The 230,686-nt window shown below is 53.7% G+C and carries 216 protein-coding genes, 1 tRNA gene and 5 pseudogenes (1 of these 222 cut by a window edge); 129 read left to right on the forward strand and 93 right to left on the reverse strand.

Going from position 1 to position 230,686, the window contains the following annotated elements; all coding sequences use genetic code 11:
- From AB9F26_RS02705 to AB9F26_RS02735, 7 genes and pseudogenes are all read left to right on the forward strand, one after another.
- A partial coding sequence (locus AB9F26_RS02705) for an IS6 family transposase (protein ID WP_369767216.1) occupies window positions 1–627 on the forward strand: 627 nt, incomplete at its 5' end.
- A 204-nt stretch (window positions 628–831) separates the two neighbouring features.
- Window positions 832–993: a transposase gene (locus AB9F26_RS02710; RefSeq protein WP_369756955.1), complete on the forward strand. Its 162-nt coding sequence runs from the start codon at window positions 832–834 to the stop codon at window positions 991–993.
- Between the two features lie 239 nt (window positions 994–1,232).
- Window positions 1,233–1,610: pseudogene (locus AB9F26_RS02715) on the forward strand (DDE-type integrase/transposase/recombinase); the annotation flags it as partial.
- Window positions 1,611–2,082: 472 nt separating this feature from the next.
- Window positions 2,083–3,021, forward strand: coding sequence for a sugar ABC transporter substrate-binding protein (locus AB9F26_RS02720; protein ID WP_335586807.1), 939 nt, complete (start codon window positions 2,083–2,085; stop codon window positions 3,019–3,021).
- Between the two features lie 82 nt (window positions 3,022–3,103).
- The gene (locus tag AB9F26_RS02725) at window positions 3,104–4,177 is read left to right on the forward strand and encodes an ABC transporter permease (protein ID WP_335586808.1); all 1,074 of its coding nucleotides are present in this window, start codon (window positions 3,104–3,106) and stop codon (window positions 4,175–4,177) included.
- A gap of 9 nt (window positions 4,178–4,186) precedes the next feature.
- Window positions 4,187–4,960, forward strand: a complete 774-nt coding sequence (locus tag AB9F26_RS02730) for an ATP-binding cassette domain-containing protein (protein WP_335586809.1) — start codon at window positions 4,187–4,189, stop codon at window positions 4,958–4,960.
- A 209-nt stretch (window positions 4,961–5,169) separates the two neighbouring features.
- Window positions 5,170–6,174: a LacI family DNA-binding transcriptional regulator gene (locus AB9F26_RS02735; protein ID WP_335586810.1), complete on the forward strand. Its 1,005-nt coding sequence runs from the start codon at window positions 5,170–5,172 to the stop codon at window positions 6,172–6,174.
- Window position 6,175: 1 nt separating this feature from the next.
- Here the strand turns inward: AB9F26_RS02735 and AB9F26_RS02740 are convergent, their stop codons facing one another.
- The 3 genes from AB9F26_RS02740 to AB9F26_RS02750 are packed head-to-tail and all read right to left on the reverse strand — an operon-like array spanning window position 6,176 to window position 9,349.
- On the reverse strand, window positions 6,176–7,333 hold the full coding sequence (locus tag AB9F26_RS02740; RefSeq protein ID WP_335586811.1) for a Gfo/Idh/MocA family oxidoreductase: 1,158 nt from the start codon (window positions 7,331–7,333) through the stop codon (window positions 6,176–6,178).
- An 11-nt stretch (window positions 7,334–7,344) separates the two neighbouring features.
- The gene (locus AB9F26_RS02745; RefSeq protein WP_335586812.1) at window positions 7,345–8,232 is read right to left on the reverse strand and encodes a TIM barrel protein; all 888 of its coding nucleotides are present in this window, start codon (window positions 8,230–8,232) and stop codon (window positions 7,345–7,347) included.
- Between the two features lie 13 nt (window positions 8,233–8,245).
- Window positions 8,246–9,349 carry a Gfo/Idh/MocA family protein gene (locus AB9F26_RS02750; protein WP_369757965.1) on the reverse strand — a complete coding sequence of 368 codons (1,104 nt, stop codon included), beginning with the start codon at window positions 9,347–9,349 and terminating at the stop codon, window positions 8,246–8,248.
- 119 nt (window positions 9,350–9,468) lie between these two features.
- Between AB9F26_RS02750 and iolD the strand changes: the two genes are divergently transcribed.
- From iolD to AB9F26_RS02780, 6 genes are all read left to right on the forward strand, one after another.
- A complete protein-coding gene (iolD, locus tag AB9F26_RS02755) occupies window positions 9,469–11,340 on the forward strand; it encodes a 3D-(3,5/4)-trihydroxycyclohexane-1,2-dione acylhydrolase (decyclizing) (protein ID WP_335586814.1) in 1,872 nt (623 codons plus the stop codon).
- Window positions 11,341–12,324, forward strand: coding sequence for a 5-dehydro-2-deoxygluconokinase (gene iolC, locus AB9F26_RS02760; RefSeq protein ID WP_335586815.1), 984 nt, complete (start codon window positions 11,341–11,343; stop codon window positions 12,322–12,324).
- Window positions 12,325–12,333: 9 nt separating this feature from the next.
- Window positions 12,334–13,176, forward strand: coding sequence for a 5-deoxy-glucuronate isomerase (locus AB9F26_RS02765; protein ID WP_335586816.1), 843 nt, complete (start codon window positions 12,334–12,336; stop codon window positions 13,174–13,176).
- Complete coding sequence (locus AB9F26_RS02770) at window positions 13,176–14,003, forward strand: class II fructose-bisphosphate aldolase (protein ID WP_335586817.1); 828 nt, start codon at window positions 13,176–13,178, stop codon at window positions 14,001–14,003. The genes AB9F26_RS02765 and AB9F26_RS02770 overlap by 1 nt, the downstream gene beginning before the upstream one ends.
- A gap of 3 nt (window positions 14,004–14,006) precedes the next feature.
- Window positions 14,007–15,008: an inositol 2-dehydrogenase gene (iolG, locus tag AB9F26_RS02775; protein ID WP_335586818.1), complete on the forward strand. Its 1,002-nt coding sequence runs from the start codon at window positions 14,007–14,009 to the stop codon at window positions 15,006–15,008.
- Between the two features lie 320 nt (window positions 15,009–15,328).
- The gene (locus AB9F26_RS02780; protein WP_369756949.1) at window positions 15,329–16,036 is read left to right on the forward strand and encodes an IS6 family transposase; all 708 of its coding nucleotides are present in this window, start codon (window positions 15,329–15,331) and stop codon (window positions 16,034–16,036) included.
- 477 nt (window positions 16,037–16,513) lie between these two features.
- Here the strand turns inward: AB9F26_RS02780 and AB9F26_RS02785 are convergent, their stop codons facing one another.
- A complete protein-coding gene (locus tag AB9F26_RS02785; RefSeq protein WP_335586583.1) occupies window positions 16,514–17,212 on the reverse strand; it encodes a FadR/GntR family transcriptional regulator in 699 nt (232 codons plus the stop codon).
- Between the two features lie 87 nt (window positions 17,213–17,299).
- On the opposite strand from AB9F26_RS02785, the gene AB9F26_RS02790 reads away from it, so the two are divergent.
- From AB9F26_RS02790 to hydA, 5 genes are read left to right on the forward strand one after another with little or no spacing between them, the layout of a single operon-like run.
- A complete protein-coding gene (locus AB9F26_RS02790) occupies window positions 17,300–18,169 on the forward strand; it encodes an ABC transporter substrate-binding protein (RefSeq protein WP_369756948.1) in 870 nt (289 codons plus the stop codon).
- 55 nt (window positions 18,170–18,224) lie between these two features.
- The gene (locus AB9F26_RS02795; RefSeq protein ID WP_335586581.1) at window positions 18,225–18,899 is read left to right on the forward strand and encodes an amino acid ABC transporter permease; all 675 of its coding nucleotides are present in this window, start codon (window positions 18,225–18,227) and stop codon (window positions 18,897–18,899) included.
- Window positions 18,896–19,633 carry an amino acid ABC transporter ATP-binding protein gene (locus AB9F26_RS02800; RefSeq protein ID WP_335586580.1) on the forward strand — a complete coding sequence of 246 codons (738 nt, stop codon included), beginning with the start codon at window positions 18,896–18,898 and terminating at the stop codon, window positions 19,631–19,633. The genes AB9F26_RS02795 and AB9F26_RS02800 overlap by 4 nt, the downstream gene beginning before the upstream one ends.
- 24 nt (window positions 19,634–19,657) lie before the next feature.
- Window positions 19,658–20,911, forward strand: coding sequence for an aminotransferase class V-fold PLP-dependent enzyme (locus AB9F26_RS02805; protein ID WP_369767217.1), 1,254 nt, complete (start codon window positions 19,658–19,660; stop codon window positions 20,909–20,911).
- Window positions 20,908–22,344 (forward strand): dihydropyrimidinase, encoded by a 1,437-nt coding sequence (gene hydA, locus AB9F26_RS02810; RefSeq protein WP_369757964.1) that lies wholly within the window; start codon window positions 20,908–20,910, stop codon window positions 22,342–22,344. Before AB9F26_RS02805 ends, hydA begins: the two co-directional genes overlap by 4 nt.
- 79 nt (window positions 22,345–22,423) lie before the next feature.
- Here hydA and AB9F26_RS02815 read toward each other — a convergent pair whose 3' ends face one another.
- Both AB9F26_RS02815 and AB9F26_RS02820 read right to left on the reverse strand, forming a co-directional pair.
- Entirely contained in the window at window positions 22,424–22,750 is a 327-nt protein-coding gene (locus tag AB9F26_RS02815; protein ID WP_369756947.1) for an FCD domain-containing protein, read from the reverse strand.
- Window positions 22,751–22,768: 18 nt separating this feature from the next.
- Window positions 22,769–23,476, reverse strand: a complete 708-nt coding sequence (locus AB9F26_RS02820) for an IS6 family transposase (protein ID WP_335586577.1) — start codon at window positions 23,474–23,476, stop codon at window positions 22,769–22,771.
- Between the two features lie 716 nt (window positions 23,477–24,192).
- On the opposite strand from AB9F26_RS02820, the gene AB9F26_RS02825 reads away from it, so the two are divergent.
- Complete coding sequence (locus AB9F26_RS02825; protein ID WP_335586575.1) at window positions 24,193–24,612, forward strand: antibiotic biosynthesis monooxygenase; 420 nt, start codon at window positions 24,193–24,195, stop codon at window positions 24,610–24,612.
- A gap of 1,466 nt (window positions 24,613–26,078) precedes the next feature.
- Here the strand turns inward: AB9F26_RS02825 and AB9F26_RS02830 are convergent.
- Window positions 26,079–26,732: a peroxiredoxin gene (locus AB9F26_RS02830; RefSeq protein ID WP_369758159.1), complete on the reverse strand. Its 654-nt coding sequence runs from the start codon at window positions 26,730–26,732 to the stop codon at window positions 26,079–26,081.
- A gap of 230 nt (window positions 26,733–26,962) precedes the next feature.
- Between AB9F26_RS02830 and AB9F26_RS02835 the strand changes: the two genes are divergently transcribed.
- The 5 genes and pseudogenes from AB9F26_RS02835 to AB9F26_RS02855 all read left to right on the forward strand — a co-directional run bounded on the left by AB9F26_RS02835 (window position 26,963) and on the right by AB9F26_RS02855 (window position 32,643).
- Window positions 26,963–27,997, forward strand: a complete 1,035-nt coding sequence (locus AB9F26_RS02835; RefSeq protein WP_369758158.1) for an MBL fold metallo-hydrolase — start codon at window positions 26,963–26,965, stop codon at window positions 27,995–27,997.
- Between the two features lie 740 nt (window positions 27,998–28,737).
- Window positions 28,738–29,445: an IS6 family transposase gene (locus tag AB9F26_RS02840; protein WP_369767218.1), complete on the forward strand. Its 708-nt coding sequence runs from the start codon at window positions 28,738–28,740 to the stop codon at window positions 29,443–29,445.
- A gap of 333 nt (window positions 29,446–29,778) precedes the next feature.
- Window positions 29,779–29,952, forward strand: a pseudogene (locus tag AB9F26_RS02845) (IS6 family transposase); the annotation flags it as partial.
- 502 nt (window positions 29,953–30,454) lie between these two features.
- Window positions 30,455–31,000 carry a DUF2924 domain-containing protein gene (locus AB9F26_RS02850; RefSeq protein ID WP_369767219.1) on the forward strand — a complete coding sequence of 182 codons (546 nt, stop codon included), beginning with the start codon at window positions 30,455–30,457 and terminating at the stop codon, window positions 30,998–31,000.
- Entirely contained in the window at window positions 30,997–32,643 is a 1,647-nt protein-coding gene (locus AB9F26_RS02855; protein ID WP_369767220.1) for a recombinase family protein, read from the forward strand. Before AB9F26_RS02850 ends, AB9F26_RS02855 begins: the two co-directional genes overlap by 4 nt.
- A gap of 211 nt (window positions 32,644–32,854) precedes the next feature.
- Here the strand turns inward: AB9F26_RS02855 and AB9F26_RS02860 are convergent.
- The 5 genes from AB9F26_RS02860 to AB9F26_RS02880 form a co-directional block, all read right to left on the reverse strand.
- Window positions 32,855–32,929 (reverse strand) — tRNA-Gln (locus AB9F26_RS02860).
- Window positions 32,930–33,150: 221 nt separating this feature from the next.
- Window positions 33,151–34,647 carry a phosphomannomutase/phosphoglucomutase gene (locus tag AB9F26_RS02865; RefSeq protein ID WP_369767221.1) on the reverse strand — a complete coding sequence of 499 codons (1,497 nt, stop codon included), beginning with the start codon at window positions 34,645–34,647 and terminating at the stop codon, window positions 33,151–33,153.
- A gap of 45 nt (window positions 34,648–34,692) precedes the next feature.
- A complete protein-coding gene (locus tag AB9F26_RS02870; protein WP_369767222.1) occupies window positions 34,693–36,297 on the reverse strand; it encodes a capsule biosynthesis protein in 1,605 nt (534 codons plus the stop codon).
- On the reverse strand, window positions 36,275–36,934 hold the full coding sequence (locus tag AB9F26_RS02875) for an ABC transporter ATP-binding protein (protein ID WP_039003940.1): 660 nt from the start codon (window positions 36,932–36,934) through the stop codon (window positions 36,275–36,277). Before AB9F26_RS02875 ends, AB9F26_RS02870 begins: the two co-directional genes overlap by 23 nt.
- Window positions 36,935–37,128: 194 nt before the next feature.
- Complete coding sequence (locus tag AB9F26_RS02880) at window positions 37,129–38,388, reverse strand: Na+/H+ antiporter NhaA (protein WP_369767223.1); 1,260 nt, start codon at window positions 38,386–38,388, stop codon at window positions 37,129–37,131.
- A 70-nt stretch (window positions 38,389–38,458) separates the two neighbouring features.
- Between AB9F26_RS02880 and AB9F26_RS02885 the strand changes: the two genes are divergently transcribed.
- The 3 genes from AB9F26_RS02885 (at window position 38,459) to AB9F26_RS02895 (ending at window position 40,374) form a co-directional block, all read left to right on the forward strand.
- On the forward strand, window positions 38,459–38,788 hold the full coding sequence (locus tag AB9F26_RS02885; RefSeq protein WP_369767224.1) for a nuclear transport factor 2 family protein: 330 nt from the start codon (window positions 38,459–38,461) through the stop codon (window positions 38,786–38,788).
- An 80-nt stretch (window positions 38,789–38,868) separates the two neighbouring features.
- Window positions 38,869–39,477 (forward strand): sulfite oxidase heme-binding subunit YedZ, encoded by a 609-nt coding sequence (locus AB9F26_RS02890; RefSeq protein ID WP_369767225.1) that lies wholly within the window; start codon window positions 38,869–38,871, stop codon window positions 39,475–39,477.
- A gap of 51 nt (window positions 39,478–39,528) precedes the next feature.
- Complete coding sequence (locus AB9F26_RS02895) at window positions 39,529–40,374, forward strand: SDR family oxidoreductase (RefSeq protein WP_369767226.1); 846 nt, start codon at window positions 39,529–39,531, stop codon at window positions 40,372–40,374.
- Between the two features lie 598 nt (window positions 40,375–40,972).
- On the opposite strand, the gene AB9F26_RS02900 is transcribed toward AB9F26_RS02895, so the two are convergent.
- The 7 genes from AB9F26_RS02900 to AB9F26_RS02930 form a co-directional block, all read right to left on the reverse strand.
- Window positions 40,973–41,203, reverse strand: coding sequence for a hypothetical protein (locus AB9F26_RS02900; RefSeq protein ID WP_369755282.1), 231 nt, complete (start codon window positions 41,201–41,203; stop codon window positions 40,973–40,975).
- Between the two features lie 436 nt (window positions 41,204–41,639).
- Window positions 41,640–42,653 carry a hypothetical protein gene (locus AB9F26_RS02905; protein WP_369767227.1) on the reverse strand — a complete coding sequence of 338 codons (1,014 nt, stop codon included), beginning with the start codon at window positions 42,651–42,653 and terminating at the stop codon, window positions 41,640–41,642.
- A gap of 175 nt (window positions 42,654–42,828) precedes the next feature.
- Window positions 42,829–44,151: a pilus assembly protein TadG-related protein gene (locus AB9F26_RS02910; protein WP_369757442.1), complete on the reverse strand. Its 1,323-nt coding sequence runs from the start codon at window positions 44,149–44,151 to the stop codon at window positions 42,829–42,831.
- Between the two features lies 1 nt (window position 44,152).
- Window positions 44,153–44,560, reverse strand: a complete 408-nt coding sequence (locus AB9F26_RS02915; protein ID WP_335585974.1) for a TadE family protein — start codon at window positions 44,558–44,560, stop codon at window positions 44,153–44,155.
- Window positions 44,561–45,119: 559 nt separating this feature from the next.
- Window positions 45,120–47,672: a bifunctional lysylphosphatidylglycerol flippase/synthetase MprF gene (gene mprF / locus AB9F26_RS02920; RefSeq protein WP_369767228.1), complete on the reverse strand. Its 2,553-nt coding sequence runs from the start codon at window positions 47,670–47,672 to the stop codon at window positions 45,120–45,122.
- A 424-nt stretch (window positions 47,673–48,096) separates the two neighbouring features.
- Window positions 48,097–49,101: a cytochrome d ubiquinol oxidase subunit II gene (cydB, locus tag AB9F26_RS02925; RefSeq protein ID WP_039003936.1), complete on the reverse strand. Its 1,005-nt coding sequence runs from the start codon at window positions 49,099–49,101 to the stop codon at window positions 48,097–48,099.
- Window positions 49,091–50,476, reverse strand: a complete 1,386-nt coding sequence (locus tag AB9F26_RS02930; RefSeq protein WP_369767229.1) for a cytochrome ubiquinol oxidase subunit I — start codon at window positions 50,474–50,476, stop codon at window positions 49,091–49,093. Before AB9F26_RS02930 ends, cydB begins: the two co-directional genes overlap by 11 nt.
- Window positions 50,477–51,448: 972 nt before the next feature.
- On the opposite strand from AB9F26_RS02930, the gene AB9F26_RS02935 reads away from it, so the two are divergent.
- From AB9F26_RS02935 to AB9F26_RS02965, 7 genes are read left to right on the forward strand one after another with little or no spacing between them, the layout of a single operon-like run.
- A complete protein-coding gene (locus tag AB9F26_RS02935; protein ID WP_369755275.1) occupies window positions 51,449–52,714 on the forward strand; it encodes a hydroxymethylglutaryl-CoA reductase in 1,266 nt (421 codons plus the stop codon).
- Window positions 52,711–53,616: a UbiA family prenyltransferase gene (locus AB9F26_RS02940; protein WP_335585978.1), complete on the forward strand. Its 906-nt coding sequence runs from the start codon at window positions 52,711–52,713 to the stop codon at window positions 53,614–53,616. Before AB9F26_RS02935 ends, AB9F26_RS02940 begins: the two co-directional genes overlap by 4 nt.
- Window positions 53,616–56,036 carry a PEP/pyruvate-binding domain-containing protein gene (locus AB9F26_RS02945; protein WP_369767230.1) on the forward strand — a complete coding sequence of 807 codons (2,421 nt, stop codon included), beginning with the start codon at window positions 53,616–53,618 and terminating at the stop codon, window positions 56,034–56,036. Before AB9F26_RS02940 ends, AB9F26_RS02945 begins: the two co-directional genes overlap by 1 nt.
- Window positions 56,026–57,123, forward strand: a complete 1,098-nt coding sequence (locus tag AB9F26_RS02950; RefSeq protein WP_369767231.1) for a DUF3419 family protein — start codon at window positions 56,026–56,028, stop codon at window positions 57,121–57,123. The genes AB9F26_RS02945 and AB9F26_RS02950 overlap by 11 nt, the downstream gene beginning before the upstream one ends.
- Window positions 57,120–58,424 carry a diacylglycerol/polyprenol kinase family protein gene (locus AB9F26_RS02955; RefSeq protein WP_369767232.1) on the forward strand — a complete coding sequence of 435 codons (1,305 nt, stop codon included), beginning with the start codon at window positions 57,120–57,122 and terminating at the stop codon, window positions 58,422–58,424. Before AB9F26_RS02950 ends, AB9F26_RS02955 begins: the two co-directional genes overlap by 4 nt.
- Before the next feature lie 10 nt (window positions 58,425–58,434).
- On the forward strand, window positions 58,435–59,280 hold the full coding sequence (locus tag AB9F26_RS02960; protein WP_369767233.1) for a hypothetical protein: 846 nt from the start codon (window positions 58,435–58,437) through the stop codon (window positions 59,278–59,280).
- Complete coding sequence (locus AB9F26_RS02965) at window positions 59,273–60,700, forward strand: AMP-binding protein (RefSeq protein WP_369767234.1); 1,428 nt, start codon at window positions 59,273–59,275, stop codon at window positions 60,698–60,700. The genes AB9F26_RS02960 and AB9F26_RS02965 overlap by 8 nt, the downstream gene beginning before the upstream one ends.
- Window positions 60,701–61,212: 512 nt before the next feature.
- Here AB9F26_RS02965 and AB9F26_RS02970 read toward each other — a convergent pair.
- Window positions 61,213–61,530: a DUF1127 domain-containing protein gene (locus AB9F26_RS02970; RefSeq protein WP_369757444.1), complete on the reverse strand. Its 318-nt coding sequence runs from the start codon at window positions 61,528–61,530 to the stop codon at window positions 61,213–61,215.
- Window positions 61,531–62,383: 853 nt separating this feature from the next.
- Between AB9F26_RS02970 and rnk the strand changes: the two genes are divergently transcribed.
- Window positions 62,384–62,815 (forward strand): nucleoside diphosphate kinase regulator, encoded by a 432-nt coding sequence (gene rnk / locus AB9F26_RS02975; RefSeq protein WP_335585986.1) that lies wholly within the window; start codon window positions 62,384–62,386, stop codon window positions 62,813–62,815.
- Between the two features lie 172 nt (window positions 62,816–62,987).
- On the forward strand, window positions 62,988–64,247 hold the full coding sequence (locus tag AB9F26_RS02980; protein ID WP_369767235.1) for a D-amino acid dehydrogenase: 1,260 nt from the start codon (window positions 62,988–62,990) through the stop codon (window positions 64,245–64,247).
- Between the two features lie 16 nt (window positions 64,248–64,263).
- On the opposite strand, the gene AB9F26_RS02985 is transcribed toward AB9F26_RS02980, so the two are convergent.
- Genes AB9F26_RS02985 through AB9F26_RS03005 form a run of 5 tightly spaced genes read right to left on the reverse strand, consistent with a single transcriptional unit; the run spans window position 64,264 to window position 68,685 of the window.
- Window positions 64,264–64,749: a DUF6505 family protein gene (locus tag AB9F26_RS02985; protein WP_335585988.1), complete on the reverse strand. Its 486-nt coding sequence runs from the start codon at window positions 64,747–64,749 to the stop codon at window positions 64,264–64,266.
- Window positions 64,746–65,450 carry a DUF4444 domain-containing protein gene (locus AB9F26_RS02990; RefSeq protein WP_369767236.1) on the reverse strand — a complete coding sequence of 235 codons (705 nt, stop codon included), beginning with the start codon at window positions 65,448–65,450 and terminating at the stop codon, window positions 64,746–64,748. Before AB9F26_RS02990 ends, AB9F26_RS02985 begins: the two co-directional genes overlap by 4 nt.
- Window positions 65,447–66,514: an Mrp/NBP35 family ATP-binding protein gene (locus AB9F26_RS02995; RefSeq protein WP_369767237.1), complete on the reverse strand. Its 1,068-nt coding sequence runs from the start codon at window positions 66,512–66,514 to the stop codon at window positions 65,447–65,449. The genes AB9F26_RS02990 and AB9F26_RS02995 overlap by 4 nt, the downstream gene beginning before the upstream one ends.
- Window positions 66,515–66,521: 7 nt before the next feature.
- Complete coding sequence (locus AB9F26_RS03000) at window positions 66,522–66,710, reverse strand: DUF6494 family protein (protein ID WP_039003920.1); 189 nt, start codon at window positions 66,708–66,710, stop codon at window positions 66,522–66,524.
- A gap of 19 nt (window positions 66,711–66,729) precedes the next feature.
- Entirely contained in the window at window positions 66,730–68,685 is a 1,956-nt protein-coding gene (locus tag AB9F26_RS03005; RefSeq protein WP_369767238.1) for a 4Fe-4S binding protein, read from the reverse strand.
- A 213-nt stretch (window positions 68,686–68,898) separates the two neighbouring features.
- Between AB9F26_RS03005 and AB9F26_RS03010 the strand changes: the two genes are divergently transcribed.
- The 7 genes from AB9F26_RS03010 to AB9F26_RS03040 all read left to right on the forward strand — a co-directional run bounded on the left by AB9F26_RS03010 (window position 68,899) and on the right by AB9F26_RS03040 (window position 75,859).
- Window positions 68,899–69,468, forward strand: a complete 570-nt coding sequence (locus AB9F26_RS03010; RefSeq protein WP_335585992.1) for a DUF3305 domain-containing protein — start codon at window positions 68,899–68,901, stop codon at window positions 69,466–69,468.
- The gene (locus AB9F26_RS03015) at window positions 69,465–70,046 is read left to right on the forward strand and encodes a DUF3306 domain-containing protein (protein ID WP_335585993.1); all 582 of its coding nucleotides are present in this window, start codon (window positions 69,465–69,467) and stop codon (window positions 70,044–70,046) included. The genes AB9F26_RS03010 and AB9F26_RS03015 overlap by 4 nt, the downstream gene beginning before the upstream one ends.
- Window positions 70,043–70,651, forward strand: coding sequence for a molecular chaperone TorD family protein (locus tag AB9F26_RS03020; RefSeq protein WP_335585994.1), 609 nt, complete (start codon window positions 70,043–70,045; stop codon window positions 70,649–70,651). Before AB9F26_RS03015 ends, AB9F26_RS03020 begins: the two co-directional genes overlap by 4 nt.
- Window positions 70,652–70,704: 53 nt before the next feature.
- The gene (locus AB9F26_RS03025; RefSeq protein WP_039003916.1) at window positions 70,705–70,896 is read left to right on the forward strand and encodes a twin-arginine translocation signal domain-containing protein; all 192 of its coding nucleotides are present in this window, start codon (window positions 70,705–70,707) and stop codon (window positions 70,894–70,896) included.
- Window positions 70,897–70,982: 86 nt separating this feature from the next.
- The gene (locus AB9F26_RS03030) at window positions 70,983–73,985 is read left to right on the forward strand and encodes a formate dehydrogenase subunit alpha (protein ID WP_369767239.1); all 3,003 of its coding nucleotides are present in this window, start codon (window positions 70,983–70,985) and stop codon (window positions 73,983–73,985) included.
- Window positions 73,986–73,998: 13 nt separating this feature from the next.
- Window positions 73,999–74,592, forward strand: coding sequence for a formate dehydrogenase FDH3 subunit beta (fdh3B, locus tag AB9F26_RS03035; RefSeq protein WP_039003913.1), 594 nt, complete (start codon window positions 73,999–74,001; stop codon window positions 74,590–74,592).
- An 82-nt stretch (window positions 74,593–74,674) separates the two neighbouring features.
- Window positions 74,675–75,859: a formate dehydrogenase subunit gamma gene (locus AB9F26_RS03040; protein WP_369757445.1), complete on the forward strand. Its 1,185-nt coding sequence runs from the start codon at window positions 74,675–74,677 to the stop codon at window positions 75,857–75,859.
- A 147-nt stretch (window positions 75,860–76,006) separates the two neighbouring features.
- Here the strand turns inward: AB9F26_RS03040 and AB9F26_RS03045 are convergent, their stop codons facing one another.
- Window positions 76,007–76,150, reverse strand: coding sequence for a hypothetical protein (locus AB9F26_RS03045; protein WP_335583672.1), 144 nt, complete (start codon window positions 76,148–76,150; stop codon window positions 76,007–76,009).
- Between the two features lie 199 nt (window positions 76,151–76,349).
- On the opposite strand from AB9F26_RS03045, the gene AB9F26_RS03050 reads away from it, so the two are divergent.
- The gene (locus AB9F26_RS03050) at window positions 76,350–76,646 is read left to right on the forward strand and encodes a hypothetical protein (protein ID WP_369755260.1); all 297 of its coding nucleotides are present in this window, start codon (window positions 76,350–76,352) and stop codon (window positions 76,644–76,646) included.
- 254 nt (window positions 76,647–76,900) lie between these two features.
- A complete protein-coding gene (locus tag AB9F26_RS03055) occupies window positions 76,901–77,161 on the forward strand; it encodes a hypothetical protein (protein ID WP_369767240.1) in 261 nt (86 codons plus the stop codon).
- A 149-nt stretch (window positions 77,162–77,310) separates the two neighbouring features.
- Here the strand turns inward: AB9F26_RS03055 and AB9F26_RS03060 are convergent, their stop codons facing one another.
- Window positions 77,311–77,514, reverse strand: a complete 204-nt coding sequence (locus AB9F26_RS03060; protein WP_369767241.1) for a hypothetical protein — start codon at window positions 77,512–77,514, stop codon at window positions 77,311–77,313.
- Window positions 77,515–78,587: 1,073 nt separating this feature from the next.
- On the opposite strand from AB9F26_RS03060, the gene AB9F26_RS03065 reads away from it, so the two are divergent.
- On the forward strand, window positions 78,588–78,893 hold the full coding sequence (locus tag AB9F26_RS03065) for a hypothetical protein (protein ID WP_369767242.1): 306 nt from the start codon (window positions 78,588–78,590) through the stop codon (window positions 78,891–78,893).
- Between the two features lie 117 nt (window positions 78,894–79,010).
- Here the strand turns inward: AB9F26_RS03065 and AB9F26_RS03070 are convergent, their stop codons facing one another.
- The 3 genes from AB9F26_RS03070 to AB9F26_RS03080 all read right to left on the reverse strand — a co-directional run bounded on the left by AB9F26_RS03070 (window position 79,011) and on the right by AB9F26_RS03080 (window position 80,610).
- Entirely contained in the window at window positions 79,011–79,298 is a 288-nt protein-coding gene (locus tag AB9F26_RS03070) for a hypothetical protein (protein ID WP_369767243.1), read from the reverse strand.
- Window positions 79,276–79,401, reverse strand: a complete 126-nt coding sequence (locus AB9F26_RS03075) for a hypothetical protein (protein WP_369755255.1) — start codon at window positions 79,399–79,401, stop codon at window positions 79,276–79,278. Before AB9F26_RS03075 ends, AB9F26_RS03070 begins: the two co-directional genes overlap by 23 nt.
- Before the next feature lie 273 nt (window positions 79,402–79,674).
- Window positions 79,675–80,610 (reverse strand): aldo/keto reductase, encoded by a 936-nt coding sequence (locus AB9F26_RS03080; RefSeq protein ID WP_335583667.1) that lies wholly within the window; start codon window positions 80,608–80,610, stop codon window positions 79,675–79,677.
- A 195-nt stretch (window positions 80,611–80,805) separates the two neighbouring features.
- On the opposite strand from AB9F26_RS03080, the gene AB9F26_RS03085 reads away from it, so the two are divergent.
- From AB9F26_RS03085 to AB9F26_RS03165, 17 genes are all read left to right on the forward strand, one after another.
- The gene (locus tag AB9F26_RS03085; RefSeq protein ID WP_335583666.1) at window positions 80,806–81,585 is read left to right on the forward strand and encodes an ATP-binding cassette domain-containing protein; all 780 of its coding nucleotides are present in this window, start codon (window positions 80,806–80,808) and stop codon (window positions 81,583–81,585) included.
- A gap of 1 nt (window position 81,586) precedes the next feature.
- Window positions 81,587–82,579 (forward strand): ABC transporter permease, encoded by a 993-nt coding sequence (locus tag AB9F26_RS03090; RefSeq protein WP_335583665.1) that lies wholly within the window; start codon window positions 81,587–81,589, stop codon window positions 82,577–82,579.
- Between the two features lie 88 nt (window positions 82,580–82,667).
- Window positions 82,668–83,579: a sugar ABC transporter substrate-binding protein gene (locus AB9F26_RS03095; protein WP_335583664.1), complete on the forward strand. Its 912-nt coding sequence runs from the start codon at window positions 82,668–82,670 to the stop codon at window positions 83,577–83,579.
- 73 nt (window positions 83,580–83,652) lie between these two features.
- Window positions 83,653–84,678 (forward strand): zinc-binding alcohol dehydrogenase family protein, encoded by a 1,026-nt coding sequence (locus AB9F26_RS03100; protein ID WP_369767244.1) that lies wholly within the window; start codon window positions 83,653–83,655, stop codon window positions 84,676–84,678.
- Between the two features lies 1 nt (window position 84,679).
- Complete coding sequence (locus AB9F26_RS03105; RefSeq protein WP_369767245.1) at window positions 84,680–85,459, forward strand: SDR family NAD(P)-dependent oxidoreductase; 780 nt, start codon at window positions 84,680–84,682, stop codon at window positions 85,457–85,459.
- Between the two features lie 14 nt (window positions 85,460–85,473).
- Window positions 85,474–86,145 (forward strand): RraA family protein, encoded by a 672-nt coding sequence (locus AB9F26_RS03110; protein ID WP_369755251.1) that lies wholly within the window; start codon window positions 85,474–85,476, stop codon window positions 86,143–86,145.
- 320 nt (window positions 86,146–86,465) lie between these two features.
- Window positions 86,466–87,032, forward strand: a complete 567-nt coding sequence (locus tag AB9F26_RS03115; RefSeq protein WP_369767246.1) for a helix-turn-helix domain-containing protein — start codon at window positions 86,466–86,468, stop codon at window positions 87,030–87,032.
- A gap of 85 nt (window positions 87,033–87,117) precedes the next feature.
- A complete protein-coding gene (locus tag AB9F26_RS03120) occupies window positions 87,118–88,320 on the forward strand; it encodes a glycine C-acetyltransferase (RefSeq protein WP_369767247.1) in 1,203 nt (400 codons plus the stop codon).
- Window positions 88,317–89,360: an L-threonine 3-dehydrogenase gene (gene tdh / locus AB9F26_RS03125; protein WP_369767248.1), complete on the forward strand. Its 1,044-nt coding sequence runs from the start codon at window positions 88,317–88,319 to the stop codon at window positions 89,358–89,360. Before AB9F26_RS03120 ends, tdh begins: the two co-directional genes overlap by 4 nt.
- Window positions 89,361–89,383: 23 nt before the next feature.
- Complete coding sequence (gene thrC / locus AB9F26_RS03130; protein WP_369767249.1) at window positions 89,384–90,796, forward strand: threonine synthase; 1,413 nt, start codon at window positions 89,384–89,386, stop codon at window positions 90,794–90,796.
- Window positions 90,797–90,904: 108 nt separating this feature from the next.
- Window positions 90,905–91,825: a LysR family transcriptional regulator gene (locus AB9F26_RS03135; protein WP_369767250.1), complete on the forward strand. Its 921-nt coding sequence runs from the start codon at window positions 90,905–90,907 to the stop codon at window positions 91,823–91,825.
- Between the two features lie 197 nt (window positions 91,826–92,022).
- On the forward strand, window positions 92,023–93,063 hold the full coding sequence (locus tag AB9F26_RS03140) for an amino acid ABC transporter substrate-binding protein (RefSeq protein ID WP_039003887.1): 1,041 nt from the start codon (window positions 92,023–92,025) through the stop codon (window positions 93,061–93,063).
- Window positions 93,064–93,162: 99 nt separating this feature from the next.
- Window positions 93,163–94,380: an amino acid ABC transporter permease gene (locus AB9F26_RS03145; protein ID WP_369767251.1), complete on the forward strand. Its 1,218-nt coding sequence runs from the start codon at window positions 93,163–93,165 to the stop codon at window positions 94,378–94,380.
- 1 nt (window position 94,381) lies between these two features.
- A complete protein-coding gene (locus AB9F26_RS03150; protein WP_369767252.1) occupies window positions 94,382–95,710 on the forward strand; it encodes an amino acid ABC transporter permease in 1,329 nt (442 codons plus the stop codon).
- A gap of 22 nt (window positions 95,711–95,732) precedes the next feature.
- The gene (locus tag AB9F26_RS03155; RefSeq protein ID WP_335583652.1) at window positions 95,733–96,509 is read left to right on the forward strand and encodes an amino acid ABC transporter ATP-binding protein; all 777 of its coding nucleotides are present in this window, start codon (window positions 95,733–95,735) and stop codon (window positions 96,507–96,509) included.
- Window positions 96,510–96,549: 40 nt separating this feature from the next.
- Entirely contained in the window at window positions 96,550–97,143 is a 594-nt protein-coding gene (locus AB9F26_RS03160; protein WP_335583651.1) for a M15 family metallopeptidase, read from the forward strand.
- A gap of 89 nt (window positions 97,144–97,232) precedes the next feature.
- Window positions 97,233–98,165, forward strand: coding sequence for a CehA/McbA family metallohydrolase (locus tag AB9F26_RS03165; RefSeq protein ID WP_369767253.1), 933 nt, complete (start codon window positions 97,233–97,235; stop codon window positions 98,163–98,165).
- Window positions 98,166–98,221: 56 nt separating this feature from the next.
- Here the strand turns inward: AB9F26_RS03165 and AB9F26_RS03170 are convergent, their stop codons facing one another.
- The 10 genes from AB9F26_RS03170 to AB9F26_RS03215 all read right to left on the reverse strand — a co-directional run bounded on the left by AB9F26_RS03170 (window position 98,222) and on the right by AB9F26_RS03215 (window position 106,850).
- Complete coding sequence (locus AB9F26_RS03170; RefSeq protein ID WP_335583649.1) at window positions 98,222–98,572, reverse strand: RidA family protein; 351 nt, start codon at window positions 98,570–98,572, stop codon at window positions 98,222–98,224.
- Between the two features lie 13 nt (window positions 98,573–98,585).
- Window positions 98,586–99,689, reverse strand: coding sequence for an NAD(P)/FAD-dependent oxidoreductase (locus AB9F26_RS03175; protein ID WP_369767254.1), 1,104 nt, complete (start codon window positions 99,687–99,689; stop codon window positions 98,586–98,588).
- The gene (locus AB9F26_RS03180; RefSeq protein ID WP_335583647.1) at window positions 99,686–100,708 is read right to left on the reverse strand and encodes a histone deacetylase family protein; all 1,023 of its coding nucleotides are present in this window, start codon (window positions 100,706–100,708) and stop codon (window positions 99,686–99,688) included. The genes AB9F26_RS03175 and AB9F26_RS03180 overlap by 4 nt, the downstream gene beginning before the upstream one ends.
- A gap of 71 nt (window positions 100,709–100,779) precedes the next feature.
- Window positions 100,780–101,706, reverse strand: a complete 927-nt coding sequence (locus tag AB9F26_RS03185) for a 3-keto-5-aminohexanoate cleavage protein (RefSeq protein WP_335583646.1) — start codon at window positions 101,704–101,706, stop codon at window positions 100,780–100,782.
- Window positions 101,707–101,718: 12 nt separating this feature from the next.
- Window positions 101,719–103,059, reverse strand: coding sequence for an aspartate aminotransferase family protein (locus AB9F26_RS03190; protein ID WP_335583645.1), 1,341 nt, complete (start codon window positions 103,057–103,059; stop codon window positions 101,719–101,721).
- Window positions 103,060–103,072: 13 nt separating this feature from the next.
- Window positions 103,073–103,834 carry an amino acid ABC transporter ATP-binding protein gene (locus AB9F26_RS03195; protein WP_335583644.1) on the reverse strand — a complete coding sequence of 254 codons (762 nt, stop codon included), beginning with the start codon at window positions 103,832–103,834 and terminating at the stop codon, window positions 103,073–103,075.
- A gap of 14 nt (window positions 103,835–103,848) precedes the next feature.
- The gene (locus AB9F26_RS03200; protein WP_039003875.1) at window positions 103,849–104,505 is read right to left on the reverse strand and encodes an amino acid ABC transporter permease; all 657 of its coding nucleotides are present in this window, start codon (window positions 104,503–104,505) and stop codon (window positions 103,849–103,851) included.
- A gap of 30 nt (window positions 104,506–104,535) precedes the next feature.
- Window positions 104,536–105,183 (reverse strand): amino acid ABC transporter permease, encoded by a 648-nt coding sequence (locus tag AB9F26_RS03205; RefSeq protein ID WP_039003874.1) that lies wholly within the window; start codon window positions 105,181–105,183, stop codon window positions 104,536–104,538.
- A gap of 17 nt (window positions 105,184–105,200) precedes the next feature.
- Complete coding sequence (locus AB9F26_RS03210) at window positions 105,201–105,992, reverse strand: creatininase family protein (protein ID WP_369767256.1); 792 nt, start codon at window positions 105,990–105,992, stop codon at window positions 105,201–105,203.
- A 69-nt stretch (window positions 105,993–106,061) separates the two neighbouring features.
- Window positions 106,062–106,850 (reverse strand): transporter substrate-binding domain-containing protein, encoded by a 789-nt coding sequence (locus tag AB9F26_RS03215; RefSeq protein WP_369767257.1) that lies wholly within the window; start codon window positions 106,848–106,850, stop codon window positions 106,062–106,064.
- A gap of 140 nt (window positions 106,851–106,990) precedes the next feature.
- Between AB9F26_RS03215 and AB9F26_RS03220 the strand changes: the two genes are divergently transcribed.
- From AB9F26_RS03220 to AB9F26_RS03270, 11 genes are all read left to right on the forward strand, one after another.
- The gene (locus AB9F26_RS03220; protein ID WP_039003954.1) at window positions 106,991–107,950 is read left to right on the forward strand and encodes a LysR family transcriptional regulator; all 960 of its coding nucleotides are present in this window, start codon (window positions 106,991–106,993) and stop codon (window positions 107,948–107,950) included.
- A 235-nt stretch (window positions 107,951–108,185) separates the two neighbouring features.
- On the forward strand, window positions 108,186–109,400 hold the full coding sequence (locus AB9F26_RS03225; protein ID WP_369767258.1) for an ROK family protein: 1,215 nt from the start codon (window positions 108,186–108,188) through the stop codon (window positions 109,398–109,400).
- Window positions 109,397–110,680: a M20 family metallopeptidase gene (locus tag AB9F26_RS03230; protein WP_369767259.1), complete on the forward strand. Its 1,284-nt coding sequence runs from the start codon at window positions 109,397–109,399 to the stop codon at window positions 110,678–110,680. Before AB9F26_RS03225 ends, AB9F26_RS03230 begins: the two co-directional genes overlap by 4 nt.
- Window positions 110,677–111,729 carry a substrate-binding domain-containing protein gene (locus tag AB9F26_RS03235; protein ID WP_335583639.1) on the forward strand — a complete coding sequence of 351 codons (1,053 nt, stop codon included), beginning with the start codon at window positions 110,677–110,679 and terminating at the stop codon, window positions 111,727–111,729. The genes AB9F26_RS03230 and AB9F26_RS03235 overlap by 4 nt, the downstream gene beginning before the upstream one ends.
- A gap of 178 nt (window positions 111,730–111,907) precedes the next feature.
- On the forward strand, window positions 111,908–112,861 hold the full coding sequence (locus tag AB9F26_RS03240) for an ABC transporter permease (protein WP_369755233.1): 954 nt from the start codon (window positions 111,908–111,910) through the stop codon (window positions 112,859–112,861).
- 15 nt (window positions 112,862–112,876) lie between these two features.
- Entirely contained in the window at window positions 112,877–114,085 is a 1,209-nt protein-coding gene (locus AB9F26_RS03245; RefSeq protein WP_369755232.1) for an alanine racemase, read from the forward strand.
- On the forward strand, window positions 114,085–114,825 hold the full coding sequence (locus tag AB9F26_RS03250) for an ATP-binding cassette domain-containing protein (RefSeq protein WP_335583636.1): 741 nt from the start codon (window positions 114,085–114,087) through the stop codon (window positions 114,823–114,825). The genes AB9F26_RS03245 and AB9F26_RS03250 overlap by 1 nt, the downstream gene beginning before the upstream one ends.
- A 1-nt stretch (window position 114,826) precedes the next feature.
- Window positions 114,827–115,861, forward strand: coding sequence for an SIS domain-containing protein (locus AB9F26_RS03255; RefSeq protein ID WP_369767260.1), 1,035 nt, complete (start codon window positions 114,827–114,829; stop codon window positions 115,859–115,861).
- Window positions 115,862–116,012: 151 nt separating this feature from the next.
- The gene (locus AB9F26_RS03260) at window positions 116,013–116,972 is read left to right on the forward strand and encodes a TAXI family TRAP transporter solute-binding subunit (protein ID WP_369767261.1); all 960 of its coding nucleotides are present in this window, start codon (window positions 116,013–116,015) and stop codon (window positions 116,970–116,972) included.
- Complete coding sequence (locus tag AB9F26_RS03265; protein WP_369767262.1) at window positions 116,969–117,436, forward strand: DUF1850 domain-containing protein; 468 nt, start codon at window positions 116,969–116,971, stop codon at window positions 117,434–117,436. Before AB9F26_RS03260 ends, AB9F26_RS03265 begins: the two co-directional genes overlap by 4 nt.
- A gap of 6 nt (window positions 117,437–117,442) precedes the next feature.
- Entirely contained in the window at window positions 117,443–119,437 is a 1,995-nt protein-coding gene (locus AB9F26_RS03270) for a TRAP transporter permease (protein WP_335583632.1), read from the forward strand.
- Window positions 119,438–119,488: 51 nt separating this feature from the next.
- On the opposite strand, the gene AB9F26_RS03275 is transcribed toward AB9F26_RS03270, so the two are convergent.
- Window positions 119,489–119,989 carry a hypothetical protein gene (locus tag AB9F26_RS03275; RefSeq protein ID WP_369767263.1) on the reverse strand — a complete coding sequence of 167 codons (501 nt, stop codon included), beginning with the start codon at window positions 119,987–119,989 and terminating at the stop codon, window positions 119,489–119,491.
- A gap of 81 nt (window positions 119,990–120,070) precedes the next feature.
- Window positions 120,071–120,487: a hypothetical protein gene (locus tag AB9F26_RS03280; protein WP_369767264.1), complete on the reverse strand. Its 417-nt coding sequence runs from the start codon at window positions 120,485–120,487 to the stop codon at window positions 120,071–120,073.
- Window positions 120,488–121,285: 798 nt separating this feature from the next.
- Here AB9F26_RS03280 and AB9F26_RS03285 point away from each other — a divergent pair.
- The 3 genes from AB9F26_RS03285 to AB9F26_RS03295 all read left to right on the forward strand — a co-directional run bounded on the left by AB9F26_RS03285 (window position 121,286) and on the right by AB9F26_RS03295 (window position 123,804).
- Window positions 121,286–121,867, forward strand: coding sequence for a hypothetical protein (locus tag AB9F26_RS03285; protein WP_369767265.1), 582 nt, complete (start codon window positions 121,286–121,288; stop codon window positions 121,865–121,867).
- 123 nt (window positions 121,868–121,990) lie between these two features.
- Window positions 121,991–122,461, forward strand: a complete 471-nt coding sequence (locus AB9F26_RS03290; RefSeq protein ID WP_369767266.1) for a hypothetical protein — start codon at window positions 121,991–121,993, stop codon at window positions 122,459–122,461.
- A gap of 311 nt (window positions 122,462–122,772) precedes the next feature.
- On the forward strand, window positions 122,773–123,804 hold the full coding sequence (locus tag AB9F26_RS03295) for a histone deacetylase family protein (RefSeq protein WP_369767267.1): 1,032 nt from the start codon (window positions 122,773–122,775) through the stop codon (window positions 123,802–123,804).
- Between the two features lie 55 nt (window positions 123,805–123,859).
- On the opposite strand, the gene AB9F26_RS03300 is transcribed toward AB9F26_RS03295, so the two are convergent.
- The 9 genes from AB9F26_RS03300 to dctP all read right to left on the reverse strand — a co-directional run bounded on the left by AB9F26_RS03300 (window position 123,860) and on the right by dctP (window position 133,243).
- Entirely contained in the window at window positions 123,860–124,885 is a 1,026-nt protein-coding gene (locus tag AB9F26_RS03300) for an extracellular solute-binding protein (RefSeq protein ID WP_369767268.1), read from the reverse strand.
- Between the two features lie 30 nt (window positions 124,886–124,915).
- Window positions 124,916–125,722, reverse strand: a complete 807-nt coding sequence (locus tag AB9F26_RS03305) for an ABC transporter permease (RefSeq protein WP_369767269.1) — start codon at window positions 125,720–125,722, stop codon at window positions 124,916–124,918.
- Window positions 125,715–126,617 carry an ABC transporter permease gene (locus AB9F26_RS03310; RefSeq protein ID WP_369767270.1) on the reverse strand — a complete coding sequence of 301 codons (903 nt, stop codon included), beginning with the start codon at window positions 126,615–126,617 and terminating at the stop codon, window positions 125,715–125,717. Before AB9F26_RS03310 ends, AB9F26_RS03305 begins: the two co-directional genes overlap by 8 nt.
- Window positions 126,614–127,669 carry an ABC transporter ATP-binding protein gene (locus AB9F26_RS03315; protein WP_369767271.1) on the reverse strand — a complete coding sequence of 352 codons (1,056 nt, stop codon included), beginning with the start codon at window positions 127,667–127,669 and terminating at the stop codon, window positions 126,614–126,616. Before AB9F26_RS03315 ends, AB9F26_RS03310 begins: the two co-directional genes overlap by 4 nt.
- Before the next feature lie 12 nt (window positions 127,670–127,681).
- Window positions 127,682–129,142, reverse strand: coding sequence for an amidase (locus AB9F26_RS03320; protein ID WP_369767272.1), 1,461 nt, complete (start codon window positions 129,140–129,142; stop codon window positions 127,682–127,684).
- 224 nt (window positions 129,143–129,366) lie between these two features.
- On the reverse strand, window positions 129,367–130,269 hold the full coding sequence (locus AB9F26_RS03325; RefSeq protein ID WP_335583621.1) for a shikimate dehydrogenase: 903 nt from the start codon (window positions 130,267–130,269) through the stop codon (window positions 129,367–129,369).
- Between the two features lie 17 nt (window positions 130,270–130,286).
- A complete protein-coding gene (locus AB9F26_RS03330; protein WP_369767273.1) occupies window positions 130,287–131,582 on the reverse strand; it encodes a TRAP transporter large permease in 1,296 nt (431 codons plus the stop codon).
- On the reverse strand, window positions 131,579–132,142 hold the full coding sequence (locus AB9F26_RS03335; protein ID WP_039003853.1) for a TRAP transporter small permease: 564 nt from the start codon (window positions 132,140–132,142) through the stop codon (window positions 131,579–131,581). The genes AB9F26_RS03330 and AB9F26_RS03335 overlap by 4 nt, the downstream gene beginning before the upstream one ends.
- A 108-nt stretch (window positions 132,143–132,250) precedes the next feature.
- Window positions 132,251–133,243 (reverse strand): TRAP transporter substrate-binding protein DctP, encoded by a 993-nt coding sequence (dctP, locus tag AB9F26_RS03340; RefSeq protein ID WP_369757448.1) that lies wholly within the window; start codon window positions 133,241–133,243, stop codon window positions 132,251–132,253.
- Window positions 133,244–133,737: 494 nt separating this feature from the next.
- Between dctP and AB9F26_RS03345 the strand changes: the two genes are divergently transcribed.
- Together AB9F26_RS03345 and AB9F26_RS03350 are read left to right on the forward strand one after the other, a co-directional pair.
- Window positions 133,738–134,622 (forward strand): dihydrodipicolinate synthase family protein, encoded by an 885-nt coding sequence (locus tag AB9F26_RS03345; protein ID WP_335583620.1) that lies wholly within the window; start codon window positions 133,738–133,740, stop codon window positions 134,620–134,622.
- A 296-nt stretch (window positions 134,623–134,918) separates the two neighbouring features.
- Entirely contained in the window at window positions 134,919–135,620 is a 702-nt protein-coding gene (locus tag AB9F26_RS03350) for a GntR family transcriptional regulator (protein ID WP_335583619.1), read from the forward strand.
- A gap of 88 nt (window positions 135,621–135,708) precedes the next feature.
- Here AB9F26_RS03350 and AB9F26_RS03355 read toward each other — a convergent pair whose 3' ends face one another.
- From AB9F26_RS03355 to AB9F26_RS03385, 7 genes are all read right to left on the reverse strand, one after another.
- Complete coding sequence (locus AB9F26_RS03355; protein WP_369767274.1) at window positions 135,709–136,470, reverse strand: SH3 domain-containing protein; 762 nt, start codon at window positions 136,468–136,470, stop codon at window positions 135,709–135,711.
- A gap of 13 nt (window positions 136,471–136,483) precedes the next feature.
- Window positions 136,484–136,849 (reverse strand): curli-like amyloid fiber formation chaperone CsgH, encoded by a 366-nt coding sequence (csgH, locus tag AB9F26_RS03360; RefSeq protein WP_369767275.1) that lies wholly within the window; start codon window positions 136,847–136,849, stop codon window positions 136,484–136,486.
- Window positions 136,850–136,857: 8 nt separating this feature from the next.
- On the reverse strand, window positions 136,858–137,433 hold the full coding sequence (locus AB9F26_RS03365; RefSeq protein ID WP_335583616.1) for a hypothetical protein: 576 nt from the start codon (window positions 137,431–137,433) through the stop codon (window positions 136,858–136,860).
- 96 nt (window positions 137,434–137,529) lie between these two features.
- Window positions 137,530–137,952 (reverse strand): hypothetical protein, encoded by a 423-nt coding sequence (locus AB9F26_RS03370; RefSeq protein ID WP_369767276.1) that lies wholly within the window; start codon window positions 137,950–137,952, stop codon window positions 137,530–137,532.
- Window positions 137,953–138,118: 166 nt separating this feature from the next.
- The gene (locus AB9F26_RS03375; protein ID WP_335583614.1) at window positions 138,119–139,180 is read right to left on the reverse strand and encodes a CsgG/HfaB family protein; all 1,062 of its coding nucleotides are present in this window, start codon (window positions 139,178–139,180) and stop codon (window positions 138,119–138,121) included.
- Window positions 139,181–139,236: 56 nt separating this feature from the next.
- Window positions 139,237–139,686 carry a curli assembly protein CsgF gene (locus AB9F26_RS03380; protein ID WP_335583613.1) on the reverse strand — a complete coding sequence of 150 codons (450 nt, stop codon included), beginning with the start codon at window positions 139,684–139,686 and terminating at the stop codon, window positions 139,237–139,239.
- A gap of 366 nt (window positions 139,687–140,052) precedes the next feature.
- On the reverse strand, window positions 140,053–140,301 hold the full coding sequence (locus AB9F26_RS03385) for a hypothetical protein (protein WP_335583612.1): 249 nt from the start codon (window positions 140,299–140,301) through the stop codon (window positions 140,053–140,055).
- Window positions 140,302–140,373: 72 nt separating this feature from the next.
- Between AB9F26_RS03385 and AB9F26_RS03390 the strand changes: the two genes are divergently transcribed.
- Complete coding sequence (locus AB9F26_RS03390) at window positions 140,374–141,669, forward strand: hypothetical protein (RefSeq protein WP_335583611.1); 1,296 nt, start codon at window positions 140,374–140,376, stop codon at window positions 141,667–141,669.
- A 94-nt stretch (window positions 141,670–141,763) separates the two neighbouring features.
- Window positions 141,764–143,170 carry a hypothetical protein gene (locus AB9F26_RS03395; RefSeq protein WP_369767277.1) on the forward strand — a complete coding sequence of 469 codons (1,407 nt, stop codon included), beginning with the start codon at window positions 141,764–141,766 and terminating at the stop codon, window positions 143,168–143,170.
- Window positions 143,171–143,253: 83 nt separating this feature from the next.
- On the opposite strand, the pseudogene AB9F26_RS03400 reads toward AB9F26_RS03395, so the two are convergent.
- From AB9F26_RS03400 to AB9F26_RS03425, 6 genes and pseudogenes are all read right to left on the reverse strand, one after another.
- Window positions 143,254–144,101, reverse strand: a pseudogene (locus AB9F26_RS03400) (fumarylacetoacetate hydrolase family protein).
- 34 nt (window positions 144,102–144,135) lie between these two features.
- Window positions 144,136–145,743, reverse strand: a complete 1,608-nt coding sequence (locus AB9F26_RS03405) for a GMC family oxidoreductase (protein WP_335583608.1) — start codon at window positions 145,741–145,743, stop codon at window positions 144,136–144,138.
- A 39-nt stretch (window positions 145,744–145,782) separates the two neighbouring features.
- The gene (locus tag AB9F26_RS03410) at window positions 145,783–147,111 is read right to left on the reverse strand and encodes a TRAP transporter large permease subunit (RefSeq protein ID WP_369767278.1); all 1,329 of its coding nucleotides are present in this window, start codon (window positions 147,109–147,111) and stop codon (window positions 145,783–145,785) included.
- Window positions 147,104–147,700 (reverse strand): TRAP transporter small permease subunit, encoded by a 597-nt coding sequence (locus tag AB9F26_RS03415; protein WP_335583606.1) that lies wholly within the window; start codon window positions 147,698–147,700, stop codon window positions 147,104–147,106. Before AB9F26_RS03415 ends, AB9F26_RS03410 begins: the two co-directional genes overlap by 8 nt.
- 71 nt (window positions 147,701–147,771) lie before the next feature.
- On the reverse strand, window positions 147,772–148,788 hold the full coding sequence (locus AB9F26_RS03420; protein WP_335583605.1) for a TRAP transporter substrate-binding protein: 1,017 nt from the start codon (window positions 148,786–148,788) through the stop codon (window positions 147,772–147,774).
- An 84-nt stretch (window positions 148,789–148,872) separates the two neighbouring features.
- Window positions 148,873–149,910, reverse strand: coding sequence for a C-terminal binding protein (locus tag AB9F26_RS03425; RefSeq protein WP_335583604.1), 1,038 nt, complete (start codon window positions 149,908–149,910; stop codon window positions 148,873–148,875).
- A 165-nt stretch (window positions 149,911–150,075) separates the two neighbouring features.
- Here AB9F26_RS03425 and AB9F26_RS03430 point away from each other — a divergent pair, with 165 nt between their 5' ends.
- Together AB9F26_RS03430 and AB9F26_RS03435 are read left to right on the forward strand one after the other, a co-directional pair.
- Window positions 150,076–150,798 carry a GntR family transcriptional regulator gene (locus AB9F26_RS03430; RefSeq protein WP_369767279.1) on the forward strand — a complete coding sequence of 241 codons (723 nt, stop codon included), beginning with the start codon at window positions 150,076–150,078 and terminating at the stop codon, window positions 150,796–150,798.
- Window positions 150,799–150,822: 24 nt separating this feature from the next.
- Window positions 150,823–151,644, forward strand: a complete 822-nt coding sequence (locus AB9F26_RS03435; RefSeq protein ID WP_369767280.1) for a TolB family protein — start codon at window positions 150,823–150,825, stop codon at window positions 151,642–151,644.
- A 53-nt stretch (window positions 151,645–151,697) separates the two neighbouring features.
- On the opposite strand, the gene AB9F26_RS03440 is transcribed toward AB9F26_RS03435, so the two are convergent.
- From AB9F26_RS03440 to AB9F26_RS03450, 3 genes are read right to left on the reverse strand one after another with little or no spacing between them, the layout of a single operon-like run.
- Window positions 151,698–152,501, reverse strand: a complete 804-nt coding sequence (locus AB9F26_RS03440; RefSeq protein ID WP_369767281.1) for a carbohydrate ABC transporter permease — start codon at window positions 152,499–152,501, stop codon at window positions 151,698–151,700.
- Window positions 152,502–152,503: 2 nt separating this feature from the next.
- Window positions 152,504–153,379, reverse strand: a complete 876-nt coding sequence (locus AB9F26_RS03445) for a sugar ABC transporter permease (RefSeq protein ID WP_335583600.1) — start codon at window positions 153,377–153,379, stop codon at window positions 152,504–152,506.
- 34 nt (window positions 153,380–153,413) lie between these two features.
- Window positions 153,414–154,172: a DeoR/GlpR family DNA-binding transcription regulator gene (locus tag AB9F26_RS03450; protein ID WP_335583599.1), complete on the reverse strand. Its 759-nt coding sequence runs from the start codon at window positions 154,170–154,172 to the stop codon at window positions 153,414–153,416.
- 260 nt (window positions 154,173–154,432) lie between these two features.
- On the opposite strand from AB9F26_RS03450, the gene glpD reads away from it, so the two are divergent.
- The 8 genes from glpD to glpK all read left to right on the forward strand — a co-directional run bounded on the left by glpD (window position 154,433) and on the right by glpK (window position 163,739).
- On the forward strand, window positions 154,433–156,031 hold the full coding sequence (glpD, locus tag AB9F26_RS03455) for a glycerol-3-phosphate dehydrogenase (RefSeq protein WP_369767282.1): 1,599 nt from the start codon (window positions 154,433–154,435) through the stop codon (window positions 156,029–156,031).
- Between the two features lie 21 nt (window positions 156,032–156,052).
- Window positions 156,053–157,144, forward strand: a complete 1,092-nt coding sequence (locus AB9F26_RS03460; RefSeq protein WP_039003844.1) for an ABC transporter ATP-binding protein — start codon at window positions 156,053–156,055, stop codon at window positions 157,142–157,144.
- 11 nt (window positions 157,145–157,155) lie between these two features.
- Complete coding sequence (locus AB9F26_RS03465) at window positions 157,156–158,235, forward strand: ABC transporter ATP-binding protein (protein WP_039003843.1); 1,080 nt, start codon at window positions 157,156–157,158, stop codon at window positions 158,233–158,235.
- A 53-nt stretch (window positions 158,236–158,288) separates the two neighbouring features.
- The gene (locus tag AB9F26_RS03470) at window positions 158,289–159,161 is read left to right on the forward strand and encodes a carbohydrate ABC transporter permease (protein WP_039003842.1); all 873 of its coding nucleotides are present in this window, start codon (window positions 158,289–158,291) and stop codon (window positions 159,159–159,161) included.
- Window positions 159,161–160,009 (forward strand): carbohydrate ABC transporter permease, encoded by an 849-nt coding sequence (locus tag AB9F26_RS03475; RefSeq protein ID WP_335583596.1) that lies wholly within the window; start codon window positions 159,161–159,163, stop codon window positions 160,007–160,009. Before AB9F26_RS03470 ends, AB9F26_RS03475 begins: the two co-directional genes overlap by 1 nt.
- A 23-nt stretch (window positions 160,010–160,032) precedes the next feature.
- Window positions 160,033–160,305 (forward strand): DUF2160 domain-containing protein, encoded by a 273-nt coding sequence (locus tag AB9F26_RS03480; RefSeq protein WP_039003840.1) that lies wholly within the window; start codon window positions 160,033–160,035, stop codon window positions 160,303–160,305.
- Window positions 160,306–160,378: 73 nt separating this feature from the next.
- Window positions 160,379–162,103 carry an ABC transporter substrate-binding protein gene (locus AB9F26_RS03485; RefSeq protein WP_369755197.1) on the forward strand — a complete coding sequence of 575 codons (1,725 nt, stop codon included), beginning with the start codon at window positions 160,379–160,381 and terminating at the stop codon, window positions 162,101–162,103.
- Between the two features lie 148 nt (window positions 162,104–162,251).
- Window positions 162,252–163,739 (forward strand): glycerol kinase GlpK, encoded by a 1,488-nt coding sequence (gene glpK / locus AB9F26_RS03490; RefSeq protein WP_335583594.1) that lies wholly within the window; start codon window positions 162,252–162,254, stop codon window positions 163,737–163,739.
- An 84-nt stretch (window positions 163,740–163,823) separates the two neighbouring features.
- Here the strand turns inward: glpK and AB9F26_RS03495 are convergent, their stop codons facing one another.
- The gene (locus tag AB9F26_RS03495; protein ID WP_369755195.1) at window positions 163,824–164,525 is read right to left on the reverse strand and encodes a FadR/GntR family transcriptional regulator; all 702 of its coding nucleotides are present in this window, start codon (window positions 164,523–164,525) and stop codon (window positions 163,824–163,826) included.
- Window positions 164,526–164,816: 291 nt separating this feature from the next.
- Between AB9F26_RS03495 and AB9F26_RS03500 the strand changes: the two genes are divergently transcribed.
- The 9 genes from AB9F26_RS03500 (at window position 164,817) to AB9F26_RS03540 (ending at window position 174,138) form a co-directional block, all read left to right on the forward strand.
- A complete protein-coding gene (locus tag AB9F26_RS03500; RefSeq protein WP_335583592.1) occupies window positions 164,817–165,779 on the forward strand; it encodes a TRAP transporter substrate-binding protein in 963 nt (320 codons plus the stop codon).
- Window positions 165,780–165,840: 61 nt separating this feature from the next.
- Complete coding sequence (locus AB9F26_RS03505; RefSeq protein WP_335583591.1) at window positions 165,841–166,350, forward strand: TRAP transporter small permease; 510 nt, start codon at window positions 165,841–165,843, stop codon at window positions 166,348–166,350.
- Window position 166,351: 1 nt separating this feature from the next.
- Window positions 166,352–167,635, forward strand: a complete 1,284-nt coding sequence (locus AB9F26_RS03510) for a TRAP transporter large permease (protein ID WP_335583590.1) — start codon at window positions 166,352–166,354, stop codon at window positions 167,633–167,635.
- Between the two features lie 263 nt (window positions 167,636–167,898).
- On the forward strand, window positions 167,899–168,936 hold the full coding sequence (locus AB9F26_RS03515; RefSeq protein ID WP_369767283.1) for a Gfo/Idh/MocA family protein: 1,038 nt from the start codon (window positions 167,899–167,901) through the stop codon (window positions 168,934–168,936).
- Entirely contained in the window at window positions 168,933–169,958 is a 1,026-nt protein-coding gene (locus tag AB9F26_RS03520) for a Gfo/Idh/MocA family protein (RefSeq protein WP_369767284.1), read from the forward strand. The genes AB9F26_RS03515 and AB9F26_RS03520 overlap by 4 nt, the downstream gene beginning before the upstream one ends.
- A 164-nt stretch (window positions 169,959–170,122) precedes the next feature.
- Window positions 170,123–170,983 (forward strand): Bug family tripartite tricarboxylate transporter substrate binding protein, encoded by an 861-nt coding sequence (locus tag AB9F26_RS03525; protein WP_369767285.1) that lies wholly within the window; start codon window positions 170,123–170,125, stop codon window positions 170,981–170,983.
- A gap of 63 nt (window positions 170,984–171,046) precedes the next feature.
- On the forward strand, window positions 171,047–171,556 hold the full coding sequence (locus tag AB9F26_RS03530) for a tripartite tricarboxylate transporter TctB family protein (protein ID WP_369767286.1): 510 nt from the start codon (window positions 171,047–171,049) through the stop codon (window positions 171,554–171,556).
- Window positions 171,557–171,563: 7 nt separating this feature from the next.
- Window positions 171,564–173,057, forward strand: a complete 1,494-nt coding sequence (locus AB9F26_RS03535; RefSeq protein ID WP_369767287.1) for a tripartite tricarboxylate transporter permease — start codon at window positions 171,564–171,566, stop codon at window positions 173,055–173,057.
- 106 nt (window positions 173,058–173,163) lie between these two features.
- Window positions 173,164–174,138, forward strand: a complete 975-nt coding sequence (locus AB9F26_RS03540; protein ID WP_369767288.1) for a hypothetical protein — start codon at window positions 173,164–173,166, stop codon at window positions 174,136–174,138.
- Between the two features lie 22 nt (window positions 174,139–174,160).
- On the opposite strand, the gene AB9F26_RS03545 is transcribed toward AB9F26_RS03540, so the two are convergent.
- The 15 genes from AB9F26_RS03545 to AB9F26_RS03615 all read right to left on the reverse strand — a co-directional run bounded on the left by AB9F26_RS03545 (window position 174,161) and on the right by AB9F26_RS03615 (window position 188,220).
- Window positions 174,161–174,559 (reverse strand): CBS domain-containing protein, encoded by a 399-nt coding sequence (locus AB9F26_RS03545; RefSeq protein ID WP_335583583.1) that lies wholly within the window; start codon window positions 174,557–174,559, stop codon window positions 174,161–174,163.
- On the reverse strand, window positions 174,556–174,729 hold the full coding sequence (gene nqrM / locus AB9F26_RS03550) for a (Na+)-NQR maturation NqrM (protein ID WP_369767289.1): 174 nt from the start codon (window positions 174,727–174,729) through the stop codon (window positions 174,556–174,558). Before nqrM ends, AB9F26_RS03545 begins: the two co-directional genes overlap by 4 nt.
- A gap of 9 nt (window positions 174,730–174,738) precedes the next feature.
- Window positions 174,739–175,710, reverse strand: coding sequence for an FAD:protein FMN transferase (locus AB9F26_RS03555; protein WP_335583581.1), 972 nt, complete (start codon window positions 175,708–175,710; stop codon window positions 174,739–174,741).
- 3 nt (window positions 175,711–175,713) lie between these two features.
- Complete coding sequence (nqrF, locus tag AB9F26_RS03560) at window positions 175,714–176,937, reverse strand: NADH:ubiquinone reductase (Na(+)-transporting) subunit F (RefSeq protein ID WP_335583580.1); 1,224 nt, start codon at window positions 176,935–176,937, stop codon at window positions 175,714–175,716.
- Window positions 176,934–177,536 (reverse strand): NADH:ubiquinone reductase (Na(+)-transporting) subunit E, encoded by a 603-nt coding sequence (gene nqrE / locus AB9F26_RS03565; RefSeq protein ID WP_335583579.1) that lies wholly within the window; start codon window positions 177,534–177,536, stop codon window positions 176,934–176,936. Before nqrE ends, nqrF begins: the two co-directional genes overlap by 4 nt.
- The gene (locus AB9F26_RS03570) at window positions 177,533–178,195 is read right to left on the reverse strand and encodes an NADH:ubiquinone reductase (Na(+)-transporting) subunit D (protein WP_369767290.1); all 663 of its coding nucleotides are present in this window, start codon (window positions 178,193–178,195) and stop codon (window positions 177,533–177,535) included. Before AB9F26_RS03570 ends, nqrE begins: the two co-directional genes overlap by 4 nt.
- Before the next feature lies 1 nt (window position 178,196).
- Window positions 178,197–179,003, reverse strand: a complete 807-nt coding sequence (nqrC, locus tag AB9F26_RS03575) for an NADH:ubiquinone reductase (Na(+)-transporting) subunit C (RefSeq protein ID WP_369755181.1) — start codon at window positions 179,001–179,003, stop codon at window positions 178,197–178,199.
- Window positions 178,996–179,808: an RnfABCDGE type electron transport complex subunit D gene (locus AB9F26_RS03580; RefSeq protein ID WP_335583576.1), complete on the reverse strand. Its 813-nt coding sequence runs from the start codon at window positions 179,806–179,808 to the stop codon at window positions 178,996–178,998. The genes nqrC and AB9F26_RS03580 overlap by 8 nt, the downstream gene beginning before the upstream one ends.
- Window positions 179,805–181,055 carry an NADH:ubiquinone reductase (Na(+)-transporting) subunit A gene (locus tag AB9F26_RS03585; protein ID WP_369767476.1) on the reverse strand — a complete coding sequence of 417 codons (1,251 nt, stop codon included), beginning with the start codon at window positions 181,053–181,055 and terminating at the stop codon, window positions 179,805–179,807. The genes AB9F26_RS03580 and AB9F26_RS03585 overlap by 4 nt, the downstream gene beginning before the upstream one ends.
- A 56-nt stretch (window positions 181,056–181,111) precedes the next feature.
- Entirely contained in the window at window positions 181,112–182,206 is a 1,095-nt protein-coding gene (locus AB9F26_RS03590) for a polyheme membrane-associated cytochrome C (RefSeq protein ID WP_369767291.1), read from the reverse strand.
- 261 nt (window positions 182,207–182,467) lie between these two features.
- The gene (locus AB9F26_RS03595; protein ID WP_369767292.1) at window positions 182,468–183,643 is read right to left on the reverse strand and encodes a cation:proton antiporter; all 1,176 of its coding nucleotides are present in this window, start codon (window positions 183,641–183,643) and stop codon (window positions 182,468–182,470) included.
- Between the two features lie 276 nt (window positions 183,644–183,919).
- Window positions 183,920–184,555 carry an ABC-type transport auxiliary lipoprotein family protein gene (locus AB9F26_RS03600; RefSeq protein ID WP_369767293.1) on the reverse strand — a complete coding sequence of 212 codons (636 nt, stop codon included), beginning with the start codon at window positions 184,553–184,555 and terminating at the stop codon, window positions 183,920–183,922.
- Window positions 184,552–186,291 carry an MlaD family protein gene (locus AB9F26_RS03605; RefSeq protein ID WP_369767294.1) on the reverse strand — a complete coding sequence of 580 codons (1,740 nt, stop codon included), beginning with the start codon at window positions 186,289–186,291 and terminating at the stop codon, window positions 184,552–184,554. The genes AB9F26_RS03600 and AB9F26_RS03605 overlap by 4 nt, the downstream gene beginning before the upstream one ends.
- 4 nt (window positions 186,292–186,295) lie before the next feature.
- Complete coding sequence (locus AB9F26_RS03610; RefSeq protein WP_335583571.1) at window positions 186,296–187,099, reverse strand: ABC transporter ATP-binding protein; 804 nt, start codon at window positions 187,097–187,099, stop codon at window positions 186,296–186,298.
- Window positions 187,096–188,220, reverse strand: a complete 1,125-nt coding sequence (locus AB9F26_RS03615) for an MlaE family lipid ABC transporter permease subunit (RefSeq protein ID WP_335583570.1) — start codon at window positions 188,218–188,220, stop codon at window positions 187,096–187,098. Before AB9F26_RS03615 ends, AB9F26_RS03610 begins: the two co-directional genes overlap by 4 nt.
- Window positions 188,221–188,455: 235 nt before the next feature.
- On the opposite strand from AB9F26_RS03615, the gene dgoD reads away from it, so the two are divergent.
- Entirely contained in the window at window positions 188,456–189,604 is a 1,149-nt protein-coding gene (gene dgoD, locus AB9F26_RS03620; protein WP_369755173.1) for a galactonate dehydratase, read from the forward strand.
- Between the two features lie 20 nt (window positions 189,605–189,624).
- Window positions 189,625–190,734: a Xaa-Pro peptidase family protein gene (locus tag AB9F26_RS03625; protein ID WP_335583568.1), complete on the forward strand. Its 1,110-nt coding sequence runs from the start codon at window positions 189,625–189,627 to the stop codon at window positions 190,732–190,734.
- A gap of 36 nt (window positions 190,735–190,770) precedes the next feature.
- Here AB9F26_RS03625 and AB9F26_RS03630 read toward each other — a convergent pair whose 3' ends face one another.
- The 4 genes from AB9F26_RS03630 to AB9F26_RS03645 form a co-directional block, all read right to left on the reverse strand.
- Complete coding sequence (locus AB9F26_RS03630; protein ID WP_335583567.1) at window positions 190,771–191,523, reverse strand: heparan-alpha-glucosaminide N-acetyltransferase; 753 nt, start codon at window positions 191,521–191,523, stop codon at window positions 190,771–190,773.
- A gap of 241 nt (window positions 191,524–191,764) precedes the next feature.
- Complete coding sequence (locus AB9F26_RS03635) at window positions 191,765–192,997, reverse strand: DUF2254 domain-containing protein (protein ID WP_369767295.1); 1,233 nt, start codon at window positions 192,995–192,997, stop codon at window positions 191,765–191,767.
- Between the two features lie 1,164 nt (window positions 192,998–194,161).
- Window positions 194,162–194,959 (reverse strand): 3-keto-5-aminohexanoate cleavage protein, encoded by a 798-nt coding sequence (locus tag AB9F26_RS03640; protein ID WP_369767296.1) that lies wholly within the window; start codon window positions 194,957–194,959, stop codon window positions 194,162–194,164.
- On the reverse strand, window positions 194,956–196,275 hold the full coding sequence (locus tag AB9F26_RS03645; protein ID WP_369767297.1) for an aspartate aminotransferase family protein: 1,320 nt from the start codon (window positions 196,273–196,275) through the stop codon (window positions 194,956–194,958). Before AB9F26_RS03645 ends, AB9F26_RS03640 begins: the two co-directional genes overlap by 4 nt.
- A 120-nt stretch (window positions 196,276–196,395) precedes the next feature.
- On the opposite strand from AB9F26_RS03645, the gene AB9F26_RS03650 reads away from it, so the two are divergent.
- The 4 genes and pseudogenes from AB9F26_RS03650 (at window position 196,396) to AB9F26_RS03665 (ending at window position 198,965) form a co-directional block, all read left to right on the forward strand.
- Entirely contained in the window at window positions 196,396–197,259 is an 864-nt protein-coding gene (locus AB9F26_RS03650; RefSeq protein WP_335583563.1) for a MurR/RpiR family transcriptional regulator, read from the forward strand.
- A gap of 84 nt (window positions 197,260–197,343) precedes the next feature.
- Window positions 197,344–198,064 (forward strand): annotated as a pseudogene (locus tag AB9F26_RS03655) (TAXI family TRAP transporter solute-binding subunit); the annotation flags it as partial.
- 64 nt (window positions 198,065–198,128) lie between these two features.
- Window positions 198,129–198,763, forward strand: a pseudogene (locus AB9F26_RS03660) (TRAP transporter large permease subunit); the annotation flags it as partial.
- A gap of 7 nt (window positions 198,764–198,770) precedes the next feature.
- On the forward strand, window positions 198,771–198,965 hold the full coding sequence (locus AB9F26_RS03665; protein ID WP_369767298.1) for a universal stress protein: 195 nt from the start codon (window positions 198,771–198,773) through the stop codon (window positions 198,963–198,965).
- Here the strand turns inward: AB9F26_RS03665 and AB9F26_RS03670 are convergent.
- Entirely contained in the window at window positions 198,962–199,864 is a 903-nt protein-coding gene (locus AB9F26_RS03670) for a LysR family transcriptional regulator (protein WP_369767299.1), read from the reverse strand. The two genes, AB9F26_RS03665 and AB9F26_RS03670, sit on opposite strands and share 4 nt — an antisense overlap.
- Before the next feature lie 98 nt (window positions 199,865–199,962).
- On the opposite strand from AB9F26_RS03670, the gene AB9F26_RS03675 reads away from it, so the two are divergent.
- Both AB9F26_RS03675 and AB9F26_RS03680 read left to right on the forward strand, forming a co-directional pair.
- Entirely contained in the window at window positions 199,963–200,958 is a 996-nt protein-coding gene (locus AB9F26_RS03675) for an NAD(P)-dependent alcohol dehydrogenase (protein WP_369767300.1), read from the forward strand.
- A gap of 158 nt (window positions 200,959–201,116) precedes the next feature.
- Window positions 201,117–202,562, forward strand: a complete 1,446-nt coding sequence (locus AB9F26_RS03680; protein WP_335583559.1) for a mechanosensitive ion channel domain-containing protein — start codon at window positions 201,117–201,119, stop codon at window positions 202,560–202,562.
- A 3-nt stretch (window positions 202,563–202,565) separates the two neighbouring features.
- Here AB9F26_RS03680 and AB9F26_RS03685 read toward each other — a convergent pair whose 3' ends face one another.
- Both AB9F26_RS03685 and AB9F26_RS03690 read right to left on the reverse strand, forming a co-directional pair.
- Window positions 202,566–204,125: a DHA2 family efflux MFS transporter permease subunit gene (locus tag AB9F26_RS03685; protein ID WP_335583558.1), complete on the reverse strand. Its 1,560-nt coding sequence runs from the start codon at window positions 204,123–204,125 to the stop codon at window positions 202,566–202,568.
- 5 nt (window positions 204,126–204,130) lie between these two features.
- The gene (locus AB9F26_RS03690) at window positions 204,131–205,288 is read right to left on the reverse strand and encodes an HlyD family secretion protein (RefSeq protein ID WP_369767301.1); all 1,158 of its coding nucleotides are present in this window, start codon (window positions 205,286–205,288) and stop codon (window positions 204,131–204,133) included.
- Window positions 205,289–205,426: 138 nt separating this feature from the next.
- Between AB9F26_RS03690 and AB9F26_RS03695 the strand changes: the two genes are divergently transcribed.
- A complete protein-coding gene (locus AB9F26_RS03695) occupies window positions 205,427–206,068 on the forward strand; it encodes a TetR/AcrR family transcriptional regulator (protein ID WP_335583556.1) in 642 nt (213 codons plus the stop codon).
- A 42-nt stretch (window positions 206,069–206,110) separates the two neighbouring features.
- Here the strand turns inward: AB9F26_RS03695 and AB9F26_RS03700 are convergent, their stop codons facing one another.
- The gene (locus tag AB9F26_RS03700) at window positions 206,111–206,935 is read right to left on the reverse strand and encodes a MurR/RpiR family transcriptional regulator (RefSeq protein ID WP_335583555.1); all 825 of its coding nucleotides are present in this window, start codon (window positions 206,933–206,935) and stop codon (window positions 206,111–206,113) included.
- Between the two features lie 188 nt (window positions 206,936–207,123).
- Between AB9F26_RS03700 and AB9F26_RS03705 the strand changes: the two genes are divergently transcribed.
- The 12 genes from AB9F26_RS03705 (at window position 207,124) to AB9F26_RS03760 (ending at window position 218,577) form a co-directional block, all read left to right on the forward strand.
- A complete protein-coding gene (locus tag AB9F26_RS03705; RefSeq protein WP_335583554.1) occupies window positions 207,124–208,413 on the forward strand; it encodes an ABC transporter substrate-binding protein in 1,290 nt (429 codons plus the stop codon).
- 65 nt (window positions 208,414–208,478) lie between these two features.
- Entirely contained in the window at window positions 208,479–209,399 is a 921-nt protein-coding gene (locus AB9F26_RS03710) for a branched-chain amino acid ABC transporter permease (RefSeq protein ID WP_335583553.1), read from the forward strand.
- Window positions 209,400–209,401: 2 nt separating this feature from the next.
- Complete coding sequence (locus tag AB9F26_RS03715; protein ID WP_335583552.1) at window positions 209,402–210,424, forward strand: branched-chain amino acid ABC transporter permease; 1,023 nt, start codon at window positions 209,402–209,404, stop codon at window positions 210,422–210,424.
- A complete protein-coding gene (locus AB9F26_RS03720) occupies window positions 210,424–211,167 on the forward strand; it encodes an ABC transporter ATP-binding protein (RefSeq protein ID WP_369767302.1) in 744 nt (247 codons plus the stop codon). The genes AB9F26_RS03715 and AB9F26_RS03720 overlap by 1 nt, the downstream gene beginning before the upstream one ends.
- Window positions 211,167–211,862, forward strand: coding sequence for an ABC transporter ATP-binding protein (locus AB9F26_RS03725; RefSeq protein WP_369767303.1), 696 nt, complete (start codon window positions 211,167–211,169; stop codon window positions 211,860–211,862). The genes AB9F26_RS03720 and AB9F26_RS03725 overlap by 1 nt, the downstream gene beginning before the upstream one ends.
- Before the next feature lies 1 nt (window position 211,863).
- Window positions 211,864–212,487, forward strand: a complete 624-nt coding sequence (locus AB9F26_RS03730) for an ATP-binding cassette domain-containing protein (protein WP_369767304.1) — start codon at window positions 211,864–211,866, stop codon at window positions 212,485–212,487.
- Window positions 212,484–212,804 carry a cupin domain-containing protein gene (locus AB9F26_RS03735; RefSeq protein WP_369767305.1) on the forward strand — a complete coding sequence of 107 codons (321 nt, stop codon included), beginning with the start codon at window positions 212,484–212,486 and terminating at the stop codon, window positions 212,802–212,804. Before AB9F26_RS03730 ends, AB9F26_RS03735 begins: the two co-directional genes overlap by 4 nt.
- Complete coding sequence (locus tag AB9F26_RS03740; protein WP_335583547.1) at window positions 212,804–213,805, forward strand: Gfo/Idh/MocA family oxidoreductase; 1,002 nt, start codon at window positions 212,804–212,806, stop codon at window positions 213,803–213,805. The genes AB9F26_RS03735 and AB9F26_RS03740 overlap by 1 nt, the downstream gene beginning before the upstream one ends.
- Window positions 213,802–214,623 carry an SDR family NAD(P)-dependent oxidoreductase gene (locus AB9F26_RS03745; protein WP_369767306.1) on the forward strand — a complete coding sequence of 274 codons (822 nt, stop codon included), beginning with the start codon at window positions 213,802–213,804 and terminating at the stop codon, window positions 214,621–214,623. Before AB9F26_RS03740 ends, AB9F26_RS03745 begins: the two co-directional genes overlap by 4 nt.
- A complete protein-coding gene (gene araD, locus AB9F26_RS03750; RefSeq protein WP_369767307.1) occupies window positions 214,620–216,341 on the forward strand; it encodes an L-arabinonate dehydratase in 1,722 nt (573 codons plus the stop codon). Before AB9F26_RS03745 ends, araD begins: the two co-directional genes overlap by 4 nt.
- 30 nt (window positions 216,342–216,371) lie before the next feature.
- Complete coding sequence (locus tag AB9F26_RS03755) at window positions 216,372–217,808, forward strand: NAD-dependent succinate-semialdehyde dehydrogenase (RefSeq protein WP_369767308.1); 1,437 nt, start codon at window positions 216,372–216,374, stop codon at window positions 217,806–217,808.
- A 4-nt stretch (window positions 217,809–217,812) separates the two neighbouring features.
- Window positions 217,813–218,577 (forward strand): HpcH/HpaI aldolase/citrate lyase family protein, encoded by a 765-nt coding sequence (locus AB9F26_RS03760; RefSeq protein WP_369757453.1) that lies wholly within the window; start codon window positions 217,813–217,815, stop codon window positions 218,575–218,577.
- Window positions 218,578–218,599: 22 nt separating this feature from the next.
- On the opposite strand, the gene AB9F26_RS03765 is transcribed toward AB9F26_RS03760, so the two are convergent.
- Together AB9F26_RS03765 and AB9F26_RS03770 are read right to left on the reverse strand one after the other, a co-directional pair.
- Window positions 218,600–219,181, reverse strand: coding sequence for an HD domain-containing protein (locus AB9F26_RS03765; RefSeq protein ID WP_335583542.1), 582 nt, complete (start codon window positions 219,179–219,181; stop codon window positions 218,600–218,602).
- On the reverse strand, window positions 219,178–220,323 hold the full coding sequence (locus AB9F26_RS03770; RefSeq protein WP_369767309.1) for a TauD/TfdA family dioxygenase: 1,146 nt from the start codon (window positions 220,321–220,323) through the stop codon (window positions 219,178–219,180). The genes AB9F26_RS03765 and AB9F26_RS03770 overlap by 4 nt, the downstream gene beginning before the upstream one ends.
- Before the next feature lie 98 nt (window positions 220,324–220,421).
- Between AB9F26_RS03770 and AB9F26_RS03775 the strand changes: the two genes are divergently transcribed.
- From AB9F26_RS03775 to AB9F26_RS03810, 8 genes are all read left to right on the forward strand, one after another.
- Complete coding sequence (locus tag AB9F26_RS03775) at window positions 220,422–221,276, forward strand: LysR family transcriptional regulator (RefSeq protein ID WP_335583540.1); 855 nt, start codon at window positions 220,422–220,424, stop codon at window positions 221,274–221,276.
- 129 nt (window positions 221,277–221,405) lie between these two features.
- A complete protein-coding gene (locus tag AB9F26_RS03780; protein WP_369767310.1) occupies window positions 221,406–222,200 on the forward strand; it encodes a DeoR/GlpR family DNA-binding transcription regulator in 795 nt (264 codons plus the stop codon).
- Entirely contained in the window at window positions 222,193–222,975 is a 783-nt protein-coding gene (locus AB9F26_RS03785) for an inositol monophosphatase family protein (protein ID WP_369767311.1), read from the forward strand. Before AB9F26_RS03780 ends, AB9F26_RS03785 begins: the two co-directional genes overlap by 8 nt.
- Complete coding sequence (locus AB9F26_RS03790; protein WP_369767312.1) at window positions 222,976–224,658, forward strand: Na/Pi cotransporter family protein; 1,683 nt, start codon at window positions 222,976–222,978, stop codon at window positions 224,656–224,658.
- Window positions 224,659–224,746: 88 nt separating this feature from the next.
- Window positions 224,747–225,502: a DeoR/GlpR family DNA-binding transcription regulator gene (locus AB9F26_RS03795; RefSeq protein WP_335583536.1), complete on the forward strand. Its 756-nt coding sequence runs from the start codon at window positions 224,747–224,749 to the stop codon at window positions 225,500–225,502.
- Window positions 225,503–225,588: 86 nt separating this feature from the next.
- Complete coding sequence (locus AB9F26_RS03800; RefSeq protein WP_369767313.1) at window positions 225,589–228,051, forward strand: FAD-dependent oxidoreductase; 2,463 nt, start codon at window positions 225,589–225,591, stop codon at window positions 228,049–228,051.
- Between the two features lie 512 nt (window positions 228,052–228,563).
- The gene (locus tag AB9F26_RS03805) at window positions 228,564–229,583 is read left to right on the forward strand and encodes a putative 2-aminoethylphosphonate ABC transporter substrate-binding protein (RefSeq protein ID WP_335583534.1); all 1,020 of its coding nucleotides are present in this window, start codon (window positions 228,564–228,566) and stop codon (window positions 229,581–229,583) included.
- Window positions 229,584–229,716: 133 nt separating this feature from the next.
- A protein-coding gene (locus AB9F26_RS03810) for a putative 2-aminoethylphosphonate ABC transporter ATP-binding protein (protein WP_369767314.1) crosses the window boundary here: on the forward strand, window positions 229,717–230,686 show its 5' portion. The gene runs 143 nt beyond the window's last position; 970 of the gene's 1,113 nt are visible here — the first part of the coding sequence; its start codon is at window positions 229,717–229,719; the stop codon falls past the right edge of the window.

Consider the following 230,686-nt stretch of genomic DNA (forward strand, 5'->3'; position numbering starts at 1 on the left):
CCATTGTCGCTTAGGAATGTTGAAGATCTTCTGCATGAACGAGGCATCGATGTCAGCCACGAAACCGTCCGTTTCTGGTGGAACCGATTTGGCCCAATGTTTGCAGCTGAGATCCGTAGAAAACGGGTTAGTCGGATGCGATGTTACTCGAATTGGCAATGGCACCTAGACGAGGTTTTTGTGAAGATAAACGGCGAACTGCACTATCTATGGCGTGCCGTAGATCACGAGGGTGAGGTGTTGGAGTCCTATGTTACGAAACGTCGAAATCGCAAGGCTGCATTGAAATTCCTCAAGAAAACCATGAAACGCCATGGCAGAGCCGAGGTGCTAGTTACCGACAAACTTCGCTCATACGGCGCCGCGATGAAGGTAATTGGTGCCGTGGCGAAACAGGAAACGGGTCGTTGGAAAAACAATCGCGCTGAAAATTCGCACTTGCCGTTTCGACGACGGGAGCGGGCAATGATCCGCTTTAGGCGCATGCGAACCTTGCAGAAATTTGTTTCCGTCCATGCATCCGTTTTTAACCACTTCAATCAGGAGCGCAGCCTTTCCCAAAGAGATCATTTCAAAATGAACCGCACTGCTGCTCTGGCTGAGTGGCGCGGTCTTTGCGCGGCATAAAGGGCAGTCTCACTGGCCTAGCTGAGACGAGTTCGAATTTGTCTGACACCACCCACGGCGACAATCGGGCGGGAGCGAAACCGACATGCTCAGACAAGTGACGCTTGGATCCGTCGCCAAATCAGTGGCCTTCTGCGCATTCTTGCGCGACATCTCAAGCGTTGCGATGCCGAAATAAACGGCCATATTCAACAGCATGAAAAGTTGGTCGAGGATCACACTCGACTGCAAACAATCCCTGGGGTTGGGCCTGTTTTGGCGGCAGTGCTGATTGCGTCACTGCCAGAACTCGGACAGTTAGATCGGCGAAAGATCGCAGCACTTGCTGGCTTGGCGCCGCACGCTTGTGATTCCGGCATATTCTAAGGCAAACGCCGCATTTGGGGTGGGCGGGCTAATGTCCGGCGCGCACTCTATCTCGCGGCTTTCATCGCGTCGCGCCATGATTTCAACTTCAAGGCATTCCGCAAGCAGCTTCAGGATGCAGGAAAACCAGTGAAACTTGCCGTGACGGCGTGCGCAAGAAAGCTACTAACCATCATAAATGCGATGTTGAAAGCAGGCCAAGATTATCGCAAAATAACGGCCTGAATTAAGACAGTTGCTACGTTACGAAACGTCGAAATCGCAAGGCTGCATTGAAATTCCTCAAGAAAACCATGAAACGTCATGGCAGAGCCGAGGTGCTAGTAACCGACAAACTTCGCTCATACGGCGCCGCGATGAAGGTAATTGGTAACGTGGCGAAACAGGAAACGGGTCGTTGGAAAAACAATCGCGCTGAAAATTCGCACTTGCCGTTTCGACGACGGGAACGGGCAATGATCCGCTTCAGGCGCATGCGAACCTTGCAGAAATTCGTTGCTGTCCACGCTTCCATCCACAACCATTTGAATCAGGACCGAAGCCTCTCCCAACGCGATCACTTCAAGGCCAACCGCACCGCCGCACTGACTGAGTGGCGCGGCCTTTGTGCGGCATAAAAGGGCAGGGGTCCTAGCCTAGCTGAGACGAGTTCGAATTCGTCTGACACCACCAACCGAAGCCTTCACCGAAGAATTAGAAAACTGAGATAGAAAAAATGTCGCAACCCAACTTGAGGTCACAGCTTCAGTGATTTCCTCTTTCGAATGAGCTTATCGCGCCGGTCTGTGCAACCGGTTGCAAAAATATTAAACTGGGTTAAAGTAAACTACGAATCAGGGTGGGTCGTGAACTTAGGGAACATTCCGAAAATTAATCTTGAAGTTAAATCGAGGCGTAAAAGTTTCTTCTTTTGTCGCTTTGCGCTCTGAGATTAATATTTGAGGTGCCCCGCAGCCCAACACCTTGTTTTCAACAGTTTTGGACTAATTCCGAATGCCACAATGACGATGGAAGACTTCTGAAAAAAAACGCCTCAATATGAGGTCCCGGTAAAAAACTGTGTGCCGGGCACGCAATGGGAGGATACAAATGAAAAAGATTATTTTAGCCGCAGGTATCACAGCCTTGTTGAGCACAACCGCTTTCGCCGAGCAAATCGGCGTATCGGTTGCACGTTTTGATGACAACGGCTTGACTGTTATGCGCAATGGCATGACCGACCATGCCGACACCCTACCCGATGTTAGCTTGCAGGTTGAAGATGCAACAGATGACGTTGCAAAACAGCTTGACCAGATCAACAATTTCATCGCTTCCGGCGTTGATGCGATCATCGTGAATGCTGTGGATACGAACGCGACTGAAGCGATGTCTAATGCCGCCGCCGCAGCGGGTGTGCCTCTGGTTTATGTAAACCGACAGCCTGTAAACATGGACACGTTGCCCGTAGGTCAGGCGTTTGTTGCGTCCAACGAGATTGAATCCGGCACACTGGCCGCGTTCCGCATGTGTCAAGATTTGCGCGCGCAGGGTAAGTCTGGTGGTGCTAAAGCCTATATGTTGATGGGACAGCTTTCCAACCAAGCAGCAGTTCAGCGTTCGAAAGACTTCGAAGACGTTATCGGCATGGACATGTGTAACTTCATCACACTGATCGACAAGCAGACTGCTGAATGGTCACGTGATAAAGCGCAAGATTTGATGACAAACTGGATCTCCTCTGGCGAACCATTTGATGCCGTCTTTGGCAACAATGACGAAATGGCAATCGGTGCGATTCAAGCTATGAAGGCTGCCGGTATTTCTATGGATGACGTGGTTGTTGGCGGCGTTGACGCCACAGCGGATGCGCTTGTTTCCATGCAAGCGGGCGACATGGACGTAACTGTTTTCCAAGACCTTGCAGGTCAAGGATCAGGCGCCATCGACACCGCGTTGAAATTGGCAAGAGGCGAAGCTGTAGACAAAACTGTCTTCATTCCCTTCAAGCTGGTCACTCCTGAAAATATCGGCGAATTCATGCAGTAAGCTACCAATTCAAGCCAACATATGGGGCGGCCTCTCGCTGCCCCATATCGCACAAAAACCACACAATTTTGGAGGCTGACTGATGTCAGACACAAGCCACGGAACGGGCGGACTGACCTACGACAAGACAAAACGGCAGTGGCCAAACGAATTGAACGTCTTGGGTGCGCTCATTTTGATCGTTATTGTTTTCGAAGTCCTCGGGGCGGTCTTCATGGGACAAAGCCTCCTGTTCGACACAACCGACCGCTTTGACAGTATTTTCAACGAGCAGCGTCTGCGGATTATCATCATTCAGGTTGCCATTATCGGCATCATCTCTCTGGGTGTAACGCAAGTGATCATCACTGCTGGCATCGACTTGTCTTCTGGATCGGTCTTGGGTGCCACTGCGATGATCGCCATGAGTTTTGCACAGGTTTCGATCGTGAACGGCAGCCCAAACCCAAAAGCAATTTTCGGTCCTGCGTTTCTGGATTTGCCAGTTATCGTTCCTATATTTGTCGGGCTAGGTTGCGGGATAATTGCTGGGATGGTCAACGGTATTCTTGTGGCCTATTCGCGCATTCCACCCTTCATTGCGACCCTTGGCATGATGCTTTTCGCGCGTGGTGTGGCGCAGTGGTGGTCTAGCGGCAAACCCGTTTCCTTCCCCACCGAAGCCTATGCGAAAATCGGTGCGGGTATGATGCCCGTGATCATTTTCCTTTCGCTCGCGGTACTATTTCACTTGATTATGAACTACACGGTCTATGGAAAACACACCTACGCGATTGGCTCCAACGAAGCGGCCGCGCGGATGTCGGGCATCAATGTTCCGCGTCATCTGGTGCTGGTCTATGCAATCGCGGGGATGCTCGCTGGTCTCTCTGCTGTGATTTTGACCTCTAAAAACTTGACCGCGCAATCGGGCATGGGCCTGTCCTACGAATTGGACGCCATCGCGATGGCCGTTATTGGCGGTGTGTCGTTGTTCGGCGGACGTGGCTCTATCATTGGTACCGTGATTGGTGCGTTGATTATCGGTGTGATTACATCGGGCTTCACCTTCCTAAGGCTCGGGGCCTATTATCAGGAAATGGTGCTCGGCGGGATTATCGTCGGTGCGGTTGCCCTCGATCAATTGCAACAACAACGTGCGGCAGCTCGGTCTTAGGAGAGTAAAATGTCAGATATTATTCTAGAAACCAAAGGCCTCACCAAACATTACGGCGGCGTTCACGCCCTTGAGGGTGCAGATTTTATCCTACGCAAGGGCGAACACGTCGCGATTATGGGGGACAATGGAGCGGGGAAGTCCACGTTTGTGCGTCAAATCACCGGCGTCGAGCAACGTACGCGTGGCACGGTCACTTTTGACGGCAAGGACGTGCATTTTTCCGGCCCCTTGGATGCGCGCGAAGCAGGGATTGAGACTGTGTTTCAAACGCTGGCTTTGGCCGATGATCTTAACGTCCCAGACAATCTGTTTTTGGGTCGCGAAGTCACCAAAATGAACTTTCTTGGCCCCTTTCGTTTGTTGGACTACAAAGCAATGCGCGAAGCAACAATGGCCGGCTTGGTCAAAACGGGCGTTAAAATCCCCAACATCCGCAACACGATTGCCAATATGTCAGGCGGTCAACGCCAATGTGTCGCCATTGCACGCACGGCAACATTTGCGTCAAAACTGACCATCATGGATGAGCCTACGGCAGCCCTTGGGGTGCAAGAAACCGCGCAGGTTGAAAACATCATTCGCACGTTGAAAGAACAGAACGAAAGCCTTATTTTGGTCAGCCACAACATGCGTCAAGTTTTTGATCTGGTGGATCGGATTATCGTGTTCCGCCGAGGACGTATCGTGGCCAATCTCAACAAGGATGAAACCGATGGGCAGGATGTCGTAGCCTATATCACTGGTGCGAAAACCGGCGCTGAATATGCGGGCGCTGCGTGAAACTAATTGACCTCACAGGCCCCTTCTTTGCGCCCATATGGATACGTGTGGCAATCGTTGCCGTTCTCTTTGGATGGGGTCTGTTTGAATTATCTACCGGGCGGGCCATGTGGGCTGTTATTTTCCTTGGCGTAGCGGGTATTTGCACGTGGCGTTTCGCGACAATTGACTATAGGACAGACGCGGATAATTAATCGAGGAGAGGTCCGATGGCCGTAACTCTGAAAAATGTGGCCGAGCTTGCAGGCGTGTCACGTTCAGCCGTTTCACGGACCTACACCGAAGGTGCCTCCGTTTCCCTCAAGACCCGCGAAAAAGTCATGCGCGCCGCGTTGACTTTGGGCTACAGCCCGAACGCGCTGGCCTCCTCCTTGACCACAGGCCGCACCAAAATGATCGGCCTTGTCTCTAACAATTTTCACAACCCGATATTCCTTGAGGTTTTTGATCTGTTTACGCGTGGACTTCAGGAACGCGGATTGCGCCCCTTGCTGGTCAATTTAACGGATGAAACTGAGCCTGAAGCCTCGGTGCGAATGCTGCGCCAATACTCCGTTGATGGGGTGATTGTTGCCTCGTCAACCTTAAAGCCTGGGTTTGCTCGGGCATTCCGTGACGCGGGCGTACCGGTTGTCCATTCATTTGGTCGCCATTTGGAAAACCCAACTGTGGATGTTCTAGGGATTGACAATATTGCAGCAGGCCGAATGGCCGCGCGTACTTTGATTGAACGGGGTTACAACGAGGTCGCCTTTCTGGGTGGTCCCCAATATGCCACCTCCACCCTTGATCGCGAAACGGGGTTTGTCCGCGAAATTGCCGCGCATAAGGGCATTTCTTGCACGACCAGTTTTGCAAGCGCTTATTCCTTTGAAGCAGGCCGTAAAGAAATGCTTCGCCTCTTAGCTAGCAAGCCGGCACAAGCCTATTTTTGCGGAGATGACGTGCTCTCCATCGGGGCTTTGTCCGCCTTGCAAACCGCCGGATTGCGCGTACCCGAAGATGTGGGTTTGATCGGGTTGAACGATATGGAAATGGCGAGTTGGGCCAACATCAACCTTACAACAATCAGCAACCCTTTAGTTGAAATTATTTCGGCCTCCATTGAGCGAGTTGCAGCTTTGATCCAAGACCAAAGCATCCCGCCAGAAGCCCATCTTTTCGATTGTGAGGTGATTGAGCGCGGAACTTTGCGTCCCGCGCCCTGCCCTTAATTTATTGGAACATCGGCGGACGAGCGTCTAACCACACGCCATCCGATTTTCCCGATTTTGCAACGGCTACAACCGCCGCCATTGACCGCAATCCGTCCACGGCCTTTGGATACAAATCGGCCGCAGGATCCATTGCGCGCCCCTCTTTGCGGGCGTGAATTGCTTCGGCTAAGTCGGTATAGATATTCGCAAATGCCAAAGGCATTCCCTCTGCATGGCCAATGGTCACACGCGAGGTGCGATCCGCTTCAGGCGAGAGATTTGCCTCACCCCGTTCAATGACCTGCAACCGTTGATTCAGAGGCATGTAAAACAGCTGGTTTGGCTGCTCTTGACTCCAACGCAAACCGCCTGTTTCGCCAAAAACTTGAATACCCAAACCATGCTGGCGCCCGATCGCGATGCTCGAAGTCCAAAGCCGACCAACGGCACCGCCATCCATGCGGAAGTTGACCATTGCGTCGTCTTCCAGGACACGTTGCGACAGACAAGACACTGTATCTGCAGACAATTTTGTCACCTCTTGGCCTGTTACAAAACTGGCCATATGCATCGCGTGAATACCACAATCCGCAAACTGCGCACTAACGCCAGCCAAAGCGGGATCATAGCGCCAACGCACGCGTGGGTTCTCTGCGTCGGCGGCATCCGCGTGATGACCATGAGCAAACTCTGCATTCACCAACCGCACCTTGCCAATGTCTCCGCGCGCAATCATTGCCTTCATATGGCGCACCAAACTATAGCCAGAGTAGCCATAATTCACGGCACAAATATTACCCGTTTTTTCGGCAATTTTGACAATCTCTTCACCCTCTTCGACGGTCATCGTCATGGGTTTTTCACAGAGCACATGGAAACCGCCCTCAAGGAACCCCTTGGTGATTTCAAAGTGCGTCGAGTTTGGAGTGGCAACCGTCACCAGATCGACTTTGTCGTCGCCGCGCTGCTTTTCTGCCTCCAGCATTTCCTGCCAACCGCCATAGGCGCGATCCCCCAATCCAAGGCGCTGGCCGTATTCAATGCCTTGCTCAGGGCGGTGATCCAACGCCCCTGCGGTGAACTCTAACAATCCATCCAAGCCCGAACCCAAACGGTGTGCTGGGCCGATTTGACTGCCTTCACCGCCGCCAATCATACCCCATTTCAATTTTTTCATGCGGTGTCTCCCTAGAATCCGATGGATTGCAAATAGTTGCGGTTCAGTTTTGCGTCGTCGATAGGCGAGGTGTCGCCCTCAGGGTCGCAATCCTGTTCAACGGTGCACCAGCCATTGAAATCATTGTCCAACAACAACTGCCGTAAAGCGGGGAAATCAACATCGCCGTCGCCCAAATTACAGAAAATTCCCTGCCCACAAGCCGTGTAGAAATCCGTACGCTTGGCCACAACATCGGCTTTAACCTTGGGGTCGATATCCTTGAAGTGCATATAGCTGATGCGATCAATATGCCGCTTCATAAACGCAACGGGATCATAACCAGCATAGGAATGATGCCCCGTATCAAAACAAATCTTCAGGATGTTTTCATCGACTTCACTTAAAAGGCGCTCCAACTCCGGTTCAAAATCAATGAACCCAGCAGCGTGGGCGTGAATGCCAACCTTTAGGCCGTATTCTTCGGTCCCCAAACGCGCGACAGTGGCGATGCGGTCACGAAAGGCCGTCCATTCCGCCTTGTCCATCTGCTCAGCTTCGCTCGCGCGTCCTGCGGTCGGCGCGCGGCGTGGGGATATACTGTCGATGAGCACCAAATGCTCTGCGCCATGTGCTTTTAGGGCCTCGCACGTCCGGACGGCACCGTCCATCACGTTGTCCCACATATCAGGATCATGGAACGGGCGGAAAATAACGCCCCCGACCAGTTCTTGGCCAAATTCAGCCAAGGCATCTGCCAATATTGCTGGGTCTTCTGGCATAAACCCTACAGGTCCAAGTTCGATGCCGGTGAAGCCCGCGCTTGCGTTTTCTTGCAAAACTTTGCGCCACGCGGGATTACGCGGATCATCTGCAAATTCCACGCCCCAAGAGCAGGGCGCATTGCCTATTTTAATCATGTTATTACCCTTTTTAAAAATCTGAGATCTGAACCCAGGCTTGTTTTTCACTCGACGCGAGTGCAGCGGCGACGACCCGATTGACTTCCATACCTTCGGAGAAAGTCGGCCAGATGTTTCGTTTTTCGTGGATGGCACGCAGAAAATCATGCGCCTCGATAATGATAAGGTCTTGGTACCCCGTGCCGTGGCCTGGCCCCTGACAAAATGCCAAATAATCCGGATGGGCTGGTCCCGCGAGTATCTTGCGAAAACCGCGTTCTGCCTCTGGACCTTCCATTGTATAGAGATGCAGCGCGTTCTGGTCTTCCTGATCAAAGCGGATTGCGCCTTTGGTGCCAAAGATCTCATAGGCGTAGCCCATCTTACGACCCGTCGCGACACGACTAAAGAACAGATGCCCCTGTGCACCATTCTCAAATTTGCACATCATTTGCGCCTGATCGTCGTTGGTAACAATACCGCCAGGGCGGTTGGCATGCACGGTTTCTACGTTTGCATTGAGCGAGGCAATCGGACCAATCAGCGCCCGTGCTGCATTGATCATATGCGGGGCCAAATCGCCCATCGTCCCATTGGCCGCGCCTTGCGTGCGCCATGTTGCTGGCAAACTGGCATCGGCCAGAAAATCCTCCGTATGCTCGCCCCGAAACCAAGTGACATCGCCAATGCGCCCATCGGCAATCAACTGGCGGGCGTATTGCGACGCAGGCGTACGAATGTAATTAAACCCAACCATGTTAACACAACCAGAAGCCTCAGCTGCAGCCAGCATAGCACGGCTTTGCGCCAGAGATTCCCCAAGCGGCTTTTCGCAGAACACCGGCTTGCCGATCGCAAATGCCGCCTTCGCGATTTCACAATGCGTTGATTGCGGAGACGCAATCACAATGGCCTCAACTTTTGAATCCTCCACAAGAGCGCGCCAATCGGTCGTTGCTCGGGCGAATCCATATTTGTCACGGTATGTCTGTGCGCTTTCCTGCGACGTTGCACAGACCATTTCCAACACAGGGCGCAATGGGGTTTCAAAAAGGCTCCCAACAGAGCCGTAGGCCGCAGCATGCGCTTTGCCCATATAGCCGCCGCCAACAATCCCTATGCCTATTTTCGTCATGCCGCCCCCCAAAGTAAAAGCACTATTGCAACCGGTTGCAAATTATGTAACCTTGTTTATGCGCAGGGGTCAATACCCATAACGTTGCGCATCTCAAATGACTACGCGTGGAGAGCACTTTGGCACAAGCGAACGAGACGGTTACCCTAACAGTTGCACAGGCAATTGTACGCTATTTGGCAGCGCAATACATTGACATTGATGGAGAACGCGTTCGACTGTGTGGCGGTGGCTTTGGCATTTTCGGTCATGGAAATGTCACGTGTTTAGGCGAAGCTCTTTACACCCACAAAGATGAATTGCCTCTTTATCGCGGCCAAAATGAGCAGGGCATGGGATTTGCTGCCGCAGCTTACGCCAAGGCCAATCTGCGGAGTCGATTTATGTTTTGCACGGCCTCCGCGGGCCCCGGAACGGCCAATCTTCTGACCAGTGCCGCCTTGGCCCACGCCAACCGCCTCCCAGTTTTGATGCTGTGTGGCGATACGTTTGTGACCCGCCTCCCCGATCCAGTGCTGCAACAGTTGGAACATTTTGGCAATCCGAGCCTTGGTCTCAATGACGCGTTCAAATCCGTAAGCCGTTTTTGGGATCGCATCACCCATCCCGCGCAAATCCTCCAATCCCTCCCCGCAGCCCTCGCCACACTGTTGGACCCCGCCGATTGCGGCCCCGCGTTCATTGGACTGCCGCAAGATGTTCAGGGTTGGACATATGATTACCCCGTCGTATTCTTTGATGAACATGTGCATCGCATTCGCCGCCAAGCCCCCGACATGGCGGAGGTTGCCGATGCCGTGGCGCTTCTAAAGTCTGCCAAACGTCCGATGATTATCGCAGGCGGTGGTGTGCAATATTCGGGTGCCGTATCCGAGCTGACCAAATTTGCCGAAGCGCATAATATTCCCGTGGTGGAAACCATTGCAGGTCGCGCCAACATGCTCGCGACCCACGACCTAAACATTGGTCCTATTGGGGTTACGGGCTCGAATTCGGCGAATACAATTGCAGAACAAGCGGATGTCATTCTAGCGGTGGGCACGCGCCTTCAGGATTTCACGACCGGTTCGTGGACAGCCTTCGCGAAGGACGCAAAGATCATCGGGTTGAACGCCGCGCGTCATGATGCGGCGAAACATATGTCGTTGACCGTTGTGGGCGACGCAAAACTGGGAATTACCGCGCTGAGCGATGAGCTTTCAGGATATCAAACCCCCGCCGGTTGGACAGCATTTTCCCGCGACGAACGCAGCAAGTGGAATACCTATGTAGCCCAAAACACCAGCCTTGGAAATGGCCCCTCTTCCTATGCACAGGCCATCGGCGTTGTGAACGCTGCGTGCGATTCCCGCGACCGCATCGTTGCCGCCGCAGGCGGATTGCCCGCCGAAGTCACCGCAAATTGGAACACTTTGGACATTGGCACGGTCGATGTTGAATTTGGCTTCTCTTGTATGGGTTATGAAATTGCTGGTGGTTGGGGCGCGCGCATTGCTCAATCCGAAAACGAACCAAACCAAGACACCATCGTTTTCACGGGCGACGGTTCTTACCTGCTGATGAATTCGGATATCTATTCCTCGGTCCTCACCGAAAAGAAACTGATTGTTCTTGTCTTGGATAACGGTGGATTTGCGGTGATTAACAAACTCCAGAACAACACTGGAAACGAGAGCTTTAACAACCTCATTTCGGACACCCCCACCGCTACACATCAAGTGAGTGTCGATTTCGAAGCCCATGCGCGCTCCATGGGGGCGCTGGCGGAAACCATTGAAAACCCTGCCGAATTGGCGGATGCATTTGCGCGCGCGAAAGCCGCAACGCAAACTTATGTCATCGTTATGAAGGTCGATCCTTATGACGGCTGGACAACAGAGGGCCACGCGTGGTGGGAAGTCGGGACGCCTCATACCTCAAAAAGCGAGCGCGTAAATACCGCCCACAAAGATTGGGAGGCGACCCGCCCCCGGCAGCGGAAGGGCTTATAAATGTCCACACTTTTTGACGGAATTAAATCCAACAATTTTGTTGTCATCGGACGCGCGGGAATGGATTTCTTTCCCGACCCTCCCGGCACGGCGACCGAAGACGCTGTCACAATGACAGTTGGATTGGGTGGCTCTTCAGCCAATATGGCAGCAGGAATTTGCAAACTTGGTGGCAAAGCTGCGTTGGTTACGCGCGTATCAGACGACAGCGTCGGGCGGTATTGCATCAATCAATTGAAACGATACGGCGTGAATACTACCCATGTAACCCCCGTTGGCGGCGAATATCGCAACTCGCTGGCCGTCTATGAAACCCGTGTCGAAAACCACCAATCGGTAATCTACCGCAACGGTGCGGCCGATTTCCAAATGGATAAATCGGATGTGTCGGCTGTTGATTATAACGCTTTTGGCGCCCTTATTACCGCGGGCACCGTTTTTGCCGCTGAACCTTCTCGCGCTGCAACATTTCATGCATTTGATTTGGCCCGAGCTGCGGGTCTGCCCATTATTTTCGATGTGGATTACCGGCCCTACTCATGGCCATCTGCTGAAGTTGCCGCGGATGTTTTAAGCCGTGCCGCAGCGCAGAGCGACATGATCGTAGGCAATGACGAAGAATTCGGCTTCATGGCAGGTGGCGTCGAAAAAGGGCTGGCCAAGGCGCGCGAGCTTTCCCAAACAACGGCCGCCGCAGTGGTCTACAAAATGGGACATGAAGGGGCGATTACTTTTGTCGATGGGCAGGAAATTCGCACGGGTATTTATCCGGTTTCGGCTCTGAAACCCACAGGTGCGGGAGACAGCTTTATGGCTGGCTTCTTGACCTCAATCGCCGGTGGTTACGATTTAAAAACAGCTATTTTGCGTGGCTCTGCTTGCGCCTCCATCACCGTGTCACGTCCGGGCTGCGCGCCCGCGATGGCAGACACTGCAACACTCGAAAAATTTCTGGCCGACCATTCCGGCCCAACAGAAAGCTAGGAAAAATTCATGCATATTGCGCCATTTGATAACAACAACAATCCGATCGTAGATATTGATGATGCCACTGTCCCGTTGAACTATTTCAACATTGTCAAATTGACGAAGGGGCAAGCATTTGAGTATTCGGTTCCCGGATATGAAACCTGCATTGTCCCAGCGACAGGTACGATTGAAGTGGATATCGAAGGGTTCAAAGTGAGCGGCCTTGGCCTGCGCAAAGCTGACGTGTGGGATGGCGAACCCGAAGGCGTGTATGTACCGACAGCGGCACGTGCGACCATGGTTTGTACAAGTGACACCGCAGAAGTCTTCGTCGCAGGCGCGCGCTATGACAAGGTTTTGGATGCGTTTGCCGTACGGTCCGACGAATTGGACAAAATTCAATATGGTTCTGACGACACCAAAACCCACCGCAAAATCAAGCACATCCTCGGTACAAAATACCACGGAAAAGTTGGGCGCTTGCTCGTTTCTGAATTGTTCACCGTTGGTGAAGGCGGTTGGTCTGGATTTCCAAGTCACAAGCACGACACAGACCGCCTCCCCCTAGAAACACGCCACGACGAGACCTACAATTTTCGTTTCAAACCCAACCACGGTTCCGGCGTTCAGATGCTACAAAGGGAAGACGGCAAGGCAGGCGACGCATATCACATCGTTGATGGCTCCACGATTTGTCTGGACTCTGGCTACCATCCCTGCGCGGTTCTTCCGGGTTATCAGATGTATTATTTCACCATTTTGGGTGGTTTGTCTCAACGCTCCTTGGTGCAATATTTCCAACCCAGCCATGCCTATCAATTGGAAACCATTCCAGGCATCAAAGACATGATTGCGAAGTTTAAATAATGCCCCTTGTAACCTTAGCCGACGTGCTTCAACCCGCCTTAAAAGGCAACTATGCCGTGGGCGGATTGGTCACACTTGGGTGGGAGGATATGCGCGCCTTCGTAGCGGCTGCCGAAGCGGAAAACTGCGCTGTAATTCTACAAGCGGGACCTGGATGTCGGGAACATACGCCACTGCCCGTGCTGGGAAAAATGTTCCGGTATTTAGCCGAAAACGCCTCTGTTCCAGTCGTGGCTCATCTTGATCACGGCTATACCTATGACGAATGTTCCTTGGCGCTCGATAGCGGATTTACATCGCTGATGTATGATGGCTCTCGCAAGCCACTGGCCGAGAACATTAAAGAAACCAAACAAATAGCAGAAATCGCTCATGCGGCAGGCATTTCATGCGAAGGCGAAATTGGTTTTGTTGGCTATTCCAATGGCGAAAAATCCGCAGGCACTGACCCGTCGGAAGCGGCCATTTTTGCGGTGGAAACTGGCGTCGACGCCATGGCGATTTCCGTTGGAAATGTGCATTTACAGGAAAACAAAGAAGGTGGGCTGGATGAAGGTCGCATTGCCGCCATCCAAGCGGCAACAACAGTCTCACTGGTCATCCACGGCGGGTCTGGCGTTCCGGTAGAACAACGCGCCCGTCTTGCGCACAGTACCAATATCTGCAAATTCAACATCGGTACCGAATTGCGCATGGCCTTTGGCGAAGCGATGCGCACGGCGATAAACGCAGATCCAAAACGCTTTGATCGTGTGTCCATCCTAAAGGAAACCCACGATCCCACAGTAGCCGCCGCTCGGCGCGTTCTCTCTGCTTTGAAAGGCTGACCAATGCTTAATATCGGACTTCTTGGTTGCGGCCGCATCGGCCAAGTTCATGCCAAAACCCTCAAGGGGATGGATAAAGCCCGCGTTGTTGCTGTCTCTGACTTTCTGCCCGCCGCGGCGGAGGCTCTGGCGCAGGATTTGGGCGCTAAAGTGATGAGTAGCGAAGAGGTGTTACTCGATCGCGGAATCGACGCCGTGGTCATTGGAACACCGACAACAACACATTATGATTTGATCCATGCGGCCGCCGCCAATGGCAAGGCGATCTTCTGTGAAAAACCGGTGGATTTGTCAGTGGACCGCATCCGCGAATGCTTGGCAGCGGTCGAAAAAGCTGGTGTCCCCTTTATGACAGCCTTTAACCGTCGCTTTGACCCAAGCTTTGCCGCTCTGCAAAAACAAATAACCGACCAAGTGATTGGCAACGTTGAAATTGTTACGATCCTGTCGCGCGACCCGTCCCCGCCTCCCATCGGTTATATCAAAACATCTGGTGGCATTTTTCGCGATATGATGATCCACGATTTTGACATGGCGCGTTTTTTGCTTGGCGAAGAACCCGTTGAACTCACGGCTGCAGCCTCCTGCCTTGTGGACCCCGAAATTGGCCAAGCGGGTGATTTTGACACCGCTGTTGTGACGCTTAAAACAGCTAGCGGAAAACTGTGTCAAATTAGCAATTCGCGTCGTGCCACTTATGGCTATGACCAACGCATTGAGGTCCACGGTTCCTTAGGTATGTTGCGAGCGGAAAATATGCTTGAAAACACGGTGGAACTTTCAAATGGTTCAGGATCCCGAACAGCGCCAACGCAGCCATTTTTCCTTGAGCGCTATGCTGCTGCCTACCGTGCAGAAATGATTCATTTTGTTGATGTGGTGCAATCGGGCGGCGTTATGTGGCCTTCCGGCTTAGATGGCTTGAACGCACAGTTACTTGCGGACGCTGCTGATGCGGCAGCACGCGACGGCCTATCGCATCACTTTGGCGATATCCCCAATTAGGGTGCTATTAGAGAAAATCGAACTCGTCTCAGCAAGGGCAGTGACGCTGCCCTTTATGCCGCATCGATTTGGCGGGCAGGTGTTGTCAGAGGAAACTGACTTGAGCGGGGCGGGGCGGGGGTAAGTAACTAGCTTAGGGCCATGACAAAACACTCCCCTTTTCGCTATTTCAAAACGAGCCCTGAAATCATCCGTCTAGCGGTGATGCTTTACGTTCGGTTTCCGCTCTCACTTCGAAACGTGGAGGATTTACTCCACGAAACGGCGCTGTCAGAGGAAACTGACTTGAGCGGGGCAGGTCAACCAACTAGTGTTTGATTATGGCAAAACGCTCCCCTTTTCGCTACTTCAAAACGAGTCCTGAAATCATCCGTCTAGCAGTGATGCTCTACGTTCGATTTCCACTTTCGCTTCGAAATGTGGAAGATCTTTTGCATGAACGAGGCATCGATGTCAGCCACGAAACCATCCGTTTCTGGTGGAACCGATTGGGCCCAATGTTTGCAGCTGAGATCCGTAGAAAGCGGGTCAGCCGGATGCGATGTTACTCGAATTGGCAGTGGCACCTCGATGAGGTTTTTGTGAAGATAAACGGCGAACTGCACTATCTATGGCGGGCTGTTGACCATGAAGGAGAAGTGCTGGAAAGCTATGTCACCAAGCGTCGGGATCATAAGGCCGCGTTGAAATTCCTCAAGAAAGCCATGAAACGTCATGGCAGAGCCGAGGTGCTAGTTACTGACAAACTTCGCTCATATGGCGCCGCGATGAAGGTAATTGGTAACGCGGCGAAACAGGAAACGGGTCGTTGGAAAAACAATCGCGCCGAGAACTCCCACTTGCCGTTTCGACGACGAGAACGCGCCATGATCCGCTTTAGGCGCATGCGAACCTTGCAGAAATTCGTTGCTGTCCACGCTTCCATCCACAACCATTTTAACCAGGACCGAAGCCTCTCCCAACGCGATCACTTCAAGGCCAACCGCGCCGCCGCTCTGGCTGAGTGGCGCGGTCTTTGCGCGGCATAAAGGGCAGTCTCACTGGCCTAGCTGAGACGAGTTCGAATTGGTCTGACACCACCATGAAACGATATGGTCGACCCCATGTCATCGTGACTGATCTTCTGCGGTCTTACGGCGCCTAATGAAAGCCGCCGTTCGCCGCGGGAAGTGTTAAGCTCACCGCCGAAACTGGACATTCATCGCAAGTATCGAAGCTGCATTGCGGCTAAGGGTGCTGTCTGGGCTTTAAAGCTCGTTCGTCTGATTGGGACTCGGTACGCGGACTTCATCCGCTGCCCGGCAGGCGATGCTGGCATCGCTGAGAGGGAAGGCCAGCGGTCACATGCACCGCGTCAACAGACCCCTCTCATGCATGCTTTGCATGCACTGCCGGCAACGGGACACATGACCGCAACCTGCAACGATCAAAATCAGCTCTAACTAAGGCGTTGCAAAAAGGCGGGGTCCATATACGTCCACACATGACACCACCACAGAGCCCGCTTAGATCGATATTCCGACACAGGCAGCGGTGTTTCGGATATGAGCCTGCATCGCGTTGGCTGCATCCTCAGGCCGATTTCTCGTTAAGGCGTGCAAAATTGTACGATGCTCCTCCATCGAGGCATTCATTCGAGCCAACGCCGTGCTGGGAATCGGCACTCGCTGGCTTTCAGTCAACAAGTCGCTGACAGAATGATACAGGCGGCGCAGCATGGCATTGGGGCAGGCCTGCGCTATCAATCTATGGAACATTAGATCTGCTTCAACATGTGTCACCAGATCCCCTCGGGTCCATGCAAGCTCAAACTGATCTGTGACTTCGCGCAGTTTTTGCGCCACGGCATCGTTAATATGTGGCGCTGCGAGACGGCACATCTCGGTTTCAATCATCATGCGCGACTGGAATACATCCAGAATGCTGTATTGTTCGTCAAAACGCCACGGATCCTGACCGCGGGCCTCTTGTGTGTTTATTCCAACCACAAATGTGCCGCGCGCCGGAAGGGTTCGCACTAGCCCCAACGTTTCTAATGTCAAAAGCGCTTCGCGGAGAGAGGTGCGTGAGACACCTAGCTGTTCTGATAAAACACGTTGAGACGGGAGCTTTTCATCCTTCGCCAAAGATCCCGAGCGGATCATTTCCTGCAATTGGCGCGCAACGGTTTGGGTGACGGAACTTTTGTCGGTGGAATAGTCCATGAAGTGCCCTTTGTTTTGGCAGTTACTCTCGTATAGCCACTTTTTTTTCCCAATCCAATCTTATGGGGTTGCAAGACGGCAAGTACCGTGATTGGTTTTGGTATGACCGGACAGACCGGTCATACCAGTTTGAATTTAAATTCAACAAAACAACAGGGAAATCTACTCATGTTTGGAAAAATCAGCAAAATCTCTGCACTTACACTTGTCGTGTCCAGCTTGGCTGGCGGCGCGGCAGTTGCCGATACGCTCATAGTGGGCGCAAATATTGGCAATGTGCCGTGGGAATTTCAGGACGAATCGGGCGCTTTCGTCGGCTTTGAAGTCGACTTGGTTAATGCCGTCGCGGAAAAGCTCGGGCGTGACGTCGAAATTGTAAATATTCCTTTCAACGGCTTATTTTCCGCCGTGCAATCCGGCCGGATCGAAGTGGCAATGTCCTCTATCACGATCACGGATGCGCGTTTAGAATCTGTGACGTTCGCGCAACCTTATTATGACAGCGACCAATCACTCACCGTCGTCTCGGGTGGTCCCATCGATCTAAAGGACATGAACGAGAAGGTTGTTGGGGTGGACACTGGGTCCACCGGCGACATGTGGGCAACTGAGAATACCGGTGATGTCGGATTTTCAGACATCAAGCGCTACGAAGGTCTATCCCCCGCCATGCTCGATCTCGCCGCAGGTCGTATTGATGGCTATATCTCCGACATCCCCGCACTGCTTTATTATGTGAAGGACAAGCCTAACCTTTCAGTCGTGCAACGTATCGAAACTGGTGAAAAGTATTCGATGATGTTCGCCAAGGACGCGCCTTTGGCTGTCGAAGTCAACGACATCCTTACGGGGCTTAAAGAAGAAGGGGTAATTTCTGAATTGCATGAAAAATGGTTTGGTGCCGTGCCCGAAGCGACGACCTCGACTGTGATGGTTTTGGATATGCCGAAGCTTTAGGAACTCATCTTGGCGTGGACCGTTCGCGGTCTGCGCCATGCGACGAAAGAACCTCATGGACTTTTTTGACACATTTCTCAATATGGCGGTGCTGAAGCGCAGTTTTCCGATGCTCATGCAGGGCTTAATTGTGACCCTGCAGTTGGGTGCCACCAGCATCGTTACGGGGCTGGCTTTGGGGCTGGCTGTTGCGATGATGCGCCTCTATAGCGTCGCGCCAGTTCGTATATTAATGCGGATATATATTGATATTTTTCGCTCTATCCCGTTGCTCGTGCTCTTGATCGTGGTTTACTACGCTCTGCCATTTGTCGGGCTCCGATTGTCGTCCTTTGCTTCGGTTCTAGCCGCACTTACCCTTGTCTCCAGCGCCTACACGGCGGAGATTTTTCGCGCTGGCATCGAGGCAATCCCTAAAGGCCAGTTCGAAGCTTCTGAAGCTCTGGGTCTGAGGCCGCGCCAAACGTTAGCCAATGTAATCCTGCCCCAAGCGATCCGAATTGTCATTCCGCCCCTAACAAATAACTCGATCAACGTGATCAAAGACACAGCATTGGCGTCGGTCGTGGCCATGCCCGATCTACTGAAGCAAGCTACGCAGGCACAGGCCTTGGCGGCCAATCCAACGCCGCTGATTGGGGCTGCGCTGATCTATATTGCATTCCTTTGGCCGTTGGTTCTGCTGGTGTCACACCTGGAGAAACGTTTTAATTCGGGGAGAAAGGCATGAGCGGTTACATAAGTATTCGCGATCTTCGCAAGTTTTACGGAACCTATGAAGCGCTGCGCGGAATCAATTTGGAAATCGAAAAAGGCGAGGTTGTCTGTGTAATCGGCCCCTCTGGATCAGGTAAATCGACACTAATTCGGTGTATCAATCGGCTGGAAGCATTCGAAGCGAGTAGTGAAATTCGCGTAGACGGTACGCCAGTTAAGGCTGGACGCTCACTCGCAAAAGTTCGCGCTGAAGTTGGGATGGTTTTTCAGGGATTCAACTTGTTTCCTCACCTTACCGTGCGCGAGAACATCATGCTGGCACCGCGCCTTGTTCGCAAAGCCACGCGCAAGATAGCAATCGCACAAGCCGATGCCTTGCTCGCAAGGGTTGGTATCGCCGAGCAGGCCGATAAATACCCCGAGCATCTGTCTGGCGGGCAACAACAACGTGTGGCAATCGCCCGCGCCTTGGCAATGGAGCCACAGGTAATGTTGTTTGATGAGCCCACCTCTGCACTCGACCCTGAAATGGTGGGAGAAGTATTGGATGTGATGAAGTCGCTGGCCGGCACAGGCGTGACGATGGTCGTGGTAACCCATGAGATGGGCTTCGCCAGTCAGGTCGCTGATCGCGTAATTTTCATGGACGCTGGCGAAGTTATTGAAGCTGGCCCACCCGAACAAGTGCTGGGAAATCCACAAGAACCACGCACGCAGAACTTTCTCAGCGCAGTGCTGAATCATTGATTTCAAGAAACGTTAGGACTAAAAATGAGCACAGTAAAAGACGCAATTGATCTAGACTTTGTACAGGGTCATTTCCCCGGTTTGAAATCGGTTTGGGTATTTCTTGACAATGCCGGTGGTAGTCAGATTATTCAGGGCGCTGTGGATAAAATCACCGAGTTTTTGATTGAACGTAACGTTCAAATTGGGGGCAGTTATCAAGTTTCACAGGCTGCAGCTGAGGCCTTGATGCTTGGTCGTCAAGCGGCGCAAACGTTGGTCAACGCAGCACGTCCGGAGGAAATTGTATTCGGCCCCTCTACAACCCAGCTTCTGAGGACTTTAGCTTCATCAATGAGGAGACAATTCCTCCCCGGTGACGAGATCATTGTCAGCCATGCTGATCACGAATCCAACATCGGACCTTGGAACGAATTGGCGGAATTTGGTGTTGTTATTAAATGCTGGCCGCTGGATCAATCCAGCATGTCGCTGAGGCTTGAAGATCTGGAGCCACTGATGACAGAGCGCACCAAGTTGGTCTGTGTTCACCATGTTTCTAATATTTTGGGAATGGTGAACCCTGTTAAGGAAATCGCGGCATTCGTTCATGAACGTGGTGCTCGCATTTGTGTTGATGGGGTGGCCTATGCGCCCCACCGCGCCATTGATGTTGAGGCATGGGATGTGGATTATTACGCCTTTAGCCTCTACAAATGCTATGGGCCGCATACCGCTATCATGTACGGAAAATACGATCTGCTTCGTGAATTGGATGGGCAGTATCTTTATTTTTACGGCAAAGACAAAGTACCGGGGAAACTGGAACCGGGTAATCCAAATTACGAACTGGCTTATAGCACCGTGGGCATTGTGGAGTATTTTGTAGCGCTTGGTCGCCATCTGGGTGGGGAGGGGAGTGACCGTGCCCTTTTGGAAGCTGGTTTTGAGGGCATCAAGGCGCAAGAAGCGGTGTTGTCAAAGCGGCTGCTTGACTGGTTAAGCGCGCGCAATGATTGCCGTGTGATCGGTCATGAGGATGACGCGGCGCGGGTGCCGACAATTGCCTTTAAGTTTGATGGTTTGGATAGCGGTGCCATTGCGCGGGCTATGGATGACTACGGGGTCGCAATTCGGTTTGGGGATTTCCATTCCCGCCGCTTGGTAGAGGATCTACAGGAAAACGTGGACAACGGTGTCTTACGAATTTCGATGGTGCATTATAATTCGCTGGAACAGGTCGACCGCGCAACTGCTGCCCTTGCCGAAGTTGTTTCGAAGATGGCGCATGCGTCATGAGGGAAAGGTTGGATTTAATTATCCGTGGGGGGACATTGGTGACGGCCTCAGACCGATACCGCGCGGATTTGGGCGTCAAAGATGGGCGGATTGTAGAAATTGCTGCCGCACTTAGTGATGCCGATGAAGTTATTGATGCGACCGGTCTTCTGGTCTTGCCCGGCGGCATCGATGCTCATGTGCACTTGGCGCAGCCAACGTCCGACGGCACCGTGATGGCAGATGATTTTGAGACCGGTACGCGTTCAGCAGCTGCAGGGGGCAACACAACTGTGTTGCCTTTTGCAATGCAGCAAAAAGGCAGCTCCCTTCGCGATTGTGTGCAGGATTATCATTCAAAAGCCGAGGGGCAATGCTACACGGACATCTCGTTTCATCTGGTGATATCCGACCCCACGCCACAGGTGCTTGGACAGGAATTGCCCGCATTGGTACGTGATGGCTATACCTCGTTCAAGGTTTTCATGACGTATGACGATCTGGTTCTGAATGATGCCGAATTGCTTGAGGTGTTCGACGTGGCACGGCGCGAACGCGCGTTAGTAATGGTGCATGCCGAAGGGCATGATGCGATCAAATACATGACCCAACGACTTGAGGATGAGGGGAAAACTGCGCCCTATTATCACGCTGAAGCCCATCACCAAGCCGCGGAGCGCGAGGCGACACATCGCGCTATTAGTCATGCGCAGATGACGGATGTGCCTGTGATGATCGTGCATGTGTCCGGCCGCGATCCAATGGAGCAAATCCAGTGGGCCCAGCGGCGTGGCATGAAAGTGCATGCAGAAACGTGCCCGCAATATATCGTCCTGACGCGCGACGATCTAAAGGGGCTGAACATGGACTTCGAGGGCGCAAAATATGTCTGCTCGCCACCACCGCGTGATAGCGACAGTCAGGCGGCTATCTGGGAAGGTCTACGGGATGGTACATTTGATGTTTTTTCTTCCGATCACTGCCCGTTTTATTTCGATGGGCCCGAGAATACTGGCAAAGACAACCCCAAGGCGCGGACCTCATTTAAATGGGTGCCAAATGGTATTCCTGGAGTCGAAACGCGCCTGCCAATCTTATTCTCTGAAGGGGTGAGTAAAGGGCGCATCTCGCTGGAGCGCTTTGTAGCGCTGACCTCAACGAACCCTGCCAAACTCTATGGGCTCTATCCTCAGAAAGGCGCACTTGTCATCGGTGCAGACGCCGACATCACTCTTTGGGATCCGACCAAAACAGCTGTTATTTCGCAGGACAAACTGCATCACGGTTGCGACTACACACCTTATGAGGGAATGCGTATTACGGGTTGGCCCACACGCACAATTTTGCGGGGAGAGACTATCGTCCTGAACGGCGGTATCGTCGCGAAGATGGGGGTTGGTACCTATCAAACCCGTGGCACAAGTGCAGCATTGGATACACTTGGCGGCAACTGATTTGAGGCGGGTTTGCGTAATTGAAAGCCGTGATGTTGGCCTCGCAGAAACGCGTTCGGTCTTCGCTTGAGCTGACGTTTTATGGCGTCAGAACATCCCGTAATTTCTTCATTTGTTTGGGGCTTTCGCGCAGGTCGAGCGCGGAATGAAGGTCAACTAAGTGACTTCGCATGAGCTCTTCAGCCCGCGTGGCTTCATGATCCTGGATCGATTGAACCAAGGCATTATGAGCGTGGCTCTCGCACAACGCACTTTGTCGGCGCCAATAAAGGGCAATGATGAGCGACGATCTTGCAATCAGAGTTTCAACGAAGTCGGCAATGGTCGCCTGACCGGCAATCCGCGCAATTTCAATATGGAACTGCCCAGATGGTGCTGTCAGACGAATGCGAACCAGTCTCGACAAGGACGATGAAGCCGCCCTTTATGCCGCACCGAGTTGACGCCACTCTGCAAGAGCGACGGCGCGGTTAAGCTTGAAGTTTTCTCGGGAGTAGAGATGTCTTTCCTGGTTGAAATGGTTGTGAACGGAGGCGTGGACGGAGACGAACTTTTGCAAGGTTCGCGTTCGTCGGAAGCGAAGCATTGCCCGTTCTCTTCGTCGAAATGGTAAGTGTGAATTCTCGGCGCGATTGTTCATCCAGCGACCTGTCTCCTGGCGATCTGCATTGCCGATGACCTTCATCGCGGCGCCGTAAGACCGCAGAAGATCAGTCACGATGACATGGGGTCGACCATATCGTTTCATTGATTTCCTGAGGAATTTCAGCGCCGCCTTGCCATCCCGGCGCTTGATAACATAGCTTTCCAGCACCTCGCCCTCGTGATCCACGGCTCGCCAAAGATAATGGGTCTCGCCGTTGATCCTCACAAAAACTTCGTCCAAATGCCATTGCCAATTCGAATGAGCACGCATCCGACCGACCCGTTTCCTTCGGATCTCCGCGGCGAACAACGGGCCGAACCGGTTCCACCAGAACCGCACCGTCTCATGGCTAATTTCAATACCGCGCTCATGCAGCAGATCCTCCACATTCCGGAGTGACAGAGGGTGCCGAACGTAAAGCATCACCGCCAAGCGGATGATCTGCGGGCTCGTCTTGAAGTACTTGAATGGGTCACGTTTTGTCATCCGGAGACGCTAAGTGTGCCACTTGCACACTTCAACCGAGTTTTCTTCTGACAGTGCCCTCCATCTTTCCAAAAAGATTAAAGTGTTGCGTCCACCGGTTGAAACCACCGCCCATAGTGACAAATGCTGCACTTGAACATCGGGTCCCGGTGCGAAAGCATCAGCGAATTGAGCAGAAGTTTTCACTCCCACGAACTTCTGCATAAAGTTGAAGAACGTTGCCGAAAAACGGAAATTTCGCGAACGTATGCCAAACTATGGGCACTTCATGCCAAAGTATGGGGTGCGTGCCATACTACGCGCACCCCTACACTGTGTCACCAAAAATTATAGCACCCGACAATATTCGAGTTCGGGGGTAATTACATTAATCCGTTATTATTCAACTATTTGCGTGAACATTTTGACGGCTCCCTTTACGGCGTCCGAAAACTCAAAAGCGAGCTCTCCTATGAACACTGCGACCGACATGCACAGACCTTGTCGGCCCACTTCTGAGAGTATCTAGCCGCATTCTTGGTAGTTTCTTTCCATGCATTTACGGGTCATTTCTTGGTCACTGGCCACCCCCAGAAAACATTTTTTTGCATTGAAGCATTGTATGTCCTACCCTCACATTTCCAAACGAGACTACTAGAGACACGCTATTTCACAGTATTCGCAACGACATATGCCTTTACTTGTGTGGTTCCAAACCCTCAAAGGAGAATTTATTTATGAAACTTTTATTACCCATCGCGGCAACGTTACTCGCTACTGGTCCTGCTTTCGCCGACGGCCATAGTGGTGATGATGTACATTGGCATATTACCATGACTGTCAATGAGGGCAAAGCGGAAGCCGCAAAGCCACTTATCGATCGGATGGTTGCCGCGACAATGGCCAACGAACCGGATGCATTGATTTATGATTATATGGGCGAAGGTGATTTAATTCATATTACTGAACGCTATGCCGACAATGCAGCGGCAATGACCCACATGGGGAACTTTGGTGCAAATTTCGCTGGCGAATTTATGGAAACTTTTTCAGTAAATTCGGTTGTTGTGTATGGACCCGCGGGCGATGATTTAAAAGAGGTTCTTGCTCCTTTTTCACCGACCTACCTTCCGCAAATTGGCGGCTTTTCCCGCTAAGGCGCTAGATCTAGTCTCTGTTTAGACGAGGCTTTTCATTGCGGCTTTGGTGGCAAACACACACTGATTTGAGGGTGGCACGCAAATACGTTGCCGCCTCCGTTCCTTTTGCGGCTTCACTTCTCTGTATGTTCTCACATGGGCTTCTAATTCAAGCCCAAAGTTTCGCCACAACGGTTGCAGAATGAAGAAAACTTGTGGCTTGAAATACGCCAACTCGTACCGCGCCATTGCCTCTAATGGGGTTGTCATTCGTTCACTTTACCTTCACCGGCAAGCCGTGTAGCGACCCTAATCGGGCGCATTCAGGCGCTTCTTCGGCTATATCTCGCCAAGCCAAAAACCGCTTATTGTATCCGTCAAATACTGTCGCTAATTCTCCCCTATGAGCAATGACCCAAACATCAAACCGCCGCTTCCTTCCAAGCTCGACAAGGCCTTATTGGTCTTCGTAGGATTGTTGGCAACCTATGTTGTTTTGCACGCTTTAGCCGTCATCTTTGACGTCCTCCTGAACGGCTAGTTCATCACGCACCCAATGCAGGTGCCTTGGGATGTCAAAGACTATAATATTGAGTTTGACGCATTAAAACGTTTGGCACCAAAGCATTTCATATTCGACATGCGACTGGCTAAAACCTAGCTAGATCGGTCCAAAAACAAAAAGGTCAACTTTCGTTCGGTCCACGAATTTGTCTGATGGAAAGTCGAACACGCCGCCAGTCTTCTGCTTCATTTTCGGCACCGGTCTCTGTACTCTTCAACTCCCTTTGGGCGGCCTCATGTTCAGCTTTGTCTCCATGCGCAGAGTAGAGCGCACGAGCATGTTGGTTTATTTCGCGGATGTTCATATGCATTCCCCTTTTAACCAAAATTGAGTCCCAAGATTACCAGGACGAAGAGCGCTTTGCATTGTGATGGATCAAGTTACTACCCACCTGCGCCTCTATTCATCGCTTTCCCATCGCTTTGTTGCCCCGTTGAATAGCCGCCCATCTGGCCCATGGCGAACGACAATGCTCTGCCTTTTGCTTATGACTTGTTCGTCCTGAGCCATATCCGCCCATGTAATATCTCCTGATATTTTCCGAAATCATTAGGGAAGTCGCGCTTTTCCTTGGGGTGGTTAGGGTCTGGACCCATTAAACCCCAAAGCGTCGAATCTAACAAACCTGAGCTTCGCTGCAAGTGGGTTCAATGGTCAAGATCACCGGACATAGCAGCCGTTCGAGCGATGAGGCCAAATGGCGCGAACGGCCCAAACCGGACATTCCCACCCCTCGTCTATGCCGCGATGCAGCTTTCGCATTGCTGCCATTCGTGCATCGTGCAGCATTTTGTTGGGTGAAGCGTCGGTCAGCGGACAAATTGGACTTTGTTGCAGCGACGCTGCGCATTCAATGCCGTTGTTTAATTTTTGGAATTAGGCCCCAAAAGATCTCGATTAAATGGGGCCTACCGATGACTTAGCCTTTCAGGCTTGTCATTCGTAGATAGGGAAGGACAGTGGTAAAGTCGCCGAATTTCTCTTTTGCATCAGCATCGTTTAAAGCAACCGGGATAACGACATCATCGCCGACATTCCAGTTTGCCGGTGTTGCGACACCTCGACTGGCCGCCGTCTGCAGGCCATCCAGTGCCCGCAAAACTTCTGCAAAATTGCGGCCCACATTCATCGGATATGTCATGGACAACTTCATCTTTTTATCTGGTCCGATGATAAAAACAGATCTTACGGTCTGGCTATCATTGGGGGTGCGGCCGTCCGGTAGGTAGGCATCTGCTGGCAACATGTCGAAGGCTTTTGAAACTGTCAGGCCATCGTCCGCAATAATCGGGAAGCCTGCGGGTGCGCCCCCAACTTTCTCAATGTCGCCCTTCCACTTCTTGTGATCCTCAACACCATCCACGGAAATCCCGATGACCTTGGTGCCGCGTTTGGACCATTCATCGGCCAACTGCGCGACCGCGCCAAACTCTGTCGTGCAAACAGGGGTAAAGTCCTTAGGATGCGAAAAAAGGATCGCCCAACTGTCTCCGATCCAATCATGCAAAGAAAAGGTGCCTTGGTCCGTTTCTACGGTAAGGTTAGGGACTGTGTCGTTTATACGTAGGCTCATTGTGTTGTTCCTTTAGGAGGTTGCGCTCTCAAGGCATGACGACTCTCCCACGAACCGTTTGCAAGAAGCGTTCGTTAGGCTAAGCCAAACGGCTTGATCAAGCAATGATTCAATAATTGCCATAAGTTGTTCAAAAGAGTAGCCTCGGCAGATTCGTTCGAATGAGTTGCCCAGCCAGCAAGTAACGCTCTTTTGGAAGTATCGATCACCTACCATGTGGAGATGCAGCAGTGATATTCAGACAACTCTTTGACAAAACTTCAAGCACTTATACTTACCTGATGGCCAGTCGGCACGGTGGCGAAGCGCTTCTAATAGATCCGGTTTTCGAACATACTAATCGCTACCTGAAGTTGCTTGAAGAGCTAGACCTCAAGCTGGTTAAAGTTGTCGATACCCATATCCATGCCGACCATGTCAGCGCTATGGGGAAATTGCGTGACGCAACCCGATGCACAACGGTAATGGGCGAACAGTCCCCAGCTGACGTGGTTTCCATGCGCGTGCGCGATAATGATCCATTAACGATTGAAGGTCTTACACTTACTGCGCTTCATACACCGGGGCACACCTCGGAAAGTTACAGCTTCTTAATGGATGACCGGGTGTTTACCGGCGATACACTGTTGATAAGGGGGACGGGCCGCACCGACTTTCAGAATGGTGATCCTTATGAGCAATACCATTCGATTTTTGAGCGTTTGTTAAAACTGCCAGAAAACACGATGGTCTTTCCGGGCCACGACTACAAAGGGGACACGGTCAGCACGATTGCCGAGGAGCGCCATAACAACCCGCGTCTCCAAGTGAATTCGGCAGAAGAATATGCCGAGATCATGAATAATCTAAAGCTCGCCAACCCAGCTATGATGGACGTGGCAGTTCCCGAAAATTTAAATCTCGGCCTTAGAATGGCGGCGCAACATCGTGTACCCGTACTTGAGGTCGACGAAATTCTTGCTGGATGGCCATCGGTTGATTGTCAACTCGTGGACATTAGGGAAGAGAGCGAACGGCGCCGCTATGGATCGATCCCCAACTCGATCCACGCACCCTACGGGCATTTTGATCAATACTGTCGACCCAGCGGTCCACTGGCGGGATTGGCGAAAAACAGCAGGGTCTTGCTTTTTTGTGCCGTCGGTGAAAGATCCACTCTAGCGGTTGAAATCGCGAATGAATTGGGACTGCGAAACGTTGCACATATCCCGGGAGGCTTCACTTCATGGCAAAAAGCCGGGGGTCCGGTAGAAGCGATCGAATAGCTCATCTCAATTTCTTAGATAGAACTTGCCCCGTATAGGAGATTTCGAACACCGAGAAGGTCTCCTAGAAAAGTCTTTGGACGCCAGACCGACAAGACTGCGCGTTTGCTTTAGTCTCGGTGCGGCCTTCCGCGCTGCGGAGATAGACCTAAAACAGCATCTGTTTGAATGTCGGCTCTGACCGATGACGCATTCTTGACTCACAGATGCAGCGAAAGTCTGGTTCCCGCCCATAGTGTCGAATGCTGCGATAACACAAAAGCACCGAAACTGCCCCCGATTAACTGACGTGAACGGCCCTCTGCGGACCTTGGCACATTTCGCAGCGAATGGCTGGTTAGAGCCCAGTCTGTGAATTCGGTTTTCTCGCTGCGCGCGCTCGCAGCACAGAAAATGCCGCATGTGCTAAATCATCCGTGCTGCCACGCGGCGGGATAATCGGCCATTCATTCAAGACGCAGCAAGGTCAATTCGGCTATCTCACAGACTGCGGACAAAGCGACTGTTCGCTTCGAGTGCGAATCATCAATGTAGTGATGTTGAAAGCTGACACCCAATGGAGCCGGAAAAGCTAACTCTCTGACTGCAGCATTTTCGCCATTCGTCATCGTCACGAAAATCTCTCTGTTATGGACAGATCGTGCCTTTTCCCTGGCGCCGGCTCGGGTCCCAAGCGTCGCGGAGGCACTGTCAGAAGAAAACCGGTTGAGGCGGGCAGGGTGAACGCCTAGCGTCGCAGGATGACAAAACGCGACCCATTCAAGTACTTCAAGACGAGCCCGCAGATCATCCGCCTGGCAGTGATGCTTTACGTTCGGTACCCTCTGTCACTCCGGAATGTGGAGGATTTGTTGCATGAGCGCGGGATCGAAATTAGCCATGAGACTGTGCGGTTTTGGTGGAACCGGTTCGGCCCGTTGTTCGCGGCTGAGATCCGAAGAAAACGGGTTCAGCACCTTCGAGCTCATTCGAATTGGCAATGGCATTTGGACGAAGTGTTCGTAAAAATCAACGGTGAAACCCACTATCTCTGGAGGGCTGTGGATCACGAGGGCGAGGTGCTTGAAAGTTATGTCACCAAGCGCCGGGATCGCAAAGCGGCGTTGAAATTCCTCAGAAAAACAATGAAGCGCTTTGGCCCACCACATGTCATCGTGACTGATCTACTGCGGTCTTACGGCGCCGCGATGAAGGTCATCGGCAACGCTCATCGACAAGAAACTGACCGCTGGCTGAACAATCGGGCCGAGAATTCACACCAACCTTTTCGACGACGAGAACGGGCAATGTTGCGCTTCCGACGAACGCGAACCATGCAGAAATTCGTCGCCATTCATTCGTCAATTCACAACCATTTTAACCAGGAACGTCACCTTTACTCACGCGCCAATTTCAAGCTCAACCGCGCCGCCGCTCTCACTGAGTGGCGCCAACTTTGTTCAGCATAGGTTCCCGTCCCTTGCGGTAAACTGAGACTGGTTCGAATTGGTCTGACACCACCTGTCCAGCCTAAGCCGTTGGGCGCTGTTGGTCTCGATTGCGGCGGTGGGGATGAAAACCTCGCTGAAGCGCATTATCGATGTTGGTGGACAGGCCATTGGTTTGATCATCGCCGAGACCTTGTTCATCGCCCTGTTTGTCCTCATGGGCGTCGCCCTATTGGGCCACTGAAAGGAATTTTTCCCTTGAAACCGTTGGAAATATTGCTCCGCAATGCGGCCCGCGGTCCTGTCAGAAGAAACCAGGTTGTGAAGGGCAGGGCGGTTTTGTAGCTTCGCCTGATGACAAAACGCTCCCCTTTCCGTTACTTCAAAACGAGTCCTGAAATCATCCGTCTAGCAGTGTTGCTCTACGTTTGATATCCATTTTGGCTTCGAAATGTGGAAGACCTTTTGCATGAACGAGGCATCGACGTCAGCCACGAAACCGTCCGTTTCTGGTGGAACCGATTTGGCCTTCCTGCAGTAAAGTATATGGCAGTGTCAGAGGAAACTGACTTGAGCGTGGCAGCTTGACCACCTAGTTTTGAGCGTGGGTTAGATCAAGTAAGTATCGTTGGTATCGAGCTCCCGCAACCAATACTGCCAAACAAGCCACCTTAGGGTGGCTTTCGTCGTTTTGGGACTTCCCAATGGGTCTCAAAACGCGCTTGGTGCCAACATGTCAGATCCTGTCGTTCTTCGGTTTGCTTCTCTTCACGCTCGTAGTCTTGCCAAAGTGCGCATGCATGCCATCCGTTGAGATTTTGACAGCAGTCTTGGTCAAGGCCGTGATTGCGCCTACGTGGTGTATTGTCTGCCTTTCTCACTTGTTCTTTCCACTGGACTTCATCGCCACGGGAAGCGTCACTGGTGCGACGCCGACGCGTTTGAGGTGTCGCCGTTGCCGCCCGAATGCCGGGCTCTGCTCAGTACAAGGGCGGGATTGACCCGCCCCGGGATCGAAGCGGAGATAATTATGGATCTAGTTGAGTACGGCCTAGCCCTCAACGCGCGTCTGATACAGCCTGCAGCGTGCGCGCAGAGAAGGCTGCACGAGACTAAAAAGGGCGGACTGATCAGCCCGCCATCCAAAGCAATTAACGCGGCGCCACAAATCTGGGCGGACCTTGTTCAAGACGACCCCTTGGCAGACCGTGCAACCTGCCTTGAAGTCTGGCGGCAGGTGTTTGATGCCCCACCCCCCAAGCGCTTGTCTGTCGGGTTCTTGCGAAAGGCAATCCTCCATGAACAACAGTGCCTGTTGCACGGACGCGTACCAAAACAAACCCTGCGACGCCTGCAGGTAATGGCAAATGGCAAGGTGCCGCACACCTGCACAACCTCCTCTCTGAAACCCGGAGCACATCTGATGCGGGAGTGGAACGGACGAACCTATCAGGTTGAGGTGGTCACGCAGGGTTTTGTGATGGATGGCCTGACCTATAAATCCCTTTCTGCCATCGCAAAACGCATCACGGGTGCGCACTGGTCGGGGCCGCGCTTCTTCGGACTTACGCAATGAAGCCCAAGATCCGCTGCGCGATTTATACCCGTAAATCCTCGGAAGATGGCTTGGAGCAGGAGTTTAACTCGCTGGATGCCCAAAGGGAGGCCTGCACCGCTTACATCACAAGCCAGAGAGCTGAAGGCTGGGTGTTGCTGCCGGATGCCTATGACGATGGTGGCATCTCTGGCGGGACCTTAAAGCGGCCCGCTTTGCAACGCCTGCTCACAGATCTTGACGAAGGACGGGTCGATCAGATCGTTGTCTACAAGATTGACCGCCTGTCACGGTCGCTGGCGGACTTCGCAAAGATTGTGGATCGGCTGGATGGGGCAGGGGCGTCTTTTGTCTCGGTCACCCAGTCGTTCAATACAGCTACCAGCATGGGGCGACTGACCCTGAACATGCTGTTGTCGTTTGCCCAGTTTGAACGCGAGGTCACGGCAGAACGGATCAGAGATAAGATCGCCGCCTCCAAACGCAGGGGCCTGTGGATGGGCGGCAACGTCCCGCTGGGGTATGATCCGGACGGTCGAACCCTGACCATCAAGGAGTCGGAAGCGAAGACAGTGCGCGCGCTCTATGATCTCTACAGGGAGCACGGCAACATCCGTTTGGTCAAAGAGCGGGCGGATGGTTTGAACCTGCGGTCAAAGCAGACGGTCACGGCCGCGGGCGTGACAAGAGGTGGCACAGCGTTCGATCGCGGCCACATTCACCATATCCTGACCAATCCGATTTATGCCGGGCGCATCCGGCATCACAAAAATATCTATGAGGGATTGCACGAGCCGATTATTGATCCCGAGGTGTGGGATCAGGTTCAGCGGAGATTGACGGAAAATCACGCGCGGATCCGCGGAGAAAAGAACGCGGCTCACCCGTCGCCCCTCGCAGGAAAACTGTTCGATGAGACAGGTGACCGGTTGACGCCAAGCCATACAAGCAAGAACGGCAAAAGGCTGCGGTATTATATCTCAAGGCGCTTGGTAACGGAACGCAGCGCAAACCATCCCGAGGCCTGGCGACTACCCGCACAGCAACTCGAAGCAGCGATTGCCAGAGCCGTCGCGGAACATGTTTCCGCGCCAGGGTTTCTGCCGAGGACCATTCCGAGCATCAAGGCAACAGATGTTGACCAGTTCCGACAGCGCATGGACACTTTGGCTTCTAATCTGAATGCAAAATCCACAGTGAGCAGTTGGGCAGACTTGATTGCCAAAACTATCATTGAGCCAGGATCGCTTGCAATCACTTTAAACGCACAGGTCATTGCAGATCATCTGGGCCTAAAGGCGGATCGGCTTGAATCGGAGGCCCTTCATATCACTGCAGCCTTCCGGCTTCGGCGCAGAGGTGTTGAAACAAAGATTATCCTTGGCAGCAGCCCTCCGGAGATCGACCAGACCCTGACCCGCAATATCGCGAGCGGGATAGGTTGGTACGCGGCGATTAGAAACGGCACTACATTTGAAGAAATAGCGGCGCGCGAAGGAAGATCGGTGCGTCGGATCCAAGCAGTGACGAACCTCGCGTTTCTCTCGCCGACCATGATTGAGCGTGCTGTTAATGGAACTCTGCCGCATCACATTACAACAGACTATCTTCTCAAGAAGGGCTTTGCTTCTGACTGGGCCCAGCAAGACGACTTGCTCACTTAGTCTGTCGGCAAACACGTCAACACCAGAACCTGTCACAACGCAAACTTACCCCAAACTCGCACCGCGGAAATGTCGAAGAGAGATATTGGCCATATGATGGCCGTATTTGCTCTCTGAAGAGCGTCTCTCCTTGAATGTCGTACAGGCAAGTCGCTGAAACCACGCCACAAAAGGGCGGGTACTTCGTACGTTCAAAAAGAGAAGAAGTGTTTGGCTGGGATGGTAGGATTCGAACCTACGATCTGCGCTACCAAAAAGCGTTGCCCTACCACTAGGCCACATCCCAACTGCTTGCGGGTTTTACGACGGGATTGCGGAGTCTTCAAGCCCTGATTTAGTAAAAAGTCGGGATTTTTATCGGAAGGGCGTTTGGTTGGCGTCTCAATGGGAATACCTTAAGCTTTCCGCAACAAAATCAGCCGAGTGAACCCATTTTGAGGCAGGAAATGGAGTGTTTCTGTTTCCTATTGATTCAGAGTGGGTTCATTGGCTGCAAGGGGCGCGGACTCAAATTTTCTGGTCATACTCCCCAACGAGTGGCTCGGTGCGGATTATGGCGTCAATATCGGCAAAAATTGCGTGCATTTCAGATTCGCTCTCTGGGCTTTCGCAGACGACGACCAGATTGGGTGTATTCGAGCTTGCGCGCACGAGGCCCCAAGCGCCGTTGTCGAGGATGATGCGGGCGCCGTTTACGGTTACGACTTGCTTGATCTTGCGGCCCGCGATTAAGCCGCCTGAAGTTTCCAAAGCGACGATTTTTGCGACTAAACGCTCCAACACATGGTATTTTTCCGTGTCAGAACAATAAGGTGACATCGTGGGGGTAGCCCATGTTTGAGGCAAGGCTTTTCGTAGGTCTGACATTTTCATGTCCGGATTTCGGTCCATAAGTTTGCAGATTTCAACGGCCACGCGCAAGCCGCAATCATAGCCCCGCCCAATCGGTTCGGCGAGGAAGTAGTGTCCGGATTTTTCAAACCCTGCGAGCGCTCCGAGTTCTTTTACACGGCGTTTCATATGGCTGTGGCCGGTTTTCCAATAGTCGGCGGTGGCGCCATTTTTGATGAGCTCGGGGTCCGAGGCAAAAAGTCCAGTCGATTTGACGTCTGCAACAAAGGTGGCGTTGGGGTAAATTTTCGAGAGATCCCGCGCCATGATAACCCCGACTTTGTCAGCGAATATCTCTTCGCCTTCATCGTCGACGACGCCACATCTGTCACCGTCGCCGTCGAATCCAAGGGCGAAGTCCGCTCCTGATGCGCGCACGCTATCGGCCATGTCGTGGAGCATTTCGAGGGCCTCAGGATTTGGGTTATAGTGCGGGAAAGTGTAGTCGAGATCTGTGTGGCTTGGTACGACTTCAACCCCTATGCGTTCAAAGACAGCAGGCCCAAAGGCGGCCGCCGTTCCGTTGCCCGTTGCGCACACAATTTTGAGCTTTCGCGTCATTTTGAAGTCGCCGACAAGATCGTCAATATAGGCTTCCCTTACCCCGTCGACAAATTCGTAGGCCCCACCGGGGGTGGCAATGCCTTCGCCATTGAGGACAATGTCGCGCAGTTCGGACATCTCGTCCGGGCCATGGGTAAGAGGGCGTTCAAAGCCCATTTTGACGCCGGTCCAGCCGTTGGGATTGTGGCTTGCGGTGACCATTGCAACTGCAGGGACATCAAGATGGAATTGAGCGAAATAGGCCATTGGGGAAACCGCAGGACCGATGTCTTTGACGGTAATTCCAGCCTGCATCAGACCCAACATCAGAGCATTTTTTATCGACAAAGAATATTCGCGGTAATCATTGGCTACGACGATAATCGGTGGGATGCCGCGACGCCGCATTTGCGTGCCAAGTCCAAGCCCGAGTGCCGTGATCCCAACAAGGTTTATCTCTTCGGGAAATTTCCAGCGTGCGTCGTACTCGCGAAAACCAGTGGGTACAATCATAGGGTCGCGCAGAAATTCCCACGTGTTGGGGCTAACGGATTTAGCGGGAGTTGCCATTGAAAAAACGTCCTTAAATGTTTGTTGTGGGCTCGTTGAAAGCACTTATGAAGTTATCTGTTCACGCAAAATGGAAGCGGTGAGGGACGCCATTAGGTAAATGCCAGAAAAGATAAAAAACGCGAGGATCGTATTCTCGAACGCGCGCGGATAACTCGGGGCATCGGGGGCATTCGGGGCGGCAACCGTCACGAGGTAGCGTGTTTGACGGCCAGCCTCGATCCGCGCAACTTCCATTTGTTGGAGTGATGTTTGAAGCATCAGAACGCGGGTGGCGAGTTCGCTTTCCGCGACTTGGAGTTCGCCTTGAATGCGTGCAAGCGAAAGCCCGTCGCTGCGCCCCTCGGTAAGTTGCGCGCGCAGATCGTGGATTACGGTTTTGCGGTTGGCAATTCCTCGCTCCAGTGTCTCTACTTTGGTTTGGTTGGGCCGCTCGTTGGCCATGAGTTCCTGAAGCGCGATCGAGTCTTCGGTTACCCGCAATTCAAGCGCAGAAATGCGGGTGGTCAGGAGGCTAACTTCAATTTCGGTGCTGATAACATTATATAATTCCTTGAGTTCAATAACCCGCTGCTGTGCGCCCTCCATTGCGATTTCGGCGTCACTATAGCTTTCACTCGCACCGCTCATTTGGTCATTGCGTACACGTTGACTTAAATTATCAATGGTTTCTTCGGCATAGGAAATAAGCGCCCGCGCAAAGGCCTCGGCGTTTTCAGGCTCGTAAGCAATGACCTCCATTTGAATGACGCCCTCAGTGGGATCAAACCCGATTTTGACGTTCTTTTTATAGAGTTTATAGGTCTCTTCATAGGATGCGTCACGCGGGAGCCGTTGAACGGGGTCAATAAAGGAGGCACTCATGCGTTCGCGATACCCTAAGTCTCTGTCGAGGCGCAGCATCGCATCGCGATTGAGGAGGTAAGTTTGGACAACGATGGAATCTGTATCGCCAAATTGTGTGCCTGCCAAAAGGCTTTTGGATCCCGCAGGTCCTTGAGATTGCTCAACCTTTAGGACGGAACTTGTGGCGTACATCGGGGTGGCCAACACGTAATAATAGTAGCCAGCCAAAAACGTGGGTAGGAAGATGAAAAACGCCAGACGCGCAAAAAGCATCGCGAGATTGCGACGACGGCGGCGTACAATATCGCGCTGAATACGGCTGATTTCTGCTATGCCATCGTCGGGTGGAGCGAGCTCTGTAGTTGGAAGATTTGAGCCCGTTACCGGCATGGTTTGTGGCAACATGAAACCGTCGTTCGTCGCGGAGGACTCTTCGGCGGAAACCAACTCAAGCATATTGGCGCGCTTAAACGGGTCGATACCTTTCGCACGCAGCAGGCGGACGGCATCAAAATCCGACGTCGTTGCAAGCGCATGTTTTTGGGCGACACGACGCGCCATACGCAATTGGCGACCCGTCAGGTTTTCGCGGCGAATGTTGGCAATATCCTGATCTGGTGGGGTCGAGCCCTCGGCGCTGGACGTGTTTGCTTGCGGGGTCTCTTCGGGGGGGGGAGTCAGGCCGGAATTTCGCGCCACTGCCGACATTGTTAGGCCCGCAGTGAGCGGAGTAGGGTTTTCGGTTGCAGCTTTGATAACACCGCGCCGGATGTTGAATCGCTTAGCTCTTGGTTTCGTAGTCATAGAGCCTCTTTGCTTCTTCTAGGGTGTCAAACATATGCAATCGACCACGATGGAGGACGGCAGCCGATTTGCAGAATTTTTCAAGGGTTTTGGCCTGATGGGATACGATTATGACGGTTGCTTTGCGCAGGCGATCCCGCAGTAACGTCCCCGCTTTACGATTGAATTCGACGTCCGTTGTCGACGGCATCCCCTCATCGATGAGGTAGATATCAAAATCGAGCGCCAACATCAGCGCGAAACTAAAACGCGCCCGCATTCCAGCGCTATAGGTGCCTACGGGGCGATCAAAATATTCCTCAAGCGCACAGAGCCAACGGCAAAAGGCCTCAATGTAATCCGGGTCCAAACCATAAAGGCGGGCAATATAGCGCGAATTTTCCATCGCGGAATGTTTGGTAGAGATGCCGCCCATAAAGCCAAGCGGAAAAGAAATCCGGCAGTTGCGATTGATTGTGCCCTCATCGGGTTTTTCAAGGCCAGCCATCATATTGATGAGGGTCGTTTTTCCGGTGCCGTTGGGGGCAAGGATACCCATAGAATTGCCAAGCTCGACACGAAACGACGCTTGCTCAAGAATGACCTTGCGCTGCGTTCCGGTCCAAAAGGACTTACTGACTTCTATAAATTCGAGCATTGCTCGCCTCAATTGTGCCTCTGGTATCCCGATACCCTTAACGGGTTCTAGTTAATGTTAGATATAGAGGATCCCTGAAGCAAAGTATGTCGCAAAAAACACCCAATTTTACAATGGGCGTTGTTTATTGACTGGAAGCAATGTGGCGAATCCAGAGAGATTTGCTTAAAATCCGCCAAAATTGGGGGAGAAGCCTAAAACTGTTTCTTTTCAACGCGGGTAATTTTCCCAGCGACAATGGCCAAGACAGCGGCCCCGAAACTCAGGAGCGCCCCCATTTTCGCGGCATCCTGCACAGGGCCGGATTCAAAAGCGACCGAGGCGATAAAGAGGGAAACCGTAAAGCCAATCGCCGCAACACAGCCGATGACGAACAGGTCCGACGTTTTCATCCCCACGGGTAGACCAAATCGCAAGACATGCGCGCCGATATAGCCAAAAATAAACACCCCCAGTGGTTTGCCGATAATCAGGCCGCCCAGTACGAGCCACGTCGGGTTGCCAATCGCGCCAAATTCCACACCTGCGTTGAGCAAACCAAAGAAAAACAGGATGACTTCCACGGGGTGTTTGAGCAGGTGTTCGCAATGGTTGAGGAGGTCAGTTAGGTGCTTCTCGGCCTCGGCAAATATCCCGAATTCGCGGTCTGCGTGGGGGATTGTGGGGATGATTGGAAGCAAGCCAAGGGATGGGTGCAGGCCCGCTTTTTGGAAGCCATACCACGACAAACAGCCTGCGATCAGGTAGGGCCAGAAGCCAAAGACGCTGCGCATTCTAGTGGAGTTTCTACGCAACTGATCGCCCTTGTCCATGCGACGGGGCAAGTAGTTGAACAGGAGATACACGAGCACCGCAGCCCCCACGGAAAGCCCGAGCCACTGAAGGGCCACATCCCCCGTTGGGTAGAAAATGGCCAGAATTAGAAGGCCGGCCGCATCATCCGCGATAGCCAGTAAGAGAAGGAACCGCACAGCTGGGTGCCCAGCACCGAAGACCAAACGCCCAACAAGGTAGGAAAACGCGATGTCGGTTGCGGTCGGAACCGCCCAGCCATTTGCCACTGCGTCAAAGGTGGTGCTGCCCATGAAATAAGCGATCCCGAGGTATATGGAAATCGGGCCGACCATGCCGCCGAGCGTGGCAATCAGCGGGGTTGCGGCCTTTTTGCCGCGCAAACTGCCGTTTTTGAGGATCACAGCTTCCCAGACTTCCTTCGCGGCGATGGCAAAGAAGAAGGCCATCAGGACATCATTCACAAGATAGTGGAGCGTCAATGTGCGGGTGATTTCGCCATGACTCTCATGAAGTTCTCCAATGAAAAAGTCGGGAATGAGAACCAGATGAACAAAGTGGTTATAGCTCTCCGCATTGATATTTGCCCAAATCAGCGCAAGGAGGGCGCCCGCAGTAAGCAAAATCGAGTAACTTGTGATGAAATTCCAGACGCGATACATTTTTGTTCCTGCGCTCTAATTGCTGCTGGAATCGAGATACTGGAAAGACATCCTGCTCGCAAGAGGGGGCGTGGCCGACAAATGGCTGCCATGGATCGGCGTCTGGCAAGGCAAAAAGAAGCTTTTTGAATTCATGGGCATCTTTGGCGAAAACTTCCAAACAACGGCTTGGGACAACACAGACGCTTACGCCTCTGGTGATACCGTTGCCGTCTTTGGCAAGATGAACGCCATCACTACAGAATCCGGTAAGGGAACGGGCCCGTTCACCTTTGCCCCGCCAAAGTGCGCGACGGTAAGGTCGTTCTTTGGCACGGGTTCGAAGACAGCTTTGCTGTCAGCCAAGCCTACCACGGATAATGCGAATGTACGGGGGCATACATTTGCCCCCCGTTTGTAAAAGTCGCAACGTTTTGCGCGTAGAAGGCGACGGAATTGCTGCGCAGCAGCGTTAAACATCTGCAACTTGGAGTTACGGTAATGTCATCTCTTAAATCTTTCCTGAACCATCCCTATTCCTTCTGGGCTTTCCTGAGCCTGCCCGCCATTCCGATGATCGCGGGGTTGGCATCGGGGAACCCCGAAACGGTGGACGCGATTTTATACCCGTCGGGTGAATTTGCCGCGCGGTTCATGATTGTTTCCTTGATGATCACGCCATTGATGATGCTTTTCATAGGTTGGAGAGGCCCGCGTTGGTTGATGAAGCGCCGCCGCTACATCGGTGTCGCCGCGTTCCTTTATGCCGCACTCCACACAGTTCTTTATCTGATCGATGAAGGCGCGATCGCGCTCACGGTGCGCGAAATTTCTAAGTTCTATATCTGGACTGGTTGGCTGGCATTCCTGATTTTCGTGCCGCTCGCGGTGACATCCAGTGATGCGTGGGTCCGCCGTTTGGGTAAAAAATGGAAACCCCTCCAGCGGTTTGTTTACGGCGCGGCAGTTCTGACGCTGTTGCATTGGGCCGCCACACGGGACTGGGGGGGCCTTGTTCCGGCGATGGTAAATTACGCACCGCTTGCAATGTTGGTGGCCTATCGGTTTTGGTATAACTTTGAACGGCGACGGCAGCGTGCTGCTGCTTGAAAAATGCACAACGGCGCAGGAAGATGACATTTAGGGCAAAGGAAAACCATCATGACAATCGCAGTTACTGCCGTTTCGGGCCAACTTGGGGCCGCCATTGCCAAGGCTTTGGTTGCCATGAACACCGGGGAGCCGATTGTCGGCTTGGCGCGCACACCTGAAAAAGCCAAGGGGCTCGATATTGAAGTCCGTCCCGGCGACTATGACAATCTGGAGCAGCTTCGGGCCTCATTTACCGGAGTCGACACAGTGTTGCTGGTGTCGGGCATGGCGGCGCCAGAGGATCGGATCGGGCAACACCGAAACGTGATTAACGCGGCAAAAGCGGCCGGTGTGAAAAAGATTGTCTATACCAGCGTCCAAGGTGCCGAGGAGGGAACCGCGTTCTCGCCCATCATCCAAAGCAACCGCCAAACCGAAGTCGATGTTCGAGAAAGTGGTCTCGACTGGGTCATTGGCCGCAACGGGATCTACATCGAGCCGGATGTGGAATATATCGACACCTATCGCAAAGCGGGCGAAATCACGAATTGCGCTGGGGATGGCCGTTGCGGCTATACAACGCGCGGGGAATTGGCCTTTGCATATGCACGCATGCTGACCAGTGCCAGTCATAATGGTCACACCTACAACCTGCATGGCGCGTTGTTAACCCAGAGCGAGTTGGCCGCCTTTATGAACCAAGCCTTCGGCACAGCTTTGATCTATCGTGCGATGTCGTTCGACGATTACAAAGCAGATCGCATTGCCGAGTTGGGCGCGTTTATCGGCACGATCATTGCGGGGATATACCAAGGTATCCAAAACGGTGCCCTCGACATCCCCAGCGATTTTGCAACCGCCGCCGGGCGTCCGCACCAGAGTTGGCAAGAATATTTTGGATCAAATTCAGAGTAGCGCGAGTCTGTCCTAATTCAAACACTTGATCACGACAGTTTGGCGGGCAAGGCGTTTACCTACGATTACGCCGACCAATCGCTGCGCAATGTATCAATGTCCGTTTTCCGATGGCAACACCTTAACTCACAGCTATCCGGTCAAGGTCCGGTCCGGTTCGTGTTGGCGGAAGTAAAGGCGGACCCCAACGTTCGCTGTACTTCTAGGCCGCTGGCAGCAGGTATCTCAGGTTAGCGACATTATGGAGTTAGGAACCAGCCGTTCATGATAAAGACGTCTAACGGCACCTCCCAGCTGCATATTCAAACTTCCGTTGCACCTTTTTTATGGAGAGCTCATGAAAAATACGAAATGAATCCCTGCGTTAAAGGAAGTTCAAATCGCTGCTTTGACGCATCGTTTGCTTTGACGAATTGGTGCCTGACCGGGGCCAACTCTTCCTCTCATCTGACGCCAATTGCGCGCTTGAGAGAGCGCTCACACCGAGCACTCTGATAGATGCTAGCATCGGCTGACAGTACCGCCCAGTATAAAAGCTCACGCGTGTGCGCACCCGCCGAGTTGCCCAGACGGGTGCCGCTGGCCTTGAGGATAAGGCCTAGTCGTGATTTGCGTCGTCATTTATTGAACTAACAATCTCGCCAATTCCAGTGAGACCTACGTCTTTCTTCCATTGTCCCAAGTTAGTCCCTGCGGCCTTCAGAGCTTCGTTCGTCGCCTTGACCGCTTGACCGCCCGCGCCGTTGTTGACGTTCTCGGCAGGTTGGTCGGCCATGGCCATTGACGCCGAGAACGCAATAATTGTGGTGGTGATAAATAATTTTCTCATTTTTTCCTCCAAAGGTGATTTCCCGAAAAAACCGATCGATCCGACCGATCATAAAAAAATACACCATCAGAAAATGGGCCAATTGATTCACATCAATCAGGTGGAAACCCAATTTTAGGCGGTAAGTTTTCTAGGCGAATTCCATCGTTTTACTTAACAGATTTACCTGTCTTGCTCGCCGGCCTCCGGCAGTCTGAAGGGTTCATTTTGCACCTGTGTTGTGTTTTTTCTTTTAGTTCGTGGAGGTTGCAGGCCGCCTGCTACTTTCCGGCACAGTCCTGTTGTTTATGCAGGGCCATTTTGCATGAGATGAAGCGACATATTGCCTGCGACCATTGCTGACCAACCACAAAGCCTAATTCCTCACCGAATAAGCTCTATAAATTCAGCCTCACTCGGTGCGTATTTTACCTCCAGGTGGGGTCTCCACTTGTCGCTAGTCACTCTCGTCCTCGTTTTCCGAAGCGGTGATAATACCTTCGATTTGTTCCGTTGTAGGCAGATTTATACTTTGGATAAGCAATTCCTTTTCACGGTCTGTCAGGCTCTCTTCATCCCCTTTATAGAGCGCGAGGAGATTGGCTTCGGCCACGTCACGCGTCGTTGAAACTGGTTCTTCGACGGCAATTGCCGCAGCAAGTTGTTCGAACACAGACGCTTCGTTCAAAACTATTCCCGCGATTATCGCTGCGGCCTCGGCGGTATAAATTGCGTCAACTGCGCTCTGATAGGCGTCAGGGTCTGCCGCCGCAGCGGCGTTTGAATACTCCTCTGATGCAGGATCTATTTCTAAGGTATCGAGCCGCGCAAGTTCTTCTACAGCCGCATCATAGCCTGCCACATAGCTATAACTTTCGGCCAATGGCCCGAACGTCTGTACGACGGATTGTGCTTCTTCGTAGTCGGTATGGGCGGTGTCATAATCGTAATCAGCCAGCGCATAGGCGGCAGCAATTCCGACGGGCCCATTGAAGTTGCCGTTCTTTATGTGGGCCAGTTTGGCTTGCGGGCTGGAATTAATAGCACCGTTCATCTTGCCAAGGTTGCTGGGGTGGTCGAAGGATTTGGAATTTCCAGTGCTGGGCTTAGTGGTTGCCACAGAATTACTACGAACAGTTTTGGTTTTTTTCGGTGCACCAAAGAGGCCGAACCCACTCTTGAGTTTGTTTCCTAGGGATTTGAGGCTTTGATTGCCGCTAGAATTTGAGGATTTCCCGCCCTGTGATTTCCCAGAACTGCTCCCGGATTTACCAGTAGAGGCCTTACCTTTGTTGTCTGACTTCCCTTTGCTGCCGCTATTTCCATTGCCGCCAGAGTTACCACCGCTTTTGCCGCTGTCATTCTTGGCGATTGCGACATCGGCACTCATCACGACGATTGCTGGCGCAATTGCGAATGCAGACAAAGCAAAACTCACAACACCTATTTTCACGAACTTCCGCATTTCCATTCCTTCCGCCCATTTCAGAGCCGTTCAGCGAGACTTTGAACAATGAAGCGGAACAGCGTTAACCTTGATGTTCACGGCATTGATCTGATCAGAGGTAACTGAAAACAGTATAGCCATGTAGAAAATCTAGATATACTCCTTCATGGCTATTGCTTTTTAGAGTGGGCACCTAAGACTAGCCCGCCAACCGGAAGTAGTCGGATTCAAAGTTTCTTTCCATACCGGAGCCGTTACAAAAACCCATGTTTGAGTTGGATGTTCCGCTAATGTCGTCGCCGGAAATAATCGAAGCGCCCTTGATACCTTGCGCATTTGCAGAGAAAGAAATCGTCTCTTTGGCGATCAACTGACTTCCGAAAATTTTGAAATCGGCAGCAAAATCCATTCCGCCCATAGTGACCATTTGAGACCCGCCGCCTACAAGGCAATCGTCATCGAGACCTAACTGAAAAGAGGACGGAGCATTGAAAGATTTGGCACCCGTATTTGTCGTAGCAAAGATGGATTCCTCCAGTATGGTGCCTTGACCGAATTTCACTTGGCAGTTCGTAACGAATACAACTTGCTTAATGTGTGCCCCGTCTTTGAGAAAAGCTTGCCCGCCGCCATTGCAATTCAGAAAATGCACAGCTCCCTGAACAAAATCGGTCTCGTCCAATTGTGATTGATTGAGTGTCACCGTGTCTTCGGTGATATAATCTGGCAAATACGAAGGGTCTTCGTCTTGCAAGCTTTGGATGATCGACTCGATGCGATTAACCGTGCGCATTTGATAGGAGGCTTGTCCAAGCGCTTCTTTCAGTCCGGCATTCGTATCAAACCCACTTTTGGGAAGGTCGAGGTCGTTTGAATCGGGCATGGAAACGACGGTGCCAGATTCAAAAGTATTGTTTGAATTGAGAGATACATAGTTTTGCGCGTGAATGCAGAAACCTTCGCCATAGAGGTTATTGCTTTGAACATCGACGATGTCGGCCGCGACAAAACCCTCACGAAAACATGCGGGCCTGTAGGTTGTGAAAACAGCACTTGTCCTGACGTCAAATGCGGTCACCCCGACCAGACGAAACAGAAAGCTCTCGACACTATTCAATTTACTGGACAAGCGGCTTGTTGTAACCATGACGGCCGAACGGGACCCACTCTCGGCAGTAAACTTTCGGTTGGCGTAGTCCCATTTCCCAAATTGAATATCGTTGACGTCGAGGGTTGTCCCAAACCGATTATTTGGCGCACCGTAAGCGGCCACATCAATTGCTTTTAGTTTAGAGGATTGTTCGTCGTTAAACTCACGGTGGTAGAGCGCGGCATGTGCCGCATGATCAGCTGAAACTTGAAGATGTGTTTGGGCAGCCACGATATTTGAGTAGTCTACAGCGGCAGCCCCAACAGCCGCAGCCGCTGCAAAAAACAAGAGCCCTAGTACCGTTGCGGTTCCACTTTCGTCCGTTACAATGGACTTGATCCGCTGGTGAGTGAGTTTCACGAATGTATTCATTTCAATACTCCACGACATGCTCGGCCTTAACGAGCAGATTAATATTCAAGAGACCCGTCGCCATACCGACCACTGTAAGTTCACTCGAAGGAAATTCGACTTGGCTTTGGATCGAACCGGACGCCAAATTCGAACGTGCTATCGCGGACGGGGATGTCGATGCCAATGACGCGACAATATAGTCCTCTAAATCTGTTGTGCTGTCGAACCAACCTATCGAATATTTCCGGTTTGCATCTTGAAGCGTTCTTAAGGCTTCTGTGCGTCCGTTGAATATGAGGGCCGCGTCAACCAAAAGAGAAAAGAGCAGTAGAAAGGCCGGAAGGATCAACACGAACTCAACCGTCGCGGTTCCACGTTCATTCTTTACAAATTCGAGTGCTTGGTTTTTGCGCTCACAAATAGTCATAGACCTAATCCCTTTTGGATGTGCAGGGGGGGGTATTTTTATAAACCTGCATCGATATTTTCGAAGCCGTTCTACTTTTGTATGCAAACACTGTGGTGAAATTAGGGCGAGAATTAAGATTTTCCTAACGCCGAGCAATCCGCTGATATTTATGTAGAAAGTTTTATTTTTTTCTTGAGAGGTGTTCAGAAAAAGGCATTTTTAAGGCGCCTACCAGCGCCTCTCTCGTGTGAAATACTTCTCCAGCGCAGCGGAAAACCACTTCCCCATTTTACCCCAACCGATAGCGGCTCTGCACCTTCCCAAACCTCTCGCCAATCCACGGGCCTTGTTCCGCGCTTATCAGCGCGAGCGATTGCACTTGCCGATCCATGAAGTTCTCAAACTCTTCCGCTGGGCACCTATTCGGATAGATTAGAAACGGAACGTATGCTTGCATAGATCAGGGTTGCCGGCGAAATGGCATAGGGGGCCTTAACAGAGAAATTCCCTCCCCGGCCTCAAAAAACGAAATCAAGCATTTGCAGCTTCAAATGTATCTTCTTGAGTTAAATGGATTTTACTTGCCCCAAAGGCGTTTCGCGCCGCCAGAAATGAGGAGCGTAACATCGCGGAGCGCAATAATCGGTTGCAGCCCCCCTGGAACGGCCATGTAGCGAGGCTGCCATTGCGGGTGGAACTTTTTCTTAAAGCCGCGCAAGCCCTCAAAACTATAAAACGCCCCGCCGTGACGATAAATGATCGAGGCCACACGGTTCCACATGCGCGTTCCGTGTCGGGCCTCAAGCCCAGAAAGCGGCGCCATTCCAAGGCTAAAGGTCTGCGCGCCTTTCTCTCGGTAATGCTCCATCAGCTTGATAAAGAGGAATTCGATCATGCCATCGGCTTCCAGTGGCAAATACCGCATGAGATCAATGCTGACCGCGCCCAAATCCCCGGGGGACATGACATTTGCGAAGGCCAAAATACGGTCCTCCCGTTTCACAACGGCGATGGGGAAATGGGCCAAATATTCAGCGGTAAACTGGCCAACGGAAAACCCCTTCTCGGTCGCATGTTTTTCACCCAGCCACGCGTCCGACACTTCTTTCAACGCCGCAACGGACTCCGCGCTATGGGGCGGGTGCAATATTTCGAGCTTCAGGCCGCTTTTGACCGCCTTATTGTGGGCCGCACGCATCTTGCGAAAATCGCCGCCCGCCAATGAGAATGTTGTCAAATCCACCACGGCTTCTTCGCCCATTTTATGCAACGTCAGGCCGATTTCGACCCAAAGAGGCAGATATTTCGTGCTGATTTCATAGAAAACCGGTCGGCAATTGGCACTATAGGCAGAGTCAAAGAAGTCCCAAGCCAGTTCAGGAATCGCGCCTTTCGGGCCGATTGGGTCGCCATAGGCAATCCAAGACCGTCCCTGCACGGCATACATGATAAATGCGTCCATCTCCTTGGAAAAGAACAGGGTTTTATCGCCCGTCAACGCAAGGCAGCCTTCGGGTTGCCCCGACAAGGCAATGATGCGCTCTGCATGTTTCATTGCCACCTCATCCACAACCACGCCGCGCGTCCGCGCAGGTTGAAGCAATAAATAGACCAAGATAAGCACCGAAAGCGCCGCCATAAACAGCCCCGTGCGGAGGGTTCTGGGCAGGCGCGCATCGCCAGAAAATTGCCCCAACAGCTCATGGGAATACGGAACCGCCTGATGGAGCAACAGGATGAACCCGCCGATGCTGACCAGAAGGGCGGCGAGCAGCGCAATCCAGCGCCAAGTAAACATGCCTTGCGTCAACTTGGTGGCGCGGAAAAATTCGCGGCGCAGCGGCCACAATACTGCGGCTGAAACGACGAGCAGAAGGGTTTCCTTCCAATCCGCTCCCGTTAGCGTGGACACAATGGCCCCAGCACTCAGAACTGCGAGCGTAAGCCAGAATGCGCCCGACATGCGGCGGAAAAGACCCTGCGCTAGGACAATCAGCAAAAGCCCGAGAGCCGCTGACAAATAGGCGCCCCCTTCCAAGAAAATGATCGACAGCAGATCATCAGGGTCAATATTTTCCTTGCGCGAGGCTGGCACGACGGCGGCCAGCAAAAGATAAATCCCCACAGCAAAACCCGTAAACCCTGCGGCCACTGGGGCAACAGATGCGACAACCTTGAATGCAGGTTCCATTTGGCTGGAAACTGGCCCCAAACGTTTGGCCAAAAAACCAGACGCAAGCCGCCCTTCAATCGCCGAGACAAATACCACCGACAACGCGAAGGGCAGTAAATAGTAAATAACACGGAACAAAAGCAAGGCCGCAACCGCTTGATCCAACGGAACTGTATCGGGCAATCCCGCAAGGATAATACTCTCAAAAACGCCAATGCCCCCCGGAACATGGCTGGCGACCCCAATCAAAGCGGCAGCGGCAAAAAGGGCAATAAACGTGATGAAATCGGGTGTTCCCGTCGGCATCAAAATATACAGCGTTAAGGCCGCCATCGACGTATCAACGATTGAAAAGCCAAGCTGGCTGAACAGAATGCTGGGCGACGGCATCGACACGGTTATACGGCGGATTTTTGCAACTTTGCCCGTCACAGACAACCACGTCAAAACTCCCATCGGCACCAAAAACGCGAGCGTGGCAGCCATGCGAATGGTGTCCCGCGACCAAGGGAGCAAATCCCCCAAAGCGGCGGGATGGATAGCAAGGGCTGCGAGGCCAACAAGCGTAATGCCAAAACTAAACGCAAGCGTGACAAACGTCGAAATAGCCGCCACATCAAAGGCGTTTAGCCCGAAGGCCGAGTAAATGCGATAGCGTACAGCGCCGCCCGATATGGCGCTGAAACCGATGGTATTGCCAAAACTATACCCCAGAAATCCGCCCATCATCACCACAGGAAAAGGCAAACGTTTGCCCAGATATCGCAAAGCCGACCAGTCATAGCCGATCAGGGAAAAATACCCCACACCTGTCGCCAAAACCGACGCCGCAATATGGGAGATGGGAACCGACGCCGCCTGCTGGCGCACGTGGCCGATATTGACCGAGGAAAGTAGGTTATAGAGGGCATAAGCGCCCATAAAAAACATGCCAAACCCCAAAATAATGGGTGCCATATGGTGTAGCTTGGAGTGGCTGGATTTAACTGATGGGGTGGTTTCTTCGGCCAAATTCATTTCGGTTTACCATATCTCGATGTCATTTTGACCGTGTTATTCCATGCTGGGCGGAAATTACCAATCATTTTAACCCACTATTCCAATAAGTTCAGAAACGTTTGTAACACACTATTTTCTGCACAGGTTATCGCAAAAAACTTTCTTCGCCCCCCTCTTTGAGGGCTTATGGCGCGGGGGGACCGCATGATAAAGAGGTCAGAGGATCTAGCTTGAAGCGGGTAGGGCGCGACTTAGTTTCTTAAGACGACAAATCGCTCCCCCGACACACCTTAGAGCAGTACTGCCCGTATCATAAACGCAATGGTGCCGACGACTGCGATTCCGGCTAGGTAGAGCGCTGCGAACCACAACCATTGCCGCATCAATGATATCCGTCTTCGGGGCGAACTTTCCCTCGGAAAACCCAATAGGAATAAGCAGTATAGACCAGTATCATCGGAATTAGTATCGACGCGCCGATCAGCAGAAAGCGTAGCGACGTATCCGGTGCTGCGGCATCAATAATGCTTAGTGATGGGGGCACCAGACTTGGGTAAAAGCTGATCCCGAGGCCGATGTAGGTGAGTACGAATATCGCGACAGTTGCGAGGAACGGGCGCAGGGTGTGTCGGCCGCGCAATCCACTCCACAACATCCACGCGGCACAAGCCAATAGGATCGGCACCACAGCACTGTAGACACCTGAGGGCCAGCCAAACCAGCGTTCAAGATATTCCGGCCGTAGGAAGGGCGTGACGATGCTTACCACACCGATCAGAACCAGTAGAGCGATGCCAAGCGGCCATGCAAAGCGACGCGCGCGGGTCAGTGTTTCGCCCTCTGTCTTCAGGATTAGCCAAGTCGCGCCGAGCGTTGCATACCCCACCACGAGCGCCAGCGCCGTCAACGCGGAAAACGGCGTTAGCCAGTCCCAGTTGCCACCGCCATAGGCGCGCCCGTCGATCGTGATGCCCTGTACTAAGGCTCCAAGCGCCATGCCTTGTGAGATAGCGGCAATCAGGGACCCAAGGCAAAAGCCGATTTCCCAAAACGCCTTCATCCGGTTGGTTCGGTGAATGAATTCAAACGCCACACCGCGAAAAATTAGGCCCAGAAGCATAGTGATGATCAAGGGGTAGAGGGCAGGCATCACGATGGCATAGGCTAGCGGAAACGCTGCTAATAACCCGCCGCCACCAAGCACAAGCCATGTCTCGTTACCATCCCAAACCGGCGCGATGGTGTTCATTGCCAGATGACGTTCGTCGCGATCTTTTAGAAACGGAAACAGGATGCCGATCCCCAGATCAAAACCGTCAAGCAACACATAAGCCAGGACCGCAAAGGCGATCAATCCAGCCCAGATAAAGGAAAGTTCAATTACCATGATGCGTTCCTTCAGGATCAGATGCGGTGTGGTCGACCTGTGCCGCGAGGTCGCCCTCAAAGCTACGGCCCATCAGGCGTAGCGCATAAAACGTTCCGGACCCGAAAACGAAGAAATACACCACGATAAAGGCAATGAGCGAAGCGCCAACGGCTTCCGCCTGTAAGGGGGACACGCTGTCGCTGGTCCGTAAGAGGCCATAGACGGTAAAGGGCTGGCGTCCGACTTCGGTTGTGATCCAACCCGCAAGCACAGCCAGAAAACCCGACGGCGCCAGCAATACGGCGGAGCGTTGGAGCCAGCGCGCATCATACAATTGCCCGCGCCAGCGTGCCCATGCCGCCCAGAGGCCAATACCCAGCATCGCAAAACCTGTCGCTACCATAATACGGAACGTCCAAAATATCAGCGCCGATTTCGGGCGATCTTCTGGTGGGAAGTCGTTTAACCCCTGAAGGGGTCCGTCGAGGTTATGTGTGAGGATCAGCGAGCCTAGAAGTGGGACTTCCACCTTGTAGCGAACCTTGCCCGTCGCATCATCAGGCAGTCCGAACAGGATCAACGGTGCGCGCCCCTCTGGGAACCCCTTGTAGTGGCCTTCAATGGCCGCGATCTTGGCTGGTTGATGTTTCAGCGTGTTAAGCCCGTGCTGATCGCCCGCGATGATCTGGATTGGGGTGACAATCAGGGCCATCCACATCGCCATGGAAAACATGATCTGTGCCCCACGATTTTTAGGGGACTTTAGCAAGTGCCATGCCCCTACGCCACCTACTACGAAGGCCGTCGTCAGGTACGCCGCCAACACCATATGCACCAGCCGGTAGGGGAAGGACGGGTTGAAAATAATGGCCCACCAGTCGAGGGGAATGAACTGGCCGACGTCATTGAAACCGTGCCCTTGCGGGGTCTGCATCCAGCTGTTGACGGCCAAAATCCAGAAAGCCGACATCACGGTTCCGATTGCCACAATCGTCGTGGCCATCATGTGCAACTTTTCGCCAACCCTCTCACGCCCAAACAGCATGATGCCAAGGAAGCCAGCCTCAAGGAAAAACGCTGTCAAAACCTCGTACCCCATGAGCGGCCCGATAACGGGCCCCGCCTTGTCGGAAAAGACCGACCAGTTGGTGCCAAATTGGTAGGACATCACGATACCTGAGACCACGCCCATGCCAAAAACCACCGCGAAGATCGTCTTCCAACGTTCGAATAAACTCAGATAAACCGCGTCACGCCGCCACAGCCACAGTCCGTTTAGAACGGCCAGCCAGCTTGCCAATCCGATGGTGAAAGCTGGAAAGATGATATGGGCCGAAATGGTGAATGCGAACTGTGCCCGTGCCAGATCAATTGCGGAAATGTCGCTCAGCATCTGAAACCCCGAATGGTTGTGGTCTTTTTCCCCGCCAGAACAATTGCCGGGGCCGTTACATGACTATCCGATGGACCTTGTTAGAAAAACCCAGCGTGATGCGGGCCGGTCGGTCGGCGTTAGATTGTGAAGAAACGTAGCCGATTCCAGTACTTAGGACAAGGCCTAGGGCGCTGGTCGCGCTAAGCTGCCAGATTTGGGCAGGCGGTGGTGTCAAAGGATACTGGCTTGGCGCAGTTGGGGCATCCACATACGTAACGAAACAGGCCGATTGATTGCATTTGCCGACCTCGACCTTGAATTCCTTCTAGGAGTGGTTTGCGCGAAGGATGGTCCATTTGGGCTTATGTACTCCCTTGGCCGCGTTGGCGTTACACCTCAAAGCGGCTTGCAAATTGTACTACTGAGTGAGTAATTTGCGCATGTTGCCATACCCCTATTGGACACACAAAATATGCGGGGTTTTCTATTCACTATCGATAAAGTGGCGTTCGATTCTGGCACCGATAACGTGTGGGTTGTGTAACGCGCTGTGGACATAACGGTATTGACCTAAATTAAAAAGTCACAGGGGCGTACAACGTCTTTCGTGCGGCGGAAGAGCAAGAAATTTAAGCCACTTGCTATGCTCTCGCGTGGGCACAATCGGTTTTGCCTCTGGGTTCAGCAGTTGATAGGCGTTGGGTGGTTTTCGTCTGCGCTATTTTGCGATCAAGGCGGTTGTTTTCAATGTAGGTTAACACACAGTTTGACAGGCGCGCCAAAGTGATGATCTCGGCGCAGTGGATAGAGGTCGGAGATATGCAAAAGCCGTTTTGCGCCAATAGTTTGAACCAGTTTCCGAATGTAACACTGGTGTGGTAGTTGCGAGCGATGTTTAAGGGGGCGGTTCATCTGGCAATCGTTCCATATTTGACTTATTTAGGACTAGATGTGCGAATATTATCGCAGAAGTAATTCCGGAGACCTCGAATGACCATCCCATCTCACGTGAAAGATATGCTGAAAAAAATTCGGGCTCGGTTTCAAATGGGTCCCTTGCAAGAGCGTATGTTGCCCAGTGATGCGGAGTTTACAACGTTGCGCCCCGTTCGCAAGGCCACAGCGGCCTCGGTTGCGCGATACTGGACGCGCTTGTTGGAGGTCGCATCAGAAGAGGATCGCGCGGCGCTTGCTGATCCGCTCACGATGGAGGCCCCCGAGCAATTTAGTGCGAATATCGAGAATTTTATCGGAACGGTTAAAGTGCCGGTTGGCATCATTGGTCCTCTGCGTATTAACGGATTGAACGCGCACGGTGACTATCACGTGCCGATGGCAACGACCGAAGCGGCGCTCGTTGCCTCCTATGCGCGCGGGGCCTATGCGGCAACAAAATCGGGGGGGATTAGCACGGCGCTTTTGTACGAAGGGGTCATCCGAACGCCTGCTTTTGTGTTTGATAGCCTGCTGAATGCGGGCATGTTCGTTGAGTGGGTTGTCACTGAAATCGAGGGGCTGAAAGCGGCGGCCGAGGGAACGACACAGTATGGCAAATTGGTGTCGCTTGAACCCGTTATTGATAACAACATCGTCTTCCTGATTTGCCGTTACACGACGGGTGATGCGGCGGGCCAAAATATGGTGACAATTGCGACCGACGCGCTGTGTGAGAAAATCGAAGCGGGGTGCCCCGTTGACATCAAGGCTTGGTACATCGAAGGCAATTTCTCGGGCGACAAAAAGGCGTCGTTTCTGGGCTTGGTGACGGGGCGTGGCCGAAAGGTGAGTGCTTCCGTGATACTAAAGGCTGAGGTGGTCGAAAAGACATTGGGCACGAACGTTGAGGCGATGCTTGCGTATGGGCAAGTTGCCAACCTTGGGTCGCACCTGTCGGGGCAATTGGGCGCACAGGCACATTTCGCCAATGGGTTGGCGGCACTGTATATTGCAACGGGTCAGGATGCCGCCTGCGTCGCAGAAAGCGCCATGGGCATCACACGGATGGAGGCCCGAGGCCGCGATCTTTTCTGCAGTGTGACCATGCCCAATATTTTGGTAGGCTCCGTCGGTGGCGGGACATCCTTGCCCAGCCAATCGGCGGGTTTAAACATTCTGGGCCTCAAGGGTTTGGGCAAAGGCGCCGCCTTGGCTGAAGTTGCGGCGGCGACATGCCTTTGCGGCGAAATCTCGATTGTTGCAGCGATTGCGGCGGGGCATTTCACCCGTGCGCATGAAAACTTGGCGCGGCATCGATGAGTTTTTCAGCCCTCTGGATCTATCAAAAAGAACGGTTTCCGCTTTCAAAGACAGGGCCGTTACTTGCCGTTTTTTCTGCTGCAAGTATTTGCGTTTCTGCCGAACTTTCTGGACGTCCCTTGCCCGGTGTCGGCGCGTTTGTTGCTGGTTTCCTTATCGCGATGATGCTGTTTTTTCAAATGCGAGTTTGCGACGAATACAAGGATCTGGAAGATGATCTGCGCTACCGTCCTAATCGCCCAATCCCACGCGGTTTGATTTCCCTAAAGACGATTGTCTGGATGGGCGTTGCCTCAATGCCGATCACCGCTCTAGCGGCTTGGCTGTGGCATCCTCCTGTTTTGTGGTTGCTGTCACTGGTCTGGTTTTGGTTGGCCGTGATGACCGTTGAATTTGGGATGCCTGCATGGCTCAAGGCGAGGCCGATCCTTTATTTGCTCAGTCACATGGCGATTATGCCGCTGATTGATCTGCTGCTGACCAGTTTGGAATGGATGCCGAATGGCAAGGCTGCGCTGGGGCTTGTTTTGTTTTTGGCATTGTCCTTCGTGAATGGATGCGTTTTGGAAATAGGGCGCAAATTGTGGGCGCCAGCACGCGAAATCGTGGGAGTCGATACCTATTCTGGTCTGTGGGGCCCTGCGAAAGCTGTACTTATTTGGACGGCCTGTGTCGGAGCCTCATTTGCTTTGCTGTTGGGCGTTGGGGCCTTAACAGGAGTGTTTTGGATCAGCTTTGTTTTGGGTGGTTCTGGGGCGGCGCTCTGCCTGATCAGTGCGGTTGCTTATGCCAAGTCTCCGACGGAGAAGGCAGAAAAACGGATGGATACACTGGCCGGTCTCTGGGTATTTTCTTGCTACGCGATTGCCGGTTTTGCACCGATTTTGATGAGGGTTTTTTAATGTCGTTTATTGTATCTCAGACAGACGCGCGCGACGTGCAGGTGGTTGGCGGCAAAGCGGCTGCGTTATCATACCTCGCAGGTTTCGGGTTTACGCCGCCCGCATTTTTCGTGATCCGCTCTGAGGCTTTTGAGGATGGGAAAACGATTGCTGGCCTAGAGGCAGCTTTGGCCAAGCTGGGCGAGGGGCCGTTCGCCGTACGCAGCTCTGGCAGGCAAGAAGATGGCATAGATCACAGCCATGCGGGGCAGTTTGAGACGGTTCTGAATGTCGCTGCCGTCGACGTAGAGAAAGCGGCACAGCAAGTGTGGCAATCTGGATTTTCACAAACGGTTGCAACCTATCGCGCCTTAAAATCAGGTGGTGAGGCCGAGGGGCCAGCCGTGATTGTGCAATGTATGATTGCTGCGGTTTCTGCGGGCGTCGCGTTCTCGGCCAATCCAGTGACGGGGCGTCGGGATGAGGTGGTTATTTCTGCGATTGCAGGTTTGGGGGAGCGGCTGGTGTCGGGCGAAGAAGACGGCGAAGACTGGACCGTTGGCGCGACAATTTTCGGCCCCGAAACACCCTCGATTTTAATTGAAGCGCAAGCGAAAAACATTGCCGAATTGGCGCGACGGTCCGAGGCAGCTTTCGGTGTTCCACAGGATATCGAATGGGCGATTGATGCCGATGGTTTGCATATTTTGCAATCGCGGCCCATCACAACGGCTCTTTTGCCGCTCGCTAACCCCGACACTGCGCTAACGATATTTGATAATTCCAATATCGTCGAAAGCTATCCCGGCATGGTCAGTCCACTGACATATTCCTTTGCCGTGCATGTGTATGACCGCGTTTACCGTGCGTTCCTTGCATTGCTGGGCGTATCAGATGCCACCATTGCCGAGCAATCGGCGGTCTTTGGCAATATGTTGGCGCGCGTCGATGGCCGTGTTTATTACAACCTTGTTAATTGGTATCGGGCGCTGGCGCTCTTGCCGGGGTTTTCGCTGAACCGTGCCTATATGGAGACGATGATGGGGGTGGATACCCCGATGCCGTCCGAGGTGACGGATGCGATTGGCCCGCGTCCCGCTAGCGGAATGGCGCGCGTAACTGAGTATTTCAAGATGACCCGCGCGGGTTTAGGCTTGCTCTGGCAGGCGATTTTGCTGCCTCGTACCCGCAGACGTTTTTATGGCAGGTTGAATTCTGCATTATACAGTGGCTTTGATTTGCAAACTGCTGGCCCGACCGCGCTGGCCGCTGAATACCGCAAGATCGAAAGCACCTTGCTCGATCGCTGGGACGCACCGCTTGTAAATGACTTCCTGTGCATGATTGCCTTTGGGAGTTCGCGCAATTTGATGGAAAAGTGGCTCGGCCCTGAGGGGGTGCTTTTGCATAATGATGTGATGATCGGTCAGGGCGATATCATCTCCGCAGAACCTGCCAAACGGATTGCGCGGATCGGGCAGATGGTTAAGGCGGCAGGTGTGGCGGATACGTTGGTGGCGCAAGGCCTTGCTGGCTTGAGGGCGCACCCAAAAATTCAGCACGAGGTGGAGGCCTATCTGGAGAAATTCGCGGATAGGTGCACCGAAGAATTGAAGTTGGAAAGCATTACTTTGCGCGAAGACCCCAGCAGCCTGTTGGCGGCGATTGCAGCGAGTGCCACGCGCGGTGCGGTCGCAGAGCATGCGGTGCGTGAACCGGATTGGGTGGCATTGTTCAAAAATCCAGTAAAACGAGCATTTGCGAAATGGCTGATCACATGGACCAAAGCCCGTGTGCGCGATCGCGAAAACCTGCGATTTGAACGCACCCGCATCTTTGGCTATGCGCGCAGGGTGTTCATCGCTTTAGGCCGTGAGTTGACGGCGCGGGATTTGTTGGAGGCACCGCGCGATGTGTTCTTTTTGACCACTGAAGAATTGCTTGGGGCCGTTGAGGGCTTTGGCCTGTCGCCAGACCTTAAATCACTGGTGGCGTTGCGTAAATCAGAGGATGCGCGTTCAGCTAAACGCGCAGACCCGCCTGAACGGATCGAATTGCGCGGCCCAGCAATTGCACCAACGTGGAACGATCCAGTGATGGAAGACGACGCGAGTTTGGTGCGCACGGCGACGGGGTGTTCTGCTGGACGGGTCACCGCAAAGGCGCGCGTTATCCGCGACCCCAGAACTGAGGCGCTTGCCTCTGGCGATGTTTTGGTCGCGCGGCATACGGATCCGGGATGGATTGCGGTATTTGCGAATGCCTCGGCTATTGTGGTTGAGCGTGGTTCCCTCTTGTCGCATTCGGCGATTGTGGCTCGCGAACTGGGTATCCCTTGCGTGGTCGGCCTCAAGGGGGCAACGCAGTGGATTAATGATGGGGAGATGATTTCCGTGGACGGAGCAACAGGACAGGTGGAGCGGCAAAACGATGACCTCTGAAATCGAGGCGAAAGCCGCATTTGACCACATTCGTTACGCCCAGTTGTGGGAGGACGCGGATGTCCTGACCCAAGGGTTGGGAGATTGCGCGGGCGGGATGCTTGTGTCGATCTGCTCGGCGGGCGACAATGCCTTGGCGATGTTAACGTTGGACCCTGCGAAAGTCGTTGTGGTCGATCTGTCTCCCGCTCAGATTTCCTGCCTTAAGCTGCGAATTGGGGCTTTCCAGAACCTAAGCCATGCGGAATTTGTAGAGCTTATGGGTGCACGTCCCTCAACACGGCGCAAGGTTCTTTTGAGCAAAGCATTGAACGGTGTCGACGAGGAGACCCGCGCTTTCTGGACCGCCCTTCGGGACGATGTAGAGAAGGTCGGTGCAGGTGGCGTCGGCAAGTTTGAACGGTATTTTCGCATTTTTCGCACGCGCTTGCTGCCACTGGTTCATTCGGCGAAAACCCTCGATGATATCTTCGTGTCGCGCACTTCGGCGGATCGTCAGGCGTTCTATGACACCCGTTTTAATACTTGGCGTTGGCGGTTGTTGCTGAATGTGTTTTTCTCAAGGTTCGTGATGGGGCGCATGGGGCGTGATAAGGCGTTTTTTGATCACGTCGAAGGTAGTCCCGCCCAACATGTGGCGCGCCGTATTCACCATGCGGCCGTCGCCACAGACCCCGCACAAAACCCCTATTTGCATTGGATTATCAAGGGCACGCATGGCGAGGCCTTGCCAATGACATGGCGCGAGGAACATTTCGAAACGATCAAATCGCGGCTTGACCGGATTGAGATAAGGCCTGGATCGCTTGAGGCATTCGTGTCAACTGGCGAAAAGGCGGATGGGTTTAACCTCTCGGATATCTTTGAATATATGTCGCCCGAGATTTTCACGAAAGTCTATGAGAGTATCTTGAACGCCTCCGCTCCCAATGCACGGCTGGTTTATTGGAACATGATGGCCCCGCGCCGTGTTCCGGCGGCTTTTGCGGCGCGCGTGACGACCCTTCGCGAAGTGGAGGGAGAGGGGAAGGCCATCGATAAGGCGTTCTTCTATTCGGACTTCATCGTTGAGGAAGTCAAAGGGTGAGCCCCATCTTGCAAATCGCGCTGGCGCTTGGGTCTGTTGTCGGCCTGATGGGATTGATGGCGGGTGTTCGGCATTTGGCGGGCACGTGGCAAATTGGTTCTGAGGTGCAGCGCAAACTGGTCCACATTGGCACTGGAATTTACGCGCTCACCCTGCCTTGGCTTTTCCCAGATCGCTGGCCAATGTATCTGTTGGTTGGGCTGACGCTTGTTGTAATGCTCCTCCTTCGATTACCAAATTCGCGATTGGGCGCGACGTTGCATAGCGTTGAAAGACAGTCCTATGGTGATTTTCTTCTGGCGATTTCGGTTGGGGTTTGCCTGTTTTTGGCGGGGGATCAACTGTACCTTTATGTCCTGCCTATTGCCGTGCTAACCCTCGCGGATGCCGCAGCGGCCTTGGCTGGAAGCACCTACGGCACCAAGTTTTTCCGTGTTGAGGAAGGCGAGAAAAGTCTCGAAGGCAGCGCGGTGTTTTTCACGGTCACACTGCTGATTTCGGTTATTTGCCTCATGCTGATGACGTCCTTTGCCCCGCTCAATATCATCGTTCTCTCCTTGATGGTCGCGGGATTCGGCACCTTGGTTGAGGCCGCAAGTTGGCGCGGTTTTGACAATCTGTTTCTACCTGTCGGCTTGCTGATTTTCCTATCGGCCCATGGGACGAGCACGTTAGGGGAACTCGTGTTTCTCGCAGCGATTTTTGCGCTCAGTATCGTAGCCTTCAAAATTGTGGCCCCGAAATTTGGTCTGAACGCGCATGCGGTTCGCGTCTATGTGACGTCTATATTTTTATTGCTGGCGGTGACTGATCCCCAGAACACGATCTTTCCCATTCTCGTGCTCGTCGCGCATATCTGGAGCCGCAGCGTCGCCCCCTGTGACAGCAAGTATCCAGACCTCGATGTCGTTGCCGCATTGGTGCTGGTCAGCCTCGGATTTTTGACCCTAGGCAAGGCAATGGGGCCAACAGCGATATCGTTTTATGGAATCGCAGCGATGGGCATGTTGATGGGATTTTGCGCGATTGCAGCCTCGGCCTGTCGCCCCGTGGTTCGCTTTCCGATGGTGCTCGCCCTTGCATTGACGCTGTTCGCTATCCGCGAAGGCGTTGTGCGATTGAACCCAGATAGTGCAAATTGGAACGGCCCAATGTGGCCCGCAGTGTTCACCTGTATCGCCCTCACAGGCCTTGGCCCAATGATCTTTCCGCACGCATTTGCAAAGCATCGCGTGGTGAAACTGACAGTTTTGGCGCTACTCATCCCGCTGCCATACTACGTGATATCCACCGGATTTTAGGAGCAAAGACATGACGCAACAGACCTTCAAAACCGAGGGCGCAAAGATCACAGCTTATTTGGACGGGCCGCTTTGGGAGGGTGCCCCCGCCGCCACGGTTGGCGGGTTTAGTTGCACATCCGTTGACGCAGGGGTGGAGGTTCTTGAGCAAGCCTTGGCCTATATTCGCGCCAGCGGGCCGCGGCGGGTTTTGGGGCCAATGGAGCGGGATACGTGGCATAGTTATCGCGCTGTCACGCAATCAGATGACAGCCCCGCGTTTTTGCTAGAACCCGCAGCACAACCTCTGGTGCTTGAGGTGTTGCAGGCGACGGGTTTCACGGAAATCAGCAGCTATTTTTCGGCCCGCGTCCCGCTTTCACAAACCGCGCAAACGCCCCCCCCAACGACTGAAGATTTCACGATTGAAGCTTGGAACGGCAAAAATCCCGAAGGACTTTTCGAGCAGGTTTTTACCCTGTCTACCCAAGCCTTTGCGAAAAACGCGTTCTATAAACCCATAACCCACGAGGCGTTCATGGCGATGTATATGCCCATCGTACCCTTGTTGAAACAAGAACTAATCTTCTTTGCCCGCAGGCCGGATCAATCTTTGGCTGGGTTCCTATTTGGCACCCCGAATTATGCAGAAGGGCCAAACCCAACCAGCGCTATTCTCAAGACCTATGCCAGCCTATCGAAAGGCGCGGGCCAACATCTGGCTTATGCTTTTCACACTGCGGCGAAGAAGGCCGGATACACCAGCGCGATCCACGCCTTGATCCACGATGATAACTTGTCTGCATTGCGCAGCGCTTCTGAAGGGGCGGACATCTTTCGACGCTATGGTTTGTTTGGGCTGAAGTTGGATGACTAACCTCCTTGATGATTTTGCCGCCGCGGTTGCCAAACATCCTGACAGGGTTGCAATCGTCGACGGTAAAGGACGCGAAGTAACATTCGCTCAACTCAAGGAGCGCGCCGACGGTTTTGCGCGCACGTGGCATGCACGCGGTATTCGTCGGGGCGATAAAGTCCTGTTGGCGATGTCGGTTGACGCCGACCTCTACGCCGCACTTGCGGCCCTTTGGAGCCTTGGGGCAACGGCGGTTTTACCCGAACCTGTGATGGGTCTTACGGGATTGCGCCATGCGGCACGCGCCACAAATATCAGCGCATTTTGCAGCTCTGGACTGTATGGGCTTTTGAAATGGATCACCCCCGCATTATGGGCGCGGCGTCATCTAAGGCCACATGGTATCAAGTGGGCGGATTTCGATCTTCACACGCCCGATGACTCGGATATCGCGCTCATCTCATTTACGTCAGGAACCACGGGCGCGCCAAAAGCTATTCCCCGCAGCCACGCGTTTTTGTCAGCGCAACATCGGGCCATTGCCCCTTTGTTGCAAAGCGCTCAGGATGAGCGTGACATCGTCGCGTTTCCTGTTTTTGTGCTGATCAATATAGCAAGTGGGCGGACGTCGATTTTGCCCAATTGGAAAATGTCCCACCTTGATCAACTGACGCCAGAGCAACTTGCAGCTTGGATCGCAAGCCAAAACATAACGCGGGCCTTGCTGCCGCCATCGCTTTGCGAAAAATTGACACAAGCGAATATTCCGGCTTCACTACACACTGTCTTTACGGGGGGTGGACCCGTCTTTCCCGATGCTCTGGATCGTCTGACTACGTCGAAACCCGATCTGAAAATTGTATGCGTCTATGGTTCGACCGAAGCGGAGCCCATCGCTCATCTTGACGCCGCCGACATCTCCTCCGACGATCGTACCGCGATGGCCAAGGGACGCGGACTTCTCGTGGGGCGTCCCGTGGAGGACATTCGCCTGCGCATAATAGATTATGAGATTCAAGTTGCGGGCGACCACGTCAACAGTGGCTACCTAGATCCCCGCCAAAATGTGGAAAACAAGGTTCAAGAAGGGGCGACGATTTGGCATCGCACCGGTGACGCGGGGTATTTGGATGATCGGGGGCGTCTTTGGCTCTTGGGGCGGATGGGCTCGCAAGTTTTCCTAGCGGGCCGTGCGACTTTTCCATTCTCGGTTGAAGTCGCGGTGCGCCAATGGGATGGCGTGGACCAATGCGCGCTCATGTCCGTGGAAAACGAAAGCTACCTCGTGATTGAGGGGGATCCGCGCCATGAAACGATTTGGCAAAAACGGGCCACAGAGTTCGATATTGATCGAGTTGTACGGGTCGCCAAGATGCCGATGGACAAACGACACGCCTCCAAGATTGATCGAAACGCACTGCAGAAAATGATCGCTTCCTGACAATGTGCACGGCCGCCCTACATACCTATCCTACTTTAAATTGTGGCCGTTTCCTTGTGTCTAAGAGAAAAGATTTGCGCCGAGAAAATCCATCTTTCGCTCTCGTCGGATGTGAAGGCTGCCCACCGTCCACGCGTCTATTCTCAACGGCCTCACTTAGCCGGCCGCAGCGGGCCCCTTTGAAGCAAAGTCGTAAGGTTGCTCGCCTAGCGTGGCGCCAGTTTGATGCGGACTAATGGGCCGTGTCATTGTCCTTGTCGTGCCTCGGTCGAATTTGTCGCACAGTACCTCCATCGTCTTTCCAACGGTCGATAGGAACCTCGCGCGTCGAGGACGATGTCTCTATTGCGAAATGGTCTTTGGGTTCAAATAAATGTGGGAAGAGCTCTTCAAAGTCAGCTTTACAAATCATCATTGGTTTGTCCCTTTCAGGTTGATTTTCTCTTTCATTTTCGTTCGGATGGGGTGCGTCCTTTAAGTACAAGGGCGCGCCCTTTTTGGTCTGCTTCTCATTACGCAGCTTGCCGCAAAGTGTTTTGATCTTCCACACGCGCGATTTGCTTTGGCGCAAATGGAACCATGCCGAGTTCACGTTCTTCAATGCCATCAACGACGCGCTCAATGTCGTAGCGGAAAATGCCGATATCTCTGAGCAGGCGGTCATCCATTGCCTGCAATACCGCGATCATTTTGCGCCGCTTCCAGCTTCGGATGGCCGAACGCAACCAACGCCGCAAGACCCCGCCCCGAACGGGTGCCCTGTGAGGGTGTACGACCGCTGCGTTCATACGATGTGTTAAGTGATTCCGGTTCAATATATAGGGATGCATGTCATCCTCCAAGTATAAGGTTGCTGAAGCCATGACGCCGAATTTTGCCGCACCCAAATTTCAGACAACGGTTATTCGCGATTTGAAATTGGACTGTGCAAAGACGGGCGTCTTCGAAATAAGATCAAAGTGATCTGTATGAACCCCGAGGCGGAAAGCGGCACAAATGGCGCGCCCCCCTCGGGGTTATCAGCGGTTCGGTTGTTTACCTGCAAAAAGCAGGAACCTCATATCAACGTTATACATCATTACTCTAATATGGGGGGCCTGACCGAGCGCTTCAAGACGGATGGGGGCGGAGATTATCTTTTTAAGCAGGCATGTTTGCTTCTGGGCCATTTGGGTAACAAGACGCTTAAGACGCCAATATTTTCCCGTCAGGATTGACTATTGAGGCGTCGATACATAGCTATAGAGGCATGTTGGAACACGCAGATCATTATCGATTTCTACTGCTGAACCGCCCGTAACCCCGGGCGGTCAAGGTGCGTTCGCACCTTCCATACCTTCCGGGGTCTCCTCACATTCCTAAAACGTGAACGCGGCGAAATCTCGCCCGAGGAGGTGGTATGAAAAGTCTCGTCCAAGCCGAACAGTCCAGTAATCAATGCCACTCTATTTTGCGGGCCCTCCGGAATATTCCGTCTCCTTTGCCCGAGGCGGATTATCAGAAACGACAAGCGCACCTTGAAGATTGCGCACGTGCCATGCGCTTGAGTTCGCAACTGCCTTTGTCCTGGCGAATAAGTTGATGAACACGCGGCCTTTAGCCGATGTCTATTTCTCTGATTTGGTGATCGTCGTCACACATTCGGCCTAGGCCATCACATAATTTACAAAAGGAGTATCCCTTATGTCACTCACCGTCCAACCCCTAAAAAGAGCGACCAAAGCTAACCCAAGAGTCATCATTAATGCAGAAGAGCTTGCGCATTTGGAAGGCCTCGCTGACGGCATAATGAAGCGTAATCCGGCATTGGCTGACCGCATGCTCGAAGAGCTTTCCCGCGCGCGCATTGTGGCTCCCGCAAAGGTGCCTAAAAATGTCGTGACCATGGGCAGTACCGTGAGGTATCGCGACGAAATGACGGGCCAAGAAAAAACGGTGACGCTGGTATATCCGGAAAACGCCGATATCGCACAGCTTCGGGTCTCGGTGATGACGCCAATCGGTGTCGCCCTATTGGGACTGGCAGAAGGCGCAAGCTTTTATTGGGATACCCGAGATAATCAGCGCCGTATGTTGACGATTATCACGGTCGAGCAACCTGCGGCGATAAATTAAACATTGCGTATTGAGGGTAAGGCGCCTTGAGTGGTTCGTACCAATTACCTGACCATTACATGAGTATAATATGCCGATGCGCATCCCTAACGAGAAGGCTGCGCATCTACACACAAGGTAACAGCAGATACGGCGCTGGAAACAGCCGACGCTGCCAACGAAAGGGTTTGCTATGAAGGTTGTTGTTATGGGCGCGGGCGTCATCGGCGTTACCACTGCGTATTATCTGGCCAAACAAGGTGCCGAGGTCGTGGTGATTGATCGTCAGACAGGTCCGGGGCTGGAGACCAGCTATGCCAACGCGGGCCAGCTAAGCTATGGTATGACTTCGCCTTGGGCCGCTCCTGGCATTCCGATGAAAGCCGTCAAATGGATGTTTATGAAGCGCCGCCCGCTGTTCATCTGGCCATTGATCAGCCCGACCATGTGGAAATGGTGCGTGCAGATGGTCGGCAATTGCAACGAGGAAAGCTATCGCATAAACAAGGGGCGCATGGTGCGTGTCTCTAGCTATTCGCGCGATGTTATGCCCGATTTGATCGCGGAAACTGGAGTCGAATACGATGGTCGCGCGCAGGGCACTTTGCAATTGTTCCGCACAGCCAAACAGATGAAGGGATCCAAGGCCGATCAGGATATTCTGGCGGAATACGGATCGCCCTATGAGGTGCTTGGCCGCGACGCCTGTATCGAGGTAGAGCCTGCTCTGGCCGAGGTGCGCAACAAATTCGTCGGTGGACTGCGCCTGACGGCTGACCGCACTGGCGATTGTCGCATGTTCACGATTGCGCTGACCGAAAAATGCATCGAAATGGGGGTGGAGTTTCAATATGGTCAGGCGATTAAATCCATCGCTGTTGAAGACGGCAAAATTGCTGGCGTGGATACGGAAATCGCGGGGCGCATCACGGGCGACGCTTATGTCTGTGCCATGGGCAGCTATGCTGTGAATGTACTAAATCCGATTGGAATCAAGCTGCCCGTCTATCCGGTCAAGGGGTATTCCGTCACGCTCCCTGTCACCGATGATGCCTTTGCTCCCCAATCCACGATCATGGATGAAACCCACAAGGTCGCGATCACCCGTTTGGGCGACCGCATTCGCGTGGCAGGGCAGGCCGAGATTGCGGGGTATTCCAACCGCCTTGGGCCACACGCCACCGATACGGTGAAACACGTCATCGGTGATTTGTTCCCCAAAGGTGGCGATATTTCGCGTGCCGAAGGATGGACAGGTCTGCGCCCTATGACACCAGATGGCACACCGGTTCTTGGGCCAACCCAATACGATAATTTGTTCCTGAATACTGGCCATGGCACTTTGGGGTGGACGATGGCCTGTGGCTCAAGTCGTGCCGTAGCTGATGTGGTCCTAGGGAAAACGCCCGAGATTTCCATGAAGGGGCTGACTGCGGCGCGTTACGCGCGTTAGGCGGCGCGGGTGCCGCTTAATGTGGATCATCCAATGAGCCGTGAATTGCGAATTGCTCAAGCCCCGCCGCCTGTGCTTCGATCACGCGGTAGCTTTCCCGCACGCCTGCTTCGGTTAGGTCGCGCGCGACGGTGAGCAATGTGTTGGGGTCATGCTCATCGCACAAATCCGTCATCTGTGACAACTCTTCCAGCGCGACATTGCGGGCGGCCTCAAGGGAGGGCGCGCCGTAGATGTCGACGAAATGCTGCGCCAATAAATCGGCCAGCGCGTCGCGTTCGGCGGGTTCTATTTGGGTCACGGCCACGAAACTGACGCGGCCAAAGGTTTCGCACCCCATCCAGCCGTTGGCAAAGGCCTGCCGTGCTTTTCCCGTCAGGTCCGCCTCGGACCAGTTGGAGAATTCAAAGCCGCCTGAAATGCACCATTCGCCGGTACGTGCAGGGTTGTGAAAAACGCGTGTGTCGCTTTCGTCAAAATGGATGGCGCGGGCAAGTTTCATGCGGGCTCCGTAAGCAGATCGGTGAGGGGAAATAGGCGGGTTTCGCCTTCGGTTTTTAACAGGAGGCCAAGGTTTTCATCAATGCCGATGAAAGTTCCGCGATGCTCCGAAATGGTCATGTCGGTATCGAGTCCCTGCGCCAAGCCAAGCCAGTTGCGATGCAGGCGCGCAGGCCCGTCATCGGCCCAAGTGTTTATTTCGACAAGCGTGTGCCGCACCCATGCTTCCAGCAATGTCACAGCATCGACCTCGCCACAGCCCTCCGCGTACAGAGCGGTGGCATCGGGCGTTAGGCCCGTGTCATCAGAAGGCGGCCAAAGATCTAGGGAGATACCGATGACCAACCAGTCGGGGAGCGCGTTAGGATCACGGCTTGATGCCGCGATGCTTAACTTACCGCAAAGGCCGCCGTTCAAATAAATTTCGCCGCCCCATCCCAAATGCACGCCCACTTCTGGCGGGGCCAACGCCCCAAGTGCATTTTGAAATCCAACGCCACATAACGGCAGCATGCAAGCCGCGTCGCGCAGCGGCACTTCGGGGGCAAAAACGATTGCGGCCCGCAGCCGATCATAGGCTAGATCATAGGTGACCAATCCCGCGTCGCACACGTTTGACGCCTCGTCACAAGCCAGTACAAAGGGGCAGGTGCCTTTGGCATCCAAGCCGGAGAACAGCGGAGGGAACACGGGCGGTGTCATGCGTGGCCAAGTTCAATCAACTGTTTTGCAACGGCGCGAAACCCTGCAGCTTGGGGGCTGTCGGGTTTGGAGACGACGATCGGCGCGCCCCCATCTGCGGCCAGTCGGATATCAAGGTGTAGCGGAATTTCGGCCAACAGGGGTACGCCCAGTTTGGCGGCTTCTGCCTTCACGCCGCCATGACCAAAGACATGTTCCTCGTGACCACATTGCGTACAGATATGCGTGGACATGTTCTCGATCATCCCGATGATGGGCGTGCCGAGTTGGTTGAACATATCAATGCCCTTGCGCGCATCCAAAAGCGCCACATCCTGCGGGGTGGACACAATGATCGCCCCGTTAAGTTGTGCTTTTTGAGCCAGTGTCATTTGTACATCGCCCGTGCCAGGGGGCAGATCAACGATCAACACATCTAGCGCGCCCCACTGCACCTGTGTCAGCATTTGCTGCAACGCCCCCATCAGCATCGGGCCGCGCCAAACAACGGCTTGGTCTTCATTTGTCATCAGTCCGAGGGACATCATCGTCACGCCGAAATTGCGCATCGGCAGGATCGTTTTGCCATCTGGCGACGAGGGCCGCCCCGACACGCCGAGCATGCGTGGTTGCGATGGGCCGTAGACATCGGCATCGAGCAGGCCAACACGCCGCCCTTCCGCCGCCAGAGCACAGGCGAGGTTGGATGCGACCGTGGATTTCCCTACGCCGCCCTTGCCTGAGGCCACGGCAACAATCCGATCTACTCCGGGTATTTTTTGCGGCCCTGCGGGTTCTGCGGGGCGGCTCAATTTAAGGTCGGGAGGCGCGGCAGGTGCGCTGTGGGCCGTCATTACGACAGACAGTTTTTCAACACCGGGCAGGGCTTTAATCTTGGCCTCAGCCTCCTCCTTGACCTTACCATACGTTGCCGCATGGTTGCCGCTGACTTCCAGCACAAAGCGCACGGCACCGCCCTCGACGGTTAGCGCCTTGATCAATCCAGCATCAACAAGCGACGCGCCACTGACCGGATCGGTCAATGTTTTCAGCGCGGCCAGCACATCCTCGCGAGCGAGTGTCATATCCGGATCAACCCTTGATCGTGCCGGTTACGACGTGTTCTAAATCCACGCCATCAATGGTCAGGACTACGCGCGCCTCGAATTGCTTGCCCTCGGTTCCGCCCGCTTTGCGAAACGCTTCTTCGATGGCCTGTTGCGAGGTCACACCGACCTGCTTGAGAAATTTACGCATGGACATGTTGAGATCTTCGCTCATTTTCGTCTCCTATTCGGATTTAGTGATCTTTGCGTTTTGACAGGTAGTCGTCCGTCGTGCGTACACGTGGGCGTTCTTTGCCCGCGAAGGGATTGTCTTGAGAATGGAATTGGGCTTGAACGCGGCAATTGTCGCACATTTGGATCATTCGCGCGGTCGCGGGATTGGCGAACATTGCGTGGTTTCCAGCAAGTTTTTCCATTATCTTTTCGACGGTGGATTTGACACCAAAAAGGTTGCCGCATTCAACACAGGCGAAAGGCTCTTCCTCGTTCAGCACCACTTGCGCTAGGGCCGTGTCGGTGAGGTTGATTTGCGGTTGCAGGGTGATGGCCTTTTCGGGGCAAACATTGGTGCACAGCCCGCATTGCAAGCAGGCATCCTCCTGAAAACGCAGTTGCGGCATATCGGGGTTGTCGACCAATGCGCCAGAGGGGCACAGTGAAACACAGGCCAAGCAGAGGGTGCAGGCATCCGTGTCGACGATCACCGCGCCGTAAGGTGCGTGCTCGGGCAGGGGGGCGACTTGGACGTCAACCATGAGGGCTTTGGCTGCGAGGCGGGTAATTTGGCGTCGCGACCCTTGGGCAAGGATGGGGTTTTCCACACGTATAGGTGTCGCCGCGCGATCATGAAGTTGCTCGGACAATTCGTCGGGATCGGCAATATCAAGCAGTCGCAGCGAGTCTCCCGCGCCCATGGCCATGGCCAGTTCAGATTGGGCCGCTAGCACGGCGCGGTCGCTTTTTGGAGCAAGCAAAATGTCGACACCCGCAAAGCCGCTGGCCAGAGCGGCAAGCATCTCGGCGTGGCCGAACATGGCAAGGGCGTCGATCTCCATGGGAATGACCTGTGCGGGCAGGCCGTTGCCAAACCGCGCGGCCAATCGGATCATTTCGGCCCCGTGGGCGTCATGTATCAGCAGCACGCCGTCTGTGCCGCCCGCCTTGCGATAGGCCGAAGCCAACGTGCCGACGCGGCGGAAGACGAAATCAACTGGCGGCGTATCATAGCTGATCGCGCCCGAAGGGCAGACCGCAGAACACGCGCCACACCCTGCGCAAATCATTGGGTCGATGCTTACATGCTCTCCCGCCGAGAGGATCGCACCCGTGGGACATACATTTAGACAGTTCGAGCAGGCAGGCTTTTGCGCGCGCGAATGGGCGCAGAGCGAAGTCTCTAGCCGGATATGCAGCGGTTTTTCAAAGGTGCCGATCATATGGCTGGTGGCGAGGATGGCATCGGCCACAGCAGGAAGGCTTGCGGGGTCGGCGCGGACATATCCGTCGCGCTTTTCATGGGCCGAAAACAGCGGGGTGTCGCCCGTTAGGTCGAGAATTAGATCACATTCAGATTGCGCGCCATCGCGCGGTTCTGTCAGTAAAGGGGCGCCACGGCCACCTGGCAAAACCTGTTGGAACCCGTCAATCGAAACGCGGAATTGCCCGAGTGTTCCCTTCGCATGGCGCAATTTCCCAACGTGGGCGTCATAGGTGTCCGTCACGGGCATATCTGAAGCTTCGGCTACTAATACGGTGACTGTCAAAATATCCGCGAGCTTCTCTGCGGCAGCAAACGCAACCTCTGGTGCTCCGATAATCAGGCAGATCCCTTCGGATACAACATCCACCGTTTTAGGGGATGGTTGCGGTAAAAGGGCGTCCGCCACCAATGCCGCCATCTTGGCAGAGGTGTCGCCAAGGTCGGACGTCCAGCCCGCGCGGTCGCGGATATCAACGAACGCGGGAACGGGCGCGTCAAGATCTTCAGCAAGCGCGGCGAAACGGGGGGCTTCTTGCTGGCAGGCAATCACCACGTCTCCGGTTTTGATGGCTTTGGCCGCGAGGTCGAGCTGGGATTGGCAGAGCGATGTATGCATCCGCGAACATTCCAGCCCTGTTGCCGTACTTAAGGCAGATGCATCAATAGTTTGTGTGCCAAGGCAATCACAGATCAGCAGTGTTTTTTTCATTTTGCCCCCTTAAGCTTGCAACGGTAGATTGGAACGGCAGTGGATGAAAGAGGCTCCGTCACAATTCTGATCCGAATTCTACTTTGGACCCCATAATTGACAGAGAAATCGGACCGAGAAGCGAAACGATGAAGATGCCATCTTTAAATTATTTCAATAATTCAGTATACTGTGGTTAAACAATGATGTTGTCCAGCCAGCGGAGGAGCCAGCTTGTCGTTCGTCTTTCCTAATTCTCAATCCATCCCGCTTGGGGTTGTGATCCGTAAATCACCCGGCGTGACCCGCTGGGCGAAGTGGGCATGGCGTGCGGTTGGTGTTTTGCCCGGTGCTGGGCCTGCGGAATGGACGGTTTTGCGCCAAGAGGGGGACGTGACAGAGTTTCATGCGGGGACGGTACCGCTCAATTTATATGTTTCCGATACCGAAGCCTATGTGCACGAATTACAGACCCGCGCGCCGTCTATCTATGTTGTCCTGAGTCCAGATACCACTTTGCCGGATTTACCGTGGAAGGTGATGTTAGCGACCGCTTCGCCTTATGAAGCGCAGGATTATTGCGACTCAGCTGAGGTCCAAGTCGAAAAAATTGTGATGCCAGAGGGTATGTTGGCTTGGGTCGCGGATTTCGTAAATAGCCACCACGAGGAAGAAGCTTTTGTCAAACGCAAGCGTCGAGACTGGCGCGAAGACGAAAAGGAGGATGGTATCGGTGATCCGCGGATTTCGCAGGACAGCGATGTGTATCGCGCGCCTCGGGGTCGCAAGGCAGGGATGAAATGACACGCACACCAACCTTCTGGGGCCAGCGCCGCGCTGCGGTCAAAGCCGAAGAAATCGCCATCGCCGATGCCGAAAAAGCCGCGCAGGAAGCCGCGTATCAGCAAACCCTTGCGGAGAAAAGTGACGAGGAGATTCTGCAAGAGCTGGACCTGCCTGATCCAGAAACGCTGAAGTTAGGCGATGATTTTGCCGCGTTTATGGCGCAGGCCGTACCTGAGCATCTGCGCAAACGTGCCCTGCGCAAGTTGTGGCGGAGCAATCCGGTTTTGGCCTGTGTGGACGGGCTTAATGATTACGATGATGATTATCTGACGGGCAGTTTTGGCAATGCGCCGATCACCACGAGTTATCAAGTGGGCAAAGGCTTACTTTCGCATGTTCTCGAGATGGCGAAGCCGGACGAAGTTGAAGCCTCTGAGCAGACCACCCTCGACAAAGTGGAAATTTTGGCCGAAGATATACAGCAAGAGGATTTGGTGGCTGACGCTGGGACGGATGTTTTGGCGGAAGATGTTGAAGAACCAGAGTTTTCACCACCACGCAGAATGGTTTTTAGTTTCGACGGGAGCGACGCATGACAGCGGTTCAAGCACAAGTCAAAATTGCCGAAGAAGATCGTCTGCGCGCGGACCTTTACAACTATCTCGGCGTTTTGCTTGCTGGGCCACCGGATGAGCTATTGTTGGCGCAAACTGCCGGTTTGACGGGGGATTCCTCACCATTAGGGCAGGCGATCAGTGGCCTTGCACGGGTCGCAAAAGTCACCAAACCCAAATCCGCACTGAGCGAGTATAACGCCCTTTTTATCGGTTTGGGACGGGGCGAACTCTTGCCCTATGCCAGCTACTATATGACCGGATTTCTGAACGAAAAGCCGCTCGCCAATCTGCGCGCTGACATGGCCGCACAGGGAATCACGCGCTCACAGGATACGTTTGAGCCGGAAGACAGCATCGCGTCGTTGATGGAAATGATGGGCGGTATGATCGTTGGGCGCTTTGGCGATGTGGCTCCTTTGGAGCAGCAGAAGGATTTCTTTAACAAACACATTGGTCCATGGGCCACACATTTTTATACGGATCTACAGGGGGCAAAGACATCGGTTCTTTACGCTTCTGTCGGGGCCGTTGGCGCAGAATTCCTGAAAATTGAGCGGGAAGCGTTTAGGATGATGATAGGCTGAACGCCTGTCCCCTCATACGCAACATCGAAGACAACGGGAGAAGGAAACATTTTATGGCTGATACAAAAGCAGAGACAACCCGCCGGAATTTTCTGAAGGTAGCAAGTGCCGCCGTTCCAGGAGTGGTGGCGGTTGCCGCGGGTACCCAAGCAGAGGCTGCAGCTCCTGCGCCGGTCGACCTGTCATCGGACGTGATGCAAGACACAGAACATACGCGTGCTTATCTTGAAAGCACCCGTTTCTAAGATACCTCGCCCCGACTTACTGTGTCAGGGCACCGAAATTTTATGGCTACCAAGGCTGAGGCAACGCAGTAGTAGGGAGAACGACCATGCTCAGAAGAAAGACCAATGGCATTGCACGCGGGTCGGCACGACCCGCAGTGGCACAGGCCAAATCCACCTCCGTTGACCGCCGCTCGTTTTTGCGCGGCTCGGGACTTGTGATCGGCGGACTTGCCGCTGTTGCCGCAACTGGCGGAACTGTTTCAAAAGCCACCGCGCAAACTGCCTTGGACCGCACGGTCGAGATCAAAAAATCCATTTGCACCCATTGCTCGGTTGGATGCACGGTTATTGCCGAGGTTGATAATGGCGTCTGGACGGGGCAGGAACCCGGCTTTGACAGCCCGTTCAACTTGGGGGCGCATTGCGCCAAGGGTGCTTCGGTGCGCGAACATGCCCATGGTGAGCGTCGTTTGAAATACCCGATGAAAAAAGAAAACGGCGAATGGGTAAAAATAAGTTGGGAAACTGCGATCAACGAGATCGGCGATGGCATGATGAAAATCCGCGAAGAAAGCGGACCGGATTCGGTTTATTGGCTAGGCTCTGCGAAGCACAGCAACGAGCAGGCCTATTTGTTCCGCAAATTTGCCGCTTATTGGGGCACTAATAACGTCGACCATCAGGCGCGGATTTGCCACTCGACCACTGTGGCGGGTGTGGCGAATACATGGGGCTATGGCGCCATGACCAACAGCTACAACGACATTCACAATTCCAAAGCGATTTTCCTCATTGGTGCAAACCCCGCCGAGGCCCATCCGGTTTCCTTGCTGCATTTGCTAAAAGCCAAAGAAGAAAACAACGCGCCACTGATCGTTTGCGATCCGCGCTTTACCCGCACGGCGGCACATGCCGACGAATACGTGCGCTTCCGTCCCGGTTCGGACGTGGCGTTGGTGTGGGGCATTCTGTGGCATATCTTTGAGAACAAATGGGAAGATACCGAGTTTATCCGCACCCGTGTTTGGGGCATGGACCAGATCCGCGATGAAGTGAAGCAATGGAACCCAGAAGAAGTAGAACGAGTCACCGGCGCGCCTGGGGAACAGTTAGAGCGCGTGGCGCGTACACTGGCGAACAACCGTCCCGGCACTGTGATCTGGTGCATGGGTGGCACCCAGCACAGCAACGGGAATAACAACACCCGCGCTTATTGCATCCTGCAACTGGCGCTTGGAAATATGGGTGTCGCAGGCGGGGGAACTAATATTTTCCGTGGCCATGACAACGTGCAAGGCGCCACCGACCTTGGCGTCCTAGCCGATACTTTGCCGGGATATTACGGCCTGTCCGACGGCTCTTGGGCGCATTGGGCGCGTGTATGGGACGAAGATCTTGACTGGCTCAAGGGGCAATTTTCCGATGCGAGCTTTGGCGATACCAAGATGATGAATCTGACCGGGATTCCGGTCAGCCGTTGGATTGACGGGGTGCTAGAGGATAAGGCCAACCTTGATCAGCCCGATAATACCCGCGCCATGGTTCTTTGGGGCCATGCACCAAACTCGCAGACCCGCATGAAAGAGATGAAAACCGCGATGGAGCGCCTCGAGATGCTCGTTGTGATCGATCCTTATCCGACGGTTTCTGCTGTGATGCAGGATCGCACAGATGGGGTTTACCTTCTCCCCGCCGCAACACAGTTCGAAACTCGCGGTTCTGTCACGGCGTCGAACCGGTCACTGCAATGGCGCGAGCAGGTTATGGACCCATTGTTTGAGTCGCTGCCCGACCACACAATCCTCGCCAAGTTTGCCGAGAAATTCGGTTTCCATGAACGGATGTTCCGCAACATCGCGATTGACGAGGGCGGTGAGCCGAATGTCGAAGACCTGACCCGCGAGTTTAATCGTGGCATGTGGACCGTCGGTTATACGGGGCAAAGTCCCGAGCGGTTGAAAATGCACATGGAAAATCAGCACACCTTTGACCGCACGACGTTGCGCGCCATTGGCGGACCTGCGGATGGCGATTTTTACGGGTTGCCATGGCCTTGCTGGGGCACACCGGAAATGAATCATCCCGGAACGGCCATTCTGTATGACATGTCGATCCCTGTGGCGGAGGGCGGCCTGACCTTCCGCGCCCGCTTTGGTGTGGAGCGTGAAGGTGATAACCTGCTGGCCGAGGGCGTTTATTCCAAAGGGTCAGAGATTAAGGACGGCTATCCCGAATTTACGGTGCAGATGCTGCGTGATCTGGGATGGGAAAATGACCTTACCGATGTCGAAAAAGCCAGTATCAACGGCGTTGCCGGATATCCCGATGGGGCGCCCTTAACGGCGGAGCCTGCGGATGATGGTGGCTCTAACAATGCTGAAGAAGTGGGCGAGACATCGCAGCAAAGCGATATTCCGTCAGACTTCCTAGCCAAAACAGGCGGCGTGAATTGGAAGACCGACCTGTCGGGAGGCATTCAACGGGTTGCGATTGCCCATGGTTGTGCGCCCTTCGGGAACGCCAAGGCCCGCGCTGTGGTCTGGACTTTCCCTGATCCAGTCCCCCTTCACCGCGAACCCCTTTATACCAACCGCCGTGATCTCGTGGTCGATTATCCGACCTACGAGGACAAGAAGTTCTGGCGGGTACCAACGATGTACCGCTCGATTCAGGAAAATGATTTCTCGCAAGAATATCCGATTATCCTGACCTCCGGTCGCTTGGTTGAATACGAAGGTGGGGGCGACGAAACCCGCTCCAATCCATGGCTTGCCGAATTGCAGCAGGACATGTTCGTCGAGATCAACATACGCGACGCCAATGATCTTGGTGTGCGTGACGGCGCACAGGTCTGGGTCGAAGGCCCAGAGGGTGGCAAGGTTAAAGTTATGGCTATGGTCACAGAACGCGTGGGGACGGGCGTGGCGTTCATGCCCTTCCACTTTGGCGGCCATTTTGAGGGGAGGGACTTGCGGGATAAATACCCCGAAGGCGCAGACCCCTATGTATTGGGCGAGTCGGCCAACACGGCGCAAACCTATGGCTATGACAGCGTAACCCAGATGCAAGAGACCAAAGCGACTCTTTGCAAAATCTGGTCGGCATAAAGGGAGACAGATCATGGCTAGAGCAAAATTTCTCTGCGACGCCGAACGGTGCATCGAATGTAACGCCTGCGTTACGGCTTGTAAAAACGAGCACGAGGTTCCGTGGGGCATTAACCGCCGCAAGGTGGTAACGATCAATGACGGTAAACCGGGAGAGCGATCAATCTCGGTTGCGTGTATGCATTGCTCGGACGCGCCTTGCATGGCGGTGTGCCCTGTGGATTGTTTTTACCAAACCGAAGACGGCATCGTTCTGCACTCCAAAGACCTGTGCATCGGGTGTGGCTATTGCTTCTATGCGTGCCCCTTTGGTGCGCCGCAATATCCACAGGCGGGCAATTTCGGGTCGCGTGGCAAAATGGACAAATGCACTTTCTGTGCCGGTGGACCGGAAGAAAACCACTCGTCCGCCGAGTTCTCCAAGTATGGACGCAATCGGATCGCAGAAGGCAAACTGCCACTCTGCGCCGAGATGTGTTCCACCAAAGCCCTGCTCGCAGGGGACGGTGATACCGTTGCTACCATTTACCGCGAACGTATCGTTTCGCGCGGATTTGGCGCTGGGGCTTGGGGCTGGGGTACGGCTTACGGTCTAAAGGGCGGTTGATTTTCGCCCTCCCTTTGCGATGCAAAATGGGCGGTCTGTGACGGACCGCCTTTCTTTTACGACACTGTAAAGGTCCACTCTGATGTTTCGTCTTTTCGCTGTTTTTTTCTTGCTGTGCAGTCTGCTTTCTCCGGCTGTAGCGCAACAAGCTGCTGATACGCCGCGCGCGGAAACGGGCGGCGCACAGACGCTTAACGATATTCTCCTCCGGCAAAATGCGCAAAAAGTGGACGACGAATTCCGCCGCTCGGCTGTTGGCGATCCGGACGCTGCCGCGCAAATCACCGCGCCGCTTGGCACGCTTGGTGGCCAATCTGATCCGGAACTGTGGCGGGCGCTGCGGTATAACACGGCCGATGTGCAGACCCAATCACGCGGGCCCGCAGCAACAACGTTGATCCAAGATGGCGGCATGTGGTGGTTGGAGTTTCGCCAAGGCCCACTTTTGACCTATGGCGCTGGGCTGCTTGGGGGCACTTTGGTGCTTCTGGCGTTATTCTACCTCATCCGCGGGCGTATTCGTATCGAAGGTGAAAAAACGGGCCGCACGATCACGCGTTTCGGTGGCGTTGAGCGGTTCGGCCATTGGCTTTTGGCGAGTTCGTTTCTTATTCTTGGCGCGACGGGCTTGATATCGCTGTTCGGGCGCAAAGTGTTGATACCGACCTTCGGCCACGAAGCCTTCTCGACCGTCGCCATCGGCACTAAGTGGGTGCATAACAATATTTCTTGGGCGTTCATCGTGGCGCTTATTATTATCTTTGTTTTCTGGGTTGGGCACAATTTGCCCGATCGAACCGATCTGTTCTGGCTGAAGAAAGGCGGCGGTATCTTTGGCGGAGGTCACCCGCCAGCCAAGAAGTTTAACGCAGGTCAAAAGCTAATATTCTGGTCTGTGATCGTCTTGGGGTCGTCGATTTCGGTGTCGGGACTCTCTTTGCTGTTCCCGTTTGAATTCCATATGTTCGGGGCAACGTTTGCAAAGCTGAACGCTTGGGGCGTGACGGGATGGTTTGGATTTGACCCGCTGCCATATCCGTTGGCGCCGCAGGAAGAGATGCAATATGCCCAGTTGTGGCATGCAATTGTGAGCCTCGTTTTAACCGCCATAATCTTTGCGCACATCTATATCGGGTCTGTTGGTATGGAAGGTGCTTTTGACGCTATGGGCAGTGGTGAAGTCGAGGAACAATGGGCGCGGGAACACCATAGTCTTTGGGTTGAAGACGTTCGAAAAGCCGAAATGCAGCAAAGCAAGGACGCGTAAGATGAAGGCATTTTTGTTAGCATTGTTTATGTTGGTGGTGATCACAATTGGTGCGAACCGGGTACTGGTTATGAGCGGTTTTTCATCAGAGGCAACCTCGGTGTCATCCGGAAATGTTAGGCTAGGTGAGGGCGCTGCCGGAGGAAACTAGCCGATTTCGTTGCAGTTGATTGCTACAAAATACGCCATTTTCCACACCTCCGCTTTGCCAAACCAAGGCATTGCTGTGGTCACGCCGTTTGTCTCAAGTGACGCTGCAATCGTTGCGAAGGCCGTGGACGAAATCGCCAAGGAATTCTCGCAGTTTGAAAAAGAGCTCGCAGCTGAAAATCAAGTCTATTTGCCGACAGGCGTTGCTCACGCTCATATCAAATTTTCTCGATAGCTAGTTTTATCCGTTGCCGATCTTGGAGGCAAAAAGGTTGCGACTTCTGGATGCAATCTTCGTTGCCTCGAAGGAATTGAAGGCGCCGCGGGCGTTCAAGGCGGATTGCCCACCTTTTATCACATGGTGCAAACGGGCGCGACTGAAGCGGCAATGTTGTGGCCAGAAGCGGCGCTGACTCACAACATGGTTGAGGTTGCACCCAATATGCTCAAGGCTGTCCTTGGGGCAGTAAACTCGAAAATATTGACATTCAATGCGGCGTTTTTTTGCTCATCTCCATGGCCGGATGCCGGGCTTCCAAATCAACTCGAAGAAGCTCTGCCCACGAAGGACATGTCGTTCTTTCAGATCCTGGTCATCTCTGTGACTCTTAAGCCGGTCCTGATCTTATTGATCTAGTCCCCCATCCTCTCCCCTTTAAGTCTACACTAATTAGGAATTCCGATGATGGACGTTTCAAGCTATACCATAACCCAAGCCTTTGTGGATTATTGCGCCAAGGATACCGGTACGCATTTATCAAGGAAACGGAACAGACCCAAAAGAGTGGATACGCGGTCCCAATTTCTGATGGATGCTGGGAAAATTTCGGACAATGAGTACAGCGAGTTTGATTTATTTCTGATGCCACAGGTCTGTCTTCGCTGCTGGATATGATTGGTTCGCAACATGAAAGTACCTCGGAGCGTGCTTGGCCCCTTCGACATTTTGGGGCTCCCGAAGTCCCTGTTGGCGGCGACCCTAAAAAGGACAACGGCGGCGCAAACAGTGTTGTTGAGGGTAGAATAACAACGCCCGACGCAATCCCGAGCGAAGGGGCCGTGCTTGACCTGGGGCAGGCCGCCGATAACGGGCTATATTCTGGTCAAGATGAGAGCCAGCCCGAGTATAACTTTGGGGTTCCAGGAAAGTAGGGGCCGAAAGTCGCTAGGCGCTGACATTTACTCTGTTCGCTTTGCGGTGTTTGTGTGTGCGAAAACTTGGTGACGGTTTGTAATGCACCATAATGGCAAAAGGCTTGGCTGGCCGCGTGCCAATGAAATGCGCCATCGAATTTAGCCACTCAAGGCGCGCCAGTGCCACTGTGGAAACGACAGGCAGGGTCCAAAGGTTTCGCATCATTGGCTTTTTCGGACGCAAGGAACCATGCGACATCCGCGAGTAGGGACTTGCGGGTCTCTGGGAACATCGCGTCGATTTCTTCTTTCGTTGCAGGAAGGGATTTTGCCAGTTCAGAATCGTCGCGCGGCCATTTGCCGAAGCTCATGATGGCATTTGGGATTTTGTTGTGAGGGCCACTTTGACAGAAAATCAGGGGTTCTTCCTGAAGGTCGTGGTGAAAAGTTCAAGCGGCGATTTGGTGCCGCCCTCAAGGTCTTCCTGTGTATCGAGTTCGCTGTTGGGAATGGAAACGGTAACATAGCCACTCGCCGTTCCCGTCACGGGAACCGATGCAACGACCCCTGACTTTCCGGTTCGCTTGGCATTGCTGTTTAGACGGGGTTTTTGCTCATCCTCTGCGATGAATTCCTGAAAATGCGCGCTGCTTGAAACGTCAAAAGGCTCGGATCGGTTGGAGCACTCGACATATCCTGAGGGGGCACATATTCGGCGAAGGAAAACCGACCTTGGGATTCCGCATCAAAACGGCAGAGCACGCCTGCGCATCGCCAATAATATCGGAAACCGCCGCAGTGAGAGCCTTTGCCGCGCCCAAGCCCCACCATGAATGCTTCGCGTTCTGACTGGGCATAGTAAGTGGTTCGTGCGTGAAGATTGAGGTTGCGTACCTCGGCCAACTCCCGTTGCAACACTTGTGTTTGATGGACGGCAATCAACCCGTGAGGGAGCAAGGCAACCGTCAAAGTCGCCGCTAATTGTACTGAACACGGCGGCATCCCCGTTTTCGGCGGCCGCTTTCGATGTCTGCGGTTTCTTGGTCATCTCGATCTCCTAATCGATAAGATGAACCAGAAATCCTCCCTTATTCAAATCCTCAAATCTATCCAGCAGGTGCTGACGTCAGATACCTCTTCGAAAACCCGCCTTAGGTTTTCGTCGATTTTGGTCTTAAGATCAGGTCGGATTGTTTTGAGTGCCACGTCTTACCAATTGGATATGTTGAAGTGGCAAAAAAAACTCGCGTACTCTGGAACAAACGCACGACTGGGACGTTTGTTCCATGAAAAGTTTAAGAACAGGGGAAAAGAATGTCCAACACTTCCCAAAAACCCCTGGAAATGTCCGATCTGATCAGGCAGCACTTGCCATATTTGCGGCGCGTTAACCGGATCGCAAACCGGTGGCGACATCTATGCAGCCTCGACCCTTGAGGCAGCTTTGGCCGATCCATCCTTTTTCGATGCGCCGCGCCTTGGGGGGAAAACCGCCTTGTTTCGTGTGTTTCACATACTTTGGTCAAGCATCGGGCAACCGATTGAAGATACTGCCAAAAACCTGCGCGCCAAGGCCCAGGTCTACCTCTCGCGGCTCTCCGCTAACACCCGCGAAGTCCTGCTTTTGTCGACCGTCGCGGACTTCAACACCAAGGATATTGGCGCGATCATGGATGTTTCTGAACAAGACGCCACAAGCCTGATTTTACTGGCCCATGATGAAATGCACCAGTCTGTGTTCGGTAAATGAAGCAATTGTCGCGTTGTAAAACGCTTCATTTCCAACATTGAGTACCGTGACAACGGTGCCTTCGGGATAGTGAGCTTGGGCTTGCACCGCCGTAACCGTCAACTCGAAACTCTCGTGTTAGGCGGTGTCATCTTCCTTGATCACAACGGCGCCTCTAAGCTGTGTTTCGGCAACACCAAGCATTTGCGACAGGCTATTCGCCAAAGAAACCTCATCAATGTCGATCAAGATTGTGGCCCCTTCCTTGGTGATTTGATCCACCAAGAGTTTGGCAATGGCCGTTTCGAGATCGCTCGCGATGTCGTTCCAGACTTCTGCGGCTTCGACATCGGTAGTTGCATAGGCTGCGCTTGCATGGATTGCATCTGCAAAAAGAAGGGCGCTAAGGGATGTTAATAGTTTCATGGGTCACTTCACCTGTGTTCTCGACGTCTTCTCCAATGCCTTCGACGGCCTCACAGGCGGCAAGGGTTAGGACGCAGAGGCAAATCATAGTGAAACGAAACATGGTGTTCTCCTTTTTGTTCGTCGATGATTGACCAACGCTCCTCATTGAATAAATGTTTTATAAAACCGCAAGAATAGCAGATTTATTTGTGGGTTTACTGTGGGGAACAACGTTGGGGAAACCCAATTTTGTTGTTTTAAAACGGCGTCCAAAAAAACGCGCTTAGCTGTGATGTGGAGGGCCGACGGCACGATCGCTGTCCTGTGGTCATGCATGAATTACTGCGGTTTTTGGGGGCAGGTTCGGTCCCAATACTCCACCGCCCCCGATCTGCTAAAGTTTCAACGCATCGAGATTGCGCGCGAGGGATGAAACCTTGCCAGTGCCTAAGAGCACACTTGCAACGATGTCTTTTGAGAGGCCAAATTGCATTGCAGCGGTTGCCAGCGGTATCCCGTCACGCAAGCACTCTTGCTCAAGGGCGCGCGTTTTCGCAAGGATTTCTTCGGACGCAGGGGCGTAGTCAAAGTGCGCGCCTTCCTTGGCACCGGTGGCCAGAATCCCAGAGTTGAAAATCCCCCCGAGGACAAGGCTCGTGTTGGCCTGTTGGCAAAGCGGTATGAGTTCCTTTTCGGCACTTCGGTCTAGCAAAGTCCACCGGCCTGCGAGGAGGATAACATCGAGTGTATGGTGTTTCATGACGTCCACACAGACTTCACATTCATTAACGCCCAGCCCATAGGCCCCAATTTTACCGGCGACCTTGAGGCGTTCCAGCGCGGGGAGGCCCGTTGAAAGCAGATCCTCCATATGGCGGTCATTATCGGCCCCATGTGTCAGTTTTCCAATGTCGTGCACATAAACGATATCAAGGTGATCGACGCCCAACCGCTCAAGGCTCCCTTCGAAACTCTCCATAATTCCGGCACCAGAATAGTCATACCGCACGTCGTTGGGGAGGGGGGAGACAAACCCGTCCGCTTCGCTTCTCTGCTTCCCCGGAGTCAAAACACGACCAACCTTGGACGAGAGGGTGACTTCATTTTTTGGTACAGTTTGCAGGAACTGCCCTAGGCGTGTTTCGGATAAACCACGGCCATAATGAGGGGCCGTATCAAAATAACGAATGCCTCGCTGCCAAGCGTAGGACAGCACGTCTTGCGCCGCTTTGTCCGTCACACGCGCATATAAGTTGGCGATGCTGGCGCAGCCAAAGGAAATATGGCTAACGGTTACATCGGTGGTGCCTAAAGGTCGTGATTGAAGCATTGTGTTGTCTTTCTTGTTTAAGCGGCGTTGGTGGATTTCATTTTTCTTGGCAGCAAAGTTTATGGGTAAAGCGTTGCCCTCATTATGCAGGTTTTGTATTTATATGCAAAAAAAACCTTTGACAGCGGGATAGGTTGTTTTTTATAGATAAGTAACAGGTCGACAATTCGATGTGTAAGTGGAGGAGGGACAGTGATGACGAGCGCGGGTATTTCAAAGATTATCCTAGAGGCCAAGGGGATCAGCAAGCATTACGGCGGCGTTAAAGCGATCGACGACGTTAGTATCGACCTTCGCGAAGGCGAGGTTCTTGCGATTGTCGGGGACAACGGGGCCGGGAAATCAACATTGGTTAAGGCAATCACCGGAGCGCTTGCTAAAACAAGCGGAACTATTTTTCTGGACGGCAAAGAAGTTCGGATCGATAGCCCCACGGACGCCAAAGCTGCCGGTATGGAAACCGTCTATCAAGATCTCGCGCTGGTGAATGAATTGTCGATTACCAAAAACGTATTTTTGGGACGCGAAATCGTTAGAAAAGACATTCTGGGCAAGATTTTCGGCGCGCTCGATTTTAAGACGATGGACGCGGAAATCCGGTCCTTGTTTGAAAAGCTTGATATACGGATTGCCGACATCTATCGGGATGCGCAATCGTTCTCAGGCGGGCAAAGACAGGCCGTCGCCCTTTCTAAAACAGTGATGTTCGGCAAGCGGATTGCCATTCTTGATGAGCCAACTGCGGCGCTCGGTGTGCGCGAAAGCAAAATGGCGATGGACCTTGTGCGGTCTCTCAAAGATCACGGATTGTCGGTCATCATGATCACCCACAACATGCAACATGTCCTGAATTACTGCGATCGCGTTGCGGTTCTCAGGCTGGGGCAACTCTCGGCGGTTCGCGATGTGAAGGATGTCGATGGCGACACGCTCGTCGGATTGATTACGGGCACTATCGATACGAAGGCGGCTTGATATGACAACGACCAATGAAAACAGTTCAACATCCATAACGACCCCAACAGCAAATTCGGGAAATTGGGATGCCTTCAAGCACCAATTCATGCAGATTTGGCAAGTGCTTGCAGCTCTAGCGCTCATTTATATGGTGTTCTTTATCCTCTCGCCTCCGTTTAGGAGCGTCGACACCTTACTCTCAATTTTCGGACAAGCCTCAATCCTTGCGATCTTGGCGTGTGGCACGACGGTTGTGTTGATCTCGGGCGGGCTTGACCTGTCTGTTGGTTCGATTTTTGCCGTTGTGGGCGTCGTTGTTGGCATTCTACTTGCGGAATACAACCTGCCAGTCATCGTTGCCGTCGGCCTAGGCCTTTTGACGGGTGTTGCCCTTGGGGCGTTGAATGGCATCCTGCAAGTCGTCACCCGTGTTCCCGCGTTCATTGTGACACTCGGAGGCCTTACCGCCTATAAAGGCGTTGCGGAAATTCTAGCCAGCGGACGCGATTTGTCGCGCTTCCCCGATCAGTTTCAACTGCTTGGCTCTGGCTATGCGGTGCCCATGTTCATCATGTTTGGGGCTGCTCTTCTGACGGGCCTTTTCCTAACCAAAACCCGCCTTGGAAACCACGCTTTTGCAATTGGTGGCAACGAAGAGGTCGCCCGCCTGTCTGGTGTGAATGTCGCCAAAAGCCGTATTTATTACTACATGATCGGTGGCTTGATGGCGGCAACCGCAGCGATCTTGGAAGTGTCCAAACTCAATTTTGCGATGCCAGCCCGCGGTCAAAGCTACGAGCTATTCGCAATCGCGGCGGTGGTTATTGGCGGCACCAGCCTGTTTGGTGGACGCGGCGGTGTTGGCAAGACCATCATCGGGATGCTGATCATGCAGACCATCATTGTGGGCCTCGCTTACATGGGCGTTGGGACATCTGTTCAGCGGATCGCCATCGGCGCCATCATCATTCTCGCCGTTTACTGGGACGTCTGGAGACGCCAGACGCGATAATTCGGCATCAAGAATTTGCATCCAAAGCTGAGGAGGTTTTGGACACAATCTCGCCCGATATGGGCATTCAATCCAACGGAGGACAACTATGAAACGAACAACCCTAAAAGGCCTCGTAACTGCCGCAACACTGACGGCGGCAATGTCCAGTGCGGCCATCGCTGCCGATCTTAAAATTGCCTATACGGGCTATTCTACGGACAATACCTTCTGGATCGGAGTTGCGAATTCCGCAGCGGCGACAGCAAAAGAAATGGGCGTTGAGCTGATCGACATGACAGCCTCTTCCCCCGATGCCGCAGCTCAAAAAGACGCCGTAGATCGCGCTATCAATATGGGCGTCGACGGTATCATTATTGGTGCAGTTGATAACCGCGCCTTTGATGCATCCCTTGATATGGCTGCGAAAAAAGGCATTCCCGTCGTTGCTGTTGATACCGGAATTGAGCATGAGCACGTTAAGAGCCTCGTTCAAACGGACAACTTGGCAGCGGCTGGAATTGCCGGTGAATATATCGTTAACAATATTGGTGAAGGGTCTGTTTTGATCCTTGGCGGTTCAGCGGGGCACCAAACTGGTAACGCACGTCGCGACGGTGTTCTTACGGCTGCCGAAGCTGCGGGCCACGAAGTTATCTTCCAAATCTGCGATTGGCAGGACGCTTGTGCGTATGAAACCACAATCAACTTCTTGCAATCCAACCCAGATATCCGTGCGATTTTCGGCGCATGGGACCCAGGCGCACTTGCCGCGGTTTCCGCAGCAAACGAGCTTGGAAAATTGGACGATCTGGTCATCGTTGGATTTGACGGCAACCCTGCCAACTTGGCCTCCATCGAAGCCAACGAGCAAAGCGCTACTATCAAGCAAGACAACGTCCGGATGGGCGCTGAAGCTGTTGCCAATGTTATTGGTCTGATCAAAGGCGAAGAAGTTCCAGCGTTTACGCCAATCGACGGAATTTTGATCACGTCCGACAACGTTGCAGAATTTAAATAACTCTGAAAATCGGGCGCCCAGAAGGATTTTGGGCGCCCACTCCATTTTAAGTCATTGGGAATTAGGTCACGTCATGAGAGCTTTGGTAATCGAAAAAATTGGACAGGCCGGGTTTCGTGAAATCGACGCGCCCCAACCCAAAGCGGATGAAGTGCTGATTGATGTTAAGCATGTGGGGCTGTGTGGGAGCGATTTGAACACATTTCGTGGCACCAACCCTCTGTCAAAATTACCCAGAATCCCGGGTCACGAAATTGGCGGTGTTATTCGCTCCGCAGGCAGTGAGGTTCCCGTCGAATTTTCCAACGGCGCATCGGTCATTGTCATTCCGTATTCGACCTGTGGTAAATGCTCTTCCTGCCTGAATGGCCGCGAAAACGCGTGCAAATATAACGAAACACTTGGGGTTCAAAAAGACGGCGGGATGTCGACCAGCATTGTGGTCCACCACGACCGTTTGATCCGAAATGACCAATTGATACCTGCACATCTCGCACTGGTTGAGCCGCTGTCTGTTGGCTTTCATGCCGTGGCCCGTGGTCGAGTAAGCGCCAAGGATACTGTCGTTGTGTTGGGCGGTGGAATGATAGGCGTTGGCGCAATGCTCGGCGCAAAGGCGCGCGGCGCACGGGTTATTGCTGTTGAAGTGAGCGAAGAAAAACATGCACCCCTTCTTAAGCTCGGCGTCGATCACGTGATCAACCCCACGAAAGAAGATCTGGAAAAAGCCCTAGCCACGCTAACAAATGGCAACGGAGCGGATGTCGTGGTCGAGGCCGTGGGGCTTCCCGAAACTTTCCGCGCGGCGATTGATTTGGTCTGTTTCTCTGGGCGCGTTGTCTATGTCGGCTATGCCAAATCAGAAGTCAGCTACAACACATCCTTGTTCAACCTCAAAGAGCTCGACATCCTTGGCTCCCGCAACGCCACGCGCACGGATTTTGACGCTGTTATCGCCTTTATCTCTGGTCAAGAGGAACTGGCCTCAAGTTTGATTTCGCGCGTATTCGCATGGGCAGAGGCCGATCTGGCTTTTGAGTACTGGGAAGCCAATCGCAACAAGACCTTCAAAGTAATGATTAATCTGGCAGAGGGCTAAAATGACCGGCACCAGTTCGCTCGAGAGAATTTATAGCCTCAAAGGACGAACTGCGTTGGTCACGGGCGGCGGCACGGGGCTTGGTAAGGCGATCGCCACCTGCCTCGCACAGGCTGGCGCAAAGGTCATTATCGCTGGACGCCGCGCGGAGGTTCTTGAATCCGCTTGCAAAGACATAGGGCACGGATGCTGCTCCCTGCCTCTGGACTTGGAGAAAACTGACACGATTGCTGCCTTCGCACAAACTCTCGCAACCCGCTTTGGCCCCGTCGATATTTTGGTGAATAATGCGGGAAATACGGTAAAAAAGCCGTTTGAGGAGTCCTCTCTGGAGGATTTTGACAGCGTGTTCGACGTCCATGTGCGCGGCGCGCTAGAACTTACCCGCGCCATTATCAAGCAAATGTTGGCGGAGGGGCGGGAGGGGTCAATCCTGTTTACCTCCTCCATGACGGCCTATATCGGCCAGCCGATGGTGTCGGGCTATACGATTTCAAAAACCGCGATTAATGGCGTCGTTCGGGCATTATCCGCTGAATTTGCGGGCCGTGGAATTCGCGTGAACGGGGTCGCTCCCGGATGGATCGACACAGAGCTTTACAGGGCGGCGACCAGTGGCGATGCCGCCCGCCAAACCAAGATCCTGAGCCGTATCCCAATGGGCAAGCTTGGCGATCCTGAAGATATCGGTTGGTCATGTGCCTTTCTTGCCTCGGCGGCCGCCAAATATGTTACGGGCCAAGTTATCCTAGTGGATGGCGGCGGCGCGACAGGTTTTTAGTTTTGGAGTTTGAAATGAGTGATTTTAAAAAGTTTAAAGAAATTGAAGATCGGTTGTTCACCGCGGTTATCGGCGACGTTTTGGATGTTCTGGGCTATAGAAATCAATTCCTGCCACAGCCGATCAAACCCCTCGTTCCGGGTAAAAAACTCATTGGACGCGCGATGACTGTGCTGGAGGCCGACTATCCAGCAGGCTCAGGCCGTGGACCATTATCCGACCGACCTTTTGGCCTTTTGTTCGAAGCTTTGGATGATCTCAAAGAGGGCGAAATTTACATTGCAACGGGCGCTTCCTTTGACTACGCGCTTTGGGGCGGATTAATGTCGACACGTGCAACTTATCTTAAGGCCGCGGGCGCGATTTTGAATGGCTTCATCAGAGATTGTGATGAAATTAAAAATCTGGAATTTTCGGTATTCTCGCGTGGTTCCTACGCTCAGGATCAAGGTGTGCGCGGGAAAGTCGTCGACTATCGTGTTCCGATTTCCATCGAGGGCGTTCTTGTCCATTCCGGTGATCTGATCGTTGCGGATGATGAAGGGGTCATCATTATTCCTGCGCAAGTTGAAGATGAGGCCATCGCCGCCGCATTGGAAAAAGTCTCTACCGAAAATGAAGTGGCAAAGGCCATTCGACAGGGCATGTCGACCAGTGAAGCCTTCGAGACTTTTGGCGTGATGTGAGCGAATAACTCACATGGATGGTTGGCGGACCGAAACCTGAATGCGCCTTGCCAGCACTTGGCGTTTTTGCTTGGCGCATCATTTAAAGAAATTTTCTCCTCGGCCATTTTTATCCAGAGTGGGGTCAATCCCACAGAAGCCACGCGCTTAAAATGGCGCAATTCTTTGGTTAACGGGTAAAGGCAGGATGACAATTTAAGGGTGGGGCAGTAGACACGAGGCTTGCTTCAGGTTTCGCTCGCCCCAAGAATGCATTAATATGGCGAGTAATCCACGCGAATGAGTTGTCTAAAACCTTTATTGCGAGAGGCATTCTGAAAATGTCGTCAAATCACGAAATTACACTCCGTTTGGCGAGTCGTCTCAAAGATGAGCGCAAGGAGAAGGGATTGAGTCTGGATGCATTGGCCAAACTTTCTGGTGTATCCCGATCTATGCTGTCCCAAATCGAACGCGGTGAATCCAGCCCGACGGTTGCGAGCCTTTGGAACCTCACGCGTGCTTTGAACGTTGATTTCGCGGAACTGCTCGATGAGAAAAGTAGCACAATCGGTCCCATCCTTGATGTGGTGCGGGGCGAAAGTACGCCCGTTATTCACAACAAAACCGCGCGCTGCTTGATCCGAATTTTGAGTGCGCCAGAAGATGTTGGCGACACCGAAGTATATGATATTCATTTCGAAAAGGGCGCGAGTCTAGATAGCTCCCCCCACAAAGCGGGCTGTGTGGAATCCCTAACCGTGCTTGAGGGATGCTTGGAAGTGACGACGGATGATCAAAGCGAAAACGTGACAGCAGGGGATACAATTCGCTACGTGGCGGATAAGGAACACGCCATTCGCGCGCCCGAAAAGTCTCGGGCAATATTGGTGGTAAAAAACGCCTAAGTTTTGGAGTGTTGTTCGATAATCCGGTATATTGACAACTCATCCCTTATAATGGATATTGATCCGCTATAAGGGAGACGCGCACATGACGAGCCAATTCTTAGACCACATCACCACAACTCTGGAAAGCATTCAAGCAGAAGGCTTGATGAAGCGCGAGCGCGAAATCCTCTCTCCCCAGAGCGGCACCATCACTGTAGGGCATTCCGAAAAAGGCCCGACCCGCATGGTGAACCTATGCGCCAACAACTATCTGGGATTAGCCGACGATGCCCGACTGATATCCGCAGCCAAAGCGGCGATGGATAGTCACGGCTATGGCATGGCCTCGGTGCGCTTTATTTGTGGCACGCAGGACATTCACCGTGAACTTGAACAGAAGCTCGCAAAGTTTCTTGGCAAGGAAGACGCCATCCTTTTCGCGGCTTGTTTTGACGCGAATGGCGGCTTGTTTGAACCTCTTCTTACCGCCGATGACGCGATCATATCCGACAGCCTGAACCATGCTTCGATCATCGACGGGGTGCGCCTCTGCAAAGCAAAACGCTACCGCTACGCTAATTCCGATATGGCGGATTTAGAGACCCAGCTTAAACAAGCGCAAAGCGACGGCGCTCGGTTTATCATGATCGCGACGGATGGTGTGTTTTCCATGGATGGCTATCTTGCCAAGCTTCCCGAGATTGTGACGCTTGCTGAGCGTTATGGCGCGCTGGTGATGGTGGATGATTGCCATTCGACTGGCTTCATGGGGCCTGACGGGGCTGGGACGCCATCGCATTTCGGCGTCGATGTGGACATCCTCACCGGTACGCTTGGTAAGGCGCTTGGCGGCGCACTGGGCGGTTACATTGCGGGACCACAGCAGGTCGTTGACCTTTTGCGGCAACGGGCACGCCCCTACCTATTCTCCAACTCGCTGCCGCCTGCGATTGTTGCTGCGGGGATCGAAGCCTTGCGGATCGTCGAGGAGGGGGTTGACCTCAGGGCCAAGTTGTTTGAAAACGCCGATTACTGGCGCGCAGGCCTCACATCGCTTGGATTTGAGCTCCTTCCGGGCACACACCCGATCATTCCTGTGATGCTCGGTGAGGCCCAGCTTGCCCAAGATATGGCGGCGCACCTGAACGATAACGGTGTCTATGTCGCTGGTTTCTTTTTTCCGGTCGTGCCCAAAGGGCAGGCGCGCATTCGCACACAGATGAGCAGTGCTTTAACGCGTGACGACCTCGATTTTGCGCTGGAGGCCTTTAAGAAGGCAGGGCGCGCGACAGGAGTATTGGCATGACGAATCTCATGAAAGCCTTGGTGAAGGCGAAGCCGGAACAAGGCTTGTGGATGGAACGCCACGCCGTGCCTGAAATTGGCCCAGACGACGTTCTGATCCGGATTAAAAAGACCGGAATTTGCGGTACAGATATTCATATTTGGAATTGGGATGAATGGGCCCAAAAAACTGTGCCAGTCCCCATGATTACAGGGCATGAATTTGCCGGTGAGATCGTGGAACTGGGCAAGAATGTCTCGGACCTTGAGCTTGGGCAAAGATGCTCTGGCGAGGGGCATCTGATAGGTAAAAACAGCCGCCAATCGCGGGCGGGCAAATTCCACCTTGATCCGAGTACCCGCGGCATTGGCGTGAATGTGCAAGGCGCGTTTGCTGAATTCCTGCGGTTGCCCGCCTTCAATGTTGTGCCCCTTCCTGATGATATCAGCGATGATATCGGTGCCATTCTCGACCCGTTAGGCAATGCAGTGCACACGGCGCTGTCTTTTGATTTGTCGGGCGAAGACGTTTTGATAACTGGCGCGGGCCCCATTGGCATCATGGCCGCAGCGGTGGCCCGTCATGCGGGCGCGCGCAATATCGTTATTACCGACATAAATACGGATCGCCTCGCCTTGGCTGAGAAGGTCGCGGATGTGGTGCCGGTGAACGCGGCAACTGAGGACCTGAAGGACGTCATCGCGCGACTAAAAATGCGCCAAGGCTTTGATGTTGGGATGGAAATGTCTGGAAGTCAGGCCGCGTTGGACCAAATGGTGGACGCCATGGTCATGGGCGGGCGCATCGCGCTTTTGGGCATTCCATCTAGCAAAGCGCCCTTCGATTGGTCTCGCATCGTGTTCAAAGCAATCACGATTAAGGGCGTCTATGGCCGTGAGATATTTGAGACGTGGCACAAGATGATTGCGATGCTGCAAAGCGGGCTTGATGTGAGCCGCGTCATCACGCATCGCTTTCCTGTTGATGAGTTTAGAGCCGGCTTTGAAACCATGAAGGCAGGTTCAAGTGGAAAAGTAGTCCTCGACTGGACCGCCTCCTAACATTTTCCGAAAAGGGTAGGGATATGGACTATATCAGCACGCGCGGAAGCGCACCAATACTGACGTTTAAAGAGGCCTTGCTCGTGGGGCTTGCCGAGGACGGTGGTCTTTATGTTCCCCAACACTGGCCGAAGTTCAGTGCCGAGAAAATACGGTCGTTTCGTGGCATGCCGTATACGGACGTTGCATTCCACATCATCAGTGCCTTTGTCGACGGGGAGATCAAAGACGCACTTCTGCGCAAAATGATCGATGAAGCCTATGCTACGTTTCATCATCCTGCGGTGGTTCCTTTGGTGCAAACCGGTGCGGATAGCTGGGTGCTGGAGTTATTCCATGGTCCGACCCTCGCCTTTAAAGATGTTGCGATGCAAATTCTGGCCAAGCTGATGGACCACATTTTGACCGAGCAAGGACGGCGTCTTACCATTGTTGGCGCAACCTCTGGCGACACAGGTGGCGCCGCGCTTGAGGCCTTCAAAGACTGCGAAGGGATCGACACATTCTTTATGTTCCCGAGTGGCAAGGTTTCGGATGTTCAGCGTCGGCAAATGACGACCATTGGCGCTGCAAACGCCCATGCAATCGCAATCGACGGATCGTTTGATGACTGCCAAAGCATGGTCAAAGCCATGTTTGCGGACCACGGGTTTCGGGATGCGGTGCAATTGTCTGCTGTGAATTCGATCAACTGGGGGCGGGTCATGGCCCAGACGGTGTATTATTTCACGGCCGCCGCTGCCTTAGGTGCGCCAGATCGCGATGTATCCTTCACCGTTCCGACCGGAAATTTTGGCGATATCTTTGCGGGGTATGTGGCAAAACAAATGGGGTTGGGTATTGATCGGCTAGTGATTGCGACCAACGAAAACGATATCCTTAGCCGCACGCTGGCGAGCGGTTCCTACACACTCGCCGAGGTTGAAGTTACCATCACGCCGTCGATGGATATTCAGATTTCATCAAATTTTGAGCGCCTTTTGTTTGACGCTGTTGGGCGAGACCCGAGTGTTGTTAAAAATCTCATGTCGGATTTGAAAGACAACGGGGATTATGCGCTCCCTGAAAGCGCGCATCGCTTTGTGACGGAGCTTTTTAGTGCAGGTTCCGCCAGTCAGGCCCAAACCCTAGAAATGATGGGCGAGGTTTACAATCGCTCAGGATACCTTGCGGACCCGCACACGGCGGTGGCAATGCGCGTTGCAGAGCAAGCTGTTGATCAGACCACGCCAATGGTCACCCTTGCGACCGCGCATCCCGCCAAATTCCCTGATACAGTGTATAAGGCAACGGGGCAGTCGGTAAGCGTGCCCGATTGGGCCACGCAAAGAGCGCAGAATCCGGAAATCCTAAGTCTGATCGAGAATGATCTTGCCGCAGTTGAGGCCTTCATCATCGACAAGTCGCGCATTGGGTCTGGTCGCAACACCGATTGAAATTCGCATTGCCAGTGTGTCATGTTCTTGTCGTACAAAACGCGCTAAGGTCCGTTTGAGGGAACGCTATAAGTTAAGCAGAGCATCCAGCAGAAAGAAGGTAATTTCTTGGAAATTAAATGGCTGGAAGATCTGTTGGCACTTGCGGCCAGTGGCAACTTTCGCATCGCAGCCGAGCAACGTAATGTCTCGCAACCAGCATTCAGCCGCAGAATTCAGGCGCTTGAGGCGTGGGTTGGAACCTGCTTGGTTGACCGAAAAAGCCAGCCTGCATGTCTAACGGATGCTGGGGCAACTTTCGTTGTTGTCGCTCAGACAATCGTCAGCGCCGCCTATCACTCGCGCGAAGACATTTTGGCCAAAGTATCGCTTGAGAAACAGAAAATCCGGTTTTCGACGCTCAGCACACTGGCCCAGTATTTCATGCCCGCGTGGCTAAAAGACCTTCAGCCGTTTATTGACACCGATCAGTTTGTTGTGCGCACCGATTTTGAAACGATTCCGCAATATCTTGTGGGGCTTGAAGAAAACGTTGTGGACCTGTTTATCTCCTATGAGAACCCAAACGCAGGGTTTTACAGCGACCCGAAAAAGTTTACCTCGCTCACGTTGGGGCAGGAGGCCTTGGTGCCAGTCGTCGCCCCTGATGCCACTGGCGCGCCGCTTTGGTGGCTGCCAGACAGGCCAACAAATCCGGTCCCCTATCTTCATACCGCGTCGTCGCTCTCCCTTTGGCCAGTCGCGGGACATCTTGAGAAACACTATGGCGATTTAACGTTCACGACGGTCTATGAAGCCTGCATCGCGACAAGCGTAAAAGCCATGGCCGTCGAGGGCTATGGTGTCGCTTGGATACCCAGCTTTATGGTCGTAGATGACTTGGCCAATGGGCGTCTTGTGCGCGCCGCAGGTATTGCCGACGACATTATTGTCGACATCAACATCTATCGTTGCAAGGATTTCAACGAACCGAAAGTCGCCGCGTTCTGGCGGGCCTTACTTGAGAAGCAGGTAGGCTCTGTTACCTAAATTCGATGGGTCTTCTCAAGGTTTTGCGGAATGCGCGCGTCTCGCGGCATCTCGGGTTTCGTCGTTTTCATACCAATTGTGCATTGCATCAAAGGCCGATGCGTTTCCTGCATGAGGCGCGCTGACATCGGCATTGGACGGCTTTGCCGTAACGCCAATACAGTCCAACAAAACGCAACCAACTCGGAGAATACGGAATGAAACGAAAATCTCAAATTGTGACGCTTGCAGCTCTAAGCACAGTTGCCGTAATGGGCGCTTCTGTTGCCTCGGCTGAGAGCACTTTGGAAATTGTCAAAGAACGCGGAAATCTGCGTTGCCAGGTTGGGCCGCCGTCGGCCGGATATTACAATCTCGACAGTGAAGGCGTTTGGTACGGGCTTGACGTCGCGATGTGCAAAGCCGTCGCTGCCGCCGTATTCGGCGATGCCACAAAAGTGGAAATCCAGTCGGTGTCGAGCCAAGCGCGGTTTACTGCATTGGCAAATGGCGAAAGCGATATGTTGTCGCGTACCGCCACATGGACGCTGTCCCGTGACACCCAGTTGGGCATCGATTTTCTGCCGCCCAACTTCTATGATGGACAGGGCTTTACCGTTCGTCGCGATAGCGGCATTACCAGTGCGCTGGAGCTGAAAGGCGCCAAGGTTTGCGTGACCACCGGTACCACTAACGAGTTGAATTTAACGGACTTCAGCCGCACCAACGATCTTGGCATTTCAAATGTTACCTTTGAAGACTTCAACGTTCGCGACGATACCTATCTGAATGGTGGCTGTGATGCGGTGACGGGCGACAAATCCTCGATGGCCGGAAATATCGCGTCCTTTCCGGTGCCTTCCGATCACATGATCCTGCCTGAGACCCTGTCAAAAGAACCGCTTGCGCCTGCGGTACGTCATGGCGACAACCAATGGGCCGATATCGTGCGCTGGAGCGTTTTCGCGCTGATCAACGCCGAAGAATTGGGCATTACCCAAGCTAACGTCGATGAGATGCTGGCCACGTCGACAGACCCAAATGTTCTTCGCATGCTGGGAGCCGAAGGCAACCTGAACGAAGGGTTGGGACTAGAACCTGATTGGGCTTACAACATCATCAAACAGGTCGGCAATTACGGCGAACTTTATGAGGCCTACATGGGCGGCGGCGAGCTGGGCATCGGGATCGACCGTGCCGGTACGCTGAACGCGCTTTGGACGGATGGCGGGTTAATGTATTCGCCCCCCATGCGCTAATAAATAGAGGGGGACGCCGGTGGATTTCATCGGCGTCCCCTCCTTCTTCCATACCCACTTCTACCAAAAACGATTGCAGATACCGCAACGGGGACACACATGAATAACGCCGCACCAAAGACGGGTTTAAAGCGCGCTAAGCCGAAAGAGACCTTCGACTTTTTCCACGACGCACGCGTTCGTTCGGTATTCTACCAACTTATTACCGCTGGGTTGTTTGGCTTGTTGATGTGGTATCTGGTCACGAACACCTCCCAAAACCTTCAAGCGCGCGGCATGAGCACGGGCTTTGGTTTTTTGAACACGTCGGCCGGTTTTGATATTGATTTCAAACTGATAGATTATACGCCCGGCAAGGGCACTTACGGTCGGATCTTTGTGATCGGGGCGCTCAATACCTTGCTCGTATCCTTTATGGCAATCATTTTCAGTACAGCTTTGGGGTTTTTGGTGGGCGTTTTGCGGCTGTCAAACAACTGGCTGGTGTCAAAGGTCGCCCTGTCATTCGTTGAAATCTTCCGTAACACGCCGCTGCTGATCCAAATCGTATTTTGGTATATTGGCGTGTTTGCTGTTTTGCCCGCAGTCAAGATGACGATTGACCTTTCATTGGGTGCCAAGATGCTGCTCCTGAACAATCGTGGGCTTTATATGGCGACGCCTATTATGGGCGGGCTGTTCTGGATGACCCTTGTTGCACTCGGCGTCGCGCTTGCGGGCGTATATATATTGCGACGTCGTGCGCACAAATTGCAGGAGAGCAGCGGCAAGCAAACCAAAACGCTTATTCCTTCGCTTGGATTGTTGGTTTTGCTGCCGAGTGCCGTTTTTATCCTTACGGGCAGACCACTTAGCTGGGATATGCCAACGCTTCAGGGCTTCAATTTTGCGGGCGGAACCAGCTTGCCTCCCGCCTTTCTCGCGTTGATTGTGTCGCTGAGCATTTATCACGCGGCGCAAATAGCCGAGGCCGTAAGGGCCGGTATCTTGTCAGTGAGTAAGGGGCAGAAGGAAGCGGCCCTTTCGATTGGCCTAAAACCTGGTCGGGTTATGGCCATGGTTGTCATCCCACAAGCAATGCCTGCAATTGTACCGCCCATGATTTCGCAATGGATGACCACGGTGAAAAATTCGTCGTTGGCCATCGCCATTGGCTATGCCGATATCGTTTCCCTCTTTATGCAGACCACGCTGAACCAGATTGGCCATGCCGTGGAATTGGTCGGGATGACGATGGCGTTCTATATGGTCATCAGCCTGTCGATTTCCGGTCTTCTGAACATCTACAACAAACGTGTACAGCTGGTGGAACGTTGATATGGCTATAATTACCCCAACAAAAACGCCAGACAGAGCCGCCCCTCTTGCCGAACGCTCAATAATCGGCTGGATGCACAAAAACCTGTTCAGTTCTTGGTTCAATGCGATTCTGACTGTGGTCACGGCCTACCTTGTTTACATCACGGTCACGGGCCTCTGGACGTGGGGCGTGACGGACGCGACATTTATCGCAGACAGTCGGCGCGAGTGCTTTGAAAATAGCCTTACAGGCGCTTGCTGGGCCGGAGTTATCGACTGGTTCGACAACATCTTTTACGGTCGCTACCCGCGGGAACAGATTTGGCGGATCAATCTCGGAGCAGTTTTGCTTGTCCTGTGGATGGCCCCGTTGTGGATGAGCCGTGTCAAAGGCAAAGTCTTGATCGGCGCCGGAGTGGTTGTGTTTTACCCTTTCCTAGCGGGCTACTTGTTTGCGGGCGGCGAAAAAGGCCTGTTGACCCAGCTCATGGTGAGTGGCGCTATCGTTGCGCTGATCGCGAATACTTCAAACATGCTCATAGGGATAACGACACGCGCCTCCCTAAAAGAGTTTCTGTTGCAAATTCTCGGAAAGGCCAAAGCGCCAGACCGTACCCAGCGCAATTTATTGCTTTCCATTTTCCTCCTTGTCTTTGTCGCGGTGTTTATATGGCAAATGCAATGGACGGCTGAAACGGTCAGTTGGACCCAATGGGGTGGGCTATTCCTAACCATGGTGATTGCGGGCATCGGGATCGCCTCGTCCTTGCCCGGAGGGATACTCCTCGCGCTGGGGCGTCGCAGCAAACTTACGGTGGTCCGTGTCCTTTGCACGGGTTTCATCGAAGTCTTTCGCTCTGTGCCGCTGATTACCGTGTTGTTTATGGCCACAACGATGTTCCCACTGTTCATGCCAGAGGGTTTTGTTCTGAATAAACTGGTGCAGGTCATCATCGCGGTTGTTCTGTTTAACGCCTGTTATATGGCCGAAACCGTGCGCGCTGGGCTTCAGGCGATCCCGAGCGGCCAATACGAGGCGGCCCATACCATCGGGCTTGGCTATTGGCGCACAACTGGGCTGGTCATCATGCCCCAAGCGCTCAAGTATATGATCCCCAATATCGTTGGAACCTTTATCAGTTTGTTAAAAGACACCACGCTGGTGTCGATCATCGGATTGTTCGACATCCTTGGGATGTTGCGCTCCATCAGCAAGGACATACCGTGGCTGGGCCTTCACAAAGAACCCCTGATTTTTGGGGCGATGTTGTTCTTCGTTCTGTGCTTCTCGATGTCAAAATATAGCCGCCATCTGGAAACGAAACTCTCCGCCGGTGACCAGCATTGATCCGCGAGCTAAGGAATTCCCCATGACAAACAAACTTTCTCAGGCGCACCTTGAATCTGCCGCCTCGACCGAAGTCATCATCGAAATCGCAAAGATGAATAAATGGTACGGCGCGTTCCATGTTCTCAAGGATATCGATTTAACCGTGCATAAGGGCGAGCGGATTGTCGTTTGTGGCCCCTCGGGGTCCGGTAAATCGACCCTAATTCGTTGCATCAATGCGCTCGAAGAGCACCAAGAGGGCGACATCATTGTTGATGGGATCAAACTAGGTAAGAACTTGAAAAACCTTGAACATATCCGCACAGAGGTCGGCATGGTGTTCCAGAACTTCAACCTGTTTCCGCATATGAGCATTCTGGAAAACCTAACCCTTGGGCCGATCTGGACTCGCAAAATGAGCAAATCTGATGCGATCAAAACTGCGATGACTTATTTGGAGCGGGTTAAAATTCCCGAACAGGCAGATAAATACCCCGGCCAACTGTCCGGTGGACAACAGCAACGGGTCGCGATTGCCCGCAGCCTGTGCATGAATCCAAAGATTATGCTGTTTGACGAACCGACCTCGGCGTTGGATCCGGAAATGATCAAAGAGGTGCTCGATGTGATGGTCGACCTTGCCGATACAGGCATGACGATGATCGTGGTCACGCATGAAATGGGCTTTGCACGGACAATCGCGGACGAAGTGATTTTCATGGACGCAGGCGACATTGTCGAACGCAACAACCCCGAGGCGTTTTTTGAAAATCCCGAACATGAACGCACACAGCAATTTCTGAGCCAGATTTTGTAGCCATTTTACGCCTGAGATGCGGACCAAAGGATCTAACAATATGATCACAGTAACTGAATGCGAAAACCCCGTTGATTTGGTGACATTTGTCGAGACGGACCGCTTGTTCCTAAATCCATTGGAAACGGATGATTGGCGCATAAGACGCGCTGTGCGCGATAAGGTCGTCGCTTGCGCCGAAGCCTTGCCGGACGGGCTGTGCCTCATGGTGTTTGACGCCTTCCGCACCCGCACCCGACAGTGGGAATTGTGGAAGCCAATTCTTGCCAACATTACCCAAAACAACCCCGACTGGAGCGATGCACAGGTCTATACCGAGGCTGCACGTTGGGTTTCTCCACCGGATGGTTTTGGCAGCGGGCATCAAGCAGGGGCGGCCGTTGATGTAAAACTGGCGCGCGCGGATCGCACAGAATTGGAATTCGGCGGTGCCATGAAGGGGCTCTCGGGGGTGGCTCCGACCAACTGGCCGGTTTCGTCTAAACTCCGTAAAAACCGCGATATACTTGTTGCGGCGATGGAGGCCACGGGAATGGTGAATTATCCTGATGAGTGGTGGCATTTCTCCTATGGCGACCGGTTATGGGCGGAAGTAACCAACCGCACAGAGGCCTTTTTCGCACCGATAGAATAACGGATATTTTTTGGTTCAATCCTCCGCTTGAAGGGGGATAGTCCTTTCCCATCCGCGTTGACCACAAATAGACTTTGAAAGCCAAAATCATGCAAACTAGCTTTTTCACAACGCCCGGTCGGTTCCTTCGCGGGAACTTACACACCCATTCCACCGGATCAGACGGCATTCTTTCTCCTCAGGAGGTCTGCCGAAGATATCAGGCGCAAGGTTATGATTTCATCGCCTTGACGGACCATTTCGTTGGACTGTTTGACTATCCGATCACGGACACCACAGAGTGTCGTAACGCCGACTTCACGACTCTTATTGGGGCAGAGATGCACACCGGTACGATGGAAAACGGCAACCTGTGGCACCTTTTGAGTATCGGTCTTCCCGCTGATTTTACCCCGCCACATGCACCACACTTTCAATCGGTGGCTGGGTCGGAATCCGCGGCAAGCATTGCGCAACGTGCCCGTGACGCTGGCGCATTCGTGGCCATTGCACATCCGCATTGGTCGGGAATGTCAGAGGCCGATGCGCGCTCGATCACGGCGGCCCATGCCGTCGAAGCTTACAATTACGGCTGCGTTGTTGATAATGATCGCGGCGAGGGGTTCTTGATTTTAGAACATCTTTTGAACCAAGGACGTCGCCTTAATCTGATTGCCGCTGATGATGCCCATTTCAACACACCGGATCATTTTGGGGGCTGGGTCATGGTCAAGGCGGAGGAAAATACGCCCGAAGCGCTTTTGACATCTCTAAAGGCGGGCGCATATTATTCAAGCACGGGGCCCGAAATTCACGATATACGCTTCATTGAAGGTGGTGTTGACGTCGATTGCTCTGCGGCAGCGACGATCGTGATTCAAGGAAAAGGCACGTCAACGGCAACCCTGCATGGTCATGAAATGACTGGCGAAACCCTGTCATTGAGCCGCCTGAAAGATTCACCATGGGTTCGCGTCACGGTTATCGATGAAAACGGAAAGCGTGCTTGGTCTAATCCGATTTGGCTCGATGGGGGTGCCTGACTTTAGGGGCAACGGCGTCTCCTCCACGTGAGACGCCATTGCCTTCGGGTGTGCTCTTAGTTTTGTGCGGCCGTGACGATGAATTCGACCAAATGGTCTGGCGTAGCCAGCTTCGCTTCGCCAGTGGCGCGGGCAGGTGTATGCCCTTCTGGCACCCAAGTATCCCAAACCGCATTCATCGCGGCGAAATCGGACATGTCTGCCAACCAGATGACAACCTGAAGCATGCGCGTTTTATCGGAACCCGCTTCAGCCAAAAGCGTGTCGATTTGCTCGAGACAGGATTTTGTCTGTTGGGCGACATCGTCTGTTGGTTTTCCGACCTGACCAGCCAAATAAACTGTGCCGTTATGGGTAACGATTTGGCTCATTCTTGGGCCGCCATGGTGGCGTGTAATCGTGCTCATTCTAATAGTTCCTTTATGTTGTCCGGAATCGGTCCGGGGAGAGGGCGTCGAGGATGTTATCGTCCATTGGCGACCGAAGTTCTAGGCATTGTGCGGCGCAAATTGTAGCAAGTGCGGGGGCCGTTTGAACGCCGTATCCGCCTTGCCCCGCGAGCCAGAAAAAGCCCTCCGCTGTGGGATCAAAGCCGACAACGGGGGTTCGGTCGGCCACGAAGTTGCGCAAGCCCGCCCAGCTATGAGTAGGGCGTGTGATGGGAATGGTGACGGCCTGCTCAAATCGGTCCAAACCTTCGGCAAGCACCATGTCATCGGGCCACGCGTCGTGTGGTTCTACGGGGTCTTCATCGGCTGGTGAAACAAACAAACACCCCGCGTCGGGTTTAGCATACCAGCTTTCGGATGCCGATGCGAACAGGGGCCAGTTGTCGATTTTGTGCCCGTCGGGCGCTTTTAACAAGACCGCAGAGCGGCGCATTGGCATCAACCCAATTGGGGCCAATCCCGCCATGCGCGCGACGATATCTGCCCATGCGCCTGCGGCGTTTACAACGATGGGTGCAGACCAAGTGCCGTTTTGGGTCGTCACCTGCCAACCGCCCTTGCTGCGGGTGATGCCTGTTACGGGGGCGCCCGTCACGGTTTCGCCGCCGCGGTTGCGCAACAGGCGCGCATAGCCTTGAAGCATGCGATCCACGTCAATATCCTGTGCGTCCCACTCGATAACCGCAGCTGCGATCCGCTCTGGCCTGAGGATCGGCACAAGGGCGACGGCCTCGGCGGCGGTCAAACGTTCAAGGCCCGTCGCTCCCTCGGAGTAGGCCTCCAGCACTGCGGTTTCGCTCTCTTGCGCGATAAGCATTTGGCCGCGTGGGGATAATAAGGAGGTGTCCCACATCTCGCTCGGCGTTTCCAGAACAGGGGCGGAGGCGGCATTCAACGCGCGCAAAACCGCGTTGCCATAGTTGCGAATGAAGATCGCCGCAGAGCGCCCCGTGGAATGATAGCCAAGCTGTGGCTCGGCCTCAATCAACACAACACGCGCGTCTTTGGCCAACATTGCCGCCGCACTGGCTCCGGCAATGCCGCCACCGATGACGATGATATCAGGCTGGGTCATTTGTTTTGAAATCCATTCAATATGCTCGTTAGGTTGTGCCCCAACTCGTCGCACAGGTAGCCGCCCTCTTGAACAAAAAGCGTCGGGAGATTTAATTCCGCTAGCGCCGCGCCGATGCGTGCAAATCCGGGCGTCGTCACGGCGAACCCCTTGAAGGGATCACCAATATAGGTGTCCAGCCCAAGGGCGATAACCACCACATCTGCCCCAAAGGCGCGCACGCGGGTCAGCGCAGTTTCCAACGCCGCTAGGAATTCGTCATCATTGGTGCCGCGCGCAAGGGGAATATTGAGGTTGTAGCCCAAACCCACTCCTGCGCCGCGTTCGTGGGCATGGCCCCAGAAGAAGGGGTAAAATCGCGCGGGATCAGCGTGGGTTGATACGGTCAAAACATCGTTGCGCTCATAGAAAATACCCTGTGTGCCATTGCCGTGATGCACATCGATATCCAAAATCGCGGGCCGCATACCCCCAAGGCGCAAGCGTTCCGCCGCGATAGCCGAGTTGTTGAGGAAGCAAAATCCGCCCGCGAGATCGCCAAAGGCATGGTGACCGGGGGGGCGCGAAAGCACATAGGTCGCGCGGGCACCGCCCAGCATCGCATCGGCGCCCGTCACTGCGGATTGGGCAGACCAATAAGCGGCCTCCCACGTTCCCGAAGCAATGGGGCAGGAGCCGTCAACCTGATGGAATCCGGACTGACCTTCGGCGGACTCAGGATAGCTGTCGGAGCGGTTGGCGGGGTGGATTTTGGGGATCACCTCGTCGCCTGCGCCGTCAATCTTCTGCCAGCGGTCGTAGATAGTTTGCAAGAAACTCAGGTATTCGGGCGAATGAATTGCCGCAATCGGGCCGAGGCCTGCGTCCTTTGGGGCCTCGAAATCGCAGCCTGCGGCTTGGGCGCCTGCGTGCAGAACTTTGATCCGCTCAGGTTGTTCGGGGTTGGGCGATAGCTTGCCGTTGAGCAGGAAATGCTTTGGATCATGTTTCCATTGGCGCTCGTCAAAGATGGCTTTCATGTCTCGCCTTTCTGGGCGTTTGCCCGAAGTCGTCCAAAATTATTGTTGTTGTTCTGGTGGGTCAGAAAAACCTAAATCGCTGTTTGGTCGCTGCCCTTGAGGCCCAACATGGCGCGCGCCTCGGTTGGGGTCGCGACCTCGCGCCCAAGGTCTTCAACAATGCGCCGGATTTTGGCAACCTGGTCGGCGTTGGTTTTGGCCAATTTGCCGCGCGAAATCATTAGACTGTCCTCTAGGCCAACGCGCACATGCCCACCCATCGCCGCAGACATGGTAATCAGCGGCATCTGGTGGCGACCAGCGGCGAGCACTGAAAACGTATAGGTGTCGCCAAACAGCTTGTCGGCAATCCGTTTCATATGGATCAGGTTTTCGGGGTCAGCACCAATTCCGCCCAAAACGCCGAACACAAACTGGATGAACATTGGCGTTTTTACTAAGCCGCGATCCACAAAGTGGCGCAACATATACAAATGGCTGACGTCATAGCATTCAAACTCAAACTGCGCGCCGCGTTCTTGGCCCATTACCGTTAGGACGTGGGCAATGTCACGCGGCGTATTTTTGAACACCAGATCGTCGGAGTCTTCCAAAAAGGGCTTTTCCCAAGCAAACTTCCAGTCGGTGATCCGCGCGGCGGCGGGATACAACGCGAAATTCATCGAGCCCATGTTGAGCGAACACATCTCTGGTTCTGCATCAAGGGGGGCTGCGAGGCGTTCATCCAGCGTCATATTCGCATTGCCACCTGTCGTGATGTTCAAAACCGCGTCGCAGTTTTGCTTGAGGCGGGTCAGAAAAGGGCGGAAGTGTGCAGGCAGTGCCGACGGGCGCCCGTCTTCTGGGTCGCGGGCATGAAGGTGCAAAATCGCAGCCCCTGCCTCGGCCGCTTCCATAGAATGTTCGGTGATTTCATCAGCGGTGATCGGTAGATAGGGTGACATGGAAGGCGTGTGGATGGAGCCCGTGATGGCACAGGTGATAATGATTTTTGACATTTGGACTTTCCTTTATGACGTTGGATCGACTGAATTGGGCATCTCTGCCATCAACTGTTGCATCGATTGATCCAGTATATCGGTAATTTCATCGAGTTGCGGTTCGGTCACGATCATTGGGGGGCAGACAAGGAAATGATCGCCCGCAATACCGCCACGGGTGCGGCGGGAATAGATGATCAATCCGTTGTCATAGGCGATATCTACCAGTCGGCTGTGGGCATTAAATGCGGCGGGCAGGGGCTCTTTGGTGGCGCGATCTGCCATCAGTTCAAACGCCAGCAGCAACCCTTTTCCGCGCACATCGCCAATGACGGGATAGCGTTGCATCATCGCCTCAAGGCGGGTTTTAAGTGCGTCGCCCATTTGTGCCGCATTCTCGGTCAAGCTGTGCAGTTCGATTTCGTTCAAAACGGCCAGTCCTGCGGCGCAGGCCAAAGGGTTTCCGGCGTAGGTATAGCCGTGGATGAAACCGCCGCCATTCATCACCGCCTCAACGATGTCATTGCGCGCGATCATCGCGCCAAGGGGCACGTATCCCGCGCCAAATCCTTTGGAGAGGGCAATGATATCGGGCGTTACGTCCCAGTGATCCGCGCCAAAAAAGCTCCCCGTGCGCCCGCCGCCCGTCATCACTTCGTCGTGGATGAGCAAGACGCCGTATTGGTCACAAATCTGGCGGATGCGTTGCATATAACCTGCAGGCGGCACCAAGGCGCCGGTTGACGCGCCGCCGATGGGTTCGACGATAAAGGCAAGAATTGTCGCGGGGCCTTCCTCAAGGATTTTGGCCTCCAACATATTGGCATAATGCAGCCCAGTTGCCGTATCCGTAGGATCGAGCCCGTCAAGATAGGCGCGGGGCGCGGGGATTTTCGGCATCGCATGCATCATCGGATCAAATGGCGCGGTCATTGGCGCATAGCCCGTAATCGCGAGCGCCCCAAGTGTGGAGCCATGATAGCTCGGATAGCGCGAAATAACCTTTGTGCGCTGCGCCTGCCCTTGAGTGAGCGCATATTGGCGCGCCAGTTTCAGCGTGCTTTCTACGGCCTCCGAGCCACCCGAAACAAAGAAAACGCGGTCCAGCCCTTTGGGGGTCAGACTCGCAACCTTGTCTGCCAATGCTTCGCTGGCGTCGGTTTGGAAATGCAGTCTGTAGCCGAAGGTGGATTTGTCCATTTGCGCCCGCATCGCCGCCAGAACCGCAGGGTTTGAATGCCCAATGTTGCTGACCATCGCACCCGATGAGCCATCGATATAACGCTTGCCGGAGGTGTCCCACATATAGATGCCTTCGGCGCGGGCGAGCGTGGGGCGGGGCGCTTTGGTCTGATAGAACAGATTGCTCATGTGGGGCCTGCCTTCAACGACTAAGGTGTTTGCGGAGAAAATTGCGGGTGCGCTCATGTTCGGGGTTTTTAAAGATCACCGAGGGAGGGCCTTCTTCGACCACCACCCCTTGGTCCATAAACAACACGCGATCACAAACCGAGGCCGCGAAATCCATTTCATGGGTCACGATGATCATGGTCATGTGCTCTTCGGCCAGTTGCTTCATCACCAGATTGACCTCTTCGACCAGTTCAGGGTCAAGCGCCGAAGTCGCCTCGTCAAACAGCATCACCTTGGGTTGCATCGCCAAAGCCCGCGCAATCGCCACGCGTTGTTTTTGCCCGCCAGAAAGCCGTGAGGGGTATTCGTCTATCTTTTCCAGCAAGCCAACCTTGGCCAATTGTTCCTCGGCGAGTTTGTTGGCTGCATCCTCCGACAACCCTTTGAGCATGCGCGGAGCGAGCGTGATGTTGCCTCGCACAGTAAGATGCGGGAACAGGTTGAAGTGTTGGAAAACCATGCCGATATTCTGGCGTACTTGATTGACGTGGGCCTCATATTGGCGATGGGGCAGCTTCTTGTTGATTTGCACATCCTCAAGCCAGACTTCGCCCGACGAGAGCGGATCAAGTTCGTTGATCGCGCGCAGCAACGTGGATTTCCCAGACCCCGAAGGACCGATAATGGCGACGATCTGGCCGCGCTCAACCGTGAGGTTGATATCCTTGAGCACCTCAAGTTTGCCGTAGCTTTTGGCCGCGTTTTTAATGGTGACGAAGGCTTGTTTGGTCATCGGACTCTCCTGTCTCAGCGCGAAGCGGCGATGCGGCGTTCAAGGCGGCGCAATCCCGCCTCTAACGCGAGGTTAATAATGTAGTAGCAAAAAGCCGCTGCGAGGTAGAATTCGAACGGGCGGTAGGTGCGGCTGATGGCCTGTTGGGCCGCAAGCGTGAGTTCCATAACGCCGATCACTGATACCAGTGCCGAGTCCTTCAGAAGCGCGATCATGTTGTTGCCCATCGGTGGGATGACGGCGTGTACCGCTTGCGGAATCACGACGCGGCGCAGGGTCTGGCCGCGCGACAGGCCAAGGGTGCGCGCGCCTTCATATTGGCCCTTGTCCACCGCGAGGATCGAAACCTGTATCAATTCGGAATTATAGACGGCAAAGTGCAGCCCCAACCCGATGACCCCAGCCAAGAAAGCGGGCAGGTCGATGCCGACTTGGATCAGGCCGAAATAGATCAAGAACAGTTGCAGCAAAAGCGGTGTACCCATAAAGAGCCACACAAAGGCGCGGACGGGCAGGCGCAGGGTCCAATGGCTGTAGAGGGCGATCACGGCAAAAACGATGCCGCCGACAAAGCTGAGGATGCCCGCGCAAATGGTGATCGCGACGGTCCAACCAGCCCCCATTAGGAGCAAGCCGAAATAGCTGGGTACGACTGAAAAATCAAGCCCCATGACGGCCTCCTGTTATTGTGTTTACGCTACTCATACGATCTGCGCCCGACGGTCGAGCCAGTTGATGCCCTGACCGACCACATAGATAATCACCATATAAAGAAGGCCAGAAAGGAAGAACATCTCGAAGGGTTTGTAGGTGGAGCCGATGAAGCGTTGCGCGGTATAGGTCAGCTCGATCACCGAAATTGGGGCTACCAGCGCGGTGCCTTTGATGAGCGCGTTGATGTTCACACCCAGTGGGCGGATCATCATCCGCGCGGCCTGTGGAAGGATGATCTTGCGCATCGTTTCGCTGCGGCTCATGCCCAAGGTGCGGGCGGCCTCGGTCTGGCCCTTGTCGACGGATACGATGGCGCCACGGATAGTTTCGGTCATATAGGCGCCGATGTTGACCCCCAGCGCGATGGTGCCGGCAGCAAACGAGTCCAGCTGAATGCCGATCTGGGGGCCACCAAAATAGAGGATGAAAATTTGGATGAGGGCAGGGGTGCCGCGAAAAACGCTGACATAGGCGGCCGCGATCCAGCGTAGAACAGCCAGTCGCGACAGGCGCGCAGCCGCGCCAAAAGCTCCGCAAGTGAGGCCCAGAAGGGCTGTCAGGATTGAAAGTTCTATCGTGACCAGCGCCGCTTCGAGGAAGAACGGGTAGACACGCAGGATGAGGTCGATGTCCAAATCTTTAGCCTTTCAACTCAGTGATGGTCTTGACGTTGCAGAATGGGCAACGCGCGGATTTCGCGGATTAAGGCTGTGGTTTCCTCAATCGCCGCGTCCAGAAAACGCTTGCCCGTCTCGGGGTCGGCGACGGTCGGGTCGCCCATGGTGCCGTCCGGCGACACTTCGGACCACCACCGCATCAGCATCGCCCCGCCGCCACTTCCGGCAAGATCAAGGTTGAAGAATTTACTGTCGGGGTTGTGCAGGTTTTGCGGCACAGATTTCTCGATATGCACGCGCTCGGGATGTAGGTGCATGTACATCGCGGCCTCAAATTCACCAGCGTGGGCAATTCCGCCAATTTCGGACTTGCGCACCTCGTTGATCCGCGCCGACATCAGGTTCCAGTAGGAAGCCGAGACACAGATAATCCCCGTTTCGATCACCGTTTTGCGCGCGGCAAGGTCCAGAACCGAATGGTTGGAACCGTGGGAATTCAGCAGGAGGATACGGCGAAACCCGTGATGGGCGAGCGATTTGGTGATGTCGCAAACGAAGGCGATCAGGGTTTCGGGCTGAATCCAGATGACACCTGGGAAATCTTTGTGATGTTCGTTGAAGCCGTAAGCCACGGGCGGCATGACGAAAACCTCATCCGGCGCGGCTTTGGCGACACCTTCGGCCACGGCCATACCAAGCACCGTATCGGTATCAAGCGGCATGTGGGGGCCGTGATCCTCAGTCGCTGATACATTGAGGATGACCACGCGATCCTTGTCAGCATCGCGCACGTCTTCCCACGTCAAATGGCCGTATGTCGTTGTCACGAAAGCAGTCCTCGAAGCAGGGAAAGGGGCCTGCCGGAATTGACCGGCAGGCTGGTTGGTGTCTTGGGTTTAGCGGATGTCGCCGCCGACCCATTCTTCGGCAATCGCGAGGTAAGTGCCATCTGCCATCATCTCGTCCAGCGCTTTTTGCATAGCGGCGGCGAGGTCTGGGTTGCCTTCACGGATCGCGATACCCGCGCCAATTGGCTCGGCGTCTGGATCGTCGATGGTTGCCAGATCATACTGACCGGCCTTCATAGCGAGCATAACTGGAATAGAGTCATTCACGATGGCGTCCACACGGCCATTGTCCAACTCAAGCAACAACTCTGGCAAGCCTTTGTAAGTGTTGATGTTGTAGCCTTGATCGCGGGCCCATTGCTCATGTGTCTCGCCGAGCGTTACGCCGACTTTCGCATCATCCAAATCTGCGACACTGGTGATGTCGGAACCGGATTTGGTAAAGATCGCCCGTTTGGTGCTGTAATATGGACCGACAAAATCGATCACTTTGTCGCGCTCTTCGGTGATCGACATGGAGCCGACGACTGCGTCGTATTTGCTGGCAAGAAGGCCGCCAATGATGCCATCCCATGCGGTTGTAATGATCTCAACTTCAAGCCCCATGCGCTTGGCGATTTCAGTGCCGATTGCAGGGTCAAAGCCAACCACTTCGTTTTGTTCGTTTACAAAGTTGAACGGTGGATACTGGCCGCTCATTGCAATCTTGAGCGTACCGCGTTCTTGAATATCGGCAAGTTCATCCGCGCTCGCTGCCAACGGCGCAAAGCTTAGACCCATCAGTGCGACTGATCCCATCAAGACGTTCCGGCGCAGAATGTTCAGTGTATTCATCATTCCTGTTCTCCCTGTTGTTTTTGTGCCTCTTGTTCCTGTGCCCGAGGGGCCGCAGTTGAAAGGCGTTATGAAACACAGGTTGCGCCGTACCGTCGCATAGAGCAAATAGATAATTCCAATTCCTAAAATAGATGGCTTCTATGATTAAATTAAATGCACAACGCTTTCCTTGGAACTTGGATTGGAATTTGCTTCGGACTTTCATGGTCGTTGTGGATGAGGGGGGGATCACACCTGCGGCACATTTTCTGGGCTTAAAGCAGCCGACGATCAGTGCGGCACTGAAACGACTCGAGGATATTGTTGGGCGCAAACTGGTGAACCGCTCGCCCCGACATTTTAGCGTTACGCCTTTGGGCGAAGTCCTTTACGCGGAGGCCAGCTCGATTTTTGGCGCGGTTTCGCAGTTGCCGGATTTGATGAGCAGCCTTGATGATGAAGTGACGGGCCAGATCAGTATCGCGGTGGCAAGCCACGTTGTTTCCCCGCATTTTGACGCCGTTTTAGCGCGATTTAACGAGCTTTATCCGCGTGTGAGTTACACAATTTCGACCATGGGCAGCGCCGATGTGATGACCCACCTTCAGCAAAATCGCGTTACTTTTGGCGTTTGCCTGTTTTATGAGCAGCCAGCGGGTCTGGAGGCGCGCCACCTCTATCGTGAATATTTCGGATTGTTCTGTGGTCCGCGGCATCGACTCTATGGCCGCGACGATATCGACCCATCCGAGCTTAAAAACGAAGATGCGGTGTCTTTTCACACCGATGAAATCGACGGTCCCCTGTCTGGCGTTGCGCATCTGCGACGGCGGTTGGGCATGCGTGCCGATCCCAAAGGGTTGTCGTCAAACCTGCCAGAAGTCCGCCGTATGATCGTCGCTAATATCGGAATTGGAACCTTGCCAGTACATGTGGCCCGCAAGGATGTGGAATCAGGTCTGCTTTGGCAGGTTCCCCCGTTTAAATCGTTGCCCGCCGTGGATATTCATATGCTGACCAACGCCAAACGCAGCATGAATCGCGCAGAAAAGATCCTTCTTGAGATGATTAATGCCGAATTTGATTCCCTGCCGTTGGAAGACCGCACCTACAGCGCATAGTCATGTGACAACGACTGTAGCGTGCTTCAACATGCGCGCTGATGTTGTTTGAAAGTTATGAAAAAACGTTGAAAAGGTTTGGTTTTCCGGCCGACATCAATGTGAAAAATGATGTCTTAGCCTCGCAGAGACGCGTTCAAATTGGTCAATCCCTCCGCAAATTATCCAAAAAAACGTTGACTTAAATTTCGAATCCCTATTAGTTCGGTATCTAGACGAACTAATAGGGTGCGCCATGATTGATCCAACAAATATTTCGCGAAGGATGACTTTGAGTTCAGTTGTGCAGGCAATTACGACTTATGGGCCCATTTCGCGGGCGAGTGTCGCAAAGATGACGGGCCTGTCTAAGCAGACGGTTTCCGAAGTTGTTGCCTCGCTTGAGCAGGACGGATGGGTGCAAACCGTTGGTCGCACTGAGGGAAACATCGGGCGTCGGGCAGTTGTCTATGAAATCGTTCCCGAAGCGGCCTTGGTGGCCAGCGTCGATCTTGGAGGGACGAAGGTTCGCGTCGCGCTTTGCAATCTTTCTGGCGCGGTTGTTTCTGAAATCATGGAACCCACAGTGCAGACTGGCGGGAAGGATGTCGTTGCCCAGATTGGCCGAATTATTCATAAATCTGCGTCGGATTTGGACATTAGCACCGATAAAATCCGCGTTGCCGTCGTTGGCGTTCCCGGCGTTTTGGATTCGGCGAGTGGCAACATCAATATGGCGCCCAACATTGCGGGGATCGACGCTATCGATTTTCCGACTTTGATGCAGGAGAGCCTCGGGATCGAGGTGCTGGTGGAAAACGATGTGAACCTCGCTGCGTTAGGGGAGCACTGGATGACGCATCAGGGAGAAAAGGACGACTTGGTCTTTTTGTCGATTGGAACGGGCATCGGTGCTGGCCTTGTTATTGGCGGGCAGTTGGTGCGTGGCGCAACGGGTGCGGCGGGCGAAATCGGGTATCTGCCCTTTGGTGCCGATCCATATGAAGCCGAAAGCCTGACGGTTGGCGCGCTGGAACGCATGACCGCAACCAACGCGATCAAAGGCCACTATTTGGAATTAACGGGCGTCCAAAAATCCGTCCCTGAGGTGTTTGATGCCGCACTAGCTGGGGATGCCGCGGCGGAAAAAGTGTTGACCCAAGCGGCACGTTATATTGGACGGGCGATTGCGGCAATCGCCGCCGTGGTAGACCCCGCATGTGTCGTTATCGGCGGTTCCATTGGCGCGCGCCACGAATTCACTAAGCTGATTGAACCTGAAATTCGCAAGTGTTTCCCAAGACAGATTCCGATTGAAGTCTCCGCCCTTGGAAATCACGCGGCGCTCGCTGGCGGCACGTCCATCGCGCTGTCCCGGCTGCATGTTGCATTATTTTCTGGTGGGCTCCCGGGCGCGAAAATTATCATCCCTGCACCGCAACTGAAGACCTATCAGGAGGACGTCGCATGAGTGATTTTGATTTGATTGCCAAGCTTGAGGCCCGGCAAGATGCGCGTACCGACATTGAACTGCTTCGCGGGGCCATCGGCTGCGAAAGTGTCACCGGCAATGAGGGCCATTTTGTCGATTTCCTTATGTCAGAGATGACACAGATAGGGTTGAAGCCTGCTTCGGGCGACTTCCTTCCCGACCGTCCGAACACTTGGGGCGCTCGGGTGGGGACCACAGATGGCCCTAATCTTATGTTCGTCGGGCACACTGATACTGTTCATGTGCGCGGTTGGGCCGAACACTGGAAAGGGCAGCCCCAAGAAGACCCTTTTTCCGCCCCCGTTATCGACAACGAAATCTGGGGCCGAGGTGCCTGTGACTTGAAGGCAGGCATCTGTTCTGCCCTCGCGGCCTTACGACTCCTTGATACTGTTGGCATGCAATTGGCGGGCACCGTTTCCTTCGCATTTATCGGCGATGAGGAGAGTGGCGAGCCAAACACGGGCGTTAGTGCTGGCGCAAAAGATTTGGTGAAACGCATCGTCACAGGAGAAATCGCTAAACCCGACTTCGCCGTCTATGTTGAGCCGACAAAATTGGATGTTTACACCGCGCAGATCGGGTTTTTCATCGCGGAGATTTCGATCACAGGGAAGTCCGCCTATTTTGGAACGCCACAAGACGGGGTCGACGCGCTAAAGGCAACACACCAACTTCTCACCGCACTTTGGCAGCATGCCGAGGAGCTTGCCCAAGGTCCAACTCATCCTTTGGTCGGTGCTTCCGACATCTTGGTGACGAAAATCAACGGCGGCGGCTATATTGCTGTCCCTGGCGAATGTGAGCTTTCGTTGATCCGAAAACTGCGCCCCGGCGAGAACCTCGACGAAGCGGTAGCGCAATTTGAAGCGGTCGTGAAGGGTGTCGCGTTCGACGACGGTATCTCTTTCGATATCACCTATCCCGCTGGGCGCGATCACCGTTTTGGCGGGTCGCCCGTCGAGATCGACCCCGACCATCCCGCAGCAAAATCTCTCGCCAAATGCGTCACAGAAGTAAGGGGGGCCACGGCTGAAATCGGCGGAGCGCCTTACTGGTCGGAAAGCCCGTTCCTTGTGAATGAAATCGGCTGTCCAACCGTTTATTGCGCCCCTGGCGATATCAGTATTGCCCACACTTTTGAGGAACGCGTCGCGGTGAGCGAGTATCTTGCGGGTGTCCGAGCCTTTGCACTTTTTATCGCACGCTTCTGTGGAACGAAAACTGAGTCAACAAATTCAAATGGAGGAAACCAATGAAACACTTACTGAAAAACGTCCTGTCTGGCGCAGCTTTTGCTCTGGCAGCACTTCCCGTCGCCGCCCAAACAGTGGGTCCCCAAGGCGAGGCCGCAACCCCGTCATCGGCGATTGTGGTTCCAGACACCAGCGCAGAGGCGGTCCGCGCGGGCGCGTATACGGCCGCGCTTCTCTGGCATGACCAGTCGGATTTCGTAAACGCGGTAACGGCAGGCGCGACCGATGAATTCACGCGCTTTGGCATTACGGTTGTTGCGACGACAAGCGCCGGTTTTGATGCCGCGAAACAGCGGAGCGACATCGAAACTGCCCTCGTAAAAGCGCCGGATATCATTCTGTCCCTCCCCCTAGATCCCGTCACATCGGCGGCCGCCTTCCAAGAGGCCAAGGAAGAGGGTGTGAAACTTGTGTTCTTGTCCAATCTACCTTCGGGCTATGAGCATCCCGCCGACTACGCGGCGATCGCAACGGATGATTTGTTCCAAATGGGCAAGCAAGCAGCAGACGCACTTGCCGCCGCGATGGGAAATGAAGGCACTGTTGGCTGGATTTTCCACGATGCGGAATATTATGTAACAAATCAACGGGATAACGCGTTTAAGGCGACGATCGAAAACGACTACCCGAATATCTCGATCATTGCCGAACAGGGGATCAGCGATCCCGCGCGCGCAGAAGATATTGCGAACGCAATGTTGCTTCGTAATCCCGACATTGGCGGTATCTATGTCACTTGGGCGGGACCAGCCGAGGGTGTTTTGGCGTCGCTTCGGGCCAACGGAAATTCAACCACTAAAATCGTCACCCTAGATTTGTCCGAGCCGATTGCATTGGACATGGTCCGTGGTGGGAACGTGGCTGCGATTATTGCGGATGAGGCCTATGAACTTGGCCGTGTGATGGCTGCTGCGGCCATTCTTGATCTGCTGGATCAAGACGTACCACCGTTTATCGTGGCCCCAGCAGTCACTGTGACGGCCGACAATGTCGCCGAAGGTTGGATGAAATCCTTGCATATCGAAGCGCCAGAAAGCCTGAGCGCAAACTAAAATAAAACGGGCGGCCCAGTCTTTATTGGGCCGTCGACCGCTTCGCCTAGCGGCGAACGAGATACCCCCAACAGGAATCCACAAGTGAAGTCGGCTTGAAATTAAGCTGGCAACACTTCACGCGAAATCATCGTTTGGTGCCTTCGACCCAATGTCAAATCTCATCTGGAAGGCTGATATGACACATATAAAATCCCGACTAAACGGCGCTGACTTCCAGCAAATGGTTGTCTACTTCGGATTTGTTGCAATCTTCATTTTCTTTGCGCTTACCCTGCATGACGACGGGTTTCTAACCCAACGGAACCTAACGAATATTTTGCTGCAGACCGCGCCTGCGACGATTATGGCAATTGGCCTTGTCTTTGCCTTATCCGCTGGCGAAATTGACTTGAGTTTTGGATCCATTGTTGCGGTGTCGGCATTATCCGCAGCGGTCGCGATGCAAAGTTTCGGCATGGCCGTCGGTGTGATTGCGGGCTTGGGGGCGGGTATCCTCATCGGCGCTTTGAATGGCGCCCTCGTGGCCTATCTTAAGCTCCCGTCCTTTCTGGTGACTTTGGCGACGATGGGTCTCTTTGCGGGGATTGCGCGGTCTATGACCAATCTGCGCTCGATCCCCGTTTTGAACGAAACATTCACGGGTATCTTCGGGTCTGGCAAGCTCTTTTCGATCCCCTCACTGGTAATCTGGACAGTCATTGCCGTGGGTGTTGGACATCTGGTCTATCGCAATACGCGCTTTGGCGCACATGTATTGGCGACGGGTGATAATCCACGCGCAGCCCAAGTTTCCGGCATCAAAGTTCCCCGCATCCGCTTCTATGTTCTGACCATTTGTGGCGCGACAGCTGGCTTGGCTGGGTTGCTCTATGCGGGTCGCCTGCAAGCGGCGAAATACACGCTTGGTGAAAGTGATCTGATGACAGTCATTGCGGCGGTCATCGTTGGCGGCACCGCCCTCAAAGGCGGCAAAGGCTCCGTCATTGGCGCGCTCGTAGGCTCGCTGATGATGGGGATGCTGAACAACGGACTCATCCTGATGAATCTCGAAGTTTCCAATCAAATGATTGTTCGAGGACTAATTATTCTCCTTGCCGTAGCGGTATCTCTCCGCGACAGCAGCCGATAAGCGAGGACCTAAAAGATGTTCCTAGACGTACTTCTACGAAGAAATCCGCAGTTCATTGAGGCCGCGATGGCCTTGCATCAATCGGGCGCGATCCCGCCAAACTCTTATGTTCTCGATCTTGATGCAATCGAAAGCAACGCAAGATTATTCGTGGCGACCGCCAATGCGCTGGGCCTCAAAACATTTGCCATGACCAAGCAGGTTGGCCGTCATTCGGGGTTCTGTGAGGCGATTATGCGTGGGGGGATTGACCGCTCCGTTGCCGTTGACATGGATTGTGCCGTTGCCTGCCATCGGGCGGGTCTCAAAACGGGCCACCTCGGTCATCTCGTGCAAGTGCCACAGCGTGACGCCGAGTTTGCCGCCGCTAAATTGCAGCCCGATTATTGGACGGTGTTCAGCCAAGATAAGGCCCGCGAGGCGGCAAATGCAGCGGTTAAGGCAGGACGGGTGCAAAACTTGATGGCGCGTATTCAAACAGAAGGGGATACGTTTTATCGTGGCCACGAAGGTGGGTTTGCCGCCTCAGATATTTGTAATGTCGCAGATCAAATTGACGCGATGGAAGGGGCAGCATTTGCAGGGATTACCACATTTCCTGCGCTCCTGTTTGATCGAGAAAGCCGCAAAGTCAAAACAACTCCGAATTTGGCAACTCTTGCGCGCGCTTCCGAAGCGCTGGCGGCGGCGGGGCGTTCCGACATTGAAATAAACGCCCCTGGCACCAATTCCACGGTGATGCTGGCCGCACTGGCCGAGGCGGGCGCGACCCAATGTGAACCCGGAAATGCGCTGCATGGCACGACGCCGCTGCACGCGGTTGAGGATTTGCCCGAAAACCCCGCCGTGCTTTATCTTAGCGAGGTCTCGCACCATCACGGCGGCAATGCGTTCTGCTTCGGCGGCGGTCTTTATATTGATCCGGTGTTCCCGAAATATGATGTTCAGGCCATCGTTTCTTCGGAACCGACAAGCGCACGCAAGGCCTTGGCCAGTGTCGAAATTCCCGATTATTCCGCCATCGACTATTACGGGATGATTGACGCCACTGGACCCGTAAAACCAAAAACAGGCGATACGGTCGTGTTCGGATTTAGGGGGCAGGCCTTCGTTACGCGCGCAAATATCGTAGGTGTTTCTGGCATCTCAACAGGCACCCCCAAAGTCACGACAATAGAAAACATTTTCGGCGAGGTCACTGGTTGGCCAGAAAGGGCTCTCTAATGGCATCCGATACAAAAGTTCTCTCCCTCAAAAACATTCACAAATCCTTTGGCGGTGTCGTGGCAATTCAGGATTTCTCGCTTGACCTTGAAGCAGGCGAGATCGTGGCCCTTGTTGGCGATAATGGTGCGGGGAAATCCACGCTGATTAAGATCGTGTCGGGTGTTTACAGCCCGACATCCGGCGAAATTTCTCTGGACGGCACGCCCACAAGTTTTAGCGACGCAAGCTCCGCGCGGGCCAAGGGGATCGAAGTGGTCTATCAAGACCTCGCCTTGGCCGACCAACAGCCCGTTTATATGAATATGTTTCTGGGGCGGGAGCTAACCAAGCCCCCTTTCGGCCTCCTAGACAAAGCGCGTATGTTGCGAGAGTCACAGGATCTTGTCGACGAACTTGATGTCCGTATCCCATCGGCAGGCTCAACAATCAGCGAACTAAGTGGCGGGCAACGCCAAGGGATCGCGATTGCGCGTGCGACGGCGTGGGCAAGTAAACTCATCTTGTTGGACGAGCCGACAGCCGCGCTCGGGGTGGCGGAAACCGCGCGGGTAGAAGAACAAATCGCCGCGCTCAAAGCCAAGAACCTCGCAATCCTCATCATCAGTCACAGCTTGGATCAGGTCTTTCGCCTGTCCGATCGCATTTGTGTTTTACGTCGGGGCGAGCAAATCGGCATCCGCGAAACAGCCAAGACAGACAAGAACGAAATCGTTTCTATGATCACCGGAGTAGCGTGAGATGAATAAGCCAATCGAGACAATTATGGCCGGTGAAATCCGTGAAATTCCAGATGTGATCGCCCGTCAGATCAATGAAGGCCTCGCAGGGTACATTGAGGCTGGGCGCAAGGCTGCGGCGTCTAATCCGGTGGGGTTTGTGACCTGCGCGCGCGGTACTTCGGATCACGCGGCGACGTTCTTCAAATATGTGATGGAGATTCAAACGGGTTTGCCTGTTGCGTCCATTGGCCCTTCGGTCGCGTCGATTTACGAGACCCCGCTGAAGTTGGATAATTTTATCTGCCTGTCCATTTCGCAATCGGGTGGCAGCCCTGACCTTGTCGCTTTGCAAGAGGCCGCCAAAAAGGGCGGAGCAAGCACATTGGCAATTCTCAATGAGATTAACAGCCCGCTTGGGCATGGCGCGCAAACCGTGTTGCCAGTGTTCGCAGGGCCAGAGAAGGCGGTCGCGGCGACTAAATCATTCGTGAGCAGTTTGTTCGCGATTTTGGGTTTCGTTGCGGGCTTTACACAAGACAAAGACCTTGAAAAAGCCTTGCGCGGCCTTCCTGACGTACTGTGCGCCGCGCTAACCTGCGATTGGTCAAAAGCTGAACTGGCCCTCGCAAGGGCTGGATCGGTTTTCACGGTTGGCCGTGGTCCTGGACTGGCCGTTGCTGCCGAAGCGGCACTGAAGTTAAAGGAAGCCTGCCGCATCCACGCTGAAGTTTTTTCCTCGGCAGAGGTGCTGCATGGCCCCGTCGTCCTCGCAGACCAAAAATTTGCCGCTCTGTTATTTGATCCTGAGGATCGTTCTCGCAGTTCCGTTGAAGCGGCGGCCAAAGCTATGCGTGAAAAAGGCGCAGCCGCGTTCTCGATTTCTTCTTCTATGGGCCCAAAAATGAATCTGCCTGTTCCAGTAGTGACCAATCCCCTCGTACTTCCGTTGATACAGATTACTGCATTCTACAGTTTTGTTGAGGTTTTGGCCCAAAATCTGGGCGAAAACGCCGATGCTCCCGTGGGGCTCAATAAAGTGACTGTCACCATGTGACCTTTGGGCATGTATAATCCGCGCGCAATTTGGGGCAGTAATATTGGCCTAATGTAGAAGAGTTCGATTTAGTCTGACAGCACTCTTGGAAAGTCCTCGTCACCCCCATAAGGTGGTGCAATCAAAAATGGACCTATGGGAGGACTAAACTATGAAATTTATCAAGACACTCGCGGCTGCCACGCTGGTTATGGCCGCACCTGCTTTCGCGCAGGAACAGCTTTCAATCGCGACCGGTGGAACCGGTGGCGTTTATTACCCAATTGGCGGCGGCCTTGCGGAAATCATCAACAACCATGTCGACGGCTATGCCGCGACCGCCGAAGTTACAGGCGCATCCGTTGAGAACATGGGCCTGATTGCTACGGGCGATGCCGATGTCGCGCTTGCTTTGGCCGACACGGTACTACAGGGCTATACTGGAACAGGCCGCTTTGAGGGGCAACAGCTGCCCATGCTGCGCGCAGTTGGCGTTGCATACGCAAACATGGTGCAAATCGTGGCCCTGAAAGACAGCGGTATTACTTCGCTTCAGGACATGGTCGGTAAGCGCATTTCCATCGGCGCCCCCGGTTCCGGTACTGAGGTCAACGCCGAGCAAATTCTGACGGCAAACGGCATCTCTTATGACGATATTGATGAACAACGCCTAAACTTCAACGAAACCGCAGATGCGCTGGCCAATGGCGATATTGACGCTGGCTTCTGGTCGGTTGGTGCGCCAACCTCGTCAATTCTCAACCTTGCGACTACGAACGATATTGTTTTGATCGAACTTGGTGCAGAAGAATTGGCCGCAGCGGACGCCGCCAATCCGGTGTTTGCCGTGACCACGCTCAAGGGCGGAACCTATGTCGGCGTCGATGCGGATACGTTCGTGATTGGCGTGCCCAACGTCTTGGTTGTGTCTTCGGAAATGTCGGATGATCTTGCCTATCAGATCACCAGCGCCATGTTCGAAAACATCGCAGAGCTTCAAGCGGTTCACCCCGCAGCAAACCAGACAACCGTTGAACTGGCTCTGTCTGCCTCGCCGATCCCACTCCACCCTGGTGCGATCCGCTACTTCGAGGAAATTGGCGCGACAGTTCCTGACGAATTGCGCCCATGATATCATGGTTCGGAGGGGGGCTTTGCGCTCTCCTCCTTTCGTTTAACACTTTGGTCGCCCAAGCCGATACTCTGACGGCGACCCAAGTGGACACCGGCGAAACGCTTGCCGTGTTTGATGCCCCAGATGGGGCCGGCTGGTGCGTGCTTTGGCATCATTCGGTGCAAGGGTTCGAGGTGTCGGATTGCTATGAAAATCGCGGGGGCCGCATGGTTTTGGTGCGCGCTCATCTGCCGGATTTCGCCGCTGGACTTGACCATATCCCCGGACGCGGCGTTCAAGTGTCGGACGGGCAGGGCGGTTACTGGATTGAAGATATCGACGAGGCCGTTCCCACAAACGCCTATATCCTACGTCCCGGTGCGGGATTTGTAGATCATCGAATTAACATGGACGGGACTGAAGTCTCGCTTTCGGCTGTTGCCCCGCGTGCGCGCGTTCGCATTGCCTTAATAAGGAACTAATCGACGATGACCACCGATCTTGCAGAACGCCCCCCAATGCCACAGCCAACTGTGGCGACCTCGCGCCTCTTGCTTCGTGCGATAGCCATCGTCGGCATCCTGCTCTCCCTGTTTCAGCTTTACGCCGCTGGGCTACAGCCCCTTGGTCTCTTTTTTCAGCGCCCGATCCATCTGGGATTTATTCTGGCACTTTGCTTTCTGATCTATCCGGTTTTCGGCCAAGATCGCGTGCGTGGCGTGCTTGGTTGGGTTATCGACGGCGCGCTCGTACTCTGTGCAGTTTTGGTCGGCGTTTGGTTGCCGATGAACATCGACATTATCGCCAATTCGATTTTTTCGCGCCCGATTGACATCACTGTCGGGGTCATCACGACGCTGGTTGTGCTTGAGGGCGCGCGTCGTGCTGTAGGCCTTGGCATGACAATTATCGGCGCGACCTTCATTGTGTATGCCTTTGCTGGCAACCGTGGCGAGTTACCGTTTCTCTCCGATTGGATGCCCGGTATTCTTAACCATCGGGGCTATACTCTGGACCGCTTGGCAAGCCAGCTGACCCTCGGAGCGGAGGGGATTTTCGGCCTACCATTGGGTGTGGCTGCCACGTTCATTTTCGTCTTCGTGCTTTTTGGCGCGTTCCTTGAGGTGACTGGCGCGGGCAAATTCTTCATTGATTTGGCCTATGCATCGACGGGGCGGCAACGGGGCGGGCCAGCCAAGGCTGCCGTGATTGCCTCTGCCGGCATGGGCTCGATTAGCGGATCGGCAATCGCCAATGTTGTGACCACGGGAGCCTTCACGATCCCATTGATGAAAAAACTGGGCTATCGGCCCGCGCAGGCTGGCGGTATCGAAGCCGCGGCCTCCACGGGTGGACAGATCATGCCGCCCCTTATGGGCGCGGGCGCGTTCCTGATGTCCGAATTCACGCAGGTTCCCTATGTCGATATCGTGCTGGTGTCGATTTTCCCCGCCTTCCTTTATTTTGGCGCGGTCTATCTGCTGGTCCATATCGCAGCGGTCAAACAGGGCATGAAGGGCCTGACAGCCGAAGAACTGCCGAGTGTGCGCAGGGTGATGGCTGACGGATGGCATTTCATGCTTCCGCTGGTGGCGTTGGTATGGTTGCTGGTGTCGGGTTATTCGCCGATGCGGGTAGGGTTTTACGCGATTATATCGGTGGTCGTAGCGGCTTCGGCCCGCGCGTTGTGGAGCTACGCAACCGACCGACCAACCATGGACGGCTTTGTTGCACTGTGTCGTCGTGGGCTGTCCTTAACGGCGCAGGCGATGGAATTGGGCGCGCGGAATGCGGTTGCTGTGTCGATGGCTTGCGCGGTGGCGGGGATCATTGTGGGCGTTGTCGGGCTGACCGGACTTGGGTTGAAATTTTCGTCGATGATGATCGCCTTTTCGGGTGGCAACATCGTTTTGGCGCTGATCCTCGTGCTCCTCGCAAGCTTAGTCCTCGGTATGGGTTTGCCGGTAACCGCAGCCTACATCGTGCTCATCATCCTCGTCGGCCCCGCGCTGACATCGGAATTCGGCGTGCCGCTTCTGATCGCGCATCTGGTGGTGTTCTGGTATTCGCAAGACAGTAACGTCACGCCGCCGGTGGCGCTCGCGGCCTTTGCGGGGGCCGCGATTGCTGGCTCAAAACCGATGGAGACCAGTTTACAGTCGTGGAAGTTTGCCAAGGGGCTGTACCTCATCCCGCTTTTCATGGTGTTCAACGAAAGCATCATCCTTGGCGGACCAATCCCATTGGTTCTTTGGAGCGGTTTTCTCGCGATTATTGCTCTCACCGCCTTTGCCGCCTGTCTTGAGGGGTATCTTTTCGCACCGATTGTTTTATGGCAACGGTTGCTAATCGTGCCGGGAGTTATTGCGGTCTTCTGGCCAGATTTGCGGGTCGAGATTGTGGGAGTTGCAATCTTGGTAACTATGCTGACGCTAAATTGGTCCCGAGGTCGCCGCGAATTTCCTGTAAATGGTTTGGCGTGATGCGTTTGCCGTCCTGTCGTGCAAGGCGCCCGTGGCTTATTTGATGCTCGTTTAGGGAGTCGCAAGCACCAGATTGGCTATGGTGATTGCGGCGGTTTTCTGATCATCGCTTTGGGTCATGTCGGTATTGACGTGAATGACCTTGTTGTCGGCAGTGAGAATCGACAATTGCCCACGCATTTCTGACCAAACGGCTTGGACACCCAAATCCGCAACCGGAACTGCGTCTTTGTAAACTGCGAGCACGCGATCAAAATCAGAGGCTCTCGCGGCGCGGGCCGCGATCACATAAAGCCTTTTGCCATCAGGCTTTGCCCCCAATTCAATACGCAGAGCGTCATCTGCGTCGGGCGCGCCCCAGATGTAGGTGCATGTGAACGTGCGGTTTCCATCGCACGCGGCCATTTTCAAACCGTCGTCAGGCGCGAACTCCAAAATGGTGCGCAACTGGTCTTTGGGTATCAACAGCAACAACGGCTCGTCCGCAGGCGCGATCGTTCCCGTCAAAAGTAACGCGCAGATTGCGGAGGCAAGGAAAAAAGAGGGCTTCATATGTGGCCTTTCAAAGTGTGCGTGAGGAAAATACGGGGTTTGGAAATATGTCGCGGAAGGTAAGGATCGCGCCTACAGCCCTTACCTAATCAAACATTGCTCCACGATTCTGGCCTTCACCGCTTCGGGCGTGCTTTTGGAAAGATAAGTATAAACCATCTCAATCAAATAACTGGCGCCCAGTGGCTCCAACGCGCCGATACCTTCGGGCGATGCCAAGATCGCGGCTTTGGCCTCTTCCACGGGCAAGCCATCTTGGCTCATGATTAAGCCCCGCACAGCGAGGTCGCCTTGGGCTTCGCAATCGGCGGCAATACTTTCTGCTGTTGGTTTTGCGGCCTCAAGGGCAAGTCGTTGGGCTTCCTCGTCCGCAAGCTGTTGCTGAACGGATTCCTCCATCTGCTGGGCAAAAGTCTTTTTGACGGGCTGATCCTGCGCCGCCGCAATCTGGGGCGTCGTCAGGCTGATAACGGATGCTAAAAGAATGTGTTTGATCATGATGTCTAAAAACTCCCGGAAAAGCGGGCTGTAAATTAGGGCTTTTCACGCAAATGGTTAACCAAATAAGTAACCTTGAGCGAGATTGCATAGTATTGCAAGTCCGCTCAAGGTTGCGGCTTTGCAATAGGTTTAGCGTCGGAGAGAAATCAGGCGCACACGACACAAACTGGCGGTTCTTATACAGGAAATTAATGCCACAGCATCACTTGGTGCAGCTGGATCTTATATGGAGCGTTATGAAAAAGGCGTTCACATAAGAAAACTCTGACAGGCCCTCAACTAATTTTATTGACGGGGAACTGGACGGCGCGGCGGGTTGGATGAAGAAAAATGTGATCGAACTGACGGTTCCCAAAGCGACCAGTGACGTCAGAATTACTATTGACCCCCCGCGAAAGCCCACCGCAGTCTGATCAAATTTCGATGTTTTACGGTGGTACAGATCGTCAAAATCTTTGGGCCAATGAATGTGTTGGCGACGGGTTAGCTTTGCCAAATGACATTCTCGCCCGCGGCAAGGTGCTAATTTCTGATAGCTTAAGCTTAGTCGATTCCATTCCTTAGATTTCCGTTGCGAAATCACTACTGGCGGCAGAGGCATCACTTCAATATTCGGAATTTTAAGACGTACGGCGAACAGGAAAAACTCTGGTCGTGGTCGTAACTTCTTACCAGTTATGAAAATTTGCTAAGCTATGTTCTTGCGGGGGCTAGTTATTTGGATAGGAAAGCCACATGTTCATGCTATTTAGAACACATTGCCCCCCTTTTTTGACTTTTGCACTGGATTTGAAAATGAAGGTATTTCGCATCTTTCCGGCTCTATTTTTTTTGGCATCTTCATGGGGGGCGCCTGTTTTGGCCGCGCCTGATGTGGCTTGCGGTTATGGCACTCCAGAGGCTTGGGCGAAGGTCGATGCGCTGTTTGTCGGAACGTGGAAAATTCAGCACCACGCGGGGTTCTATGTGGCGGGTCCTATGACGATGCCTTTCCCCGCGAGCGGCGACACCGACACGATGCAGATCGAAATGCTGCCTTCAGGGCAACTGGTTGGTACACATCCCGAAGCGCAAGCTCCTATACCGTTCCTCTGGGCAGATGAGCCAGCGTGGAGTTTTGAGAAACACGCAGCCGACGACGGGGCTCCGGCGCCCATGCTGACCTCGTCGGATGTTGAAACGCTGATGGGCTGCGGCGTCGAGAAACTGGCCCGCCTGATCGGCCACACGACAGTATCAATGGACGGCGTGGTCATGGAAATGACGTTACGCCTGATGGTGGTTGGCGTGGATCAGATGTACGGCATCTTTCACACGTCGGCGGTGGCCAGAGGCATGCCTGTGAAAAGCTGGCGTACGGTGACAATGATCCGCTAAAATCAGGCGACAGTTGCGAGAGCTTATAGACTCCAACCCAAGGCACAGGCCAAGCCAATTAAAACCGAAGGGTCGCCCTAAAAGATCTTCGGTGCTTCCGCCCTTTTTTGCAGTTAATCTGGTGTGAAAATTGAGGGGCTTCAACGCCGCGTTCTCCTAGGCGCAGACCTGTGTTTTTGCGCATTGCCCTTTACGTTCTCAATCGACGGGTACGACAGTTTTGTCCCTTCTATGGTGACGCTCACGGCTTCTGAAACGGGGTGGGCCGTGGGCTCTTTGGCAAAACTGTCTCTGCACGAGTATCGCGTTTGGTTCCGCCGAACCATTGGTCAAACAACAATAAGAACACGATGCCTACCAATCCTTGGCGAAGGGGGCGAGATTTCGCAAACCAGCGCCTATAAGCAACCGAACGCGCTCGAACCGAAGGTAATCCCCATTGCAACCGAGGGGCTATCGAGAAGGCAGTCGGCCTTGATCGGGGTGAATGGGCGCGCGCATCCTGATCTGTTCGACACGAATGGCGATACCGCTTTATCTTGCGCCACTGGAAGCCGGCATGCGCAATTGATCTGCCCATACGCCGATCTCTGAGGTACTTGCGGCGTTTTGACGGGCGGTGAGAAGACCGGTGACGGCTACATCGAAGAGGTACTCAGGGCGTTGGCGGCACAAGGGATCGCAACCCGCATTGATATTGTTGGCTTCACCACCGACGGTTCCAAGTTCAGCTCGCGCCCAAAGGTTATATGTTGATTGTCGACGGTCACATAGAACCGCTGGTGATTAAAATTGCTTTGGGGGAGGAACAAGTTATTGATCTTGCGAAATGAAGGATTTGCAATACATCTACGCCTGCTAGAATACGACGTTGGCTGAATCGGCTTGGAAGGGCTGTACCTCATATGCGCGTATTTTATAGTGAAGATCACAGGCTCCATTTTCCGCAAGCGGAACTGTCGGGTGGGCAGTTTGTCACGCCGTTTGAGCGACCGTCACGGCTTGAATACATCCTCAACCGTCTGAGGGAACGGCAGTTTTTAGATGTTGTTGCACCTGAAGCGGTGGATATGGCGCCGATTGCTGCTTTGTTGGATTCTGGCTATCTGACCTTCTTGGAAACGGCTTGGGATGAATGGAAAGCGGAAGGCATGGGTGGCGAGATTATTGCTGCGAACGTTCCTGCGCGTGGCATGCATATGGATCGCATTCCCGAAAATATCGACGGGAAAGTTGGGTACTATTGCCATGCTTCGGAAACCGCCATTACACAGGGGACGTGGAAAGCAGCCTTGTCGTCCGTGGCCTCCGCACAGGCCGCGCAACGTCATGTTGCGGCGGGGGCAAATGCCGCGTTTGCGCTTTGCCGCCCACCTGGGCACCATGCAACGGCCGACCAATACGGCGGTTTCTGTTTTATCAACAATGCGGCCGTTACGGCACAAATGTTTCGCGATTCAGGTGCGGGGCGGGTTGCCGTACTCGATATTGATTTTCACCACGGCAATGGTACGCAAGACATTTTTTACGAACGCGCAGACGTGTTATTCGCCTCGCTACATGGCGCGCCACAACAGACCTATCCCTATTTTATCGGCTATGCCGATGAAAAGGGGCGCGGCGAGGGCGAGGGATATAATTTCAACTACCCGATGCTATCTGGGACAGGCTATAGCCAATGGTCTGCGGCGCTTGATGAGGCGATTGCCAAGATCAGCGCATGGGGCGCGGAAGTACTTGTCGTGTCGCTGGGCGTGGATGCCTATAAGGATGACCCAATCAGCTTCTTTCGACTGGAGAGCGATGATTTCACCGATGCGGGCCGTCGCATTGGGCGGATGAAACTGCCTACCGTGTTTTGTATGGAGGGGGGGTATGCGGTTGAGATGGTCGGTTTGAATACAGTCAACGTACTCGAAGGATTTGCCGACGCTTGAAATCGCTTTTGCGTTTAGGGGGGGCGGGGCCCGAAACAGGCCCCGCCACATTTGCTTATTTGACCAGTTCGGTCCAAATAGCGGTATAAAGTTCAGTCGCGCTTTGTGGGCAGGTTGGCAGGAATTTCCCTGCGGAGACAAACTCTGCGGGCACAACGATTTCTGGTGCGGTTTTCATCTCTTCGGGCATGAACGGCGCAGACCCTGCGATCCCGTTGGCATAACGGGCAAAGGACGAGATCATTGCTGCGTTTTCGGGGATCATGACGAAATCGAGGAACTGATAGGCCTCGTCGACGTTTTTCGCATCCGCCAGCAAGCCAACCGAATCCATCCAAAGGGGGTAGCCTTCGACGGGGTATCCATAGGCCACGGTCGGGTTGTTCAGGCGCGCGCGCATTGTGGACCCGTTCCAGTTCACGGAAGCGGCGTAATCACCCGACGAAAGCTTGTCTGTGGTGCCATAATCCATCGACAACCATGACGGTTTTGCCGCCATCAATTTGTCACGAACCTTACGCAGCACGTCGAGATCTTCGGTGCAAGCTTCGCCGCCAACGTTAAAGATCGCAAGCGCCATAACGTCGCTCATTTCGGGAACCACGTTGACCTTGCCAATCAGTTCGGCAGGCGGGTCAAGGAAGATGTCAGAGGTGTTAATATCACCACTATAATCAGCCGTATTCACGGCAACAGCGGTGGTGCCCCAAAGCCATGGAACGGTGTGGGTCCGCCCCTCGTCCCAAGGTACATTTACCCATTCAGGCGCAACGTTGCCGATGTTGGAAAGGCGCGAGTGATCCAGCTCAGCCAATAGGCCCTTTGCAACAAAGATCGGAACGTAGTTGGCCGAAGGAACCACAAGGTCAAAACCAGAGCCGCCCGCTTCAACCTTGGCAAGGGCGGTCGTGTTGCTGTCATAATCGGTTATCGTAACGGTGATCCCTGTTTCAGCCGTGAATTTCTCGATCATTTCGGGGCTGGTATAGTTCCCCCAGTTGAAAAGGTTCAACTGGCCTTCGGCTTGCGCAGCAAGCGTGCCGCCGAGCAAAGCCGTGGTGGCGATAAGAAAAGATTTCATGTGATACTCCTTAAAATGGGAAGGCAGGGTCTAGCCCCGCTTCCGGGTGGCGAGAAAAAAGAGAGTTAGTACGAGCACACTGACCGCCAGCAAAGCGGTTGAGATCGCGTTGACTTCAGGTGTCAGCGCACGGCGCAATTGGCCCAGCATATAGGTGGGGAGCGTATCCTGTCCCGCTGATTTGACAAATTCTGTGATGATCACGTCGTCAAGGGAGATGATAAACGCGAGCATCGCCCCCGCGACCACACCGGGCATCAAAAGCGGGAGGGTCACATAGCGAAACGTCTGCCATGGTGAGGCATAAAGATCGGCAGCGGCGGTCTCCATTGCGGTGTCCATCCCCTCAAGTCGCGCCTTGATCGGCAAATAGGCAAAGGGCACACAGAAGGCCGAATGCGCGATGATAAGATAGCCGAGGCCCGTATAGCCCGTGGCGATTTTGATCGACGAGAAGAAGATCAGAAGCGCAACAGCCGTGACAATCTCGGGCACCATCAAAGGTTGGTTGATGACGATATAGATGAAGGTCTGGCCCTTGAATTTCCCCCGCCGAGTGGTGCCAAGAGCCGCCATCGTCGCCACGGTTGTCGCAATAACGGACGCCCAAATTGCGATCACAAAGGAGCGCATCGCAGCACCTTGCACCGCTTCGTTCTGGACTGCGATGGCGTACCATTTAAACGAAAACCCGCCCCATTGATTGACGGAATTGCCGCCATTGAACGAATAGAAAACCAGCGTGACGATTGGCGCATAGAGCAACACAAAAGACAGCAGCGCCAAGAAGGTAAAGCCGGGCAGCTTGGTCACGTCAAAAGATTTACGCTTACCCATGCGGGTCCTCCCGCGATGAAACGCGTGTAAAGATTAACAGCGAGCCGAGAACGACAACCAACAGAACCGTTGAAAGCGCAGCTCCGAGTGGCCAGTTTTGCCCTTGTCCGAATTGCAGCTCAATAAAGTTCCCGATCATCATGTTTTTACCACCACCCAAAACACGCGGCGTTACATAGGCACCGAGGCTTGGGATGAAAACAAGGATGCACCCCGCCACGATACCGGGGCGAATAATCGGCAAGATCACCCGTCGAAGAATTTGCAGACGCGAAGCATAGAGATCGTAACCCGCTTCAATCAGTCGAAAATCAAACCGGTCGATCGCTGCAAACAGCGGCAACACCATCAAAGGAAGATAGACATAGGCCATCCCGATTAGTACGGCGGTGTCGGTATACAAAATCTGGATAGGTTCAGAAATCAGCCCGTAGTGGATGAGAAATGTGTTCAAAAGACCCTGATTGCGGATCACTTCCATGATCGCGAAGGTGCGGATCAACAGGTTTGTCCAGAAGGGGATTGTGATCAGAAACAGCCAAAATGCGCGGTATTTTGGCGGTCGTGTCGCGATAAACCACGCGGTCGGCAGGCCGAGCGCAAAGGCGATCACGGCCGTCGATAGCGAGAGTTTTACCGAACGCCAGATGATGGAAAGGTTAGCATCGGCAAGGCTTACTGTGCCGTCAAAAATGTCCTTTTGAAACAGCACCCGAAACCAAGCATCCCCCGAGAAAACCCAGCGCACACCAGAGTAGTCGCCCTTTTCCAGAAACGAATAGGTCACGACAATCAGCAATGGCCCACTTGCTGCGACGAGCAGTAACAACAGCGCTGGCATAGACAAAAGCCAGCCATTGCTCCCCTTGCTGCGTCCTTTGCCAAGGGCGCTCATGCTTCTAAAACCTGCACCGTTTCGGCGTCGATATTGACCCCTACGGCATCGCCGATTTTTAGGGGTGCACCCGCGTTGCTTTGCACCCGCGCCACAAGGCGACCCTCATCGCTCAGCGCCAATGTGTAATGCGTGTCGGTTCCCAGATAGGTCGCGTCGACAACCTTGGCGGGAATGCCGGTAGCTGCGGCCCCAATCCCGATTTGCTCAGGCCGGATTGCGAGGGTTACCGCGCCAGTTTGTCCCGTCAACGCTACCGCAAGGATTTCCCCTGATCCAATCCGAACCCCACCGGCCTCAACATTGCCAGGGAGGAAGTTGGTCTCGCCGATGAAATCCGCGACAAAGCGGTTTACGGGACGGTTGTAGATATCATGCGGTGTGCCGACTTGTAGAAGTTGGCCCGCCGACATGACCGCGATCCGGTTCGACATCGTAAGCGCTTCCTCCTGATCGTGGGTCACAAATACGAAGGTGATCCCAGTCTCAGTCTGAAGGCGTTTTAACTCGCTTTGCATTTCTTTGCGCAGCTTAAGGTCAAGGGCCGAGAGCGGCTCGTCGAGCAAGAGCACCTCCGGTTCAGGAGCAAGCGCGCGCGCCAAAGCAACGCGCTGTTGCTGGCCTCCCGACAATTGTTGGGGCATCCGGTCGGCGAAGGCTTCAAGCTTGACCAAGGCCAATACCCGCGCGGTAGCCTTGGCCACCTCATCGCGCGACTTGCCCAACATTTTTAGTCCGAAACCCACGTTATCCGCGACAGAAAGATGCGGAAACAGCGCGTAGGATTGAAACACGGTATTCACGGGGCGCGCATTTGGCGGGGTGAAGGTGATGTCACGACCCGAAAGCAGGATGGCGCCAGACGTCGGCGTCTCAAACCCTGCGATGCAGCGCAATAACGTCGTTTTCCCGCAACCAGAGGGACCAAGTAGCGTGAAAAACTCGCCCTTTTCGATACTGATTGACACGTCGCCAAGGGCTGTTACCGCCGCAGAACCAGAGCCGTATATTTTCCCAACATTCCGTGCGACGACGGCAAATTCTTCATTCAAGATACAATCCCCCTAGGGTAAATGTGCGACGCGTTCTAAATTTAAACAAGGTTTTCCGCACCATACGGGTGGTTTGCGCAGGGCCCAAGGTTGCGCCTGCTCGCATTCCGCACAGAGCGCGATCAATGTGGCATCCTCGCCAAAGGGGGCCGCAAGGTGGATGCCGATTGGCAACCCCTCATCGTTCCAATGCAAAGGGACAGATGCCGCCGGTTGTCCGCTGGCGTTGAACGCGGCGCAAAACGGCGAATAGGAAAACACCCCCCCTTCGCCGATGCGATAGGCCTCATAGTCGTCGCGCTCATGGGTGAACCGTCCGACCTTTGCGGGGGGCTCGGCAAGGGTCGCCGACAACAGGATGTCGTAATCTGCAAATGCGGCTGTCATCTGTCGGCCATAGCTGTGGATATCCCCCACGGCCTTCAGATAATCAGCGCCGCTGATGTCTTGCGCGTAGCGGATGGCGCTTTTGGAGACCCCTTGCAAGTCTTTCTGACGTTCCCGCAAGCCCCGTGCCGAAAGGGCCGTGCCACAGGCCACGATTTTGGTCCAAGCCCGCATCATCCCGTTATGGTCGGCCTTGGGACATGCAGGCACCACGGTATGTCCAAGCGATTCCAAAAGTTTGGCCGCAGCCGTCACCGCCACCTTGCAGTCGGGATGGATTGCTGCGCCTGTAAATGTTGTGTCACAGATACCAATACGCAGGCGGCGCGGTGGACGTGCGATTGCTGCGGAATAGCTCATCTCCATCGCGGGCGCAGCATAGGGCGCCCCCGCGTCAGGGCCAGCACAGGCATCCATCATCGTGGCGTTGTCGCGCACGGAACGTGACAAAAATCCATCAATTGCCATGCCTGCCCAGCCTTCACCAGCAGCAGGTCCATCGGGAAACCGAGCGCGGGTTGCCTTGAAGCCAAACAGTCCGGAGCTTGAGGCCGGAATACGCACTGAGCCTCCCCCGTCAGACCCATGTGCCAAGGGGACGATGCCCGCAGCAACCGCCGCTCCAGCACCACCCGAAGATCCTCCCGAGGTGCGCGAAACATCCCACGGATTTCGAGTTGGGCCACCGTAAACGGCGGCTTCGGTGACGGGGCCAATGCCTCCCTCTGGTGACGTTGTTCGCCCAAAGGTCACAACCCCAGTGGCGCGCATGCGGCGATAGATTTCGGCGTCGTACGTATAGCGCGTATCGCTCAATGGGATTGACCCGTTGTGGGACGGGAAATCAACCGACTCTGCGCCCAAGTCTTTGATTAGAAACGGCACGCCTTTGAAGGGACCGTCAGGAAGCCCTTCGCGAATTGCGTGCCGCGCAACGTCTTCTTGCACGAGAACCACAGCATTCAGCGCCGGATTTACAGCCTTTACCCGCGCGAGAGCGTCGTCCAAAAGTTCACTTGGTGATGCCGCACCAGACGCGATTAATTGCGCCATGGAGGTTGCGTCGTCTGAGCTGTTTATTGTCATGGAAAAGGGGCTTTCAGCTGCGTGTAAAAAGTATTCTTTAGGAGGAAATCACCCCCTGTCAATGCCAAAACATTCAATCTGCATGGGCGTGATTATATTTAGGGCGGGTTGGGAATTGGGGCTATGTATTTAGGCTATCTTTTGATCTCAGGTCTCCACTTTCGTTAGGGAATTCTGAGGGTATACTTTACGCCTGCGGTGGGGATGAAAAGGCGATTTCGAATTTACCTACCGCCATCGTTAAGGCCACTTGGCCAATGGTCGAAAGTGGCCTGCATGCGCGTAGGGTTTGCTTGCAGAGAGGTGAAAAGTTCAAACGCCCGAACAGCCTGAAAAAGCGCCATCCCCGCACCAGAAAGAACACGACATCCTTTGGCGCGGGCCGCCGCGAGCAGTTCGGTTTCTAACGGAAAATAAACAACATCCGCGACCCAGTGATGCGCTTGAATGCATTCTGTTGGCAACGGCAGTCCGGGAAGTTTTTCCATCCCGACGGGGGAGGCGTTCACAATCCCGTTCGCAAGATGCGCGGCATCTGGAAGGTCAGTCACCGCGCAAGCTCGATCGGCTCCGAAACGGTGATTGAGTGCGTGTGCCAGCCGCTCTGCTGCATCGGTATTGGTGTCGCAGATCAGCAGTTGCCCGATGTTTTCCATGACCAATGCTTTCGCCACCGCGCTCCCTGCGCCGCCCGCACCAATGAGGAGGACTTTGTCGCGAATTGTGTTGGCCATGCCGCGACGAAAACTTTCGCCAAACCCCCACGAGTCTGTGTTGTGTCCGTGCCGTTCACCATCGCGAAAAACGATGGTGTTGGCAGCGCCAATTGCCCGCACACTTACGGACAAAACATCCAGATGAGGAAGGACGCTTTGTTTGTAAGGGAAGGTGACGTTTATCCCGTTAAAACCGGCCGCTTGGATTTTGTCGAGGACCTCATTCAGGGGTGGTTCGTCGGTGCGACCCGCAAAATCCAACAAACGGTAGTCAATATCTATACCCTGCGCTTGCCCCTCGTTTATGTGCATGCGGGGCGTGCGGGAGGATGAAACCCCATGTCCGAGCAAGCCCAGAAGCATTGCTCCCTCGGTCGCTTTCTTTTCGATATTTGGTATCCATTTGCTCACCGCAATTACGCCTCCTTTCAACCTGCGTACCCCATCATGCGGGGCAGGGTTAGGACCAAGCCCGGCCACAAAACCATGCAGAGTAAAGCCAGCAGAAGCACGCCCAAAAACGGCCAAACCTCGCTGATGATTTCCGAAAGGGGGATTTGAGTGACGGCGGTTATGACAAAAAGCAGGATGCCGTAGGGCGGGGTGATTAAACCGATCATGCAATTTACCACTGCGACCACGCCAAAATGCACGAGATCAATCCCCAACTCGCGGCAGGTCGGAATGAACAGCGGGATAATCACCAAGATGATTGTGGTGGCGTCGAGCAAACAGCCCAGCAGGAGCAACAAAAGGTTGACGCTTAGCAGGAACACGAGGGGGTCGACATCGAGGCCAACCAGATGTTGGGCGAGGACGCTCGGGATGTTTTCCGAGGCAACAACGTAGTTGAGAATAAGCGCGCCGCCGATCACCAGCCCCACGGCCGCAGACGAGCGCGCGCTTTCGACGAGGATAAGATAGAGCGCCCTAAAGCTTAGCGCCCGATAGAACAGGGCCGCCAGCAACAGCGCATAAAACGCGGCAACGGCTGCGGCTTCTGTTGGGGTCGTGACACCGCCATATATTCCATAAAGCAGGATGGCGGGCATCAATAACGCGGGGAACGCATTCGCCGTGCGGCGTGGCAATTCACGAAAAGGGACGGGTTCCTCCAAGGCAAATCCGCGCCGTTTGGAAAGCCACCAATTCATCGCCATCAATACACCGCCCATAAACAATCCGGGCACAATGCCACCTAGAAATAGGTAGCCAATGGATGTGTTTGAGACGAGCGCATAGAGGACCATCGGGATTGACGGTGGAATGATAGGCCCAATCGTGGCAGATGCGGCGGTGATTGCTGCTGCGTAGCCACGCGTATAATGGCCGCTTTTGGTCATCATTTCGATGATGATTTTGCCGATCCCCGCCGCATCTGCGATGGCCGATCCGGACATTCCCGAAAAGATCAGGGAGGCAACGACATTAACATGCCCCAAACCACCGCGAAAACGCCCAACAAGAGCCACACAGAAGCTTAGCAGTCGGTCGCTGATGGTGCCTGCATTCATGATGTTGGCCGCGACAATGAAAAGGGGGACCGCCAGCAAGATAAAACTTTGATAAAGCCCATCCATAAGCACTTTGCCCGCAATCCCAACGCCAGCACCGCTCGCGAAAAGGTAAACGAAAACCGCGAGGAGAATGGCATAGGCAATCGGAGCGCCGATGCCTGCCAAAACCATCAGCGTTGTGATGCACAGAAAGAATTCAAACGTCATGCGTCTTTTTGCTCCGTGTTGGAGTTTTCCGGTTCTTCAACACCAAACCTGATGGCGCGATATGCAGCCCAGCCATAACGGAGGGAGACAACAACAAGGAAGATTATGTAAATCGAATAGAGGTCGCGCATACGGACCCAATCGCCCAAAAGGCTACTGAGAGTGGCCGTTTTCTTGAGCCGCAGGATGTAGAATTTTGCCCATGTCGGCTCAATTGCGAGGAACAACCCCACACAGATTGCACAGCTGGTGATGATGATGAATTTTCGCCGCAAAGAGGGGCGCACGTAGTTTAGGAGGATATCAAAAACGACGTGATCGCGCGGACGAACTACAAATGCATTGCCCCAGAAGACAAGCCACACCCACAGCAGGAGGCAGAATTCGAGCGTCCAGCCAAAGTTGGACGGCTCAAAGATCGGATGAATATCAGGCAACCAGGCCAGCCGCGCCGAATACCGCACAGCGATCTGTAAAATGAACGTTAGAAACATGGTCGCCATCATGATTGCGGCAACAGCTTCGGCAAAACGTGTGAATTTAGACAGGATTTTAGTCATCGGAATGCGTTCAGATACATCGGGTGCCTATTCCTGTTTTTGTTTATATTTAGCGGCAGTAGGAGAGGCGCGATGCACGCCTCTCTCTTTGTTTGGAAACGTCAGAACCTAGTTTCCGAGTGCATTGATCTGTTCAAGCACGCCTTCTGGCCAAGATGCCGCGAACTCAGACCCAACATATTGCTGCTGAACATGGGTGCGGAAGGCTGCAAGATCAGGCTCATAGATTTCTAGGCCTTTTTCTTCGAGGAAAGACACAAGATCAACTTCTTTTTGCAATTGGTTCTCGCGACCACTCGACGCTGCGGCATCCGCAGCGGCTTGCACGGTGACTTGTTGCTCTGGCGTTAATGCGTCCCATGTCGCCTTGGAAAGCGCGATGTAGTTCAAATCAACCAAGTGAGATGTTAGAACAATCTGGTTTGTTACCTCATAAAACTTGGCATCGACCACGGTAGGAAGGGGGTTGTCTTGACCGTCAACCGAGCCTGTTTGCAGGGCGGTATAAACTTCGGTGAAGGACATTGGAGTGGGGTTTGCACCCAGAGCTTTGCCAAGGAACTGCCATGCATCCGTGCCTGGCATCCGCAGATTGATACCCGCAAGATCGGCAGGCGTCATAACCGTCAACTCGTCTTTTGTCTGTCTTAGGTTCACGTGCCGACGTCCAAGATACATGACGGCTAGCAATTTTACGCCCAGCTCTTCTTCAACTTTAGCCTTGAACGGATCCATCAGTGGATCGCTGAACACGCGCACTTGGTGCTCGGCGTCTTGATGGACATACCCGGTGGCAAAAATCGAAAACTCAGGAAAGAATTGCGCCAACTCTTGTGCCGATGCAATCGACATTTCCAGATCACCAGAGGCAATCGCTTCCAACTCTGAACCCTGCGCAATCAAGGACGCGTTGTAGTGCGGCTCGTAAGTTGCGAACTCTGCGATCGCAGGCGCAAAAACTTCGGCAAGGGCAACTGACCTCTGATCGGTATCAGACGCAGGCGAGGACATCCGCAAAGTAATTGTGTCGGCAGCAAAGGTGGGGCCTGCAATTGCGGCCATTGTAATCGCAATAACTGCGCGGCGGGTAAAGTTCATCATTTTTGGTCTCCTCCAAAATTAGTGACGCGGCGCATGTCCGCGATTCGATCCCCAACCCTTTGGGTGGGGAATTTGGCCAAGGGGTTTAAACTGACTTTGTTAAACTTAGCTTGGTTTCAGTTTTAATGCTAAAAAGTGTTTTCCTCCAAACACTTAATTCAATCTCGCAACGCAAACCCTTCGGGTGTCTTGTTGCGACTACTCCCTTTCCCCCCTCCGGTCGTAACGCGATTTCATCCAAACTGTGGCAACTCAACCGTTCGGTGTCAAGGTAACATGTTACGCGGCGTTTAACTTTTTGCACTGGATGGAAACCGTGGGGCAGGAGGTAAGCCTTATGCCCGTAACTATTCACTGAGAGATGGGGACGTATGGTGCGCGTTTCTTCAACGAGCCTCCTATTTCATTTCGAGGTTTTAGCTCGGCGGCAAATGCACGTTGACATCCGCAAATAAAGCAAATTAACATGTTAGTCGAAAACAGGAGAGAAACGCATGAAAAAAACTAGGATCTTTGGCCTTTCGGCAGCATTGGTAACGCCATTCGGGCCAACGGGCGATCCTGATTTGACCCGTGTGGTCAGTCACGCAAAATTCGTCATCTCCGGCGGGTGTGACAGCGTTACTCTCTTCGGTACGACGGGCGAGGGATTTGGCCTTAGTTCGCACGAGCGGCGGGATATTTTAAAAGCGGTTTCAGGCGCTCTATCCAAAGAAACACCGATTGGCGTGGGCATTCTGACCTGCGATATCGCGACCGCAGCCGAACAAGCGCTTTCTGCCTATGCAGGCGGTGCGTCGCGGTTGTTGATGGCGCCGCCGTTTTTCATGAAGAACATGGGGGATGATGGACTTTTTGCGTGGTACAGCGCCGTTTTCGATCGGATCGGCGATGCCCTTAAAAACGTAATTCTTTATCACATCCCAAGCCAAACAGCGGTGCCGATTTCCGTTGAGTTGGTTTCTAGATTGCGCGCCGCATATCCCGGTGTGATCACAGGCATTAAGGATAGTTCCGGCGATTGGGACACCACCCAAAAATACCTTGCGGCACATGGCGATATATCCATCTTGGTGGGCGACGAACGCCAATTGCCAAAAGCCATGGCAAATGGCGCAGAAGGCTCGATTTGCGGGGTTTCGAATTTCCTTCCCGGACTTTTGCGAAAAATTATCCATGAGGGGGCTGATGCGCGGCTTTTGTCCGGAATCGTTGATATGGTGGTTGCGGGCCCTGTAACGCCTTCGGTCAAAGTTCTGACGGCGCATGTCTCCGGTGACCCTGATTTCATCCGCGTCCGGCCGCCCCTGTCGCAATTGCCCGAAGCGGCCCAGAAGGCGCTCATCCAAGGGTATGAAGCGGCCATGGCAAAGGGATGACGCGCCGCTCGCTTACCATAAACGCTCTCCATGCTAATCAGGTTTTCGCTAGACGTGCGGCCACATGAACTAAAGTGCTTGTGGAAAAACCTTGATGGGTGGGGGCGCCTTCTTTTGCGGGCGATGATTGGGCCTCCCGCGTGCGTCATTTTAAAACGCTGGTTTCGAATGGGGACGCCGAAGGTCACTTGAGGGGAAAATTGGCTTTCCGACGGATGATCCGTGTGACATGTTAATCTGAAGTTAGGTCGCAAGGGCGTCAAAAGTCACTTAATCGTTCTTACTGGAGGTGCCAAATGAAAACTTCGAAACCGATCCCAAAGCCCGACGAAGGTAAAACCAACAGTTTGCGCGAGCAAGCCTATGGCAGTTTCACAGAGCATCTTTTGGCGCGCTCCCTTCGGCCGGGTCAATTTGTATCACAACGAGAGTTAGTCGAGTTGACGGGGCTTGGTCTTGGTGCCATTCGCGAATTGGTCCCGAGGCTTGAATCTGAAGGATTGATCAAGACTGTTCCCAAACGCGGGATGCAGATAGCGCACGTCGATCTCAACCTGATCCGCGATGCGTTCGAGTTTAGGCTTTTCATCGAGGTAGAAGCCGCATCCCTATTCACTCAAAATGCATCGAATAGCGATGTCGCGCGTCTTTATGAGGAACATGTTGCAATTGTTCAGGAATGTGAGGACGCCGCGGCTACAGGAGGCATTCAACCCGTACTCGTTGCGCGGGCGCAATCCATTGATTGGGGCTTCCACGCGACGATTGTTGATGCGCTTGGCAATCGGATAATCAACGACGCTTATCGCGTGAATATGATTAAAATCCGATTGATTAAGCAAGAACAGACGCAATTAAACCTCGCGGTGATTGTTCCGACAATGCTTGAACACATCAAAATCATTGAGGCTTTCAAGGTTCGCGACGCTGCCAAAGCCAGTCAAGCCATGCGGGAACACATCACAAGTGCGAGAAATCGCGCCTTGGAACAACGCTAATTGTTAGTTCAGACGAAAAGTTTGCGAGGGGCAAGGTGGTTTCTGTTCATTCTGACTTAAAACCCTGTCCCCTTCGATCCAAATGAAATCAGCAGGCGTTTAAGTAAGTTGCAATTGGCCATTCATCTTTTCGCAACATCGTTTTCTTGATCCAGCCTGCAGCTTCGCCGAAACGTGCGCGGCACCAAATTCCGTCAGAGGCTGTTGTGCAATAGTTGACCTTTAAGCAGGTGCCTTTTGGTAGCGTCCCTACCGAGAGTGAATTTCCTCGGGGTTGTTCGCGGACGTTTAGGTTCACAAGCAATTCAACCGAGGAAATAACACCGCCGCCCTCTGTGAAAACGGGCAGGGCCAATTCCTCTTTTGTTGCGCATTCAGCCGTGTAGCCTTTGTAAATACACCGGTGTTCGCGAAGGGCTTGGCTGAACTTGGCGTTCTCTGGGGCGCCATTCGCACGCTCTAAAATAACGCTGCGAAATGTGTCCCCGACGTCGCCAGTCACGCGGTTTTGGTTGCCTCCAAGACGGGCAATCAAAGCGTCATTCTCAGCATAGAGGGCAAGTTGGTTGTCTTCGATATCCCATGCTTTGACACTGTCAAAAGGGGCCACACAATTTTCGGAGGTACCGGAGGGGCGCAATTGAGATTCTTCAACCACGCCACGCAGTTCAATCACATTCGTAAGCTCAAAGGAACACGGAGCGGGGCTGGTTGAAAACGACGTGTCAAATATCAGCCATTGACCAGAAAAAGCCTCTAAAAACATCTCTTTAGATTGTGCTGTTGCCTGTATCGAAAAACAAAGAACAAGTGAATTTATAAGCCCAATTAGACATAATTTCGATTTCATTTTCTTACCCAATTTAATGTTTTCCTGGTTCTATATCTGAAGTCGCGCGCGCGATCTCCAATCCTTCGGACCTAAGAATAAGGACCACTTTCAATGTGGTGGTGTCATTTAGGTTAATGCCGCTTGAGCCAACGGTGTCGATGCTGCCAGAGCGGACCTGAAATTCACCAGACTGCCGCAGGTTCGCGGTGCCCGATGCGTCTCCCTTGGAAACGATCATTTCCGCTTCGACAACGCCTTCGGACAAGCCAAGTACGCTGCCCGTTATGACAACTTTGGACTCTTGAGGGACGACAGAAAGTTCAGCGATCGCAATATCGCCACTTGCAGGCGCACTTAGAAGCATAACGGCCAATACAACTGCAGAAAATCTGCGCATATTTGACGCTATCTACTTAGGGTGGTTTGCGTAATCACAACGGTGCCCGCATTGGAAAATACCGTTGGGGAACCTGTTGCCGTCATGTTGTTTCCAACCTGATTGAACGTTACATTTGTGGCACTGCCGGACACCGAGAGACCATAAGTATTGTCGTTACCGACTTGGTTCAACGTACCGGAATTACTGGTGCCGCTCACCAAAACACTACCGTTGTTTCTATCGCCGGTTTGGGAAAGCGAGCCTATATTTCCGCGTCCCGTCACCTCAATATTTCCGAGGTTTCCGCTGCCAAGTTGCTCAAGTGCCACCACGGCCAGTTCGCCGCCAAATATCGTCGCAGCGTTTCCGCTCAGGCTTGGCGCCAAGCTGTTATCTTGGTTGAGGAGAACAGTTGCCCTCTCGTTCTCAACAGTAATGTTCGCGCTGTTTCCACCCCCTAGTTGAAGGGCTGGCATAAATCCATTCAAGCTACCTGCGACGCTAGAATTCGTGGCGAGAGACTGATCAATCTGCAAGGTATTTCCCAGCAAACTGTCCTGAGTGTCCTGAACCAAATACAAGTAGTTGCCATCGCCAGCCATTACCGGGGCACCCGCAAGGGCGCCAATGACAGAAGTTGCAACGCAAAGAGCGGAAATTTTGAAATTTTTAATGATTCTATCCATAATATAAGGACGTTACCACGAACCTTGAAAAATCGACAACGAATTTCGGCTACCTTGTTGCGAGAAAACAGCTTGGTTCTGCTGCCCGCTTTGGACGACGGTAAAGGCGTTGGATGTGCCTGAAGAATATCCGCGTATCGAATTGTCGTTTCCATTTTGAACGACCGAAAAGAGTGTATTCGTCCCCAAAACATCTATGTCCATGGTGTTGCGGTCCCCACTTTGAAGGATGTTTCCAGGTTTCAGTGAGGGGAGCAACAATGGGTTTGAGTCCCAAGTGCGCCCTAGACCGCCGTTTTCGCTCCCCGTTACTGTTAAGGAGAGAGTGTTTCCCGACGTACTTTCGATATGTAGAAAGTTGTCGAGGCCCGTGATCAAGACTGTATCCCGCCCCTCTGGCGCGGAATTCCCAACCCCTGCTGCCAATAAACTCATCACAAATGCTAGTATAAGATACCGAGATACCCCAAAAATATTGCACGACATAGCTTCACCCCTTGCCAGCCGGACGCTTTCGCCCGTTTCGTGTTCGCTGGCAGTTGGCGCTTATATTGTGGCAGAAATTTGATGCAGGTGAGGCGGTTTAATGTGTTGTTTAGATTTAGCCGAGAACCTCGTCGTCAACCGGCGGGGTCGGCAATCTGACAGCCCCAGTTTCCGGTGTAAGTTCACGCACAACCGAGGCAGGCGCGACGTCCTTCTTTTTCGGAACCGTTTGCGTTATCGACGCTGGGTTGCGCGTTTGAGGGGCCTTAGCCAATCGGGCGTAAGCGGAGTATGCGCCGAGTTTTTCGCTCTTATTTTTTGCAATCAATCGCGATTGAGTTGCTTTATCAGAGAAAGACCAAATCCCTTTCTCCGCGCCCTCAATAATCATGCTGTAAACGGCTTTCTCTATCGCCTGTTGCAAGGCAATCAAGCGCGGTTCATTCGCACTCATACCCGCTTCAACTTCGAGTAATTCATCAAGTTCGATATAAGAAAAGATACTCCCTTGGATCAAGGAAGACCCAATCGATTTTTGCGCCATCGTGTTGGTCAAAACCTCACCAGTGGAGGTCGAAACAGCGCGCAAGCTTACAGTGACCGTATCGGTCCGCCACTCAGAATTTGCGCCGACTCCGAGCAAACGAGCGCCCGCACCCCCGGTTTGTGTGTTGCTGTCATAGCCTACGATCCCGCCCTGCAGGATGATACCCGCGTGGAGGAGGGGGCCAAGTGCCGCTGGATTAACTTCGTCTTCGCCGCGATATTGACGGCGCATTTCTGTCAAAATCTGACGCTCTCTCACAAGATCGGGAAGGCTGGCGCGATCCAAAACCGAGAACCAGCGCCCTTCACCAGCATCTTGTAATGCTTTTATCAGAACTGCCGACCCACCTTGGGAAACGGCGCGTGACAACGACTGAACCAGTTCGCGCTCTTCATATTGACCCGTCAAGTCGGGGAAATCGTACACAGCAACATTCATCCGCTGTATCGGTGATGGCAGGGTGCGCAGCGCCATACTCTGCTGCGTCGGGGCAACGAGTGTTGGTTGAGCTTCCCCGAAGAACGGTGAGGGGGCTGGTGTGCATCCCGCAAGTGCCGTTGCACCTGCGATTGCGGCTAGTTTTGTCATGGCCCGAAGGCCGCTTGGTAAAGAAAAACTATCAAAATTCATTAAACAAGTCCCTGCTCGATTATTTGTCCCAACTTTAAATGCGGTTGAGTTTTTGTTTAAGAGTCCGTCAAAAGCTGGGGCACAATAATCTCGGTAACGGTGCCATCTAATGAATCTGTAATGAGTAGTCGAATAGTCTCGGGCGTGCGTTCGTAGGTAACTTGGGTCGAGCCGAAGGTAATAGAACCACCTTCAGACCCCGTGTCGCCAAAAATGGCCTCTGTCACTTGCCCTGCAAGAGCGGAGAGCAGGCGACCTTCAAGCTGTCTTACAAAGAGATCTGCCTGAGAGCTTGACGTGTCAGTTTCCGTCCCGGAGGTGCCAGAATTCTGGTTTGCGTTCCGAGCCGTTGCATCCCGCTGGGCGGTTGCTGTTGCAATAAGGTGAGAGGAGTTTAGGGGGGAACCGCCAAAGGAGGGATTTACAGGTTGATATGTAATTTCCGACCCTATCGCTGGGGACGCTGTGACAAACATCGCAGCGACAACAAAACTTATACTTTTCATATTCACAAACCCTAAATACTAAAACGCGCCCAAATTGATCTCTCAATAGCAGCGAGATCAGTGGAAAGTCATATACACCGACTTATTAGGCCATCAATGCAATTTTGCGGCAACGTGTTGCTAGGTTAACGATTCCAATACGGGCAAATGAGGTTGGATTTGTTGTCAATATGATACGATTTAGGCGAAAATATGCCCAAAAATAGTTCACCTTTTGCAAGTTTTGGAAGGGAGTTACTGCCCGAAAGCTCTTTTCTAGGCCCTCAGTTTAAATGAAATTCGGTACGAATCGCTAAAATTACATGTTTTGTTTGCGCAATAAGTTTTTGTTATTGTATCGATTTTTTGCCTAATGGTGGCTCGCTGCTAAAACCGTCCACCACCTAAGGTTGTAATTTTCCTGATTTGTTTTGAAATGAGGCTAAAATTGGGCATGGGAAGAAATTTATCTTGTTTTTGACACTTTTCTGTCTCAACTTCGGACTTATTCGAAAACTCGGCAGAAATTTGGAGGCCGTACCATTTCACAGCCGTCTGGCTGATTTCGAAAGAGAGATATGCAATGGCGAACCCTGCTGTTGCTGCAAAGGCTTCGCGAGAAACGGAGTGATGCATGGTGCTGCTGCTTACAGGTTGCGCCTGAAATAGATCAGTATGTGTAATAAATTAACTATGACAGGAAATAAAATGAACGTTATTAAAATCTCACTTTTTGCAACCACAGCACTAAGTCTCTCGTTTGGTGTGGCTTTTGCCGATGAAAACGAAGCATTTTTAGAACAGCTTTCCCAAGGCTCGACTTTTAACAACTCTGCGCTGGTTGACCAAAGCGGCGGATTGCGGAACAAGGCTGGTTCAGCAGGCGATAAAATGAAGCAACAATCGCTGCATCTCTATGTGTCCGGCAACAGCCTGAACATTGATCAAAGCGGTAACGACAACGAAATTGGCTTGACTGGCTCTGGTGTGAACCAACTGGCACAAAAAGCAAACGGCAACGCTGCTACAATCGAGCAGAGCTCAGACAGAAACTCGGTTGGTTCAATTCAGCAAGCTACACGCTACGGTGGCGGATATACTTCTGGGAACACACTGACAATCGAGCAATCCGGCGGTGACGACAACTCGATCGGTAGTGTTGTACAAGAACGCAACGGTGGCTCCAACGGAAGCGTTGCGACGCTTACTATGACCGGCTCACGCAACAACATCGACAAGGCCACTCAAGGCACCACCTTTTTAGGCGGAAATGGCAACACAATGACGGCCGAAATTTCGGGTGACGACAACGGCAAGGGAACCTTGTCGGGTTTCGCGGCACTCAGTGGCGCAAACACTAGCGTGCTGGACCAAGGTGGTCGGTATTCTTTTGTGTCACAAGGCAACAACAGCATGAACCTGTTGATTACAGGTAATGAAAACCAATTTGGTGTCACCCAAGCGGGCAACGGCAATGGCGTTGGTACGCTTACTATTAATGGCGACCGCAACGAATTGGGAGTAGTTCAAGGCGGCTGGACCAATGTTGTGACTGTGGCGGCAATTGACGGGTACGACAACAATATTGGTGTCCTACAACTGGGCATTTCCAATACCGCATCGGTCACGGCTCTCAAAGACGGTAACGCCTTTGGGGTTGGCCAGTTCGGCAATTCAAACGATGCGACCGTGTTTGTCGACGGCAACGGCAATGGATCAACAACCAGCACGCCTGTTCTTGCGGGTGACGCACTTGCAGCAGCAGGTTTGACACCCTTCTTCATCGAAGGCGCTGTGATCCAGCTTGGTGACGATAACATCGTGAATGCTTCACTCACAGGCGACAACAACCTGTTCGGAATGGTGCAAGACGGCAATAGGAACAACATCTCCGCAACCGTGAACGGCAACAGCAACCAATCAGTCGTTGTCCAAATGGGCAGCGATAACTCAGCGACCTTTAGCCAATCTGGTAGCAACAACATCGCTGGCATTGTTCAGTAATTAAGACTGAAGGCGTCGCCACGGCTTCGCTTAAAAACACGACCACGGGGTGCAAGAATGTGCCCCGTGGTTATTTGATTTAGGGTTCTTGTATATGCGTTCATTTCGGTTTGTGGTTGTGGTGGGGGCTTTGACAATCGGTCCCTTAAGTTGGGCGTATGCGGCGGATAACAATCTGGCGTTCGTTGATCAAATCGGCGCAGATAACACAGGGCTGATTTCTCAGTTAGGCTCTGCAAATCAGGTCGGCACTGAGCTCGATCCCGTTTTGCAAAATGGCTATTACAACGATCTAACAATTACACAGACTGGCGAAGACAATGTTATCGGCCTCGAGGGGCTGGGAGTCGATCAGGCAGGCAATTCGGCGACGCCTTCGATCTTCAACACCATTCTTATCGATCAGGATTCCAATTTAAACATAGTCGGAAGCATTCAACAGTCCGCATTGGGCGCGATTCCCGAAGGCGCAAACCGTTTAACCATTCAACAGGGTCTGGACGGGGCGGGGGATCGCAACAAGATTTCGCTCGTGGTTCAAGAGCAGCTCGGCGGAATGCCCGGACAGGTGGCAATCCTTACGCAAACGGGCGAACAAAACACTGTCGCTCTCGTTGAGCAACGGTCGCTGACGGCGGCGCAATTCAAAGAAAACATCATTGTCGCCAATTTCAGCGGTTCTTTTAATGGTCGCGGAGATCTTACGGGGCCTGCCCTTACCTCTAGGGCGGTAGCAAACTCTCTTATCCAGCGGGTCGGGTATGACGCTTTAGGCGCGAACGGCAACGAGATGAACCTCATGGTTAGTGGCGATTTTAACCGTTTCGGGGTTTTTCAAGGTGGGCGTAAAAACTCAATTGGCTTCCTTACGATCTCTGGAAACTCCAACCAAATCGGGTTCCGTCAAGATGGTTTGGAAAATGACATTACCGCATCGGAAATACTCGGCGATGGCAACAATATCGGTGTCGGTCAAATAGGCACCAACCGTGCATTTCTCAATATAGTTGGCCTGAGCAGCGACAATGAGGTCCTTGGACTGCAAGAAGGTTCAAACGATCTGCTGTTTTTCGTCGATGGGGACGGGAACGATCTCAGGGTTGAGCAGGGGTATAATAGTGGCCTTGGCGGCGGAAATGACGCGGATGTTTCCGTTATCGGCGACAGTAACTTTTTTGACGTCACACAATTCGGTACCAACTCTACGACAATCTCGGTGACGGGTGATTTCAACAATGATCCAAGCCAGATTTTTTCTGGGAACGCCCAACTTGGGCTGGCTGCCGGAACCATTGAACAAGTTGGCACAAGCAATGCTGCAACTCTGGCCATCACCGGAAACCGGAACATGGCAGCGGCGCAGCAAAACGGGGATTACAACAGGATTTCTCTGGGCGTCGTTGGAGATTCCAATCAGGCGGCATTTATTCAAATGGGCAGTATGAACGTGGCGTGGCTTCTGCAATCGGGCAACGGAAATATCGCTGGCTTTAAACAATAGGCGCAGGCGGTTCGCATGAATGCCTAGAATAACCAAAAGGTTATCCTAGGAATCGAGAGCGTTTTGGAGACCCTCCCGCAGGATCAGAAAGTAAGGCTAGTGACCAGTTGCGTTTGGCTGCCGAGGCCGGACACTTCTAGATCAACAACGTCGCCATCACATAAGAATTTAGGCGGGGATAATCCAAGGCCGACCCCTTCGGGCGTGCCCATCGCGATAATATCCCCGGGCCGTAGAACCATGAAGCGCGACATGTAGGAGATAATCTCAGCGACGCCAAAATCATGTCCGAAGTCGAGCTGTTTTGATAGGTTTCGCCATTGACCGAGAGCGAGAGGGTGAGGTTTTGCGGATCGGGAATCTCATCCGGAGTGACAATCCATGGGCCAATGGGGCCGAAACTGCGGGCTGATTTTCCCTTCATCCATTGGCCGCCACGCTCAATTTGAAAGGCGCGTTCACTTACGTCATTGATCGTACAGTAGCCTGCGACATACTCAAGGGCTTCGGCCTCGCTCACATACGCGCAGTTGCGCCCAATTATGACGCCGAGTTCAACTTCCCAATCGGTTTTTTGCGATCCACGCGGCAAGATGATGGGATCATTTGGGCCAGAAATACAGGATGTAGACTTTGAGAAAAGCACGGGTTCGACGGGTTCGGGATTGTTGGTTTCGCGGGCATGGCGCGCGTAATTCAGGCCAACGGCATAGAAATTTCGGGCGCGGCCTACACAGGCCCCAATGCGCGTCTTGGCCGAAACTACAGGCATCGTGGACAGATCTGTATTCGCAAGCATCGAGAGGGTCCTGCGCGAGAGTGTCTCAGGTGTGAAGTCGGAAATCAGGCTTGAGAGGTCGCGTATCCGGCCTTCTGAATCAAGATAACCGGGTTTTTCTTGGTCCACGGGACCATGGCGGAGAAGTTTCATAGGTATGTCTTTCAAGTGTTGGGAGGGAGCCGTGCTAGGCCGATTTGAGGATCATGTCGGCGGCTTTTTCTGCGATCATCACGACGGGGGAGGCGGTATTACCCGACACAATCCGTGGCATAATCGAGGCGTCGACCACGCGAAGACCCGACAGGCCCCGCACGCGCAGTTCAGGATCAACCACAGAAGTGTCGTCACTGCCCATTCGACACGTGCCGACGGGATGGAAGATCGTGGTGCCAATATCGCCGGCGGCCCGGGTTAAGTTCGCGTCGTCCGCAATGTGCGCCCCCGGAAGGTTTTCGTGCGGTGCGTATTTTTGCAAAGCGGGCATCGTCATCAAATCGCGGGCTTGACGCAGCGCGCGCAATGCCACGGCGCGATCGCCCTCAGTGCTGAGATAGTGGGGCGAAATGTCGGGCTGTTTTGTGTGATGTTTTGTCGAAATATGGGTTGAACCACGGCTTTCTGGTCGCAGATTGCACACAGACACCGTGACCGCAGGGTAGGGGTGTAAAGGGTCACCAAGACGGTCGGTTGAGAGGGGCTGAATGTGGTATTCTAGGTCGGGAGTGGCCAAGCTGGGGTCGCTTCGCGTAAAAATACCGAACTGGCTAGGTGCCATAGACAACGGCCCCGAACGGTTCCAAAGATACTGGAGTCCCATCGCGATTTTACCCGTGACAGAGTTGGCGATTTGATTGAGCGTGCGTGCGTTTTGCACACGGAAAATCATCCGCAATTGCAAATGGTCTTGAAGGTTTTCACCAACCTCTTGGCTGGCATGCACCATATCAATTCCCATGTCTCTGAGGCGTGTGGTTTGGCCAATACCTGACGCCTCAAGCAGTGCGGGAGAGTGAACTGCCCCCGCCGTGAGCAGGACCTCGCCTTGGCTTATCGCATGCTGTACGCGGCCTTTGTGCGAAAATTCCACACCTGTGGCGTGACCGTTTTTAAACGTGATCCGTTGCACGCAGGCATGGGTGATCAGGCGTAGATTTGGCCGTTTTAGGGCAGGGCTGAGAAACGCGCGGGCGGTACTCCACCGGCGGCCGCCGTTTTGATTGACCTCAAAATACCCTGCGCCCTCGTTGTTGCCCTCGTTGAAATCGGTGGTTGATGGAATGCCCATTTGCGTCGCGGCATTTTGGAAATCATCCAGAATGTCCCATTTCAAACGCTGGCGCGCGACTTTCCATTCGCCGCCTTGGCCGTGGGTTATTCCGTCTGCATCTGGGCGATCTTGGGAGCGGACAAAATAGGGGAGGACGTCGCTCCAACCCCAACCCGTATTGCCCATTTGCGCCCAGCCGTCATAATCTGCAGCTTGGCCGCGCATGTAAATCATACCGTTGATTGAGCTGCATCCGCCTAAGACCTTGCCGCGCGGATAGCCCAAAGCACGTCCGTTTAGCCCTTTTTCCGGGGTGGTCGACATCATCCAATCGGTGCGCGGATTACCAATACAGCGGAGGTATCCGACCGGAATGTGAATCCATGGGTAGGTATCCCGTCCGCCTGCCTCTAGGAGCAAGACCCTTGTGCGGGGATTGGCCGAGAGGCGGTTTGCCAGCACGCATCCCGCCGTGCCGCCCCCCACGATAATATAGTCGTAATCGCCGTCTAAACTGCGTGTCATAGTCAATTCCAATTGTTCGAGATGTAACGGCGTTTGCAGTTAATGGATGGCGAGTGCTGGAAAGATAATCAGCAAGCCAACCGCGATCACTTGGAGGCAAATAAATGGTACAAGTGATCTGAAAATCTCACCCAGTGAGATGTCCGGTGGTGCCACGCTTTTGAGGTAGAACGCGGCCGGACCAAAGGGCGGTGTGAGGAATGACACCTGCATATTCATCGCGAATAATACGCCAAACCAGACGGGATCATATCCGAGGTCTTTGATGATCGGCACGAAAATCGGCATGGTCAAAAGCGCGATCCCGACCCAATCAAGGAACATGCCAAGGATGAAGAGAATGAGCATCATAAACAGGATAATGACGGTGGGGGAGTCTGACACACCTGTGATGAGGGTAGAGATAAAGCGGATACCTCCCATGAGGTTATAAACGCCAACCAAGGCGCTCGCGCCGATGCCAATCCACATAATCATTCCGACTGTGGCCAGTGTGTGTAGCGCGGAATCTAAGAGCATACGGAATGAAAATTCGCGCCGTAAGATTGTTGAGGCAATGACGCCCGCAACCCCGATGGCGGAGGCTTCGGTTACCGAGGCGATGCCGCCATAGATTGATCCAAGCACGAAGCCGACGACCAACATGGGCAATATCAACCCGCGCAGGAGAGGCAATTGGTCTTTGAAAGGCGAGCGCTCCATGGGGGGCGGTGGTGCCGCGTTCGGGTCAATATAGGAGCGAAAGAGGATGTAGAGGATGTAGAACCCCGCGAGCATAAATCCAGGCAGGAACGAGGCTGTAAACAGATCGCCGACCGAGACATTTGCTGTGAGGCCGTAAATGATCAAAACGATCGACGGGGGCACCATTGTGCCAAGCGAGCCGCCAGCACAAACCACGCCAATTGCTAGTCGTCGATTATAGCCGAGCCGCAGCATTTGGGGCAGGGCAACCAAGCCGAGCAGGACAATTTCGCCACCGATGATGCCACTCATGGCCGCAAGAATAACCGCCACGAAAATCGTTTGAACTGCCACACCACCACGCAGACGTCCGCCCACCAGTTTCATAGCATCAAACAAGTCGCGTGCAATGCCAGAGCGATCAAGGATGGCCGCCATCAGGACAAACATCGGGACCGAAACAAACACAAACGACGAGACAAAGCTGTAAACGCGGCTGGTAATCAGGGGGACGGAGTTTGGCCCAAACCAGCCAATTGCGAAGATGAGCGCCACAAGAAGTGTGACCATAGCCAAGGGCGTACCCGTGAGCAAAAGGCCGACCAGCAGCACAAACATCAACAGCGTGCCCCACTCAATCCCGAGTGATTTTAGGTTAAGTCCGAAGTCTAGAAGTTCAAACATTTTCATGCCTCTTTGGCGGGGTGAGGCCGCGTGCGTAATTGAAGGTAAGGATGAGGAATTGGACGCTCATCGTGATGAGGACGGCCAGCAAAAACAGTTTAAGAAGGGCAGGTGTTGGCGGATTCCACGCGCTGCCACTGGTTTCGAGAAAGAAACTACCATCAGGGCGATAGATTGCTTTGAGCGCCATAAGCCATGCGGCCCATGCGAAGAACAGACTGGCGCAGAGGCAGGCGATTGAAATGAGGATATCGAGGATGCGGCGCACGGGCGAGCGAACGACGTCATAGATCAGCACCACGCGGATGTGCGAGTTGCGGGCAACACAGTATAATCCGCCAAAAATGAACGTCACGGCGCTCAGAAATGTCGTTGTTTCATGGGCCCATACCGTGGGCGCATTGAACACATACCGTAGGAAAACCTCTACAACGAGGACAACCATCGCGATCAAAATTCCGACAGCGAAAACGCGGGCGACTGAGGTGATTACTTTGCCCAACCAGCCTGCTTGCGGCAGGGCTTCTTGAGCCGTGAATTCGGGGGGCAACGGCTCAATGGCCGAAGTCGTTTCGGGGGTGCGGGACATGAGGGGCCAATCGTGTCAAAGGGGTGTGATGGCGGATGCTCGGGCGCAACGCGTGCGCCCGAGGCTGTGGATTATTCCAGTAGGCCTTGCGACGCGAGATAAGCGGTCAATTGGTCATAGACCTTTTGTGCATTCGGCGAACGTGCGGCCACTTTCTCCCATTGATCCATCGCGATTGTGCGGAACTTTGCACGCTCTTCGGCAGACCAATTATGGACGGTGATGTTTTCATCGGCTGTGGCTTCGGCGAAGGCTTTTAGGTCATTCATCGACAACGTTGCCACGGCGTCCTGTGCAAAATCGCGCACCGAAACCGTCAAGATTGCCTGTAGATCAGAGGGCAAAGCATTCCATTTATCCAAGTTCATCGAGACTTCGACCAGTGGCATGGAGTGGAAACCAGGATAGACGGGGTGGTTGCCAACTTTATGCAAGCCTTGCTGATGGTTGGTCGAGAAAACAGTGGAATCCGCAGCATCAATCACGCCCTTATCGAGCGACGTGTAGACCTCGGAGTAGGGCAGGTTGACAGGAACCGCGCCCGCCGCCGCAAACACCTCTTGAATGAGGCCTTCTGGCGCGCGCATTTTCAGACCTTTGAGGTCGGCAACGCCGTCGAGCGGCACTTTGGAAACAAAACCTTCAAGGCCCGTCGTCGTCGCCCCGATGAAGTGAAGGCCATAGGGTCCTTCCAGTTCATTCATGAGTTCATAGCCGCCGCCATAGTTGATAAAACGGAACATTTCATCCGGAGCAGACCAAGCGCCGATCGGATTGGCAATAAGTCCGAAGGCGGGGTCTTTGCCCGCGAAATAGCTCACATCGGTGATGTGCCCATCCAAAATGCCAGACCCAACGGCATCTTGTGTTTCGATATAATCGACCACCGCGCCTACGGGCAGAAGATCAATCGTCATCCGTCCGCCAGACATCTCTGCCACGCGCGCTGTCCACGCCTGTTGGATGGCAAAGTTTGGATTTCCTGCGGGGTCTACGGATTGGAACGTCAATTGGTGCTCTTGCGCCATGGCGCCGGTGCCGCCCAATAGGCAAGCCGCAATAAGTGTACTTAAGTGTTTGTTATTCATGGTTTCCTCCCTAGAACGGACATGTTTACGTGATCCCATGCCCTTGGATCATATCGTGGCGTCAACCCCGTCGGAGTTGGCGCGTTAGGCGATATCCCTTACGCGTTTCGTGGCGGGGGTGTTCACAAGGTTTCTCAACTTGCCTTCGCGCAAAAACCGCACCGCAGTTTCAACAGAAAGGCGGCGTGCATCCGCGACGCTCTCGGGGCTGGACCATGCGGCATGGGGGGTGACAAACAAACGTTCTCCCACAAGGGGATCCGTGCCGTTTGCATAGGCAATCGCCAATGCGTCGGTCGGGGATGGGGGCTCAACGGGCAAGACGTCGATGCCTGCACCAGCGATTGTGCCTGCGCGCAAAGCGGTCAAAAGCGCGTTGATGTCAATGATTGCGCCCCGCGCCGTATTGATCAAAACAGCATGTGGTTGCATTTTGGCCAAGCGCTCGGCGTTGATCATATTGTGGGTTTGAGGCGTTAGCGGGCAGTGCAAGCTTACAACGTCACTTTGCGCGAGTAGCTCGTCGATGGACTCACATCTATCGACACCCACAGCGATTTCGGTGCCGCGCGAAACCAGCGGATCATAGGCCAAAACCCGCATGCCAAACGCCTTCGCTCTCAGGGCGGCAGCAATGCCGATACGCCCCAAGCCAACCACGCCAAAGGTCTTGCCTCTTAGCCGCCCCAAGAGAGGAGCGCGCGCGTGATCGAAGCCTGTCTGCGGAGATTGCATGAGATTTCGGTGGTAGGAGCCAATGCCACGCCGCAAATTCAACATCAGCGCAATTGCGTGATCGGCGACTTCGCTGGTGCCATAATCAGGCGTGTTGCAGACGGGAATGCCCGCTTCTGCGGCAGCATCCAAATCGATATGATCAAAGCCTACCCCGGCCCGAACAATGATTTTGCAACGCTCCAATTGAGCGATCATCGAACGGGTAACGGGCATCTCGTGCCAAACCACCATCGCATCACAGGAGTTCAGAACCGTTTGCGGAATACGGTGAATTTCGCGTTCGCGGAATATATCCCAATCGATATTATTTCCGGCTGTCGCCCGTTCGATCAGAGCGTCGTCTGGATATTGTGCGTCGGGGGTCAGGAGACGAAAGCGGGGCATGTGAGTCCTCTTGGGTGTGGATATCATTATTTTTTATTCTAGAATTCTAGAATTTCAATAACTTGTCAATCCTGTTTTTTTCATGCTTGGTAAAGGAGTAAAATTAGTGGGTAGCGCGCTTAGCCGTCCATGCTGTAACTAGGAATGACCTATGAGGAGAGTGCTGTGTCGTTGACCCAAGATGCATGTGAGCGGATTCGCGAGGCAATTGTCTCTGGCAAACTAGAGTTCGGCGAGCGGCTGTCCGAGGAGCAAATCGCGCGGGCGCTTGGGATGAGCAAAGCCCCAGTGCGGGCGGCCTTTATGGATTTGCGCGACATGGGTCTTGTGACGGTTGTGCCGCAAGCGGGAACCTATGTGTTTGCGCCCTCCAAGCAGGACGTCGAGGAAATGAGCCACTTTCGCGCCATGTTGGAAAGCAAGGCATTGGACGATGCCCTTGCGCGTGATCCCGAAGCGGTTGTGCAGGGGCTTTCTGCGGCAATTTACCAAATGGAGCAGGCGATCGCGGCGGGGGAATGGGCGCTCTATAGCAAAGCCGACAGCGCCTATCATCGGGTATTGTTGCAGCTTGCGGGCAATCGCTACCTTGAAAAAGCCTATGATTTGACTGCGACGGCTCTGGAGGCCTTGCGTGCTCGTTTGCAATCGGGGGAAGGGAATTTTTGGCAACGCTCTTTTGCCGAGCACATTCAAATGCGCGACCTTATCGTTAAGGGCAAATTCGACGCGGCACACGCAATACTGCAGGAACATATTTTGATCATTAATCGCTCGCTACCCGAGCCAGATACAAATCCGTATAAGCGCACAAAAGTTCAGCGCCGTTCAGACGAAGAATGCACCACGTTGATGCAGCAAGGCGGTCCAACTTCCCGCCGAGTTTAACGGGCCGTTTTGCAGGAGAATATTTTGAAAAGTGAGATTGTGATTTATAACCTGGCCACGGGGTTCGAGGAGGTTATTTTGCTTTTGGATCAACATCTTGAGGCTCCAAATTGGACGCCGGATAACGCGGCCCTCATCGTAAATGGGGAAGGGCGGCTGTATCGCGTTGACCTAAGCGCACCGGCTCTGGCAACCATCGAAACGGGGTTTGCAACGCAGATCAACAACGACCACGGGGTCTCGCCGGATGGGACCACATTGGTCATGAGCGATTCAACCGAGGAGGGCAGCAGCGTGATTTACACGCTGCCAATCACAGGGGGCACGCCGACGCGTATAACGCCTTTGGCACCTTCGTATTGGCACGGGTGGTCACCAGATGGCGCGACTTTGGCCTATACCGCGAAACGTGGCGAAACCTTCGAGATATACACCTGCCCGGTTCATGGTGGCGAAGAACGGCAAGTCACCTTTGGTTTTGATCACTGTGACGGTCCAGATTATACGACTGACGGCGCGTGGATTTGGTTCAACGGCGAACGCGATGCCCGTGTTTGTTTGTGGCGCGTGCGCCCCGATGGGCGTGATTTGGAATGCATGGTGGCAGATGATCGGGTGAATTGGTTTCCCCATCCCTCACCAGACGGAAAATCTGTGCTCTACTTGGCCTATGAAGGCGGGACGCAAGGGCATCCATCCGAGCGCCAAGTTGAGCTGCGCCTTGTGTCCGCAGAGGGCGGCAGACCGCAAGTGCTCTTGGAACTATATGGCGGGCAAGGCACGATAAATGTGCCGTGTTGGGCGCCGTATAGTCAGCGTTTCGCATTCGTGCGTTATCACGCCTAGGCGGTTTCATTTCTCGTAGGCGTTTTGGAATGCGGGGCGCTCGCATCGATCAATTAGACGCGCCCGATTTTGAACCCCCGCGAAAGATGATTTCGCATCGAAAAAAGTAACACCACACCGGGCAGCATGGAAGCGAGGGTGACGGCCATAACCAGCCCAATATCGGTTTGAAAACCAAAGAGTGCGTTGATCGCCATGCTGATCGGTTTCCCGTTGGTTGTGGTCAGGATGCGCGCGAAAACCACCTCAACCCACGAGAACATGAAGCAGAAAAACGCTGTTACGGCGACGCCCGAAGCAATTTGGGGCAAAAGGAATTTCCAAATAAACATAGGCCGCGAATAGCCGTCGATAAAGGCTGTTTCATCCATTTCCTTGGGGACGGCCGAGATAAACCCTTGGAGAATCCAGATCGAGATTGGGACGTTGAACAGGCAATGTGCCAAGGCGATGCCGAATGTTGAATTCACGATTCCGAGTGCGGAGAAAAGTTGAAATATCGGTAGGGTTAGCACCACGGGCGGGGTGATACGAAAGGCGATGAAGGCAAGAAACAGGTGTTTGTCGCCTAAGAAGGAAATGCGCGAGAAGGCGTAGGCCGCAGGGATGGCAACGGGTATGGTGATGCAGATATTGATCAGCACGTATGCGATGGAATTCAGGAACGCCGAGCGTAGGTTTGGGTCGGTCCAGATGCCCCGATAATTGCCTAGCGTGAGGCTGCCAACGTCAATATTTGGGGTTGCCAAAGTCGCGGTGAAGCTGAGGAGGGTCAGTTGCACCAGCGGCAGGCAGGTGAACACCATGAAGGCCAGCAGGGCCGTTGCTTTGAGGAAAGGGAGCGCGCGGATAAACATAATTAGGCGGCCTTTTCTGGGGGCACGTCATCAAGCTTGCCTTGGGCTTTGCTAAACATCCACGCGACGGTCAACACGATCATGAAATAGAGCACAGAGCGCGCGGCGGAAGGGCCGTAGTTGAAGGCTTTGATTTCTTCGCCAAGGTCAACCGCGAGGAACATTGTCGCGCCGTTTGGACCGCCCGCATTGATGGGAAAAGCCTCCGTGTAAATCATGAAGGAATCCATAAACCGCAACAGGATCGCCATAAGCAGAACGTTGTATAGCTTGGGCAATTGGATGAATCGAAACACCTGCCACGGGCCTGCGCCGTCGATTGCGGCCGCTTGGTAGTGGGCCGCCGGAACGGTTGTCAGGGCACTATAACACAGGATCACAACCAAGCTTGTCCAATGCCAAACGTCCATCACAATGATGACCAGCCATGTGGGAACCACCGAGAATTTCCAATCCGCGGGCCAGCCGAAAGTAGGTAGAATGCGCCCCAAAAGACCCGTGTCTGGGTTGAGGAGACTGAGCCAAAGTGATGGGATCATGTTCCACGGCACCAGAAGCGGCAAGGCCACCACACAGAGCGAGACGCCGACCCAGAATTTTCGTTGGGGGATGCAAAGGGCAATCGCAATGCCAAGGGGAATTTGGATGGTTAAGATCAGCGCCGAAAACAATGTACTGCGGCCAAAACTAGCCCAGAAACGGCCTGAACTTATGATCTCGGAGTACCATTCCGTCCCGACCCAGAAGCGCGAGTCTAGGATGAAAATTTCGAAGAAGGAGTAATTAACAACGGTTATCAGAGGGATCAGCCCCACGAGGCCAAGCACGAGTACGGCTGGCAAGACAAAGGCCCATCCGACGTTACTGCGCGTTTTCAATTGAAAAAATCCCCCGAGCGTGACCGAAGCCCGTTTAAACCGTGACCACTTCGGTGCCCCAACTGCTACAATTCGCCAGCAGATCTTTGGGCAATGTACCGTCGGTAAAAAGAGCGCTCACATCCGCGAGAGAGCAGATTGTGAGCGGTGCTTTGCGCTGAAATTTTAGGTGGTCTGCGACGACCATTACCTTGCGCGACCGTTTTATCGCGGTGCTGCTGACCATAATCTCCTGCCCGTCGAAATCTAGCAGGTCGCCGTCCTCATCAATGGCGGAGCAGCCTAAAACCGAATAGTCGAACTTGAATTGCTTCACCATTTCAACGGTCAAGCCGCCGACAATTCCACCATCCGCACGGCGCAAAACGCCACCCGCCAAAATGATTTCGCAACTATGATTGGCCGCGAGAATATTCGCGATGTTAATGTTGTTCGTCACAACCAGCAGGTTTTCGTGGTCGAGCAATTCGCGCGCCACAGCCTCGGTACTTGTCCCGATGTTCATAAAGACCGACGCGCCATTTGGGATTGCTTCGGCGCATTTCACGGCAATCGCCTTCTTGCCCGTATCGTTCAGGCGGCGGCGTTCCTCATATTGAATATTCACAACGCCAGACGACACCACCGCGCCGCCATGCACCCGTTGAAGACGGCCGCGATCGGCCAAATCAGAGAGGTCGCGCCGGATAGTTTGCACCGTGACATCGTAGAGTTCGGCAAGGCCATCCACGGTAACTTTGCCCTCTTTGCGCGCAAGTTCGAGGATATCTTTCTGTCTAAAGTTTGAGACCATGGCTTTCTCCCTGACGTCGCGTAATAGAATCCTAACAATCAACAGTCCGAGCGGAGCGTCAAGGGTTCGAATCGATTTGCGCAGATAAAAATGGCCAAAAGGGAGGGAATAGAAAAATTAAATACATGGATTTCAACATTTTACCCAAAAAGGAAAAGAAACGAACATTCGCTATTGATTTGCGGAGTGGCTTAGTGTTGTCTTAATGAATGTTGAGCGCTGGGAGGCGGCGACAGAAAATCGACGCTTGGGAGGCTTCATTGAATCAACGTAATCTTCACGACATCGTGGACCTTTTCGTCATTGGCGGCGGCATCAATGGATGCGGTATTGCGCGTGACGCGGTTGGCCGTGGTTTGAGTGTTGAGTTGGCGGAAATGAACGATCTGGCCTCTGCAACGTCCTCTGCCTCCACCAAGCTTTTTCACGGCGGCTTGCGCTATCTTGAGTATTTTGAGATCCGCCTTGTTCGCGAGGCACTGATCGAGCGCGAGACCCTTCTCAAGGCGATGCCGCATATTTCATGGCCGATGCGATTTGTGTTGCCCTACCACAAGGATATGCGGTTCGACACCGACACTCCGACTTCAAAATTGCTCAGTATTGTGATGCCTTGGATGAAAGGGCGCCGCCCTGCGTGGCTCATTCGGTTCGGACTTTTCCTCTATGATAATCTGGGTGGCCGCCAAATTCTGAAGGGGACAACCTCTTTGAGTTTGGCTGGAACGCCAGAAGGCGCGCCGCTTCAGGACCGCTTTGAAAAAGCCTACGAATACTCCGATTGCTGGATCGAAGACAGCCGCTTGGTGGTTCTGAATGCGCGGGATGCTCAGGCGCGCGGCGCGAAAATAAATGTGCGCACCAAGGTTGTGTCCGCCGAGCAAGTTGATGGCCTTTGGGAAATTACGCTGGAACCAAAAGGTTTGCCGCGACGTGTGGTTCGGGCCCGTATGCTGGTAAATGCGGGCGGCCCTTGGGTTGAGGATATTATCCGCAACACGGTGCGGATCAATGCCACAGAAGGCGTGCGACTGGTGCGGGGCAGTCATATCGTGACGCCCAAATTATACGATCACGACAAATGTTATTTCTTCCAAGGCGAAGATGGCCGGATTATTTTCACAATCCCCTACGAGACTGATTTTACGTTGATCGGAACCACGGATGCCGAGCATACTGACGTGTCACAGAAGCCCGTTTGTACCCCAGAAGAGCAAGCCTATCTTGTTGAATTTGCGTCGAAGTATTTGAAAACGCCTGTCACCACGGATGATATCGTCTGGACCTATTCCGGCGTGCGCCCTTTGTATGATGACGGCGCGACCTCTGCGACGGCGGCAACCCGTGACTATGTGTTGAAAGTTGATGAATCCGCGGGCGCGCCAATCCTGAACATATTTGGCGGCAAGATCACCACCTATCGCCGGTTGGCCGAGAACGCGTTTAAAAAGATAGCGCCATTTTTTCCAAATGCAGGCGGACCCTGGACCGCAGGTGTTCCAATGCCGGGAGGGGATTTTCCCGTTGATGGGGTCGCGGATTTGCAAGCAAGTCTTACGGCGCAATACCCGTTTTTAACTGAACGCTGGGCGGCGCGGTTAGTCAAAGCTTATGGCTTGGACGCCTTTGAGGTTCTTGGGGATGCGAAAACAGAATCCGATCTGGGACAGCCTTTTGGTGCTACACTGACTGAACGGGAAGTTATCTGGCTGGTGCAAAAGGAGTTTGCACGTTCCGCAGAAGACATCGTTTGGCGTCGTTCAAAATTAGGCCTACGCTTGTCCAAAGACGAAATCGAAATGCTTGACGCATGGCTGGCCAAAGCGCCCGTAATGTCATCGCAGCAAGACGCAGTGTAAGCTGCGGATAGGGAGAGAGAAATGTCACTTGTTCTAGAGGGCGTGTCGAAGGTTGCGAATGGCCAGACACATATTTACCCCACCGACTTAGAGCTGCAGTCCGGCACAATGAATGTTTTGCTTGGGCCGACGTCGTCGGGCAAGACTTCTTTGATGCGTTTGATGGCCGGACTTGATGTGCCTAATACGGGCAAAGTTATCTGGAACGGTCAGGATGTGACAGGCATGCGTGTGCAGGAGCGCGGCATTGCCATGGTCTATCAACAGTTCATTAATTACCCGTCGATGAGTGTTTACGACAATATCGCCAGCCCGATGCGCCTTTTGGGGCAATCGGCGGACCAGATCGACAAGGCCGTTAAGAAGGCCGCCGACCTGATGAAACTTGCGCCATTTCTTGAGCGCAAGCCGCTTGAGCTTTCTGGTGGTCAGCAACAGCGGTGTGCGTTGGCGCGGGCGCTGGTGAAGGATGCGGGCCTTGTTTTGCTGGATGAGCCATTGGCAAACCTCGACTATAAGCTGCGCGAAGAATTGCGCGCCGAGATCCCGAAAATCTTTGAGGAAGCTGGCTCGATCTTTGTCTATGCGACCACGGAACCCGAAGAAGCACTATTGTTGGGTGGCAACACCGCGACCCTCTGGGAAGGCAAAATCACCCAATTTGGGTTGACGCCTTTCGTTTACAGACAGCCCGTAGATGCGACCACCGCCCGCGTATTTTCCGATCCGCCGATGAATTTCCTGCCTGTTCAAAAGGTCGGCAACCGCTTGAAGTTTGGCAACGACCAAACAGATAGCGCGGCTTCGGGTGCCTTTGCTGATCTTAAGGATGGCCGTTACGTCGCGGGGTTCCGACCCAACCATCTGAAGCTTGAAAAGCACACGCAAGGCGCTCTGGAATTCACGGGTAAGCTGAACGTAACCGAGATAACGGGGTCGGAAACATTCATCCACCTCGACCACCACGGCGAAAACTGGGTTGGTTTGGTGCATGGAGTGAAGATACTGGAAATTGGCGCTTCGTTGAAGGTCTATCTGGATCAAAGCCATGTTTACATCTTTGCAGAAGACGGCACTTCGGTCGCCCCTGCAACTTATGCAACCGCAGCCTGAGGGACATTCAAATGGCAAAAATTACCCTCGAAAATCTGGCACATTCGTACCTGCCCAATCCGAAAAGCGACGACGACTACGCGCTGAAAGAATTGAACCACGACTGGGTGGATGGCGAAGCTTACGCCCTGCTTGGGTCGTCAGGTTGTGGCAAGTCCACGCTGCTCAACATCATTTCGGGTCTGCTGCATCCCAGCCAAGGTCGTATCTTGTTTAATGACCGTGACGTGACAATGGAGCCGACAACACAGCGCAATATCGCGCAGGTTTTCCAGTTCCCCGTTGTTTATGATACAATGACCGTGCACGACAATCTGGCGTTTCCGCTGCGCAACCGTGGGGCTGATCCCGCCTATATCAAAGAACGCGTTCAGCAAATAGCGGCGATGATCGGCATGGAGGCCACCCTTGGTCACAAGGCGCGCGGGCTGACTGCGGACGCAAAACAGAAGATTTCGTTGGGGCGTGGCATGGTGCGTGAAGACGTGAATGCGCTTTTGTTTGATGAGCCGCTGACCGTGATTGACCCACATATGAAGTGGGAATTGCGCACGCAGCTTAAATCGCTGCATCACGAATTTGGCCACACGATGATCTATGTGACCCACGACCAGACCGAGGCCCTGACTTTTGCGGATAAAGTGGTGGTTATGTATGACGGGCGGGTTGTGCAAATGGGTACACCGCAAGAACTTTTTGAAACGCCAGCGCATACGTTTGTTGGCTATTTCATCGGCTCTCCGGGGATGAATGTTCTGTCTGCCGAAGTGACGGGAAATACCGCCCTGATTGGTGGCACAGAGATCGCGCTTGGCAAAGGCTATGGCAGTCCAAAAGGCAAAGTCGAACTTGGCGTTCGGCCCGAATTTACCGCGCTCGTTGCGGGGAACGAAGGTCTGCCCGTGACCATTAAGCGGGTCGAGGATGTTGGCCGCCACAAAATCGTGCGCGCCGATTTCCAAGGGACCGAGATCAATATCCTCGCCGAAGAAGGTGCTAACATTTCACCCGACATGAACCGAGTCGTGTTCGATACGGCTGGAGTGAACGTCTATTCCGATAGTTGGCGGGTTCCCCCGCAAGGAGCGTGACATGATGATGAAATCGAAAACCCCGCCCTTCACATCTTTGCAAGGAATGAGCCATGAATAAGACAGTCAACCAAAAGGCCTGGTTCCTCGTTTTACCAGTGCTGCTCCTTGTCGCGTTTTCTGCGGTTATTCCTTTGATGACCGTTGTGAATTATTCGGTTCAGGACACCTTCGGAAAAAACGTATTTTTCTGGGCTGGCCTCGATTGGTTCCGCGATATGATGGCCTCAGAACGCATGTGGAATGCGCTTGGTCGCCAGATCGCGTTTTCCTGTATCATCCTTGCTATTGAAATACCGCTGGGGATTTTCGTGGCGCTGAACATGCCGAAAAAAGGGTTCTGGGCCTCGTTTTGCCTGATCCTGATGTCGTTGCCCTTGCTTATTCCGTGGAACGTTGTGGGCACCATTTGGCAGATTTTTGGGCGTGTTGATATTGGTCTGTTGGGCTATACACTGGCCGCCTTGGGGATTGATTATAACTACACCCAAGACTTCTATGCTGCATGGGTCACCGTCATTGTGATGGATGTTTGGCACTGGACGTCATTAGTTGCGCTTTTGGCCTATGCTGGTCTTCAGTCGATCCCCGATGCCTATTATCAAGCGGCGAAAATCGACCAAGCCAGCCGGTGGAAAGTATTCCGCTTTATTGAGCTGCCCAAGATCATGGGCGTTCTTATGATCGCGATCCTGTTGCGCTTTATGGACAGCTTTATGATCTACACCGAGCCTTTCGTGGTGACGGGTGGTGGACCTGGGAACTCGACGACGTTCTTGTCGATTGACTTGGTCAAGATGGCGCTAGGACAGTTTGATCTTGGCCCCGCAGCCGCCTTCTCGATCATGTATTACCTCGTGATCCTGTTGATTTCATACGTCTTCTACACTGTGATGACGAACCTTGATAAAAGGGATGGCCACTGATGTCTGATTTTACCAACACAGCGCCAAAGCGTGGCTTTGCTTTGCCCAAGATCAAAGGCAACGCCATTGTTATGGGTCTTTACTTGCTGTTCTTGCTTTTGCCGATCTATTGGCTTTTGAACATGAGCCTCAAGACCAACTCGGAGATTTTGAACAACTTCACCCTTTGGCCACAGGATTTGACCTTCGACAACTACCTGACGATCCTGACGGATCCGTCGTGGTACACGGGGTATCTGAATTCGATGACGTATGTGGTCATGAATATGGTAATCTCCCTCGCGGTTGCGCTACCTGCGGCCTATGCGTTTAGCCGCTACACCTTCCTTGGGGACAAGCATCTGTTCTTTTGGTTGCTGACCAATCGGATGGCCCCGCCCGCTGTTTTCGCGCTGCCGTTCTTCCAGCTCTATAGCTCGGTCGGCTTGTTCGACACGCATATTGCCGTCGCCCTTGCGCACTGCCTGTTTAACGTGCCTTTGGCGGTTTGGATCTTGGAAGGGTTTATGCGGGGTGTTCCCAAAGAAATCGACGAGACCGCCTATATTGATGGGTATTCTTTCCCACGGTTCTTTATTCGGATTTTCACGCCATTGGTTGCCTCTGGTATTGGGGTCACCGCGTTCTTCTTATTCATGTTCAGCTGGGTTGAATTGCTTCTAAGCCGGACATTGACCAGTGTGAACGCCAAACCGATTGCCGCCACAATGACACGGACCGTCGGTGCCGCAGGGATCGACTGGGGTGTGCTCGCAGCAGCGGGTGTCCTGACAATCGTTCCCGGTGCATTGGTGATCTATTTTGTCCGTAACTACATCGCCAAAGGCTTTGCCTTGGGTCGCGTGTAAGAAAAGAAAGAGGAGAAACAAGTATGGAATGGATGGCATGGACTTGGCCGACCGCCGCTTTCTTTGGGGTTATCGCGGCAACGCTGATTACTTTTACGACCCTTGCGATTAAATTCCCCGAGGTGCCGCGCAATGGCGTCCTTGGGATTGAAACAACGCGCGGTGACCGACTGTTCATCACGCTACTTGGCTCGGCCTTTATTAATCTGGCTTGGCTTGGAATGCTCAGTGCCCCCCAATGGGGAGCCCTGATCGTATGTCTCTTTTATGCCATCGCGGTTTTCCGCTGGGTTTAAGGGACGGCATTATGGGGCGGTCCCAATTATAAAAAATGACCGCCTTACTTGTTCTATTTTTGGGAGGACTAAAATGAACTTACGACTACTTAAAGGAACGACCGCGCTTGGACTTGCAGCTTGCATGCTCACCGCGCCGGCGTTCGCAGACATGGAAGCCGGCAAGGCTTTCCTTGACAGCGAGATCGGCGATCTTTCGACGTTGTCGCGTGCCGATCAAGAAGCTGAACTTCAGTTTTTTGTCGACGCGGCACAGCCGTACCAAGGCATGTCGATCAACGTTGTCTCCGAAACAATCGGAACGCATGAGTATGAGTCCAATGTTTTGGCTCCAGCGTTCGAAGCCATCACCGGCATCAAGGTCACACATGACCTGATCGGCGAGGGCGATGTTGTTGAAAAGCTGCAAACACAAATGCAGTCGGGCGAAAATATCTATGACGCCTATATCAACGACTCCGATTTGATCGGGACGCACTGGCGTTACCAACAGGCGCGTAACTTGACCGACTGGATGGCGGGTGAGGGTGCTTCTGTTACCAACCCTAATCTTGATCTGGAAGACTTTATTGGTCTTTCATTCACCACGGGCCCAGATGGCAAAGTCTATCAGTTGCCAGACCAACAATTCGCGAACCTTTACTGGTTCCGGTATGATTGGTTCAACGACGAGCAAAACAAAACGGACTTCAAAGAGAAGTACGGCTACGATCTCGGCGTTCCTGTAAACTGGTCCGCCTATGAGGACATCGCTGAATTCTTCACAGGCCGTGACTTGTCGCGTCTTGGCGTAGAAGGCGAAGTCTTTGGCAACATGGATTATGGCAAAAAAGACCCGTCCTTGGGTTGGCGCTATACTGATGCGTGGCTGTCCATGGCTGGTGCAGGCGACAAAGGTGAGCCAAATGGCCTGCCAGTTGACGAATGGGGTATCCGCGTTAACGAAAACTCACAGCCTGTAGGCTCGTGTGTTGCGCGTGGCGGTGCCACAAACGGTCCAGCAGCAGTTTACGCTGTGACCAAAGCAATCGAATGGTTGGAAAAATATTCTCCACCCGCTGCTGCTGGTATGACATTCTCCGAAGCAGGCCCAATTCCTGCACAGGGTAATGTTGCTCAACAAATGTTCTGGTATACAGCCTTTACTGCGGCTTCGGTTGAGCCCGGTCTGCCTGTGATGAACGAAGATGGTACGCCAAAATGGCGTATGGCCCCTTCGCCACACGGCGCATATTGGACTGAAGGAACAAAAATCGGCTACCAAGATGCCGGTTCTTGGACTTTGATGAAATCCACACCAGTGGATCGTGCTCAAGCGGCTTGGCTCTATGCCCAGTTCGTTACGTCCAAAACTGTTGACGTGAAGAAAAGCCATGTTGGCCTCACATTCATCCGTGAATCCACAATCCAGCATGATAGCTTTACTGAGCGTGCACCAAAACTTGGTGGTCTCGTTGAATTCTACCGTTCGCCAGCGCGCGTTCAGTGGTCGCCAACAGGGACAAACGTCCCAGACTATCCAAAATTGGCACAATTGTGGTGGCAGAACATCGGCGACGCTATGTCCGGTGCGAAAACTCCACAAGAAGCCCTCGATACGCTTTGCGCAGACCAAGAAAAGGTTATGATCCGTCTTGAGCGTGCAGGTGTCCAAGGTGATATCGGTCCGAAAATGAACGAAGAGAGCGATCCTTCTTTCTGGCTCGATCAACCTGGTTCGCCAAAAGCGAAACTGGCAAATGAAGACGAAGATCCCGTCACAATTTCCTATGACGAGCTGATCAAGTCTTGGCAGTAAGAAACTGATTTTGGGGCCATTCACGTGGCCCCAATTTAATACTCAATCGACATTTCTTTGGACGAACGGTGGGCCAACCGGCCAAAGAAACGGGCGGTCGCTTTTATCGGTGGCCGCCTACCTACATTAAAAGCATGGTGGAAATAGCATGACCTACATCCTCGCGATTGACCAAGGCACGACCTCAACACGTGCGATTGTGTTTGATAGAACGATGGCCGTCGTTGCCAGCGAACAACAAGAGTTCGCCCAACATTTCCCCCACTCCGGCTGGGTTGAACACGCGCCCGCCGACCTGTGGAATACCACGCTTGCCGCCTGTCATGGGGCGATCAAACATGCCGAAATCTCACCCACAGATATTGCCGCCATCGGGATCACCAACCAACGCGAAACCACGATTGTTTGGGACAAGGTCACGGGCGAGCCCCTTTATAACGCCATCGTCTGGCAGGACAGGCGCACGGCCGATCAATGCCGTACCCTGCGCGAGGCTGGCCATGAAGAGATGATCACCGCCCGCACTGGTCTTTTGCTCGACCCCTATTTTTCGGGCACAAAACTTAAGTGGATTTTAGACCACGTCGAGGGAGCACGCGAACGTGCCGCCAAGGGCGAATTACTCTTTGGTACCGTCGATAGTTTCCTGATTTGGAAGCTGACGGGGGGCGCAGTTCATGCCACAGATGCAACAAATGCCGCGCGCACAATGCTTTACGACATTCGCAAAGGCCGCTGGAGCAAAACGATTTGCGACCTGCTTGAAATCCCGATGGAGATGTTACCAGAGGTCAAAGATTGCGCCGCTGATTTCGGTAAAACGGACGCGGATTTGTTTGGCCGCGCGATCCCGATTTGCGGCGTTGCTGGCGACCAACAGGCCGCGACCATCGGGCAGGCGTGTTTTCAACCGGGTATGATGAAATCAACTTACGGCACGGGGTGTTTTGCGCTTTTGAACACAGGTGAAACTCCTGTTGTGTCGCAAAATCGCTTGCTGACCACGATCGCTTATCAACTGGACGGAAAACCAACCTACGCGCTTGAGGGGTCGATTTTTGTTGCCGGAGCCGTTGTGCAATGGCTGCGGGATGGGTTGCAAATCATCCAAGACGCCTCGGAAACGCAAGCGCTGGCTGAACAGGCGGACCCGCATCAAAATATTGTTTTGGTCCCCGCCTTTGTGGGCCTCGGCGCGCCCTATTGGAATGCGGAATGTCGCGGGGCTGTCTTTGGGCTGACCCGCGGGTCGGGCCCTGCGGAAATGGCCAAGGCCGCACTTGAAAGTGTCGGTTATCAGACCCGCGATTTGCTGGACGCGATGTCCGCTGATTGGCAAGCGACAGGTGTTCAACCAACCCTGCGGGTTGATGGTGGCATGTCGCAAAACGATTGGGCGATGCAGTTCCTTTCGGATATTATCGCCGCCCCTGTGGACCGCCCAATGAACCACGAAACTACGGCCCTTGGTGTGGCGTGGCTCGCGGGAATGCATGTTGGTGTTTACCCTGATCAGGCAGAATTTGCAGAACAATGGGCCCGTGAAACCCAGTTTGTACCGCATATGGACGACGCACAACGCCAAGAAAAATATGCAACTTGGAAAAAAGCCGTCGACGCGACACTTAGCTTTTAGGCGGTATCGGTTTTTCGCGCATACCGTACCAACGCGAGAAATTTTTCTCAAGCAGCAGGGTAAACATACGATCCACACGTTGCTCTAGGAGTCCGGCGTAAAAACTGATGCGCGCAAAAGGACGCGGCGCACGTCAATCAAATGCGCTTGCATCCGTCGACGACACAATTCCGCATCCCGCGCGGCGAGCGCATCTAGAATGAGGCGGTGATGTTTTAACGCCGTGTCCTGAGAATCGCCAAACAAGCCAGTAAGAACCCCCATGCGCTCGAAAAGGGGCGAAAACATTTGGGACCAAAGCCCGTCAACGATCCGCACAAGTGGTTCGATGCGGGTGGCCTCCGCGAGGGTGATATGAAAGGCGCGATCCGCGTCACGATGCGTTTCTTTGCCGTGGGCACTTGCCATGGCACTGATGCTCGCCTCGATTGCCATCAAATGGTTTGCGTCGATGGAGGTCGCAGCCCTTGCTGCAATCTCGCCTTCGATGAGTTCCCGCGCATCCAATAGTTCCAACGGGCCCGCCCCAAGATCATCTCCAGTTAAGGCCCCCGCCTTGGTCACATAGATACCAGATCCCGTGCGGATATTCACTTGTCCTGCAATTTCTAGCGCTATCATTGCCTCACGCAGGGTCGAGCGGGCAACGTTAAGACGCGTGGCGAGTTCCCTCTCTGGTGGCAATCGGGTTCCAGGTTTTAGACCCTCATCAATTATGATTTTGGTGATTTGGTCGGCCACTTGGCGATAAAGCCGAAATCCGGGTTCGTGAAAACGCTGGGTCAAAAGGGCCTCCTAGCCGAGTTGTCGGGGTATATTATGCCAGTGCGCGGGGAAACAAAAGGCAAATATTCAGAATTGGTCTTGCCGAAAGAGCAAAAATCGGGTCAAGTTCGTTAATTGGACGGGCCAATTTAGGAGAATCAAATATTTTTTGACTATATGGCGCTGTTTAGTTTGTATTGGATGCCGTTTATTTTGACCGGTCAGACCAGTCGCAACGGTTACGCATCGTCATCTGTCATCCCAATTGGGAAGGACCCGATAAGCCAACAACCACTCTAGGGAGGAGTTACTATGAATAAGATACTTAGACTTAGCCTTGCCGCAGCATTGCTGGCAGGAACCGCTCAGGCACAAGAATTGCGTGGCTGGAATACGCACGTGCCAGATTACCCAGTCTCTATCGCGCTTGATCGTTTTGTTGAATTGGTTGAGGAGCGCACCGAGGGCCGCGTTCAAATGCAGAACTACCATGGCGCGACGCTGGGCGAGGGCGAGTTTGCAACCGAGCAGTTGCAGTTTGGCGCGCTTGACTATGGTGTCTTCTCGACGGCGCCGATGGTTAACACAGTCAAAGAGCTTGGCGTGACGTCACTGCCCTATGTTTTCAAAGACCCTGAACATCAGTATCGCGTAATGGAAGGCCCGATCGGCGCGGACATCGCAGCGGCCATGGCGGAAGCCAACATGGTACCCCTGTCTTGGTTCGCGTCTGGTTCGCGCAGCTTCTATGCAAATGAGCCGCTGAACTCGGTTGAGGACATCGCGGGCAAGAAATTCCGCGTGCAAAATAGCGACATCAACGTGGCCATGGTTGAAGCACTGGGCGCGAATGCGACGCCGTTGCCGTTTGGCGAAGTTTATACATCGATCCAGTCTGGTGTTGTGGATGGGGCCGAAAACAACTGGCCAAGCTATGAATCCACAGGGCATTTCGAAGTTGCGCCTTACTACATCATCGACAATCACACGATTGTTCCTGAAGGCATCATCTTTGCCAAAACGACTTGGGATAAGTTCTCGGAAGCCGATCAGGCCATCATCAGTGAAGCTGCGCAAGAAGCTGCGATTTACCAGCGCGAGCTTTGGGCGGCCCGTGAAGCAAAATCGCGTGAAATCGTCGAAGCTGGCGGAGCGACCATTGTTGAAGGCATTGATACCACCACATTCTCCGCCAAAATGGGACCAGTATATGAACAGTTTGCGAGTGATCCAATCGTAGCCGATTTGCTACTGCGCATCCAGAACACAGAGTAACTCAAATATGGGGCGCTGCATAAGCAGCGCCCCTTTTTAATTGAACCTAGGAAATTGCTTCATGTATTGGAAAGCCGTTGACCATATTGCCCGTGCCGTGGTTGGCATCAGTTCGGTGGCGCTGGTGTTGCTCGTGGTGTTCACGGGCTGGCAAGTCTGGGGGCGATATGTCCTGAATGACACGCCGACGTGGACCGAAAAGGCGGCCTTATTGCTGGTCTTGATTGTGTGTCTCCCGATGGCTGCTGTGGGGCTTCGCGAGAATTTCCATCTGGGTATCGACTACCTTACCGATTATTTAGGACCAAAAGCGCGCCGTATTTTAAAGACAGCGAACACCGTCGTCCTTGGATTTTTTGGCGTTGCGATGATGGTCGAATCTTGGCCGCTGGTCGTTGGCACTTGGGGGCGGGATATTCCGCTTTTGGGGCTGCCGCAGGGGTTGCAATATGCGCCCCTGATCCTCACGGGGGGCTTGATTGTCCTGTTCATGGTTGAGCGTGTTTGGTTCTTGTGGATGGGCGACGAGATGGATCCGCCGCTGGATGTTTCGCAAATGGGAGATATCTAGGATGGGTCTTACAATTCTTCTTATGGTCTTTGTCATCACAGTGATCGCAGGGATTCCCATTGCATTTGCCTTGGGCATCGCCGCGCTGGCAACCGCAACTTATCAAGGCATTCCCGAGTTGATCGTTTTTCAGCGTATCGTCGCGGGGATCAACGTATTCTCACTCCTCGCAATTCCTTTCTTTATTTTCGCAGGCGAGATCATGATGCGCGGCGGGATCGCGATCCGATTGGTCCGTGCGGCAGAGACCGTTGTAGGGCAGGTGCGCGGCGGCCTCGGCGTCGTCAACGTGCTCACATCGATGCTTTTCGGTGGTATTTCTGGCTCGGCTGTGGCCGATACCTCCGCGCTTGGATCGGTCATGATACCGATGATGCGCGAACGGGGCTATGACGATGACTATACGGTCAACGTCACGGTTACCTCATCAATCGCCGGCGTTCTGATCCCGCCAAGCCACAACATGATCCTCTATGCACTGGCCGCAGGTGGCGGTATTTCGATCACCTCCCTATTCATTGCGGGCGTTATCCCTGGCATTATCCTGTGTCTTTGTTTGTCCGTCGCGGCCTATGTGATCGCGGTTCGTCGGGGCTATCCAACGGGCATCTTCCCCGGCTGGCGCGCCGTTGTGTTTGCGATGGGAGCGGCGCTTCCCGGATTTATGACGGCCGTTATTATCATCGGTGGCGTGGTTTCCGGCATTTTCACCGTGACGGAAAGCGCGGCTATTGGCGTGATCTATGCGCTTTTTGTCACCGTGTTTTTCTATCGTTCCCTGTCTTGGCAGGACTTTCGCGACAGCGTAACGCAGGCCATTCGCACAACGGCAATGGTGATGATCCTTGTCGGTACGGCCCAATCGTTCAGCTATTTCATCACGCTGTATCAGGTGCCATCCGCCATTCTTGCGGGTATGCAAACGCTTTCGGAAAACAAGATCGTTCTACTGCTGTTGATAAATTTGTCGCTGCTTGTACTGGGCATGTTCATGGATATGGGCGCGCTTATTTTGATCTGCACGCCGATCTTTCTCCCCGTCGCCAAGGCACTTGGGGTTGATCCGGTGCAGTTCGGTATGATCTTGATGATGAACCTTGGCCTTGGACTCACGACACCGCCGGTGGGGCCTTGCCTGTTTGTCGGCTGCTCGATTGCCAAGGTGAAGATAGAAAGCGTTATCGGTACAATCTGGCCGTTCTATCTCGCGATTTTCGCAGCGCTCATGCTGACCACGTTTGTGCCAATCATCAGCCTCGGCCTGCCGCGCTTGATGGGCTACTGACCAAGTTTGGCGAGATAAGGCACGCTTGTTCCTAATCTCGCCAACGATCTTTTCGCGCGCATGTGAAACTTTAACTCAGACTTAGTCTGCTCGTTGCCCTTGCAAGAATCTTTCAACTCAGACACAGTGTATTCATGTATACAACAGGGCGACAAAGTAGAGGCGGTTGAAGATAGTGCAGTATTCCGACCCATCTTATCCTGCCCGCCAAGGCGCTCGCACTAATGTGCGCCTGCACAAAACCGTCAAGGAGACGCTACAAAATGGCTAACCAACCCATTCGACTGGCCGTCATCGGCCTTGGTATGGCTTCAAAACCGCATCTGGCCGCCCTGCGCCAACTTGCGCCAAACGTCGAAGTGGCTGGCGTGTTTGCCCGCAACGAAGAGCGGAGAAACGCGGTCGCAGAACAAGGCGGTTGGCGGGCGTATGATAGTTTGCAAGCCATTTGTGAGGACGCGACTGTTGACGGAGCAATCGTCATAACCCCTCCGAATGCGCGGGCGGATATCGTGGCGGCTCTGGCCAAGGCTGGCAAACATGTCTTGATGGAAAAGCCTGTTGAGCGGGATTTGTCGCGCGCCGTTTCTCTTGTTGAAACCTGCGAAGCGGCGGGGGTGCAGCTTGGGATTGTTTTGCAGCATCGGTTTCGTGCGGGGGCGGAGGCGCTTCGCGGCCTTGTTGACGGCGGCACTCTTGGCAAAATCAATATGGTGCGCGTGACGGTGCCTTGGTGGCGCGAGCAATCTTATTACGATCAGGCTGGGCGGGGAACCTATGCGACGGATGGCGGCGGAGTTTTAATTACCCAAGCCATTCATATGCTGGATTTAATGTTAAGCCTTACAGGGCCAGTGTCCAAAGTCTCCGCGCTTATTGGCACAACATCTCTCCATGACATGGAAGGCGAGGATTTCGCCAACGCGGGGTTGGTTTTTGCGAATGGTGCGATTGGTTCTGTCATGGCCACAACCGCGAGCTATCCGGGTGGGGCGGAAACCTTGGAATTGGATACGGACAAGGCAGGCCTGCGCTTAGCTGCGGGCGAGTTGGTGATTAACTGGCGCGATGGCCGCACCGAAACCATCGGCGAAATTACCGGAACGGGCGGCGGTAGCGACCCGATGGACTTCCCCTGCGACTGGCACCGTGACTTGATCGCAGATTTTGCCATGAGCCTGCGAGATGGGCGTGCGCCGCGCATAACCGGACGGGATGCTTTAGACGTGCACAGGTTGATCGATGCGATTGAACGGTCGGCGCGATCAGGTCAACTCACCGCTGTGCAGGTGGCGTCATGACGTTAAAATTCGCGGCGTTGGGACTGGATCACCGGCACATTTACGGGATGTCGCAGGGCATGATCGATGCGGGTTGTACATTTGCCGCCTACTGGACCGAAGGCGAGCCGCAACCCTTGGCCGGTTTCACCAAACGGTTTCCCGATGTTGCGCGTGTGACGAATATTGATGAAATCCTGAACGATGAAACCATTCAACTGGTCTTGATTGCAGCGGCACCCAAAGATCGCGCCCGCCTGTCAATTGAAGCCATGCGGCATGGCAAGGACGTGATGTTGGACAAACCAGGTTGTCTCACGTCAGAGGAATTGGTCGACATTGAAGCGACAATCAAAGCGACGGGGCGTATTTGGTCGATCAATTTCTCAGAACGGTTTGAGGTGCCTGCGGTCACGCTTTGCGATCAATTCCTGGCCGAAGGGCGGATTGGCGAGATTGTGCATATCATGGCCGTCGGCCCGCACCGATTGAATGCCCAGATGCGGCCAGACTGGTTTTGGTTACCATCAGAATACGGCGGCATTCTGGGCGATATCGGCGCGCATCAGATTGACCAGTTCCTCCATTTCTCGGGTGCGGAAACGGCGGAAATTACCCGTTCAACCGTCGGAAATATGAACACACCCGCGCATCCAAAATTTCAGGATTTTGGCGAAATGAACCTGAGTGCTGGTCGGGTGCAGGGCTATGTCCGGCTCGACTGGTTTACCCCTGATGCGGCCCCCAATTGGGGCGACGGTCGTGTAACGATTGTTGGCACTGAGGGTTACATCGAGTTGCGAAAATATATGGATATCGGCGGACAAGCGGGAGGAGATCATGTGTTTTTGGTCAACGGGACGGAATGCACACGGTTTGATGCGTCAAACGCAGGAACGCCGTATTTCGCGCATCTGCGCCACGATATCGAAAATCGAACCGAAACGGCCTGCCCACAGAGGCACACACTAACCGTGATGAGGCTGGCAATGGAGGCCCAGAACCAAGCTATTCGGCTCGGCACACTGGCAGACAGGCATTGAACCTAAAAACGAACCAACTGGAGGAAACTATGAGATTTAGACATTATTTAGCAGCCGGAGCGACAGTTGTAGCGACGGCAATTGCGGCCCCTGCGATGGCAGAATAGCCCGAAAAACCGATCCAACTTATCGTGCCATGGGGTGCGGGTGGTGCCACCGATCAGGTGACCCGCATCGTGGCGGCGGAACTCGAAGATGCGCTTGGGCAAAACGTTGTAGTCGTCAATCAAGAAGGCGCGTCTGGCTCAATTGGCTCAAAAGCGGCATGGGATGCGCCACACGACGGGTACACATGGACCGCAGGCGCGGCCAAAGACCTCGGCACTTATGCGGTGACGGGGAAAATGGATACCTCGATCAAAGATTGGGACCTTTACCTAAATTCAGCATTGGCAAGCGTGATTTCGGTTCCAGCAAACTCCGAAATCAATGATCTTGCGGGTTTTCTGGCAGCCTTGAAAGCTGGCGGCCTTAAAGTTGGCACCTCAGGTGTGAATTCCGCGGGGCACTCGTCGATTGAAGCTCTGTCCAACGCGGTTGATGGATCCTACATCCACGCGATCTATGATGGCGGAGCGACGGCAGTTCAATCCACAGTCGCGGGCGAAACCGACGTCACAACCCAACTGATCTCTGAGCAAATTGACATGCTGCGGGCGGGTGTGCTCAAACCCATTGCGATTATTTCCGACAGCGACGTTGAAGTCGCAGGGGCGGGCGTGATCCCATCGGTTTTGTCCGAATTGCCCGACCTTGCCGTTGCTCCGATTTACTTCGGTATTTTCATCCCTGGCGATGTACCTGACGAAGTGACCGCAAAAATGGAAGCTGCTTGGAGCGATGTGATGGCAAACTCCACGGCCCTTGCGGAATACACCGATGGGCGTGGATCAATCATGACTGTGTTCTCGGGCGATGAGGCCCAAGCCAAGGTTTGGCCTTCGATCCAATCAAACGCATGGTTGCTGCATGACGGTGGGCAATCGACCATCAGCCCTGACGAACTTGACATCCCGCGCCCCTAATCTCGCGCGTAAACTCCGCCGGACCGTCCTGTTTTCGGTCCGGCACTTAAGGAAGGTCATGACATGAACAACAGCAGTCTGGATCGGATTTCCGGCGTCTTTTTTACCCTGCTTGGTGCGTTGGTTTTCGCAGGCGCTTGGGCAATGCCTCGGTTTGAGGCACAGGGCGCTCCAATTTATCAAGCCCCCGGTTTCACCCCCGCTCTCTTGGGAATTGGCTTAAGTATCTGTGGCTTGTTCCTTGTATTTAGGCCAGCAGGAAAGGCCGCAGAGGACTTCGGATTTTGGAGCGATGTTTTAGGGAATTCCGCCAATCGCAAGCGCGCCCTCGCGGCGTTTGCCCTGACGCTTGGCTACGGCGCGGTGTTGTTTGGAAATATGCCCTATGTGCCCGCGACTTTCCTGTTCATGTTTGCCTTCGTTGCGGTGTTTGAAATATGGCTAAAACCCGAAGACGCGACCAAGAAAATGCCGATATGGCGCGTCCTCACGATCGCGGCCGTCCTTGGTCTGATTGTGAGTTTTGGTACCCACATAATATTCCAGAAGCTCTTTCTCGTACAGCTTCCTTGAGGTTATAATGCCAGATTTTATGCAGATACTTGCCGCGTTTCAGCTGGCACTTGGACCCAGCTTATTGCTGACTACCCTCTGGGCGACCCTTCTTGGCGTTGTCATCGGTATGATGCCCGGTCTTACCGCCACAATGGGACTTGCTCTTCTGACGACGTTGACCTTTCAGATGGACAGCGCGGAAGCAATCACTGCGCTTTTGGGGATGTATGTAGGCTCGATTTATGGCGGCAGCCGCACCGCGATCATCCTCAACATGCCGGGTACGCCAGCGAGCGCCGCAACCACCCTCGATGGCTATCCTTTGGCCCGTCAATCTAAGGCGCGCGAAGCCTTGGGGCTAGCGACAATCGGCTCGCTCCTTGGCACATTGGTCGGAGTTGCTTTGTTGTTGTTTACGGCCCCGATTTTGGCCAGTTATGCCCTGAAATTCGGCTCGTATGAGTTCTTCTGGCTTGCCTTGTTTGGTATCGTTATTTCGGGCCGTTTGACCGCGAGTTCCGATCCCCTAAAGGGCTTTATCGCAGGCTTTTTGGGGTTGATCCTCGCAATGGTCGGACAGGAACAAGTCTTTGCCTACGCCAGATATTCCTATGGAATTCATGACTTTACGGGCGGCATTAGTTTGATCCCAGCTATGGTTGGTGCTTTTGGATTTGTTGAAATTATTTCCAGTATCTCCAATAGCAAAACACCAGAGATGGCGGAAAATAAGGGGCGGCTTTTGCCCCGCATGCGAGAGATCGTTAGCTTTTCTCCCACGGTCTTGCGCTCGGGGGTCGCGGGAACAGTGATGGGGTTGATTCCAGGTGTCGGCGAGGATATCGGCGCGTGGGTTTCCTATGCAATCGCCAAGCGTTTCAGCAAAGAAAAAGAGTTGTTTGGTAAAGGCTCCAAAGAGGGGTTGATTGCCGCGGAAACTGGAAATTCGGCCGCAGTTCCGGGCGCGATTATTCCGGTTCTAACATTGGGTATTCCCGGGTCGGCCCCCTCGGCGGTTCTGCTCGCGGCCCTGATTATTCATGGCGTTCAACCCGGACCCCTGATCATGATCCAAAACGCTGACATGGTCTATGGTATCGTGGCCGCGACGGTCCTCGCGGCGATTGCGATGACCATTTACGGGGTCCTATTGACGACCCCGTTGCTGCTTGTGTTGCGCATCCCGCGCGAACGTTTGCTGCCGATCATTTTTGTTTTATGCGTGGTTGGTTCCTACGCGATCGCGGCGCGCCCGTTTGACGTTTGGGTTATGCTGGCGTTTGGTACTGTCGGTTTCGTTTTGAGGCAAATGAATTATCCTATGGCTCCGTTGGTTTTGGGCCTCGTTCTTGGCGATATTCTCGACAAAAGCCTGCGTCGCGGTTTGATCCTGTCCGAAGGGTCGCTTGAGCCGTTCTTTACGCGTCCCGTCAGTTTGGTTCTGGCAATCGCAACATTGCTGAGCGTTGGGTTGCTGATCTTTTCGGGGATCACTTGGAAAAAACGCGCCCGAGATTAGGCGGTGGTGAAATTGAGGGTGAGTTCTTCTACGTCTAGACGCGACGGGGGCAATTATTTAAAGAGAGGCGCGGTTAAACAACTCCTTACATCGTCAGGCGGCAAAGATGGATGACTCAACAGAAACGTGCAAAGACAATGCGAAGTGGACGCTTTCCTCGGCGACCTGCACGGCGGAAGTTCGCTCCTTAGGGGGTATGTTGCAAAACGTTCATTTCTTATTTGCAAATGGCGATACTTTCGCACCATTGGCGCAAGCAGACTGGGCGGATGACGCCCCCAAGGAAGACTGCAAAATTGCGCCGCATTTGCAGAGATTGGGCGGAGAATGGCCCTGCGTTCCCTTCGGCACAAGCCCTAGCGACCCACAGCATCATGGCTATGCAAGCAACGCGCATTGGCGATGTACACACCAGTCACAGCGTCGGATAGAACTCGTTATCGACTTTCCAAAATCCCATGTTGTCAGCCAGTTGCGCAGAACAATTGAAGTGTCTGAGGAGGCGCATCGCGTCGATTGCAGCTTGTCGATTATTGTGCGCAACGCATGTGAACTACCGATTGGGTTGCATCCGATTTTTCGACTGCCGACTGATGCGCCGGTCCATATTGGTTTGGAAAACAGCACCTTGCTCGAACCAATGCCCGCAGAAATTCGCACGCCAAATTTTCAGCTTGTTGCCGCCGAAGGTCGTATGCTGTTCGGGGCTGACGGGCAGGAAATTGACTTTTCACAAGGATATACGGGCCTTTCTACAGAGCTTGTGCAGGGGTATGACGCGGGCGGAAAAGTCGCGGTGGAATACCCGCAGGAGGGCAAGAAGGCGGTCCTTCAATGGGATGAAAATGCCCTGCCGCACTGCCTTTTCTGGTTGGCGAACCCGCATCAATTTGAGCACCTAGGGGCGTTCCGCGGATTGGGAGTCGAGCCGATATCGAGCTGGTTTGATCGCGGTACGAAACCTCTTTTTGGGGCAGCAAAGGACTCTCCGGGTCCTTTCGGCGTTAAGCTGAAACCGAGCGAGCCATGGTCAATGGATTATTCAATAAGCGCGGAGACAATTTTGGTGGAGGGGGGCTGAATAATGGCCGCGTCCCTTGGCCTCACTGCCAGTTTTCCAGAAGCGCTTTTAGGATATCCGCGCGGCTGACTTGTCCGACCAAACGCCCGTCTTGCACAACAGGAAAACGACGAAAATTACTGGCAAGGAAGTGCTCCGCAGCGGTGACAAGGTCCGTCTCGGCCTCCATTGTCTCAACTTTGGCGCTCATGTAGCCCGAGACTGCGCAACCCCATTCCTGATAATACGCGGCATTGAGGGCGGCGCGCAGGCAATCTTTCTTGGAAAGAACGCCAACCAGAGCACCGTCCGCATCGACAACCGGCGCTCCCGAAATCCGCTTGTCCAGCAACACTTTCATAGCCTCCAGAATGCGCATTTCTGGGCGCAGGAGGGTCAAGTCGATCGTCATATAATCGCTTACGCGCGGCTGAGAATTCATGTCGAGCTCCCTTTGCTAGATCGCTTGGGGCAGACGGAACATTCCGCGCTGGGAATGCAAGCCAACCCGCCGCAAGATCCCTTGATCGGAGCACGTCCAAAGATAGCTCCCAATGACAGGCCGATGATTGCCAGAAGGATGAGGCCGAGTGTTATACCAAAAGTGATCATCCGCGTTCCCTATCCAATAATCCGCGTTGAGAAGTTGGCCGTCATAACCTCCCGCAGACCGCTTGCATCCCGTACCACGAACAATGCGGGGATATGCTCACGGTTGGCAAACGAAATGCCTTGCTCGGGGCCCATTGCGAAAAGGGCCGTGGCCAAGGCATCGGCGGTGATTGCCTGTGGTGCAAAAACACTTACGCAGGCAAGGGGGGTATCGGCTGGTCGCTTAAGCTTTGGATCAATAATATGGCCGTAGCGTCGACCGTTGAAATCAAAACGGTTAACGCGATCCCCAGACGTGGCCAAGGCCTCGCCGTCAATGGCCACAACACGTTGAAGCGCGGCGGATTGTGGCTCTGGGCGCTCGATACCAGCGTACCAAGGGCGACCCGCAGGGTGATGCCCCAGCGCATAAACCTCTCCGCCGAGTTCAATGAAAAAGCTGGCCTGGCCAAGGGTCTTTAGCGCCGTGGCGATCCGGTCCAATGCGTGGCCCTTGGCAATGCCACAGAGGTCGAGCGTTTGGGAAATATGGGCTTTTTTCGCGCTTTGTGCGCCGAGTTCCAGATCGCCAAATCTGCCCGCGGGTTGCTGTGTTATGGGACCAAATCCATAGCGTCCGGCCACGCCACCGAGTGTGGGATCAAAAGCGCCGCGTGTGAGGGTCGCCACGCGTTTGGCCTCGCGGATTGTAGTGTGGGTTTGCGCCGACAGGGGCACCCATTCCAGCGTTTTCATTCGGTTGAAACGCGAGATTTCGGACATTGGCAGGAAGGGCGACATGGCGCCGTCCACCGAGGTGACAATGCCTTTGACAGCGGACACAATCGCGCCCGCATCGGCTCCGGCGGCAATTCTGATCCGCCAACTTGCGCCAAAGGCTGGTCCTTCGATTTGCAGGACATCACGGGTTTGCGCCCTAAGTGCCGTTGCCCAAAACATCGCACCTGTGCCTACCAAGAATTTGCGTCGTGTGTATGTCATGGGCTACCCTCCAAAATCATCATTGAAAATTCGCTCAGGATCGACCCCAAGATCGTCCAGCATCGTTAGTACGGCGCGGATCATTAGGGGCGGTCCGCAGAGGTAGTATTCGCAATCATGCGGTGCTGGATGTGCGGCAAGATGACAGCGCAAAGCAACCTCATGAATAAAGCCCGTTTCGCCTTGCCAGTTGTCGTCGGGGGCGGGGTCCGAGAGCGCTGCGGTCCAATGAAAATGGGTGTGTTTTTCCTGTAAGAATTCAAATTCCTGTTCGTAAAATAAATCCATACGACTGCGCGCGCCATACCAAAAGCTGATTTTGCGCGTGGCGCCTTGTTGCTCCAATTGGTCCGAGATGATCGCCCGCAGGGGGGCCATGCCGACTCCGCCGCCGATGAAAACCATTTCGCGTTTACTGTCCTGTGCGGCGAAGGTGCCGAAGGGGCCCGACACGTTCACCTTATCCCCTTCAGCGCAGCCAAACAGCCACGACGATACAATCCCAGGTGGCAGATCTGCGTGATTTGGCGGGGGCAGGGCAAGCCGGACAAGCAAGACAATGCGCCCAGCCTTTTCCCCTGCTGCCGTGGCGATGGAATAGGCGCGGGAGGTGTTTTCTTGGCTGCTGGCGGTTAAATCGTTCACGCCCATTTTGTCCCATGCGGCCTGATGCTCGGGTGAAACTGCGTAGTCCGAAAACCGCAATGTATACGCCGGCGCCTCAACTGTGACAAACGCGCCTGGGATGAAAGTAAAGTCGGTGCCTGTGGGCAGATCCAACACAATTTCGCGGATAAGTGGCGCAACGGAGCGGCTCGAAACCACCTGACAAACCCACGACTTGGCTCGCAGCATGCTTTCGGGCAGGGTGATCGATATGTTGTCCCGTAGGGTGGTTTGACAGGCCAACCGCACACCCTTGGCAATATCTTGGCGCGACAGCAACGCCGTTTCGGTTTGGAGGGCTGGTGTGCGGCCTTCCATCACCTGAACGCGACACTGACCGCAGGTTCCCGCGCCCCCACAGGCCGATGGAATGACCATCCCACCGTCCGAGAGGATCGTGAGGAGTTTGTTGCCCGTCTTGGCCGTGATTTCCTGACGTCCGTTTACTTGAATCGTCACGTTTTTTGCGGGCATCAGAAAGGCGCGCGCCGCCAGTACAACTGTGGCCAGCAACAGGACAATACAAACAAAAACCACGCTTCCTAGCAGGACCTCAATCATGGCAGGCTCACTCCGACAAACGCCGAAAAGCCCATAGACATCAGGCCCGTCACGATGAAAGCCAGACCCAATCCGCGCAGGCCTTCGGGCACATCCGCATAGCGAAGCCGTTCGCGGATGGCGGCAAAAGCGACAATTGCGAGAGCCCATCCAACACCACTGCCAAAGCCATAAACCATGCTTTCGGGCAAAGTATATTGTCGTTCGACCATGAACAGACTTCCCCCGAGAATGGCGCAATTAACCGTGATGAGCGGCAAGAAAACACCAAGGCTTCGGTGCAGGGTAGGGGCATAGCGATCAAGGGTCATTTCAAGGATTTGAACAAGTGCCGCAATCACCCCGATGAAGGAAATCAGCTTCAGGAACGTCAGATTAACTTCGGGCAGGCCGGCCCACGCCCAAGCTCCCTCAATCAAAAGGCCCTGAAATATCAAGTGGTTCACCGGTACGGTGATGGATTGAACCACGATCATCGCAATCCCAAGCCCAAAGGCCGTTTCCACCCGTTTTGATACAGCAAGGAAGGTGCAGATCCCGAGGAAGAAGGTGAGCGCAAGGTTTTCCTGAAGGACGGATTGAACGAAAAGTTCGATCATGGCTGATCCCCCACGCGTGCGGGCAAGATCGGAAATTCATCGTCTTCGATTTGTGCAGGGCGGTGCGAGCGGATGCCCCAGATCATCAGGCCGATGATGAAGAAGGCGCTTGGTGCAAGGAGCATGAAGCCAAGCGGTTGGAACCAGCCACCTGTCGCAACCAAGGGCAGAACTTGTTGACCGAACAGGGAACCAGACCCCAAAAACTCGCGGATTGTCGCCACGATCATGAGGATCATTCCATAACCAAGCCCGTTGCCCAAACCGTCCAACAGGCTCGGCCAAACCGGATTGCGCATCGCAAAGGATTCCGCGCGGCCCAGCACGATGCAGTTGGTCACGATCAGCCCGACAAACACCGACAACCGCTGGCTAATCTCAAACGCAAAAGCGCGCAGCACCTGATCGGCGACGATCACGAGCGAGGCAATGATAGTGATTTGCACCACGAGGCGGATCGACGAAGGCAGGTGATTTCGGATCAAACTGATCGCTGTGCTGGCGGCGGCTAGAACCGCCATCAAGGCAAGGCTCATGGTCAAGGCGGTGTCCAGCGCGGTGGTCACAGCCAACGCCGAGCAGATACCCAGCATTTGCAAAGTAATGGGGTTATTGTCAATCATTGGCGCCGTCAGATAGTGCATGTTTGATCTGGTCATTTTACATGTCCCCCGACTTAAGGCGCTTCAGGAACGGGCCATATCCATCCGCGCCCAGCCAGAAACGCACGAGATTTGAAAGCCCCGTCGTCGAGCGCGTTGCCCCCGCAATGCCGTCCACTTCGAACGGGGTTGCGCCCGTGCCGCGCACCACCGATATGGTGATTTCACCGGCCGTGTTGGCCGTCTGTTTGCCCGACCATTGCGCCAACCATGCCGGATCGGTGACACGTGATCCAAGTCCGGGAGTCTCGCCTTGCTCATAGATGCTCAGGCCCGCAACAGTGTTCAAATCCCCTTCAAGGGCAAGGTACGCGCGGAGGGTTGATTGATATCCCGCACCATAAATCGGCAGGACAACAAGCGCCAAGCCTTTGTTCCCACGTAGCAAATACACGGGGGCATGATTTGGCCGTACTTTAATTGCGGCGAGGTCAACCTCCGGTAGGAGGGGGGTGCTTTGGCTTGAATCGGTCTGCGCCGCGAGGAAATCATAGCTGGCGGCGTCGATGGTTTCGTCTATTTTTCCAGCCGCTAGATCGACAATCACGGTGTCCAATGTTTCCGCGCCTGTCTCGCGCAAAATATCCGCTAATCCGGGGAGGGTGGCCACCATCGCGGCAAATTTGGCTTCACGGGCGGCATCAATATGCGCCTGTTGACGTGGTTGAAGCAAAACGGATGTGAGGGACACGGTGAGGGCGGAAATCAGCGCGACCAGAAAGGCGACTCCCAAAGTTTTGACACGATTATCATTGGGAAGGGCCAGAAAACGACGCCACCAAGTGAGGGGGGAGAATTCAGTCATGGGCCTGCCTTTTTGCCCTTCGCCTAACATTGGCGGTTATAACGATTTGATCGATCAATGGGGCAAAGATGCTCGCCAGAAGGGCGGTAAAGACCACCGCGTTCAGGGATACGGTGCCACCAGCAGCTTGACCAAGGATCACGAGAAGCCCGCCTGAAAAACCACCGTAAAGCCAGCGTCCAACATTGGTACTGGCGGCTGCGACCGGATCACCGATGAGGAACACAAGGCCAAGGATAAGGGTCGCACTTTGTAGGGCCGTCCAGTCTGGGGAGGTGCCTAGAAGCGTTGTTATTGCCAAAAGTCCGATACAAAATCCGACAACAATGCGCCATGATAAAAGACCGAATACCAGTAATAACGCGCCACTTATCCCTGCTGCGATCGCCGCTGAAGGGCCGTCTGTCCCGCTCGTGATGCCAGGGAAAGAAAACAGAAGGAATGCAAGGGCGACAACACTCGCATTTAAAAAACCACGCCCGCGTTCACCAAAAATCAGGTCGCCCAGCACAAGGCCAAACGTCAGCGCGAGGCCCTGTTGCCACAGCGGAACCGTACTTGGTGCCAGAAGAATGAAAACCAAAGCGGTCACAATGCCGTGCCAATCTATGGGCTTGTGTCGCAAGCGAGAAAACGCAAACGCCCAGCCCCCCGCCAAAGCAAGCGCCACCACAAGGGGCAGTAAAATTGTGACACCACGCTCAGAAAACGTGAGCGCCAAGGGCGGCAAAAGGGCAAAGCAAGTCGCCGCCGTTACCCGATAGGAGTTCCAAAGAGGGGGTAGATAAGCGTTTTGCCGTCTCATTCGACGTGCTCCTTGGCCAGCGTATTCAGTGCGTGGCGCAAAAGTGTGCCGTAGTCGTTGCCCGAGGGGCAGAGCCACGTCAGGAGGGCAAGATCTTCTTCCAAAAGCTCGAGACAACCTAGGCGTTCCGCTGTTTCCACATCCCCCACGGCCAAGGCGCGCATCAATGGGATAGGCAATATATCAAAGGGAAATGCACGCTCAAAGGCTTCCAACGGCAGGGTAGCACCGTTTTGGGGGATGGGGAGGCGATCCATTAGTTTGTGCCAAAACGGTCGTGAAGGAAGGACGTGGGCGTCGCTATCATTGCAAGTTACTTGCAAATCAAAACGCCCGAGAAACGCGGCCTCACGGCCAGAAAAAATCGCGCCAGATTGCAAGGTTTGGGTGGGGTCCGCCACCAGATCTGTCAATTTTGCACCTAAAGGCGCCGTGACCAACACTGGTTTGGACAGGCCAGAACCAGCAACAGATACGGTGCGCGACGACATGATGCGACCGGTTTCCAGCAAATGGCCAATCGCGAGAACGTCCTGATAGCCGATTTGCCAAACGGTTCGTTGCCGCGAAACGGGCGAGAGGGCGTGGATGTGGGTACCGGCCAGTCCTGCGGGATGGGGGCCGGAAAAAGGTGCGACCTTGAGACGTGCGCGCTCGGGAGCCAAGGGGGATCCGGGCTTTTGACAGAGGTACACTGGTCCGTCTGTTAACCGCAAAAGTGCCTCGATACCGCGTAGGAAATTTTGTGGTTGGGATGCCAAAACCTTGGCAGGGTCGGCGGACAAGGGGTGGGTGTCTATAGCAGTGACAAAAATTGCCGAAGGTTTGGTTTTTGGATCGGGTAGAAAGCCAAAAGGGCGGGTTTGAAAGCTGGTCCATGCACCACTTTTTAACAAAAGCTGACGCAATGCTGCGTCATCATTCTGGGCTTGGGCGATGTCAAAAACATGTTCGGCGTCACCTTGGGCCGTGATTTCCAACGTGTCCAAACTGCGCCGCCGTCCCCGTTTTATTTGGCTCACACGGCCTGCAACTGTGGCGACAAAACAAATTTCCGGATGGCGACGGTCGGTACAGAGGGTCTGCCCCGCGCCGACCTGATCATTTTCGGCCACACAAAGGTCAAACGACACACCGGGATAGTCCCGCCCCATGAGCGCAACTGTGCGCACGGAACGCGTTTCGGGGAGGGGGCTATCAGGCCCCAAGCCCATGTTTCCCTCTAGGCCTTTTTGTAAATTAAACAGAACTAAGCTCCCTCATTCGGATCGGAAGGGAGCAATCAAAGCCTCCCGACGCGTGCTCATGGCCGTGTGAAGCCTGTTGCGTCTACGGTGGCAACTTCGGATAGGCTTTCGATGCTATCAATCATCAATTGGATCACATAGTGCGCATTATGGGCAAATGCGCCCTTATCCTTGCTGACGAATTGATAGTTATAGGCGGCCTTCAGGAGACGCGGCGTCCAGCTTTTATAGGCGTTCGGAAAGACGGTTTCTGTTGGGTCTGCGGTGCCGTCGGCATTGAGATCATTGAAAAAATACGGATAGGCTGCGCCGGAGTACACAATCGCTCCGCCGCCGATTTCTTGGGAATAGGTCATGATCGCAGCGTTCAATTGATCATGCAATTGGGAGATCACAACTCCGATGCCTGCTGTCGTATTGCCGTCGCCCAGAATATCCAGTGGCGTGGTACGGATGGCGCGGAAGTCGGCGGCACCCTGATGACAGGTTGTACAACTCTCCAACTTAACGCGCGTGTCATGAGGGTTGTGGCAACTGACGCAGGTTCCTAAAGTTTCGACATGCGCGAAGGGTCCGACATAGTTGCGGCCCTCATATTGGTAACCACCACGCGCCGTGTTTCCAAGCTGGGTGGAGGCGGCCGCCGCGTAGTGGATATTGATGAATTTGATCTCGGCCGAGACGATATCTTCGCCCATTTCCGCCACGCTGGCTTCCACTTGCTCCGAGGAACTCCGCCCCTGATGGCAAACGCTACAGATTGCCGAACTGTTTGGCGTGCTGACGGTTGTTCCGTTTGGAAACAGGACCTCGCTCAAGCCTTTGGCACCGTCATTGTGGCACGCGCTACACTCCACGGTCGTTCCGATAGGAACGGGGTGATCAATGAGGCCGGGCATTGTTTGTGGCGCCGCCAAGTAGTCGATTATGCCCGTTGAGGAATGGCAAACCGCGCAAGTGCCGGGAATTTCGCCCTCAGTATCCCAATGACGGAAGGCCTCGCGCGTTGAGTCTGCGTGTGGCGATGACAGCCATGCCTCGAGTATTTCCTCATTTGTTGGCGCGTTCTGAGCCGAGGCAGAGATCGACAAACTTGCCCCCAGTGCCAGCCCAAGGCACAGTGAAACTTTCCAAAAAACGCGAAATACCATTGGGAACTACCTCGAAAATTGAAGTGAAATAATTCTCAATAGACTACCCAGTGACGGCGGAAATTCCTTGATCTCGATCAATATTGCCCGCAACAACTACATACTGAAAACGACAATAGCTCTTAAAACGCTCAGACCAGACCTCATGTTATGACTTAACACCTGTGTCGTTCTAAAGAGATAAGATTGAGCCAAAAGGGGCTGTCGAATGGCCTCAGCCCACGCCAGCGCGTTCCGGACCAACCCGTTTTACATTTGTGCTCAAGAATCTTGTTTGGCGGGTTTGGTAACCTTGCGGATGGCGAGCAGGGTAGCAATCGGGCCTATTATTTCAAACAGGACCGTCGTGCCAATTGTTATCGCCATGATTTGCGACCCCCACTCAGGAAATCTCTGCGCGGCCACAAGGGCCATTCCAATCGCAACCCCAGCCTGCGCGAGCAGAGCGGTGCCGACAAAGGGGCGTTGTGCGCGGGGCAATCCCCCAAGGGATGCCCCAATCCACCCGCCAATTATGCGCGCGATCAGACGTAAAATAACGTAAGTCGCCCCCAGAAAACCCAGCGCCCATAAGGCGTCAACTTCCAGAGATGCCCCCGCGAGGACGAAAAACAGGATCATAAAAGGCCACTGAAGGTGCTCGATTTCATGAAACGCTTTGGTGTGATGTTTTGCGAGATTTACGATGAGTGCACCGGCGGTCATGCCCGCAATTAGAAACGAAACTTCAAGCCACAAAGCAAGACCCGCCGCCATAAAGACTAAACCCAAGGCCTCGGTTTCCAAAGGGTCCCCGTCGCTGATACGACCCGTCATAAACGCACCCGGAAGGCCGATGACAATGCCCAACCCAACGGCACCCCCGATCTCCCAGACGATTTTTCCAAGCTCGCCCTCTGTGGACGCCCCGTTTAATTGCGACGCGATAACAAGGACAACGCTGAAAACAATCAATCCCCACGCATCATCTATGGCGACAACCCCTTTGAGAGTATTGGTGAAGCGGTTTGTGATGCCGGATTGAGCGATGACGTCATTGGTCGCGGCGGGGTCGGTGGCGGTTGCGATGGCGGCAAGGATCAGCGCTAGCCCGAGTGGGAAGCCCAGCCCCCACAAGCCCAAACTTACCAACAGCAGAGTTGCTATGACAATCGACACTGAGATCGTGAGAATTGCCACACCGCTGGCGCGGATTGTGTCGGCTTTCAGAGTCCCACCGAGCAAGAAGGCTACCATTGTCAGGGCCGTGACAGATAAGAATTCGGACCAATCCGTGATGGCCTGAGGAATTATTCCGACACCCGCGTCACCAAACGCAAGACCGCACAACAGGAGGAGGGTTACGCGCGGCAGCCACGTCCGGCGTCCAATGTGATCGGCCGCTAAGCCTAACAGAAAAAGGCCACCAAGGGCGAGGAAGGACTCAAACGGGGCCATGATCGCAACGTCCATATTGGCGAGCACGCCCTAGATTTCGTGTGGTCGAATTCAGTGGCGTCGAGCGACAACGGGAAAGGCGTTTGTGTGCCACAAAAATTGGATGGTGGGTCAAGGCGTGTCTCCAAGATTTGTGCCGGTGCCTTGATGGATACGGGCAGGCGGACGGATTGACCTTGATTGAAATCAAACTGGAAAAAGAATACCAATCGCCCCGTTTTCTTTAACGTAGAGGAACCTGAGCGCGGCTTTATTGTTTGGCCGAACTGAACCCGATTAGGAACTCAACACACTAGGCAACCAGCCCGCAAATTCTGAAAACAAAACCGTCGAGGCCGCGTTAAAAGCTTCGACTAAGATTTGTGTTTCTGTCGAAGCTGATGGGGCACTTGCCCTAAATGTTTTGCTGGCGACAATTTTGGCGTCGCTCTCTCGAATGACTCTTACAATTAGTTTTAGCTGTACTGTTGCCGTTTGTGTGTCGGCATTAAGTTCAGCCTGAAAATCGACCAACTCGGTCACGACGGCAAAGTCTCCATGGGACGCGAGTGGCTGCCGCCCGACATAACGCACCGCGCCTGTTGCCTCAACTGACCGCAACATCAGAGTCTGCACCATCACCGGCGTGGCATCGCTCCAACGAACCTCGGGCAGATATTGCGCTTGAAGCGCGTTGGGGCGGATCATAATTCGATCGGTGGCCAGCGCGCCGCTGGTTGCGGGCAGTTCAATGATCACGTCGCGCGGCAATTGTCGGCGCGTGGTTGCTTGAATATCGACGGGCGCGCGTAATTCATACACGTCGAGCGGTGTGCTGACATCATTGAGTGCGGTGAGCGCCGAGCACCCAGACACCACGGTTAGGAGGACAAGAGAGCGGATCATGACGAATGGGTTTGATCGGTGGATCATCGTTTAAACTCCGGCGTTTCACGGTCAAGGAAGAAGCGTGTCGGGTCGCGTTGAATTTGGCTGGTCAACCGATCCAGATTGTCAATGAGCGTCCGACTTTCCTGCGCCAGTCGCGTGTAAAGCGGCAGGCCGACCGTCGCAAATTCGCTCACGGCTGGGCCGGAAGCGTCCGCAACTTGACGCAACTGCTCGAAGGCATCCGAGGCGGCGGCACTTGCGGCCCGCAGGTCATCGGAAATCTCTGGCAGGTCGTCAGACACTTTGCCGATTGCCGTATTCATCCCGTCCAACGTGGTTTTAAGTCCGGCAATAATCCCCGCCAGATCGTCGTTGATCACGCGGTCCGCACCGTTGAACGCTTGTTCGGCGGAGGCCAGCGCGCGATCCCCTGTTTCCATGGCGTCGTTGATGGTCGACATGGTCACATTGGCATTGGCAAAGGAAACGCGGGCGTCTTCCAGCGTGTCGCGGGCGCTGACCATCACCTCGTTTGCGGTGGTCCCTGCGGCTTTTAGGTCATGGCCAAGCTCTGTGATGACCTTGCGGGAGCTTTCCGTGGCCACCCGAATATCGGCAATAATCGCGGGAAGGTCCTCGGTCGCTATGGTTACGACAGGTTGGATTGCTCGGTTGGCCTCAGCCACCATAGCGCGCGTTTCAGTGAGGAGCGGTGCGCCCTCGTCGCGGATCAAAGTGTCGGTGCGGGTCGCCACATTTTCCACGGCGAGGGCCGCGTCGTCTAGTTGTTGGATGAGGGTGTTCGTGCTTTCCAACGTCGCCTGTGCCTCTTCCAAACGCTGCGTCGCGCGCTCGCCTGTGGTGCTAAAGGTCGCCATCATATGGCGGGCGTCCTCGGCCACAAGGGTGAGTTGCGCCCGCAAATCGGTGTTGGTCGCGCGCAACTCGTCAGCCATTGCGGTGAGATCTTGGGCGATGAACTCTTTGGTTTCGATGATTGCGCCCTGTGCGTCCGTTAGCGTCTTGGAGCTATCGGATAAAACGCCCTTTCCCTGTTCGGACAACTCGCGAATTGAGACAAGCGTCGTGTCCGCCGTGGCGAGCACTTCCGAGAGGTCTCCAGTCAAGGTATCCAGCGTCGCATTGAATTGGTTGATCTGGTCCGCAAAGTCCGCCACCGTATCTGCCACGCCTGAAAAGGAAGACAAGGTGCGTGAGAATTCACCCGACGCATCTTCAATATTCACCAGAATTTGTTCAACGCGGTTCTTGTTGTCGTCGCCAAGCATCTGACCAAGCTCGTCTACAATCTGCAAAGAGCGTTCCAACAATTGTGGCGCATCCTCAGAGAGCGATTGCAAAGCCGAGCGACCGGCGGTGATCTCCGGAATCTCGCCATCCGCACCGCTCATCAGCAAGGCCGCAGACGGTGTGCCCGCGTCGATTCCGACATAAGAAACGCCTGTAACCCCTTGTGATTCAACGGTTGCTACGCTGTCGATGCGCACCGGCGTTTCGGCATCCACTTCGATCCTGACAAGGATGGTGCCATCCCGTTCAGGCGTTAGACGCACATCAACAACCTGACCAACGGCAAGGCCGCTGAACCGTACATCGGATGCATTGTCCAAACCGGAAACCGAAGAAAACCGGATATCGTAATAGGCAAACTGGCGGTCGAGTTCCGCTTGTGCAAACCACAAGAAGAACGCCATGATGCCCACCAGTCCAGCAAGGGTAAATGCGCCGATAAGCACGAAGTTTGCGCGAGTTTCCAATATATTACCCCTCCAAAGGTGTGCCGCTCTGTGCTCCAGAGGCGGCGGCGCGCGCGCGCGGTCCGTGAAAATACTCGTGGACCCACGGGTGGTCGACGTCCAACATTTCTTGCATCGTTCCTGTCACCAATACCTTGCGCTCGGCAAGGACTGCAATCCGGTCACATGTCGCATGTAATGTATCCAAATCATGGGTCACTAGAAACACGGTCAAGCCAAGAGAGTGGCTAAGGCCGCGAATAAGTGTGTCAAAGGCTGCGGCACCAATAGGGTCAAGGCCCGCAGTCGGCTCGTCTAGGAACACGATCTCTGGATCAAGTGCTAGGGCCCGCGCAAGCCCCGCCCTTTTGCGCATCCCCCCTGACAATTCAGAAGGGTACTTGTCGCCCGCATTGTAAGGCAGGCCTACCATCGAAATCTTTAAATCGGCCAAACTGCTGCGCGTCTCGGGGTCTAGTCCCGTGATGGCACGCATCGGGACCTCGACGTTTTCGCGCACTGTGAGCGATGAGAAAAGCGCGCCATCTTGGAACATAACTCCCCAACGCGCTTCAAGCGCCGTGCGGGTATCCTCATCAGCCGTCAACACATCAACGCCAAGGACGTTCACGCTGCCCGCTACTGGTTTTTGCAATCCGACGATCGAACGCAGCAATACCGATTTACCCGTCCCCGACCCACCCACAACGCCCAATATCTCACCGCGTCGGACATCAAGATCAAGGTCCTCATGCACCACATGGCGGCCAAATTGATTGCGGATGCCGCGTACGCTGATAATCACATCGTATGAGGCCTGTGCGGTCATATGCCCATACTCGCAAAGAAGATCGAAAAGACAGCGTCGGCCACAATCACGGCAAAAATCGCGGTGACAACGGCATTTGAGGTCATGCGACCGAGCGACTCCGCATTGCTCTCGACTTGCATGCCCGCATGACAACCGACAACACCAATAATGAGTGCAAAAAAGGGCGCCTTCACAAGGCCGACCAGCACGTGATTAACACTCGTTCCCGAAATCAGCCGGGTCTTAAACATCTCGGGCGAAATCCCAAGATCAATCCATGCCATCAACGCACCGCCGAACAACCCCGAAATGTCAGCGATCAGTCCAAGCACAGGAAGCATGAGAAACAGCGCCAGAATGCGCGGTACAAAAAGCACCATCGCGGGGTCCAATCCCAACGTACGCATGGCATCAATTTCTTCGCGCATTTTCATCGAACCAATTGCGGCGGTGAAAGCAGAAGCGGTTCGGCCCGCCACGATGATAGAGGTCAAAAGAATGCCCAACTCGCGCAAAATCGAAACCGCAATCAGATCAACAACGAACACTTCGGCCCCAAACTGTTTGAGTTGGGTGGAGCCTTGAAAGGCCAGCACGACCCCAATCAGAAACGCCATCAGCGCGACAATTGGCACCGCTTTTAGACCGACCTCCTCGCAGTGATGCACAAGCGCGGTCAGGCGAAACTCGCTTGGATGTCGTATTGCACGCCCAAGTCTGTGTAGGAATATTCCCAAATAACTCGTCAAAGCGAGCAAGAATTTCACTCCAAAGACGACGCGCTCCCCTATCCGCGCCAGTATTTCACGGAAAAAGGGGGGCTGCGCAATCGGGGGGTCCGGTTGCGGCATTGCGGCTTCAACGCTCTTGAACAGGCTTGCGGCTTCAGCACTTGCACCGGAAATTTCAAGATTCTGCCCGCAGGCTGCTGCCTGAGTTTGCTGTGTCAGTAAAAACCACGCGCCGCCTGTATCAAGCCGCTCTAGTCCCGAAATATCGACTTTCAAAATCTCGGGTTGGCACTCAAAAACAGCCATCGCCTGTGGTAGAGTATAGATGGTGAGATGACCAGAAAGGTGAAACTCACCCGTGGCACCCCCGTCAGAAAAACTTAATATTTGCTGCTTGGCAGTATTCATATGTCTAGGCTCATGCCGCGTCCCTTCAGGGATTTCATCGCGGTATCCGATTTGCAATTTGTGTGAGCCTAATACCTATTTGCTCGCGATGAAAGGATTCTGCAAAATCCAGCCTTATCCCAGTTCCTGCCTACGGGGCTGACAGCGCGGGTTTTTTGCTGTCTTATAGTTTCAATAAGGCATCGAGTACCGTTTTGGCCGACCTAGGGGCCGTTTTTGTTTCAAAGGCAGGCGCATGAAAATTACCGCATTAAAAACGTATTTGGTGGAGCCGAGATGGCTCTTTCTTAAGGTTGAAACGGATGCAGGCATTAGTGGCTGGGGCGAACCCGTTTTGGAGGGGCATGCCGAAACGCTTGCTGCCAAAATCGGCGAGCTTGAGGATTTTCTGATCGGGCGGAATCCGTTGATGATCGAAGATATTTGGCAGTCGATTTATCGCAACGGATGCTATCGCGGAGGCCCGGTTTTGATGAGTGCCATTGCCGGAATCGATATGGCGCTTTGGGATATCAAGGGGCGCTATCACGACGCGCCGGTCCACGCGTTGCTGGGCGGAAAAGTGCGCGATTTCATTCGCTCCTATTGCTGGATTGGGGGCGATCGCCCGCAAAATCTTGAGGTTGAGGCCGCGGCCCTTATGGCGCGCGGATTTGACTGCACCAAACTAAATGCGACCCGTGAATTACGGATGATTGATTGTTATCGAGAGGTGGACCGTATCGTCGCGCAAATGGGGGCGTTGCGCGATTTTGTCGGCGACAGAATGGATATTGCGCTTGATTTTCACGGGCGCGTGCATGTTCCTATGGCCAAGGTTCTCCTCAAGGAACTCGAACCTTTGCGGCCAATTTTCGTCGAGGATGTTGTCGCTTCAAGCCAGATCGATGCGATGGCTGATTTGGCGAAATTCACCTCAATTCCCTTGGCCGTCGGAGAGCGTTTGCACTCTCGTTATGATTTTAAACGGGTGTTTGAGACCCGTGCGGCAAGCTTAATCAACCCAGACACGGCGCATGCGGGAGGGATCTCAGAAATGGTTCGCATTGGGCATATGGCCGAGGCCTATGACGTTGCTATTGCCCCGCATTGTCCGCTTGGCCCGATTGCGCTTGCGGCTAGCCTGCAAGTGGATGCTGTCTGTCAGAACGCAGTCCTTCAAGAGCAAAGCCTTGGCATGCATTATAATGGACCCGTGGACATGCAAGACTATCTGGTGGAGGGCACGGGGTTTGATCTGAGGGAGGGCTGTTTATATATCCCGGAGGGACCGGGTTTGGGGATTGAAATCAACGAAGAATTTGTGGTTAAACAAGCGCTTAAAGGTCATAAGTGGCGCGCGCCGGAATGGCGGCATGCGGATGGGTCTGTTGCCGAGTGGTAGAGAGGCCTGTGGGGGAATACATGGAAAACGTGGCGCGGCTTGCCGGAGTATTGGGCGAGATTAAAGTGGATTGGGCCGTTCTAACGGGGGCGGATTCCGTTTGTTTTGCCACGGGGCATGTCGTGGGCATTGAGATCGGTTTGAACCCGTTTGCTGGTGGTCCAACGCTTGCATTTATTGGCCGCGATCAAAGCGTCGGAATTGTTTGTGCCAATATCGAAGGGGAGCAAATCAGTGGTGTGAATTATGAAACGTACCGCGGGTTTGAGTGTGCCGTGACGGATGTCGCGGCGAATTTTCACAGGGCTGTTCTGGCGATGGCCAAGCGGTTGGGTGTCTCTGGGAAATGTGGAATTGAGGCGCGATCCCACCCTGCGAGTCTGAACGAAATTCTAGGAGGGGCGAGTGTTTCAATAGACCACGATCTCGCACGGCTTCGGGCCATCAAGACACCCCATGAAATTGAAAAGATGCGCTTTGCCGCGCTTTGTGTCGCCGCTGGTCAGGATGAAGCGCGGAAGCGTTCATCCGTCGGGGCGAGCGAGCTTGATGTCCTAAATCGGATACGTGCTCGGATGGAAAATATGGCGGGCGAGCGCTGTGCGTTTGCGGGCGAATACCTCGCTGGTGTGACGCATACCGCGACGCTCGGCACACAGCCCAGCAGTCGCGTTTTACAAAAAGGCGATCCCATTATTTGCGATCTCGGCCCACGCGTTCACGGATACTGGGGCGACAGTTGTGGGTCATTCATTGTGGATGCTACCCCAAGTGACGCGTATTTGCGCATGTTCCAAGCTTCCCGAGAGGCGCTTGATTTGGCGATCTCCGAAATTCGCCCAGGTTTGAAAGTCAGTGAACTTGATCGGCTTTTGCGAGCCTTCATGCAAAAGCAAGGGTATGTATATCCCCATCATTCTGGGCATGGTATCGGGACTTCTGTGCATGAATTTCCACGGATCGTCCCAGATGAGGACGCCCGACTTGAAGCAGATATGTTCCTGATGATCGAACCCAGCGCATATGACCCTGAAGTTGGCGGCGTGCGCTGTGAATATATGCTCCGCGTCACCTCAACGGGCAGTGAAATCGTGGCGCCATTTGAGCTGAATCCCGTTTTGGGCGCTTAGGTGCAGGGAGGTTTGAGAGCTGAATAACCCAAGGCACTATAGGGCCAGCCGACTCCACCCCCAGAGCACCCCAATCAGGATGGGTTGGTGGACGAGATAAATCGTGAGACTATTTCGACTGGCCCAGCGAATTTTTTTCAAAAAAGAACTAGGCATGGTTTCCGGTGGCGGACCTGCTGAAATGAGTCCGAATTGCCTCGCAAACCTTGCGGAAAATATGCCCGCCAGAAAAGGGGCAAACCAAGGGAAAAAGGGCTCAAAATCCATTGACGGGCGCCACTGCGTGGACAGGCCGATCCATGTCAAAATGGGTGTGTTTAACGCCTCGGTTCGGAAAAAGAAGGGGAGGACGAACACAAGGACTGCGGCCAAAAACACGAGCAAGAGATTCATGCGCAAGAACAGTAATCCTGCTAAGCTTGAAATAGCAATGACGTGGAGAATTCCAAAATAAATGAACTGGTCAGGAACTGCGATGTAGGTTGCGAATGTAATCACGAGGGCCGCTAGACCAATGATTTTAAGTCGACGAAGAAAATCTGGCCATCGAATAGTAGGGAAATGCGCAAGACTTAATCCAACGCCCGAGAGAAACAGGAATGATCCTGCGACAATCCTTGCGAAGGTTAACCATGTGCTTTGAGCCATTGTCCCCTGTGCGAGGTATCCAAACAATTCCAAATCATATGCAAAATGAAAAATAATCATGCCGACCAAGGCTGTGGATTTTAAAACGTCCACAGTCACAAGCCGTGCCGTCGGTTGAGATTGGTTTGGTTTAGATATCATGACGCTATCCTGCTCCGCACTATATTTGGTGTTAGAAAAAAGGGGGTTAAGCCAATTCGAACCACACAGTGATGCCAATTGCGAAAACCGCAAACGCCGTCAACCATAGTATGACAAGGCAGGTTGTATCTAGCTGAAAATGTCGATCCTACCCACGAGAATGGCAGATGTAAGTTAGGTTAATCGGGCGCGTATATTAACTTTTTAGCGCGCGAACCGTACGTGAGCCCCAGCAGCGCGTTCAGCTCTCACCTAGAAGCGCTCCGATTTCTCGATCAACGGCATCTCGGCGCGGTCCCTTCGGAAGGCTTGCCGCCAGTCCCCGCAACAGTTTCACCGCATGCGCGCAAACGAGGTTGTCGCTCAAAATGTATTCTCGGCTATCTCCATGCGCAATTTCTAACAGGCTGGTGAAGGTCAGTGTCGGCGTATGAACCCGACTTGGAGAAAGGTCGATATCCTCTGCCTTGATCGCGGCCAATTCCTGAAGAGACGCATGTAACCAGTTTAGGCATGTACAGGCGGTGTAAGGGTCGTTGACGCCAGGCGATAAGGCACGGGCAATGATCTCGACCAGTTGCTCCGCCAGAAAGAGTACGTTTTGGGATTCCGACTTTCCGAACCCCGTTGCAAAACAAGCCCGAAGTTCCCCTACGAGTTTAGTCGATAGCGCCTCTTGCCCCCAGACCCGCAACGCGAGGTTCCGTGGGTGCGTGAATGTTCCGGGCATTGCCAAAACTTCGATATAAAGATCGTTTTTGGACGCCAAGCGTTTGATTTGGTTTAAGTTTACGGCTTGAATATACCCCGTGCTTAATAGCGTTACCCCCTCGGAGGCCTCACTACTAGCCTCCTCAAACCAAGCGTTCTGAACAGACTCCTTGTCCGTCATCGCAGTTGGTGCTTTGCTCAATCGGACCAACTCGTCCCGCAACCTGCATCCAAGACTATGGCAAAGGTTCTCAAGATTGATCATTTCGGGAACGTGGTGGATGAAAAAGATCATCGTTGCCACCGAGGCAAGGGTCAGTCCCAACGCGACCAAAACTGAGAAAACGGGTACAAAGTTTGCACCGGAATCGTCAATATTGTGCACAGACCGCAGGATCATAAGTGCATAGACAAAGGTCGCAATCAAAATACCCAAACTAAACTGTGTGCCTTTATCCCGCATGAAATTCCCAATGAGCCTTGGCCCGAAATTTGCCGACGCAAAGGAGACAGCAACGATCGTCATCGAGAACATCACGCCCGTTACAGCGATAACGGACTGTGCGATGACAGCCAGTAGCGACCGCACAGCATCGGCATTGGACGTGACCACTCCATTGGGCAGCGAAAAGGGCAAATAGTTTGGGTGCCGATCTAAAGCCTCAGTCCCAATTGCCAATAACAAGGCGGCAACCATCATGACGCTCGGTACGAACCAATAGCTTGCGCGCGTGTCCTGTAGCAGTTTGCGAATGAACGCCATATTTATCGGATACCTTCCTCAAAAGCCTACGGATATCACAGAGTAAGGCTCGATAACATTAGGTGCTATGCACATTGTAAGTGAACGAGAAACTAGCAGGGTCTGGCATGAAAGGCGAATTCCAAAATAGCGTAATGGGTTGGTGTCGAACGAGCCCGACGTGAAGCGAAGAGGGCGACCAACAGTGTTTAATCCCGAGAGTCGCCGCCGGTCGTATCTGCCGCAGAGTATTCCGTATTACAAAGCTTTTTGCACGCGTCAAAATAGCCTTGCGCGCTTTGGGGATTAGGTTTGGATGGCCCAAGAGAGACCGAGAACCCGTCATAAGTTATGAATCGAGGTCTTGGGTTTATTCGTTGCCCCCTCGCATCGTAGCCGTTGCCAGTGCTGGGTCCTCAGCGGTAAAACAGAGACTCCATGCCCGCGAAGTTTCGGGAAGCCGTGGCAACTGACTGGCGAGGTCGATGTCCACACGGCTTCATGGCCACAACGGGACAAACACGCTGACGAAGGTGTGTTCGGATGTGGAAAAGCCCCCGCTGAGGTGGATTTGAAAGGGGGAAGGCGTTTAACGCGGCGTGCAACACAATCGTTGGGGCGGGAAAAATCGGCACTGCCCACTGTGCGGCTGAATGGTCGGATACCACCTCCTTTGGCGTTGTCGTTTACGGCTTGATGGTTAAGGCCACATGCCATGAAGCGTCCGCCCCATTTTCTACGGGAAATCTGCGCCGCAGATTTATCTGCAAAGCCAAGCAAGCACCCAACAATCGCTTGTCGCGGCTATGTGGTAGATCGAACCGCCGTTTGAGCGTAAATCCAGCCATCCTTCTGGCGGCCAGCGTCATCCCAAACTCTTCCTTTTAGACAATCCCCTGTCTAAATTGGAAGTAGAACTGCGGGTTGAAAAGCTTAGTGAGATCAAAAAAAACTGGATCAAAATGTGGCAAAACGGCCGCCTCTGTAACTCCCCCGCCAATAAATTCATTGCAGGGTTTCTGAAGTCGCCAATGATCAATTTTCAATAAACAACCCTTGATGACGCCGCAAGCGCGCTGGGCGCAAAGACTTCGTACCGTTTCTGTCCACTCCCGAAGGGAAACGGCATCCAAGCCAGGGAGTCGATATGATGGCGGCGCGGCGTTTTCTTGGGCAAGCCGCAAGTCAAGACAGGAAGGAACTTGAATGCGGGCCCAAGTTCTGGACAATTCTATTCACTTCCGCGACCCGTTCGCTGTTTGAATTCGCAATCGTTCCATTTGCATTCCAAAACGAGTTTTCAAAGCCAACGCGGATTTTTCCACCCAGTCGCAGTGCCTCAGTAAGGCATGCGGTTTCTTGTTTGCCAAACGCACAGACCGCCCAATCAGGCGCGGTTTCGAATGCGCCGAGCCACTGCGTAAAAATACCCAAGTCTTGGGGTGTGCTTTCTTGATGTTCGGAATATCGACCCAAGACGAAAAGCACCTGCAGATCGTCCGTGGCCAATGCTTCGTTCGCGAGAAGGTCGGATAAAACGCGCAAATCGTGCGCGTCATAAAGGATGTGTTGCACCGAAATATCTGCCTCTTTGCATTTTGCGTAGAAACGGGTTGCTTGGGGAGTGTCGCCATCGGAAAGCATTTCGGCCAAGGAGATGGATACGCATTTCGGTTGGACCGCGTCAACGAGTTGGCGTTGTTGCGCGGCGGTATATCGGCCGACCGCCTCGGTGGTGATCTGGCACATCATATTTGGCACGGCGTTGTGCATTTCCGACAAGAGTTCGCGGTAGAGGCCCGCGTCGAGTACGTGATGCCCATGGGCGTCTCGGACGTGCAAATGCGCTCCTTGCGCACCGGCCGCATGGCAAGCAACCGCTGTGGCAACGGTTTCCTCCAAAGTAATGGGGAGGGCAGGGTGATCGGCCTTGGTTTTGCGCGCGCCGTTTGGGGCGACCATCAGCGTTGGGAGCGGTCTCATAGGGATTTAAGGAGGGCGGTTTGAAGCTTGGTGACGATCTCGTCGATGTGATTGTCATCGAGGATAAACGGCGGAGCGAGGAGAATATGATCGCCTTGTTTTCCGTCGATTGTACCGCCCATGGGGTAACAGATGAGACCCGCATTGAAGGCTTCTTTCTTTAGCGTGGCGTGCAGGCGACGCTCAGGGGAAAACGGCCTTTTGGTTTCGCGATCTTGGACCAGTTCAATGCCCCGAAACAAGCCACGGCCACGGATGTCGCCGACGTTTGGGTGTTGCGCGAAGGCATTTTGCAGGGCCGCTTGCAGGAGGTCGCCCTTCACGGCACAACGTTCGACCAAGCCGCCATCGGTAAGTTTCGTGAGAACGGCCAAGGCGGCGGCACAGGCGGTTGGGTGGCCGACATAGGTGTGGCCGTGTTGGAAAAATCCGCTGCCATCCTCAATTGCGGCATAGGTTTTGGCGGAGCAGAGCATCGCGCCAACGGGCTGGTATCCCGCACCAAGGCCCTTTGCGACGGCGACGATATCGGGGTGAATGCCCTCGTGTTCACTGGCGAATATCTTGCCCGTGCGCCCCATGCCACACATGACTTCGTCCAAGATCAAAAGCACGCCGTATTGGTCGCAGATTTCGCGGATGCGTTTGAAATACCCTTCGACGGCGGGCACCGCGCCAGCCGTTGCGCCAACGACGGGTTCGGCGACGAAAGCGATCACGGAATCTTCGCCCAGACGGAGAATTTCGGTTTCAAGTTCGTTGGCGACACGAAGGCCGTAGTCCAGCGTCGTTTCATCGTCGTGTTTGCCGCGATACTCAAAACAGGGGGAAATATGGGTGGTCTCAACCAAGAGGGGCGAGAAGGGCGCGCGCCGCCATTCGTTGCCGCCTGTGGCCAGCGCCCCAAGGGTGTTGCCGTGGTAGCTCTGGCGTCGTGCGATGATGTGGCGGCGTTGGGGTTGGCCGATTTCCACGAAATATTGGCGGGCCAGTTTCAGCGCGGCTTCCATTGCTTCGGAGCCACCAGAAACGAGGTAAACACGATCAATGCCGTCGGGGGCGTGTTCAATGAGTTTGTCGGCCAATTGCTCGGCGGGATCTGAGGTAAAAAAGCTGGTGTGGGCAAAGGCCACGGCATCGAGCTGTTTTTTGATCGCATTGGTGACATCCGGGTCGCCATGCCCTAGGCAAGAAACGGCTGCGCCACCAGACCCGTCGAAATATTGCTTGCCCGTGGTGTCGTAGAGATAGACGCCTTCGCCTCGTGCAACGGTGGGAAGATTTGATTTTGTATGCCGCGGAAATACGTGTGACACGCTGTGGTCCTTTGTTGAATCATTTGCCTGTATTGAAACATATGTTTCCCCTCTTGACTAGATATGAAACAAATGAAACGTTCGTGAAAATCATAATTCTGTCTCGAGGGGGATTCATTTTTGCAGTCGTCGTTTGAGCAGCAGTTATCGGGGAAGTATGCGTCACTGAGTGCCAAGTTGAAGCTGGCGGCGGATTACGTCGTGACGAATCCGGTGGATGTTGCCACCCGAAGTTTGCGGGCGATTTCCAAGGAAACGGATCTATCGCCAGCAACGTTTTCGCGTATGTCGGCGGCGCTGGGATATGACAGTTATGAGGACCTGCGCGAAGTTTTGCGGCGGTCGTTTGAGCAGAAAGCGGACTCGTTTTCGCAACGGGTCGAAGTTATGCAGCAACGCCATGATGAGGGCGATCAGGGATTTTTGACGCAGCACATCATGGACAGCACCAGTAATTTGCAGCAGCTAGAAGCGGCGATTGACATGCCCACGATGGAGGCCTGTGTTGAGCGGTTGCATGATGCGCGCAGCGTTTTGGTGCTGGGAGCGTTGGGGTCGACGGGGGTTGCGGAATACCTGACGTATATGGCCAGTTTCATCGCTGAGAATTGGTCGATGGCCAGCCGAATGGGGGCGTCGCTGGGGAGTGGGCTAGTTGGCCTGTCGGAGCAGGATGTGTTGATTATCATCACAAAACCGCCCTTTGCCAGCAATTCAATCAAGGCCGCGCGGGTGGCAAGCGAGGATGGTGCCTTTGTGGTTGTGATCACCGATACGCACACTTGTCCTGCTCTTGCGTTTGCCTCAGCGAGTTTTATTGTCCCCACAAAAAGCCGCAATTTCTTCTCATCCTACGCCTCTACACTGGTGCTGTGTGAGATTATGATCGGCCTTCTTGCGGGGCGTGCCGGAGCGCCCGTGCGTGCGAGAATTACCGAAGTTGAAAACAAAATTCGTCGACTCAATGAAGTTTGGGGCGAATGAAACCTACGAAAACATCAATAAACGGAGAAGCCTGATGCCCAGTGCTTTGAAAGTGTCATTTGCGGCGCTTGAGGTGGAAGCCCTGTTAGCAGCAGTAGCGTAACGGGCGTATATCACCCAACGGGCGACGCGATTTGCCATTTGGTCAATAAGGGCCGCAAAGAACACGGTTTTCGATGCGCCGTCGAATTCACTGGCGGGTTTGTTTACAACATCAACACCATTCGCTCTGTATTTTCCGCTCACCGTTGTGGCACGCGCCGATGCGGGCACCGCGACCTTTTGACGACCTAAAGGGCAAGCGCGTTAATATCGGCAACCCCGGTTCCGGTCAGCGCGGCACGATGGAAGTGCTGATGGATGCGAAGGGCTGGACCACAGACGATTTTGCTTTGGCCGCCGAGTTGAAGGCGGCAGAGCAATCGGCTGCTTTGTGTGACAATAAAATCGACGCGATGGCGTACACGGTTGGTCACCCGTCGGGTTCGATCCTAGAAAAAACCACAACCCGTGACTTTGCCTTTGTAACGATTGATGGCCCTGTTGTTGAGGCGCTTATCAGCGAAACTCGTTCTGTCACACGGCCGTTATTTCTAGGGGCATGTATAGCGGGAATGACGCGGACGTAACCACATTTGGTGTTGGCGCAACATTTGTGACGTCGACCGACGTTTCGGATGAAGCTGTGCATACAGTTGTGAAATCCGTGATGGACAACATCGAAGAGGTCAAAAAACAGCACTCAGCCTTTGCGAACCTTGACCCAAAGGAAATGGAGACAGTGGGTCTGTCTGCTCGCCTGCATGACCACCCGAATGCGGCCAGTAATAAAAATATCAGCAATAGCAGGACCTCAGTGGGACTCGGATATGGCCATAAAGACATTGGAAAATCGTGCCTTAACGGAAGAGGAACTTCAAAACTATGTTGCTTGGTCTGATGCGGGCGCACGTAATCCGGCGGCATATTGCTTGCCGGCGTCGCACCCGCGTTCATATTGCATTGGTCGACTAGGCCTTTGATCTTGTTGGGGCAATCACGGTCCTTTACGGCCTAATTTTCTGTCAGAAGATCGTCGATGCGGGCAGCTTGGCAGACGACGTTGACAAGTGGCTTGGGTTGGTCGGACTCTTGATCCTGTTTGAGGGCGCCTGCCGCGCGCTTGGGCCTGCAATGGCGATTATTGCCACGATCTTTCTGGTCAATATGTTTTTCGGGTCCTCTCATTTCCTCCCCGATGTCATCCGTTGGAAAGGCGCATCCCTGCAATAGGCGATGAGCCATATGTGGATCACGTCAGAGGGCATTTTTGGCATTGCCAATGTTTTGACAGCCGATACCTAAATGACTCCTTTGATGAAACGGGTCGGATTCTCAGCCGAGAAGGCGGGCGCGGTTGAAGTTGCCAGTTCCGCCAACGGACAAATCATGCTGGTCATGGGGGCTGCGGCCTTTTTGATGGTAATACGCGGAGATTTCCTATGTAGAGGTGATTAGGAGAGCATCTCAGATTGTTGCCTTGGACGGCGCTCAACTTGATTGCGACAGAACGGGTTTATGACGAAATTTTGCGTATCGCGGCCAAGACCAAAGCCAGTTTAATTGTTGCGGGCGCCCATAAGGCCGATCTGAAGGACAATCTGCTTGGTCCCAACGCAGCAAGTATCGTACGCCATGCCAATTGCTGGGTTTCCGTCGTTCGCTAATTGCGTTTCAGCTCTTCGGCCAAGAAGTCATAGACCATTCGAATACGTCGGCTTGTTGCAAGTTCCCGATGTGCAACGAGCCACATGGGGAACGTCAGGGGTTCTAAATCCGCCAGAACCCGTCGTACTGTGGGGTCGGCATCGCCGATAAACGCATCCAGAATACCGATGGCTGCACCTTCTCGCACCAGTTCCCACATCACCAAGTAGCTTTCAGTCATCAGCGGGAAATTAGCCTCGGTCAGGCCCAGACCCAATGTATTCAGACCTTTCATCATCATCCCAGAGTGGTCCAAATTGATAAAATCAGCATGGCGCAAGTCATAGGGTTTGGTTGGATGGCCAAGCTTTGCGATATAGGCGGGGGTCGCGTACAGACGGGCTTCGGCGTTACCGATTTTTTTGGCGATCAGGTCAGGCTCGGTAGGGCGAAACGAGCGGATTGCGATGTCTGCTTCGCGCCGCCGCAAATCGCTGGCTTGATTGGAAACGACGATCTCAACCCGAATGCCCGGTTCCAACAGTCGCAGTTTGGCGATGATCGGGGGCAGCAGAACCGTAGCGTAGGTCTCGCTGGCGGAAATGCAAATCGTGCCTGCTATCGCTTGTGATTGTCCAAGTGCTGCTAGTGACACGCGCCCCGCCGCTTGGCCCATGTCGCGGACGTGCTCGAGGAGATCAAGCCCGCTGGGCGTCAGGGTCAGGCCGCGCCCAACCCGTTGGAACAGGACAATTCCCAGTTCCTGTTCCAAGCCGTCAACCTGCCGCCCCAACGTCGGTTGCGACATGCCAAGCGCACGGGCGGCGGCAGAAAGCGAGCCTTCTTCGGCGGTAACGAGAAACGCCCGCGCCTTGTTCCAGTCAAATTTTACCGCCCGCCAATCCATGCATATATGCATATCAGCATTAGATAATTGGTCAATACGCATTGGTTTGGGAGTGGGTTATCTAAAGGCAATCGATGCTCTATAATAATTTACTCAAAAAGGAACCTAATATGCGTGCCTATAGCTATACCCGTTACGGCCCTCCGGACGTTCTCAACCTCATCAACTTGCCTACGCCAACACCCAAAGACACCGAAGTTTTGATCCGAACCTATGCAACGACGGTCAGTAGCGGCGATTGGCGGGCAAGAACGCTCACCGTACCCGCAGGCATGGGCTTGATCGCCCGCTTGGTGTTCGGAGTTTTTCGGCCAAGGCAGCCAACCCTTGGCACGGAATTGTCAGGTGTGATCACCGAAGTTGGCGTCAAGGTGACGGAATTCAAAATTGGGGATGCTGTGATTGCTTTTCCGGGGGCGGCCTTTGGTGCCCATGCCGAATATTGCGTGATGCCACAGGATGGGAAAGTGGTGTTGAAACCGGAAAGTATGAACTTTGAGGAAGCCGCCGCGCTCTTTTTTGGGGGCACCACGGCCTATGATTTCCTTGTCAATAAGGCGCGGCTTAAGGCAGGCGAAAGCATCTTGATCAATGGCGCTTCTGGGTCCACGGGCACAGCCTTTGTGCAATTAGCCAAGCATTTAGGCGCGGAGGTGACCGCCGTTTGTAGCGGCGCAAACGCGGAGTTGGTCCGAAGCCTTGGAGCGGATCATGTGATTGATTACACCAAAACCGACTTTACCACCACCGCGCGTAAATTTGACATGATCGTCGATACCGCAGGCACTGCCCCATGGTCGCGGGGGCGGCACGCGCTCAAGCGTGGCGGGCGGCTGGTTGTGGTCAACGGCAGCCTGTCGGACATGATCTTTGGCCCCCTACGCGCACGACTTAATGGGAAGCGGTTGGTCGGTGGGGTGGCATCGGAAAATGTGTCGTTGCTGCGGACGTTGACCGCATTGGTTGTGGCTGGCCACTTTCGTCCCGTGATTGATCGATCTTATTCCTTTGATCAAATGATCGAGGCGCACCGACATGTGGATACTGGCCGTAAAAAGGGGAACGTGGTCGTTGTTTTAGTCACGCAGGAGCCAGCCATGGGGTGAAACCAAAGGGAGACGATTTGGCGAAAATTTAACCGCGTGGGGATATTTTGCGGAATGATCCTTGTGCTTATGAACTCTGAAATCATACATTTTAAATGCCTGTACAGGCTAGGACCGATGGCACGCCCCAAGGTTACATTCATCAAGAGGATTTTGCCATGACAAGTCACGTAACCGAAGCGGCAACCCAAACGGAAGCAACGGCAAAAACGGAAACCGTGGAAGGCATCATCAACGATGTCACCTCGGAAATGGGCCCTGTGATCAGCTATTTCACAGATATAACCACGCGAGTGGCCGCGCAGATATTCTCGTTGGAAGGAATATTTCAGGTCGCTCTCATTTGCTTCACGTTTCTCGCAGCTTTCCTAGCATCACGTTTTTCAAGACAACTGTTAGCGCGAATTTGGCCGATGGCCGATGACGAAAAAGTATTCATGAAACATGTCTTTTTGGTCATCAAAAGCCTTATCGTTCCAATTGTCTGGGCCATTCTTTTGTTGATTGGGCAGGCCGCATTACAGGCCAGCGGACATCCCAGCGATCTCGTTCGTATTCCTGCGACTCTCCTGCAGGCATGGATTTTGATCCGGCTTTTTTCAACCTTGGTCCGCGATCCATTTTGGTCGCGCACTTTTGCAACGACCGCTTGGGTAATAGCTGCGCTCAACGTTTTGAAACTCTTGAATCCCCTCATCGGTTTCCTCGATAGCCTCGCCATTAACATGGGCGACGCGCGGCTTTCGATCTTCACGGTGATCAAGGGCGCGGCGATTCTTGTTTTGTTGGTCTGGATTGCATCCGTTTCCAGCAGGTTCGTTCAGTCGCGCCTTAATATGTCCAAGGATCTGACGCCCTCAGTCAAGGCACTGATTGCCCAAACCGTCAAAATTGGCCTGTTTTTTACGGCGGTGATGGTTGCGATGAACATTGTTGGAATTGATTTGACGGCGCTGGCGGTGTTCTCGGGGGCATTGGGTGTGGGCATCGGATTTGGCTTGCAGGCCATCTTTAGCAACCTTGTGTCGGGTATCATCATGTTGGTCGAAGGCAGCATCAAGGTTGGCGATTTTGTCGAGCTTGAGACAGGGTTGAGGGGCGAAGTGCGTGAAATCAACACCCGAGCGACCCTTATCACAACCAATGACAACATCGACATTTTGGTGCCAAACTCGCAATTCATCAACAACCCCGTGGTGAATTGGACTTTGCGCGATAGTATCCGGCGCATACGCGTTCCATTTGGTGTCGCCTATGGAAGTGACAAGGACCTTGTGAAAAAGGCCGCCCTAGAAGCCGCTAATGCGACCCCTCATTTGCTGTCAGGGAAGGGGGTTAAACCACCGGAAGTTTGGCTGATGAAATTCGGAGAAAGTAGTTTGGATTTCGAATTGGTGGTCTGGCTCACGCCACAGGCGGTCAAACGCCCTAGTACAGTGGTGGCTGCTTTCAATTGGGAAATTGAATCGGCGCTTCGAAAATATGGAATCGAAATGCCATTCCCTCAAAGAGATTTGCACATTCGCTCGGGTAGTTTGCCAATTAATTTTACAACCCAAGATCGCAATGGAGAGAGCCATACATCGCACGAAAGCGAAAAGTGAAGCTCAATGGGCTTCAACTGATGTGCCTTTTGCGGGTGGTTTCATCAGCAATGCGCCGAAGGCGAGGCTGGCGAACAATCCGGTGAGCAGGAAAAAGACGTCGATAAAGGACAACACCGTCGCTTGTGCCTGAATACGCCCGGCCATTTGAACCAAAGCTCCTGTCGCGCCATCAAGCCCCCGCGACGTTAAGTTCGCGGCCATGAGATCGAGTTGGCGCAAAACCTCGTTGTTGGCCCAATTGAGCCCCTCAGACAGGCGCGCATAATGCAAGCTGCTGCGTTCCGAAAGGATGGTGTTGATCACGGCAAGGCCAACCGCGCCGCCAAGATTGCGCATGAGGTTATACAGGCCTGAAGCACCTTTCATTTTACTGGCGGGCAATGTGCCAAGCGCGAGGTTGTTGATCGGCACCATACACAGCATCAATGACGCGCCGCGTAGGACTTGAGGCCACATTAGTTCTTGGAAATCCCATTCGGCGGTCATGCCTGTAAGCATCCAAGTTGAGCCAGCAAAGCCCATGAACCCCACCAGAAGGAGGAAACGCAGGTCAATTTTCGAGGAAAGCATGCCCACAATTGGGGCGCTGATAAACATCGCAAGGCCGGAGACAAACACGGTTTGGCCGATCATCAAACTGTCGTAGCCGCGGATTGAGGCCAGATAGAGCGGGTAAAGATATGTCAGCCCATAAAGGCCAATCCCCATGGTGAAGCTAAAGATCGAACCCACTGCGAAATTCGGGTCTCGGAAGGCCGAGAAGTCGATGAGCGGTTCCTCGCGGGTAAAGGCGCGCCAGAAGGTCACGATACCGCCAACAACCATCACCACGGTCATAATCACCACTAAATGGTCGTCAAACCAGTCATTGGCCGCGCCTTCTTCGAGGACGAATTCCATCGCCCCTAAAAACGCAGCCAATGCCGCAAGCCCCCACCAGTCGAACTTGCTAAAAAGCTTCCAATTCGGGCGGTCAAAATCAATCAGCGTCCAGGCCCCAATGGCGACAGCAATGCCTGGAATAACGTTGACCAAAAACAGCCAGTGCCACGACATTGTATGGCTCAGATATCCACCAATTGTTGGTCCCACAGTCGGCGCAAGCGTCGCAATCAAGCCAATGATGGGCGATACGATGTTGCGCTTGGAGGGCGGGAAAATGGTAAAGGCAGCCGCAAAAACAGACGGGATCATCCCCCCGCCCAAGAAGCCTTGCAGCGCGCGCCAGATGATCATTTCCGTGATCGTGGTTGATGTCGCGCACATGAAACTTGCGGCGGTAAAGCCCGCGGCGGCGATGGTAAACAGGACCCGTGTCGACATCATCCGCGCCAAAAATCCCGACAGCGGGATCATGATCACTTCAGCAATCAGGTAGGAGGTCTGAACCCAGCTGATTTCATCGGCACTTGCGCCCAAACCCGCTTGGATATCGGGTAGGGAGGCCGACACAATTTGAATGTCCAGAATGGCCATGAACATCCCGAAAACCATTATGAAAAAGGCGATAATGCGCCGAGGAGTGAGTTCAATCGGTGCTTCGGGAAGATCTGTAGACATCCAAGTTACTCGGCTTGTGCTATCGCAGAAGCATGCGTGCCAGTGCGATTATCCACTTCGACAATCGCCGACAATCCAGCCCGCAAATGGCCCGTCTGCATGACGGCATCGGGGATATCAATCCGCACCGGAACGCGTTGCACGATTTTGGTGAAGTTACCAGTCGCGTTGTCTGCGGGCAGCAGGGAGAAAACAGATCCCGTCGCAGGAGAGACCGAAGAAACATGGCCTTCAAACACTTGGTCAGGGATGGCATCAAAACTGATGTGAACCGTCGCGCCCAAAGCAATTTCGTAAATCTGTGTTTCTTTGAAATTCGCCTCAACATATAAATCGTTCATCGGTACGAGGGCCGCCAAAAGCGCTCCGGGGTTTACCAGATCGCCAACTTCCAATGTGAGGTTTGCCAGTGTCCCATCAGCGGGGGAGCGCAATACTGTTAAGTCCAGATTTCGTTGCGCTTGCTTTACGGCCAACTCAAGCTCATGTTTCGCGCCGTTGGCTTCGGCCTGTTGGGCATGGAGCACCCCGATTTGGGCTTTGGCATTTAGAATGGCAGCGTTTGCATTGGCGAGCGAGGCGGTGGTTGTTTCAAGGGCTTCGGTTGAGGAATCTAGCTGGGCTTGGGATGCTACTTTTCGCGTGGCCAATTGTTGGGAGCGATCCCACTTGGATTTTGCTGCACGCACTTGCGCCTCCGCGACGGATTTCATCGCCTCCGCTTGGGCAACGCCTGCTTCAGCGGCGGTGATTTGCGCGCCAAAACGGCCAATGGTTTGGTCCGCCGTCAAGACGCGTTCTTTGGCGAGTTCCAAGGCAAGGAGGTAATCTCCATCATCAAGGCGCACCAGAACATCGCCAGCTTTCACAATGTCATTTTGCTTTACGGAAACTTCAGAAACATAGCCCTGCACACGACTGCTAATCAACGTTGTATCCGCTGTGACATAGGCATCATCGGTTTCGATCATAAATCGGCCCGACGTCCAGTAGGTGTGGCCAAAATCTACCATCCCAGCAAGCGCTCCCACGGCAACCAAGGCCAGAACCACCCTCTTTACAAGGCGTTTAGGCGGCTTTGTTTTCGTGGTTTTCTGAGTTTCAAAATCGGGTGTGACGTCGATTTTGTCAGTCTGTGCAAGGTCTCGTTCGTGACGTGACATAGGGTTTATCCTTGTTGCCGATGGTGCAGATGCCGAGCAGACAGCTAAATCGCACCGTTCGGTTCGATTTAGCGCCTAACCCTCTGCGCGCTCAATTACAAGGCTTTATCAAACCGTTCGGTTCGATTATGTTGAGTCATGGAAAACAAAACCATAAAGCCACGCCGCCATGCCGCCGGACGGGATCCCGCCAAACGCGAAGCCATTCTCATAGGGGCGGCGCAGGTTTTCCTGGACCGCGGATTTGATGCCGCCAGTGTCAACGACATTTGCCGCGCGGCCGATGTTTCAAAGAGCACGCTATATGTCTATTTTGACAGCAAGGATGACTTGTTTGAATCCCTGATCGAGCACGAACGGGACCGTGTTTTTGCTGGTTTAAGCGAGTGTTTGAAGGAGGAGCGCCCCCTGCGCGATAAACTGAAGGACTTCGTGTTTATTCTAGCAAAAATCCTTTGTTCCGACGAGGTGATCCGCTCACAGCGCGCCATAATTGGCATGGTCGAACGGATGCCCGAACTTGGCATCCGATATTATGACGGCGGTGCGATGCGCATGCGCCTCCTTATTTCGCAATTTCTGGACTCAGAAGTCGCAAATGGCACGCTTGAAATCGAGGATACAACGCTTGCAGCCTATCAGTTGATCGAGTTATCGACGGGGGGTGTGTGGCGTCAATGCCTTTTCAGCAAGGTGAAATACCCACCGCCCGCTGAAATCCTTCGTAAGTCCTCAAGCAGTGCTGTTGACCTTTTCCTCGCGGGTTACACAAAACGCTAGTCACTGTTGGGCCTGTGCCAAAAAGTGACAGGGCTGGATGGATCAATCGATCAAGCCTATACAGAGGGCCTGAACCAAGCCAATGGCGCCGGCAATGGGTTTGAATTGACCTGTGGATTCATTGTCGACGATAAATGCGAGCGTTGAATTCTTGGCCAAAGGACTTTCTAAGGAGTCTGTGATTGCGATAATTGGGCGGCGACGCAAATAGGCATCGCGCGCAATTTCGAGAACCGGCGGCGAGTAGGGCGGAAAACTGATACAAATCAGTAAGTCGTCTTGCTTCATGTTTGCAACTTGTTGAGCGGCCATTCCCCCTCCAAAATCGAGCATACTGCATTGCCGCTCCGAGCGGGATATTCCGTAAGCAAGATATGTTGCAATCGGTCGTGCGCGCCGAAGGCCAGCGATATGTATGTGCGAGGCTGCGTTGATCATGGCGACGGCTTTCGCAAGGTCATCCACCTGCGTGTTTGCACGAACGTTTTCCAGTGAAGCAATTAACTCACTGATACAATTGTTAAATATTAGACCCATATCGGCACGAAGATCAGAACTGTGCTTCTCATGATAGACTTCGGCCCGTTGATCAGGAGCCCCTTCAATTAGACGGACGCGAAAGACACGCTGTAACTGGGAAAACCCATTATAGCCGAACTCTTTTGCAAACCGGATGAGGGTCGACGGCTGCACGCTTACCTTTTCTGCAATGGTCACAACGGTATTCAGTGCAAAGAAATTTGGCTCCTCCAGCGCAGAGAGGGCGATGCGTTGCAGATGTGGAGTCAGACCATCAAATCGATCTCCGATTCGCGCTCGCAACGCGTCATATGTCTCGTCGAGGCCCTGTGTATTTTTCTTTTCCATGGCAAAGGGTGTCTGAAAAAATATTCCTTTTCAAGGTGAAAATCAATAATTGAAAGAATATTCAGTTTTTTATTGACTTAGAAAGAAATTTTCGTTCAGTCTATTGAATATATTTTCTATTATCTGGTCAGGGATGAGAGTGGCCGGTGAAACAGCGCAAAAGCGCGACGAAGATCGGGAGGAACAAAATGTCTAATTCTAACTTAACACGGCGACAGTTGCTGAAGACGACGGCTGCGCTTGGAACGACGGGTGCATTCTATGGCCCATGGAAACATAATCGCGTTTACGCCGCCGCGACGGACAAGCCGTTTAAGGTTGGTATTACCTCAGATGCCAGCGGCCAATATGCGAACTCGGGTGCCAGCGATCGTCGCGGTATCAACATGGCTATCGACGAGTATAATGCAAAAGGCGGCGTATTGGGGCGCAAAATCGAGGCAATTCACATTGATACCGAGACTACGGCGGCGACCGGAAGCCGTGTGGCGGAGCGGTTGATTAATCGCGAAGAGGTTGGCTTCTTAATTGGGGCCGTCAGTTCGGGCGTCGCCAACGCGATCAGCCAAGTGGCGCAAAAGAACGGTGTGATCTATTTCAATACCAACTCCTCTTCGCCTACTGAATCAGGTGAAAATTGCCACCGTGTGAAATTCGTATGGGACGGGAATGGCACCAACTTTGCCAAAGCGGCCGTCAAAAATTCAATCGACCGGTTTGGCGATCAATGGGTTCTTTTGACCAATGACTATGTTTGGGGCCACAATACTGCCGCCGCCACACGCACCTTGTTGGAGCAATATGGTGGTACGGTTATCGAGGAAATTTTGGTGCCACAGGGAACGCGCGACTTCTCGGCGGCCCTTTTGAATATCCAGCAGACCAATCCCAATGTTGTTGCCGCGGCCATCGGTGGCGACGATCAAAAAGCGATGCGCCAGCAGGTAGCCCAGCTTGGTATGGGCGCAAGCCCCGCATGGATTAACAACCAGCAGGACTGGCCGGATGTCTATGGTTTGCCGCTCGATAACCTCTTTGGGGTGTTTGGGACGACTTGGTATTACAACCTTGATTTGCCTGGGGTGACCGACTTTGTGAAGCGGTATCAGGAGGCCTATTCCGATACGCAGATGCGTGTTCCGGGCAATGTTTTCTATAATGGTTACATGGCGATGAAGAACATGCTTGATGCGATGGAACGTGCGGGCACCACCAATAATATCGCGGTGATCAAAGAGCTTGAAGGTCATAAAATGCCGGCACTTGAGCGTATGCAGCATCACGATGCTTGGATCGATCATGCCACCCATCAGGTGCAACAGACGATCTATCTGGCGACGGCCAATACCGCGTCGGACAATCCGGACGACATGTTCGAGATTCTCAGCAACGTGCCGCCGGAGGATGTGCGTGACGCCGAGGCCGAAGCAAAATGCGTCCTAGAACCTTACGAAGATACGCCTACATTTGACACATGAAACCAAGAACCGCGGTCAGACACTCTGGTCGCGGTTCCTATAATCAAACCCAAAACGGACGCTTTATGCTCAATCTCGCACCACATTTGTTCAACGGACTAACCCTCGGTCTGTTGTTCGCGCTCATCGCCTTGGGTTTCACGCTGATCGTTGGCGTGATGGAAGTCATCAACCTTGCCCATGGCTCCCTGTTCGCGTTGGGAGCCTATTTTGCGCTGTCGATCATCGGCGGTGAATGGATGGGTGAAACCGCGTTGGGGGACTGGTGGCAAACCCTCCCTCTCTCGGCCAAATACATCGCCGCCTTGATTTGTGCGCCTTTGCTGGCGGCCCTCGCGGGTATGGTGCTTGAGTTGGCCCTCAGGCGCACCTACGGCAAAGCGCCCCTATATGGCTTGCTGCTGACCTTCGGCGCGGCTTTGGTGATCGAAGAGTTGATCCGTCTGGGCTGGGGAACTGGAGAGAAATTCCTACCGCTCCCAGAAGCGATCAACGGCGCCGTTATGATGGGCGGGCTAATCTTTTCAAAATACAAACTTTTTGCAGCAGCTTTCGCCGTCCTTGCCATAGTCTGTGTTTGGCTTTTTCTGGAAAAAACACCCTATGGGGCGATCATTAAGGCCGGAGCGCACGACAGCGAGATGGTGCGGGCCTTGGGCTACGATCTTTCGCGGCTGCGCTTGTTGGTCTTTGGGTTTGGCGCAGGGCTTGCTGGTTTGGCAGGCGTGACCATGGTGCCGATTTGGGGGCTTCGTCCGCATGTTGGTGTTGATGTGGTTATTCCGGCCTTTCTGATTATCGTTTTGGGCGGGGTTGGCAGCTTCTGGGGGTCGGTGATTGCTGCGATACTGGTGGGCCTTTCTGTTGGAATTACAGGGGCTTACGCGTCGTCTTGGTCAATGATGTCTATGTATATTTTGCTCATTCTGGTGATCGGGTTTCGCGCCCGAGGCCTGTTTGGCAAGAAAAGCGCGTTGGAGAATTGATCATGGTTACACTGTCCGATATTTCCCGCCGTTCAAGCCAATGGGTCACCCCGCAGATCGCCTTTTTTGCCGTCTTTATGCTGAGTATGCCTCTGTGGATTGGCCCGATTGGGCTGTATCAGTATATCGGTATCGAGATTGCAATTTGGATCATTTTCGCGCTCGGGTTCAACCTTTTGTTTGGCTACACTGGGCTGCATTCCTTCGGCCACGGGGCGTATCTTGGTGTTGGAGCTTATGCCTTTGGTCTGTTTCAACATCATGTCGGGGTTAGTCTCGTGGGGGGGCTTTTGGCATCGGTCGTCGCCGCAGCCGTCGCAGGCGCATTGGTCGGAGTTTTTGTCTCCCACCGACGCGGCATTTATTTCGCCCTGTTAACCATTGCCTTTGGACAGGTTTTTTGGTTCGGGGCCATCAAAATGCACGTCCTCACGGGCGGCGAAGACGGGCTTTTGAACATCCCCCGACCGCCGCTCAATTTGGGAATTGTACGTTTTGATTTGAGTTCCAACGCAAGCCTCTATTACTTGATTGCCGTTTTAACGATTGTGATGGTTGTGCTGGCATGGCGGGTGGCCAATTCGCCTTTTGGGCGGGTCCTTCAGGCCATCCGTCAGAATGAAACCCGCGCCTCCTTTATTGGTTATGAGGTTTGGTGGTTCAAATGGGCGGCCTTCACCCTGTCCGCGATGATTGCTGGGTTAGCGGGAGGATTGTTCTCCATGGCACAGGAAAGCGCCTATCCGGATGTCATGAGCCTTCATCAGTCAGGTTTGATTGTGATGATGGTTTTGGTGGGCGGCGGTCTGGTGAACTTTTGGGGTCCCATTCTGGGCGTGATGCTCTACTTCATCGCCCGCGATGTGTTGGGGTCGGTCACCGAGACATGGTTGCTTTGGTACGGGTTGATGTTTGTGGTGATGGTCATGTTCAAGCCCGAAGGATTGGCCGGTGCCTTGGCCAACTTGGGTCGCCTGAAAACAAGCGCAGATTTGCCTGCTAAATCGGTTAAGGAGCAAGTCTGATGGCCCTGTTTGAAGCAAAAAATATCCACAAAAGATTTGGCAGTCGCGTCGTCTTGGAAGACATATCCCTGTCGTTTAAAGAGGGGCAAGTTAGCGGCATCATGGGGCCCAATGGCGCGGGAAAAACCACATGTTTCCATTGTCTGACCGGGCATCACAAACCCACACGGGGCAGCATTATTTTTGACGGAGAGGACATTACTGGCAAGGCTCCGCAACGCATTGCGCGCAAAGGTGTATCGCGCTCGTTTCAGATGATGAACCTCTTTGACGACAGCGCGGTGATTGAAAACATAATTCTTGCGCTGCCAGATTTTCGGCGTCGCTACGCCCAGATTACCACCTCCGTTTTCGATGATCGGGCGTTGCTGGATCAAGCTTTGGAAGTCCTCGATCAGGTCGGGCTTTTGGGGCAGGAATGGCAACCATCGCTTTCGCTCTCTTATGGTAATCGTCGCGCGCTAGAAATTGGCGTCGCTTTGGCGGCCAAACCGCGCATCGTCTTTTTGGACGAACCGACGTCGGGATTGGGGGCCGAAGCCACACGGCAACTGGCGGAATTGATCGGAAAGTTGCGTAAAAAATATACCTTTGTGATGATCGAACATGACATGCGGTTTCTTTTTGAACTCGCGGATAAAATCTCCGTAATTCACTGGGGTCAGGTGATTGCAGAAGGCACACCGGACGACTTGCAGTCCAACAAATGGGTTCAGCGTTCGGCGTTGGGCGAGGTGGCATAATGCTTGATATCGCAAATATTGAAACGTTCTATGGGGAATCTCAGGCGCTCTTTGGGGCGTCGCTTCGGGTAGGCGAAGGCGAGGTTGTTTCGTTGTTGGGGCCAAATGGGGCAGGAAAAACCACAACCTTGCGTTCAATCCTTGGGTTGACCCCGCCGCGCAATGGGCGAATATCGTTCGACGGTCAGGACATCACGCGGACTGAAACCTATAAAATTGCCAAAATGGGCGTTGGCTGGGTACCCGATGATCGGCGTGTTTTTCCTTCTTTAAGTGTGGCGCGTAACCTACAGATAGGTATTAAGAAAACGCGCTTCAGGTCATGGGAAATGGATGAGATGTTTGGCATTTTTTCCGCCCTCGAATACCTCATGGGACGCGAATGCGAAAATCTGTCTGGCGGCGAGATGCAGATGGTTGCGATCTCGCGGGCCTTGCTCGGCGCACCGGGCCTCGTGTTGTTTGACGAACCCAGTCAGGGGTTGGCCCCAAAGATCGTTCAGGACGTTCTAAAAACCGTAACGCGGCTTAAGAATGAGGGCATTGCGGTGTTGATCGTCGAGCAAAACGCCTTGGCCGCCCTTGAGGTGTCGGATCGGGCCTATGTGATGGATCGGGGCCGCATTATTCACGAGGGCCCCGCGCATGAATTGCTGGAAAATGCCCCGCTTAGACGTAAATTGATTGGAATGTGAAATGGTTTCGATGCTTGAGGTCAAAGGTCTTCAAAAAACCTATTATAAAGGACGGTTTAATCGCACGCCTAGCTTCCAGCTGAGCGCGGATTTCACAATTGAGAAACCGTCGATCGTGGGGATGATGGGGCCAAATGGTTCTGGAAAAACGACGCTGTTTGAACTGGTGACAGGGTCAAATGCCCCAACGAGTGGGCAGGTGAATGTTCACGGGAAAAACATCCACCAAATCCGAGCGGACGAGCGCGACCGCCTCGCGATCCATTACCACCAATCCTATCAGGTGCGCAGTTTTCGCTCGTTAAAACCAAACGCCCTGATGAAACGCGCAGAGTCCGATTATCCAATGGTTCATCTGTTTGATGAGCCGCAGTTCAACATCCAAGATGGCTACATCGGATTCATGCTCGATTTCTTTCGAAAACTACGATCCGAGGGACGGCTTGTGTTGTTGTGTGTGCACCCAAATGAGCGGTTTCACCTCGAGATTTTACAAGAGATCTGCGAGGAATTTATCTTTGTACAGAAGGGGGTTGTGACGCAGCATTCAAGTTACGAAGAGGTGCTGAAATACGAACCTGCGCGCGCCTATCTTGGCCAGTTATTGAACGAGCGTGCGGCATGAGTGCGACATTTGAAAAAGCCGCGTTTGCGCTGCCCGTTGAGAGTGGCGACGTTAAAACCCGCTGGCAGGCTGAGGGTTTCACCTTTGGTATTTTCCAAGATGGTGCTGGGCAGGAATGGAATGATTTCGTTCATGATACCGACGAATATGTGCTGGTCGCACAGGGAACGCTCACGATTGGCGTTGGGGATGAGGTTGCGCAATGCGTCGCCGGGGACCTCGTCCGTATTCCGCGCGGAGCCGTACATTCGCTCAAAACGACCTCCATAAATGGCAGTATTTGGTATTACGGCTATGGCCATTGGAAGCAAAGTTGATGGCGGAAGTTGAACATAAAGCCGCCCTCGTCGGCGCCGGAATGATTAGCGTTTATCACTTGCGTGCATGGCAGGCTGCGGGGGTTCCCGTTGTGGCGATTTGCGACATTGATCGGGAATCCGCCCTAAACCGTGCGCGTGAGTTTGGAATTTCACACGTATATGATGACGCCGAACAGATGTTTGCCGATGGCGGCTTCTCCCTCGTTGATATAGCCGCATCGGTGACGGCGCATGACAGCGTCACACGCTTGGCGGCGGATCATGGCGTACATGTGATCTTGCAAAAACCAATGGTCGAAACCGTCGCCGAGGCCGAAGCCCTTGTCTCATATGTCGGCGAGAAAATCCGTTTTTGCATCCACGAAAACTACCGCTTTCGTCCGCATTACGTGACTGTGCGCCAGTGGATCAACGAGGGCCGCATTGGAGACGTACGCCATATTGCCATGTCGTGCCGTGGATCGGGCCTTTGTCCAAGGGAGGGGCAGGAGCCATTTTTGGTGGAACGCCAGCCCTATTTAAAAGGCTTTAAACGCAACCTCGTTTTTGAAACGATGATACACCACCTCGATGTGTGTCGTGCCATCGCTGGCCCCTTAACGGTTGTGGCGGCGCGGTTAAACAGACTGGCGTCGGGATTGCCCGGAGAAGACACGGCCTCGATTTTGATGGAAGGCAACGACGGTCTGATTGTGACCGCCGATGGGTGCATCTGTGCGCCCGGCTATGCGCCTCTGCATGGGGATCGCCTTGAGGTGATCGGTAGCACAGGCACAATTATGATGGATTACAACCGCGTATTTATCGTTGGCGATGAGGGAAATGCTGTCGAGGTAGATCTTCTGGGGCGCTATCAGGAAGGTTTTGATACAGCAACACGTGCCTTTGTTGAGGGAGTGCGAGATGGTACGCCCTTTGAGACAGATCGCTTGGATAACCTACAGACCTTGCGTTTAATGGAAAGCGTCTATGATGCCGCTGGCGTGGAGATTGAATGATGGAACCTAGTCCAACACTAACTCCGGAAATTGATATTCCTGCGCTGGACGGCTTGTTCAATGTGCAGGGGGTGCGGGTGTTTTTGCCGGGTGGCTATGGCGCTATCGGGGAGGCGATCAGTTGGGGGTTTGCCCGCCACGGCGCACATGTCGCGATTGCTGGCCCCAACGCGACCAAGGCGAGTGCGCTGGCACAGAGAATTCGCGACAGTGGTGGACTGGCCGAGGGGTTTGGCATGAACGCCCGCGACACCGCCCAAATCGCGGCGGTAACCGATGAAGTGGCCGAAACGCTGGGCGGCATTGATGTTCTGGTCAACTGTGTCGGCATCAACAAAGAGCAAAAATTTGCCGATGTGTCGGCGGAAATATTTGACGAGATGTACGAGACAAACCTGCGGTCTGCGATGTTCTTGTCGCAATCGGTCGCGCGTCATCAGATTGCTGCGGGAAAAGGCGGGCGGCAAATTCATCTTGCGTCGGTGCGCTCGCAATTGGCGCTGCGAAATCGTGGGTATTCGGCCTATTGCGCGACCAAAGGTGCCTTGGTGATGTTGGTTAAACAGCATGCGATGGAATTGGCGCCCTACGGGATTACGGTCAACGGTATCGCCCCGACATTTATCCAATCTGATCGTATCCGTCCGCACCTTGAGCGCGCAGAATTCAGGGACTTTATCCTTGAGCGTAACCCGTTGGGCCGCATCGGCAGTCCTGTCGAAGTGGTGGGCCAAGTCATCGCCCTCGCGGCACCAGCGGGGAGTTATATCACGGGGCAGACAATTTACGTGGACGGAGGGGTGACGGCGAGCCAATGAAACATAATTTACGCAGTGCACGCTGGTTTGATGCCGATGATCTTCGGGGTTTTGGCCATCGGTCGCGGATCATGCAAATGGGGTATGGGGCCGAGGATTGGCAGGGAAAACCGGTCATCGCTATCCTCAATACATGGTCGGATATCAATCCCTGTCACGCTCATTTCAAGCACCGCGTTGAGGATATAAAGCGCGGGATATTTCAGGCGGGCGGGTTCCCGATTGAACTACCCGCCATGTCCCTTTCCGAGAATTTCGTGAAGCCCACAACGATGCTGTATCGCAATATGCTGGCGATGGAGGTTGAGGAACTTTTGCGGTCGCATCCTGTGGACGGGGCCGTGTTGATGGGGGGATGTGACAAGACAACTCCGGGTCTGTTGATGGGCGCGATCAGCATGAACCTTCCCGCCATTTTTGTGCCAGCGGGACCAATGTTAAGCGGCAATTTGAGGGGCGAGGTCTTGGGGTCTGGCTCCGATACATGGCGGTATTGGGACAAAAAACGCGCAGGTGAAATTGACGACAAGGAATGGCAGGCCGTCGAGGGCGGCATCGCCCGCAGCTATGGCCATTGCATGACAATGGGCACGGCCAGCACGATGACCGCGACGACCGAGGCCTTGGGCATGACCCTGCCGGGGGCGTCGTCCATTCCCGCGCCTGATGCCAACCATATTCGCATGTCTGCGGAATCTGGACGCCGGATCGTCGAGATGGTGCGCGAAGATCTCAAGCCGTCGGATGTGTTGAGCCGCACGTCGTTCGAGAATGCAATCAAGGTTGCCATGGCGCTTGGGTGTTCGACAAATGCGATCATCCATTTGATTGCCGAGGGGCGGCGGGCAGGGTTTGATATTTCGCTGGCGGATTTTGAAGCCGTCAGTCGCACCATTCCGGTTTTGGCCAATATTCGCCCCTCTGGTGAAAAATACCTGATGCAGGATTTTTTCTTTGCGGGAGGACTTCCCGCATTGATGGCACGGATGCAGGGCATGCTTGATCTGGATGCCAAGTCGGTAACAGGGCGCACAATCGGCGCGGAAATCTCGAATGCCGAGGTCTGGAACGATGACGTCATCCGCCCGCTCGACAACCCCGTTTACAAGGAGGGGGCGCTTGCCGTTCTACATGGCAATCTTGCGCCCGATGGCTGTGTGATCAAACCCTCGGCCTGTGCATCAAAGTTTCTAAAACACCGTGGTCCGGCCCTTGTTTTTGACAGCTATGCCCAAATGAAGGCCGAAATTGACGCGCCCGGTTTGGATGTCACCGAGAAAACCGTGCTCATTATGCGCGGCGCAGGACCGCAAGGAGGGCCGGGGATGCCCGAATGGGGGATGTTGCCGATTCCGCAAAAGCTTTTGAAGGCGGGGGTGAGCGACATGATCCGCATATCGGACGCGCGGATGAGTGGAACGAGTTATGGCGCCTGTATCCTGCACGTCGCGCCAGAAGCGCATTTGGGCGGGCCGCTGGCATTGGTTCAAACGGGCGATATGATTGATCTGGATGTAGATGCACGCCGCATTCACATGGAAGTTTCCGACGCCGAGTTGGAGCATCGCCGCGCCTTGTGGCAGCCCCCTAAACCCAAGTTTGAACGCGGATATGGCTGGATGTTTGCCCGCCATATCACACAGGCCAATGAGGGCTGTGACTTTGACTATCTCGAAGCCAGTTTTGGGGCAAACCCGCCCGAGCCTGAGATTCTATAATCCATTAATACGCAAGTTAGGACGATAAAAATGAGTGATTTCATCCCTAAAATTCTGATCGGAGGCACGTTTCGGACCACAACCGATCTTGCCCCGATTGATGTCATCAACCCCTGCACCGAAGAGGTTCTGTGGCAAGTACCGTCCTGTGATGCGAGTCACGTTGAGGAAGCCCTGAGTCACGCCCGTGCGGCATTGAAAACATGGTCGGCGGTTCATGGTTGGCAACGCGCGTCAGTGCTGCGGGGCATTGCCGCCGCGATGACGCGTCGAAAGGATGATTTGTCTAAGGCGCTCTCGTTGGAGATCGGGCGTCCGCTGTCGCAAGCTGAGGGCGAAGCAAACGCCGCGATTGAACAGTTTGAATGGTTCGCAGGCGAAGCAGAGCGTCTGTTTGGTGAAACCATCCCGTCGCGCCAAGGCGGGCGATTGGTGATCGAAAGCGAGCCGGTTGGCATCGTCGCGGCATTTACGGCGTGGAATTTCCCGATCAATTTGGTCGCGCGTAAAATTGCCCCCGCCTTGGCGGCGGGCTGTCCGATTATTTGCCGACCGTCCGAGCAAACGCCGATGACCTCCACTATAATTGCGGAATGTTGTGTCGAAGGTGGCGCGCCCGCAGGCGTTGTGCAGCTTCTACAGGGGCGCGCCGAGAATATTTCGCCAGCGCTGATGGCCTCAAACGATGTGCGTAAAATATCGCTAACGGGATCGACCCGCGTGGGCCAGATGCTGATGGCGGAAGCGGCAAAAACCGTCAAGCGCACCTCGATGGAATTGGGCGGCCACGCGCCCGTTATTGTCTGCGAAGACGCGGATATTGATGTGGCAGCAGAGCTTTGTGCCACGTTCAAGTTCCGAAATGCCGGACAAGTTTGTATTTCGCCAAATCGTTTCTACGTGCATGCTTCCAAGGCCGAGAGGTTCATCGAAAAGATGGTGGCATCGGCACAAGAGCTGGTCGTGGGCGATAGCCAGGATGCCGCAAGTACGATGGGGCCGATTTCGCTCGCTTCCCAGCGGGACCGTATCGAGGCATTGATTGCGGATACGATCAAAAGTGGAGCCAAGTTGCGGACGGGAGGGGGGCGTCCAGCCCATTTAAATAAGGGCTACTATATTGAACCAACGGTGTTTTCCGATGTGCCTGATGACGCCCGAATAATGTGGGACGAACCCTTTGGCCCCGTGGCACCCATTGCCACATTTACCGATCTAGACGAGGTGATTGAACGCGCAAATTTAACGCCTTACGGGCTGGCAGCCTATGCGTTTACCGGAAGTCACAAGACGGCGGAAACCCTTTCCAAAGGGCTGCACGCGGGCATGGTTGGCATCAATAATTTCCTTGTGGCCCATGCCGAAGCACCTTTTGGCGGCGTTGACCATTCAGGCAGTGGACGCGAGGGCGGGCAGCAAGCAATCTATGATTACCTCAACACCAAAATGACGCATTTTACGTGGTGAACCGATGCCCTTTGTAAATCCTCTCAGACAGAAATGGGCAGATGGGAAGGCCGCTGTGAACGGCTGGATCGCGGCTCCGGGTATCCTTTCCGCCGAAATTATGGCGCGGGCTGGCTGGGACTGTATTACCATCGATATGCAGCACGGAACGGCGGATTATCGAGATTTATTGTCGATTTTTCCGGTTCTAGGGCAAACGGACACGCCCGCATTGGTGCGTGTTCCGTGGAACCGACCGGAAGACATCATGCGAGCGCTTGATGCGGGGGCGGTTGGAATTATCGCGCCGATGATTGAGAATGCCGATGACGCGCGGGCGCTGGTCGAGGCGTGCTTATATGCACCTGACGGGGCGCGTAGCTTTGGCCCCGTCAGGGCGCGGTTGGCCTATGGCGATAGCTATGCGCGCGAGGCCAACCAAAATATACTGCCGATTGCGATGATCGAAACCAAATCTGCGCTCGACGACCTCGATGCCATCTTGCAGGTGGAGGGGCTTGGAGCGGTTTACATCGGACCCGCAGACTTGTCGTTGGTGCATGGGTTTCCACCCGGATTTGATCGCGAAGAGCCTGAAATGCTTGCCCTTTTGAGCCACATTTTAGCTCAGGCCACGAAGTTTGGTGTGCCCGCGGGGATTCATTGTGGCACGCCAGCCTATGCAAAACGAATGGTTGCCATGGGGTTTCAACTCGTGACTGTCGGCTCTGATATGCGATTTATGGAAGCAGGAATTGCGCAGGCCTTAGTGGAAATGAGAGCGCCCTAAGTGCCTGCTGCTCCAAACGGAATTATGTTTTTTGGTCAACAAGGCGTTGAACCATCGGCGCAAAATGCCAAAAGTCGGGCGTTTTCATATCTTCCCGTTTACCCGCGTCGTCAAGATAGCGAACGGCGATAATATCTTTCAAATTTGGGTTTCTTTCGAACTCAGCGACTTCCTCAACGCTCATCGGTCCGCCCTGCAAATGCAGTGTGTGTACTGAAGCGGCACTTAGACGCGAGAAATATTCAGGTTTTGTCGCGCAGAGATAGCGTTTTGCGGCCACATGGTAGCGGCAACAATCGGTGATAACGGTCGGGAAAAACCGCTCAAGCACCTCGGCACCGGCGTCTTCGTGGTGACGGTCTTCAGTGTCATCGGGGCTGTAGGTGCCAAATTCGCTCGTGAAATGGCCGATGTCATGCAAGAGTGCGGCCACAATGATTTCTTCGGATTGCCCGTTTTGTTGCGCGATTGTGGCCCCTTGAAGCATGTGTTCGCCCATTGTCACAGGCTCACCCAGATACTCTTCTCCGCCGCGACGGTCAAAAATGGAGCCAAGGAAATCCACGATATTTTCCGCATTCAAAGTGACGATATCGGGCTTCATTCTGCGGCCTCCAAAACGGTGGATCGTAGCAACGAGAGATAAGTCGAGTGCAGGCCATCTCTGTCGGCATAGCACCCCTGAAGCCAGCGGGTTCCTTCGCCCGAATATCCTTTGCGGGCATGTAAAACGCGTGTGTTATCGACGACAAAACTCTCGCCGGGGGCAAGGCGGAAAGTGACCTCCATCGCGGGGTCGTCGATGATTTCGGCGAACCGGCGATAGGCCGCGTAATAGAGCGCCATTTTATCGAACGGAACATCGGTAATGGCCGCGAGTGAGCGGTTGTTGAAGCGCACGCCAATCAATTCCCCATCGGGGGCAAGTTCGATCATTGGGCGGCGGGAGGTGAGGCAAACGCCTTCCTCGCCCGCGTATTCAAATCGGGCGCAATGGTCGGCCAACACATCAAAATACGCTACGTTCTCGTCGCGCAATCGTTGCGCGGCGGCAAACCCGTCAACAACCATGTTTTCGCCACCTGCGGCGGAACTTTCGAGACAATAGAGCACCTGAACCGTGGGCACTGGATCGCGGTAGGGATTGTCGGTATGCGCCTGAAGGCCAAGCCCCGTGAAGGCGAGATTGGTTGGGTTTACTTCGGTGCGCACCTCGAAATGCTTGCCGTAATTTGTTTCACGCACATAGCCAAACAAATCGACGATTTTGTACAGCGCACCATGTTCAATCGGCCCGTTGGTTATTTTCCCAAAACCAAGTTTTGTGACCAATCCCAACCAAATGCGGAGCGCGTCCTTGTTGCTGGACAGTTCCGAAAAATCACCAGTGGGCACATCGGATTTTAGGGCATCGTTCCAAACTTCGATGCCAGCGTTGGTCCAGCCACGTTTGCCAATTTGGGCGCGGTCATAGGCATTTGTTTCCAGACATTCCAGATCGTAAGTGAGCGTTTTCTGCTCGGGGTCGAAATCGACCTGAAGGCCACCGCCGCTCAACCGCGCGTCTGTGATGCGGGTTTCGGAAGGCAAGTCGCTGAAGGTAATTAGCTTTTGCCCATTCCCAACCGCGCGGGTTTCGGGATCGGTGGCATTGTCGCGCAACCATATTGCGTGAAAGCGGTAGGTGCCGGTTGCGGTTTCCAATTTTAGAAACGTGCCGGACGGGTCGACGCTCACTTTGGTCATATGACTTGCTCCAGTTGCAAAGATTTTCAAGGACAGCATTTCAAAAAACATGCATAAGTTCAAATTAGAAAAATATACTCTGAGCATCGGAATAATTAATGGAAAACAGCAGACTTAAGTTGCCGCCGCTTGAATGGATACGTGCCTTTGAGGCTGCTGCGCGCTGTGGAAGTTTTACCGCGGCGGCGGCTGAAACCGGTCTGACCCAATCGGCCATTAGCCAGCGTATCGGGCATTTGGAAAAGCTCCTTGGGGCTAAATTATTTGAGCGGCGTCCTCGCGCAATTGCTCTGACTGTAGAAGGTGAGGCGTGGTTGCCGCACGTGCGTTCGGCGCTGAGCAGCTTACAGGACAGTTCCGAAGCGTTGTTTGGTGCGCGGCGTGGGAGGGTGACGATTTCGGCGAGCCTGTCCGTTATTGAGTTGTGGCTTGCGCCGCGCCTTCAACGGCTCACCGAAAAGACGGCAGCACAAATATCGTTGCAAACCATGGTTCTAGGGGCGCATAGCGTGCCGCAGGATGAGGTTATCCGCATTCGATATGGCTCAGGTGACTGGCCGCATTTCTATACGCACCGGCTCTATTCCGAGAAAATTACGCCTGTTGTCGCGCCCGAATTCACACGGCGGGAGGACCCGTGGACAAGTTGGCCACGGATCACGGTTTCGGGGCCGCGACCAAGTTGGAATGACTGGGCGGATCAGTTTGGAATCCCCACCACGCCGCTGCCCGTTCTGCGTCTTGATACCTATGCGCCAGCGCAGACGATTGCGCGGGCAGGGGGCGGTGTTCTGCTTGCCTCCTTGGCATTGTGCGAGGCCGATCTTAAGGCGGGAAATCTTGTGCGTGTGTCGGACGATGTGCTTGCCCACCATGAAAGCTATTGGATGCTCGCGAGTAAGGAGGCCGTGACGAAACCCCAATGGGACGACCTTGTTTCTGCGCTGAAGTGAGATGCAGAGGGCTCATTTTTGACGATATATGTGGGCGGGTTTTCGAAAAGCGGTCATAACTCCACAATTTTCATGGATTGTTGTGGGTTTTGGGTGTATTGCTTTGTCAAAATCAACAAGGCCGCTAAATTGAAGAAACAACATTCCCATTCCCATCGCGAACTTGAGTTGCTAAATGCCATACGAAGAATTGGTGGTTTTGCCCGCAATTCGGAACTGGCGACCGTGTTGGATGTCTCAGAGGAAACCGTGCGTCGCACGATCAAAGGTCTTTCAAAATCCGGTACCATCGCCCGTGTTCACGGGGGCGCCTATTTGGTGGGAACCCAGAGCGACCCCAGCTTTTTCAAACGCATTGCCCAGAATTCCGACGAGAAACGCCTGATTGCGCAACGGGCAGCACAACTCGCCGCCGACGGTATGACGCTGTTTTTGGATGTCGGAAGCACAACAGCGTTTGTAGCTGAGGAGTTGCGGGTGCATCATAATCTGACAGTCGTTACAAACTCCATTCGGGTGTCGCAAACGCTGGTGGGGCATAACGACAATCGCGTATTTTTACTGGGTGGAGAGATGCAATCGAACGAGCTTGGCGCCTTTGGCCATGTCACCGAAACGCAGGCGCGGCGCTATAGTTTTGACCGCGCATTTTTGAGTGCGGATGCCCTAAGTTCCACAATAGGCTTTCTGTATTTGGATCCCGCTGAGGCAGATTTGGCGTCGGTCGTGATTGACTGTGCGGATATAACGGTCGCGGCAATGACGCATCATAAATTCGACAAGACTGCCCCGCACCGCAGCTTTCATCCGAGTGAGATTCACACATTGGTTGTCGATCAGGCACCTGAAAAACCTTTGGCCACGAGCCTTGAAAAATGGGACGTCGCCTTGCGTGTGTCCAAAAAGGAAAATGATCATGAATGACGCGCAAAATTTCGAAATGAAGCATGCACAGGGCGTGGCTGATATCGCTGCAGAAGCCGCGCGGGGTTATTTTCGCAACCCTTTGCAGGTTGAGTTTAAAGCGGATGAAAGCCCTGTAACGCAGGCCGACCGAGGCGTCGAATCCAAGGTCCGTGCGTATCTAGGTGAGCATTTTCCCGACGATGGAATTTGGGGCGAAGAGCACGGAACCGATGGCGAAGATCGCGAATGGATGTGGGTTGTAGACCCGATTGACGGAACGCGTTCGTTCCTTTCTGGGAACCCGCTATTTGGATTTCTGGCGGCGCGTATGCATCGCGGGGTGCCTGAAATTGGTGTGATTGGTATGCCCGCTTTGGGCGAAACCCTCATTGGTAAACGCAACGGTGCGGCGACTTTGAATGGGCAGAAAATTCAGACGTCCACCCAAACGTCGCTGGATCATGCGGTATTATATATCAACGAAGCTGATAAAATTTATCAGGCCCATCCTAAGGTTTTCGCAAAGCTTGTGGCGAGCGGACAAACGCGCCGATTTGCCTATGATTGCTACCCGCATGCGTTGGTGGCAATGGGGCATGTGGATGCGGTTGTGGATTATGATCTTCAGCCCTACGACTATTTAGCGGTACTGGCTGTTGTCGAGGCGGCAGGCGGGATTATGACCGATTGGAAGGGGCGCACGTTGACCGACAAATCCGCGTGCCAGCCCGTAATTTGCGCGGCAACTCCCGAGTTACATGCCCAACTTTTGGCGATCGTGAGTATTTCTTAAATGGCAATTATTAGTTTCCTCATAAGCCTCTCTGGCGCAACAATGCTGCTTTTGTTTGCCGTTCGCATGGTGCAAACCGGTATTGAGCGCAGCTTTGGCGCGTCGTTTCAACGGGTCTTGACCCAAAACAAAAGCCTGATGGGCTCAAGCGCGACGGGCGTGGCACTGGCGATTGTTTTGCAAAGCTCGGCGGCTGTCGCGCTGTTGACGGCTGGGTTTGCAGCCAGTGGATTTTTGGCGTTCCCAACGGGCCTTGCCATCGTGCTCGGCGGCGATTTGGGGTCTGCGTTGATCATTCAGATTCTATCCTTCAAGATGGACTGGCTTATCCCAATGCTCCTGGCTTTTGGGGGGTGGTTGTTTGTTAAAACCGACCACAAAAACGGCCGCCAATTGGGGCGTATCCTCATGGGCGTCGCGTTTATTTTGATCTCGCTTCAGTTTTTGCGCGAAGCCGTGACTCCCATTCGGGATAGCGCGTTTTTGCCTGCTATCGCGGACTATCTTTCACGCGATTTTGTCACGGCATTTATCGTCGGGGCGGCCCTCGCGTTTGTGATGCATTCAAGTGTCGCGGCGATTTTGATGTGCGTTACGCTTGTGCAAATCGGCGCTATTCCATTTGACGCCGCGCTTTCGCTCATGTTGGGTGCGAACCTCGGTAGCGCCTTCATTCCGATTTGGTTGACGCGCGGCATGCCGACCGTTGCGCGCAGCATTCCAGCCGCAAATCTCTTGGTGCGAGGCAGTTGGGCTATTCTGGTTTTACTCGGGCTGAATTTGGCCGCCGATCCGACTATGCTGATGTTTACCAGCCCAAGCCAATCGCTGATTTACGCGCATATCGGGTTTAACCTTTCCCTGTTGATTGTTGTGCTTCCGTTCTGCCGCGTCTTGGAACCCGTGCTTCAAATGCTGATGCCAAGTGCGGCTCCTGCGGGCAACAACCTCGGTGAACAGGAAGTTGGTTCGGCGCTTGATCCCTCGACAGCCGAGACGCCAACACTCGCGATTGCAAGCTTACGACGCGAATTGTTGCACATGGTTGGGCTGGTCGAACGTATGTTCAAAAGTGTTCCAGATCTTTATGAAACGGGCGATCGAGATAAGATTCGGGCGGTTCGCACCCAAGATTATCAAGTCAATAAATCGCTCTCGGAAATTCGCTCATTTGTCGCGCATATGCCGCAGGAAAACTACACCAAGGAAGACAAGAAAATTGTGCGCGGACTAATGGATTACGCCATTCGCCTAGAAACCGCAGGCGATGTGATCGCCAAAACAATGACGACGATTGTTGAAGAAAAATACGAGATTCACGCCGAGCTCTCCTCCGAAGGGTGGGCGGAACTTTTGCGGATGCACGAAGCGGTCGTTGCCAATCTGAGGCTTGCTAGTAACGTTTTGGTGTCTGATGATCTTGAGAGTGCCAGACTTTTGGTGATGGAGAAATCCGAGATCAAACGCTCGGAGCGCAAAAGCCGCAAAAACCATTTAACTCGTCTTCAAAGTGGGCGTGGTGACAGTTTTCGTTCTAGTGACGTCCACTTGGAAACATTGCGCGCGCTGCGGGATGTGAACAGTCATATCGCGGCCATTGCCTATCCAGTTCTGTATCGAAACGGCCAATTGCTTGAAACGCGGCTCATTCAGGAAATGGACTTACACGAGGAAGATAGCTGACACGGATGTATTGGATGTGGATTCCCCATGGACGTTCCTGTCAAGATTTGGCAAAACTTGGCATGTGAAATCGAAAAGGCCGTCGTCAATGCTCCCCTCCGAACGCCACGCGATCATTTTGCGCGAAGTTAAAACGCAACCAGCGGTCTCAATTCGAATGCTCACTGAAAAGCTGGGCGTGACGCGCGAAACCGTGCGCAAGGATATCGAACAACTGGCTGGCGAGAATAAACTGAGCAAAGTGCGCGGTGGGGCGACGCAAATCCTGACGCGAGAGCCGGAAGTTTCAACGCGGGTGGCGACGAACCCCCTCGGAAAGGCGAAAATCGCCAAACATATTCTTGGGAAAATCCCCGATGGGGCATCGATCATTGTTGATAATGGGTCAACGACTTTCGCGGTTGCACGTCTGTTGCGGGAGTTCCGCACTGATTTGATTGTGCATACGAACGACCTTAGAATTGCCGAACTTCTGGGGCCTGTTTCACGGGAAATTACGGTTTTAGGCGGGCGTCTTGATGTCGCAGAAAACGCGACGTTTGGGCTTGATGCGATGGAGCAACTGGCACGGTATCGCGCCGAATTTGCGTTGATCAGCACGGGCGGTTTGGTCGCGCGTGCTTTGTTTACAGATTTTTCGCGTGACGCCGCTGACCTGCGGCATTTGATGCTTCAGCAGGCCGAACAACCGTTTATATTGGCCGACAGCAGCAAGTTTGATGTCGTTGGGCATGTGGTTATGCGGCCTTTGCCTGCGCGCACAGTTGTCGTTGTCGATACAGAGCCGCCAGTAGAAATTACCGCTGCTATGAGCGATCAGGGGATTGTTTTCGAAACGGCTTAATGCAAACAAAAGAAAACATTTGCCAAATTTTGCAAAATGACATTTAGTCAGACTCAAAATCTGATACCTGTGCATGGAGTCGCAAAATGGCCAAAATCAATCTTCCAGAAAGAGCGCAATATGTGATCGTAGGCGGCGGGATCGTCGGATGTTCGGTGGCCTATCATTTGGCCAAAATGGGCCACACCGACATTGTTTTGCTTGAGCAAGGCCAGTTGAGTTGCGGCACGACGTGGCACGCGGCAGGCTTGGTGGGGCAATTGCGCAGCCAACCTGCGATGACGAATCTTATCAAATATTCAACCGAACTTTATGCCCAGCTTGAAGCGGAGACGGGCTTGGCGACGGGCTGGAAACAATGTGGTTCGGTGACGGTTGCCCGCACCGATGACCGCATGACGATGTTGCTGCGCACCGCCGCGGCAGCCCGCGCACAGGGTGTTGAGGTTGAAGTTATTTCGCCGAAAGAAGCTCAAGATAAATGGCCCGTTATGCAGGTTGACGATGTTCTCGGAGGGTTATGGATGCCAAGCGATGGCAAGGCGAACCCGACCGATTTGACCCAATCCCTCGCCAAAGGCGCGCGGATGCGGGGCGCTAAAATCATAGAAGGCGTGCAGGTTACCGATGTCTTAACCAAAGACGGTGCGGTGACGGGTGTTGTGACTGATCAGGGAACGATTGAGGCGCAGGTCGTGGTGAATTGTGCGGGGCAATGGGCACGGTCGTTGGGGAAAATGTGTGGTGTGAATGTGCCGCTTCACTCGGCGGAACACATGTATATCGTTACCGAACGCATTGAGGGTGTGAACCCCGATCTGCCAGTTCTGCGCGATCCAGACGGGTATATTTACTTCAAAGAGGAAACTGGCGGGCTGGTTATGGGCGGCTTTGAGCCGCAGGCGAAACCATGGGCGATGGACGGCATCCCCGACAAGTTTTACTTTCAACTGTTGCCTGATGACTGGGAGCAATTCGAAATTCTTCTGGAAAACGCGCTGATCCGTGTGCCACAAATGGAGCACACCGGCGTGCGCAAATTTTATAATGGCCCCGAGAGTTTTACGCCGGACAATAATTACCTGTTGGGTGAGGCGCCCGAATTGAAAAACTTCTTTGTCGGCGCAGGCTTTAATTCGATGGGGATCGCCAGCGCAGGCGGGGCAGGGCGCGCGCTGGCAGAATGGATCGTTGAGGGCGCTGCTACGTCGGATTTACTTGCCGTCGACATCCGTCGCTTTGCAAATTTTAACAATAACCCAACGTGGTTACATGATCGCGTCAAGGAAACTTTGGGGCTGCACTATGCCATGCCGTGGCCCAATCGCGAGTTGGAAACCGCGCGCCCGTTTCGACGGTCGGCGTTGTTTGATCGGCTTGCGGGCAAAGGAGCGGTTTTTGGTTCGAAAATGGGCTGGGAGCGTGCCAATTGGTTTGCGAATGAAGGTCAAAAGCGGGAAGTCGAATATAGCTTTGGCCGTCAAAATTGGCATGAAAACGTGGCGGCGGAACATAAATCGACGCGCGATGGGGTGTCGATCTTTGATCAAAGCTCGTTTGCGAAATTGCTGGTGCAGGGACGGGACGCCTGTGCGCAACTCAATCGAATTTGCGCGGCGAATGTTGATGTTGCGGTGGGGACCACGGTTTATACGGGTCTGCTGAATGAACGGGGTGGCTTTGAAAGCGACCTCACGGTTTTGCGGCGGAATGAACAGGAGTTTTTGTTGATTACAGGCTCGGCACAACCCGTGCACGACGCCGATTGGCTTCGGAAAAACTTTACCACGGATGCGCATGTTTTTCTTACGGATGTGACCTCGGCGTGGTCGGTTCTGGCTGTGATGGGCCCAAAATCCCGCGTAGTCTTGCGCCAGCTTTCAAAAGCAGATTTCTCAAATGCGGCCTTCCCGTTTGGCTCGTCGCAAGAGATCGACCTTGGCTATGCGACGGTGATTGCCAATCGGATGACCTATGTTGGCGAACTAGGTTGGGAGTTGATTGTTCCGGTCGAATTTACGGTCGGCGTTTATGAGGATTTGATGCGGGCTGGCGCTGAATTCGGTCTGCGAGACGCGGGGTATTATGCGCTGGACGGCCTTCGGATTGAGAAGGGATATCGCGCATGGGGGCATGAATTGACGCCCGATATTACACCGCTTCAGGCGGGGCTTGGCTTTGCTGTTGATTTTGCGAAGCCCGACGATTTTATCGGAAAGGCGGCGCTTTTGGCGGCCAAAGCGGACCTCGCGCATCTTAACACCCGCATTGTCCAACTTGTTTTGGAGGATGGCGCGGCGCAGCTTTGGGGTGGGGAGGCCGTGTCGTGTGATGGAGCAGAAATCGGCGAAGTGCGCTCGGCTGCCTATGGGCATACATTTGGTGCATCGGTTGCGTTGTGTTTGATCGAGGCCGAGGAGAAAATCACCGCTGATTTCCTTAAGAATCATAGGTTTCAAATTGATCTGGCTGGGGTGAAATATGTGGCCAAAGCCTATCTGCGAACGCCCTATGATCCAAAGAATGAAAGACCAAAATCTGAGGATTGAAGTCTGTCTCCCAAAAAAACGCGCGGTAACGTTTTGCCGATGCTAGAATATTTGGATTAGTGGTGAAATATTAGGCACACCAGTTGGAGATTTCATTTTTGAATCTGTGAGGTGGCAGCTCGCGGGGAAAAGGTGCGTTTCGTCTTAGACTTGCAACGCCATAAAGGGAGTGCCGGGGCAAGGCTGCATTTTAGACGGGTTTTGATTGCGGATTGTTTCATCAAATTTCGCGTCAGGGCTTTGTAAATAAAAGAAATTCAGCTTGGAGCTCGCGGCGTCCATTGAGCAATAAACTTTGGATGAAAAAACGCGGCCCATACCGCGTGTTGGATGGTAAAATTAACAGTAGGGCGCTAGATTTCCATAGCATAGGTAGAACTAATAGGTCGGTAGGTATTATCGATTTTTTTTGCTGCAAAAACCTGCCAAAGTGATCTCGTATACATGCGGGTGTTACAAAAGCCATCCAACGAAGAGATGCAAAAGCCCAAATGTCCAACATGGAGAAATATATGAAACACATGACAACTAAAATTACGTCCCTTGTCGTAGGCGCGCTGATGGCGACGACCGCAGCGGCCGAAACCGAGTTGACCGTCTATACGGCTGTTGAAGCCGAAGATTTGGCGCGCTACGCGGAAACCTTCAATGCAAGTCACCCTGATATCAAAATCAACTGGGTGCGCGACTCAACTGGGATCATCACGGCGAAGCTTTTGGCGGAACGCGATAACCCACAAGCGGACGTCATTTGGGGGCTAGCGGCAACGTCGCTCCTTTTGCTGAAATCCGAAGGGATGCTCGAAGCCTATGCGCCTGCTGGCGTTGCGGATCTTGATCCCAAATTCGTGGATACGGGAACACCCCCCGCGTGGGTCGGCATGGATGCTTGGGTTGCGGCGGTGTGTTACAACACGATTGAAAGCGAAAAGCTTGGCTTGACGCCGCCCACTTCGTGGGAAGATTTGACCGATCCGATGTATGCAGGTCATATCATTATGCCAAATCCAAACTCCTCGGGTACTGGGTTCCTTGACGTATCAAGCTGGCTGCAGATCTTTGGCGAAGAGGGTGGCTGGGAGTATATGGACGCGCTGCACGAGAATATCGCGCGTTATACGCACTCGGGTTCCGCACCTTGTAAACTTGCCGCATCAGGCGAAATTCCAATCGGCATATCCTTTGCTTTCCGTGGCGCGAAATCCAAAGCCGAAGGCGCTCCGTTGGACATCATCGTTCCATCTGAAGGTGTAGGTTGGGATATGGAAGCGACCGCGATTGTTGCGGGCACCGCCAATCTTGAAGCGGCGCAAACATTGGTTGATTTCACAGTCACCAAAGAAGCCAATGAAATGTACAACACGGGTTATGCCGTTGTGGCCTATCCGGGCGTTGCGAAACCTGTGGAGTATTTCCCTGAAGGTTTGCTTGAAGCAATGATCGACAATGACTTTGAATTTGCAGCCAACAACCGCGCCGCAATCCTCAAAGAATGGCAGAGCCGTTACGACGGTAAATCTGACGCTAAGTAAATTATTTGCGCGGGGGGCGATTTTGCTCCTCGCGCACTATTTACGCGTACCATCGTTTTTTCACAAAACTACTGGCACAGACCAGAAAGCTTTGGCGTGACCCCAAAGCTAAAATGTAAGGACATTTTTTGAGATGCAAGCAAACTCATCGGACGCAGTCTATCTAAATATCGAGAATCTATGGAAAGCGTTTGGCACTTTTCTTGCCCTCAAAGATATCTCTCTTGAAATCAACGAAGGCGAGTTTGTCTGTTTTCTCGGCCCATCGGGGTGTGGGAAAACGACCTTGTTGCGGGCGATTGCGGGGTTGGACTTGCAAACCAAAGGCAAAGTGACACAGGACGGCAAGGATGTTTCGAACCTGCCGCCAGCTGAGCGTGATTTCGGGATTGTCTTTCAGTCTTATGCCCTGTTTCCCAACCTGACGATTGAGAAAAACATTGCTTTTGGCCTTGAGAATACGGGCCGCAGTAAGTCAGAGATTACAGCCCGCGTGCGGGAGTTGCTTGAGCTTGTCGGCCTCTCCGAGCAGGGCAAGAAATATCCAGCGCAGCTCTCGGGGGGACAGCAACAACGCATCGCACTGGCGCGTGCCATCGCCACCAATCCCGGCCTGTTACTTCTGGATGAACCTCTCTCGGCCTTGGATGCAAAAGTGCGCGTGTATTTGCGCCACGAGATAAAAGAGCTCCAACGCAAGCTTGGGGTGACGACCGTGATGGTGACCCACGATCAAGAAGAAGCCCTCAGTATGGCTGACCGGATTGTCGTTATGAATCATGGTATTATTGAGCAGGTCGGCTCACCCACAGAAATTTACCGCACCCCCGCGAACCTGTTTGTCGCGGATTTTATTGGCGAGATGAACCAGATTAAATCGATCGTCACCGAAGGGGGGCGCTTAAGTATCGGCGAGAAAACCTTCGCCTGTTTGGAGCATGAATTCCAAGATGGCGATGCCGTCGTGGCCGCGATCCGTCCTGAAGACGTGATCCCACATAAAGCGGGATACGAGGCCACAGATGCCGACCGCAATTGCATCGAGGTTCGCCTGCAAGAGATGGAGTTCCTCGGATCATTCTGGCGTTGTCGGTTGCAAAATG

The organism is Falsihalocynthiibacter sp. BN13B15, from assembly GCF_041205415.1.
Lineage (GTDB): Bacteria > Pseudomonadota > Alphaproteobacteria > Rhodobacterales > Rhodobacteraceae > Falsihalocynthiibacter > Falsihalocynthiibacter arcticus.

Excerpts from the sequence above, each read along its gene's own strand:
- AB9F26_RS02720 (WP_335586807.1), top strand. The coding sequence starts at position 2,083 with ATGAAAAAGATTATTTTAGCCGCAGGTATCACAGCCTTGTTGAGCACA.
- AB9F26_RS02725 (WP_335586808.1), top strand. The coding sequence starts at position 3,104 with ATGTCAGACACAAGCCACGGAACGGGCGGACTGACCTACGACAAGACA.
- AB9F26_RS02730 (WP_335586809.1), top strand. The coding sequence starts at position 4,187 with ATGTCAGATATTATTCTAGAAACCAAAGGCCTCACCAAACATTACGGC.
- AB9F26_RS02735 (WP_335586810.1), top strand. The coding sequence starts at position 5,170 with ATGGCCGTAACTCTGAAAAATGTGGCCGAGCTTGCAGGCGTGTCACGT.
- AB9F26_RS02740 (WP_335586811.1), bottom strand. The coding sequence starts at position 7,333 with ATGAAAAAATTGAAATGGGGTATGATTGGCGGCGGTGAAGGCAGTCAA.
- AB9F26_RS02745 (WP_335586812.1), bottom strand. The coding sequence starts at position 8,232 with ATGATTAAAATAGGCAATGCGCCCTGCTCTTGGGGCGTGGAATTTGCA.
- AB9F26_RS02750 (WP_369757965.1), bottom strand. The coding sequence starts at position 9,349 with ATGACGAAAATAGGCATAGGGATTGTTGGCGGCGGCTATATGGGCAAA.
- iolC (WP_335586815.1), top strand. The coding sequence starts at position 11,341 with ATGTCCACACTTTTTGACGGAATTAAATCCAACAATTTTGTTGTCATC.
- AB9F26_RS02765 (WP_335586816.1), top strand. The coding sequence starts at position 12,334 with ATGCATATTGCGCCATTTGATAACAACAACAATCCGATCGTAGATATT.
- AB9F26_RS02770 (WP_335586817.1), top strand. The coding sequence starts at position 13,176 with ATGCCCCTTGTAACCTTAGCCGACGTGCTTCAACCCGCCTTAAAAGGC.
- iolG (WP_335586818.1), top strand. The coding sequence starts at position 14,007 with ATGCTTAATATCGGACTTCTTGGTTGCGGCCGCATCGGCCAAGTTCAT.
- AB9F26_RS02780 (WP_369756949.1), top strand. The coding sequence starts at position 15,329 with ATGGCAAAACGCTCCCCTTTTCGCTACTTCAAAACGAGTCCTGAAATC.
- AB9F26_RS02785 (WP_335586583.1), bottom strand. The coding sequence starts at position 17,212 with ATGGACTATTCCACCGACAAAAGTTCCGTCACCCAAACCGTTGCGCGC.
- AB9F26_RS02795 (WP_335586581.1), top strand. The coding sequence starts at position 18,225 with ATGGACTTTTTTGACACATTTCTCAATATGGCGGTGCTGAAGCGCAGT.
- AB9F26_RS02800 (WP_335586580.1), top strand. The coding sequence starts at position 18,896 with ATGAGCGGTTACATAAGTATTCGCGATCTTCGCAAGTTTTACGGAACC.
- AB9F26_RS02805 (WP_369767217.1), top strand. The coding sequence starts at position 19,658 with ATGAGCACAGTAAAAGACGCAATTGATCTAGACTTTGTACAGGGTCAT.
- hydA (WP_369757964.1), top strand. The coding sequence starts at position 20,908 with ATGAGGGAAAGGTTGGATTTAATTATCCGTGGGGGGACATTGGTGACG.
- AB9F26_RS02820 (WP_335586577.1), bottom strand. The coding sequence starts at position 23,476 with ATGACAAAACGTGACCCATTCAAGTACTTCAAGACGAGCCCGCAGATC.
- AB9F26_RS02825 (WP_335586575.1), top strand. The coding sequence starts at position 24,193 with ATGAAACTTTTATTACCCATCGCGGCAACGTTACTCGCTACTGGTCCT.
- AB9F26_RS02830 (WP_369758159.1), bottom strand. The coding sequence starts at position 26,732 with ATGAGCCTACGTATAAACGACACAGTCCCTAACCTTACCGTAGAAACG.
- AB9F26_RS02840 (WP_369767218.1), top strand. The coding sequence starts at position 28,738 with ATGACAAAACGCGACCCATTCAAGTACTTCAAGACGAGCCCGCAGATC.
- AB9F26_RS02850 (WP_369767219.1), top strand. The coding sequence starts at position 30,455 with ATGGATCTAGTTGAGTACGGCCTAGCCCTCAACGCGCGTCTGATACAG.
- AB9F26_RS02855 (WP_369767220.1), top strand. The coding sequence starts at position 30,997 with ATGAAGCCCAAGATCCGCTGCGCGATTTATACCCGTAAATCCTCGGAA.
- AB9F26_RS02865 (WP_369767221.1), bottom strand. The coding sequence starts at position 34,647 with ATGGCAACTCCCGCTAAATCCGTTAGCCCCAACACGTGGGAATTTCTG.
- AB9F26_RS02870 (WP_369767222.1), bottom strand. The coding sequence starts at position 36,297 with ATGACTACGAAACCAAGAGCTAAGCGATTCAACATCCGGCGCGGTGTT.
- AB9F26_RS02875 (WP_039003940.1), bottom strand. The coding sequence starts at position 36,934 with ATGCTCGAATTTATAGAAGTCAGTAAGTCCTTTTGGACCGGAACGCAG.
- AB9F26_RS02880 (WP_369767223.1), bottom strand. The coding sequence starts at position 38,388 with ATGTATCGCGTCTGGAATTTCATCACAAGTTACTCGATTTTGCTTACT.
- AB9F26_RS02890 (WP_369767225.1), top strand. The coding sequence starts at position 38,869 with ATGTCATCTCTTAAATCTTTCCTGAACCATCCCTATTCCTTCTGGGCT.
- AB9F26_RS02895 (WP_369767226.1), top strand. The coding sequence starts at position 39,529 with ATGACAATCGCAGTTACTGCCGTTTCGGGCCAACTTGGGGCCGCCATT.
- AB9F26_RS02900 (WP_369755282.1), bottom strand. The coding sequence starts at position 41,203 with ATGAGAAAATTATTTATCACCACCACAATTATTGCGTTCTCGGCGTCA.
- AB9F26_RS02905 (WP_369767227.1), bottom strand. The coding sequence starts at position 42,653 with ATGGAAATGCGGAAGTTCGTGAAAATAGGTGTTGTGAGTTTTGCTTTG.
- AB9F26_RS02910 (WP_369757442.1), bottom strand. The coding sequence starts at position 44,151 with ATGAATACATTCGTGAAACTCACTCACCAGCGGATCAAGTCCATTGTA.
- AB9F26_RS02915 (WP_335585974.1), bottom strand. The coding sequence starts at position 44,560 with ATGACTATTTGTGAGCGCAAAAACCAAGCACTCGAATTTGTAAAGAAT.
- mprF (WP_369767228.1), bottom strand. The coding sequence starts at position 47,672 with ATGGCACCCATTATTTTGGGGTTTGGCATGTTTTTTATGGGCGCTTAT.
- cydB (WP_039003936.1), bottom strand. The coding sequence starts at position 49,101 with ATGGTAATTGAACTTTCCTTTATCTGGGCTGGATTGATCGCCTTTGCG.
- AB9F26_RS02930 (WP_369767229.1), bottom strand. The coding sequence starts at position 50,476 with ATGCTGAGCGACATTTCCGCAATTGATCTGGCACGGGCACAGTTCGCA.
- AB9F26_RS02935 (WP_369755275.1), top strand. The coding sequence starts at position 51,449 with ATGACCATCCCATCTCACGTGAAAGATATGCTGAAAAAAATTCGGGCT.
- AB9F26_RS02940 (WP_335585978.1), top strand. The coding sequence starts at position 52,711 with ATGAGTTTTTCAGCCCTCTGGATCTATCAAAAAGAACGGTTTCCGCTT.
- AB9F26_RS02945 (WP_369767230.1), top strand. The coding sequence starts at position 53,616 with ATGTCGTTTATTGTATCTCAGACAGACGCGCGCGACGTGCAGGTGGTT.
- AB9F26_RS02950 (WP_369767231.1), top strand. The coding sequence starts at position 56,026 with ATGACCTCTGAAATCGAGGCGAAAGCCGCATTTGACCACATTCGTTAC.
- AB9F26_RS02960 (WP_369767233.1), top strand. The coding sequence starts at position 58,435 with ATGACGCAACAGACCTTCAAAACCGAGGGCGCAAAGATCACAGCTTAT.
- AB9F26_RS02965 (WP_369767234.1), top strand. The coding sequence starts at position 59,273 with ATGACTAACCTCCTTGATGATTTTGCCGCCGCGGTTGCCAAACATCCT.
- AB9F26_RS02970 (WP_369757444.1), bottom strand. The coding sequence starts at position 61,530 with ATGCATCCCTATATATTGAACCGGAATCACTTAACACATCGTATGAAC.
- rnk (WP_335585986.1), top strand. The coding sequence starts at position 62,384 with ATGTCACTCACCGTCCAACCCCTAAAAAGAGCGACCAAAGCTAACCCA.
- AB9F26_RS02980 (WP_369767235.1), top strand. The coding sequence starts at position 62,988 with ATGAAGGTTGTTGTTATGGGCGCGGGCGTCATCGGCGTTACCACTGCG.
- AB9F26_RS02985 (WP_335585988.1), bottom strand. The coding sequence starts at position 64,749 with ATGAAACTTGCCCGCGCCATCCATTTTGACGAAAGCGACACACGCGTT.
- AB9F26_RS02990 (WP_369767236.1), bottom strand. The coding sequence starts at position 65,450 with ATGACACCGCCCGTGTTCCCTCCGCTGTTCTCCGGCTTGGATGCCAAA.
- AB9F26_RS02995 (WP_369767237.1), bottom strand. The coding sequence starts at position 66,514 with ATGACACTCGCTCGCGAGGATGTGCTGGCCGCGCTGAAAACATTGACC.
- AB9F26_RS03000 (WP_039003920.1), bottom strand. The coding sequence starts at position 66,710 with ATGAGCGAAGATCTCAACATGTCCATGCGTAAATTTCTCAAGCAGGTC.
- AB9F26_RS03005 (WP_369767238.1), bottom strand. The coding sequence starts at position 68,685 with ATGAAAAAAACACTGCTGATCTGTGATTGCCTTGGCACACAAACTATT.
- AB9F26_RS03015 (WP_335585993.1), top strand. The coding sequence starts at position 69,465 with ATGACACGCACACCAACCTTCTGGGGCCAGCGCCGCGCTGCGGTCAAA.
- AB9F26_RS03020 (WP_335585994.1), top strand. The coding sequence starts at position 70,043 with ATGACAGCGGTTCAAGCACAAGTCAAAATTGCCGAAGAAGATCGTCTG.
- AB9F26_RS03025 (WP_039003916.1), top strand. The coding sequence starts at position 70,705 with ATGGCTGATACAAAAGCAGAGACAACCCGCCGGAATTTTCTGAAGGTA.
- AB9F26_RS03030 (WP_369767239.1), top strand. The coding sequence starts at position 70,983 with ATGCTCAGAAGAAAGACCAATGGCATTGCACGCGGGTCGGCACGACCC.
- fdh3B (WP_039003913.1), top strand. The coding sequence starts at position 73,999 with ATGGCTAGAGCAAAATTTCTCTGCGACGCCGAACGGTGCATCGAATGT.
- AB9F26_RS03040 (WP_369757445.1), top strand. The coding sequence starts at position 74,675 with ATGTTTCGTCTTTTCGCTGTTTTTTTCTTGCTGTGCAGTCTGCTTTCT.
- AB9F26_RS03055 (WP_369767240.1), top strand. The coding sequence starts at position 76,901 with ATGATTGGTTCGCAACATGAAAGTACCTCGGAGCGTGCTTGGCCCCTT.
- AB9F26_RS03060 (WP_369767241.1), bottom strand. The coding sequence starts at position 77,514 with ATGAGCTTCGGCAAATGGCCGCGCGACGATTCTGAACTGGCAAAATCC.
- AB9F26_RS03070 (WP_369767243.1), bottom strand. The coding sequence starts at position 79,298 with ATGAAACTATTAACATCCCTTAGCGCCCTTCTTTTTGCAGATGCAATC.
- AB9F26_RS03075 (WP_369755255.1), bottom strand. The coding sequence starts at position 79,401 with ATGTTTCGTTTCACTATGATTTGCCTCTGCGTCCTAACCCTTGCCGCC.
- AB9F26_RS03080 (WP_335583667.1), bottom strand. The coding sequence starts at position 80,610 with ATGCTTCAATCACGACCTTTAGGCACCACCGATGTAACCGTTAGCCAT.
- AB9F26_RS03085 (WP_335583666.1), top strand. The coding sequence starts at position 80,806 with ATGACGAGCGCGGGTATTTCAAAGATTATCCTAGAGGCCAAGGGGATC.
- AB9F26_RS03090 (WP_335583665.1), top strand. The coding sequence starts at position 81,587 with ATGACAACGACCAATGAAAACAGTTCAACATCCATAACGACCCCAACA.
- AB9F26_RS03095 (WP_335583664.1), top strand. The coding sequence starts at position 82,668 with ATGAAACGAACAACCCTAAAAGGCCTCGTAACTGCCGCAACACTGACG.
- AB9F26_RS03100 (WP_369767244.1), top strand. The coding sequence starts at position 83,653 with ATGAGAGCTTTGGTAATCGAAAAAATTGGACAGGCCGGGTTTCGTGAA.
- AB9F26_RS03105 (WP_369767245.1), top strand. The coding sequence starts at position 84,680 with ATGACCGGCACCAGTTCGCTCGAGAGAATTTATAGCCTCAAAGGACGA.
- AB9F26_RS03110 (WP_369755251.1), top strand. The coding sequence starts at position 85,474 with ATGAGTGATTTTAAAAAGTTTAAAGAAATTGAAGATCGGTTGTTCACC.
- AB9F26_RS03115 (WP_369767246.1), top strand. The coding sequence starts at position 86,466 with ATGTCGTCAAATCACGAAATTACACTCCGTTTGGCGAGTCGTCTCAAA.
- AB9F26_RS03120 (WP_369767247.1), top strand. The coding sequence starts at position 87,118 with ATGACGAGCCAATTCTTAGACCACATCACCACAACTCTGGAAAGCATT.
- tdh (WP_369767248.1), top strand. The coding sequence starts at position 88,317 with ATGACGAATCTCATGAAAGCCTTGGTGAAGGCGAAGCCGGAACAAGGC.
- thrC (WP_369767249.1), top strand. The coding sequence starts at position 89,384 with ATGGACTATATCAGCACGCGCGGAAGCGCACCAATACTGACGTTTAAA.
- AB9F26_RS03140 (WP_039003887.1), top strand. The coding sequence starts at position 92,023 with ATGAAACGAAAATCTCAAATTGTGACGCTTGCAGCTCTAAGCACAGTT.
- AB9F26_RS03145 (WP_369767251.1), top strand. The coding sequence starts at position 93,163 with ATGAATAACGCCGCACCAAAGACGGGTTTAAAGCGCGCTAAGCCGAAA.
- AB9F26_RS03150 (WP_369767252.1), top strand. The coding sequence starts at position 94,382 with ATGGCTATAATTACCCCAACAAAAACGCCAGACAGAGCCGCCCCTCTT.
- AB9F26_RS03155 (WP_335583652.1), top strand. The coding sequence starts at position 95,733 with ATGACAAACAAACTTTCTCAGGCGCACCTTGAATCTGCCGCCTCGACC.
- AB9F26_RS03160 (WP_335583651.1), top strand. The coding sequence starts at position 96,550 with ATGATCACAGTAACTGAATGCGAAAACCCCGTTGATTTGGTGACATTT.
- AB9F26_RS03165 (WP_369767253.1), top strand. The coding sequence starts at position 97,233 with ATGCAAACTAGCTTTTTCACAACGCCCGGTCGGTTCCTTCGCGGGAAC.
- AB9F26_RS03170 (WP_335583649.1), bottom strand. The coding sequence starts at position 98,572 with ATGAGCACGATTACACGCCACCATGGCGGCCCAAGAATGAGCCAAATC.
- AB9F26_RS03175 (WP_369767254.1), bottom strand. The coding sequence starts at position 99,689 with ATGACCCAGCCTGATATCATCGTCATCGGTGGCGGCATTGCCGGAGCC.
- AB9F26_RS03180 (WP_335583647.1), bottom strand. The coding sequence starts at position 100,708 with ATGAAAGCCATCTTTGACGAGCGCCAATGGAAACATGATCCAAAGCAT.
- AB9F26_RS03185 (WP_335583646.1), bottom strand. The coding sequence starts at position 101,706 with ATGTCAAAAATCATTATCACCTGTGCCATCACGGGCTCCATCCACACG.
- AB9F26_RS03190 (WP_335583645.1), bottom strand. The coding sequence starts at position 103,059 with ATGAGCAATCTGTTCTATCAGACCAAAGCGCCCCGCCCCACGCTCGCC.
- AB9F26_RS03195 (WP_335583644.1), bottom strand. The coding sequence starts at position 103,834 with ATGACCAAACAAGCCTTCGTCACCATTAAAAACGCGGCCAAAAGCTAC.
- AB9F26_RS03200 (WP_039003875.1), bottom strand. The coding sequence starts at position 104,505 with ATGGGGCTTGATTTTTCAGTCGTACCCAGCTATTTCGGCTTGCTCCTA.
- AB9F26_RS03215 (WP_369767257.1), bottom strand. The coding sequence starts at position 106,850 with ATGATGAATACACTGAACATTCTGCGCCGGAACGTCTTGATGGGATCA.
- AB9F26_RS03220 (WP_039003954.1), top strand. The coding sequence starts at position 106,991 with ATGATTAAATTAAATGCACAACGCTTTCCTTGGAACTTGGATTGGAAT.
- AB9F26_RS03225 (WP_369767258.1), top strand. The coding sequence starts at position 108,186 with ATGATTGATCCAACAAATATTTCGCGAAGGATGACTTTGAGTTCAGTT.
- AB9F26_RS03230 (WP_369767259.1), top strand. The coding sequence starts at position 109,397 with ATGAGTGATTTTGATTTGATTGCCAAGCTTGAGGCCCGGCAAGATGCG.
- AB9F26_RS03235 (WP_335583639.1), top strand. The coding sequence starts at position 110,677 with ATGAAACACTTACTGAAAAACGTCCTGTCTGGCGCAGCTTTTGCTCTG.
- AB9F26_RS03240 (WP_369755233.1), top strand. The coding sequence starts at position 111,908 with ATGACACATATAAAATCCCGACTAAACGGCGCTGACTTCCAGCAAATG.
- AB9F26_RS03245 (WP_369755232.1), top strand. The coding sequence starts at position 112,877 with ATGTTCCTAGACGTACTTCTACGAAGAAATCCGCAGTTCATTGAGGCC.
- AB9F26_RS03250 (WP_335583636.1), top strand. The coding sequence starts at position 114,085 with ATGGCATCCGATACAAAAGTTCTCTCCCTCAAAAACATTCACAAATCC.
- AB9F26_RS03255 (WP_369767260.1), top strand. The coding sequence starts at position 114,827 with ATGAATAAGCCAATCGAGACAATTATGGCCGGTGAAATCCGTGAAATT.
- AB9F26_RS03260 (WP_369767261.1), top strand. The coding sequence starts at position 116,013 with ATGAAATTTATCAAGACACTCGCGGCTGCCACGCTGGTTATGGCCGCA.
- AB9F26_RS03265 (WP_369767262.1), top strand. The coding sequence starts at position 116,969 with ATGATATCATGGTTCGGAGGGGGGCTTTGCGCTCTCCTCCTTTCGTTT.
- AB9F26_RS03270 (WP_335583632.1), top strand. The coding sequence starts at position 117,443 with ATGACCACCGATCTTGCAGAACGCCCCCCAATGCCACAGCCAACTGTG.
- AB9F26_RS03275 (WP_369767263.1), bottom strand. The coding sequence starts at position 119,989 with ATGAAGCCCTCTTTTTTCCTTGCCTCCGCAATCTGCGCGTTACTTTTG.
- AB9F26_RS03280 (WP_369767264.1), bottom strand. The coding sequence starts at position 120,487 with ATGATCAAACACATTCTTTTAGCATCCGTTATCAGCCTGACGACGCCC.
- AB9F26_RS03285 (WP_369767265.1), top strand. The coding sequence starts at position 121,286 with ATGAAGGTATTTCGCATCTTTCCGGCTCTATTTTTTTTGGCATCTTCA.
- AB9F26_RS03295 (WP_369767267.1), top strand. The coding sequence starts at position 122,773 with ATGCGCGTATTTTATAGTGAAGATCACAGGCTCCATTTTCCGCAAGCG.
- AB9F26_RS03300 (WP_369767268.1), bottom strand. The coding sequence starts at position 124,885 with ATGAAATCTTTTCTTATCGCCACCACGGCTTTGCTCGGCGGCACGCTT.
- AB9F26_RS03305 (WP_369767269.1), bottom strand. The coding sequence starts at position 125,722 with ATGGGTAAGCGTAAATCTTTTGACGTGACCAAGCTGCCCGGCTTTACC.
- AB9F26_RS03310 (WP_369767270.1), bottom strand. The coding sequence starts at position 126,617 with ATGAGCGCCCTTGGCAAAGGACGCAGCAAGGGGAGCAATGGCTGGCTT.
- AB9F26_RS03320 (WP_369767272.1), bottom strand. The coding sequence starts at position 129,142 with ATGACAATAAACAGCTCAGACGACGCAACCTCCATGGCGCAATTAATC.
- AB9F26_RS03330 (WP_369767273.1), bottom strand. The coding sequence starts at position 131,582 with ATGACGTTTGAATTCTTTCTGTGCATCACAACGCTGATGGTTTTGGCA.
- AB9F26_RS03335 (WP_039003853.1), bottom strand. The coding sequence starts at position 132,142 with ATGACTAAAATCCTGTCTAAATTCACACGTTTTGCCGAAGCTGTTGCC.
- dctP (WP_369757448.1), bottom strand. The coding sequence starts at position 133,243 with ATGATGAACTTTACCCGCCGCGCAGTTATTGCGATTACAATGGCCGCA.
- AB9F26_RS03345 (WP_335583620.1), top strand. The coding sequence starts at position 133,738 with ATGAAAAAAACTAGGATCTTTGGCCTTTCGGCAGCATTGGTAACGCCA.
- AB9F26_RS03350 (WP_335583619.1), top strand. The coding sequence starts at position 134,919 with ATGAAAACTTCGAAACCGATCCCAAAGCCCGACGAAGGTAAAACCAAC.
- AB9F26_RS03355 (WP_369767274.1), bottom strand. The coding sequence starts at position 136,470 with ATGAAATCGAAATTATGTCTAATTGGGCTTATAAATTCACTTGTTCTT.
- csgH (WP_369767275.1), bottom strand. The coding sequence starts at position 136,849 with ATGCGCAGATTTTCTGCAGTTGTATTGGCCGTTATGCTTCTAAGTGCG.
- AB9F26_RS03365 (WP_335583616.1), bottom strand. The coding sequence starts at position 137,433 with ATGGCTGGCGATGGCAACTACTTGTATTTGGTTCAGGACACTCAGGAC.
- AB9F26_RS03370 (WP_369767276.1), bottom strand. The coding sequence starts at position 137,952 with ATGAGTTTATTGGCAGCAGGGGTTGGGAATTCCGCGCCAGAGGGGCGG.
- AB9F26_RS03375 (WP_335583614.1), bottom strand. The coding sequence starts at position 139,180 with ATGAATTTTGATAGTTTTTCTTTACCAAGCGGCCTTCGGGCCATGACA.
- AB9F26_RS03380 (WP_335583613.1), bottom strand. The coding sequence starts at position 139,686 with ATGAAAAGTATAAGTTTTGTTGTCGCTGCGATGTTTGTCACAGCGTCC.
- AB9F26_RS03385 (WP_335583612.1), bottom strand. The coding sequence starts at position 140,301 with ATGCATCACTCCGTTTCTCGCGAAGCCTTTGCAGCAACAGCAGGGTTC.
- AB9F26_RS03390 (WP_335583611.1), top strand. The coding sequence starts at position 140,374 with ATGAACGTTATTAAAATCTCACTTTTTGCAACCACAGCACTAAGTCTC.
- AB9F26_RS03395 (WP_369767277.1), top strand. The coding sequence starts at position 141,764 with ATGCGTTCATTTCGGTTTGTGGTTGTGGTGGGGGCTTTGACAATCGGT.
- AB9F26_RS03405 (WP_335583608.1), bottom strand. The coding sequence starts at position 145,743 with ATGACACGCAGTTTAGACGGCGATTACGACTATATTATCGTGGGGGGC.
- AB9F26_RS03410 (WP_369767278.1), bottom strand. The coding sequence starts at position 147,111 with ATGTTTGAACTTCTAGACTTCGGACTTAACCTAAAATCACTCGGGATT.
- AB9F26_RS03415 (WP_335583606.1), bottom strand. The coding sequence starts at position 147,700 with ATGTCCCGCACCCCCGAAACGACTTCGGCCATTGAGCCGTTGCCCCCC.
- AB9F26_RS03420 (WP_335583605.1), bottom strand. The coding sequence starts at position 148,788 with ATGAATAACAAACACTTAAGTACACTTATTGCGGCTTGCCTATTGGGC.
- AB9F26_RS03425 (WP_335583604.1), bottom strand. The coding sequence starts at position 149,910 with ATGCCCCGCTTTCGTCTCCTGACCCCCGACGCACAATATCCAGACGAC.
- AB9F26_RS03440 (WP_369767281.1), bottom strand. The coding sequence starts at position 152,501 with ATGTTTATCCGCGCGCTCCCTTTCCTCAAAGCAACGGCCCTGCTGGCC.
- AB9F26_RS03450 (WP_335583599.1), bottom strand. The coding sequence starts at position 154,172 with ATGGTCTCAAACTTTAGACAGAAAGATATCCTCGAACTTGCGCGCAAA.
- AB9F26_RS03460 (WP_039003844.1), top strand. The coding sequence starts at position 156,053 with ATGTCACTTGTTCTAGAGGGCGTGTCGAAGGTTGCGAATGGCCAGACA.
- AB9F26_RS03465 (WP_039003843.1), top strand. The coding sequence starts at position 157,156 with ATGGCAAAAATTACCCTCGAAAATCTGGCACATTCGTACCTGCCCAAT.
- AB9F26_RS03470 (WP_039003842.1), top strand. The coding sequence starts at position 158,289 with ATGAATAAGACAGTCAACCAAAAGGCCTGGTTCCTCGTTTTACCAGTG.
- AB9F26_RS03475 (WP_335583596.1), top strand. The coding sequence starts at position 159,161 with ATGTCTGATTTTACCAACACAGCGCCAAAGCGTGGCTTTGCTTTGCCC.
- AB9F26_RS03480 (WP_039003840.1), top strand. The coding sequence starts at position 160,033 with ATGGAATGGATGGCATGGACTTGGCCGACCGCCGCTTTCTTTGGGGTT.
- AB9F26_RS03485 (WP_369755197.1), top strand. The coding sequence starts at position 160,379 with ATGAACTTACGACTACTTAAAGGAACGACCGCGCTTGGACTTGCAGCT.
- glpK (WP_335583594.1), top strand. The coding sequence starts at position 162,252 with ATGACCTACATCCTCGCGATTGACCAAGGCACGACCTCAACACGTGCG.
- AB9F26_RS03500 (WP_335583592.1), top strand. The coding sequence starts at position 164,817 with ATGAATAAGATACTTAGACTTAGCCTTGCCGCAGCATTGCTGGCAGGA.
- AB9F26_RS03505 (WP_335583591.1), top strand. The coding sequence starts at position 165,841 with ATGTATTGGAAAGCCGTTGACCATATTGCCCGTGCCGTGGTTGGCATC.
- AB9F26_RS03510 (WP_335583590.1), top strand. The coding sequence starts at position 166,352 with ATGGGTCTTACAATTCTTCTTATGGTCTTTGTCATCACAGTGATCGCA.
- AB9F26_RS03515 (WP_369767283.1), top strand. The coding sequence starts at position 167,899 with ATGGCTAACCAACCCATTCGACTGGCCGTCATCGGCCTTGGTATGGCT.
- AB9F26_RS03520 (WP_369767284.1), top strand. The coding sequence starts at position 168,933 with ATGACGTTAAAATTCGCGGCGTTGGGACTGGATCACCGGCACATTTAC.
- AB9F26_RS03530 (WP_369767286.1), top strand. The coding sequence starts at position 171,047 with ATGAACAACAGCAGTCTGGATCGGATTTCCGGCGTCTTTTTTACCCTG.
- AB9F26_RS03535 (WP_369767287.1), top strand. The coding sequence starts at position 171,564 with ATGCCAGATTTTATGCAGATACTTGCCGCGTTTCAGCTGGCACTTGGA.
- AB9F26_RS03540 (WP_369767288.1), top strand. The coding sequence starts at position 173,164 with ATGGATGACTCAACAGAAACGTGCAAAGACAATGCGAAGTGGACGCTT.
- AB9F26_RS03545 (WP_335583583.1), bottom strand. The coding sequence starts at position 174,559 with ATGAATTCTCAGCCGCGCGTAAGCGATTATATGACGATCGACTTGACC.
- nqrM (WP_369767289.1), bottom strand. The coding sequence starts at position 174,729 with ATGATCACTTTTGGTATAACACTCGGCCTCATCCTTCTGGCAATCATC.
- AB9F26_RS03555 (WP_335583581.1), bottom strand. The coding sequence starts at position 175,710 with ATGACATACACACGACGCAAATTCTTGGTAGGCACAGGTGCGATGTTT.
- nqrF (WP_335583580.1), bottom strand. The coding sequence starts at position 176,937 with ATGATTGAGGTCCTGCTAGGAAGCGTGGTTTTTGTTTGTATTGTCCTG.
- nqrE (WP_335583579.1), bottom strand. The coding sequence starts at position 177,536 with ATGATCGAACTTTTCGTTCAATCCGTCCTTCAGGAAAACCTTGCGCTC.
- AB9F26_RS03570 (WP_369767290.1), bottom strand. The coding sequence starts at position 178,195 with ATGACCAGATCAAACATGCACTATCTGACGGCGCCAATGATTGACAAT.
- nqrC (WP_369755181.1), bottom strand. The coding sequence starts at position 179,003 with ATGACTGAATTCTCCCCCCTCACTTGGTGGCGTCGTTTTCTGGCCCTT.
- AB9F26_RS03580 (WP_335583576.1), bottom strand. The coding sequence starts at position 179,808 with ATGAGACGGCAAAACGCTTATCTACCCCCTCTTTGGAACTCCTATCGG.
- AB9F26_RS03590 (WP_369767291.1), bottom strand. The coding sequence starts at position 182,206 with ATGGTATTTCGCGTTTTTTGGAAAGTTTCACTGTGCCTTGGGCTGGCA.
- AB9F26_RS03595 (WP_369767292.1), bottom strand. The coding sequence starts at position 183,643 with ATGGCCCCGTTTGAGTCCTTCCTCGCCCTTGGTGGCCTTTTTCTGTTA.
- AB9F26_RS03600 (WP_369767293.1), bottom strand. The coding sequence starts at position 184,555 with ATGATCCACCGATCAAACCCATTCGTCATGATCCGCTCTCTTGTCCTC.
- AB9F26_RS03610 (WP_335583571.1), bottom strand. The coding sequence starts at position 187,099 with ATGACCGCACAGGCCTCATACGATGTGATTATCAGCGTACGCGGCATC.
- AB9F26_RS03615 (WP_335583570.1), bottom strand. The coding sequence starts at position 188,220 with ATGAATACTGCCAAGCAGCAAATATTAAGTTTTTCTGACGGGGGTGCC.
- dgoD (WP_369755173.1), top strand. The coding sequence starts at position 188,456 with ATGAAAATTACCGCATTAAAAACGTATTTGGTGGAGCCGAGATGGCTC.
- AB9F26_RS03625 (WP_335583568.1), top strand. The coding sequence starts at position 189,625 with ATGGAAAACGTGGCGCGGCTTGCCGGAGTATTGGGCGAGATTAAAGTG.
- AB9F26_RS03630 (WP_335583567.1), bottom strand. The coding sequence starts at position 191,523 with ATGATATCTAAACCAAACCAATCTCAACCGACGGCACGGCTTGTGACT.
- AB9F26_RS03635 (WP_369767295.1), bottom strand. The coding sequence starts at position 192,997 with ATGGCGTTCATTCGCAAACTGCTACAGGACACGCGCGCAAGCTATTGG.
- AB9F26_RS03640 (WP_369767296.1), bottom strand. The coding sequence starts at position 194,959 with ATGAGACCGCTCCCAACGCTGATGGTCGCCCCAAACGGCGCGCGCAAA.
- AB9F26_RS03670 (WP_369767299.1), bottom strand. The coding sequence starts at position 199,864 with ATGCATATATGCATGGATTGGCGGGCGGTAAAATTTGACTGGAACAAG.
- AB9F26_RS03675 (WP_369767300.1), top strand. The coding sequence starts at position 199,963 with ATGCGTGCCTATAGCTATACCCGTTACGGCCCTCCGGACGTTCTCAAC.
- AB9F26_RS03680 (WP_335583559.1), top strand. The coding sequence starts at position 201,117 with ATGACAAGTCACGTAACCGAAGCGGCAACCCAAACGGAAGCAACGGCA.
- AB9F26_RS03685 (WP_335583558.1), bottom strand. The coding sequence starts at position 204,125 with ATGTCTACAGATCTTCCCGAAGCACCGATTGAACTCACTCCTCGGCGC.
- AB9F26_RS03690 (WP_369767301.1), bottom strand. The coding sequence starts at position 205,288 with ATGTCACGTCACGAACGAGACCTTGCACAGACTGACAAAATCGACGTC.
- AB9F26_RS03695 (WP_335583556.1), top strand. The coding sequence starts at position 205,427 with ATGGAAAACAAAACCATAAAGCCACGCCGCCATGCCGCCGGACGGGAT.
- AB9F26_RS03700 (WP_335583555.1), bottom strand. The coding sequence starts at position 206,935 with ATGGAAAAGAAAAATACACAGGGCCTCGACGAGACATATGACGCGTTG.
- AB9F26_RS03705 (WP_335583554.1), top strand. The coding sequence starts at position 207,124 with ATGTCTAATTCTAACTTAACACGGCGACAGTTGCTGAAGACGACGGCT.
- AB9F26_RS03710 (WP_335583553.1), top strand. The coding sequence starts at position 208,479 with ATGCTCAATCTCGCACCACATTTGTTCAACGGACTAACCCTCGGTCTG.
- AB9F26_RS03715 (WP_335583552.1), top strand. The coding sequence starts at position 209,402 with ATGGTTACACTGTCCGATATTTCCCGCCGTTCAAGCCAATGGGTCACC.
- AB9F26_RS03720 (WP_369767302.1), top strand. The coding sequence starts at position 210,424 with ATGGCCCTGTTTGAAGCAAAAAATATCCACAAAAGATTTGGCAGTCGC.
- AB9F26_RS03725 (WP_369767303.1), top strand. The coding sequence starts at position 211,167 with ATGCTTGATATCGCAAATATTGAAACGTTCTATGGGGAATCTCAGGCG.
- AB9F26_RS03730 (WP_369767304.1), top strand. The coding sequence starts at position 211,864 with ATGGTTTCGATGCTTGAGGTCAAAGGTCTTCAAAAAACCTATTATAAA.
- AB9F26_RS03735 (WP_369767305.1), top strand. The coding sequence starts at position 212,484 with ATGAGTGCGACATTTGAAAAAGCCGCGTTTGCGCTGCCCGTTGAGAGT.
- AB9F26_RS03740 (WP_335583547.1), top strand. The coding sequence starts at position 212,804 with ATGGCGGAAGTTGAACATAAAGCCGCCCTCGTCGGCGCCGGAATGATT.
- AB9F26_RS03745 (WP_369767306.1), top strand. The coding sequence starts at position 213,802 with ATGATGGAACCTAGTCCAACACTAACTCCGGAAATTGATATTCCTGCG.
- araD (WP_369767307.1), top strand. The coding sequence starts at position 214,620 with ATGAAACATAATTTACGCAGTGCACGCTGGTTTGATGCCGATGATCTT.
- AB9F26_RS03755 (WP_369767308.1), top strand. The coding sequence starts at position 216,372 with ATGAGTGATTTCATCCCTAAAATTCTGATCGGAGGCACGTTTCGGACC.
- AB9F26_RS03760 (WP_369757453.1), top strand. The coding sequence starts at position 217,813 with ATGCCCTTTGTAAATCCTCTCAGACAGAAATGGGCAGATGGGAAGGCC.
- AB9F26_RS03765 (WP_335583542.1), bottom strand. The coding sequence starts at position 219,181 with ATGAAGCCCGATATCGTCACTTTGAATGCGGAAAATATCGTGGATTTC.
- AB9F26_RS03770 (WP_369767309.1), bottom strand. The coding sequence starts at position 220,323 with ATGACCAAAGTGAGCGTCGACCCGTCCGGCACGTTTCTAAAATTGGAA.
- AB9F26_RS03775 (WP_335583540.1), top strand. The coding sequence starts at position 220,422 with ATGGAAAACAGCAGACTTAAGTTGCCGCCGCTTGAATGGATACGTGCC.
- AB9F26_RS03785 (WP_369767311.1), top strand. The coding sequence starts at position 222,193 with ATGAATGACGCGCAAAATTTCGAAATGAAGCATGCACAGGGCGTGGCT.
- AB9F26_RS03790 (WP_369767312.1), top strand. The coding sequence starts at position 222,976 with ATGGCAATTATTAGTTTCCTCATAAGCCTCTCTGGCGCAACAATGCTG.
- AB9F26_RS03795 (WP_335583536.1), top strand. The coding sequence starts at position 224,747 with ATGCTCCCCTCCGAACGCCACGCGATCATTTTGCGCGAAGTTAAAACG.
- AB9F26_RS03800 (WP_369767313.1), top strand. The coding sequence starts at position 225,589 with ATGGCCAAAATCAATCTTCCAGAAAGAGCGCAATATGTGATCGTAGGC.
- AB9F26_RS03805 (WP_335583534.1), top strand. The coding sequence starts at position 228,564 with ATGAAACACATGACAACTAAAATTACGTCCCTTGTCGTAGGCGCGCTG.